Here is a 230686-nt window from a genome sequence, read left to right on the forward strand (position 1 = left end):
TGTTCAAACACTGGGAATATGAGGGCGGCACAGCAACACCATTCATCGCCAACGCGCCGTCTATTATTAAAAAACATATGCAAACCGACCAGCCGGGACACTTGATAGATTTGATGGCTACCTGCCTGGATATTGCCGGTGTGCCATACCCTAAAACTTATAATGGAAATGCCATTACTCCAACCGAGGGGGTTAGCTTATTACCGTTGATGCAAGGCAAGAACTGGCAAGGAAATAAAGCGCTGTTCTTTGAGCACGAAGGCAACCGCGCAGTACGCCAGGGCGATTGGAAACTTGTATCGCAATACCCTGAAAATCAATGGGCGCTGTACAACATAAAAACAGATAGAGCAGAATTAAACGACTTAAGTACCCAATACCCCGAGCGCGTTAAGCAAATGGAGGCCCTTTATAACGAATGGGCGCCGCGGGCAGGGGTAGTGCCTTTTGAAAAATTGGGCAAGGGCAAGGGGGATATGTGATCTTCTCAAATCGGGTTACTGTAATGGCTATTTTAAAGATGGATAAATATTATCGTGATGAATTTGTTACATAATTAAGGGTGTTATGCAGGATAGCACAGGATGCTCAATATAACAGCATGGCATAACTTTAAAATTGTATAAACCGTCAATTTACAGTATCCAATTAACCTGTTAACCCTATGCTGATGCGATCATCTTTAAAGATCATATTGTCAATACTATGCCTGTCTGTTTCTGCACAATTATTTGCGCAGGATGTAAAAACCAGCTTTAAATTCGATTTTGGCAGCGGGAAGGCGGCTAAGAGCTACACCAAAATTACACCGCAGGATACCACAGCCGATAAAACTGGGTATGGGTTCGACTTCGGTTCAAAGGTTACAGCGGTTGTTCGCGACGCGAAAAAATCACTCACCGGCGATTATATCACCAGCGATAAACCGTTCTATTTTTCAGTAAACATACCCGAAGGGAATTATAAGGTTACTGTTACGTTGGGCGATATCAAGGGTACAAGCACGGCAACAGTAAAGGCCGAATCGCGCAGATTGATGCTGGAAAAAGTACAAACCAGCAACGATACTAAAAAGATCAGTTTTATAGTCAACATCCGCAAGCCGCAAATAAGTACCGGTGGCGAAGTGCGCCGTAACCCGCGCGAGATTGGTAAATACGATTGGGACGACAAGCTAACCCTTGAATTTAACGACACCCAGCCCTGTGTTGACGCGGTAGAAATCGAAAAGGTTGACGACCAGATCACCATCTTCCTTGCAGGCAACTCAACCGTTGTTGACCAGGATGAAGAACCCTGGTGCGCCTGGGGGCAAATGATCACACGCTTTTTGAAACCGGGGGTCGCAGTTGCCGATCACGCGGAATCGGGGCTTACCCTGGGAAGTTTTTTAGGCAGCCACCGATTGGATAAGGTGTTAAGTGTAGCAAAACCTGGTGATTACTTGTTTATTGAATTCGGTCATAACGATCAGAAAGAAAAAGGCCCTAATGATGGCGCCTGGAAATCATACACTGAAAGGTTCAAAACTTTCATCATCGCGCCCGGGAAAAGCAAATGATCCCGGTAATTGTCACCTCGACTGCCCGCCGCGAATTTAATGATAGCGGAAAAGTCGTAAATACCCTTGGCGATTTCCCCGCCGCTGCACGCAAGGTGGCCAAAGATATGAACGTTGCCCTGATTGACTTAAATGCCATGACCACTAAGTTTTATGAAGCTTTAGGCAAAGAAGGTTCAACAAAAGCGTTGGTGCATTATCCTGCTAACACATTCCCCGGACAAACAAAGGCATTGGCGGATAATACACACTTTAACAGTTATGGTGCTTATGAGATAGCCAAATGTGTAATGGAGGGTATTAAAAGCAATCATTTAGGGATTGAAAAATATATTATAGACAAATCAACGTTCGATCCATCGCATCCTGATCCGGTAGAAAGTTTCAGTGTACCGCCCAGCCCTAAATGGAGTAACGTAAAACCAGCGGGAAATTGATGAAAATAATTGCTTACATATTACTGGTGATGTTTGGATGCTGCATGTATGCCCAAGCACAGGGAATAAAGAAACCTATCCCCGATAAATTGGTGGTACTTACTTTTGATGATGCTGTTTTAAGTCATTACACAAACGTGGCGCCGTTACTAAAAAAATATGGTTTTACAGCCACTTTTTTTGTGTGCGAGTTTGGCGGCAAGCCCGATTTTAGTGATAAAACCAAATACATGAGCTGGGAGCAGGTTGCCGAACTCAGCAAAATGGGTTTTGAAATAGGCAACCATACCTGGCATCATACGCATGTAAATAAGATTATTGACGAGAAACTAAACTCGGAGCTAAGTTACATAGAGCAAAAATTTGATGAGTACCATATCCCTAAGCCCGTAAGCTTTGCATACCCGGGCTATGATACCAGTCGCCGGGCAATTGAAGTTCTTAAAAAGAAGGGCTACAAGTTTGCCCGCGGCGGATGGGATAGGGTATATGACCCAAAAACCGACGAGCCAATGCTGATGCCAGGCTATACCACCCACAGTGAAAAAGCCGATGCTGCCTACGATATTTTAAAACAAGCTAAAGGTGGCAAAATAGCTGTGCTAACTATCCACGGCGTGCCGGATGATGCGCATCCCTGGGTAACTACCTCGGTTGAGATTTTTGAAGGTTACCTGAAGTTTCTGAAAGAGAACCATTACAAAGTGATCGCCATGCGCGACCTGAATAAATATGTTGTTACCAATTGAACCTGAATAAATTGACCATATGAAAAAGAAATTGATTTTGCTTGCGCTGATATTTGTACAGGCAGGCTTGCTGACTGTTAAAGCCCAGGAAACGATGGAAACCGGTGGCAAAGAAATGCCCAACGAGTGGATTGACAAAGATACCGGCCATAAAGTGGTGCGCCTATCGCGCCGACCGGGCACCAGCAATGCCAGTTTCTATTTCAATAATTATTGCTTTGTACCCCAAGGCAGTAAAGGCGATTTGATGGTGTTTTATGGCAGCGTAGCCGATAAGGCTATGGGAAACCAGTTATTTACTGTGAACTTGAAAACGCTGGAAATTAAACAACTGACCAATCACAAGGCGATAGCGGGAGAAATGGTTTGCCCCAAAACTAACGACGCCTATTATCAAAGCGGGGATAGCGTTTTCGCGGTGAATGCCATTACAGGTAAAAACAGGTTCATCTATGCGTTCGATCCATCGTTTAAAGGGCGCGTCGGTACTGTTAATGCCGATGGTACTTACCTGGCCTGCGTAAAAGCAACCGGTGACCTGGAACGCCAGATACACGAAAAATATCCGGAAAAGAGTCAGTACTTCAATCGTATTTATGATGCGCATATCGAACATATCCTTTATAAGCTTAATGTCAAAACAGGTGAACTGACCGAGATACACCGTGAGAATGAATGGACTAATCACCTGCTGTTCTCGCCAGTTGATCCGGATATCCTTTCTTATTGCCACGAAGGGCCCTGGGAAAAGAATGACCGTATCTGGAATATCAACATCAAAACCCTGAAAAATACACTGATGCACAAACGCACGATGGTGAATGAGATTGCCGGTCACGAATTTTTTGGTATCGGTGGCCAGCACGAGTGGTTCGACCTGCAAAAACCGAAAGGCAAAACCTTCTTTTTAGCGGCTTTTGATATGAAAACAGGCAAAGAAGACCGCATGTATGAAATGGACAGGAACGAATGGTCGATACACTTTAACGTAACCAAGGATGAGAAAACTTTCTGCGGTGATGGCGGCGATCCGGGACAGGTAGCCAAAGCGCCCGATGGGGAATGGCTATACCTATTTAAGCCAAACGGCGACAGGTTAAAATCGGAAAAGCTGGTGAATATGAAACACCACAACTATAAGCTGGAGCCCAACGTGCATTTCTCGCCCGATGAAAAGTGGATCATCTTCCGTGCTAACTTTGAGGGGGTGGAGCAAACCTACGCGGTGGAAATAGCGAAACATTAACTAACGTCATTAGTCATTGAGACATTAGGTCATTTTATATTTAACGTTCATGTCATTTCATAAACATATCAAAATAGCTGTCGCCGTTGCGCTTTCTTTAGGTACTTATAACGCTATGGCGCAAATTGCCTGGCCGGTTATTACCAAACAAACCAAACCCTGGGCACGCTGGTGGTGGGAAGGCAGCGCAGTAAACAAAAAAGACTTAACCTGGAACATGGAAAGCTATAAAGCTGCCGGTTTGGGGGGCTTGGAAATTACACCTATTTATGGGGTAAAAGGCCATGAAAGTGAGTTTATCACTTACCTGTCGCCGCAATGGGTAAGTATGCTGCAATATACTTTGCAGGAAGGTAAACGCCTGAATATGGGAATTGACCTGGCCAACGCTACAGGCTGGCCATTTGGTGGTCCGTGGGTTACCAGCGAAGATGCCAGTAAGGAAATGTTCTGGAAAACATATAGCGTGAAAGGCGGCGAAAAACTAAATGAAGCAGTAGCTTTTACTCAACAACCACTGGTACGTGCCGATGGCGTAGCGCCAAAAATTACCGATTTGATAGAACCTATCAGCAGTAATAAGAATCTTCAGTTAATGGCGCTTGACCAGGTAAGGTTTGAAAAGCATATCCCGTTGACGATCCTTGTGGCTTATGATGAAAAAGGCCAGCATATCAATCTGACAAATAAAGTTGATGCCGATGGCAAACTGAACTGGACACCACCTGCCGGCGACTGGAAGTTGTATGCGATATTCCAGGGCTGGCACGGTAAAATGGTAGAACGCGCCGCGCCGGGTGGCGAAGGTTTCGTGATAGACCATTTTTCAAAACCGGCGCTAAATCATTACCTGGATAGGTTTGATAAAGCTTTTGCTGGTAAAGATCTGAGTGGTATCCGTAGCTTCTTTAACGATTCCTATGAAGTGGATGACGCCCGTGGGCAATCGAACTTTACACCACAGTTTTTTGATGAATTTTCTAAACGCCGTGGTTACGATCTGCGCGATCATTTGGATGCCTTGTTCAGCAAAGATGGTAAAGACATTAATAACCGTGTACTATGCGATTACCGTGAAACGATATCTGATTTACTATTAGATAACTTCACCAAACCATGGCACGATTGGGCTAAGGCCAAAGGCGCGCTGATTCGTAATCAATCGCACGGTTCACCGGCCAATATATTAGATCTATATGGGGCTATTGATATTCCCGAGACTGAGGGTAATGATATTTTGAGCTATAAACCCGCTACGTCTGCAGCTCACATAATGGGGAAACCATTAGCATCGTCCGAATCGGCAACCTGGCTGAATGATCATTTCCTGTCATCGTTAGGTGATGTAAAACAGGCAATAGATAAACTCTTTATTGGTGGCGTTAACCATATTTTTTATCATGGTATCAGCTATTCGCCTAAGGATGCAGCCTGGCCTGGCTGGTTATTCTATGCCGCAGTGCACTTTAATCAGACCAATCCATTTTGGAATGATTTTTCTACGCTGAACAATTACATCGCCCGTACGCAATCGTTCTTGCAGCAAGGCAAACCTGATAATGATGTGCTGGTTTATTACCCATTGTTTGATAGTTTCTCCGAGTTAGGTCGTGGCGATTTGCTGAAACACTATGCCGGCATGCGCCCCGATTTTATGGGTACAGGCTTTGAAACTTCATCGGCCGAAATGCTGAAGAAGGGCTACACCTTCGATTTTATCTCTGATAAACAAATATTGGGCTTACAGACAACATCTGGTGGCATTATCTCAAACGGTAACCATTACAAAACCATCCTGTTGCCTAACTGTAAATATATTTCGCTTGAAAGTTTTACTAAAATTATGGCTCTGGCTAATGACGGTGCAATCGTGGTTGTTTATAAAAACCTGCCTTCAGGTGTACCGGGCTATGGGAATTTGGATAAACGTGAAACCATATTTAAAAATCTGCTCGGCAGCCTTAATTTCACCAATACAAATAATGGGGTCAAGGTAGCCAAAATAGGTAAGGGGCGCTTCCTGCTATCTGATGAAATTACCCCATTAATGGAAGTTGCGGGCATCACCAGGGAGGCAATGACAGACAACGGTTTGCAATTTGTGCGCCGCACCTATAAAACAGGTAACAGTTATTTTGTAGCCAACAAAGGCGACAAAGCAGTTGATACCTGGGTGCCTTTGGCAAAAAACGCAGCATCGGTGGTGATATTTAACCCAATGACTAAGCAATCGGGCTTGGGTAAGATCAACAAAAGAGGGAGAGGTGCCAGTGTTTATCTGCAATTGCAACCGGGTGAAAGCTGTATCCTGCAAACATCGCCAACGGTAATTACAGGTGCAGCTTATAATTACTATCAGCCTTTTGGCGATGCGATAAATATAGCGGGTAACTGGACGTTGCGATTCACCGAAGGCGGCCCGACACTGCCTGCGACAATTCAAACCAGCGAATTAAAATCGTGGACTGAGTTGGGTGGTGATGCTGAAAAGGCGTTTTCAGGTACAGGCAGTTATACCATTACTTTCAACAAACCGGCTAAAACAGCAACCAACTATCAGCTTGATTTGGGCAAAGTACATGAAGAAGCGGAGGTTTATTTGAACGGGGCAAAACTGGCTACATTACTTGGCCCGCAATACATCGTAAATATTCCGGCATCACAACTAAAAGCAAACAACCAACTGGAAATAAAAGTGGCTAATTTAATGGCTAACCGTATTATTGATATGGATAAACGGAATATCCCATATCGTATATTTTATAATACCAATTTCCAATCGCACGGTCGCGATTCACGCGGGCCAGACGGTTTATTTAATGCCTCAAAATGGGAACCGAAAGCTTCGGGCTTAATTGGCCCCGTTACACTAACCCCCATGAGTATAGTAACCCCAAAATAAGCTCAAACCTACGGAATTTGAGCTTAAACCATCCTGTAGTGTCCTGCTTTTGTAACGTAACCAATACAAAAGCAGGACACTACAGGACACTTGTTTTTACACGATACTTTAAGTTCGTTTAACAATTATAAAAACTGGAACCAAACAGTTAAACCTTAAATAAATTTTATGAAACAAGCGTTTATTTACCTCAGTAAAGTGCTATTGTTATTGCTTTTTTTTAACCTGGCAGTATATAATGCTAATGCACAGCAAACCGCCACATTATCAAATGGGTCTAAAACTGTAGTATTGCAAAGTGCACAACAAACCGTAACTGGTATTGTAACAGACACTAAAAATATGCCCATCCCTGGTGTTTCGGTGCAAATTAAAGGAACACAAACAGGTGCCGTTGCCGATGTTAATGGCAGGTATAGTATTAAAGCTTCTGCCGGTCAGGTTCTGACATTCAAATCTGTTGGTTATGATACCAAGGAAATTACGGTTGGTGGCAGCAGCCAAATAAATGTAACCCTAACCGAAACCAACAGCCAGTTAAATGAAGTTGTTGTAATTGGTTATGGTACACAAAAACGTGGTAATGTAACTGGTGCACAAGCTACTTTTAAAGCTGATAATCTTAACGAGCGTGCTATTACCCGTGTTGATCAGGCATTGGTTGGTCAAATGGCAGGCGTAACAGTTAAACAAAACACCGGTGTTCCGGGAAAGGCTTTTAGCGTTAACGTACGCGGTACTGGCTCTATTACTGCAGGTAACGAACCATTATATGTAATAGATGGTTTCCCTTTAACCGTTTCGGTTTTAGGTACCGGTGGCTCATTCGGCACAGGTAACCCGTTGGATAATATCAACCCTAATGATATTGAAGATATCCAGGTATTGAAAGATGCCGCTGCTGCCGCTATTTACGGTTCCCGTGCTTCAAATGGTGTCGTATTGATCACTACCAAAAAAGGCAAAACCGGTAAAGCAAAAATCAATTACAACGCTTATTTTGGCTATAACGCGGCCGCCAAATATCTGCCTATGTTAAACGGAGATGAATGGATTGATCGTGCGACAGAAATGATAAACGCGGCATACGTATTAAAATATGGATCGGCCGGCGCAACTGCTAACGATGATGCTGCAAAAAGACAAGCCTTAAATGGTGGTGCTTTCAGCACAGCTTATATGTTAGATCCTCGTTGGGCCCAACCCGGCCATCCGGGCCTGCAATATATCAATTGGGAAAAAGCGATTGAACAAAAAGGCGCTATGCAAAACCAGGGGTTAAGCGCAAGTGGTGGAACGGAAGATGTGAAATATTTTGTATCAGGTAATTATGCTAACCAGGACGGCTTTGTAAAAGGCTTGGGTTATAAGGCTTATTCCGCCCGTGCTAATGTGGAAGTAAATATTGCTAAAAACTTCAAATTGGGTGTTAATATAGCCCCAACATTCTCCATTGCTCAAGATCCCGGCGTAGAAGGCAAGGACAACATCTTTCACCAGGCTATCAGTTACAGTCCCATCCAGGAAGACACTGTAGGATTATATACAAATGCATTTAAAAATGCTCAATACAGCTGGAGTAACTCAGCTAATAGCCCGATTGCTAAACTTGAGTATAAAGTAGGGCAAACAAAGAAATACCGTACTTTGGGAACTGTATTTGCCGAATATGAAATTATTAAGGGCCTGGTATTAAGAAGTTCACTCAATCTTGATAACGTAGATAATACGTCGAACGGTTACACGCCTTATACCATTACAGGCTCGCTTTCTACAAGGACATTTAATGCTACTACCAACCCAAATGTAACTTCAGCTACGTCTGGTTCATACAACACGTTTAAAAGGCAAACTTTTGTAAACGAGAATACGCTGAATTTTAGCCGCACTTTTGGCGGTGTACACAACTTAAACGTACTGTTGGGTGAATCATATAATACCGATCGTTTAGATCAATCATCGTTATCATCCTCTGGCGGGTATACAAGCGCCGTTATTCAAACGCTGAATGCTGCCGCAGCTACCACTGGTAGTTCAAGCGCTTCTAAAAGTGTTTTAGTATCGTATTTCAGCCGTGCGCAATACGATTATAAAAACAAATACCTGTTATCGGCCAGTATACGTGAAGATGGTTCATCTCGCTTTGGTATGAATAATAAATACGGTGTTTTCCCGTCAGCTTCAGTAGGCTGGAGGGTAATTGAAGAGGATTTTATGAAAAACTCTAAGACCGTAAGTGATTTAAAACTTCGTTTCAGTTATGGTGTAAATGGTAATAACGCTTTTAGCGGTGATTATGCCAGTATTGCTCAAATTGGTTCTTATGGTTACGATCTGGGTGCTACCCAAGCTATAGCGATAGGCCAGGCGCCAAGCAACTTAGCTAACCCCGACCTGCGTTGGGAAAAATCGCAAACTTATGATTTTGGTGTTGATTTCGGTTTTTTCAAAAACCGTTTAACAGGTTCATTTGATTATTATAATAAATTAAACACCGACTTATTGCTAAATGTGCCTGTACCGGGAGCGACTGGCTTTACCAGCGGCTTCCGCAATGCCGGTTCGGTACGTAATATTGGTGAGGAACTGGAATTAACCAGCCATAATATGTCTGGCAAGGTTACCTGGAGTACTTCAGTTACTTTAACACACAATACCAACAAGGTAGTTTCGTTATATGGCAACCAACAGCGTATCATTATACCTAACTCGTTTGATGTATCTGACAACATACTACAAGTTGGTCAGCCATTGAACAGTATTTATGTGGTTAGGCAAATAGGTATCCTTACCCAGGCCGATATCACTAACAAAGTTGCCTTATACGGCACAGGTGAAACCGTTGGTGACCCTAAATATGAAGACCTTAACGGTGATGGTGTAATTACCGAGGCTGATAAACAAATTGTTGGGCATCCAAGTCCAGACTGGACCTGGGGTGTCACCAATACTGTACGTTTTAAGGGTTTTGATTTAAGCGTATTAGTACAGGGCCAAAACGGTGGTTCTATCTATTCATTATTAGGCCGTGCTATTACGCGTACAGGTCAAGGCTTTACAGATAATGCACCTGAATTTTACGTAAACAGGTGGCGTTCACCTGATAATCCTGGTGCTGGGCGTGTAAGTAAAGCTTACTCAACATTCGGCTTCGTAGCCAATACCGATTGGTTGTATTCATCTGATTATTATCGTGTAAGGGATATCACCCTGGGTTACAATCTGAAAAATGCATTCAAAGGAAAAGTTAAATTCTTAAGCGCTGCCCGTATTTACGTTACCGCCGAAAACTTCTTTGGTCATGATAAGTACTATGGTGGTTTCAATCCTGAAGCGCAGAATACGGCTATTAGTTCAGACAGTAACTATCCTGAACCGGGTGATTACGGTGGCTTGCCATTGGCCAAATCACTCATCTTCGGGTTAAACGTTACTTTTTAATCATTTTTAATATTATCAAAATGAAAAAGATATTCTTTCTATCAACCATATCAGCCGTTGCTTTAATGACAGCTTGTAAGAAGGACCTAAATCAGGTGCCAATTTCAACGTCAACAACCGCTACCTTTTATTTGCAACCGAGCGATTTTTTACAAGCATCAAACGCTATTTATGCGGACTTGCATAATTATCCAAACCGTCTTCAAAACTTATCTGAAATACGTTCGGATAATATTTATGGTGTATCGGTAACCGTGCGCGATTGGGATCCTATAAACGACTTTTCGCCATCGCTGCCGGCTAATGCCTATGTAACTGAGGCATGGACTACCGATTTTAATGGTATATTCCGTGCTAATACCTTATTAGACCAACTTGCAAAAAATGGTAGTTTAGTTGGTTCAGCAACATTAGCTACCAGGCTACAGGCCGAGGCAAAATTTTTACGCGCGTTCTTTTACTTTGACCTGGTAAGATATTTTGGAAAACTACCAATAATTGATCACCCGGTTTCGGCAGCTGAAGCCAACACAATAAGCCGCAGCCCGGTAGCTGATGTATATAAATTAATTACCTCTGACCTGCAGTTCGCTATTGCTAATTTACCCGGCAGCTATACAGGTGTTGACGTTGGCCGTGCAACAAAGTATTCAGCTGAAGCATTATTGGCCGAGGCATATATGGCTAAATCAGGCCCTACATACGGCATTGAAGGTCCGGGTCTTGCATCAAATGAATGGAATTTGGCACTGCCTTTATTGCAAGATATTATTACCAATGGCGGCTTTGTTTTTAATCCTAATTATGCTAATATATTCGCCTACACCAATCAAGGGCCTGCCGTTAATAAGGAATCTGTTTTTGATGTGATTTATACGTCTGGTATTAGTGGTACCAGTGACTTATATGGTGCCTCATATCCATGGAATTTAACACCTAATGGGTATTTTCTTTCATTGAAAGACACCAAATCAAACGGAAGCCTTGAAATTATCCCGGTATCACCTGATTTGGCCAGCAGCTATGCTGCCACAGATGTGCGCAAAGCAGCAACAATTTATACTGCCGGCTATACTAACGCGGGAAGCACCGAGAACCGTCCGTTCTTTAAAAAATGGCTGGATGTTTCTAAACTATCTTCTGTACTAAGCCGTTTCGACTGGGGTATTGACTACATAGCTATCAGATACACCGATGTACTGATGATGAAAGCCGAGTGCATTTTACATGGTGCCCCAGGCTCTCAAAGTGATGTGGACGCTATTGTTAACCAGGTACGTACCAGGGCAGGCTTACCCTCAATCACCGGGGTAACATTGCCGCAGTTATTTGACGAACGCCGCCGCGAGTTTGCCGATGAAGGTCTGCGTTGGTTCGATTTGCAAAGAAGCGGTAATCTGTTAACGATCATGAATGCGTGGATTGCTAAGGACGATGCCCAAAAAGCTATTAAACCAGCTATCGCTAACTATATTATTTACCCTGTTCCTCAGCGTGAGATAGATACTACGCCTGGCTTATACACTCAAAACCCAGGCTATTAAACATTAAGTAAACGTCTTTTCTGTAATAAATTGGTTAATAAAAGAAAATGCGGCTCGCCAGGGCCGCTTTTCTTGTTTTTGGCAGGATGCTACAGGATGCCATTTGGCAAATTATCTTATAAGTTCGTGTACCAATTATTGCCGCCGGGCATAAGATAATTTCTAATTTAACCGATGCCAAAAAAACTAAACAACAACTATAAGAAGTTTAAAGGATTTACTATATCAGCCACTGCTATTTTAGGCATTGTTTGCTGTGCTTTGTCCATGCCGCCGGTTAAAAAGGCAGGCAATATCATCCCTTTAGCTGGGCAATGGCGTTTTCAAATCGATTCTACAGATAAAGGTATTGGCGATAAATGGTATTTAAAACAATTAGGTGATACTATCCATTTGCCGGGTTCGATGGCCGAGAATTGGAAAGGCAATAACATCACCCTGAAAACAAAATGGACAGGCAGTATTTATGATAGCTCGTGGTATTATAATCCGCGGATGGCAAAATACCGCCAGCCGGGAAATTTGAAGATACCTTTTTGGCTTACCCCCCATAAACATTATACTGGTGCCGCCTGGTACCAAAAAGATGTGGTTATACCAGCCGATTGGAAAAGCAAAAGGGTGGTGCTATTTCTTGAACGCCCGCATACGGAAACCAAACTTTGGGTTGATGGCGAAGAAATAGGCATGCAAAACAGCCTGGTTGCGCCACACGAGTTTGATTTGACCGGCAAAATATCCCCGGGGAAACATACGCTTAGTATTTGTATCGATAACCGGATCAAGGCCATTAATGTAGGTCCTGATTCGCATAGCATAACCGATCATACTCAGGGAAACTGGAATGGAATTGTCGGGAAGATTGAGTTACACGCAGGCGCTACAACATGGCTTGATGACGTGCAGATATATCCTGATTTGAAAGACAAAATGGCACATGTGAAGTTCACCGTGAAAAACGATGGGCCTGAAGTAAATGGAAAGATAACAGTAATAGCAAAATTGTCTAATACCAAACTTCAGGGCAGCGTGCCTTCAGCAGTTAAACCTTGTAAAATAGCCAATGGCGTTACCGAAATAATGGTTGATTTGCCTATGGGCGATAAAATGCAAACCTGGAATGAATTTAACCCGGCCTTATATCAGCTTACAGCCAAATTAGTGATAGGTAATGCTCCGGCAGATACTAAACAGCTTACCTTCGGGATGCACGAGTTTAAAGCAGAAGGGCGAAACTTTACCATCAATGGTAATCCCGTCTTTCTGCGTGGTACAGTAAATAATTGTGAATTCCCGTTAACAGGCTACGCGCCTATGATTGAGAAAGAATGGGACAGGATTTTCGCCATTTGCAAGGCGTACGGATTAAACCATATGCGTTTCCACTCGTGGTGCCCGCCCGAGGCCGCTTTTGATGCAGCTGATAAAGCCGGTATATACCTTTATGTTGAAGGACCTTCATGGGCTAATCATGGCAGTGGTTTAGGGTTAGGCCGGCCAATTGACCAGTATATTTATGATGAAACTAATCGCATAAGTAAAGTATACGGCAACCACCCGTCGTTTTGTATGTTGGGTTACGGCAACGAGCCCGCGGGTAAGCAAGTAGAATACCTGACTAAGTTTGTTGATTACTGGAAAGCGAAAGACAGTCGCCGTATTTATACAGGTGGCGCAGTTGGTGGCAGCTGGCCAATTATCCCTAATAACGAGTTTATGGTACGTGCCGATGCGCGGGGATTGAACTGGAACCAGCGCCCTGAATCAAATTCAGACCATAGTGCTAAAATTGCCAAGTTCAATGTACCGTACGTAGCGCACGAGGTTGGGCAATATTGCGCTTTCCCTGATTTTAAGGAAATTAAAAAATATACCGGTATTTATCGCGCCAAAAACTTTGAACTTTTTCAGGAAGACCTAAAAGATCATGGTATGGCTGATGAAGCTGAGAAGTTCTTGTATGCCACAGGGAAACTGCAGGTTTTGTGCTACAAGCATGATATGGAAAAAATGATGCGCACACCGGGCTATTCTGGGTTTCAATTATTATCATTAAATGATTACCCAGGCCAAGGGACAGCGTTGGTAGGCGTACTGAATGCATTTTGGGATAATAAAGGTTACGTTACGCCCCAGCAATTCTCGCGCTTCTGTAATTCAACAGTGCCGCTAATACTTACAGAAAAATTTGTCTATACCAACAACGAGACGTTAAAGGCCAATGTAGAATTATTCAATTACACCAGGCCGATGAATGCCGCGTTAACCTGGAAGTTAACAAACGATCAGCATCAAATAATAGCCCAAGGTACTTTTGACAGAAAAAGCTACAACCTCAACAATTGCCAGCAAGCGGGCGAAGTTAGCGTAGCCTTATCAAATATCACCAGGCCGACTAAGCTTAATTTAGATGTTGCTGTGCCAAACACCACATTCAGCAACAACTGGGATTTTTGGGTGTATCCTGAAAAAATAGCTAAAGTAAATACCGATGTTTATTACACTACCGAACTTGATGATAAAGCCAGGCAAGTATTGGCAAATGGTGGTAAAGTATTTTTAAACGGGGCAGGAAAAGTGGTAAAAGGGAAGGAGATCATCCAAAATTTCACACCCGTTTTTTGGAATACTTCCTGGTTTAAAATGCGCCCGCCACATACGTTGGGTTTTGTATGTGATCCTAAGCATCCCATATTTAATGATTTCCCCAATAGTGGCTATAGCGAAATGAACTGGTGGGATATTCTAAAAAAAGCGCAGGTAATGCACCTGGAAGAATTCCCCAAAAGCTTTAGGGCCTTGGTGCAGCCAATTGATACCTGGTTTATGAACCGGCCATTAGCGTTTATATTAGAGGCAAAGGTAGGGAAGGGCAGTATTATTGTTAGCAGTGCGGACCTATCACCTGATATAGATTCCGACAGACCAGCCGCACGACAGTTGTACTATAGCATTATGAAATACATGGCCTCGCCGCAATTTAAACCATCTGTAGAGATCCCCATCAATACTATTGAAAACTTATTTAGCAAACCATCTAAAGAGGTGTTTATATCCTACACCAATGGCGCACCGGATGAACTAAAACCAAAAGCGAAGACGAAATAAAACATCATACTTATGATCAAAACGTATACACTTATTTTCATATCACTTTTTTCGGCGGCTATTTCAAAAGCTCAGAATAACGAAGGGCGTGAGATAACCCCGTTTGATAAAGCCTGGTTATTTTACCAGGGCGATGCCAGCGGTGCGGATAAAACTGGGTTTGCTGACACGCAATGGCAAAAAATAGATGTGCCGCACGATTGGAGCATATTCGGTACTTATGATAAAAATAATCCCACTGGTCGCGGTGGTGGTTATTTGCCAGCGGGTATAGGCTGGTACCGCAAACACTTTGAAATGGATGTCGCCGATGCGCAAAAACTCGTTTCTATTGAATTTGACGGCGTAATGGCCAATAGTGATGTTTGGATAAACGGTTATCATTTAGGCAAGCGCCCTTATGGGTACATTAGCTTTGCTTATGATTTGACAGGCCACCTGAATTTTGGTAAGGGAAAAACCAACATCATAGCTGTAAGGGCGGATAATGAAGTGCAACCGGCTTCGCGTTACTACACCGGCGCGGGTATTTACCGCCATGTACGCCTGATTGTGACTAACCCTGTGCATATTGAGCATTGGGGTGTGTTTGTAACTACACCTAAAGTTAGCCCGGAAAAAGCTGTTGTGCATGTTAAAACTACCATTGTCAATACTTCAAAAGCAAAAGTTTCTGCGGCGGTTTTTGTTAATATTTTAGACGAAACAGGAAAAGTTGCCTTGGCTGGTAAATATGACCCGGCTGGCCATGATATTGCCCCCGGCAAGTCTGCTACTGTTGAAGGGGATTACGAGGTGCGTAACCCCACATTATGGAGTCCTCAACATCCGGCACTGTACAAAGCAATTGTGAAAGTGTCATCTGGCGCTAAAACTTTCGACAGTGAAACAGTACCTTTTGGCATCCGCACCGCTGAATTTACCGCTGACAAAGGTTTTGTGCTGAACGGCAAAAAGCTGATGATCAAAGGCGTTTGCCTGCATCATGATGGCGGCGCGCTAGGGGCTGCTGTGCCTTTACGTGTATGGGAACGCAGGCTGCAACTATTAAAAGATATTGGCGTGAACGGTATCCGTACCTCGCACAACCCGGTGGCGCCTGAGTTTTTAGATCTGTGCGACAGGATGGGTTTCGTAGTGATGGACGAAAACTTTGATACCTGGGAAGCTAACAAAGTGCGCGGCGCAGGCGGTTACGATAAATTTTTCAAAGAATGGGGTTTAACCGATACAAAAGACATGGTATTGCGCGACCGCAATCACCCCTCAATAGTGATCTACAGCATTGGTAACGAGATACATGATAACCTGGGTGATTCCTCGGGTTTTAAGAAGTATCGTGATATGCAGGACCTGATACACCAAACAGATGGCACCCGGCCAGTAACCATGGCGTTGTTCCGTCCGAACGTATCAAAGGTTTATGATAATGGTTTTGCTAAAATGATGGACGTGGTAGGCCAAAACTATCGGGAGAATGAATTGGTTGATGCGCATACGGCGCACCCTGATTGGAAAGTAATTGGTACCGAAAATGGCCATACCCTGACTGCCTGGCTTTCCCTGCGCGATCATGAATATGTAGCCGGTCAATTTTTATGGACGGGTGTTGATTACCTTGGCGAAGCCGATTGGCCAAACGTGGTGAATGGGCAGGCTTTGTTAGACCGTACCGGCGGCTCACGCCCGTTAAGTTATCAGCGCGAAAGCTGGTGGTCGGATAAACCGGTTGTGCATATTGTTCGCAAAAGGGACGATGCCGCGGCAAGCCCTATGGTAGCCGACTGGACACCTGCCGATATCAGCAATTATACTATGGCAAGGGTTTCCGTTTACAGCAATTGCGATGAGGTAGAGTTGTTTTTGAATGGTAAATCGTTAGGAACGAAACCAAAACCAGCTGACGATTCACCACGTGATTGGACTATGCCTTTTGAAAAAGGTACGATTAAAGCGGTAGGTAAAAATAAAGGCAAAATAGTACAAACCGACGAACTAAAAACTGCCGGTCAACCTGCCAAAATATTATTAACGGTCGATAAATCTAAAATTGCAAACATTTGGGACGATGTAGCCTACGTAACTGCAACTGTGGTTGACGCTAACGGCGTGCCTTGCCCTAATGGCAACCACGTAATTGATTTTAATATTACCGGCCCTGGTGTAATTACCGTCACTGATAACGGCGACCTTGCCAATCACGATGCGTTTCCGTTACATGCACGGCATACTTATCGTGGTAAATGTATAGCCATTATTAAGGGAAGCGCGATTGGTAAAGCTATTATCAAAGCCACATCGCAAGGATTAGCCGATGGTACCATCACCGTAGATATTGTGAAATAAAATGAGTAAGCCGATTAAAATAGGACTAATGATACTGGTAGCAGGGTTAATTGGCCTTGCGTTTACTTTTCAACAAAAGCCCACCATTTATATCATTGGCGATTCCACCACCAAAAATACTTTGCCGTTAATGGGCTGGGGGACTGCTATCAGCGATTTTTTCGATACCACAAAGATCAACATCGCCAACCACGCCATGGCCGGGCGCAGCACCCGCACCTTTGTAAAAGAAGGCCGCTGGGATAAGGTTGATTCCTTGCTAAAACCAGGCGATTATGTACTGATGGTGTTTGGCCATAACGAAGGTGCCAAACCTGGTATCACACCGCCAAATGCCGATGCGGCAGGCCGGGCTATTGGTCGCGGAGTGTTGAAGGGTATTGGCGAAGATACAGTACATCTCATCTATCCAAATGGCTCTGTCGAAATAGTACACACATTTGGCTGGTATATCCGCAAGTTTATCCGCGAAGCAAAAACTAAAGGCGCCACACCAATGGTGTTGTCGATGATACCACATAACCTATTTCGCGATGGTAAAGTGCCCCGTGCCGATAAAGATTACGGTTTATGGAGCAAACAGGTAGCCGAACAGGAAGGTGTGATATTTATTGATATGAACAACATCACCGCCGATAAGTATGAAAAATTAGGCGCTGATTCTGTAAACAAATTCTTCGCACCTGATAAAACGCACACTACCAAATTAGGTGCTACGGTAAACGCGCAATCGGTAGTTGTAGGCATTCGCGCAAATCCTGATAATCCGTTAAATAAATACCTCTTAAATAAATGAAACGACTTAAAATAGCTGTGGCATTGGTTACAATTGCTGTTGCAGGGCTGGCCTTTATAAACCAGCAAAAACCAACGCTGTATATGGTGGGCGATTCTACCATGCATAATAACGATAAAGAGCTTTGGGGCTGGGGGACAACCATCGTCGACCACTTAGACCTCTCAAAAATTAACGTAGTCAATAGTGCCACAGCTGGCCGCAGCACCCGCACTTTTGTAAAGGAAGGCCGCTGGGCTAAGGTAGATTCCGCGCTTAAACCCGGCGACTTTGTGATTATGGGTTTTGGCCATAACGAAGGTAGTAAACCCGATACTACAAAAGGCGGTTACCGTGGTGTATTAAAAGGCATTGGCGAAGACTCTGTTGTGCTGAATTGGGCAAAAGGACCTGAAACGGTACATACCTATGGCTGGTACCTGCGTAAATTTATCAGGGACACCAAAGCCAAAGGCGCTACGCCAATAGTGGTTTCTATGATCCCCCGCAGGGAGTGGGATAAGGATGGAAAAATTGTTTTAGCCAATAAAGATTATGGCCTGTGGGCAAAACAGGTGGCCGAACAGGAAGGTGTTGCCTTTATTGATCTGAATACGATCACTGCCGAAAAATACAATAAGCTAACCCGCGACGAAGTATTTGCCCTGTTCGGAACCGACCATACCCATACTAACAAAGCAGGCGCGGTTATCAATGCGCAGTCTTTTGTTGACGGCTTGAAGCTTCAGCCATCCATTACCCTTAATAATTATCTTAAATAATAGAACATGAAAAGCTTTATACATAAAAATACCGGTCTGTTAATGTTGATGCTGGCTATTGTTGCCTTATCATCATTTATGTTTGTTAAACCACAGGATAAGCCTACGTTTTACCTGATAGGCGATTCAACCGTTAAGAATGGCAGGGATGACGGCCAAAAGATGGGCCCGGATGGGCAATGGGGCTGGGGGCACTACATTCACGAATATTTTGACACCACCCGTATCAATATTGAAAATGATGCATTGGGCGGCACCAGCAGCCGTTCGTTTATCAATATGGGTTTATGGGATAAAGTGCTGGCAAAAATTAAACCCGGCGACTTTATTATTATGCAGTTTGGCCACAATGATAACGGCCCGCTTGATGATACCGCACGTGCGCGTGGCACCATTAAAGGTGTGGGGGATGAGCAAAAGGAAGTATTTAACCCTATGAAGTACATGAAGAAGCAGGAAGTAGTGCATTCTTATGGTTGGTATATGCGCAAATACATTAATGAAGCTAAGGCCAAAGGTGCTACCGCCATCATCTGTTCGCCAATTCCGCGTAATGATTGGAAGGACGGTAAAGCCACCAGTCGTAACATGAAGGATAGCTACGGTGCCTGGTCTAAAGAAGTGGCTGTGCAAACGGGTGCTTATTTTATTGACCTGAATACCATGGTTGCAGATGATTATGACAAGGAAGGTGAGGAGAAGGTAAGATCAACCTATTTCCATGCCGACCATACGCATACCATTGAAGCAGGTGCGCGGTTAAATTGCAAATTTGTTGTTGATGGCATAAAATCGTACCCTGACCTGGCGTTGAATAAGTATTTGAAATAGCTTCATTCACAGAGGTGAAATACCCAGCACGTCATTGCGAGGTACGAAGCAATCTCTACGTAAGTAAATCAAACATGCAAAAACTTGATGTATAGTTTGGAGATTGCTTCGTACCTCGCAATGACTGTTTGATAAGAGTTTTAAGTAACATGGAAAGACGGAAATTTATACAATACTTAAGCATGGCATCGGCTGTGGGATTAATGCCGGGGCTGGCTTTAGGAAACGACGAAGACCATGTATCGGCTTTTGCTAAAAAACTAAAACCAGTTGGCCGGGCGCTGGAGATGGACGGCTACTATGTTTGGTGTAACAGCCCCATAGAAGGGCCGGACGGTAAAATCCATGTCTTCTTTTCGCGCTGGGTGGCCAGCAAAAAAATGGGCGGCTGGATAAACGGTTCGGAGATTTGCCATGCCATTGCCGATACACCTGAAAGTGAATTTAAATTTATAGACGTGATACTGGCTCCGCGTGGCCCGGGATACTGGGATGCCACTACCTGCCATAACCCATCTATCAAATATGTAGATGGGAAATACTGCCTGTTTTTTATGGGCAATAACAACGGTAAAACCAATACCAAGCGCATTGGCCTGGCCACCGCGCCATCGCTTGATGGGCCATGGACGCGCCCTGACGCGCCTCTGCTGTTACCGGGACCTGAAGGTGCCTGGGATGACCATTGTACTACTAACCCGGCATTTGTAAAACATCCTAACGGACAATACTGGTTGTTCTACAAATCGTGGAACACCAAAGAATACGAAACAGGTACCGATCCGTTGGTGAAAGGCAACCGTAAATATGGGCTGGCTATTGCCGATAAACTGGAAGGCCCGTATGTAAAATATGAAGGTAACCCGGTAATTGATTATTCGGGTAAGGGCCACAATGCCCAATTAGAAGATGCTTTTGTATGGCTGGACAAAGGCAAATTTAAAATGCTGGCGCGGGATATGGGCGTCTACAATCACCAGGATGGGTTGTATATTGAATCCAAAACCGGCAAGAAATGGAATGAGCCGGAGATAGCTTACTTTAACGCCGACCACTATGGCATTGTACAACCACCACCGCCAAAATACCTGAACAAATACGGACGTTTTGAACGACCACAACTGCTATTCCAGAAAGGTAAGCCAACCTACATGTTCACCACATCGCAGGGAGGGAAGTATATGACCGCCTCGCCATTTATTTTTAAGATCGAATCCTAATAAATACCTAATGAAGAAATTCAAATTAGCTGTTACTATTATCTTTTTTCTATCGCCGTGCCTGTCTATCGCGCAAAAGCAAATTCAAAAAATTGATCGCAAGGCGCTGGTAAGCCGCCATAATGTAATAAATACGGCTATGGACACCCTGTCGTCGCTGTCGGTAGGTAATGGTAATTTTGCTTTTACGGTTGATGCGACCGGCATGCAAACCTTCCCGGAATACTACAAAAAAGAGGTACCATTGGGCACGCAATCAGTTTGGGGTTGGGGGAACCTTAAGCTTTCGTCTGAGTATAAATTCAGCGAAACATTAAAGACCTATCATTTTAACGGACGCGATGTTACTTATTCAGTTCAACAGAATAACGCGCCCCAGCATGTAAAAGACGCCGTTAACTATTTTAGGGAAAACCCACACCGGCTGCAATTAGGGAATTTAGGTTTGTTGATACTTAAAAAGGATGGAAGAGAAATTAATGTTAACGATATCAAAAACATCCACCAGGAGCTTGACCTGTGGACAGGTACTATCAAAAGCCATTTTACAGTAGAGGGCGAAACTGTCGATGTGGTTACTTACGCGCATGGTACGGCAAGTGCTATTGATGTTGATGTGACCTCGGCGTTGGTAAAACAAGGGCGATTGAAAATAAGAGTACGGTTTCCATATCCAACCAACCAGTTTTCCGATATGGGAACGAATTACAATAACGATGATAAACATACTTCGGAAATTGGTTTTACAGATGCCTTGGGGACGAATATCCATCACCAGGTAGATGGTAAAGGCTATGTGGTAAACTTAAGCTGGAACGGTACAGCTAAAGTAAAACAGGGACGGGCGCATGAATATATCATCTCACCGGGCAATACAACGAATAAATTGGTATTGTCTTGTAATTTCAGGGATGATCTGAAACCGTTCAATAAGAAAAATATACCGTATTATGGTTCTGATGTCATTAAATCAAGCGGTATTACTGCCTGGAAAAATTACTGGTCAACAGGCGGCGCTGTAGATCTTGCCGGCAGTACCGACCCGCGGGCTAATGAACTGGAACGGCGCATTGTGCTGTCGCAATATTTAATGCGGGTAAATTGTTCGGGGTATGAACCACCGCAGGAAACCGGGCTTACTTATAATAGCTGGTACGGTCGCCCGCATTTGGAAATGGTATGGTGGCACAAAATACATTTTGCACTGTGGGGGCATCCTGAACTGATGGAGAATAGTTTAGATTGGTTTAAGAAAATAGAAAACCAGGGCCGCGCCATAGCTGAAAGACAAGGTTATAAAGGTGTGCGGTGGCCCAAAATGACCGATCCGGATGGTAATGAAAGCCCGTCATCAGTAGGAGCATTCCTTATCTGGCAGCAACCACACCCAATTTACATGGCCGAACTGGCTTACCGCGCACATCCCGATCAAAAAACATTAGAAAGATATAAGGATATTGTTTTCTCGACAGCCGAATTTATGGCGTCGTACGCTTATTTTGATAAGGATAAAGGCACTTATCGTTTAGGCAAAGGATTGATCCCATCGCAGGAAGTCCACAAAGCGGAAAATACTTTTAATCCTCCTTACGAACTGACTTATTGGAACTGGGCCTTAGGCATTGCCCAGCAATGGCGGGAACGTTTAAAACTACCACGGGATAAGCAGTGGGACGAGGTAATAAACAAATTATCACCTTTACCGAAAAAGGATGGTGTATACCTTGAAGCTGAAAGCGCACCTGATTCATACACTAATCCTAAAAACATTACTGACCACCCATCAACGCTGGCTGCTTATGGTATGATGCCGATGAGCAGAATGATGGATACCGCCGTGATGCACCGCACATTTGATGTGATTTGGAAAGGCTGGAACTGGCCAAAAACCTGGGGCTGGGATTTCCCGATGACCGCCATGACCGCCGCCCGCCTGAATATGCCTGAAAAAGCTATCGACGCGTTGTTTATGGATGTAAAAACCAATACTTACCTGCCTGATGGCCACAACTATCAGGATGGCCGCTTAACCATTTACCTGCCCGGTAACGGTGGTCTACTCACCACTATTGCCATGATGTGCGCCGGCTGGGACGGCAGCAAAGGCGATGCGCCTGGCTTCCCGAAAAACGGTAAATGGAAAGTGAAGTGGGAAGGGTTGAAAAGGATGCCGTAGGTTAGTCATTAGTTAATTGGAGATTAGTTAGCATGTATAGTTAATTATCGATAAACATTGAAAGACCAATCTCTAATCACTAACCAAGCAGGACACAACAGGATGCTTCTTTACGGGATATGTGTTAATATAGCACTGTAAATACCCCTTCGGTAACCACCGTTTTGAACCAATTATGAAGCTTAAAATATCATATTTCACATGCGCGCTGCTATTGGCTGTCGCAGGTTTGCTTTTTACTATAGGTGCCAATGCTCAACCAGCACAAAAAGAGCGCATTAAATTTAATTTCAACCCCGGCTGGAAGCTGTTTGTAGGTGATGTCGCGGGCGCCGATCAACCCGGGTTTAACGATACCGATTGGAAGAATATAACGTTGCCGCACGCCTTTAACGAGGACGATGCTTTTAAAGTAGATATACATAACTTAAGCACCGGCATTGCCTGGTACCGCAAGCATTTCAAAATTCCTGCCGAATACGCCCAAAAGAAAGTATTGATAGAGTTTGAAGGCATCCGCCAGGCGGGTGATGTCTATCTGAACGGACAGCTTGTTGGCCGCAACGAAAATGGGGTAATGGCTTTTGGATTTGATCTGACTAAGTTCCTGAAATTCGGTAGCGAAGAAAACGTGATGGCCGTGCGCACCGATAACCATTGGGACTATAAAGAGAAATCGACCAATGCCGCTTACCATTGGAACAACAGTAATTTTTACGCTAACTATGGCGGAATATCAAAAGGCGTTTACTTGCATATTACCAATCCGCTTTATCAAACTTTACCGTTGTATTCCAACCTCGGCACCACCGGCGTTTATGTCTACGCACAGGATTTTAACATCCCGCAAAAGCAGGCGACCGTCACTGTGGAGTCCCAAATAAAAAACGAAGAGAAAACGGCTAAAAATTTCCAATTCGAGGTAAAAATCGATGATCCGGAAGGAAAGACGGTAAAAATCATTAACGGTGGCCAATACAGTATTTCTCCCGGCGAAACAAAGATAGTTAAGGCAAGTGCACCGGTTTCCGGCCTTAATTTCTGGAGCTGGGGTTACGGTTATTTGTACGATGTTTATACAACTTTAAAGGTTGACGGAAAGGTTATCGACGTAGTAAAAACCCGAACCGGCTTCCGCAAAACCGAGTATGGTAACGGGGAAATTAAGCTGAATGACAGGGTGATACAAATGCACGGCTATGCGCAGCGCACCACTAACGAATGGCCTGCTATCGGTCTTTCCGTACCCGCCTGGATGAGTGATCTGAGTAACGGCCTGATGGTTGAAAGTAACGGGAATTTAGTGCGCTGGATGCATGTTACGCCCTGGAAACAGGATGTAGAATCGTGCGACAGGGTAGGTTTAATAGAGAATATGCCTGCCGGCGATGCCGAGGGAGATTCCAAAGGCCGCCAGTGGGAGCAGCGTGTAGAACTGATGCGTGATGCTATTATTTATAATCGTAATAATCCCAGCATATTGTTTTATGAGTCTGGTAACAAAGGCGTTAGTGAAGACCACATGAAAGACATGCGCATGGTGCGCGACCAGTATGATCCGTATGGCGGCCGCGCTTCAGGTTCGCGCGAAATGCTGGATAGCAAAGTCGCCGAATATGGCGGCGAAATGCTATATGTAGACAAAAGCGCGCGCATTCCTTTCTGGGAGATGGAATATAACCGCGATGAAGGCCCGCGCGTTTATTGGGACGAACAAACCCCGCCATATCACAAAGATGGCGATGGCCCTAAACGCAAAGAAGAACCTGGCCCGTACAACCATAACCAGGATTCCTTTGCTATTGAGGATGTGGTACGTTGGTTTGATTACTGGCACGAGCGCCCCGGAACCGGCAAACGTGTAAGTTCAGGCGGGGTAAATATTATTTTCTCCGATTCAAATACACACTTCCGAGGTGAAGAGAATTACCGTACCAGCGGCGAGGTTGATGCCATGCGTATCCCTAAGGATGCGTTTTACGCCCACCAGGCAATGTGGGACGGCTGGGTAGATGTGGCTAATAATCACAGCTATATCATCGGTCACTGGAATTATAAAAAAGGGACTATTAAGAACGTATATGTAGTATCAAGCGGCGATAAAGTTGAGTTGCAGTTAAATGGCAAATCATTAGGTTTCGGTGAACACAGTCACCATTTTCTGTTTACTTTTAAAAATGTGAACTATCAGCCGGGTACTTTAAAGGCTATCAGCTTTGATGCAAAAGGAACTAAACTTGATGAAGCCCAAAAGAAAACTACAGGCGAACCTGTAGCTATTAAGTTAACCCCGCATACCGGCCCGACAGGTTTACAAGCCGATGGCGCTGATTTGGCTTTGGTTGATGTTGAAGTTGTTGATGCTCAAGGAAACCGTTGTCCTACAGCGTTAAACACCATCAATTTTAAACTGGATGGCCCTGCTGAATGGCGCGGCAGCTTAGCCCATGGTGCCACTGATAATTTTATCCTTTCAAAAAGCCTGCCTGTTGCTGGTGGTATCAATAGGGTTATTATTCGTTCAACTCCGCAAGCTGGGAAAATTACCCTCACCGCATCGGCAGATGGCTTAAAAGCTACCACAACCAGTATCGATTCAAAACCATTTAACGTCGTTAACGGTCTGGCGACTACCATTCCCGGCGAAGTGCAAAAAGGCAGCTTAAAACGGGGCCCTACACCAGCCGGGCCATCATATGTGGTGTCTCGTATCCCGATAGCTATAAAAGATGCCACAGCGGGCTCGAATGCGGCTGATGTGATAAAAACATTTGACGACAATGAGGTGTCGGCCTGGATAAGCGACGGTGTGTTGGCCAACGGTTGGATAAAGTATACCTTCGATAAACCTTCGCTGATAAACGAGGTCACTATGAAAATGAACGGCTGGCGCACCCGTAAATATCCTATCCGTATTTTGGTGGATAAGCAGGAAGTTTACAAAGGCACAACCTCGCAGAGCTTGGGTTATATCACCATTCCGTTTAAAGCGGTTACCGGCAGTTCGTTAACTATTGAGTTATCGGGCGCTAACAGCGAGAAGGACGCGTTTGGCCTGGTGGAAGTAACCGGTAAAAAAGATGATCCGGGTAGCGTAGGGCCCGATCCAAAAGGAAAGTCAGTATTAGGAATAAATGAAATTGAGATATATAAAAATCTTAAACCATAAATAATGAACCAATTATCTATAAAAGGAAAATCCATTATAAGCTTGGGACTGGCTTTAGCTTTAACCGCCACTGCCTTTTCGCAAAAGCTGCCTTCAAAAACTAAAGTAATGGCCGATATGGCTTTGGCCAACCAATACTTTATGCAAAAGTGGCCGGATCCTGGTGCTAAGGTGACCGTAAAGGGTGTTACCCGTGAAAGTACCTTGTGGACACGCGCTGTTTATTACGAGGGTTTGATGGCTATGTATAAGCTTGATCCACAAAAAAAGTATTATGATTACGCGGTTGACTGGGGCGAAAAACACCAATGGGGCCCGCGTGATGGTAAAATTACCCGTAATGCTGATAACCAGTGCGCCGCTCAAACGTATATCGACTTGTACATGATCGATAAAAAGCCCGAACGTATTAAAAAGATGCAGGAATGCATTGACCTGATGGTGAACAGCGACAAAATTGATGACTGGAACTGGGTAGATGCATTGCAGATGGCCATGCCGGTATTTGCCAAATTTGGTGTGCTGTATAACGACAACAAGTACTACGAAAAAATGTACCAGATTTATAATTACACTAAAACGGTACACGGCGGCAAGGGTTTATATAACCCTGTAGACCACTTATGGTGGCGCGATAAAGATTTTGTGCCCCCCTACAAAGAACCAAACGGTGCTGATTGTTACTGGTCACGTGGGAATGGTTGGGTAGTAGCGGCTTTGCTACGCGTGTTGGAAATTATGCCGAAAGATGCCCCGCACCGTGATGAATATCTGAAAACCTATAAGGAAATGATGGAAGCGCTGATTCCGTTGCAGCGCGAGGATGGCTACTGGAACGTGAGTTTGAAAGATCCATCGCATTTTGGCGGTAAGGAATTATCTGGCACTGCTTTGTTTACTTACGGCATGGCCTGGGGTATTAATAATGGCATCCTGAAAAAGAAAACTTATTTACCTGTACTAACGAAAGCCTGGAACGCCATGAGCACCGAATGTCTGCACAAAGATGGTATGCTGGGCTATGTGCAGGGCACGGGTAAAGAGCCTAAAGACGGTCAGCCGGTTGGATATGATAACGTACCTGATTTTGAGGATTACGGCTTAGGCTGTTTCCTTTTAGCCGGCAGCGAGGTTTATAAACTGGCGAAATAACACATTATATAAGCCATATTATTGGATATAATTAATGAAAAGAATTACCGGAATTATTTTAGGGTCAATAATAAGCCTGACAACTTTTGCCCAAACCAAACAAGGCAACACTTACTTGTTCAATTATAAAAATGAAAAGGTAAGGCTGGAGTTCTGTTCGGCAGATATGTTCAGGGTGCGAGTAAGTAAGAATGGCAAATTTGCACCCGATGAGCATCTGATGCAGATAAACTATAATTGGCCAAATATTCCGGTAAAGGTTTCTGATAGTAAAAGTATCACTTCGTTTTCCACAGGGAAGATTGTTGTTAAAGTTAGCAAAGCACCGTTTGGGGTAAGTGTTTATACGGTAAACGGTAAACTAATTTCTGCGGATAAAATTGGTATAACGCGCGATAAGGATGTAGTAGGCAGCGCCAAACAGCTACAACCTGATGAGCATTTTTTTGGATTTGGTGAGCGGATGGACTTTACCGATCAGCGCAATAAGCTATTGAAACTGGATGTTGGTCGGGGCAAAAGCCGGGATAATTTGTTGGGAGCTTATAATATCAACGAGGCTAATTATTGCCCTGTGCCGTTTTTTATGAGTACGCGCGGTTATGGCGTTTTCTTGCATAATTCATCCGCAACGGAATGGGATATGGGTAATACCAGCAATAATACCTACAGCTTCAAGGCTGCCGATGGCGAACTGGATTATTACTTTGTTTATGGCCCTTCATTTCCTTCTATATTAAATAGTTATCTCTCAATTACTGGTAAATCACCACTGTTATCCCGTTTTGCTTTTGGCCTGCACATGGGCACTTACAGTGGCGGTACATGGGGGCACGAGGAACTTACTTCTGATAAATATGTGGTGGCTTTAGGGCGTAAAATGCGGGAGATGGGTATTCCCGTCGATATCCTGATCTTGGATTCTACCTGGCGTTTATTTGGCGAGAACGGCGGTAAAGGCGCGACTACTTTTGAATGGCGCGAAACCTTCAAAAATCCTAAGTCTATGTTCGATAGCCTGTATGCGATGAACTTCAAAATGGTGGGTCTGCATATCCGTCCGCGTTTTGATAACTCAAAAAACCTCCACTTGCTCGATCAGGCCCGTGCCAAAGGCTTTACTTATCCTGAAAAAGATAATCCCGGCGAATTTGTGAATGTGTTTGATCAGAATGCGGTGAACTGGTGGTGGGATAATGGCGTAATGAAAGTAGCATCGCTGGGCGCCAAATTCCTTAAAACCGACGAGGGTAGCGCCTTTGGTGCATTGGCTAATGAAAGTGAAAAAGTTGGGCCCACGGGCAAGGTGGTATCGCAACTGCATAACGTTTTCCCTATTGCTTATGCCAAAGCGCCGTTCCTTAAATTTCAGGAATATAACGGTATGCGCGGTTTAAACCAAACCCGCGAAGGGTACGCAGGCATACAGCGCTACCCCTATATTTTTGCCGGCGACTGGCCGAGCGAGTGGCAATACTTCGCGCCGGTAATTAAGGCTGGTATAAATATCGGACTATCCGGCGTGGGCTATTGGGCGCATTGCATGGGCGGCTTCGAACATCCTGCCGACCCTGAATTGTATATGCGCTGGGTGCAGTTCGGCATGTTTAGTCCGGTAGCTATGGTGTTTGGGATGGATCACCCCGGCTATAAAGAACCCTGGAATTATGGGGCAGGTGCCTTAGCCAATTTTAAAAAGTACGATGACCTGCGTTACCGCTTGATCCCATACATCTACAGCAACGCCTATACGCAATATCAAACTGGTATGCCGTTGATGCGGGCGCTGGTATTAGAACATCAGGATGATACTAATACTTACGATGTGGGAGATGAATACATGTTCGGCAATAGCTTTTTAGTAGCACCTGTAACGGTTAAAGGCGCGCAAACACGAACTGTTTACCTGCCTGAGGGTACCTGGTTCAATTATTGGACGGGGGAGAAATATACCGGCAAGCAATACATCCACATCCTGACACCAATGGATCAATTGCCGCTATTTGTAAAAGGTGACGCTATTATCCCTATGCAAAACGCCCGCAGGTATATGGACGAAAAACCTGTGGATGAGATTACCCTGGATATTTTCCCCTATAAATCATCACAGTTTCAGTTGTATGAAGATGATGGCACCAGTCTGAAATACCAGCAAGGTGAATCGAGCATAACTAATATAACCACAGTAAGCAGCAATGAAAGTTTAGCTGTGAATATTGCTTCACCTGTTGGGAAGTTCATACCAACCTCGCACACTTATTTAACTAAAATACACTGGAATAATGGTAATGCGCCGTCATCCATAACCGAAAATAATGAAGGTTTGAAGAAAGCGGGGAGCGCGGAAGATCTACAAACCAAAGCCGGCTGGTATTATGATAAAGCTAATAACCTGCTTTGGATTAAAACAATCCACAGCAACCGTGCCGTTATAAATTTGGTGGTGAAATAGGTATTAATCTTTCCGGATAACGCTCTCGCCGTTCAGCACTTGTAGCTTTAATCCAGCAAGGTCTATATCCTCTACATGCTCCAGTATGAAACCGGTTTTAGCAGTGATTGCACAATCTTTAAACATCACACCACGGATAGGGCTTGTAGCCAACCCGTGCATATCGCCAACAGCATCAACGTCGCCTTTAATGTTTATCAGTTTGATGTTTCTAACCACCGGCGGTATTTGCGATGGCGCCTTCGCAGCGCCAACCATACGCCAGGCCATGTTAAATTCAAAAGCCTTTTTGGTGCCGTGCAGGGTGATATCCTGGTAAGTAATATCTTCTACCACGCCACCGCGACTGGGCTGTGTTTTAAAACGGATAGGCGCCCAGTTATTAGCATCAACTACACAATCCTTCACCAACACTTTATTAATACCGCCTGATGTTTCACTGCCCATAGCCACGCCACCATGGCCGTAATCAAACCGGCATTTATCTATCAGGATGTTAGTGCTCGGGCGGTTTACCCTTAAGCCATCCTCGTCCTTGCCCGATTTGATAGAGATACAATCATCGTTCACATCAATGCTGCAATCAGTAATATGCACGTCATCACTGCTGTCAATATCCATCCCGTCCGAACTGGGGATGTTGTGATCCGCGCTGATATTGAGGCCTTTTATTAACACTTTAGAGCAGTACAATACATGCAGGCACCAAACCGCCTGATTATGCAGCGTTAGGTCGCTAATGCTTACATCTTTGCAATTCTGAAAACATATCAGCCTCGGGCGGCCTAAGCGCTGGCCGCTGGCCGACCTGCCGCGTTTAGTCCAGGCATCTCCTGAACCATCAATAGTTCCTTCGCCGCTAATGCTGATATGTTCAAGATCAATAGCATTAATAAAGGCGGATGTCCACAGGCGTTCTTCACCTTCCCAGCGGGTTTGTATTTGCGGGTAATCGTCCTGGTTGATGGAACCTTTCAGTACACCGCTTTTAGCCACCGATAAGCTAACGCCTTTTTTCAGGAATATCGCACCGCTGATAAAAATACCTTTCGGCACCAGCACCGTACCGCCGCCCTTAGCCGAACACGCGTCAATAGCTGATTGGATGCTTTTTGTATTGATGGTTCGGCTGTCCCCCACAGCACCATAATCGGTAATATTGTAGGTTTTGACTGCCTTGTTGATGAACGATGAACATAACAACGCTATTACAACTAATAAAGAAACCCTTTTCATAACCTATTTTGTGCGGTGAATAATGATAAATTTTGTTTGATGCGCTGGCAGATCAAGTGTAAGGCTAGATTGGCCATTTTTATTTAGAGCATTAATAGGTGCTATGTTTCCTGTCGCGGCGTCCCATAGCTCTGCTTTACCGCTGCCGCTTAAAGTTGCTTTAACATTTTGTGGCTGATCACCCTCATTGAAAAAGAAATATAATTCCGCATCGTTCCAGCTACGGTGCAGGTATTTAATGGTAGGGGCAGGGTTATTTAATTTTACATCTTTTGGTAATGTGTTAATGACGGCGTTAGTCAATTCGGTTGTTTTTCCCTTTATGTTTGATAAGCGAGCATCCTTATAAGTTTTTCCGGCTATTTCCGGGTACGGCCCGGTATAGATCACTTTGCCACCTGTTTGTTCGAATGCTTTTAATCGGGTAATAGCCGTTTCAGTCATTACACTTACGGTTGAAATGATAATAGCCCTGTATTGCTGACCGCTTTGATTGGTAAATGTGCCTTTGCCCAATTTAAATACGGTTTCCAGCGATTGGTTATCTATGTAATCAAAATCAACCTGGTGTTCCAACAATTGCTTGCTGATGGCCAATAGCGAGGTATTCGATTCTTTATTACCCATCCACATACTCTCGGTAGGGCAATAGACACCGACTTGTGCTGCTGGCTTGCCGTTGGCTAAAAGGTACGAAGCGCGATTAGCATAATCTACCATAGCGGGGAATCCTGCCTCGGCCATATAACCAGATGGCCCGCCGCGACCGCCTGCGGATGATGACCAGAACATAAACTCGAAAAGGTTAATGCCTCGCACCAATTGCTCGTTCACCACCCAGCGGGCATCGTCTACTGTTGGCTTAGGGGTATAGGCTGCGAAGCTTTCACTCAAAGCGCGCGGGTGTCCATACAAGTGCGCTGCAGACGAGGCCAGCTTAGGGAAATCGGCCACGTTATCATACCATATTTGGTGCCAAATGGCATCAACGCCGGGTATCTGAACGTAACGCATATCTTTAAAAAAGTCGCCTTCGGTACGGGCCAGGTCCATCAGCATATCCTCATGGTCAATGTGTACCATATATTCAAGGCCGTTCTGCGCACACCAATCGCCCTGAACTTTAAAGAAATTGTCCCGGTATAAGTCCGACCATACATCCCAGAAATCAGCCTTAGCTAACTTTTGTTCTTTGGTTGGGTTTGGGGTAAAGAATGAAGCGATAAAAGGCTTAACATCATAGCCTTTACGCTTTTTAAAGATAGAATCCAGTCCCGGTGTCCATGGCGTAAAGTTGTATTCTGGTTCATCGCCACGGAAACCTAAAACCGTTTTGCCAAACTCGTTACCAATATATTTTTTGTATTGCACGTGGGTAAATTCTAAAAACTGGCGCGTGGCCACAGGGTTCAAATAATCGCAAAGGGAATTAACTGTATCCTTGCCGCCTGTTGGGTTGTTTGAAGCCCGGGTTACTGATGTTTTAAAGCGATGCTGTATCAATAACACTTGCCATTCGCCCGGTTTGGCTGTCCAGTTTAAATGATGATTGCTGATATCAATAATCTCATTCGTTTTAGTTTCATTATTAACCGCAACAGCGCTGATTACCGATTGGTCTAATTGTTCATTCGCGGTTTCGCCTTCTTTTAAACCGATACGTTTATAAACCACTAGGCCTTGCATACGCAAATCTGGCCGTTCACGGCTGAATTTACCGCCGGCAAAACCGCTTGGGTATTTACCTTCGTCAATAATCCACAGGTGCATGCCCCGTTTTTTCAATTCCTCTACCACTATTTGTACGGTTTTAAACCAGCCATCTGACAAGTAAGGATCGTTCATTTTATAGCCGGCTTCGATAGTAACAACACGTAAGCCTGTTTTACAGATAGCATCCAGATCTTTAACAATACTCTCCCGTGTAACAGGCCCCTGCAAGCCCCAGGTAAGGGTTTGGCCGTACGGGAGCGGATAATTTTTCAGGTTAGCCTGCATTTCCGCATATGTAGGATTGGTCAATCTTTGCCATACCGCGTTCTGTGCTTTAAGGTTAAGCGCACACGACAGACAGGCCATAAGTAGTATGAGTTTTTTCACGTGGATTATTGGTTAAGCTTGAATAATTTTTTTCCGGGAGTAAGGGTAGGCCAGTCTTCATCATCCATATACATGGGTTTGATGTTTAACAGCGATGCGCCATTGGCCGAGCGGGTATAGGCATGGTAAACTATAAAAGTGGTATCGCGTTCGGTAAAAAAGCCGTTGTGACCACGGCCTGGCTCTTCGTTATCGCCTTCCAAAAACAAGGTATATTTATTATCTACCCAGCTTTCCCCATTTTTATTTAGATAAGGGCCTTTAATGCTTTTTGCGCGACCAATAACTATCTGGTAGGTACTGCTTAAGCCCTTGCAGCAAATACCGCGCGAAGCAAAAATATAATAATATTTAGGCCCGCGGATAATAAAAGTACCCTCGCCCAGTTTGGTGGTGATAGTCGTTAACTCAGGCGGATCGCTTAGGAGTTTGCCTGTTTCAGGATTAAGTTGAACCAGGCGCAGTCCTTTTTGAAACGAACCGTAAACCAGCCACGCCTTCCCATCTTTATCCTGTATAGCGTTAGGGTCTATTACATTTACGCCTTCGCCGCCATTCTTAAAACTGATGATCTGGCCTTGGTCAACCCACTTATAATCAGGATCTTTTGGGTTAAGCGTGGTATTGGTTGCCAAACCAACCGACGAATTAAAGTTCATCCAGGCCGATACGGAATAGTATAGATAGTACTTACCCTTATAATAATGGATATCCGGCGCCCAAAGGCTGCCATCCTGATTTGGAATGTCGTTTTTGAACCAGGAAGGCATGTTTTCGGGATTAAATACCCGGCCGGCATTTGTCCAGTGTATCCTGTCCTTCGATATTTTTATGCTGATGCCTTTGCCGGTGTGGAACACATAATAGGTGTCGCCTTGTTTTATCATCACTGGGTCGTGTACCCTTATATCACCCTGTAAGGGTATATCTTGCGCGATAGTTTTCGAATAAAAACAAATAATTATAAATAATAATAAGATGTTATTTGATGTTTTTACGATGTTTTTCATAAAATTAATTTATTTCACAGGTTTTACACCTTCCGATGTCATGACCACTCTTTTTATGGTGCCGTCGGGATTGTAGTACAGATAATCGATACACACCGACCGGTGGAAACTTCCGGCATCTGGCGTTATCGCGCCATTATGGTAAATGAAGTATGACTTTCTTTTAAAATCAATAATGGCCTGATGGTTGGTATTACTGTTACCGGCAATCTCGTTCAGTATACCTTTATATTCCCACGGCCCCGTAATTTTGCGGCTCATGGCGTAGGCTGTCTTCTCGGGGAACTCGTAAGCATACGACAAATAGTACCAGCCTTTGTGCTTATGTATCCATGGTGCTTCGGTGTAATGCGGTAGCGTAAAGGTTTTAATATCTCCGTCAAGCTCTATCATATTCTTCTTCAGTTTAGCGTAGTAGCAAACCGTGTTTCCCCAAATCAGGTAAGCCTGGCCGTCGTTATCAATAAACACGGTAGGGTCAATGTCATCCCAACTAATTTTGGTTTGGGTGGTCATATCGTTGGTGATTATTGCCGAACCCCGCGCGTCTTTATATGGCCCTTCAGGCCGGTCGGCTACAGCCACACCTATGGCTTTACCATGAATGGTGCCATGCTCAACAGCCACATACCAGTAAAACTTCCCATCGCGTTCAATTACCTGTCCCGCCCAGGCATCGTCTTTAGCCCAGGCAAAATCTTTTACATTTAGGGGAGAGGGGTGTTCTGTCCAGTTCACCATATCGCTTGATGAAAAACAAAGCCAGTTGTGCATGCGGTAGCTGTTCACTTTCACCGGCGCTTCATCGTGCCCGGTATATAGATATACATTGCCTTTATAAACCAGTGCGGCCGGGTCGGCGGTGTATTGGTGACGGATGATAGGGTTACCGTTTGAATGGATAACGGTATCAGCCTTTTGCGCCGAAGCGGTTAAGCCTGAAAATGCAAGCGCAGCGCAGAGTAATATGTGTAGTTTCTTCATATTTATGGTTTAGCTAACTCAACCACAGGCCAGTTATTCACCCAGCTGAGTTTCTCAATTCTTAGTTTAGATCTTCCGTTGTCGGCAGCATCATACCCGTGGAATACCAGGTAATCAATGCCATCAAATTCGCAGACCGCGTTATGGCCGACGCCGTACCAGTTCTTGTCGCCCTGTAAAACAATATCGCCACCGCCATGACTTAGCGGAATGTCCTTGCTATCAACATAAGGCCCTTTTATATTTTTTGAGCGACCGACGATCATTTTGTAAGTGCTGCGCGGGCCTTTGCAGCAATAATCTATCGAGGCAAACAGGTAGAAGTATTTCCCTTTACGGAAAATGAACGGCGCTTCAATAGCGTTGCCTCCGGCATCTTTAGGGTTATCATCAATAGCGGGCGGATTAGCATCAGACGTGGCCTTTTTCCTGCTGGCAATGGTTGGCAGGTTATCCGGACTTTCGGCGATGCTCAAGCGGTCTTTATTGAGCTTTACAAGCTTTAGCCCATCCCAAAAGGAGCCGAAGCTGAGGTAGGGCGTGCCATCCTTATCAACCGCCAGGTTTGGGTCTATGGCGTTCCAATTGGTTTTGTTGGGATACGATTGGATGATCTTCCCGTGGTCAGTCCATTTATAATCAGGGCTATTGGTGTGCAGCGTAGGGCTGGTAGCCAAACCAATAGCCGAGGTGTTTTTACCAAATGCCGATACCGCGTAATAAAGATAATAAGTGCCTTTGTAGTAGGAGATATCAGGCGCCCAAATACTGTTCCTGAAGCCGGGGATAGCCTCAACCGCCCATTGCGGTGCTGTTGCAAATACTTTAGGCTCGGCCTTCCAATGCACCATATCTGTCGACGACCACACGTTGATGCCATTGCCGGTGCAGAACACATAATACACGCTATCCTGCTTAATCATTACCGGGTCATGCACGGGGATATTAGTGCGCAGTTCCTGGGCATAGCTGTACCTTGTGAATAATAACAGTAATATGTAGATTAAGCGTTTCATTTTCAAATTGTTATTGCGAGGAGCGGAGCGACGTGGCAATCTCGTAGTTTGATTAGCGCGCTATGAGATTGCCACGCTATCGCTCGCAATGACATGTTTTTTTAGTTTCATTTTACCAATCAATCTTAACTAACTCCACAGCCTGCGCCTGTAAAGTTGTTTTTAATCCTACTGTACCTTTAGCTGTATTCATTTTTACCGGCTTGCCGTTCATTTTCAGCATCCCGGCCTTTTCCAGTTCAGTTATTTGCTCTGCCGCAGGGTTTTGCGGTGAGCCCATCTTCTTCCAAACCTCGTACGAATTGCTGTGATCCCAATCTACCAGGTAGCAGGTTACATTCACCGTTTTTACCGGGATGTTATTTACATGTAACACCACATTATGCGGCACACGGTTATTGTCTTCATCATGATAATTCCACAACATCACCGCTGCTGTTTTGCTGTCTGTAGAAGCTAATGCGCCTACATCTGCCTGTTTTCGGATGCCCGAATCGACAACCAGTTTGGTGTCGTACATAGCCGCGTCCTGTACTTCAACACGCTTGCCTTTCATCATGCCAAACATGCGGAAAACATTCAGCACCGGTTTATCTACACCGTTGGTAGCCAGATCGCGGAAGCCGGCAAACCAAGGCTGGTCTTCGAACTCGAATGACCAGCTAACAGCGCCGATGAGGTTAATATGATACTGATCGGCCAGCAGGTAGGCCCTTGCAAAGGAGGCAGCAGTATAACTGGAATATAAGGTGCCGTTGCGATAGGCATTTTCTGGATTAGTGTTCATGCCGCAGGCCGCGCAACCTTCCGGGTCGGATTCGCCAATGATAACCGGGATGCTATTCAATTGCGGATACGAGCTGATGAGCTTGAACATATTGTTCATATTGCGTAATTGGTTACTAATGCCCATGCGCACCTGTCCATTGCTTATCCGTGGCGAACCTTTGGCGTGAAACAATACCGCATCCAATGGTGAACCTATTTTGCCGGTTACAAAGTTGGTGTCCTTTAAGCAGTGGTTCAAAAAGCCGGTTAAAAACTTCATGCCGCCGCCGGTTACATTGCAGCCGCCAATACGGGCCGATGGTAAAGCGCGTTTTACACCATCGGCTGCATAGTCGTATAGTTTATAAAATTCTGTCGGGGTGCCTTTCCAGTAAGCGCCGTCGGGTTCGTTCCAAACTTCCCAATACCAGCTGGCTACTTCTTTAGCGCCATAACGGTTCACACAATGTTTTACCCAATTATAAACCAGGTCGCCCCATTTTTTGTAATCTTTTGGCGGGTAAGCCCAGCCTGTTTCAATGGCTTTATATTCAATACCTGGTTTCCAATGGTGCTGGTAGGGCTGGGGACGGGTAGAAAGCGCTTCGGGCATAAAACCTAATTGTGCCAAAGGCTTCATGCCGCGCTTTATGTAAGTATCAAAAATGCTGTCGACAATGCGGTAATTGTATATAGGGTTGCCGTTGGCATCTTCAGTATATATATTGGTCGATCCCCACTTAAGGGCTGGTGTACCATCACCAGATGTCATGAGGTTGTGCACCCGCATATAAACCGGCACAGGGCCTAATTGCGATAACTCTGTAAGCAGTTTGCGCCCATCCTTCATATACGTGTAGTTGGGTTCATCGTGCCCAAACCAGGCCCATATAGGTTTCATATCGCCTATCGTTTTGCTGATATCTACATTAACGTTTACATCAGGTTGTATTTGCGCATCAGTGTAACTATACAGGCACACAGCAAGCGCTAAAAGCAGCCCCTTACGGTACAGGTTTTTCATCAGGTTTATTACAGTAAATAATTGGCGTTAAAAACTATTTAAATGTAATAAATACATTTATTAATTAAGCGTGCTGTAGCATATTATTTACATAATGCGGGACAGGGGAGGATGGATGATAGCAAGCAATAACAAACAGCCTTACATAGTTTAATAACTATGTAAGGCTGTTTGTTATAAATAAATGCTTTGGGTATGGGTTTGCTTATTTATAAACCGAAACGTGCGTGGTTTTGATGCTTAGCAGGAAAGATTTTCCAACGCTGATCTTTACATTTCTGTTCTGCAAAATACCGCTAATTACCTCATCGTTCTTTAGCAGTTCAAACAGGTCGCGTGCAATGGCCGATCCGCTGATGTTGTTGATTACACGGCCATTTTCCATGTTGATATTGAAAGTATAGCCAGATTTGCCGCGGTCGCCCGCTGATTCGAAATCGGTAATGTTCAATTTAAAACTCTGGTCTTCGTTCAGGCTTCTTTTCAGATGCAGGCGAATAACAGGCAAATATTTTTTCCAGGTGGTTAAGTACTTTCTTTCTTCCATGTAGCGGGTAAAGCTACGGTTAATAACCCGGGTATTTACTAAATAGTTAGATTAGATTTATTGTAGATTAACTATCATAGTGATCTGGCTGTTTTGGCAGTACACTTATCTCAATAAAATCGCACAAATTTTAATAGGACGCTTAAATTACCGTTTATTTAATTTATTTGTTTACCTTGCGTCCTTTAAAATTTATAATACAATACAATGAACGAAGGAACAGTAAAATTTTTCAATGTAACAAAAGGTTTCGGCTTTATTACCCCTAACGGCGGTGGTGCTGACGTATTTGTACATTCTTCAGGCCTTATCGATGAAATCCGTGAAAACGACAAAGTTAACTACGAAGTTGAAAACGGTAGAAAAGGCGTAAACGCGGTAAATGTAAAAGTTATCTAAGTATAATAATACCATCAAAATCGTTTCAAGCGTCCGACTGAATAAGTCGGGCGCTTTTTTTATGCATTGCATGCTCGTGCCACTTTGTAGTTTTTTTGGTTAAAAGCAACTAACGTAAGCATAGCGGCAAGGTTTTTGTTTATCTTTTAGATATATATCATCTACATAACGTAAAAGAATATGAAAGATCAAGCTAAAATTATCGCAGCGCTTTTAGTGGGTGCTGCTGCCGGAGCGGCGATAGGTTTATTACTGGCCCCGTCAAGCGGAACCGAACTGCGTGGAGACATTGCCGATTACGTGAACGACCTGGTTGAAAAATCGAAAGAAACAGCGGCGCAAAAGGCTAATGACCTTAAAGGCTATGGCAATAGTGTGGTTGACCGCGCCAAATCACGGGTTAATGGCGTTATGAGCAATTTGTCTGATTATAAAGATCAGCTACGCGGCTCCATAAAAGCCAGCGCTAATGACTATACCGACCAGGCTACCAACTTTGGGGAAGATATGCTGAACAAAGGCAGATCAAAAGTAAAAAATGCAGTTAATGATGTAAGTAATAATGTGCAGGGGATTTAATAACCGTACGATATAACACACACATTGTACCGTATTATTGCAGGAGGATAACATATAGCCACTTGCATTGTACAGTTGTAAATAAAAATTGAGCTCAATTACGGGGCTCAATTTTTATTTTAGCGCATCAAAACTATACTTGCCCATACTCCAGAACTCATCAAGTGCCACTATGCGCGGCTTAAAAAAACTGATCAGCTTTGGCCAGTCTTCCCGGTTATAAATGCTGGCTTTAGGCAATTCTTTATAAATGCGGCTAATTGTTTTACCTTCCATATCGGTATGGTGTAATTGCCATTCCCATTCTTCGCCCAGGTAACTATGCAGCATTGTTTTTAACTCCATAAACTGTTCAAAAAACAGTTCCTGTATGCCCGTATCATAGTGGGTTATCTCAATACCTATACGTGCCAGCCTGTTCTCGGCCTCCATGCGGAAGTATACATGCTTAATGCCGGTTTTGTAATTTATCCAGTTCACCTTTTCACCATCGGCAGATAGCTGCGGCCGTAAATAACGGCCAAAAGTTGTCCAAAATTCCTGTCGTAATTGTGTAGCTTCCGCTTTTGAAAACATGCTGCAATAATAAATATTAACAACTAAATTAGACCGATATTGATTTGGCTATGAAAAAATTAATCAGTTGTTTGTTGTGTGCCATATTGTGCGCACGGGCGTTTGGTCAGGCGCCACCTAAACCATACGGACCTGTCCCGACAAAAGCGCAGGTGGCCTGGCAGGAAACAGAAATGTATTGCCTTATCCATTTTGGGCCAGACACATTTACCGACAAGGAGTGGGGTTATGGCGATGAAGATCCGTCGATATTTAACCCAACAAATTTTAATGCCATGCAAATTGTTGGCGCGGCAAAGGCCGGGGGATTTAAAGGCATTATTGTGGTTGCCAAACACCACGATGGATTTTGTTTATGGCCAACCAAAACTACAGAACATAATATCAGCCACAGTCCGTATAAAAATGGTAAGGGAGATATCCTAAGAGAATACCGCGAAGCTTGCGATAAATTAGGGATGAAGATGGGGGTGTACTGTTCGCCATGGGATAGGAATAGTCCGTTATATGGCAAACCCGAATATGTGACCGATGTGTACCGTAAACAACTAACCGAGCTATACACTAATTACGGCCCGCTATTTATAGTTTGGCACGATGGGGCAAACGGCGGCGATGGGTATTACGGCGGGGCAAAAGAAGTAAGAAAAATAGACCGCTCAACTTATTACGGTTGGGAAATCACCTGGGGACTGGCCCGAAAACTACAACCGGGTGCAGCAATATTTGGCGATGTTGGCCCCGATGTACGCTGGGTTGGTAATGAGAAAGGACAAGCCGGTGAAACCTATTGGGCCACTTACACCCCGCATGCGCCCGAAGAAGGTAAAACCCCGGGCAACGGTTTTGTAAAAGATTGGGAAGGTACGGCCGGACAACGCAATGGCAAGTATTGGATGCCGGCCGAGTGTGATGTGCCGTTACGACCAGGCTGGTTCTATCACCAAAGTCAGGATGAGAAAGTTAAAACACCCGATAGTTTGTTTAACCTGTATTTTAAAAGTGTAGGGCGGGGGGCGTGTCTCGATTTGGGGTTAGCGCCCGATAAAAGCGGAAATCTATATAGCAGAGATGTAGTATCGCTACGCGTATTCGGAGAGCTACTGCACAATACGTTTAAGACTAACCTGGCTAATGGTGCAAAATTAACAGCAAGTAATATTAGGGGAAACAATAAAGCAAAATACGGCCCGCAATTTTTGTTGGATGCTAACCGCTATAGCTGTTGGGCTACAGACGACCATGTAAAAACGCCGCAGTTACTTGTCGACCTTCGTACTCCCAAAACTTTTGACATTATCCAATTACGTGAAAATATTAAATTGGGCCAAAGGATTGATAGTGTGGCTATTGATGTGATGCGAGACAATAAGTGGAAGCAGATAGCTGCTACTACCAGCATCGGTGCAAATAAACTGATACGCCTGCCTGATGTGGTTACTGCAAGGAAAGTACGTTTGCGGATAACAGGTTCACATGCTTGTATAGCGCTTAGCGATTTTGACTTATACAAAGGGGCCATCAGTGTTCATCATCGAAACGTGGAAGTTAGCTTATCACCACCGCCACCGCTGAAACAATGAAGAAGATAATTTTTACCATCATAGCTTGTGCTTTTACTTGTAATGTTTTGGCACAGGGTAAATTGTTATACGATACCCTACAAAAGCCACAATTGATCTCCAAACAGTTCAACTTCACAGAAGGCCCGGCAGTAGATAAGAAGGGAAATATCTTTTTTACCGACCAGCCGGATAATAAGATATGGAAGTATGATACCGAGGGCAAACTATCCGTGTTTATGGATAAGGCAGGCCGTAGTAATGGGATATTTTTTGATAAGAAAGGCAACCTGATCAGTTGCGCAGATGAGCAGGACCAGCTATGGTCGATTAATAAACATGGTAAGGTTACAGTGCTTGTGAATGACTTTGACGGACACCGGCTTAATGGCCCTAACGACCTGTGGGTTAACCGAAAAACCGGCGGCATATATTTTACCGATCCTTACTATCAGCGTGATTACTGGGACCGGAAAACCAGCGACCTTGACGGGCAAAAAGTATATTATCTGCCACCAAATGGCTCGCCAGTAATTGCCGATGACCAGCTTAAAAAACCAAACGGAATAGTTGGCACCCCTGATGGAAATACGCTATATGTTGCAGATATACAGGCTAATAAAACATATAAATACAGTATTGCTGCAGATGGAAAGCTAACCAACAAACAACTCCTAATTAATCAGGGCTCGGATGGGATGACCATTGATGCTGAAGGCAATATATATCTCACCGGAAAAGGCGTAACAGTATATGACCCATCAGGTAAAAAGATAGCGCATATTGATATCCCTGAGCCCTGGACGGCAAATATTTGTTTTGGCGGTAGGGATAGGAAGTTGCTTTTTATTACCGCTTCAACAGCAATTTATACGTTGAGGATGAATGTGAAAGGAGTAGAATAAGAAAGCCGGTGCAAAGCACCGGCTTTCTTATTCTACCAATTTGTCATTGCGAGGAGCGTAGTTGCAATGACATGCGGTTTATTTCGCGTTCTTCACATATTTATTCAACCACTCGTTTTGCTCCCATAGTTTGTGTAAAAGGTTTTCTTTTCCACGGTAGCCATGGGCTTCAAATGGCAGATAAACAAACCTAACGGTACCGCCCAGGCCTTTAATGGCGGCGAACAAGCGCTCGCTGTTAATAGGGAAAGTACCCGGGTTATCGTCGGATTCGCCATGTATCAGCAGAATTGGGGTTTTTATCTTATCCGCAAAGCTGAATGGGCTCATGTCGTAATACAGTTTCGGATCGTCCCAATAGGTGCGTTCCTCGTTTTGGAAGCCAAATGGGGTAAGGGTACGGTTATACGCCCCGCTTTCAGCTAAACCGGCTTTAAACAGTTTGGTATGGGCCAATAAGTTTGCCGTCATAAATGCACCGTAGCTATGGCCGCCAACGGCAACCCGGTTGCGGTCGCCAACGCCCATATCCGATAGTTTGTTAATCGCGGCTTCGGCGTTTAACTGTAATTGCTCTACAAAGTTATCGTTAGGCTTTTTGCCTTCTTTAGCTACAATAGGCATTTCGGCGTTATTAAGGATGGCATAGCCCTGGGTTACAAAGAATATCGGGCTGCCGCCGCCAATCAACGTAAAACGGTCTTTCGAACCACGGATTTGCGCGGCATCAGCAGCCGAGTTATATTCGGCAGGGTAAGCCCATATTAACACCGGCAGCGGGCCGTCTTTCTCTTTGTTGTAGCCTTTTGGCAGGTACAGGTCGCCGGTCAGGTCAACGCCATCGGCCCTTTTATAATGTATCTTCTCTTTAGTAACGCCTTCCAATTGCGGGTAAGGGTTTGTAAAGTTGGTGATAGGCCTGTCGGCTATGCGTAGTACCAGGTTTTTAATGTAGTAGTTAGGCACTTCCGTTTGCGACTCTCGGCGCGTTACCAGCACCAGTTTATCAGCATCTAAAACATCAACTACATATTCATAATGGCCTTCGGTACAACGCCAGATAATGTCGTTCTTCTTGGTGTTCAGATCAAACTTAGCCAGGAAAGGTAAATCACCGGCTTTTGAGGCACCGATAGGATTGTTCATTAATATCTTAGTGCCGCCATCGGTTGTTTGTATCACATCGCGCCCATATTTATTACGCGACATTACCGGTGTGCCCGGATTATTATAGGCATCGGTCTGGCTGCGTTCGTAAAGCGTCTCCAGCTTGCCGGTGGTAGTATTAAACGTAGATACGCGGTTGATCTGTTTTGAGCGCATCCCTTCAGTAACTAACGCTAACGATGCATTGCCCCAGGTAATCCCACGGTAACGGTATTGCGTTTTAAACAGTTCTTTAGGCTCGCCTTTAAATGGAGAACTTAATTCATAAACAGCGTCATGGAAATCAACCTTCTTTTTTATCAGGCCGCTATCCAATGGCTGCGCCCAGGTAATGCTTGCAGGCTCATCATCGCGCCAATCAAATCCGCGCGGGATATTTTGCGTGTTATCATAACCAGAAGGCGTGTTCTCGCTTGATGGTAAAACAGCAAGTTGCTTATATACTTTCCCGTTAAGGTCTGTAATAAACACAGTGGATGGAAAACCGCGGTCGGTCACCAGGTACGAGAAAGGTTTACGGATAGTCCTCACCAGCATAAATTGCCTGTCGGGTGATAGGGTGGTTGAACTGTAAATAGCGGGTTTACCTATCAGCGTTTCAACACCGCCTTTGTTGCGCACCAATTGCGATGTGCCGTAAAACTCAAACAAGGCCTCATCATAAGGCGATTTGATCAGATCTTCGTAAGTGGCGCTTGGCGCTACTTTGCCTAAACTTTGCTGTACGGTTGGGCCTTTTGGTGTCAATGGCTTTGGTGGCGCCATTGCTACCGGTTTGTTGGCTACACGATAAAACAAACTGCTGTTATCGGCCCAGGTTACGCCGCTGCCTAAAACAGTGTTCAACGCGCGCTTGTTAATCTTCATTGCTTTGTGGGTAACAACATCTATCACGTAAAGGTCAACCGTTTTTTGGTTGTTTTGGGTGAAGGCTATCTTGCGCTCATCCGGGCTCCAGCTAAAATTGCCGGCCATAAGGGGCGAAGGCAAGCCGGTCACCTGGTAGGTTTGCCCGGTCTTAATGTTCTTAAGCGAAAAGTTGTTAATAAATGTTTGCCTGCTCAGCGAGAAATTGTTGGGGTTGATACGCAACCCGGCAATGCGCAGTTCAGGCTGTGCCAGTTCTGCTACCGATGGGTAAGCATTGCGTTCGTTCAGCAGCATCCATTCGGCTTTTGAATCGATGCTTACACCGGGTGTAGGCTTAGCCAACAACAAATCGGCCATTACCTTTGGCGGCATTTGGTAGCCAATGGCATCCTGAGCTTTTATATAAACTGCGGAAGCCATTAGCAGTAAGCAAATTGCGAGTTTTTTCATATTAGCTTGAGTTAAATTTTGGCTATAGATATTTAGGGGATTATACTTCAGATAATTCAATGCTCTCCCATGTTTGCCTGCGGTAGTAATACAGCATAACCCAGGTGAGTATTAACATTGGGATGATGCTTATCCAAATTGTTGTTTCCCAATGCCTCAACATATAATGTGCATATCCTAATACACCAATTAAAGACATGGTAACCAAATTGGTAACGGCCCTGCCACCACCTTGTTTGGCCATTACAGGTTTTGAAAAAGGGAGGCCTTTAACACTGAACAATGCTATTAATACGCCATACATCATACATAACAGAAAGGCCAATATCACATCATTAATAACCTGCGGGCCCCATACCAATACCACGCCCGTGCCCAGTATGAAGTAAAATGGCAGATAATAAAGCGAAATAATAGCTTTATACATGCCCGACAATATTTTACCCGGCTGGTCGATAGGCAAAGCATAATAAACCCACGATGCTTTATATTTTTCTGACTGAGAAATATATGTAAGCATCGACGACAATACAATAGTGCTTAAATACAACACTATAAAATAATTTTGACCGCTTTGTATCCGGTTAAACTTATCGGCTATAGATGCCCCTCTGCCACTTAATGTGATGTACAGAAACATAATCGGAACAAATCCAAATGATGGGTAAGCCTTCATTTTAAATTCGCGGGTACGGGCTGCCAGTTTCCAGGTAATTCGGAAACCAGCGTTCTCAATAGGGTCGGGGGCAATAAAATTAGCCACTTTATCCCTGAAATCTTGCTTATATATTTTTTTAACCGCGGCAGTAGTATCATTACTATCAGAGGTAGCCAATACCGCCAGCTTTTTGTTAAATCCCGGTGCAAGTACTTTTACAACAAACCATAGCCCGGCCAGTGGCGATACAAAACCTAAAATAGCCAGTAAACTGATAATAATATTAGTTTGTGAAGGATGGACCAATACATGGTTAAGGGCCGCTATCCATACCGGAGGTAAAATGTAGGCCCACCAATGGCTCAGCAGGTCCATACCCGCCAGGGCCGATTTATCTATTAAGCGTGGTAATAAGTAATACACCGCAAATATCAGGATGGTAAACCCTATCTGAAAGTAGCTGATCAGGTCTTTAAATTTTTGCGGATTAACAGACCGCATCATGGCCAAATAAATAAGATTAACAATAAGGATGCACAGGAATGTAGCTTCCAGTATTTCTACCAGCATCAGCGGCGCTGCCAGCACGTTCTTATCGGCAAAAGCTACCATAATAATACCAGGTAAGCCCTGAATTAAGGCCAATCTCAATACATAAATGGTAATGTGCAATATGCGCGATACCGCTATAGTACGGTCATCAACCGGGCGGGGAAGCAGAATGAACTGGTCGCGGGTATCAATAAGTACCGTAGTAAAATCGGATACAAGCGTAAAGCACATCAGCACCATAAATACGGTAAAGTAATAGGTATGGCCCGTTAATGGCATATCGTTAAAAAACAACAGCATGCCAATAAACAAACCCATTAACATGGTGAAAAAGGTAACCAGCCAAGGGTTGGTAACTTTTTTACTGGCATTTGCTGCACCCCTGCGTGTCGAGAACAGGTTGCGTGGCCGACGGTTATCCATCAGGAGTTTGATCCGGAGTATCTCGTTCAACTGGTGGATGTTTACCCCGGCCCCGGCCATTACCGGATCGAACCACCTTATCAATCGTAAAAATATTTTATCCATAGCTATCAATCAAAAGAGTTAATAATAGCATCGGCCTCTGTTCCTGTACTTTCACGACCGGTTAGCTTGGCAAAAATACTTTCCAGGGTATCGCTATGGCTTTGTTTTAACGATTCAAACGTACCATCGGCAATAATTTCGCCTTTATTAATAAGCAGGATACGGTCTGACACCTTCTCTACCACATCCATCATGTGTGAACAGTAAAAGATCGTTTTACCTTCTTCTTTCAACCGTACGATCAACTCTTTTATCATAATCACGGCATTCGCGTCTAAGCCTGACAGTGGTTCGTCCAGCACAATAATTTTAGGGTTATGGATAATGCCCGATATTAGCAACACTTTTTGCTTCATGCCTTTGCTGAAGGTGTCCATACGCGCATTAATGTTATCACCCAGGCCAAAAGCCACTAATAATTTCTTAGCACGATCATACAACACACCTTCCTCCATATTATACAGTTTGCCAATAAAGTCAAGGTATTCCATAGGGGTAAGCACATCATACAGTTCGGCATTTTCGGGCACATAGCCAATCAGCTTCTTTATCTCCTGCGGGTTGGTCGCCATATTAAGGCCATCTACCACTACTCCTCCATTAAAATCGGGAATAAGACCAGTAAGTATTTTTACCGTGGTTGATTTACCTGCCCCGTTAGGGCCAATATAACCGATAACCTGGCCAGGGAAAATATCAAGTGTCAGATGTTTTAATACCAGTTTATCACCATATGATTTCGACAGATTCTTTATCTGGATAAGCGGTTTGTCATTCATAATTCGGGGTAAGTTTTTTGTTGGTTAAGATACAAAAAAATGAATGATAGGGTATATGTCTGTAAGATTTTTGGAATAGGACCATCATGCCTTTTTTAGATGATGACGAACCAACAATGGTTACAAATAATCTGTATATAATTAAACATTTCTTTGTTATCTTGTTATAGTGATGGGGCTCAAAACCCATCGTTATTAAGGACAGAATTGATTTGTCATAAAAATTTCATAATTTTTTCATTTGCAATTAAACCTAATAAAATTAGTTACGTCATACTGAACGTAAATCACCTGATAATAACTGTATCATTATTATGAAAACCCCATTAAAATACTTTACCATGCTGGTGATGATGTTGTGCGGAATAGCCGTACTATCATCATTCCTTACCGACCGCAGTGCCGGGAAGGCAAAAATTAACCTTCCATATAAGCAGGCAGGTTTAACCGAGCGACAGGCCGCCGCGCATTTGCTTAGTCGTTTTACATATGGGCCTACTCCGGGTCAAATTGACGCGGTAGTTAAAATGGGGCTTGATAAGTGGTTTGAACAGCAATTAGATGGCAACCTGCCCGATGATTCATTAAACACCTTACTGGATAAGTATGATGCACTTAAACTAAGTAATAAAGAGATAGCCGAAACCTATCCTAAAGCCGGGGCTGTATTACGCATGGCAGTAAAAGATGGCCTGGTAAACAAGGATTCGGTTAAAACAGATAAGAAGGAATACCGCGATATGCTGCTAAGCTATATGCAAAAGAAGGGCATGAAGCCACAGCAGGAATTATTTCGCCAGTTTTATAACCAAAAAGTACTACGTGCGGCTTATAGTAATAACCAGTTACATGAAGTACTGACAGATTTTTGGTTTAACCACTTTAATGTATCGACCACAAAAAATGATTGCGCGGAATTTATACCCGATTACGAGCGCGACGTGATACGCCCGAACGTAACCGGTAAATTTGGCGATCTGTTGCTGGCCACAGCAAAATCGCCGGCCATGCTTTATTACCTGGATAACTTTACCAGCTCGGGAGCTAATGCTAACCAGGATAAAAACCCACAAGCCAAACGCCGTTTAGAAATGCTGCAAAAACAAGCAGCAGATAACCCGCAAATGGCCGCGACTATCCAAAAACTTCAAAAGGCTCGTAAAACGCAAGGCCTGAATGAAAATTATGCCCGCGAAGTAATGGAACTGCACACTTTAGGCGTAGACGGTGGCTACACCCAGGCCGATGTTACCCAGGCAGCCCGGGTATTGACCGGATGGACGGTTTACCCAATGGGCACCTATGGCAACGCGGGTGGTATGATGCAGCAATTATTAAAAATGGGTGGCGAGGAGAGAATGAAAGAACGCGGCTTTGTGCACGATGGTGACTTTCTTTTCACCCCAAACAGGCATGATACTGGCAATAAAGTTGTTTTAGGCCACCATTTTGGTAATGAAGGTTACCAGGAAGGGGTAGACCTGCTAAGCATGCTGGCACACCATCCATCAACAGCTAAATTTATTACCCGCAAACTGGCTGTACGTTTTGTAAGCGATACCCCGCCGCAAACACTGCTGGATAAAATGGCTAAAACTTTTAAAGATAAAGACGGCGATATCCGCGAAGTGTTGATCACTATGGTATCGGCCCCCGAATTCTGGAGCGCCTCATCTATACGCGAAAAAACCAAATCGCCTTTTGAACTGGTGATCAGTTCGGTACGCGGTTTAAACGCCCGGATAGACCAGCCATATCAATTGTATAGCTGGGCCAATAAAATGGGCCAGAAATTATATGCTTACCAGGCACCAACAGGTTTCCCTGATAAAGGACAGTACTGGATAAATACAGGCGCCCTGTTAAACCGTATGAATTTTGGTTTAGCGCTGGCATCGCAGCGGATACCTGGTGTACGCATTGATCTTGCGGCATTAAACAACCATCACGAACCTGAAAGCCCGCAAGCGGCCCTAGGTATTTACAGCAAACTGATATTACCCGAACGCAATTTAGACGCGACAGTAAAGCAGTTAACACCAATGCTGAATGACCCTAACCTGAGCAAAAAAATAAGCGACGCGGCCGATAAATCGGCGCCTCTTGCAACACCAGATATGACGGGGAGCCAGGATATGATGATGGCAAATGCAGATATGCCAAAAGGCAAAGGGGCGCGTAAAAACTTTGGCAAAAATGGTTACCAGGCTATGGCTAACGCCCCAGGCAATAACAGCATGCTATCGCAGGTAGTTGGTATTATAGTTGGTTCGCCCGAGTTTCAAAGAAGATAATTTACCCTATTAAAACAACATACAAGATCATGGTATCAAGAAGAGGTTTTTTAAAATCGGGCGGTATGGCACTTTTGGGTGTCGGCCTGATGGGCGGTATCCCGGCTTTTTTAGCCGAAGCCGCTGCCAGCAGTAAATTTGTTGGCCCTTATAAAAAGAAAAAAATAATGGTTTGCATCTTTCAGCGCGGCGCTATGGATGGCCTGATGGCCGTAACGCCATTTACCGATGAAAACCTGAAAGCCGCCAGACCGACACTGTTTTTATCGGCCGCCAAAGGAGGCAACCAAAAGCCATTGATAGATTTGGACGGCCGTTTTGGCCTGCATCCGTCAATGAGCGCGTTTGAACCTTTATTTAGAGACAAACGCTTAGCCATTGTGCATGGTATCGGCTCGCCAAATAACACCCGTTCGCACTTTGATGCGCAGGATTATATGGAAGCAGGTACACCGTTCAACAAAGGTACCAGCAGCGGTTGGCTAAACAGGGCAGTAGGTTTATTGGGACACGATGCTGCTACGCCTTTCCAGGCAGTTAGCTTAACCTCTTCGCTGCCACGTTCATTCTACGGCGATCATCCGTCAGTGGCTATCAGTAACCTTCAGGATTTTGCCATCCAGATGCGCGGTAACCCTAACGGCGCCAACATGGCGGCTAAAAGCTTTGAAGACCTTTATGGGCAAACAACATCGGGCCTGTTAAAGGAAACCGGTAAGGAAAGTTTTGATGCAGTTAAAATGCTGCAAAAAAACGATGTAAGGAATTATAAGCCTGCTGCTAATGCCAATTATCCAAATACAGCCCTGGGCAATTCACTTAAACAAATTGCACAGCTAATAAAAATGGATGTTGGGCTGGAGATTGCCTTCACCGAATCGGGCGGTTGGGATACACACTTTAACCAGGGCAGCGATACCGGTATTTTTGCCCGTAACGTAAACGATTTGAGTAATTGTATTGTAGCTTTTTGGAATGATATTAGCGCTTACCAGGATGATGTGACCTTAATGACCATGACTGAGTTTGGCCGTACAGTACACCAAAACGGCACCGGCGGCACCGACCACGGGCGTGCATCATGTAACTTTATATTAGGTGCCGATGTTAATGGCGGTATTGTTCATGGCGATATTAAACCGTTATCGGTAGATAACCTTGAAGACGGCCGCGATTTAGCCGTTACTACCGACTTCCGCAGTGTGTTTAGTGAGGTTGCAGACAAGCATCTGAAGATAAACAACGACCAGGTTTTATTCCCTGACTGGAAAGGTAATAAGATAGGCGTAATGAAAGGATAAAACGACACCCACCTATGAATAAATTAGCCTTCCTGATATTATCCGGAGGGCTTTTTATTTTAAGTTGAGTATTCCTTAAGTAACTCCCGGTAGCGGTTCAGTATAGCCGACTTTGAAATAAAGCCCACAAAGTTACCTGTTGCAATCACCGGTAAATTCCAGGTACCTGTTTCATCAAATATCTTTATAATATCACGCACGTCGTCGTTTAAATCGATCACAGCGGGAGGGGTGATCATAATTTTTTGTACGTCGAGGCTTTCGTACAGTTCCTTATTGAACATCACAGGTCTCACATCCTCAAGCCGGATAATACCTTCTAATCCACCTGTTTTATTAACTACTGCAATAATATTTCGTTTACCTGTTTTTATCAGGGTTATCAATTCGTTAAACGTAGCGTGTTTATCAATTACCTGTATATCTTTATCAACCAGATCATAGGTATGCATTAACGATAGTAAATTTTTGTCGTGTTCGCGGGTAAATATCTGGCCTTCTTCGGCAAGTTTTTTTAACTCGGGCGATATTGGTGAAAACCGTTTGGCGATCAGGTAGGAAATTACAGAGACAATCATCAGCGGGATAAACAGATCATACCCCGAACTGGATTCAGCTATCAGGAATATAGCCGTAAGCGGGGCATATAACACACCACTCATTACGCCGGCCATTCCAACCAATATCATATTGGTAGTGGGCACATCCTGTATACCTAACTGCGTACATAACACTGCAATAAAATAACCAAATACACCGCCGGCAAATAGCGATGGGGCAAAATTACCCCCGCAGCCACCACTAAAAATGGTTACAGATGTTGCAAAAGCCTTTAACAAACAAATAAAACCCAGAAAAAGCAACACAAACCAGGCGCGATAATCAAAATATTTAAGGAAGCTGACGCCGACAATTTCTTTAATATGTCCATTGGTAAGGGCCTTTATAGTTTGATAACCTTCGCCAAATAAAGGCGGGACCAACAGGCATAACAGAGAAAGGATGCCGCCGCCAATAATAGCCTTTTGTAAGGGGCGTAAGTTTAATCTTTTAATCTGGTGCTCAACCCATTGCGATGTTACCACAAAATAACGCGCGTATAACCCACAGCCCAATGCCAATACCAGATAAAATGGAATGTTTTTATAGTTAAAAGCATGCCTGGCGGTAAACTGAAATAATATTTCCTCCTTTAAAACAATACGCGAAACAAGGCTGCCGCATACAGCGGCCACTACCAGCGGAATAAAATCGGTAAATACTACCCCGGTAAGCAAAATCTCGAAGGCAAACATAATACCCGCTATAGGTGCGTTAAAAGCCGATGCAATACCGGCTGTGGCCCCCGCAGCCAATAAAAGGGTGCGATCCTTATAATCAAGGTTGTAGGTTTTGGCAAAGTTAGAACCAATGGCCGAACCGGTGACTGCTATAGGGCTTTCTAACCCTGCTGAGCCGCCTAAACCAATTGTGAGGGCGCTTTGAATAATTTGAGAATACATTTTTACCCGGGGCACCATACTTGAATTTTGCGCTATATCATACAGTATGGCGGGTATCCCTTTCCGTTCGTGGCCTTTTTTAAAAAATATGACACCTACCAGCGCAGTAAGTGTTATACCCATTACAGGGAAAACTATGTAAAAAATAATTTGCTGCTCGAACTGAAATTTGGCGGTGATGAGATAATGAATATAATGTACAAGGCTTTTTAGCAATACACCTGCAAAGCCAGATGTAATACCTACTAGTATACCCGATAAGATCAAAAACTGGGTACGTGTAAGAAACTTACGCAACCAAAGCAATACAATCTCGTAACTTTTCACGTTACGGATACTGTTGGCCCTGAAATCCCTTTTAAATTTAAAAAAGCTATGGAATTTTTTTAATTTCTTATAGTCGCTCACTTACCTTTTTTCTTCAAAATTAAACTATTGTTGAAGTAAATGACAAAATAGTTTAACTTATAACTAAAGTACTAATCTGCCGATATTGTCCATCTTACATCGGACAAGGATCCGCGATGCAATTTGTTCTCCATTCATGGTAGCAGGGACGAATATTTTATCTTCGGCATTAAGTAAGTTGATATTCACATTTAAATCATTCTTATACTCAAATCCTGACAGGTGTATAGTGTAATCGGCCAGGTTCCCGGCCGGGCTTATCAAAAGTTCAAGCGTAACTGAAATGGATTCTCTATCATAATACAATAAGTCTGCCGGTTTCTGAAAAAGTAATAAGTAAGGGATATAACCATAGCATCTACCACCAATTCTAATGGGTTTGGTGACCGTATCGGTTTGTTTAAAATCTTTATCTATTACATAGGTGAAATTACTATCGTCCGGGGCCTCATAGGTTAGCCTGTTGTTGTCATAGTCAAAATTTTGTGTCAATGTGCCCTGCTTGTCAAAAAAATGCCAAACGCCCACTCGTTTATCATTTCTATAAAGCCCGCTGGCCAATGCTTTGCTTTTTTGATACCTGGCCTGGAACAATCCATCCTTTATTTGTTTATTATCCTTTAACACATTGTATATTAATACAATATCCTTAGTTAGTTTTTGTGCCTGCAAAAGGGTTTCCTGGGCCAGGGTTGACAAAGACAATAATAAGGTGCAGATGGTAAAGAAAATAATTTTCACTTAGCTTGGGATTTTAGGCAATATACTATGTTTGACACCATAATTTCAAGTGGTTTAATAGCTGCTAAAATAAATAACAGCCCGTTTGCAGAAATGCCCTTTATGTTGTTTAAACTTGTAACCTCTTAATACTGTTGACAATGCCCGGACCACCTGAAAATATACAAGGATACAAGTCTGTACACTTTTCCCGAACTACCATCACCGAATTAATGATCCCTTCATATGCCAATTTTGGCGGGAAGATACATGGGGGTATCCTGCTGTCATTAATGGATAAGGTAGCTTATGTATGCGCCGCTAAACATGCTGGTAATTACTGTGTTACAGCATCTATCGATACCGTTAACTTTTTGGAGCCTGTTGAGGTTGGCGAATTGGTATCACTTATGGCATCGGTAAATTATGTAGGCAGAACATCGCTGGTGGTAGGCATCAGAGTGATATCTGAAAACGTAAAAACCAATGTGATAAAACATACCAACACCAGCTATTTTACCATGGTTGCTAAAAACGAACAAAATAAGCCTGTGGAAGTACCCGGCCTTATATTGGAAAATCAGGAACAGGTGAGGCGGTTTGAAGAAGCCCGCCGGCGTAAGGAGGAAAAACAAAATACCATAGACAAGGCCAGGCAAAATAACCAGGAAATGGATTTAGATGAATGTAAACAGAACCTTAAAGGTGAACGTTGCGTAATACAAATTAATAAAGCACGAAAAAAATAACACCTTTTGCATGAAGCTTTGGTTGGGTTTATTTTTACTGGTATCATTTTCGTTCCATGCTTTCCCTGCTGCGAAGAAGGATAGTATACCTGTGGCATCCGACATTGCCACCATAAAGTTACTTCTGCAAAAATCCCGCCTGTTAGTTTTAAAAGACCCGGATGCCGCACGGAAAATAGCTGAACAGGCATTGGTATATTCAAAAAGGATAAAGTACGACTTAGGTGTAGGCAACAGTTTTAATATTATTGGCGTAAGCTATTGGGTGCAATCTTTTTTGCCGGTAAGCCAGTTTTATTTAACCCTGGCAGTACCATACTTAAAAACCGACAAACTTGCATTATCAAGCTGTTACCGCAATATAGCACGTAATTATACCGAACTTAAGAACTTTAATACGGCCGCGCACTTTTTTGATCTGGCGCTTAAGTTAGCCGGTAACGATATAGCTGGTAAGGCCGAAATATATACTGAGTATACATCATTATGCAATGCGGAGGGCGATTTTAAAAAGGGCTTAAGATATATTGATACCGCGTTTAAATACAGCCGGCTTACTAAAAATGATAATTTAATAGGGATACTATATAGCCGGCTTGGTCAAATATATCTTAAACAAGGCCGGATTGATGCTACAGAACGTGCTTTAGATACCTGCAGACAAATAGCTTTAACCCTGCACAATAAACGCCTGCGATCGGTTTTAATGATAGATCAATCGCGGCTTTTTGTATTAAAAAATAATTTATTGCAAGCAACCGCTTATGCTAATAAGGGCTATTTGCTGGCCGATACGATAGGATCGCCGGAATTAAAATTACGGGCATTAAATGTTCTAAAAGAAGTTTATAAAAAGGAAGGAAATTTGCGGCAAGCCATGCAAATGCAAGGCATAACCAATGAAATATACAAGCAGATTGCTATTTTAAATAACGAGAAATCGCTTAAGCTTATTAAAGATTATTTTGTTTTGAATGATAAGCTTAACCGCATTGAACAGACCAATATTGATAACAACGCCAACGAAGCCCTGATACATACCCAGCACCGAACCATTGCGTTACTGGTAATATTATTAGTTATCGCCTTAACTTTTATGATAGTCATATTTGTTTATTATAAACAAAAGCATCAGTTAAACACAAAGTTACAGGCACAGCATAAGGTGCTTTTTGAGCAAAAAAAGCTAATAGAGATACAGCGTACCGATTTAGAAAACGTAAATAAATTAAAAGATAAACTGCTTGCCATTATTGGGCACGACCTGCGTACGCCAATTGCCAGTTTAACCGGTATAACCGATATGTTTGCAAACGATTATCTCACTGCAGACGAGGTAAAAAAATTAATGTTAGAAATTGCACCTATCGTAAAGGGGGCCGAATTAACCCTGGCTAACTTGATAGATTTTGCAGGAAATCAGATAAAAGGTCAGAATGTATCTGCTATTGCTATAAACATTTGCGAAGTAACTGATGAAATGCAGGAAACCTTTCAACATCAATTACAGCACAAAAATATTTCCTTAATTAATAATTGCGACGATTCAATCAATGTATGGGTCGATCCAAACCACATAAAGGTAATTATGCGCAATCTTATTAGTAATGCCATAAAATTTACTAATCCTAACGGTCGCATTATAGTTACCTCTAAAATTAAAAACGGCAAGGTGGAAATATGTGTAGACGATAATGGGGTAGGGATGAATGCTGCTGAAGCTGAAAAATTGTTTATGCCCAACCAGCATTTTTCGCAAAGGGGTACGTCGGGCGAAACTGGTACAGGCCTGGGTTTATTGCTTTGTAAGGAATTAATAGAACTAAATAAAGGCGAACTGAGGGTTGAGGCCATAGCAGGCCAGGGATGCTGTTTTTATTTTACGCTCCCTTTACCGCTTGCTGCTTCAGGGCGGTAACATTATAAGCAACAGCTATTAATGTTAGAATTAATGTGTAGGTTACATTAAAAACCTTATCTTACACAAATTGCAATTTTTGCGATATTGATTAAACCCTAATTTAAAGCTTAATGACATTTTTAGATAGTGTGCTGGAGGTGCCTTCTTATGGATGGAAGGACAAAACAGGTATGTTGATTAAACCGTCCCCAAAACAAATCATTACCGAATTTTTTTCAAGATTGAACATTTTTCGCGATAAAAAAAACTGGCTTTCTTTTATGAGCTGGACCATGGTGTTAATATTAGCCCCATGCTTATTCCTTTTCATTTTTAAATTCTTCACTTATAAATTATTAATTGCAGCTTTTGTTTACAGCATGATAGTATTAGGCACACATGGTACCATTTGGCATCATCGTTATTGCACCCATCGTGCTTATAAGTTCCGCAATGGCTTTTGGCGTTTTTTTACACAAAATCTTACTATTAAGATCATACCCGAAGAAATTTATGTGATATCACATCATGTACACCATGCTAAATCAGATCAGCCGGGCGATCCGTATAACGCAACAGGCGGTTTTCTTTATTGCTTTTTGGCTGATGTTAATCATCAACCAATAGCCCGGACAATGGATGCTAAAGATTATGGCAGATGTGTTAAACTGATGAAGCATACGGGTGTAGATGTAAACACATTTGCTCAATATCAAAAATATGGAACGCTGGCCAACCCGCTGCGCACAGTTTTATCTGTTGTTTTAAGCTGGTCGTTCTGGTACTTTGTATTTTTTCTGATTGGCGGGCATGCGCTGGCTTGTACCTTATTTGGGGCAGCCGGTGTTTGGGCGGTAGGTGTACGTACGTTTAATTACGAAGGCCATGGCAAAGGCAAGGATAAACGCCGCGAGGGTATCGACTACAACCGTGATGATATGTCGGTTAACCAGGCCTGGCCGGGCATTGTAGCGGGCGAGTGGCATAATAACCACCATTTGTACCCGAAAAGCGCGCGTTCAGGCTTTAAACCACACCAGGTTGACCTGGCCTGGTATTTTATTAAAACCATGAATTTTTTTGGCGCGGTAAGTGAATATCACGATTGCAAGAAACGTTTTTACGCCGAGCATCTTACCGTGGCGCCGATTCCTGTTCCTGCGATAGGTGTTTTAGCTGATGAGCCGGTAACGATTTAAGGTAAGGGATATAAAACAGGAAAGCCGCGTAAAGCGGCTTTCCTGTTTTATGTTTAATATCAGGGTAACGGTTATATCCCTTCAAAAAATTCAGCCAATGCACCAAAATAAGCATCGTTCCAGCCTTCACTAATGTCATCAAAAGCTTCATCAGGTATATTGGTATGTCTCAGTTCGGCAGATGTTCCGTCTTTGTCCGGATGCAATTTAATGGTTACAATAGATGCATCGGCCTGGCCATCAAAATACCACTGCTGAACTATCTTTTTGTTTTCAATGAACTCAATGTTCTTACCCACAATACTACCATCCCACATGGAAAATTCCGAGCCTGGTTCGGTAGACATTATTGCCGGTTCGCCTGTCCATAATTCTATAGTGAACGGATTGGTTAGCGCAGTATAAATTTCCTCAGGAGTTGCGGGAAGCAGGTAATATTTTTTGTAATCTTTCACAATGGCAAAGTAACGGAATTATAAACAAAAAATGTCATTGCGGGAAGCGGAACGAAGTGGCAATCGGGGACATATATTGTCCACTCTGCCTGTGTGCGATTGCTTCGTTCCTCGCAATGACAAAATGTGGAAGATCTGAATATACTTACGCAACCGGGCCGATAGGCAATACAACCCGGCCGTAAATTTCGTTCAATACGTTAGCAATGCCGGTATAAATGGCTGATGCACCGCAAACTATACCAACATAACCCGCTAAATGATTAATGCTTTCATTACCAGTAGCTTTATCAATAGCCAGCAGGATAAACAATATGGTTAAAGTTGCAAATACAAATTGCAACGCCCGGTTTAGTTTTAATGTGCCGAAAAACAGAAGAAAGGTAAATAGGCCCCATATGGCAAGATAGGCGGAAAACGCAGGCCCGGAAGTTTTATCTATCCAGCCTAATTTAGGCATTACAATGAGGCCAACCAGTGATAGCCAAAAGAACCCATAAGAAGTAAATGCAGTTAAGCCGAAGGTATTGTTCTTTTTAGCTTCGATAATGCCAGCAACAACTTGTGCCAGACCGCCATAGAAAAGGCCCATAGCTAATATCATCGAATTTAATTCAAAGAAGCCCGCATTGTGCAGATTAAGTAAAACAGTGGTCATGCCGAAGGCGCACAGGCCAAGCGGCGCAGGATTAGCAATGCCATCCTTTACAGGTACAGGTGTTGTAGGGATCATATTATTTTAGGTTTAAATGGAGATTGAAGTGGCAATCTAATTTATTTGCAAATAATTATCAAGTATTTTTACAAACAGGCAGGTTTGTTTGCCGTTAATAATGATGTATGCAAAAAGTTGTTTTAATACGCCATGGCGAAAGCTTATGGAACCACGAAAACCGTTTTACAGGCTGGACAGATGTTGATTTGAGCGAAGATGGCTGCCTGCAAGCCCACAAAGCCGGGCAGGTGCTGAAAAAATATGATTATAATTTTGATGCTGGTTTTACCTCGGTGCTGAAACGGTCTATCAAAACCATGCATTATATATTGGAAGAATTGGATCATTTATGGATACCGGTAACCAAATCGTGGCGTTTAAATGAACGCTTTTACGGGGCTTTGCAAGGGTTGAACAAGGATGAAACCATAGCTAAATATGGCGAAGAGCAAGTGCAAAAATGGCGCCGCGACCCTAACGAACACCCGCCGGCAGTGACTAAAGAAGATCAGCGTTATCCTGGTCATGATTTAAGGTATAAAGACTTAACCGACAGGGAAATACCACTAACCGAAAACCTAAGCGAAACCATGGATAGGGTGTTACCCTTCTGGAACGAGATCATTGTACCGATTATCAGGCAAAACCAAAAGGTAATTATTTGCGCGCATGGCAATAGTTTGCGGGCATTAATTAAATACATGGATAACCTATCTGATGAAGATGTAACCAAATTAGAAATACCTACCGCTGTCCCCTGGGTTTATGAACTGGACAAGGGCTTAAACACTATTAAGCATTATTACCTGGAATAAGCCTATTTAATATTTTTTTACCCATTCTTTCGCAAAATTGCTGTAACTGTCGCTAATGGGTAGTTCGGCGTTTGCCAATTGTATTTTTCGGTTTTGGATGGATTTGATCTTACCGGTGGCCACCACAAAACTACGGTGCACCCGCTGAAATTGATTGACCGGTAACTTTTCCAAAACCTTTTTCAGCGGCATAAGGGTAAGTATGGGTTTAGGCGACGCGGAGGTATGGATCTTAATGTAATCCTCCATGCTTTCTATATATTCTATCTCGTTCAGGTTTATTTTAACCATGCGGTATTCCGAATATACATATAAACTTTCTTGCTGACTTGCGTTTCCCTGCGCCGTTTTATATTGCTGAAATTCAACAGCTTTTTCAACGGCTTTACCAAACCGCGTAATATCAATAGGCTTCAATAAATAATCTAAAGCCTCTAATTCAAAACCTTCAAAAGCAAAATTTTTGTAAGCTGTGGTAAATATTACCATAGGTTTCTCGGCTAATGACCGTACCAGGTCTATACCCGATATGTCGGGCATATTTATATCTACAAAAAGTACATCTATGGGGTTTTTGGCCAAAAATTCAGCACCTGATATCGCATCTTCAAAGCATCGCACTAATTGCAATTGCGAGAAATTGCCAATGTATTTACACATCAGCTCAAGGGCCAGTGGTTCGTCGTCAATAACTATACATTTTAAAGGTGCCATGTGTAATATCAGGTATGTAAAGTTAACTTCACTTTAAATATATTGTTCTTTTCCTCAATATTCAACAAATGCTTTTTGGGATAAATATATTGCAACCTTTGTTTGGTATTGGCAATTCCTACGCCCGCACGCTCAGGGTTTTTAGACTGATTATTAAAAACTCTGTTCGAGCAATAAAAGGTAATAGTTTGAGCCTCGGCTACCAATTCAATATTTAAGGCGCTCTCTTCCTGCTTGCTTATACCGTATTTAAACATATTCTCTACAAACGGTATCAATATCAATGGGGCAATGCGTTGCGTAGTAATGGTACCTGTTATTTTGAAACTTACCTTGGTTTTTTTACCCAGGCGCAAGCGTTGCAGGTAAATATAATCATTTACACAATTGATCTCATCCTGTAGCAGCACAAAATCCTCGCTAACCTCATCGGTAACGTAGCGCATAATGTTAGATAGCTTCATTATACTATCTGATGTGTGTTCACTATCGCTGATGGATAGCGTGTAAATATTGTTCAGCGTATTGAACAGGAAATGCGGGTTTATCTGCGCCTTCAGGAAGGAGAGTTCGGCATTGGCTTTTTCAGCCTCGGCTTTCACTACGCGCTGCTCGGTACTTTGCCATTGTTGCACAGTACCTATGGCTATACTCAATGCCATCATCAAGGCAAAGATCACCAAACTTATGGTATCAATATTACGCGAGTGTGCCAGCAACGGACTAATACCTGTTGCCGGTTTTACTGTTGGGTCTTGCATACGCAGGTCCTGGTGGGGAAGAGGGCCAAAGTAGCGATGGCTTTCTTTTACGCTATCTAAATAATGCTGATGTGCTGTCGCTGCCTGTTGTGCAGCCAATTGCGCCTGTACACGTGGATTATGCGCTAATAACTTATCAAATGGCTGCAGGAAGTAAACACATCCCAACAGGAAAATAATAATCAGACTGTAGATGACATACTTTTTGCGCAGCAATAATTTAGGGATCAGGTACCCCAGGTTAAAATAGAACATCACCATATAGGTAAGGCAAAACAGCCAGTAATATGATGAAGCGAACAATACCCACGTGCTGTTACCTTTCAACCCGTCATTCAGGAATAGTAGGGGAAATATCAGGAATAGCAGCCAGCCGGCCGCATGGATAACGTAAGTAGCTTTAAAGCGCAGCATGTACAAAACAACTGTTTATTATCACATAGTTAGCAAAATGTATCGGTAATCGGGTGTTTTGTATGGATGAAAATGCATGTGCATTGTAATATAAATCAAAACACGTCATTGCGAGCGTAGCGTTGCAATCCCCGATTTGCTTATCTGCTCTGCCTATCAGGGATTGCCACGTCGTTTCACTCCTCGCAATGACGTGCTGTGTTCTACAATTCCGAAATCAAAAATTCGGATTCCAAAATCACCTTACTTATCCAGCATTCCCCGTCGCGTAGCCTTTGTAGCTACCGGCCATTTCACACCTTCGGCTTTTACGGTCGATGTTTTTTCCGGGTCTTCACTGGCCATATATACCAGCATGGCGGCTAACATGGCATTGTTGCGTACATCGTCAAAAATTATCTTATCGTAAGTATCACGGTTGGTGTGCCAGGTATAGTTAAAGTACGACCAGTTTAACGAGCTGATGCCAAAGCCTGGTGCGCCGGCCATCACAAACGAGGCATTGTCAGAGCCGCCGCCGCTTGGTGAGCCCGGGAAATTGGTTTTAATACGATTTTTAATAGTATCAGGCGCACCGGCTAACCAGCGCGGGATAAAGTTTTTTGAATCGGCAAAACCCTGGCCGCTGATGTTAATCACACGGCCTGTGCCATTATCCTGGTTAAATAGCGCTTGCAGGTTCTTTACAATTTCAGGATGATCTTCTACAAACGCTTTCGAGCCATTCAGTCCTTCTTCTTCGCTGCCCCAATGCCCAACCAGTATCGTGCGTTTTGGGTGCGGATAAACCAGTTTCAGTATACGCATGGCCTCCATCATGGTAAGGGTGCCTGTACCATTATCGGTAGCGCCGGTGCCGCCATCCCACGAGTCGAAGTGGGCCGATAACATTACATATTCATCGGGTTTTTCAGTGCCTTTAATTTCAGCAATGGTATTGAACGTTGGCACAGTGCCCAATTCTTTCGATTCGCAATGCATACTGATAACCGGTTTGGTGCCGCCCTCAATTAAGCGGTACATTAAGGTATAATCCTCTAATGCGATATCGACCGTAGGAACTTTTTTAGTATAGGCGCTAAATATCTTATCGACCCCAAACCCCGCCGACCATGTGTTAGTGATAATACCTGCGGCGCCTGCGTTTTCTAAAGCCACAGGCAGCGTTTTAGTAGTAAAACCGGTATTGCGTATACGCTTAGCCCAGGCTTGTGTGGCTGCAGCCTGGTCGGCCTTTAATTTGGCCATCGTTTCTTTAAGCGCAAATTGCGTTAGGTTATCGTCCGGCCTGCCGGTTACCTGGTTTACCGATACCATTACAAATTTCCCTTTAACATTAGGCAGCCATTGCTGAAAGGCCACTGAATCTGCCAGGTCGGGCAGTATGATCACCTCGGCGGTTACGGTTTTTTTGCCCATGCCCGGGCTCCAGGCCAGTTGCGTACCCTCCAGCGATTTAACCCTTGGCGATATCATATCGATATGTGATATGCCTCTTTCCCAGCCACGCCATTCGCCCCATTTTTCGTTATGGGCATCAATACCCCAGCTTTTGTATTTTTCAACAGCCCAATCGTTAGCCTGTTTCATTTGCGGTGTGCCTACTAAACGCGGGCCAATACCATCAAATAATTCATGCGCCAGTTTTTCCAGCTGCGAATTGGTGGTTTCCTCTTTTATAATAGCATCAATAACAGGTTTATTGCTTTGTGCCATAGTAATGCCTGTGCAAAACAGCATACCTAAAACAAAAGGCTTCGCTTTATGCAAAACAGCAAAGCGGGTAGGGTTGTGGTTGGTTTTCATAAAACTAATTTATGAAAATGAAACGATGTGTGCTAAATGTGCCCCACTAATTTACCTCTCAGTCATATTAACAAGCTAAAATTCATAACTAATTGATTATTAAAACATTAATCCAGTAGTTAGCGGCATTTTACAGCTTATTTAATGTTCCCGGCAAATCAGGCTTTGTAACAAATAAGTTGAAGATGAAAAAAAGATGAAATTTGAAAACAATTTTTGTGCAAGTTAAGTATATTAGTAAACCAATTTCTTTTATATCGCTTAACTATGATACTTACATACTACCAGGCTGTAGAGCTGATGACCTTTTTACCAGCATTACTATCACATGCTAATGAGAAGCTGAATAACGAAACCACAGTATCACCGGTCGACTCTTCAAACGTTACGACAGAAGAAAACCCGGAAGTATATACCATGTGGAATTCTTATCCGCAGACCATGGAGGTTAACGGCGCCGACTTTTACTAATTCATCCCCGGTTTCTTTTTCGTAATTTGCGTTTTATCATTACATATAAGTGAATTACGACGCAGTAATAGTAGGATCGGGACCTAACGGGCTTGCGGCAAGTATACTGTTGCAGCAGCATGGGTTATCGGTTTTAATTATTGAGGGTAAAAATAAAATAGGTGGTGGCCTGCGCACTGAAGAACTTACCCTACCCGGCTACTTGCACGATGTATGTTCGGCTATTCATCCATTGGCGGCCGCTTCACCTTTTTTTGAAACATTACCGCTTGAAGGTTATGGGTTGGAGTACATCTATCCTGAAATAGCCGCTGCGCACCCTTTCGATGATGGTACGGCAGCCATTCTAAAACATTCATTACCCCAAACGGCAAAATTATTAAGGATAGATGACACTGCTTATACCAGGCTGATACAACCCCTTGTTGATTCATGGCAACATCTTGCCCCTGAATTACTTGCGCCATTTCATATCCCAAAGCACACTGTTAACATGGCACGATTTGGCTGGGATGGCTTAAAACCCGCCACCATATTGGCCAGAAATTTTAAAACAGAAAAAGCCAAATCCCTTTTAGCAGGGATGGCGGCGCATAGTATACAGCCGCTTAGTAATATGGCTACATCTGCCGTGGCGATGGTATTAATGGCCAATGCACATTTAAAAGGCTGGCCTATGCCCAAAGGCGGTTCAGTTAAAATTGCAGAGGCACTGGCGGGTTATTTTAAAGCCTTAGGCGGCGCTATTGAAACAGGAACATATATTACCTCGCTTGACCAACTACCTCCCGCCAAAGCACTTTTATTTGATGTTACGCCACGTCAATTGCTTAAAATTGCCGGACACAAATTTTCATCAATTTATAAGTGGCAGCTGGAACGTTACAAGTATGGTGCAGGAGTTTTTAAAATAGATTGGGCCCTGGCCGATGTGATCCCCTTTAAGGCTATTGAAGCAAGAGAGGCAGGGACAGTACACCTGGGCAATACTATGCAGGAAATTGCAGCAGGCGAGCAAATGATATGGAATGGCCAACATCCCGAAAAACCCTTTGTATTGCTTGCCCAGCAAAGCATCTTTGATAAAACCCGCGCGCCGGAAGGTAAACATACTGGCTGGGCATACTGCCACGTACCGGCTGGATCGGAAAAAGATATGACCGATATTATTGAACAACAGGTAGAACGTTTTGCCCCTGGATTTCGCGAACGGATACTGGCTAAGCATACGTTCAATACTCACCAGATAGAGGAATATAACCCAAACTACATTGGCGGCGATATTAACGGGGGATTGATGGATATTACGCAGTTATTTACCCGGCCGGTACTTCGGCGCTCACCGTATACTACATCAGCAAAAGGTATTTACATCTGTTCATCTGCCACGCCGCCAGGTGGGGGTGTGCATGGCATGTGCGGGTATCACGCAGCAAAAAAAGCGCTGAAGGAAGTGTTTGGGATACGCACCCTAACTTCCTAAAAAGATAGCTGCTAACTAATCTCTACGCTTACCTCACATCATCCCAATCATCTGTTCTGAATGATGAAGCAGGTATGCCATCGTTATTATATAATTCGGCTATGCAAACTCTTTAAACGCATAGCGCACAGCAACAGGGTTCGGTACTTTATCGCTGCTAACTTCAACGGTATTCATTTTAATAGTAGCTTTTGCAGGATAGAATACCTTGTCGCTACCGGCTACTTCAAATAAGGTTAGGGGTTTTTCGTGTGATGTCAGGTAGGGCGCGTTATCAAATGCAAGCAAAACCTTGTTTTCGGTTATGGTCATATTCTTTAGCAGTGGCGCGTTATAGCCAATCCCTTTTATGCCATAAGTTTTACCCAAAGCCCAATACCCCAATCGGTGTGCCGGAATTGTTTTATCGGTATAATGAATGTTCTTTTCCATGCCAACATCCATGGCTGATGCCATACCTGAGTTAGGTATTAAACTCATGGCCTTTAATTGTGCCTCGCGTATTAGCGGACCGTTGCGGGTTTTATCAACCGAACCAAATGGTGCTATTTGTACATAATAAAAAGGGAAATCGCCCTGGCTCCATTGTTTGCGCCAGTCGGCCACCATGGCCGGGAAAAGTTTGGCATACAACTGCGGCTCTTGCCGGTTACTTTCGCCCTGGTACCAAATCATCCCTTTAATGCCATAATTCATAACGGGAGCTATCATGCCGTTAAACAAAGCTGTCGGCTGTTTCCAGGGCTGCTTTACGGTGTCCGCAATTGTCTCAGGTACTCTTACCTGCGGGAAATTTGACAAACTGCTCTTGCTCATCCACGATTCTATCATAGTGCCGCCCACACTCGATACAATTAAGCCTACGGGTACGTGTAGTTTCTTTTGCAGCATTTCGCCAAATTGGTAAGCAATTGCGCTAAAGTTTCGGGCGGTTTCTGATGTCGATTCAGTCCACTGACCTTTTACATCATTAAGTGGTGTAAGGCCATAAGCGGTTTTTACGGTAAACAAATGCAGCTGCGGATTATCGGCATTCAGGATAATCTCGTTCGCATTTAAAATAGGCGAGGAGTTGCCCTTAAGCGCCATCTCCATGTTCGATTGACCCGAACAAAACCAAACCTCGCCAATAAGCACGTTAGTTAATACCTGCCTACTATTATCGCCGGTTATAGTAATGGTATATGAGCCGCCGGCAACAGGTGTAGCTATGTTTACTTCCCATGCGCCTTTAGCGTCGGTAGTTGCGGTATAAACCTTTTTATTCCATGAGGTTACTATGGTGATAGGTGCCCGTGCCGTAGCCCAGCCCCAGATGGCTGGTTTAGACTGTTGTTGTAATATCATGTTGCTGCCTACCAATGCAGGCAACTTAATGGCGCCAAAAGCAGTTTGACTGATAATGCTTAGTAAGATCAGTTTGATAAATTTCATAGGTAGATGATCATTATTTCTTTTGCGATGCCTGGATCTTCAGCATTTGCACAGCCATCCTACGCCCCATTTCCTGCGCCGATGGCCCGTCGAAGTGGGTAGTGTCGCCTTTGTGCACCAGGTTTTCTGATGTAGAAACCGCGGTATAAGGTATCATATCCGGTAGCTTAGCCAGTTGGGTATTAATATTAGCATAAGCCTGCCGGTAACGGCCTAATTCCCCAACAACAAATGGCAGGTTTGGGTTGCCAGTTAAAGTTCTGATGCGCTGTATCAATTCGGAAAGCTGGGCAAGGTATACCTTTGCTTTGTCGGGGCGGCTGTTGCTTTCGCCCTGGTGCCAGATAACGCCTTTTATAATGCCGTACTTCATAGCGGCGGTTATGCGTTCCACCGCGTCGTCATAGGGGTGGGTGTTAGTTGCCTGGTCATAAGCCCCGGGCACCCAGTGTTCAATGGGGGTACCCCCTACGGCACATGGGATCAAACCAATTTTAACTTCAGGATAAGCTTGCGCTATTGTAATTCCAAATGTTAACCCGGGGCCTACGCCTGCAACTTTAGGTTTGTCAAAATGCAATGGATGTTTGGCGGGCACCCATTGCTTGTCTTTTGTAAACATGTAAACGCGGTCGTTATGTTCATTAGCTATGTCTTCTGTAATCGGGCCGCGTCCGGCCATATTGCTTTGCCCCATTAAAATATACAGATCAAAATGTTTATCGTTCCCATCTTGCGCTTGCACAATAACCACCGGGCATATCATCATCAAAATGATATTTAAAAATATGGCTTTCTTCAGGATGGTCATAACTCAGCTAATATCTGCTTTAACCGATCAATATCCCGGGTTTTGCGGGAATTTTTTTGTCAGGTTGGCATCAATAACATCCTGGGGAATTGGCAATAGCTTATCACGGTCTGTAATGTTTGGCCCTGCAATAGCATTATTTAATTTTGTACGTGCCAACCAGGTGTCGGTACGCAGCAGCGTATACCGCCTTTCTTCTTCGGTAAATAACTCGCGCGAGCGTTCATCCAGAATAAAATCAAGGGTTACCTGTGCCGCAGTAATATCTGATGCATGAGAACGCCTGCGTACAGTATTCAATGCCGTAACCGCGCCGGGCATATCGCCCAGTTTAAAATCAGCTTCAGCCAGCAGTAGCCAGGTATCGGCACTGCGCAAAAACACCTGATCGTTATAGCTTTGCGAACCATTAACATCCAGCGGACTGGTGTAATCCCATTTGCGGGTGTTTGGATAATTAGGGTTACTCACTTTTTCTTTGGCTGTACGGTCAACAGGGACTACCTGGCCCAAGGTATAACCCTTTGGCGGATTTGTATTAATTGCGTATGAAAATCTCCAGGCAAAATCGCTGCCGCGATCATCCGTATTTTCATAAATACTAAAAGCCCATTTGGTTGGCCCCAACCTGCCAATACCCCGGCCGCCATAATCGGCACTTGGGGCAAAGGGGCTGGTTGATTTACCATCGGTGCCCTTAACAGTTAAGGAATAATAGCGGTTAACCCAGTAGCGGCGCATAATATTATTGCCTTCGCCGCCAATTACATTTATCTCATTCTGTAAAACCCAAAGAGCTTCGGTGTTACCTTCGCTGCGGTTTGAGTTGCCGTCTAAGAACATATCAGTAAATGCCGTCCCGGGTTTACTGGCGTTAACGCCGTAACGGGCGGTTACTAACCTATAATTATTATTACTGGTTACCTTGGTGGCCCAAATTTTTGCTGAGTCGTTCTTGCCTTCGGCCAAATAGGTTTCGGCCAGGTAATGTTCGGCAACGCCTTTAATTAGTTTGCCGTTATTGCTGCTGGTTTCGGGTAGATACTGGTCGGCAAATATCCAGTCGGTTTTCATTTGCGCGCGTACCTGGGCAACAGGGGTGCGGTCATAATCTGTTCTTATGTTTTCACCGGTCGATTCGGTTAATCTTAACGGAACATCGCCCCACAAATAAGTTAAATGGCGATAAGCCCATGCCCTGATGCAACGTGCTTCGGCTTGTACCGAATTACGCTGGGCAGCAGTTAATACTGTACTCGCATCTGAGCGGCCTATAATGGTGTTAGCGGCATTAATGGTTTCATATAAATAAGCCCATGTTTTACTGTAATAGCCCTGTCCGGCGTTGTTTAGCGCGCCCCAGGTATTAAATATGCCTTCGGTATTAGTGGTTACATAGTTACCATAACCGTTGTCGGTACCTATTACGTTCATTTCAAACATCATATCGTTCACCGGGTCGGATGTGCTTACCCCCGAACGGCTGCGGCGCACTTCATAATACAGTCCGTTCAAAGCATTTTGAAAGCCATCATAAGTACTGAACAAGTTATCGGCAACAATTATATTAGGCGGGTTTTCAACCAGCGCCGATTTTTTACATGATGCGAGGGCAGCCCCCAGGCTTAGTCCCAAACATATTTTATAATAGAGTTTCATTGTCGTAATTATTATTAATTATAAACTTACGTTAATACCAAAAATCACCTCTTTCTGCAATGGTATGCCACCAGCCTGATCGCTCAGTTCCGGATCGAAACCTTTCCACGGTGTAACAGTGAATAAGTTGCGTGCCTCTACATAAACCTTAAACCTGCTGAATTTTATTTTATTCATGATGGATTTTGGCAATGAGTATGAAAGCAACAGATCCCTAACCCTCAGATAGCTTGCATTTTGGAAAATATGTACGCCATAAATATTAGGAAGGTATCCAGTTACCTGGTTGGCGTTGGCGTAATAATCGTTGGTGGGGTTTGTTGGCGTCCAGTAGTTTTTCACATAAGTGTTTTTTTCTACTTCAGTGTTTACGTTGTCAACCAGTGCCCCGTTATCTTTTGTAACGCCCTGCACACCCGAAACAAACACATAGAACGCCCAGCTTTTGTAGATAAAGGTATTGCCTAAACCGTAAGCAAAGCTTGGCTGTAAGCCTGGCAACAATGTGCGGTCGGAAGGGGTGATCTTACCGTCGCCATTTACATCAACTACTTTGGCAAAACCTGCTTTGGTATTTGGTTGCGGCGATTTGGTCAGATCGTCGGTTGTTTGCCATACGCCGCCATATTTGTAACCAAAGTTATTATCTACAGGTTGACCAATAAACCAGGTATTCAGGGTATCGTCTTTCGCGTTGCCATATAAATCGACAATCTTGTTGCGGTTAAGAGTAAAAGTAGCGTTGGTGCTCCAGCTAAAATCTTTAGTCTGGATGTTAGTGCTGTTAACACCAATATCAACACCTTTATTAGCCGTTTTACCAATATTTTGTGTGATGCGGCTAACTCCGGATACGGTGGAAATGGACCGGCTCAACAATAGATCGTGTGTATGTGATGAATAAACATCGATGCTGCCATTAATACGGCCGTTCAGCAAACCAAAATCAAGGCCGGCGTTGAATGAGTTGGTGGTTTCCCAGTGTAATGAATTATCACCCAGTTTATTAGGGATATAACCGGCAGCTGTAGTAACACCGTTTATATATGGAGTAGAACCTAAGCCTGCGAATGTGCTGTAAACGCCCACCGCCTGGTTGCCGTTGCTACCGTAAGATAAACGCAGTTTAAGGTTAGATACAGCCCTTACGTTTTTCATAAAGTCCTCGTTGCTGATATTCCAGCCAATTGCCGCTGATGGGAAGAACGAATACTTTTTATCTTCGCCGAAAGGAGAGGCGCCATCGCGGCGTGCGGTTAAGGTTAACAGGTATTTGCTGCTATAGGAATAGTTTAACCTCCCCATCTGCGAAAGCAAAGTCCGTTTTGAATAACTGCTGGATGGTTTCAAGGCTAAAGCCTGGTCGGGTTGGTAAAAGGTCAGCACATCATTAGGGAAACCTTGCCCATTTAACGAATTGTTTGTCGCTACATTATTTTCATAGCTATATAAGCCCGTAAAAGCAATGGTATGTTTGCCGAATGTACGGTTAAAGTCGATGATGTTTTCAATGGTGTAGTCTGTACCAAGGTCATCAACTTTATTTAATTCGCCCAATGCTTCCAGGCCACGTTTGCTGTTACGGCCATAGTAGGTATAATTATTTCTTGCAGCATACCGTATACCGGTATTAATGCGGTACTGCAAACCTTTAACAGGTAGTTTTACAATAGCATAGTTGGTGGTAAACAGGGAATAAGTGTGATCGGAATTGTTTGCCAGGGTTGGTGACAAAGGATTAGCCCAGGCTGTTTTTTCGGGCCATGGATAAACGGTTAATGTCCCATCGGCATTGTAAGCGGTAGTAAGCGGGTTAAAGCTATAAATGCTGCCATCGCCGGTTATGGTTGGGTTTAAACCGCTTCTGTCGTCATAATTCAATGTAGTAGCAGTTCCGTAGGTTAACCATTTGGTTACATCTACATCAATATTTGCACGGGTTGATAGCCGTTTGAAAAGGTCGTTAACAGTCACACCCTGGACATCCAGGTAGTTAGCCGAAACAAAGAATTTTGAATTATTGCCGCCCCCGCGTACAGAAACACTTTGGTTATTACGGTTGCCGGTGCGGGTACCCATTTTAAAATAATCGGGATAATTGCCAGCATCGTGCACGGCTTGTTCAGAGGCAGTCATGATACCTGGGTAACGGGCATTTTTAAAATCGTAAAACTCCTGCGGAGACATTAACTGCGGCAATTTGCCCAGCTTTTGTACGCCGTATGATCCGTCGTAGGAAATAACAGGCGGACCGGTAACACCTTTTTTGGTAGTAATCAATATAACGCCGTTAGCACCGCGGGAGCCATAAATAGCTGCTGCGGAAGCGTCTTTCAGTATATCTATACTGGCGATATCGCCGGGATTAATGTCGGATGCGCTACCATTGTAGGGGATACCATCCAAAATTACTAGTGGATCGTTTTGAGCCGAAATAGAACGGCGGCCACGAATGGCAATGCTGTTACTATTACCTTCGGCTCCACCGGCAGTTTGGGTAACGGTAAGTCCCGGTATCGCACCTTCCAGCGCCTGTACGTAACTGGTATTAGGCAGGTTCTCTAATCGTTTTGGATCAACCGAAGTTACAGCGCCGGTGATATCTTTCCGCTTTTGCGTACCGTAACCTACCACTACAACTTCGTTAAGGCCTTTTGCATCGGCAGTCATAGTAATGTTAAATTGGCGCGTTTTGCCAACCGTGCGTTGCTCGCCTACATAGCCGACATAGGAAAATTGAAGTACCGACTGCTCGTTAGGAACGGTAATCGAGAATTTACCGTTGGCATCGGTAACAACGCCGCCTGGTTTGCCTTTAACAGTTACACTAACACTTATTAGCGGCAGGTTGGTATTGTCAATAACAGTTCCCGTTACGGGGATACCTTGTTGCGCATAAGCAGTGGTTTTTAGCATGCCGGTTATGGCAACAAGCAGTACCAGCAGCCTAAGCAATTTTTGATAAAATTGTCTCATACATTAGTTTATAAATTGGTTTAATAATTGGTTTCCGGGATATTATCCTGTTTGTTATATTACCAGGTTAAATACAAAAAGTACCATTAAAATTATTACCAGCGCTACTATCAGCACAGTACCGGTTTTATTTGTCCGTCGTTCTTTTAAAGGTGGTTGCATTGTGTTTAATTGGTGCCCTAAGGTATATAGCTATTTGTAATCTGCTACCTGTCATATCATCCAATTTTACCCGAAGGATGCTACAACAACTATTACACAATACCTGGAAGATGTACACTATGATATCTATTTTAATGAATTTTTAGTGATACTTCTGTATGGTATATGTGAACTATTTGCACGGTGTGTAACTTTAGGTTTCGCCCTATCTTGTACATCTGAAACCAATGCGCATGTTAGCGCTAAAACCAGTTATTCCGATACAAAAATGAGATCATTATTCATGAAAAGAGCTATCCTGATCGGCCTGATCATTCCTCTGTTTGCTTTTGCCAAACAAAAAGACAAACCCGATAACGGGCTCGAAGTTTTTAGCGGCACAAATTATGTACGTGCTGTTATAACCGCGCCAACAAACAATGTAAGTAACTACCAGGCTACTATAACTTCTATAAAAGATAATAAAGTGCTTTGGCAGGGTAAAGTTGAAGCGCATAAATACACCGAGAACGGTAAAGAAAAAGTATCCTTAACCGTTACTAACCTTTCACCTGTTTTATGGACGCCTACCAATCCTTATTTATATGAATTAACTATAAAGCCATCAGATGGAATCAATCAGTCAGAAATGAGGCGCAGGGTAGGTTTCCGTATTTTTGAAACACATGACGGCAACTTGTACCTGAACCACAAGCCTATATTTTTACGCGGTATTGCTATTAATCCGCCGGGGCGTGGTATTCCGGCCGCTGTTGAGAAAAGCAGGGAGTTTGCGCTGGAATATGTGAAATTTATGAAAAGCATCCATGTGAACATCATCCGGATCCCTGATGACGAGAACTGGTATAATGTGTGCGATGAGTTGGGCATGATGGTGTTTGGAGGTAACTACAGTGGTTCGGTTGATGAAAAGAAACCGCCTGTTGATTATGATAAGGCTGTGGCCTGGTATGAAGAAGATAAATTCGGCCCGATATCGCATCACCCAAGCCTGATGATCTATGCTATGACCAACGAGGTAGAATATGGCGGCAAACTGGGCGATGCCTGGCAGAGATTTTTAAAATATGCCCATGGCAAACTGAAAACCTGGGATGAAACCCGGTTATACATAGGCAATGCGGGCTACGGTTTTGGTGTAGCGGGCGATATCTGCGACCTACACCGTTATTGGGGCTGGTATTATAATTCGCCGTATACCTTTTTACATGTGCGCAACAATTCCGAGATTATCCCATTTAAGAAGCCGGTACAGCCCATTACGTTCACTGAATGTGTAGGCAATTACACCGGCCCGGATGGCCGGTACAATTTAACGCCTGATCATAAGAACCCCGGCTCGCAGTTAAACTGGACAGGACATGCACCTGAAAATGAACAAGCGCATCTGGCCGATGAACATCAAAGCTTCACTTTCCAGAGGGCTACCGAGACCTTTAGGCAGCTACGCACCATTAACCCTGAATTGAGCGGCATATTTCCGTTCACTATTCTGTTTTATAATTGGGATACGGTAGAGAAGTTTGCCGATATGCACCCTAAGCCGGTTACCGAGCAAACCAAAATATCATATCAGCCGGTATTACTAAGCTGGGAATGTTATACACCGCAAGTTTACGCAGGCAGCAGCATTAAACCTGTGCTACATATAATAAACGATGATGATGATTTTAATGACCTGAAAGGTGCTAAAGCTGTTTGGGAAATAACTGATAAGGCTGGTAAAGTTTACTCATCAGAAAGCCTGGCATTGCCTGAAATTAAATATTACGGCGCCTGGATGCAGAAACTAAATGTGAAGATACCTGCCACACTTGCTACAGGTAACTACAGCCTGAGCGGTAAGATTTTACAAGGCGATAAAGTGGTATCACACAATATATATCCTTTGTTTGTGGCTAATACCAGTTTTGTGACTACGCCAAAAACCACTAATGTGCTGCTTTACGATCCATCAGGCAAAACTGCTGCGGCATTTAACCAATTAAAGATTGCTTATAAGCCTGTCACATCTTTAAGTAATCTCAATGCTAATTCAACCCTGGTAATAGGCGAGAACGCTGCCGGAACGGCCTTAGCGGGTCAGGCATTAACGGTTAAGCAATTTGTAGCGAATGGCGGCAGGGTATTAGCCCTGCGTCAGGATAGTCTGCATTTACCAAACTTAAATGCTATCCTTAATCACCCGGTAAAAAATGTAGTAATAGATCTGGACAACCCTAAATATACACCACAGCCGCGTCCATCACGTAACGGATATTATATTAATCCGGAAAGACCAGATAATGAAGTCTTCGCCGGTATAGATCGCGAAAAACTAAAAGTATGGTCGGATTATACGGATTGGGATTTGACGCAAAAAGGTTTCCCGGCGGTTTATCCCGTAACTGATGGCTATGTAGTAGGCAATAAGGATGATATAAAAGATATAGCGGTATTAGGCAATTTTGGTGTAGCGCTGGAAAGCATTGCCATAGGCGAAATGTTTAACGGCAAAGGCAGCGTGCTTGTAACAGGGCTCGATCTGATAAACCGGGAGGGGAAAGACCCGGTAGCAACAAGAATGCTTACTAACCTGGTGGCTTATACAAATACCTCTAAAGGGCATGAGAAATATCCTTTGATCTCCGAAACCATCAGGTGGGGGGTATACGAAACTGAAAAGGGGGTGCTTACAGGTGTTAATAGTGGTTTAATGGTTAATCCTAAAGCTATTTTAAAGGGCAAAAACACATCAATAAAAACAACGATTACCGCTGAAGGGCATGAAATTGCCGGTGCCCCATCTGGTTTTAATACACGCCCGGGCATACAATATGTAGCTTACGGCCGCAGGGCATGGGGACCATATTATCTGCGTGGTTTTGGGAATATCCCAGCTGTAGCCGATGCTGATAAAAACAATAACATAGGTAAAGCACAGTTCTGGTGCCGTATCCCGCAAGGGCAAAGAACATCAATAACCAAAGTATGGAACCCGGCCGATGTGCCATTAAATATTAAAATAACTGTAAATGGCCAATCAGTAGATCAGGAGGTTAAGGCCGGTGAAACCGTGATGGTGAACTGCCCGGTAAACTCATCAACAGTAGGCATGCAGTTTAGTGCCGATAGAAGGATGGTGATTTTGGAAACAACGTTCAAATAGTAAACTTTCAGTTAAAGTAATGGCAATCTTGTAATACGTATCAAGTTACAGGATTGCCATTTATCCTACTAATCGTTCACCCTCTATTTTCTTTTGCAATTCTAATATAGCGCCAATTAAAGCCTCAGGGCGCGGGGGGCAACCTTGTACATATACATCAACAGGTATGATCCTGTCTACACCTTTTACTACGTGGTAACCGTGTTGCCAGTAAGGCCCACCGCAGTTACTGCAGCTACCCATACTAATAACATATTTAGGCTCGGGCATTTGCTCGTACAGGCGTTTTATCCGTTCGGCCATTTTAAAGGTTACGGTGCCGGCTATAATGATCACATCGGCCTGGCGGGCGGATGGACGTGGAAATACACCAAAACGGTCAAGATCATAAGTTGATGCCATTGATCCCATCATCTCTATAGCGCAGCAGGCAATACCAAAGCTTAAAGGCCATAAGGATGATAAGCGCGACCAGTTCATCAGGTCGTTTAATTTAGTGACCATTACGCCACCGCTCTCGTTCATGTTTTCAGGATTCATTTCCGGGCTTTTTAAAGGTGGGTTTAAACATGGGCTTCCTTATCGGTGGGGCAGTAGCAGCAGTTGAAGTTGCTGTAGTATTCGAAGGACTTTCAACCGGATTGGTTGTTACCGCGGCTAATTCTTTTTCTGTTAATGCCGAAAACTCTTTAACGGCATAGCTGCTTTGTTCATTATTTACCTTGTCATACAAAGCCGATGGGATCATCACATTGGTGTGCGGGATTTCCTGTACAGGTTTTATCCAGTTCAGGTCGCCTTTGCGCCAAACATACACTAAACCTAATATCAGGATCCCCATAAAAATAAACATTTCAATCAACGTTAGTTTACCCCAACGAGCATCTGTCGCTATTAGTTCGTGGTTACCAAATATGGTAGCCCAAGGAATAATAAAAACCATTTCCACATCAAACAGCAAGAATATTAGCGCGATTACATAAAACCGGGAATTAAAAGGCACCCAGGCATTACCGGTTGGTTCTTCACCGCATTCGTACGATGTCAGCTTCTCTGCATTAGAATTATTGGGCGCCAATAGCTTACCCGCAAACAAGGTAACCGCTACCAAAACAAATCCGGTAATAATAAATACCAATATCTTTCCAAATTCTGATATTTGCGCAACTTCGCCCATGGCTACAAATTTAATAAACAATCTGGATTATGACGCCATAATAATTGGCGCAGGCGCCTGCGGGCTTATGTGTGCGGTACAAGCCGGTTTTTTAGGCAAGCGCGTACTTGTGCTGGAAAAGAATGACAAGGTAGGGGCCAAGATACTGATCAGCGGCGGCGGGCGCTGTAATTATACCAACCTGTACGCATCGCCGCAGCAGTTTATTTCTGAAAACGAACATTTTTGCAAATCGGCTTTCGCGCAATGGACGGTGGAGGATACCATTAGCTTTTTTGAAACCTATGGCATCATGGGGAAGGAAAAAACTTTAGGTCAACTGTTTCCTGAAAGTGATAAGGCGCGGGATATTGTAAAGGTGTTTACCGATCTGTGCAGGGATATGGCCCAGGATATTTGGTGCGATACTGACGTGAAAAATATTGAACGGGATGGGCAAGATTTTATCATCAGCTATGAACGCAATGGCAAATCATCGCAAATTAAAACAGCCAGGGTTGTTATAACAAGCGGAGGTTTACCCATAGCTAAAATGGGCGCCACAGATTTTGGATTGCGTATGGCCCGCAAATTTGATATGCAGATTATCCCGACGGCACCAGCATTGGTACCTTTAACCATTACAGGGAAAGACCAGCCCTGGTATGAACAATTATCGGGCAACAGCATTTTTTGCCGGGTATGGAACGATAGGGCAAGTTTTGAAGAGAATATCCTGTTTACGCATTGGGGATTGAGCGGCCCGGCTATTTTGCAAATATCATCGTACTGGCGGGCCGGTGAAAGTATTATGATAGACCTGCTGCCGCAGCAAAACATCATTGACCTGATTGAACAGGAGCGTAAGTTATATGGTAAAAAGCCTTTATTATCGCTAATTGCGAATTTATATACCCGGAAGTTTGCCGATGCGCTTAGTCCGTATTTACCTGCTGACAAAAACCTGGCCTCATTAAGTAAATCTGAGCTGGAAAGTATCAGCAGCCTCATCCATCAGTTTAAAGTGAAACCCGCCGGCGATAAAGGTTATGATAAAGCCGAAGTGATGCGTGGGGGAGTTGCTACTACCGAACTATCATCGCGCACGCTGGAGGCCAAAAAGATACCAGGCGTGTTTTTTGGTGGAGAATGTGTAGATGTTACCGGCTGGTTGGGCGGCTATAATTTTCAATGGGCCTGGGCCAGTGGCTTTGTTATAGCTCAAAACCTGTAAGGGTAAACTTTTTGCAAAAATGCACAAATGGGGCTTGCATATATTCATGCTAAAAATTAGCTTTGTAACCCCTTTGTTACATGACTAAACGATTCCCATTCTTAACCAATTACAAACTGGTGTGCCTGCTTTGGATTGCAGTGGCTGCTTTCTGCTGGCAATATAAATTTAAACCAAACCGGTATAATAATTACCTTATTTTTAAGCAGGTATATCACCATACCGTTGCTGAAAAAAATCTATATAAACTTTACCCGGCCGAATATTACGACTCGAACCATTACGGGCCCGTGTTCAGTATAGTGGTAGCGCCATTCGCAATAATGCCCGATGGCTGGGGCCTTTTCTTTTGGAGCCTTATTAATGCGGTATTGTTAATATGGGCTATTCATTTGTTACCCGTCTCCAATAGAGTAAAAATGCTTGTACTGCTTTTAAGTAGTATTGAATTTGCCAATTCTGTACATAATATTCAGTTTAATCCTATTATAACGGCCTTCATTATCTTTAGCTTTATATTGGTTGAAAAAGGGAAGGACGGCTGGGCTACAATGCTTATCATATTAGGCGCGTTGGTAAAGCTATACCCCATTGTTGGGCTCGCTTTCTTTATGTTTTCTAAAAATAAAGGTAAGTTCGTTGTGTCTGCAGCCATATGGACGGTTGTGTTTATTGCGCTTCCTATGTTAATTGCCAGTCCGCATTTTATATTGCAGTCTTATAGCGATTGGTATCAATCCTTAGTGGAAAAAAACCATCAAAACATAGGTTTCGATGCCGCGCAGGATATTTCATTTATGGGTGTTTGCCGCAGGATTATCGGTAACCCATATTTACCTAATTATCCTTTCCTGATGTTTGGCGCGCTGGTATTTGGTATGCCCTTACTTCGGTTTAACCAGTTTAAATATCTTCAGTTTAGATTGAGGGTACTGGCGTCCGCCTTGTTGACCGTTGTTTTATTTAGTACCGGGTCTGAACACCCTACTTATGTTATTGCTGTAACGGGCGCAATGTTATGGATATGTATGCAACATAATCCGTTTACACGGCGCAATATTGTTTTACTGGTATGTTTATTAGTGATTACCGGTTTGGGATTAACCGACGCATTTCCCAAATACATTCGCGAGGAAATAATCAGCAATTATTATATGAAAGCCTGGCCATGCATTGTTGTTTGGTTTATGATATCGCGCGAGTTGATCTTTACAGATTTTGTTGTATTGAAAAACAAAGCCATGCAAACCGGCCATTATCGCAACTTTCTTGATCATCTGGATAATAGCTTAGCTTCCGCTTAACTATTTTGCTGGTTGGTGTGCGGCTTTTAACTGCTTAAAATAAAGGATCAACCCATTAATATTGCCTACAGTGAACTTTCCGCTGCGGATGGCTTCAAGTGCTTGCGGTTCGTCGCCCATAATATCGCTCATAGCGTCATTAAAGTTTTCAGTAGTCAACTCATTCATGGTAGCTGTGTTTATGCCATAATAATAGGTTATTTTACCTTTTTTTCCTTCGTTGCCGCCACCGCCAATTGATGTGCCTATACCACCGCCAAAACCACCGTACCCGCCTGCGCCAATAGCAATACCCGGGTGAAAACTAAATCCACTACCACCACCGCCGGTGCTGCCGCCGTTTATTACATAAAGCTTAACCTCTTCATTTAACACAACTTTAACAAAGTCTAATTCCTGGGCAGTCCAGGTAGTGTTGTGCGGGGCATGGGCCACCACAAAGCTATCAGGGCCAACTACAAAACATTTGATATCGCTGGCGCTCAGGCGGGTTTCAGTGCCTTTAGGGCCATCTTTATAAACTATAAAACCTTCGTCTTTTATTGGGGCTTTGCCAGATGGGTTAGTACGGATCAAACCCTCAACCTTTTGGTCGCGGCGATCTATAAAAAATCCGGGCTGAAATTTTTGTGATTTTGCTGATACGAAAGTCAGCATTAAAAATAAAATGATTAAAATTGGACGCATCATAATTACACAAATAACGTACATTTTTAATATTTATGACAACTGTCGATCTGCGTAGCGATACCGTTACCAAACCAACCCCGGGTATGTTTGAGGCCATGATGAGCGCCAAGGTTGGCGATGATGTATTTGGCGAAGATGAAACCGTGAATGCGCTTGAAGCCAAAGCTGCCTGGATGTTTGGGATGGAAGCCGGAATTTTCTGCCCATCGGGTACTATGACCAACCAGATAGCCATTAAGTGCTTTACCCAGCCATTGGATGAGCTAATTGCCGACCAAACCGCGCACGTATACCGTTACGAGGGTGGGGGGATTGCCTTTAATTCAGCAGTGTCAACACGTTTGTTGTATGGTGATCGTGGCCGCTTAACGGCTGAAATGATTGAACCCGAGATAAACGCTGAAAATATCCATTTCCCGCATACCAGCTTAGTAGTATTGGAAAATACAGTAAATAAAGGCGGTGGCAGTTGCTATACCCTTAACGATATAGCCCCCATAGCCGAGCTATGTAAAAAACGCAATTTAAAATTGCATCTTGATGGTGCCCGCATATTCAACGCGTTGGCTAATACAGGTGACCAAGCTGTTGATTACGGTAAATACTTCGACGGCATATCTGTCTGTTTATCAAAGGGATTGGGCGCACCAGTTGGATCTGTTTTATTAGCTGATGCCACTACTATTAAATATGCCCGGCGTATCCGTAAAGTAATGGGCGGTGGTATGCGCCAGGCGGGATTTTTAGCCGCGGCAGGTATTTACGCGTTAGATAACCATGTAGAGCGTTTAAAAATAGATCATGCGCATGCCGCTATTTTAGCTGAAGAGTTAGCTAAATGTAATTGGATAAGCAATGTACTGCCAGCCGATACCAATATTGTTTTGTTTGATACTATTGAACCAGCCGACCTAATTGTAAATAAGCTGGCCGAAAAGGGCATTAAATGTAATAGTACCGATAAACATCGTATCCGTTTTGTATTGCATTTAGATGTACATCCGGAGCAGGTGGAGTATACGGTTGGGGTGCTGAAGAATTTATAAGCCCTCTCTAATCTCCCCCGGAAGGGGGAGACTTTAAGTGAAGCCCTCCCTTCCGGGGAGGGTTTGGGTGGGGCTATTATTTCCCTAACAACCCATCCAACGTTACCGAAGCATAATATAACGCGCCGATAGTTGGCCCGCCGGCGTATTGGATATAGCGCTTGTTAATCAGATCGGTACCACCAACTTTAAAGGTGGCGTTGTATTGAGGTACTTTAAAACTAACCTGGGCATCAATATTGTGTATTGCAGGGACTTTACCCGTTACCAGCGGACTTTCCCATAAGTAAGCCTGTTGCCATTTGTATACAATATTAAAGCCCACATTCTTTACTATTTCCCGGTTACCGACTGACAGGTTGCCCGACCACTCGGGTGTATTAAAGCCGGTTACAAATATGTCGCTGGTAGCTTGCGCCTGCATTTTATTGAAACTGGCATTGCCCGATACGGTGTAGCGCTTATAAAAATTATAAGTTATCCCTGCCGATGAACCATAGTTATTATAAGTGTTCTTCGCGTTAGTATATACACGGTAACGGCTTTGCCCCTGGCTGGCGGCGTTGTTAGCGGTAGCGGTTGTAGGGTCGCGGTTTATATCCAGCATAGCTAATACCGCCGCGTCTGTGCCTACTGTCGCGCCATTTGGTACAAATACCTGTACCTGGCCTAAAAAGCCGCTGTAGCGATTGGTATAAGCATCTATATCAATAAATACTTTATTATCCAGGATGGTTCCCTTGTAGCCTACCTCGAAAGATGTGATCTGCTCAGGCCGTGCTTTGGGCAGGTCGGCTACCTGTAACAAATTACGATTGGCCAATGCTGCTGCATCTGTACCGCTGGCCCCGCCTGGCGCTGCATTTACCGCCGCGTTAAAAGTTGCTACCGATGCCTGGGTATAGCTGTTACCTAAATAGCCCAATCCATCATTAATAAATGGCAAACTACCTACGCGTTTCACACGGCCGTTGTTTACATACGATAAAGCTTCAAACAGTGCCGGGAAACGGTAACCATTTTGGAAAGTGAACCTGAAATTGTGATTTTCGGTAGGGGAGTACACTGCTGCTAAACGTGGGGTGAATTTAGGGTCGTAATATGGATTGTAATCGCCACGCAATGAACCAAATAGTTTCAGTTTCTCATCAAAGAACGTTTTGGTAACCTGCGCGAAGCCGCCAAATTTTTTATAGTAAACGTCTTTGCCAAAACTGCCATCGGCCAGCGGGGTGTTTCTATCGGTTATTGGCCGGCTGAAATCTACAAAGTTATTACCATCGGGGATGATCTGGTAAATGCGGGTGTCGGCGCCAACCAGCAAATCAAATAGCTTAACCTTGCCGGTTAAATCCCATTGTGCCTCTGCATTATACATATGGCTTTTTTGTACCAGCGCTGCACCCCCGGTAACCGGTGCATTGGGGATGAGGCTGGATTTAATATCCCAGTTATTGATACCAATAATTGTTTTCTTTAATTCGTTAAAAGCGGCAGTGCCTGGCTCCACACGCCCGGCATCGGCCGCGGCACGGGCTGCATTGTTGGCTGCGGCAAAATTTGCCGATGTTAGTCCGCCGTTTGCATTAGCATAGGCCGTAAGCGCGTTTTTGTACAAGGTGCCCCAGACTGAATTGCTGGCATGGTTCAAATCAAGGTTATCGGCTAACGGCTTCACATTATAGCTATTACCCGTGTTTTCTATCGATTCATAAGCCCGCACCAGGAAATCCTTTCCTTTTAATTCTAATTTATGGTTTTGCACGGTAGCCCCATTTAACGCTATTTTATTACCCCGTTGGAAAACACCATCCATTTGCCCGTAACGGTAGGTATAGGATAGCTGCGTTGTAGGGTTCAACTTATAAGCAAACGTACCATCGAATTTAAGGTTGGCAACATTAGGGTCAACCAAATCAACCTCGTTATAACCTGTACGCGCAACTGTTAAATTTGGCCTGGCTACACCATTTACAGTAATGCCCTTTATCACCACGGTATTACTCCCGGCAAGCGCATCATCGCCATATTTATTCCAGCCATCGTAAGCGGCGTTACTGGCGCCAATCAACTCAGGATAGCCTGGATTTGCGGTTTTTAGGTTAGATGGATTCTGATCAGCAATGGTGATCGATTGCCAATCCTGTCCCTGCATATAGCTAAAATTCAGCTTAAAAGCGAACTTATCATTAAAGGCTTTAGCATAACGTAGGGCATCTTCAGTTAAAACACTCGGCCTGATGCCAATGCCATCCACATGGTTTACCCCTGTACGATGATAAAAGCTTAATCCCTGGTAACGAAACGGATCTTTGGTGATCAGGTTCGACAGTCCGTTCAAGGCATTGGTGCCATATAAAGCGGCTGCCGCGCCAGGTGTTAGTTCAATACTGGCAATATCCAGTTCGGTAGGACCTATGGCATTACCCAGTGGGACGCCCAAGGTAGCTGATTGCATATCCACCCCGTCTGTTAATTGCATAAACCTGAAGTTGTTTGGGCTGTTAAAGCCACGTGTGTTAGGTACCTTCAGTGTTAAGCTGGTTGTGGTCATCTGCACCCCTTTAACATTCTCTAATGCATCATAAAAGCCTGGGCCAGGCGATTGTTTCAACGCGCGGATGTCCAGTTTTTCTATCGCCACGGGCGATTTCAATAGTTTCTCTTCCCGACGGGAAGCTGTTACCACAACTTCGTTTATTAATAAGGATTGTGTAGTTAGTTTGATATTCAGGGCATCCCCGGCATTTTTGATCAGGAATTCCTGCGGTTGATAACCAACTGCTGTAAATACCAGTGTATAAGGTAGTTTAACATTTGTAGTTAAAGTAAACTTGCCAGATGTATCGGTAGCTGTACCATTGGTTGTACCTTTAATACCAACCGTGGCGCCAATAAGCGGCTGACCTTTATCATCGTTTACTTTTCCGCTCAGGATGTACGATCCGTTGAGTTGTGCCAAGCCCGTCAGCGGAAAAAGGGCAAAAAGAAGCAAAGCAATTTTAAAATTGTTCGAAAAGGGTTTCATGAAGTGTTTGAAATATAAAAGTGATGTAATTCTGTTGATTGACCGGATAAGGTTAAATTAACAACAACAAGAAGGGGTAAGCATTAATTTGCACATAGTATATAAAGTCTACCGATTTAGTAGTACAAATGTAAATAGAAAGGAAGACTTTGCAAGACTTATTTAAAAATAAGTGTTAAGCTTCTGATAATTAAGTAAATAAAATTAGAAATCGCAGCATCGGGTGATGTGTTACGACTAAACTGTGTACCACCATTAAGTATCTACAAATAACTCAATCCTTCAAATTTCCCACTGGGGTAGAAATACGATTTGAAATTATCTTCGGCCACTTCACAGTTAATAGTCATTCGTGTACCATATGCGTTGCCAAAAATGCTGGCTACAGCGGCATCGGCCGCATCGCGCCCCGTTGCTATTTTAACCATCCCGTTAAGTGGTGCCAGGCCTGTTGCATCAAACAAAACCCACTGGTTGCCTAAATAAGCTTCAAAACAAGCATGGAAATCGGCCGGCTTTAGTTTATATGCGTAGCCAGTAAAATATCGTGCCGGGATAGTTAGGGCACGGCATAAGGCAATACCCAAATGTGCAAAATCACGGCAAACACCAGCCTGTTCAGTCACCGTATCATAGGCAGATGTCTGGGCATTTGTGGAACCGCTTAGATAAAGTACATTGGTACGGATCCAGTTGGTTAATGCCATCACCTGGGCATAAGGGCTGTCTATATCGCCAAACATATGATTAGCCAAACGGTAAAGTTTATCCGATTGGCAATAGCGGCTGGGAGATAGGAATGGCAATATTTCAGGTGTAAGTTGTGAAACAGGTGTTTCCTGAATTTTGCGATGATTGGTTATGACGAAAGAGTTGTTAACTAAAGCAGTATAATTAACCTTTAGCTGGCAGGCATCCGGGACTTCCAATCTGATCGATCTGTTCTCGCCGCCAATATTTTGGAGTTCTTCAATCCGTACTTCCGGGTTCACCGTAAAAGTTTCCTGCAATACGGTTTGTTCAGGTGTGCGTAATGCATGGATATTTAGTACCAGCGTACTTGCCGATGATATATTGTATTCAAGCTGTGCCGATACATTAAATTTCATACCGTGATTGCCGGTAGGTTATGAAACGCTTTTTCCATCCAGTCTTCCCCAACATTTTGCAAGGCAGTGCCCAGTTCTTCGGCCCATTGATCTGATATATATTCCAGATCTTTCTTTTCGTAACGCTGCTCTACCATCTCAAACGAATCCTTTTTGTACAAAACAACATCAATAGGGAAATCTACATTATTTGAACTTACCCTGGTGCTATCAAAAGAAAGAAAACCAACTTTTAAAGCCAGCCTCATAGATGAATCTTCTTTCAATACCCGGTTTAAAATAGGCTTACCATGACCAGAATTGCCAATAATAACAAACGGTGCACCATTACCCAGCTCCACCCAATTCCCTTCAGGATACAGCAGGAATAGTTTATGTTCTTCATCATCTTTTAATTGCCCGCCAATTATAGTATTCAAATCAAATTTAAACCCGGCTTTTTCAAGGGTAGCGCGGTCTTCGCTGGCTACCCGTTTTACCTGATCGCCAAACGCGTTGACGGCTTTATATAGTTTGTTATACTCATTATGCTCCATCAGTTCTTCAAAATACACCATAGCTTTATCACGTACCGAGCGCAAGCCGCTGGTCATGATAAAAAGCGAGAATTTGTCTTTTTGTGTAACTGAGACTTTCTTTTTTATAGTAGTATCAGTGCCTGATGTAATGCGGGTATCGGCTATCGCTATTAATCCTTCTTTAACTTTTATTCCTAAGCAGTAAGTCATTATTCACGTTATTACAGATGGCCAAAGTAAATAAATAAACCAAAGGCGGGACGTTTTGTGTGATAAAAAATTTGACCGTGTATTTTACTTTATTAGTAAATAGCCAAATACTATCTTTAAACCGTCAATGAAGCCACAACGCCAAAGCCAGCAGCTCGACTGGATAAATAACCTGCGTGTAATTGCCTTATTCGCAGTTATTATACTGCATTGCAGTTCGCCTTTGCTGGGCGGGTATCCAAAAGTGCCGTATAATGAATGGCTGGCAGCTGATTTTTATAATGCTTTGACACGTTTTGCCGTTCCGGTTTTTGTAATGATAACCGGTGCGCTGTTGTTAGGCCGGGATGATGAGTTATTTAGTTTCCTTAAAAAAAGATTAAGTAGGGTAGTAATCCCTTTTTTGTTCTGGAGCCTGGTTTATATCGCCTATGCTTTTTATAACGAAGATATCCCTTATACTACCGACACCTGGGCTAATATAAAGCAGGTGTTACATCAACTGAAATACGGCAGTTCTTACCATTTATGGTATGTGTATATGCTAATAGGGTTATATTTTATCATCCCGGTACTTAGCAAATTCATCCGCCATGCCAGTGAAAAAGAAACCTTATACTTTTTAGCAGTTTGGCTAATAGTGATGTTGCTTGGCCAGCCCTATATGCTACGGTACAATCCCCCGGTTGATATACGTTATTTTGGTGGCTATATTGGCTATCTGGTTTTGGGCTATTACTTTGCCAATAAGAGTTTTACCCATAAAAAAATAGCTGTTTGGATGGGCTTATTATTTATGGTAACTGTAGCAGGCATAACTTTAGGTACGTATAGTTTATACCAGCATTATAATGGCATTAGTACGTTATTGTATGAACCCTTAAGCTGGCCTATAGTAATATTAGCATCAGCTATATTTTTAATGATGAGGTTCGCACAGATCAGTTTACCACAGTGGTTGATTACGGCAAGGGATTTTGCTGGGAAATACAATTATGGCATTTACCTGTCGCATGCTTTGTTTTTAACGCTGTTAGATGCCCCTGAGCTGACCGGTTTTAGTTTAAGTTACAAATCATTTAACCCGCTATTCAGTATCCCCCTTACAGCGTTGGTATGTTTTGTATTATCGCTACTGCTGGTATATGTAATTAACAAGTTGCCATGGATAGGTAAATATATTTCGGGATAGTCAAATGCAATTGCGATAATCTGTTGATATTTGATGCATAAAGCATAAATGAAAAAGCTACGTTTTTCCATTATTTTGATATTTAATTGCTGCTTAATCAGTTTATTCACTAATCAAGCTGCACTTTGCTTTACAATTTACGCCGGGCCAACCGTTAGTATTGTTGCAGATAAAACCGTTATCTGCACAGGATCATCTATAACCTTCACTGCTACTACTACGGGCGCGGGTAACGCTACGGTTTTTCAATGGTATATTAATGGCAGGCCTGTCAGTTCAAATACTAAAGTATTTAACCAATCAGGGCTTAACGATCAGGATAAAATTACCTGTGGCATCACTAATACAGGCGACCCCTCTGTAACCGGAGAAATAGTTTCGAATACCATTGTTGTAAGTACCGGTTCCATCCTTACGCCGATATTAACACTTGAACAAACCATTACCAGCCCTTGTTCATTAACATTTACTGCTAAACCCACTAATCCGGGTACCTTGCCAATTTATCAATGGACAAGAAACGGCATTCCAGTTGGTTCCAATTCAGCAATTTATGTAGACAATAATCCGGTAACCGGCGCTGTTATCACCTGCAAATTAACTAATACCACCACCTGCTCAGTTGCAGCCACCGCTACTAAAAGCATCACGGCAATGGCAGGGGCAGGCACATTAATAGTTAGTTTGGAAACCCAATCCAGCCGGACAGTTTGTACGGGTACGCCTATTTCATTTAAAGCGGTTACCAATTTTGATGATGCCGGCATGACTTACGACTGGAAGGTAAACGGCGCGAGCATCGGGGTAACTACACAAACCTATGAATCATCCATTTTAAAAGATAAAGACCAGGTAAGCTGTACAGTAACTGCACCTGGCAACTGTCTGGCCAACCCTTCGGTTACGTCCAATCCCTCAATAGTGAACATTGTGCAGGAAACCATACCTGTAGTTACTATTACAGCCGATACTTATGCTACCTGCGCCGGCACACCGGTGCATTTTACCGTACATGCCGCTCCATTAATAAATCCTACTTACAGATGGCTGGTAAACGGGAGCGGCGTTGGCACAAACGATCCTGAAGTTACCATCAGTACGCTTAAAAACGGCGATAAGGTTACTTGTACTGTTAATAATCAATCGGGATGTAGTACCCAAATTACAGGGCCTCCTGTAAGTGTTGTTATTTACGATGCGCCAATTATTTCATTTGATAATAACCCGACCATAAATATAGGTGGGCAGGTAGCCCTGAACCCAGTAATAACCGGCAATGCCGTAAATTATAGCTGGACACCCGCCACCGGTTTAAGCAGCACCACAACTGCCAATATCGTTGCCAGTCCGCCTTTTACTACTACTTATCAATTGTTGGCAACAAATGATAAAGGTTGCACCTCAACAGCCTCTGTAACAGTAACGGTAATTAGTAATGTTAACCCTATAAACGTGTTTACACCTAATGGTGATGGTGTAAACGATACCTGGAAAATGCCCGAATTATTAGCGTATCCCAATTGTGTAGTTGATGTTTTTAACCGCTATGGACAGGCCGTATTTCATTCTATAGGATATGGGAAGCCATGGGACGGCACCAATAATGGCACTAAGCTCCCTGCTGGCACTTATTTTTATATGATAGACACTAAAGATGGCTCAGCCAAAATTTCAGGATCGATAACCATTGTAAGATAAGGTTGCTTGCACTGCTGTTAATGTTAACCCATGTAAAATTACTATCTTGCACAACTCATCAATAATAGAACGTGACTTTCGAAGATTTTAATTTTAACGAACACTTAGCCGAGGGACTGAACAGCATGGGGTATACCACGCCAACACCCATACAGGCAATGGCCATTCCTGTTGTTATGCAGGGTAAAGACCTGATAGCCTGCGCACAAACCGGCACCGGGAAAACAGCATCGTACTTATTACCAGTACTAAACAAAATAGGCGAAGGCGATAAACGCCATATTAACACGCTGATATTGGCGCCAACACGTGAACTGGCCCAACAAATTGACCAGCAGGTGGAAGGCCTGGCCTACTTTACCGGCATTAGTTCGGTAGCGGTATTTGGCGGGGGCGACGGCATAGTTTACGAACAACAACGCAGGGCCATACAAAACAACGTTGATATAGTTATTGCTACGCCGGGGCGCTTAATAGCGCACCTTACATCGGGCGTACTTAAGTTTGATAACCTGCAACACCTTGTGCTGGACGAGGCCGACCGTATGCTGGATATGGGTTTTATGGATGACATTATCCGTATCATCCGTTACCTGCCTGCTGAGCGGCAAACGCTGCTATTCTCGGCTACCATGCCGCCGCGCATACGCCAGTTGGCCAATAGTATTTTACGCAATCCTGAATCCATAAACATTGCAATATCGCAGCCTGCAGCGGGTATCAGCCAGCAAATGTACCGGGTGCACGATCATCAAAAGATACCATTAATAAAACATCTGTTAAAAGAAGGTAATTATTTAAGTACCATCATATTTTCATCTACTAAAGAGAAAGTTAAGGATGTTTATAAAGAACTAAAGTCGGCACACCTTAAGGTAAAAGCATTTAGTTCAGATTTTAAACAAACCGAGCGCGAAGAGATATTGCTGGAGTTTAAAAACAAGAAATTACCCATTATTATAGGTACCGATGCCTTATCGCGCGGTATTGATGTAGAGGGGATAGATCTGGTAATCAACTACGATGCACCGCCGGATCCCGAGGACTATATCCACCGTATTGGGCGTACGGCAAGGGCTGCTACCACAGGCACTGCGATAACATTGATCAATCATCGCGATGAACAGAAGTTGAAGCGGATTGAACAAATGATTGGCAAGCCGGTACCACAAATGGAATTGCCTGCTGAAATAGGCGAATCGCCTGCACCAGCGCCTGAACGCACACATTCACATAACCGCCCGCATGGTGATGGCAAAAGCCGTAGCGGGGCCAATAATAACCGGAACAAGAAGAAGAAATGGCCGCGCAAAAAGCCATCTGGTGATAAGAAACCAAATGGGGCTGGGGATAATTCCTCAACTCCGCCAGTAGTAGAATAGCTGATCTGCTACATCAGATTAAATTAGCTAAAGTACAGTAAATCAATAAACAATAGTAAAACGACTATCTATAAACGGTAGTCGTTTTTTTGTTAGGGAGAAATTATTTCAAATAAATTTGCGTAACCAAATGGTTACCTATATATTTGTAACCGAACGGTTACTTATAAGCGATATGAGAAGAGATGTATTCCAGGCAATAGCCGACCCAACCCGCAGGAAGATTATCGGCATGCTGGCCGGTAAACAATTGAACCTGAATACCATAGCCGATAAATTTAATATCAGCAGGCCCGCTATTTCGAAGCACATTAAAATTTTAACAGAATGCGGCCTGCTCACCATACAGCAGCAGGGCAGGGACAGGTACTGCAAAGCCAATTACCAAAAGCTGGGAGAGGTGGCTACCTGGGTAGAGCAATACCGCGAATTTTGGAATAATAAGCTGGACGATCTGGATAAATTCCTCTCCCTGGAAAACAAAACAAATAATTACAAATAATTTTAAATAATATCATATGGAAACAGCAAAGAATGCTCAGGTAGTGGTAGTGGAAAGAAACTACAACGCGCCGGTAGGCCGGGTTTGGGAAGCCCTTACCGATAATAGTAAAATGAAACAATGGTATTTTGACATTGCCGATTTTAGACCCGAAGTTGGTTTTGAGTTTGAATTTTCGGGCGGCGACCCAAGTGGTAAAATGTACTTGCACAAATGTGTTGTGAAAACCGTTGAGCCTAATAAAAAACTGGCTTATACCTGGCGGTACGATGGTTATGAAGGCGAATCGCTGGTAACGTTTGAATTGACAGCGGAGGGCGAGGGAACACATATTAAAGTAACCCATACAGGCTTAGACACCTTCCCGCCGCTGGAAGCATTTAACCCTAAAAACTTCAACATGGGCTGGAACCATATTTTGGGTACCAGTTTAAAGGAATTTGTAGAGAAAGCGTAAAGGTTACATCCTTTTATTGCTCACCGCCATCTGGGTTTTCTACACTTTTGCCTTTCATGGCATGGCTGATGGCCTGATCCATTAAACGTTCGGCAAATGGGCGTGTAAATTCGTTTAACGTGTCTATATGTTTATGGATCAGGTCTTTATCGCCGGTAATTAAAGCGGCTTGCAGTTCGGTAATATACCTGTGTGTATCCGAAATTTCGGCTACAGATAGCCATTCGCTGTTCTTTTCAATAAAGCGTTTGGTGGTATAAATAATTTGTTCGCCTTCGGTACGGGCCTCTATCAGCATGCGCTGGGCGACGTCGTCTTTAGCATGGATGATGCTGTCCATTAGCATTTGTTCAACCTGGTCGTCGGTAATGCCATAGGTAGGGGTAACTTCAACTTCCTGTTTCACGCCCGAACGTAATTCTACCGCCTGTATTTTCAGTATACCATCTGCGTTAAGCAAAAAATTAATATCAACTTTAGGGAAACCTGCAGGCATAGCGGGGATACCTTTCAGGTCAAACTCGGCCAGTTTGCGGTTCTCTTTTATCAGATCGCGTTCGCCCTGGTAAACGGCTATCTTCATGTTCACCTGCCCATCGATAGAGGTGGTATATTGCCGCCCGGCTTTGGTTGGTACCTTAGAGTTTCGGGGGATGATCACATCCATCAAACCGCCCATGGTTTCGATACCCAACGATAATGGCGTTACATCCAGCAACAAGATATCACGACGGTTACCCGCTAAAATATCGGCTTGTATAGCTGCGCCAAGGGCAACCACTTCGTCGGGGTTAACGCTATCGTGCACCGGCTTGCCAAAAAAATCGGCCACAGTTCTTTTAACCAGCGCCGTACGGGTTGAACCGCCAACCATGATCACTTCATCAATAGCATCAATACCTAAACCTGCATCCTTTAAGGCATTTTTGCAGCATTCAATAGTTTGCTGCACTTTAGGTAAAATCAGGCTTTCGAAAGTATTACGGTCAAGGGTGCACCATATATCGCCTATTTTTTCGTTAAACAGGCTTTGATGGATAAATGATTTCTTTGCTTCTTCAGCTTTCAGGCGTAATTGCTGGGTAAGGCCCGAATCCTGTGTCAGGATGTTTTTATCCAGCTTATTTTGTTCTATCCAATAGTTTACAATGGCGCGGTCAAAATCATCACCGCCTAAAAATGTATCGCCGTTGGTAGCCAGTACTTCAAAAATGCCGTTTTGTATCTGCAATATCGATACATCAAAAGTCCCCCCGCCCAAATCGTAGACAGCAATGGTTTTAGTTTCTTCGGGGTTTAAACCAATCCCGTAAGCCAGGCTGGCAGCGGTAGGTTCGTTTACAATACGTAAAACATCTAATCCGGCCAGTTTGCCGGCATCGCGTGTGGCCTGGCGCTGGCTATCGTTAAAATAAGCCGGCACTGTAATCACCGCACGGTTAACCGGGGTTTTTATGGCATGCTCCGCGCGTTCTTTTAGTTCTTTTAATATTAGTCCCGAAAGCTCGATAGGGGTGTAGAATTTATCGCCCACCTTAATCTTAACCAGGCTTTCCGTATTATCATCAATAACCCTGTACGAGAAAAAGTCTTTATAATTCTCAATATCATGGTACGAGCGTCCCAGTAAACGTTTTACCGAAAAAATAGTGTTAGCCGGGTCGCTAATCAAATATTGTTTAGCTTCGTTACCTACGGTAATATCGCCGGCAGGACCAAAGTGCACTACCGAGGGTACCAGTACACCTTTACCGGTATCATTAATTACCTGCGGGTTTTTATCCGGATTAATGAATGCTACCAGCGAATTGGTGGTGCCTAAATCTATCCCAACAATGATATCTTCTTTCTGTAATGAACCCGTTGCCAGGTTTATAGAAACTTTAGCCATGTATATGTATTAACAAGCCGCAAATGTAGCGAGTTTTGCGCTATGGCTTATCATATCAAGGTATAATTCTTAAAAAGATATAAGACTAACCAATTGGATTTTTTCATATCATAGCAGAGCTCTAAATACATATTTACAATGGATGGATTTACAAATATGCTTTGATTTAAAATTATCGTCATCCACGTAATAAGGCTGGGTAATGTATTCTACTTCGCCGTATATAATCTGACCCCGATTACGATTGCTGGAATTTAGCTTGAGGACAGGTGTTCTAACCGGGATACTGAGTTTTTCTGTTTTATCAGATGATAGGTTGAGTTGAAATATCTTATCCCTTTTCTGATACTCTTCATAGGTGCTTATTACTCTGTTTTTAATAATAACATGCTTTACAAAAGGGTTAAAAATAGGGGGAACTTCTATCAGCAAACTATCGCCGTTTACAATTGCCATGCAGGGTATGGGCAGATAGGTATTTTCTTCCTTAATGCTGGTAATATCTTCTTTCTTTGAAGTATCATTAGGCGATGATAGGTAAATATGTACATTACCGCGATCTATTTTTTCCTCCTTATTTAAAGTATCTGTTTTATAAAAAGTAAATATGGCTACACCATTTGGGTTCCCGGTTTGTTTATATAATTCATTTAATGCAGCTTTATACTGAATTGGAATTTTTTTAACAGCTGCATCGTAATGGGATTTGGCAACAGGGGTATAAATAACCTGCGCAAATACAAATTGACTAACAAGGGATAGTATAATGAAAAGGCAGTTGCGCATATCTGTTTTGTTAAAGATACGCACATTTGCCTATAAAAAATCAATGACTAATGCACATGCACTTTTTCGCTGGTAAACAGCACCACACCATCATGCGCGTTTTCAACGCCGTTGGCAAAGCTGTCGTGATCTATCAGCATCTTTTCGTTTTCTATATATATATGCGAGCCTGCTATCACAAAATTCCCTTTAATAGTAAATACAGGGTCGGGGTGCTGCGAGTGTATCTCGTTAGTGATATGACTTGAAAGGCCGGCGTATTCATGCGGATCAAGCTGATAAACATCTAATATGGGTTCGGCATGATTAGCGTGATATACCCTTACACGGTTGGGTTCGGTAACTACCCTTACATCATCACCTTGCTGTACCATATTACCGGTTAAACGTATCGGGTGGTGATCGTCGACCGTATTAATATCGGCGTCAATCACCAACTCTTCGGCGCCACTGTTTTGCGGGTTATAAAAAGAGCGTATGGTTAAAAATGTAGTGATAGCTTGGCCGTCATTATAGCTAAAGGTACGATGGTTGCTTAAAAATATGTTAGTCCCAAAAATGAATGCGTGTTTCATAACGTATGGTTTTACTGGTTAATTAAATATTAAAGCATTGCAGGGGATAAAATGTTTTAATAATTATTGGGCCGGTTCGGTATAATTGTTGTACCATATCAGCTAAGGCAATACACAGCTTTAAATAATTATTTACCTAAAATTAATATGTTTATGAAAACGCAACAGGATGTAAAGAAAAGTGGAAACATGCAGGGACGGTCGACATCAAACAAAGCATTTGATAATGTGCGTGAAGACAAAAAGCAACAGGGGATAAGTAACGCAGGTGGCCAGCGGTCAGACCAAACCTCCAGCCGGGATAGCATGCACAAGCCCGAGCATAAAAAGTTTTAAGCGATATAGTTAATTTTTTAACGCCTCCCATAACCGGGAGGCGTTTTTTATTTAGTTAATAACATAACGCCAATACCAATGCTTTTTTTATTTTTGATGTAACATCAGATCAACTAACCACGTCATAAAAATAAAACACAAATGAAAACACTTAAATTAAGCATAATAGGCGCTGTTTTGCTGGCGTTAACCACATTTAGTTCATGCATGATGAACTGCGTCCATGGTTCAGGCGTACAGGCTGAAGAAAAGCGTAAGGTTAATGACTTCACGAGGATCAACGTAGCCGGCGGTTACAAGATCACTTTAAAACAGGATAGCTCGTTAGAACTAAATATTACGGCAGATGACAATGTGCTAAAATACCTGCGCACTACTGTTGATGGCGATGTATTAAAAATATCTACCAGGAAAAATATCTGTGCTAAAAACCCAATTGCTATTGTTATTGGCGTACACAACCTGGAGGCAATAAAAGGCGCGGGGGCTATAGAGGTTTTGTCGGATGGTAAACTGAAGGTGAAGGACTTTGATTTTAATTTATCGGGGGCCAGTAAAGTTAACCTGGATATGGATGCCAATAACGTAACTACCAAGGGTGCCGGCGCAACCGAACTTACTTTAAAAGGGCAAGCGGCAAGTCACAGCGTGCATTTAACCGGTAGCGGTAAGCTTTATGCGCTTGATTTTGTGGTTGGTAAATACGATGTGCAAACCACCGGCGCCAGCGAATGTAAAATAAACGTGCTGACAGATTTGGATGTACAAACTACCGGCGCGGCCGAAATATCGTACAAAGGGAACCCTGCCCATGTGAACAGCAGCAAAACCGGCGCAGCCGATATAAAGAAAATAGATTAACAACGTTTTAGCCTAACAACAAAAGCCCCGATGCATCGGGGCCTTTGTTGTTATATGGCAGGATTACAGCTACCGCCAGGCGCCTAAAATAGCGCCCATAAGTACCAGTGACACTACGCTGTAACCGCCGTTAATGAATATTAACCGCCAGTTTTTTTGTTCAAATAGGCTGTGGATAGCGATAGCGCAAAACGTCCATACTCCCGCAAGTAAACCTGCAGTAGCACCCCATGAAGTTGTTGTAGTGGGGGTAGCTAAAAACGCAGCCAGGTTAGCCGACATGATGAGCGAAAATACCGCCGTCATACCAAATATCTTCCCTTTGTTACCTTTTTGAATTTCTTCCTGTGTTAGGTTAGTATCGGTCATCCAGGCGGTCCCGAATACCTTAGGCGAATACCACAGGCCACCAACCATAAATGCCGATAGGGCCGCTACAAAAACAGCCGGCCAGTTAATAAGTGCTGGGTTCATAATTAAATTGTTTTAGGTTAAGTAATATTTAAATATAAGGTTATTAAGTAATTATATAAAGTATTACAGGCAAAATTTTAGTTTATTTAGATTGCGGTTAAACTGTATCATAACCGTACAGTTTGTGTAACACTTGCGTACACAATGGCAGGATATTATAAATGCAAATTACTAATTATCAATTTATTACGCACATGGTATGGCTTTAGGAGCGTGAATGCCAAAAAGGTAAAAATACATTGCCTCTGTCAAAAACACTTAATACCTGTTCATGATAAAAAATTATATAAAAACAGCACTGCGTAACCTATGGAAAGGGCGCGTATTTAACCTGATGAACATTTTGGGTTTATCGGTAGCTATTGCTACCTGTACCTTATTGTTCCTGGCTATTAGCTTTGAATTTTCGTTTGATAATTTCCACGAGAAATTACCCAATATATACCAGCTTTATACCACCGCTAACAGGTCGTCCAAGATAGAAAAAAGCACATCTATGCCGATACCTCTGGCCCCTGCACTAAAGGCAGACTATCAGGATATTGAGAATATATCCCGCATGGCCAATGGCGGCGCTTTAGTAAAATACGGAGAAAAGCAAATCAGTTTGAATATCCATTATGTAGATGAAGGGTTTTTAAAAATATTCACTTTCCCAATTATCAGCGGCAATACCAACCGCCCTTTACAGCACCTGAATGATATTGTAATTACAGAGTATGCCGCCAAAGCTCTTTTTGCTAAAGGTGTTGATCCCGTAGGTAAAACTGTCGAGCTTAAATTGAATAACCAGGCGCAAAGTTTTATAATAACGGGATTAGCAAAAGATTTTCCGAATAATTCAAGCATTGCCTTTGATATATTGATGCGGTTTGAAATGAACCCCAACTACCAACAGGCCCTTAACCAGTGGGATAATCAAAACAACCTGGTGTATATCCAGCTTAACGATAAAGTTGATGTGCAAGGTTTTGAAAAAAGGTTGCAAACATTTGTTAACAAGCATTTTACCGAGGCTATAAATAATATTAAGCGCGATGGTGCCCGGCCCGATGTTAACGGCAATGTATATACACTCAACGTAACCCCGTTTGCCCATAATCACTTTAATACCGATATAAACGGACTTGAAGGCGCTGTTGTAAGCCAATCGTCGGTGATATCGTTATTGGTTATCGGTATTTTTATATTGGTTATAGCCTGTATTAATTTCATAAACCTGTCAGTAGCCCGTTCCTTTACCCGGGCACGCGAAATTGGCGTGCGCAAAACACTTGGGGCCAGCAAACTACAGTTACTAAGCCAGTTTTGGGTAGAAACTATAATGGTTTGCCTGGTTGCTTTAGTAGTTGGGTTAGTACTGGCTTCGATGGTGTTATCAGGGTTCAAAGCAAATTTAAAGATCAATATTAGTATGGGCATGCTTTTGCACCCGACACTGTTACTAACCGGTATTGGCTTGTTTGTGCTGATAACTATAATTGCAGGTTTTTACCCGGCCTTGTTAATGCTGCGTTATAAAACGGTGATGGTGTTAAAAGGGTCGGTTAATACAACTAAACCCGGTAAAGTACGGAATACCTTATTAGTGGTGCAGTTTGCTATATCAACACTGTTGATTGTTTGTACACTAATTACCTGGCAGCAAACTAATTATATGCAAAATAAGCCGCTGGGCTATAACAAATCCGAAGTAATAAGTATACCTACAGGCAACGGGGTTGATGGTAATCAGGCATTGCGGCTGTTCAGGAACGTAGTAAATGGCGACCCAACCATTGTATCGGTAACGGGGGCTTATGATAACCTGGGCAACGGCAAGGACGGATCGCAACGCACATCAATTAACGGGTTTAATTATAACGGGCACGAACTGCGTACCGCCATACAAAAAGTAGATTACGATTACCTGAAAACATTGGATATTAAGTTGATCGATGGCCGTGATTTTTCGCGGGAATACGCTACAGATAGTAACGCCGTGTTGGTTAACGAGGCCATGGCCAAACAAATATCCACTAAAAATGCCCTCGGCGCCGACCTGCCTATGGATGATAAATATAAATCGCGGGTTATCGGGATATTTAAAAACTATAACTTCCGTTCGCTGCACGATGATATTATGCCCTTAACCCTGGTAATGGATAAGAACTATCCGATTAACTACATATTTGTTAAGGTAAAACCAGGCAATTTAATCCAGGGGTTCGATCATGTTAGCCAGAAATGGAAGGCCACTTTTCCATCTGTTGATTATAAAGGCAGCTGGCTGAACGAGAATACTGAAAAACAATATCAAAAGGAGAAACGCCTGTCAACCATATTTATCAGCAGCGCTATAATTGCTATCCTTATTTCGTGTATTGGCCTGGTGGCTATTTCTATCATGATTATGGTACAGCGCACAAAAGAGATAGGTATCCGTAAGGTATTGGGGTCCAGCGTAAGTAGCATAGTTATGCTACTATCCGGCGATTTTATTAAGCTGGTAGCCCTGGCGGCCGTAATTTCCTTCCCGATAGGGTGGTGGGTAATGAGCGACTGGCTAAAAGGCTACGCTTATCGTATCACTATTGAATGGTGGGTGTTTGCCTTAGCAGGTGTAGCGGCTATTGTAATAGCGTTTATAACCATCAGCTTCCAGGCAATAAAAGCGGCGATAGCCAACCCGGTTAAAAGTTTACGAAGCGAGTAGTTTAAAAGTCTGAAGTCAGAAGTTCTAAGTCTAAAGTTATTGACTTATGACTTTTCACTCAGAACTTCAGACTTAAAAACACTGTATCATAACCGTACGCTTTATGTTACGTAAGCGTACGGTTTTTTTATTACAATTCCTTTTTAAGTCATTGATAATGAATTAGTTTAATGTTTGGTACATTATTCATTATACAGCTATCGGTATTATAAATAATTTAGAAGGTTCAATCATCAAATCCATATTATAAAAAATGTTATCACTGCAACATATTTCAAAATACTACCAGGCCGGGGGAAATAAAAACTTTGTTTTAAACGATATCAGCTTAGAAATAGAAGAGGGCGAATTTGTATCTATCATGGGGCCCTCGGGTTCAGGTAAATCAACCCTGTTAAATATCATTGGTATGCTTGACGAACCCTCAGAAGGCTACCATTATTTTATGGGCCAGGCGGTACACCAACTAAAGGAAAAGCAACGTTCGGCGCTATACAAGCAATATATCGGCTTTGTATTCCAGGCTTATCATTTAATTGATGAACTAACCGTTTACGAAAATATTGAAACCCCGCTTATCTATCAGGATATAAAAAGCGCTGAACGCAAAGCGCTGGTAGCCGATATGCTCGACCGTTTCCAGATAGTAGGTAAGAAAGATCTTTTTCCGGCGCAATTATCCGGAGGCCAGCAGCAACTGGTGGGCATTGCACGTGCTTTAATAGCCCAGCCGCGCTTAATACTGGCCGATGAACCAACCGGTAACCTGAATTCGAAACAGGGCGAAGAGATTATGGAGATATTCCGCAAGCTGAACAAGGAAGACGGTGTAACCATTATCCAGGTAACCCACTCTGAAAAGAACGCGGCATATGGCTCAAGGATCATCGAACTGCTTGACGGAAAAATTGCCTCATCTACAAAATTTTAATTCAAATGCGCTATTTTAAATATATACTGATACTTACCTGTTTGTGGTCAACTGCATTTGCGCAACAGGCCGATTCTGTGCTTACACTACAGCAATGCATTGATATTGCCATTAAGAATAATTTAACGGTGCACAAAAGCGAACTGCAAATGGAAACCGACCGCATATACTGGAAACAAGCCCGCGAAAACATGTTGCCTACGCTTAATGGTAATATTGACCATACCATAAATAACGGCCGCAGCCAAAATGCCGATTTAACTTATGTAAACAGCCAAATAACTAACGCTAATTATAACCTGAGCAGCAACCTGGTTTTATTTAACGGCTTATCGTTAGTAAACAGCATTAAACAAACATCATTAGCTTACCAGGCAGGTAAAATGGATTATCAGCAAGCCAAAAATGATATTAGTTTAAATGTGATTACTACTTACCTACAGGTGCTGGATAACGAGGATCAGTTTGCGCAAGCTAAAACCCAGCTTGAGGTATCAAATAAACAGTTAGAACGTAACGAGATATTGAACAAGGAAGGCAACATTGCCCCCCAAACTTTATATGACCTGCGTGGTACCGCGGCTAACGATAAGCTGAACATAATTAACACCCGCAACGCCATTTATGCCGCCAAACTAAACTTATTGCAGATAATGAACGTGCCCTTTAATAAAGAGGTAAAGCTGGCACGCTTAAATGCCACTGAATTGCCGGGTTTATATGCACAAACGTCGGCACAGGTATATAGTAATGCTATAAATGACCTGGCATTGGTAAAGGCTGCCGAATTGCGTGTGCAAAGCGCCGAAAAAGGGGTGAGGGTTGCTTCGGGTAACTTATATCCAACGCTATCATTTAACGGAGGGGTGAATACCCAATATTCCAGCGGTTCCCGCGGGTCGTATAGCGATCAGTTCAGGGGCAATTATAGCAATGGTTTAGGCATAGGTTTAAGTATCCCTATTTTGAATGCTTTCCGAAGCCGCAACCGGGTTTCCCTGGCCAAAATAGTGTTACAGGATGCTAAGTATACTAACGATGCCACCAAAATACAACTGAAGCAAAATGTTGAACAGGCCTATGTGAATATGACATCGGCTTACGAGCGTTACCAGGTACTTGGCGACCAGGTGGCGGCCTATGCCGAATCATTCCGTATTGCCGAGGTAAGGTTTAATGAAGGCGATCTGAATTCGGTGGATTATCTTGTAGCCAAAGGCAACCTGGACCGGGCTAAGACTGGCTTAATAAATGCCCGGTACGACTACTTCATCCGCACCAAAATATTAGATTACTACCAGGGGAAACTGGCGCTGTAATTGTTTGAACCGGGATGTCTGAATCTCGATTAAACAGATGTTAAGATGTACAGGATTTTAATCCTGCAATCCTTATAATCCATTGAATCACGGTCCAGACAATCTGTTTAATCACGGTTCTGACAATCCCTTACTTCGCGGTTCAGGCACTTTTATTATTTTTAGCACAAAATTTACATTCAACCGTTTTCCTAAAAAACTTACTATGAAAAAGTGTATTTCATTTTTAACCGTTTGCCTGTTAATGGCAAAATTAACTACGGCACAAATTATCCCATCGTTTGAATTTGGCGTTAAAGGCGGCATGAACCTGTCGCGATTTTCGCATACAGCAACCTTTGCTACCGAAAACAGGGCAGGGTACCTTGGCGGGATTTATGCAAGGGCAGGGGGCTTGGGCTTCAATTTTCAACCCGAATTGTATATTACCAGCAAAAGCGTAACTGTAAACAGTGGCAGCACACAAAATAAGGCCACCTTCACCAGTATCGATCTGCCGCTGTTATTAGGCACTAAAATAGGCGCATTTGGCGTAGGCGGCAGGTTTTATACCGGGCCGTTAGTATCGTTTGCTATTAATAAAGATCAGAACGTAGGCGATGCGCTGGGGAATGCCCTGCATTTGAACTACAAAGACCAGAACCTGGCCTGGACATTCGGCGCTGGTTTAGACCTGAAAAAAGTTTCTATTGATTTCCGTTATGAATATGGTTTAACCAAGCAGCCTTATAACAACGGCAACGATGAAACCAGGATAAACCTGTTCAACTTAACCTTAGGGTATCGCTTATTTTCGTTGTAATGAGTTAACCGGCTTGGGCCGCAACAAGGGTAACAAGGCCAACCAGGCAAATACATACCATGATCCAGTACATAAATGACATACTGATCATTTTCCTGATAGTAACCCAGCGACGACGGTTATACACTACCCGTAACGACCGGTAAATGTAATACAATGTGTAAATGCAAAGAATCGCCGTCAACCAGTTGCTAACAACACTCCAGCTTTCAGGCAGTATCATTTGGATAATTAATATGATGGCTGAGAAAAGGAAGAAGAAGCAGTGAAGGTGAATTGCGTAGATCATATGTTCTACGTAATATTTTTTATTCCGCCAAAATGTAAATTTTAATATTAATGCAAATAAGGGAAGCAGCACAAACATCATTTTAGGCGCGTTGTGTTTCACATCTTCCATAAACATTTCTTTAGCATGCGCGCCGTATTTTTCTTTATATGCGTAATTTGATTTGTTATAAAAACGTTCCCAAAATCCATCGCGCTCATCAACCGGTAGTTTGTTTTGGCTGGCCGTATATTGGGCAAATGTGCTGTCAGTTTTATCGTCGCCGCTATCCGTTATTTTTACCGGGCTGCCATCATTACTTATTTTAACACCTTCGGCCGGCAAAGCATTTTTAACGGTTTTTTCTATGTTTTTTTTCTGATCGGCAGACAGGGCACCGTTTTTATCCAATTCCTTTTTTACTTTTTCAGCTACTTCTTTTTTCGAAACATGTTTGCCATCGTTTACCCGTACAACCTCGTGATTGGTTTTAAATATCAATAGAAAATAAACCAAACTAATAAAAATGTACATTTTAACCGGGTGCAGGTATTGTGCCCTGCGGCCAGCCATATACTCGAGGGTTAGTTTGCCGGGCTTAAGCAGCAATGGTTTCAGGGTATGAAAAAATTGCTGGTCGAAGTGGAAGTAATCGCTCACCGCATGATTCACCATATGCCCAAAACTTTCTTTTATCTGCAAGTTTTCCTGGCCGCAGTTATGGCAAAACTTTCCCTGCAGCTCGGTACCGCAATTCAGGCAGTCGTTTTCATGGCGATAATGTTTCTTCATGTGGTGATAGGGCCGTGTATAAGTCGGGCTAAAATAGCAAAAATGCCTGATTAGAATTTATTAAAAATTTATAAAAGTGCGTCATTGCGAGCGTTGCGTGGGAATCCCCGGTATGTAGAGCCGCTCTACTTGTCGGGATCGCCATGTCGCTGGTAGAAGCTCCTCGCGATGACGTACTTAATTTATTTAAACAGCCGCTTATATAATGCAGATATTTTTATTTAACGCCTTATACGTGATTAATAGCCTCAACAAGTGCTTTATTATGTTTGTATCTAAACACAAACGGAAATATAACTGCAATAACCAAAGCATAGGCGGCAAAGCTTAACCATATGTTGTGCCAGTCTTTCTCATCGCCGTGAGTAAAGAAATGCTGGATAACCCAGCCACTGATCATACTGCCGAAGAATGCGCCAAAGCCGTTGACCATCATCATAAACAAACCCTGCGCGCTGCCACGTATTTCGGGAGTGGTTTGGGTTTCAACAAACAGGGAGCCGGAGATATTGAAAAAATCGAACGCCATGCCGTAAACAATACACGATAACACGATCATCCACAGGCCATCTGCCGGGTTACCAAAGGCAAATAAGCCAAAACGCAACACCCAGGCCAGCATACTGAACAGCATGACATACTTGATACCAAACTTGCGCAGAAAGAAGGGGATAGCCAATATAAACAGCGTTTCTGATACCTGTGAGATAGACATAATGATAGCCGGGTATTTCACCGTGATGGTATCTTTATAAGCGGCTATCTTATCAAAATCGTGGATATAGGTATCGCCATAAGCATTTGTTAACTGCAGTGCCGCGCCTAAAAGCATGGAAAAGGCGAAAAATATAGCGAATTTGGGCGTTTTGAATAATGTAAAAGCCTTCAACCCCAAAGCATCAACAAAAGATTTATTACTGACCTTGTTCATCAGCGGCGGGCATTTAGGCAGCGTGAACGAATAGATACCTAATGCCATAGCCACTGCCGATGCAATATAGAATTGATTAGCCGATGTTTCATTATGGGTAATGCTAACTGTCCACAATGCAGCTATAAAACCTATAGTGCCCCATATTCTTATCGGTGGATAAACTTTTACCACATCTTCACCGCGACTTTTCAATGCGGAATAAGCCACGGTAATTGACAAGGATAAGGTTGGCATATAAAAGATCATATTAAGCAATATGATCCAAAAGAAAGTGGTTGGGTTAGTCACCATTGGGATGGAAAACAACACCAGCGAACCGAGTATGTGCATAATGCCGTAAAGTTTTTCGGCATTGATAAATTTATCTGAGATAATACCTGTAAGCGCCGGCATAAATATAGCCGAGATACCCATGGTAGAAAAAATAGCGCCAAACTGCGCGCCCGACCATCCTTTATTTTGAAACCAATAGGCGCCAATGGTGAGCAGCCAGGCCCCCCAAATAAAAAATTGCATAAAATTCATCAGTATTAAGCGAAACTTAATATTCATAAAGGCGTCCGGGTTAAAATCAGATTAAATAATTATTGAATTAAAAGCGGAAAATAAGGAAATATTATGAAATGAGAAAACTGCAATGTGTGGAACTATTAGAAAAAATTTGAAAGTAATTTTATCTTCGCCGAAACTTTATTTACAATTTATGAAAAAAATCTCTGCAATCGTATTTGGCGTGCTATGCCTTAGCACAGCCGCGTTTTCACAAACTACGGGTACTACACAATTTGGGATTCAAGTGGGTTACAACGGTGCAACTGTAACGTCGGGCGAGGCAAACGCTGCTTTTAAAGCAGGTTTCAACGCAGGTGTGGCAGTTGAACATTATTTCTCAGAACACTGGAGCTTTAAAGGCAAAGTACTTTACGACCAAAAAGGCTGGGTTGATGGTTTTTATACCATTAATGGCAATACCTTTGCAACCACCTTTACTACATATCATTACAATTTAAATTATGTAACCATTCCACTGTTAGCTAACTGGCACTTTGGCCGCACTAAAAATTGGTATTTGAACTTTGGGCCATACATAGGATTTTTAACAAGTGCCGAACTTAAAGATAGTAACACTGATATTAAAGGCTATTTCAATTCAACCGATGGCGGGCTTGATGTTGGTATTGGTGTAAAATTCCCGATTGGTGCACAAACCAGGTTTTTTATTGAATACAACGCGGAAGCTGGTGTTGTAAATATTAACAACGGCCCGTCAACTTCCAGAAACACTACGGGGGCTTTTAATATAGGCCTCACCTTTTAAGAAAAAAGGCATTAACAAAAAGGGGCGATATTTAATATCGCCCCTTTTTTGTAAAATTATGGTTTACACTTTTTGGGTATGTAAACCATATAAAATATTGAAAATCAATCATTTAATGCGAAAATATAGTCGATTTTTGTAAACCATGTAAACCATAATTTTGGCATCAGGAGGCCTTACGCTTATTCAACTCGTCGCGGATCTTAGCCGCCTTCTCATAAGCTTCCTCGGCAAGCGCTTCCTGCAGCATGGTCTTAAGCTCGTCCACGCTTACCGATTTATAATTGCTGGCTGGCGCTGAGGGGTTTTTCTCTTCAAGTTGCTGATCGTTAAGGTTTTCAAGGTACACAAAATCGTTGCCTTCAATTACGATGCCGGCGGTGGATAAGATAAACTCGTAAGTATGGATAGGGCAGTCAAAGCGCACGGCCATAGCTATAGCATCCGAGGTACGTGCATCAATTTCAACCGTTTTCTTACCGTCCGAACAGATCAGTTTGGCATAAAAAATACCGTCAACCAAGTTATAGATAATGATCTCCTGTATCTGGATATTATAGGCCTGGGCAAAGCTTTTAAAAAGGTCGTGCGTAAGCGGGCGACTTGGCGTCATTTTCTCTATTTCAATAGCAATGGCCTGTGCCTCAAAACTGCCGATAATAATTGGCAGCCGCCTGCGGCCACTTACTTCGCCCAAAACCAAAGCATAAGCGCCGGATTGCGTTTGACTGTATGACAGCCCCACAATATCCAGCTTTATTTTTTTCATATCATTACCCATATCCCGGCTAATCCTTTTTTATGCTGTCGCTTTATATGCTTTTACTGCTTCAATTAATTTAGGCACCACTTCAAACGCGTCGCCAACTATACCGTAATCGGCAACCTTAAAAAATGGTGCTTCAGGGTCTTTGTTTATTACTACAATAACTTTAGAACGGCTGATACCTGCCAGATGCTGTATAGCGCCCGAAATCCCTATGGCAATATACAAATTTGGACTCACAGCTATACCGGTCTGTCCAACGTGTTCGCTATGTGGTCTCCAACCCGCATCCGAAACTGGTTTTGAGCAGGCAGTAGCACCACCTAATAAATTAGCCAGTTCTTCAACCATGCCCCAGTTCTCAGGGCCTTTTAGGCCGCGCCCGCCCGATACTACGATCTCCGCATCTGGCAGCGACACTTTATCTGTCGATTGCACAATCTCTTTCACCATCGCTTTAAAATCCGACTCTTTTACATCAACCGTAAAATCTTCAACCTTAGCTGATGTACCTTTATCAACAACTTTATACGAGTTTGGTGTTAGCGCAATAACTTTTTTGGCCGATGTTAATTCAACTGTTGCAAAGGCCTTCCCGGAGAAAGCTGTTTTCTTGATGCTGAACTTACCACCCGATAACTCAGGTAACGAAACAGCGCCATCAGCAACACCGGCATCCAGCTTAACGCCAATACGCGGGGCTAAGCCGCGGCCTGAAAACGAGTTGGATAATACTACAATATCAGCGTCTTCACTTTTTGCTGCTTCAGCCACAACCGAGGCATACGCCTGGTTAATAAAGCTTTTTAGCTTGGCATTGCTTACGTTCAATACTTTATCGGCGCCGTATTTACCAAGGGTGGCTAATTCATCGGCGCTAACATCACCAATAGATATGGCTGTTAACGATGTGTTTTGCGCATCGGCAATGGCACGTGCATACGAAACTACTTCGAATATCGATTTTTTGAATTTGCCCCCGGCATTTTCTGTATATACTAAAACTGGCATCTCTTTTGGTTTATTTATAGGTTTGGGACAAATTATATTACTTTGGCTTCGGTGTGCAACAAGTCAACCAGGCTGGCTGTTTCATCGGCCTTAACTAATTTTACCTGGCCGCGTGGGGCAGGGGTTTCGTAGGCGGTCACTTCTACATTATTGGTTACGGCAACAGGCTCAATTACCTGTAAAGGCTTGGTACGCGCCGACATGATACCACGCATATTAGGTATCTTTGGTTCGGCAACACCTTCTGCCGTGCCGGCTATAAACGGAAAAGGAATGGTTAATATTTCTTTCCCGCCCTCAATCTCACGTTCAACAGTAGCGCTGTCACCGCTAACATCTAATTTTTTAATTACCGATACCGATGGGATATCCAGTAATTCGCCAACCATACCAGCTACCTTAGCGCCGTTATAATCTATAGATTCACGTCCGGTCAATATCAGGTCAAACCCGCCTTGTTTGGCGTATTCAGCAATTTGTTTAGCAACAAACCAGGCATCATGCGGCAGGGCATTAATACGTACCGCATCGGTAGCGCCAATGGCCAGCGCCTTGCGGATGGTTGGTTCGGTATTAGCCTCGCCAACGTTAATAACAGTAACACTTCCGTTGCCTTCGGTCAGTTCGATGGCGCGGGCCAGGGCAATCTCATCATAAGGGTTCAATATAAATTGAACACCGTTTGTATTAAATTGCGTGTTGTTATCTGTAAAGGTTATTTTTGTCGTGGTGTCGGGCACGTTGCTTATGCACACTAATATCTTCATAGTATAATAGGTTTTTGCAAATTTAGTAAAAAAAGAACGCGTTTAAAATGCAGGCAGATAGATTACAAAAGTTACTGGAGTTTTTGGAGAACGAGCCCGATGATGAATTTTTATTGTACGCCCTGGCTACCGAATACCTGCGTTTAAATCAGGTAGATAACGCGTTAAGCTATTATGAGCGACTGGTGAACGATCACCCAAAATACGTTGGTACCTATTACCATTTAGGCAAGCTTTATGAAGCCCTTAACCGGAAAGATGACGCTTTAAGGACTTATGAAACCGGCATGAAAACCGCCCGTGAGGCCCGCGACAACCACGCGCTGGCTGAATTACAAGGGGTATATAACCAGTTAAATGGTTTTGAAGATGATGACGATGATTATTAAAAGTCCATGGTTGATAGACCATAGACCATAGTTTTAGAATATTATCCATGGACTATCGACCATGGCCAGGACTACATGAACAAACGGCAATTATTATTTCTTCGAGATGTGTTGGTTTACACTTTTACATCTTTTGGTGGGCCACAGGCCCATATTGCCATGCTGCTGCGCGATTTTGTAGAAAAACGACATTATATTACCGAAGACGAATTAATGGAGCTGAGCGCCCTCTCACAGGTGTTGCCGGGCCCGTCATCAACCCAAACTGTAGTAGGTATTGCCTGGAAAGTAGGGGGCTTACGCCTGGCTATCATTACTTTTTTAATCTGGATATTGCCCTCAGCGGCGATTATGTCGGCGGCGGCTATTTTTTATAAGGCTTTTGCAGGGCATACTAAAATAGCTGAAGTGTTAAAGTATATACAACCCATGGCGGTAGGCATTGTAGCTTATGCTACATATACGTTCGCTGTGCGGTGCCTTAAATCGCAGGCCAGTGTAATGCTGGCTATTGGGTCGTTAATAGCAACGCTGATACTGCAAAACGCCTACGCGTTCCCCATACTCATCATGATGGGGGGGATCATCTCATCCGCCTGGGAAACGCAGCCGCAGGAAGATGAATTACGTGTAAAGCTATTTGCCAACGTAAACCGCCGCAAAGTGAGCTATTTTATTGGTATCCTGTTACTATTCGCAGCAATGGGGGCTTTAATTAACCGTACATCGCCTTTTAGTTTGCCCATACGTTTATTTGAAAACTTTTACCGCAACGGCATTATGATATTTGGCGGGGGCCAGGTGCTTGTTCCGCTGATGTATACCGAGTTTGTGGAAGTGAAACATTACCTCAGTAATTCAGAGTTTCTTTCGGGCTATGCAATACAACAAGCCCTGCCTGGTCCAACATTTTCATTTACTTCATTTGTGGGCGGAATTACTTTAAGTAACAAAGGATATAGTATTGGTGGACAATTAGTTGGTAGCTTAGTTGCCGTGATCGGGATTAATTTACCAGGTCTGATCCTGATACTTTTTATCGTTCCTTTTTGGGAAGACCTTAAGAAGATAACGCGGATAAAAAACTCGCTGAGTGGTATTAATTCTGTAGCTGTGGGCTTTATGGCTACAGCGTTTGTGCTGTTAACCAAACCATTTTCAGGGGATTGGCTGGCTTATGGCTTAATGGCCGGCACCTTCGCCTTGCTTTATTTTACCAAAATAAAAACCCCGGTAATTATCATCCTCGGGGTTGTGTTAGGGCTTATATTTTAGCCCCCTAAATAATTTTCAATCTCTTTGGGGTAAGGAGCCTACTAAAACGGTGCTTCATCATCCATATCATCCATGCGGGAAGGGCGGATGATCACGTTACTTGGCCTGTCAAAGTTGGTTGAAGGGGTTAAGCCGCCGAACGGACTATCCATACCACCGCCTCCGCCAAAATCCATGCCCTGGTCAAGGTCGGTGAATTTAACGTATTTACCCACAAATTTCAGTCGTACCGTACCCGTTTCACCGTTACGGTGTTTGGCTATAATTACCTCGCCGACACCCTGGGTTGGGTTGTTATCCTCATCCACAGTCAGACCGTAGTATTCCGGGCGGTACAGGAATAATACCATATCCGCGTCCTGCTCGATTGACCCAGATTCACGCAAATCCGACAGCATTGGCTTTTTAGAACCACCCGGGCGGCTTTCTACCGCACGGCTTAACTGCGATAACGCTATCACCGGCACATTCAATTCCTTCGCTACCGATTTTAACGCACGGGAGATACTGCCAATTTCCTGTTCGCGGTTACCGCCTTTGCCATCGGCCTTGCCATGCATTAATTGCAGGTAGTCAATGATGATCAGCTGGATATCATGCTGCGATTTTAAACGGCGGCATTTGGCACGAAATTCAAATATATTCAGAGCCGGTGTGTCGTCAATAATCAGCGGGGCTTGTTCTAAGCGGCCAACTTTACTGTGTATTTGCTGCCATTCCCATTCTTCTAAAGTGCCCTTACGTATCTTTTCCTGTTCGATTTGGGTCTCGCCCGATATCAAACGGTTAACTAACTGAACCGAGGACATCTCTAACGAGAACACTACAACTGGTTTGGCAAAATCAACGGCGGCGTTACGGGCGCAGCTTAGCACGAACGCCGTTTTACCCATTGCCGGGCGGGCAGCAATGATTACCAGGTCGGACTTTTGCCAGCCCGAGGTCATCCTGTCTAAGTCAGTAAAGCCGGATGGGATACCGGTTAGGCCGTCCTTTTTATCTTTCAGGGCTTCAATATCTTTCAAAGCCTCGTGCACCAGGTCATCCATTTTACGGGAATCACGGCGCAGGTTATTTTGTGCAATTTCAAAAAGGTTCTTTTCGGCTTTATCTAACAGGTCTAATACGTCAGAAGTGTCATCGTAAGCATTATTGATCGTATCTGTAGAGATGCGGATCAGTTCGCGCTGGATATATTTTTGGATGATAATGCGCGAGTGATATTCAATATTGGCTGCTGAAGCTACACGGTTGGTCAATTCGGTAATGTAGTAAGCGCCGCCTATAATTTCCAGTTCACCCTGTTGGCGCAACTGGGCAGTAACGGTCAGGATATCCACAGGAGAAGTACGCTCGAACAATACCCTTATAGATTCAAATATTTTCTGATGGCGTTCTTCGTAAAACACCTCGGGTTTTAAAATATCTATTACCGATGAGAGTGCGTCTTTCTCCAACATCAGCGCGCCTAAAACGGCTTGTTCAAGGTCTAACGCTTGTGGTGGTAACTTACCTAAACCACTGCTTGGGGCATTGGTACGGTTAAAGCCACGACGGTCGTTGCTTTTAAAATTTGTTCTGTTTTGCGGATCGTTATCGGAAATCATAAGGACAACAAAAATATACTAAAAATCTGCTAAACGGCAAAAATGTTGTATCTTTTTGTAATGCCCTAAATTTCAAAAAATTGGCACTTTTTTATTAACACATTAGCTGTTGAAATCTTTATATCAAATTGATTATCAATACATTTATTTAGATGTTAAAAACTACTTTTTGCAATTGATGCGGAAAATGAATAGCAAAAAATGGCAGCATTTTTAAATAGCCTCAATTGAATTAATATGGCTATTTTTGACCCCTCATTAAGTTAACAGCATGGCATTCAACAATAACAGGGAAAACAGGGAAAAACGCGAAAGTAATCAAATGGTATTTGGTATCAGGGCCATTATGGAAGCGATTGATGCAGGTAAAGAAATTGAAGCCCTGTATTTACAGCGGGGATTAACCGGCGGCCTGTTTCACGATTTGCGTAACCTGTTAACAGAACATCATATTGTAGCCCAGCAAGTACCGGTAGAAAAACTGAACCGCCTAACCCCTAAAAATCACCAGGGAGCGGTTGCTTTTATATCGCCAATTACCTATCAGCGTATTGAAGACATTATCCCGCAGATATTTGAAAAAGGGGAGGTGCCTTTAATTTTGATATTGGATAGCATTACCGATGTACGTAATATGGGCGCTATTGCCCGTACTGCCGAATGTGCAGGGGTACATGCATTGGTAATCCCTTCAAAAGGTTCGGCGCAGATAAACCCTGACGCGATAAAAACATCGGCCGGGGCATTGTATAAAATCCCGGTTTGCCGCCAGGAAAATCTCTTGCAATCGGCCAAGTTTCTGCAGGAATCGGGCTTACAGCTGGTTTGCTGCACCGAAAAAACCAACGATTATATTTACAAACCCGATTATACCGTACCGACCGCCATTATAATGGGTTCGGAAGATGAAGGTATCCGCAACGAACTAATCCGCATAGCCGACCATCTGGCCAAAATACCCATGTTCGGCGAAATAGAATCGCTGAATGTATCAGTATCGACCGGGGTGATTTTGTATGAAGCGATTAGGCAGCGCACCGCTGGTGAGTAGGGATTAGTTAATCAGAGATTAGTAAAAGAAAAGCGATGGGTTTTACCCATCGCTTTTTCTTATTGTCATTGATTGAAACTATCTCTAATATCCAATTAACTAATCACCAAACTCAAATATACTTCGTCCCAAACTTCTGTTTTACATCGGCTACCACTTGTTTTACGTTTTGCTCCTGGTCGCGCGGACAGATCAGCAGCGTATTGTTGGATTCTACCACAATAAAATCGTGCAGGCCCTGTAGCACCACTAATTTGCCCTCAGGGACGTTTACCATACAGTTTGATGAATCGTACATAATAACCTTCTCTGAAGGGATCACAGCGTTCCCTACGTAGTCCTTTTCGGCTAATTGGTAAATAGATGCCCAGGTACCCAGGTCACTCCAGCCAAATTCAGAGGGCAGCACGTATACGTTCGCGGCTTTTTCCATTATACCGTAATCTATAGAGATATTGGTGCATTGCTGATAAGCGGTATGGATATGTGCTTTTTCATCGTCGGTGTTGTATACAGAACGGGCATCGGCAAAAATGTCGTTCATATCTGGCAGGTACTTACCAAATGCAGCCACTATGGCCTTGGCTGACCATACAAATATGCCCGCGTTCCACAAAAAGTCTCCGCTTTGGATAAAGGTTTTGGCAATCTCCAGTGAAGGCTTTTCGGTGAAGGTTTTTACCTTATGAAATTCGTTGTTAATTGTTTTATCGGTATACTGGATATAACCGTAGCCTGTATCAGGCCGCGATGGTTTTATGCCCAGCGTGATCAGGCAATCATTAGCTGTAGCAGCCTGTAATGATTTTTCGATTGTGGCTACAAAAGCGGCTTCGTCCAATATCAGGTGATCTGAAGGGGCCACTACTATCGCGGCATCCGGATTAATGCTTTCTATTTTAAAACAGCCATAAGCCACGCAAGGCGCGGTATTGCGCATTACCGGCTCGGTAAGTATCTGGTGGTCACCAATACCCTGAAGTTGTTCTTTAACAAGGCCGCTATATATTTCGTTGGTTACAATGTAAATATTCTCCTGCGGGCATATCTTTAAAAAGCGGTCGTAGGTTTGCTGTATAAGCGTTTTTCCTGTACCTAAAATATCAATAAATTGTTTAGGGTGAGATGTGCGGCTGATGGGCCAAAAACGACTCCCGATGCCTCCGGCCATTATAATGGCATAGTAGTTTTTATTCATTTGCTTTTACTATCAATAATAGTGTCAATTTTTTATACATAGTAAGACTGTCAATTATACAATTTAAATAAAAACTGCGTTAAATAACCTGTCTTATCACGAGGATAAAAATGAATAAAAAAATGAATTGTTTGTATGGATTATCATATTTATTTAAAAAAATGAAACCTATGCATGGTTTATACAGAAAATTTTGTTATTTTGAACTTTTAAAAACAGACGTAAACGTATATAAATGATAGAGACAAAAAAATCTCTTTTTGATAATCTTCAAAATTTTTTCGGGTTCGATAATTTTAAAGGGGAGCAGGAAGCGATTATAACCAATATCTTGTCAGGCAACGATACCTTCGTGATCATGCCTACAGGTGGCGGCAAATCTATGTGCTATCAGTTGCCGGCTTTAATGAGCGAAGGTACAGCTATAGTAATTTCTCCACTAATTGCCTTAATGAAAAACCAGGTCGATCAGCTCAGGGCGTTCGGCGGGTCGGATAGTATAGCTCACTTTTTAAATTCTTCGTTAACTAAATCAGAAATAGCCCGGGTAAAAGAGGATGTACTTGGTGGCAAAACCAAGTTGTTATATGTAGCCCCTGAATCATTAACCAAGCAGGACAATATTGATTTTTTACGCCTGAACCAAGTGTCGTTTGTGGCAGTTGATGAGGCGCACTGTATATCAGAATGGGGGCACGATTTCCGGCCCGAATATCGTAAGATACGCCAGGTGATCAGCAATATTGGCGAGAACATCCCAATTATAGCCTTAACCGCTACAGCTACCCCAAAAGTACAGCAGGATATCCAAAAGAACCTGCAAATGAATAACGCTACGGTGTTCAAATCATCGTTCAACCGTTCTAACTTATTTTACGAGGTTCGCCCTAAGCAGAACGTGTTAAAAGAGATTGTAAAATTTGTTAAGCAGCACACGGGTAAATCGGGCATTATTTATTGCCTTAGCCGCAAAAAGGTTGAGGAAGTTGCACAGGCATTAACGCTTAATGGGGTTAACGCCATGCCATACCATGCCGGCCTGGATGCTAAGGTACGCGCCGATACACAGGATAAATTCCTGATGGAAGATATTGAGGTGATTGTAGCTACTATAGCTTTCGGCATGGGTATTGATAAACCCGATGTGCGTTATGTGATACACCATGATATGCCTAAAAGCATGGAAGGTTATTACCAGGAAACCGGCCGCAGCGGCCGTGACGGCGGCGAGGGGATATGCGTAGCCTTTTATTCGGAAAAAGATATTGATAAACTGCAAAAGTTTATGAAAGATAAACCGGTTTCTGAAAGAGAGATCGGTACACAGATACTGAAAGAGGTTATTGATTACGCAGAATCATCGGTTTGCCGCCGCAAGCAGATACTGCATTATTTTGGCGAAAACTTTAACGAGGCGGGTTGTAATAACATGTGCGACAATTGCTGCGCGCATAAACAGCAGTTTGATGGCGAGGAGCATTTACACCGCGCATTAAGCCTGATACGCGACCTTGGCGAGAAGTTTGACGATCATCATGTAGTGAGTGTATTAATGGGCGCAGATAACCCCCAGGTGCATCATTACGAACATCATTTACTACCAACCTTTGGTTCGGGCAAGGACGATGGCGAACTGCTTTGGAAATCGTTAATGCGGCAGGCTTTGCTGGATAATTATTTATCAAAGGATATTGATTACTACGGCCTGTTAAAATTGACCCAAAAGGGTCACGACTTCCTTGAAAACCCGCATAGCATCCGTTTTGTGATGAACAGGCCGATTGGCGCTACGGACGATGATTCGGACGATGAGAACCCTAAGAGCGGTGGCGGTGCACTAGATACCGAGCTATTGCAAATGCTGAAGGACCTGCGTAAGAAGATAGCTAAACAAAAAGGCTTACCACCTTTTGTGATATTCCAGGATCCATCGTTAGAGGAAATGTGCACGCATTACCCTATCACTACCGAAGAGTTGAAACAAATATCCGGCGTAGGGGCAGGGAAAGCACTTAAGTTTGGCGCACCGTTTACCGAACTGATCAAGAAGTACGTTGAGGATAACGAAATAGACCGCCCGGTAGATATGGTGATCAAAAGCGCGGCTAATAAATCGGCGCTGAAGGTTTACATTATCCAAAACATAGACAGGCACCTGAATTTGGAGGATATAGCCGCTTCTAAAGGCATTACTTATGAAGATGTGCTGCGCGAGGTAGAAACCATTGTAAACTCGGGCACCAAGCTTAACCTGAACTACTATATTGACGAGGTGATAGACGAGGATAAGCAGGAAGAAGTATTTGATTATTTCCGCACCGCTGAAGTAGATTCTATTGACCATGCCCTTGTTGAACTGGGCGGTGACGATTACACCCGCGAAGAAGTGCAACTGATGCGTATAAAGTTTATGTCGGAATTAGGGAATTAGCAAAAGCGCCTTAAGTTAAGGCATTTTTGCTTTAATAGTATGTTGTATTTTAATATTTAAGTGTTATTTTTAGTCAACTTAAATATCACAATGAAAACAACTTACATTAAATCACTATTTTTTGCCTCGTTATTTATCTGTGCCTGTAAAAAGGACAATAATACGAATACTGATACAACAACAAATCAAATCACTAATATCACTTATTACGCAAAAGCTGTAAACTCAGGTGCGTTAATTACAGGTTCTAATAACCTTAAAACACAAGCCACCGGCTCTGTTGCATGGCTTACAGGAACGATTTACGCCGAGGAGTTATCGTTTGAGGGTACAGGTTCAACAGTTGTAAGCACTAAAATACCCATTCAAAAAAACATCAATATTCTATCAGGTGATGGATTAGCTGGAAATGTGTCACTCACCGCAGGGCAGTATACCAATACCAAAGTGGCATTACATTTAAAAAAATCAGCCAAATCAGATCTTGCATTTAATCTCACCGCCACCTACACTGATTTTAAAGGTAATAAAGTGCCAATGGTCATAGCTAACTCTGATGAATTTGAAATAAAACTTGCGGTAAGTAATTTTACAACTACATCTACGGGAGCAACAAAAATTACTATCAGCTATGATTTAAGTAAAATATTAAATAATATTCTTGCACCCGAACTTGAAAATGCATATCGCACACCTGATGGTACTTTATTAATAAGCAGTTCGGTTAATGTGGATTTATACAATAAAGTAAAAGCTAATTGGCAAATACTTGCTACAGCATCAGTTCAGTGATTTACTTCCCAATAATCTGAATCTCCGTCCTCCTGTTCATAGCCCGGTTTTCATCACTGGTATTTGGCGCTATTGGCTGGGTTTTGCCGTAGCCTTTAAAAATCATGCGGTTGGTGTTTACGCTATGGTCAACCAGGAATTTGTAGACCGATTTTGCCCGGTTCTCGGAAAGTATTTGGTTCGCTTGATCATTACCCACGTTGTCCGTGTGACCGGATATTTCAATCTTCACATTAGGGTTAAGTGCTAAAAAGTCGATGATCTTTTTCAATTCCGACATCGACTCCGGTTTCAGATCGAAACGGTTGGTATCAAAGAATATATTTTTCAGAATAACCTTACTGCCAATGGCTATGGGTTCCAGCGCTATCTTTACATTAAATGGATTATTCACCTTGTGCCCAACCAGCGAGAAGTTTTCAGAATAAAATAAATAGCCATTTTTAGTTACGGTCAGGCCATAATTCTTCCCCGTGGTAAGCGTTGCTAAAAACTCACCCGTTGTGGCCGAACTATAATCCTGGTAAACCGCCAAACCATTTTCCAGGTCGATGATCTCTACAGCCGCTTCCAGTGGTTGCTTGGTGGTACCATCATGTACCGTGCCCTTGGCGTAGGTTACCATGTGCGGCCGCACCGCAACCGGCAACTCGAATGTATAAATATCAAAGCCACCAAAGCCATTCAGGTTGTTCGAAGCAAAAAAGGCATAGTTACCATTAGCCGTTATGGTCAGGCCGTTCTCATCGCCGCTTGAATTAATTGGATACCCCAAATTTTCAGGTCTCTGCCATTCGCCTTTTTTACTTAACCGGCTCACAAATAAATCCTTATTCCCCATTCCCGGCCAACCATTTGAACAAAAGTAGAGTGTACTATCATCCGGGTGAATAAATGGCGATTGCTCATCAAACGTAGTATTTATGTTGGGTCCTAAATTAATAGGCTCGCCCCAGCCATTGGGGGTTAAAATAGATTTCCAGATATCATAACCACCATACCCGCCTTTACGGTTGCTCACAAAGTAAAGCGTACGCCCATCGGCACTTATTGATGGTTGCGATTCCCATCCGGGGCTGTTAATGGGTGGTGGTAAGTCCCTGGGCTTGGCCCAATCGTTCCCTTTTTTTAACGAAATATAAATATCGCAGCGCCCTAAACCATCGGGACGGTTGCAACCTGTAAAAAACAGGTATTTACCATCCTGCGAAATAGATTGCGCGCCCTCGTTAAAATTAGGCGTGTTGATCAGGTTACTCAGGTAAGTAGCTGTTTGCCATTTATTATCTGCCTTTGTGCTTTTATAAAAGTCCTCGTTATTGTTTATTTTACGGGTAAATATCAATGTACTTTCATCGGCAGTAGCTACGGGCAGATATTCATCGTCCGCAGTATTTATTTCTGGCCCAAGATTGATGGGTTTAAAGGGCACCGGATGTTGTAATGCATTCAAACTAAACTCGCAATCAGCTATTAGTTTGCGGGCATAAAAACGGTTCTGTTCAGTAACGTAGGGGTAGGTAATATATTTTTCCAGGTCGGCTTTGGCCGGTATATATTCGGCGTTGTTTATTTCAGCCTCACCAAGTTTTAAATAAATGGCCCGATTATATTCCGGATTAAGTGCAATAACCGCCCTGTACTGGGATAACGCGTCTTTGTACATCCGTTTTAAACGCAGTACATCGGCCAATTGGGAATGGGCCTCAATAAACTTATCATCGCGTTTTACCGCATTATAAAGCTGCTGAATGGCTTCGTCATAGTTATTCTCATCAATAGCCTGACTTGCTAAAGCGTAACTCTTTAGGGCTTCTTTATCGGTGGTAGAAAGTTGTCGTTGCTGGGCAAATGTCAGTACCGGTAAAAAGAATAGCAATATTAGGGTAATTGAAATTCTCATTCAGGATTATACGGATATAATTCTAAGTTACACTTTTTAAGGAATATTCAAATATTTATGCGTTTGCAGTGAAATTTCCCACTTTGGGTTATTCATTACGTAATCAACTATCTGTGGTATCATTTCTTTAGATTTTGACCATTCGGGCTGCAGGTATAATTTACAACCTGGCCCAACCATAGCAGCATGCTCTTCGGCCCATAAAAAATCCGATTTATTAAATACTATAACCTTTAATTCGTGCGCTTGTTTGGCCACTTCTTTTACAGGCGCCTTAAATTTTTTAGGCGAGAGACAAATCCAATCCCACGAGCCTGAAAGGGGATAGGCCCCGGAAGTTTCAATAAAGGTTTTAATACCGTTTTGCTGTAATTTTTCGGTAAGATAATCAAGGTTATATATCAATGGTTCGCCACCGGTCACTACCACTGCTTTGGCCGGGTGTAGCGCAGCGTGTTCAACTATCGTATCAGCTGAAGTTAAAGCGTGTAATTCGGCATCCCAGCTTTCTTTCACATCGCACCAATGGCAGCCTACATCACAACCACCCAGGCGAATGAAATAAGCCGCTTTACCGGTGTTAAATCCCTCGCCTTGTATTGTATAAAATTCTTCCATTAACGGAAGCAGTGTCCCGTCCTCGGGAATTATATGTGCCATAATCGGCGCAAAGGTACTTTATTGAGGCGAAAGGTTAAAGGCAAAAGGTTAAAGGTGAGATTTGGGTGAATAATCAACTAATACAAACTATTTTTGCAGTTCGGCATTTAATTAATAATCAGTATTATTACCTTAAATTTTACGGGATATGAAAAGACTTTACTTTCCTGTTATTTTATTGCTGATGTTTTGTCTTTCATCCTGCGTGGATATAGAGGAGCATTACAATTTTAAGGCCGATGGATCATGCAGTGTGGTGTATGATTTTGATATGAGCAAAGCCGTCTCGGTATTAATGAACCTGATGACCGATTCCGTACGGTCGACACCCGAATTTGGCATGGTGAAGGATACTACCCTAAACTTCTACACCGCCTTACCTGATACTACTATAAGTAAAATGAGTGTTGACGAAGTGAACATGGCCAAGGCCAGTCAGCTGAACGTGAACATGAATTTGAAGAAAAACCTGATGAAGGTTAGCTTGAACCATGAAGCTAAAAACATAGCCGATCTGCAGTATTACCTGGAACATATCTCTAAGCTAAGCAGTGCCGGGGGTGTTAATGCCATTACAAAAAACAGCAAAAAAAATACTGCTTTTGATCCGCAGCAATTGATATCGGGCGAAGATTATTACGTCTATGAAATTACCGCGCATAAATTTTATCGTATTATCGATCTGTCGAAATTTAACGCGTTCCTGAAACGGACTGCATCAACTTTTGCCATGGCTAAGGCCATGCTGATAGAAACACCTTATAAAGTAGTGCTGAATTTTGCGAAGCCGGTAAAGAAGATAGATAATCCCAAAGCCGTATTATCTGCCGACAGGCGCCGCGTTACTTTACAAACCAATATGGACGATATTATTAAAAACCCATCGTCCATGAACCTTAAAATAGATTTTTAGCCTGGATGAAGTGGTATAATACCGGTGTAACCAATACCGATAAGCCATTTATTAAACGAGTTTCAGTAGGCGGCCACAATGTTTGCCTGGTAGGGTACGGTGGCCATATTTATGCTTTGGCTAACAAATGCCCCCATGCCGGCGAAGATCTATCCCGTGGCTGGTGTACGGAGGGAAAAATTGTATGTGCTTATCATCGTTTTTCCTACAGCCTGGAAACGGGTAAAGGTAGCCCGGGTCAAAACGATTACGTGAATACCTACGCTGTTAAAGTGGAAGACGGGATGATATTTGTAGGCTTTAATACGTTTAGGGAGAAGCTCAAAAGTTTATTTCAATAAAACCCAACGTCATTGCGAGGAGCCGCGAAGATCGTGTGCAGGGCGACGTGGCAATCTCGTCGTATGTAAACTACCTATGAGATTGCCACGCTATCGCTCGCAATGACAATATGAAGATGGTTAACTATAAACCTCTTTATTAGCCGATGCTAAGGTATTCTTCAACAAGCCGATAATGGTCATTAGGCCTACGCCACCGGGAACGGGGGTTATCCATGACGCTTTTTGCGAAACGCCTTCAAAATCAACGTCCCCATAAAGCTTATACCCCGATTTGGTGAGGGTTGATGTTTCGCGGTTCATGCCTACGTCAATAACTACTACGCCATCCTTCACCATATCGGCTGTTACAAAGTTCTTTTTACCAATAGCAACAATCAGGATATCGGCATCAAGTGTAAACTTTTTAATATCGGGGGTGCGACTGTGGCAAATGGTTACCGTGCAGTTACCGGGTTGTGTATTACGGGCCATTAATATGCTCATTGGTGAACCAACAATATTACTGCGGCCAACTACTACACAGTGCTTACCAGCCGTTTCAATACCGTATTTTTTCAGCATTAGGGTAATACCATAAGGCGTAGCGGGAATAAACGAAGGCAGGTTACGCTGCATACGGCCCAGGTTAATAGGGTGGAAGCCGTCAACATCTTTTCTGTGGTCAATACGTTCGGTTACTTTTTCAGGGTCAATGTGTTTTGGCAGCGGGAGTTGAACAATAATACCATCAATATCATCATCGGCATTTAGTTCGGCCACTTTTATCAGCAGTTCTTCTTCGGTTACCGTATCTTCATAACGTACCAGGCTCGATTTAAAACCGACTGCCTCGCAATTGCGCATTTTACTGGCTACATAAGTTTCGCTGCCGCCATCGTGCCCAACCAAAACCGCTACCAAATGTGGCTTGCGCCCTGTGCGCACTAAAACTTCAGCCGCTTGCTGGGCTATTTCACCTTTAAGTTTTTCTGATACGTATTTTCCGTCGAGTAGCTGCATTGTGAGAGTCAAGATATGAGAGTCAAGAATCAAAACACATTCTATGCCGATTCTTACTCTCGATTCAATTAATCTAATTTAAGTACCGCCATAAACGCCGATTGTGGTATCTCTACGTTACCTACCTGGCGCATGCGTTTTTTACCTTTTTTCTGTTTTTCCAATAGTTTACGCTTACGCGAGATATCACCACCATAACATTTAGCCGTAACATCCTTGCGCAAAGCTTTTACTGTTTCACGTGCGATGATCTTAGCGCCGATAGAAGCCTGAATAATAATTTCGAATTGCTGGCGTGGTAAAAGTTCTTTCAGCTTTTCACATATCTTTTTGCCAAAATCGTACGAGTTGCTGCGGTGTATTAACGACGACAGGGCATCTACAGGCTCGCCGTTCAGGCGGATATCCAAACGCACTAAATCGGACTGACGATAACCTATCTGATGGTAATCAAACGAAGCATAGCCTTTAGATATAGTTTTCAGTTTATCGTAAAAATCGAACACGATCTCGCCCATCGGCATTTCAAAGGTCAGTTCTACGCGGTCAGATGTCAAGTACGATTGATTAGTTATAATACCACGCTTCTGAATACATAACGACATTACAGGGCCTACAAACTCGGATTTTGTGATGATACTGGCTTTAATATAAGGCTCTTCAACATACTCCAGTTTACTTGGATCGGGCAAATCTGAAGGGTTGTTCACCAACAGGTCTTCGCCACGGGTAGTATAGGCAATGTACGATACGTTTGGTACGGTGGTAATTACCGTCATATCAAATTCGCGCTCAAGGCGCTCCTGGATGATCTCCATGTGCAGCATCCCCAGGAAACCGCAACGGAAACCGAAGCCCAATGCGGCAGACGACTCAGGCTCGAAAACCAACGAAGCATCATTAAGCTGTAGTTTAGCCATTGCTTCACGCAGCTCTTCGTAATCTTCAGTATCCACGGGATAGATCCCGGCAAATACCATTGGCTTTACTTCCTCAAAGCCCTGAATACCTTCGGCACACGGGCGCGCAATATTGGTAATGGTATCCCCAACTTTCACTTCGCGGGCCTCTTTAATACCTGATATGATATAGCCTACATCGCCGGTTTTTATCACATCTTTAGGCACCTGGTTCAATTTTAGAGTGCCCACCTCTTCAGCTATATATTGTTTTTCGGTGGCAAAAAATTTCACCCGGTCACCTTTTCTTATTTCGCCGTTTACTACTTTAAAATAAGCAATAATGCCACGGAACGAATTAAATACCGAATCAAATATCAAGGCCTGTAAAGGTGCATCCGGATCACCGACAGGGGCGGGGACACGGGCAACAATGGCTTCCAGTATATCATGTACACCCATACCAGTTTTCCCCGATGCGGCCAAAATTTCTTCGCGTTTACAGCCTATCAGTTCAACTATTTGATCTTTAACTTCCTCGGGCATGGCGCCCGGTAAGTCCATTTTATTTAACACGGGGATAATTTCCAGGTCGTTCTCTAAAGCAAGATATAAGTTTGAAATGGTTTGCGCCTGTATACCTTGCGATGCATCAACAATAAGCAAAGCGCCCTCACAGGCGGCAATAGAACGGGAAACTTCGTAGCTAAAATCAACGTGGCCGGGGGTATCTATCAGGTTCAGTACATATTTCTGACCGTTTAGCTCATAATCCATTTGTATGGCATGGCTTTTTATGGTGATACCGCGCTCGCGTTCCAGGTCCATATCATCCAGCAACTGGGCTTGCGCTTCGCGCTTGGTAATGGTATTAGTATATTCCAGCAACCTGTCGGCAAGGGTACTTTTGCCGTGGTCGATATGTGCTATGATACAAAAATTACGTATGTGCTTCATTCAGCCGCAAAAATAGCTTTTTACGCGGATAATTTGTTATTAACCTGATGAATTAACTAATTTGAATGATACTAATTACCAGCCTCAATAAATATGGGTGTTTCTGTCGCGGTTACGTTCAATTTACCTGCTACCGGTATGCCTACAGTTTTGGTCATGGCATCAGCCCCGGGGGTAGGTTTATATACATTCGTACTCAATGTTTTTTCACCCAGATCAAGGCTATATAAGGCTGCCCGGCCTTTCTGATCAGGAACTGTTAAAACATACATTACTTTTTTACCACTAACATATACGTCAACTAACGGATCGGCATTTATGGTTTTACTGTAGTTGTAGTTGCCCAGTAGCTTTGTGGCTTGCAAAATATAATCGGCAGCAGGCCTGCGTTTAGTACCTTCGGCTAAGCCCGATGTAGCGTACTGGGTAGGGCTTCCGGGGGTATCATCAAATAATTGATAATAAAACAAATTTTGTATACCATGGCGCATGTATAATAAAGCCGTACGCAATATCCAATCGGCCTGGGTAAGCGCTACAGATTTGCTGCCAATGGCTATAGCCTTCTGGTAGCTTCCCTGGTTAATGTCATAACCTGCTTCGGTTACCCAAACCGGCACATGGTTGGCTTTGCCAACTTTCATAAAGGCAGCGGCAAGCATGCCTGCTTCAGAAAGCTCGGGGGCTACCCCGGTAGTAGCTGCGGTACGCGGGTTAACGCTGCCATCATTTGAATAATAATGATAGTTAATTATATCGAAACACAAATTAACAGTGCCATCGGCTTTTACGCCCCGGTTAACGCGGCACCAGTCTATCATTCGTTTTACAAAATTTGTATCGCAGCTGGCCAGGCCACCCATTACTACCAGCATGTTCGGATCGGCAGTTTTAACGCCGGCATTACTGCCTAATTTGCCTTTATCCCCATCATAAAACGCCGACATATTAGCGGCGTACTGCTCGGGCGTTTGCTGTGTTTGCGGGCCTTTCCACCATTTATCCCGTTCATTATCGCACTCAATATACTTTACTAATCCTAAGCCTATTTTAACTACGTTAATTTGATCGTTAGTCCAGCGCGGGCGGGTATCTACCTTTACCAAAGCCGGATTTACCGCTGTATTATACCCATACCTGGCTGCCACCTGAAAGGCTACCCGAGCCTGTTGTACATAACTGGCGGGTTTGCTAAGGTCGGCGCCATAAGGAGCGGGGACATTCTCAATATCCTGTAAGCTGGATGGATAAGTTTGCATCAGCCAGTTTGGACAATTCTTTATATCTATCAGCGTAGTAATTCCTTCCTGCTTGCACCGTGTATATATCAGGTCATAATCCCAGCTGCCGTCGTGTGTGGGGGCATAGGTGTAATTGCCTTCGGTGTATTCCAGTTTATTCCAATCCAGGTAATGCCTGATAGCGCTGAATGATTTTATCAGCGACATGTTGGCCTCATATATTGTAGTACGATTGTTGACATCTGCCGGATTAGAAAGAAAATTCCATTCGTAGACATTCACACCAAACATGTTTTTTAACGGGACATCACTGGCGGGCGGGGGGACATTTGCTGAACTTGCACTAACAGTTATGCTATCTTTTGTTGCAGGAATCTGTATTTTAGATTTTGTACAATGCGTCAGCAATAATATAAATAGTAACAAATGATGATACATGAATGATTTGCGGATAAAAAGCAGTTTCATAACAAATATAACCAGGGTTTTACTATTTAAACAATTAGGGTTAGCTAATATTGTACAACTCGTCTATTAGCATTATACAAGTATACGTTTTATATATAAATTTTATAGCTAAATCCGAAAAATTCAGGTAATAATTTAAGATTGAAACGATGCAGCAATCTTAAATTAAGTTTTATAATCCAGCTCGCTTAAATCTTTTACCGATCCAAACCCTATTACATCCTTAATTACCTGCCCGTCTGTCATCTCTACCGCGCGGATCAGTTTATCCGATCCAAACCGGCTTTTAATATCGTGCATGGTTTTAAAAACGGTTTCTTTCTTGTCTATATCTTCAAATAAACTATATATCATGCTGCCGCTATCTACAAAATTAGTTACCGATACACGCATCTGAGTAATTTCATTGTTAAAGATGGGGCTGCAATTCATCATCTGCTGAAACTTCTCTATCCTCAACTTTATCATGTTCATCATGCTAATTGCGTCCTGAACCGGTGTAGTAGTGGTAAAAGCATCATCCCAACGGGTATCATCGGCATAGCGTGCGGTAAAGCCTATGGCTTTACAACGGAATTTATGTTTTACCATCCGCTTTTCAAGCGTAAGGCAAAGCGTCATAAAAAGCTGGTCGATATAGGCTATGTTCTGCCTCTTCTCGGCCGAAATTTGTCGCATGGCCTGCATACCCCGGTATTCATGTGATACAATATTGGTTTCAATAAAATTTAAGCGATAATGCCAAAATATCCCCTCAATTCCCTTAAAAATGGCCTTTAATTTATGGGGGCCGGCATGGCGCATGTCTAAAGGTGTCATTATGCCGGCACGCTCTAACCGGTACGACATATTGCCGCCAATGCCCGGCAAATCTCCTAATTTTAACGGGCGCAATACCTCATCAATGTTTTCATGGGTTATCATCAAAAGGCCTTCGGGTAGTTTCTTTCCGCGTACAGATGCTAGTTTGGCCAGAAACGCGTTAGGTGCAATACCTATAGAGCAGGTTAGCCAATCGCCAACACGCTCCAGTATATCTTTTTTTATTTGCTTCGCGATAGTTAGCGGATCAGTATCTTTTTGGTTGCTGAGGTTAATAATGGCTTCATCAATACTTTTAGGTACTACATCAAGCGCGTATTCCTGTAGTATATTAATAATTTTAGTGTGATAGGCCCTGTACCTTGCTGGGTTACTTTCTACCGGGATAAACTCGGGGCATATGGCCATTACGTCATTTAAACGCGTACCGGCCCTTATGCCCAGGGCCTTTGCTTCTTTTGATAGAGATATCACGCACCCGTATTTACCGGTATATACACAAACCCCCACGGGCCGGTTACGCAGCCAATAGTTTACCTGCTGCTCGCAGCGTGCAAAAAAGCTGTCCATATCTACAAACAGCACACGCGAATCTTTTTTTATAACAACCGAGTTTTGATTCATAAACAAATTTGCTAATTATTTTAGTAAATAACAAAAATCTACCAGGGTATTTCTAATAGCATATCAGATAATATTACTAATGTGTTGGTTTTAAGCATTCTTAGTTTCCCTAAGAAATCAATTATTGAATAAAACTGTGAATAACCTGGATGTGAATAAGATAGGTGGGATATGGCTGTTTGTAGCTAATTATACTTAATCACACACAATTTGCTGTTAGTAACCTTAACTTATTGGTTAACAACTTGTTTATAAAAACCAGTATAATTTGCTTGACAAATGTGTGTAGGCCTGCTATCTTAGATATCAACAAGAACGAAGTACTTTGACAGCCTTACAGTAATACAGCAGTGAAACAGGGCACGCCTTCGGGCCGGCTGATGATCACTAAAGGTTGCTGAGTTACCCAAAATGCTAATAAAACCGAAAGGCTTTTTTAACTCACCGGGATAATTAAAAGAGGCATACACTGATTGCTGGCGTTACGGCGCAATGCAACACAGGTAACGGACATTAAGCATATTCGAAGTTTGCAAGAATAAGAATAAATTAAGGCCGGTCATTTACACAAGAACTTGGGCGCTTTGCACTAACTAAGGTTAAGGCAAGGTCAGGAAACGGAAGTCGAATCGCAAGAAGAGGCTTCCGTTTTCGTTTTTTGTAGGATTTTAGTTGCGCCAGGAAAGAGCCCAGCCATTTTTATCGCTTTTTAACGGATTTTTTACAGACTTTTCGTTTTTTATTCCTTTTTACCAAATCTCTTTGATTTTTGGCTGAGTTACTAATTTCTCACATATCCTCTCTTATATCTGCTTTCTATTTCCTAATTTTAGCCTTATGACTAAAGAGGGCAGGAGCAAATCATCTGGCAAAAAAAAGATATTCGTTTTAGATACTTCGGTTATCCTGTACGACCATAACGCATTCGAGAACTTTCAGGAGCACGATGTGGCCATACCTATCCAGGTTTTGGAAGAACTTGATAATATGAAAACCGGCAATGATACCCGCAACTTTGAGGCCCGGGGGTTTATCAGGCTGATGGATGGTCTGTCACGAAAACATTTGCTTAACCAATGGCAGCCGTTAAACGGGCAAACTAAGGGTAGCTTTAAAGTGGTTATGGACAAAAAAACTGCGGAAGTTGATGCTGAGCAGGTTTTTGGTGATGGGAAAATAGACCACCGTATTTTAAATGCCGCACTTTCGTTACAGGAAGAAAACCCTAATAAGAAAGTGGTACTGGTATCAAAAGATATTTGCCTGCGCCTGAAAGCAAAATCGCTTAACCTGAATGCCGAGGATTACGAGACAGGTAAAGTTAAAAACCTTGATGAGCTTTACACCGGTACCACAATTACTAAAACTACCGATAAACTGATTAATCAGCTTAATAAAGAGGAAATATTAACCCCTGAAGAACTTGACGTTGACCGTAGCCGTGGCAACCACTTCTATTTATTAAATGGCAAAAATAAAGGGTTAGCGGCATTTTACAGTGCGCAGATAAACCACCTGGAGAAAGTTAAGGAGGAACCTGTATTTAACATCTATCCCAAAAACCCAGAACAGGCCTGTGCTTTACATGCCCTGCTGGATCCTGATATTAAGTTGGTTACCATGCAAGGCAATGCCGGTACTGGTAAAACCCTGCTGGCGCTGGCTGCCGCTTTAGAACAACGTAAATACTACCGCCAGATATTTGTTACCCGGCCAATTGTGCCTTTAAGCAATAAGGATATCGGTTTTTTACCGGGCGATGCCAAATCGAAAGTAGACCCGTATATGGCGCCAATTTGGGATAACCTGAAATTTATCCGTGAGCAATTTGCTGATGATGATAAAATGCAGCAGAAGATTGATGAACTGGTAACCAACGATAAGATCTCCATCGCTCCGTTGGCCTTTATACGGGGGCGTACGCTTACCAAGATATTCTTTATTGTAGATGAGGCGCAGAATTTAACCCCTCACGAAGTTAAAACCATTATATCCCGTGCCGGCGAGCATAGCAAGTTTGTGTTCACTGGTGATATTTACCAGATAGATACGCCATACCTTGATGCCGAAAGTAACGGCTTATCCTACCTGATAGATAAAGCCAAGGGACACCAGCTATACGCGCACATTACCCTGCAAAAAGGAGAACGCAGTGAATTGTCCAATTTGGCTAATGATTTGTTGTAGTTGATTTCATCAGATGCGATAAAATTTTTCAAAGAATAACCAATATATTTATAAGGCGATACTTTTTAATATTAGAGTCCGTGGTCGGTGATAACACCGACCGGAGGCTAAAAGCTATAACTTAAATTGCCGTCTTTTTAAATCTTCTAAACAACCAAATCCATGGACAATTTTACACTTATAGTAGCCGATATGCTCGGAAAGGAAATAACCTTTGATTACAAAGACCTTGTGAGGTATGAGCGTGACGGAGAGCATACGATTTTGATATTACGAAACAGAATACCCGATGAAAGTGAAACCCGACAAATGACAGCATTAAGTATTGAAGGTTTAGAACGTTTAATAGCCGATGGGAAAGCCGCAAAATAAGAATATTACTTGTCATGACAATCCAATTATCTTTGTTTTGATTATGACACTCACCGAAGTTATCACAAAATTTCGAGCCCGTGGTCGGTGTTATCACCGAACCACTTTACTTGCAACAGATTCCAAACAAATGGGCGGTGTGGTGATAACGCCCACTGCATGCGGATCAATATTATTTTTTTCGTTGAATTATAACCATTGATCGGCGGATGATAAATCTGATTATGCGTGTAATGATGACTACTGTTATGATTGTCTCTATTAACCAACGTAATAAAAACTTGTCTGTATTATGACTAACCATCAAAACGCCACCCACAACAAGGTATAAATATACAAGTATCAGAAGGATATGGCCTATATAATTACGCTTTAAAACTGACAGCCTTTTAAGTTCCATAAATGACAAAAAAGCGCCGAATAACATAAAAAAGACGCCGTTAAAATAATTCACAGTTGTAACGTTTTCGGTGAAGTTAATAAAAACCGTATACTTTGTTATATAATAAAGACTCGATAAAACATATGCCTAAATGAAGAATATTTCTTCGCTGCTTTAGGTGCGAATAAAGTTTACGTCAAATAATTATCCGTCACCTTGGCAATATCGTTCACTATCTTATTAATAAAGCCTAATTGCTCTTTTAATAATTTTTCATCGGCGGTTAAGTCAACCGGTGCTTCAGGTGTTGGCGTGGTAGTTTTATCCGCAGTAAAATCAATAGTTTTGCCGCCCAGTTTTTTATCGGTTTCATTCAACACAGCTACACTGCGGCGTATCAGTTTTAAATGATCGGGGTGGGGTTTGGCCGTCATTTTACTGGACGATGCCGAGGAGGCGACCGTAGCGAGGTATGATGACAGAATGTGGTTCAGTACCACAAATTTATGCACTTCTTTACTTTTCTTTTGTTTGCGCTTAGGCTCTGATGTCATACGCTCAAAAGCGGCAGATAAATTGGCTGACGTTACATACACTTCTTTGCGGGCAAGTTTATAATCGGTAGTGTTAATACCGGCGCCGGTCATCGTGTCAGCAATTTTAACCAGGTAATGGGTATTGGCATAGATCACGTCGCGGAGGCTTTCCGTTATCACTTCCGATTCCCACGACGGAAACAACACGTAGCTGGCGAAAAACGCAATTACCGAACCTATAATAGTATCCACAATCCGTTCCTGCGCTATGTTTAGATGCCCCACACCTAAAAACTTGAACAGGATAAGCACATACGGCGTCATTAGTATTACGCTTACTACGTAGTTAAGGCGCTGAAAACTGTAGGCCCCCATCATAAACACCACCAGGAAGATAAACTGAATTACAGTGTTGTGCACAAATACCAATATCAGTACCCCAATTACGCCGCCTGCAATAGTGCCTATTAAACGTTGCAGGTTACGCTGCTTAGAAAGGCTATAGCCGGGTTTTAGTATTACAATGATAGTTAGCAGCACCCAATAGCTATGGTGCCCAAAAACCAGTTTACGGCCGGTAATATAATCGGCAAAAACCAGCACTTCGGCGCTTTTGGTAACAAAGAAACCGAAGATACATACCAGCGCTACCCTTAAAGCATGTTTAAATGCAGCCGAACTAAAGGTAAGGTTGTCAAAAAATATTTTCGGGTCATATTCCTGGTGGGTCACGAATTTTGAATATTCTACATCCGGCTTTTTCTCCAGCAACAGGTTCGACGATTTAGAGTTATAATAGTTGAAGATATCGCCCATGCGCTGGTTTAGATCGCGCAGGTTTATTAGTATTTTTTTCAATACCAGGTTACTGATAGCCGGATCGGCCTTAGCCACATTATCTATTTTGGTTTTCAGCTGCTCAAGTTCCTTATCAAAGTTGATCTGTTTATTGTAACGCGTGTTAGACAGGATTGCGAAACCGATATTATCCAGTTCATCTGCCATGTGGCTTAATAAAGCAGCAATATCTTCCAGCACACCGGTATGGCCAAACTTCTCGTGAATGTCTTTATAATCATAGTGAGTGGCCATGATTTGTTCATACAGGTCGACCAGGTCAACAAACGTAATTACCAATATCCGGCTGGCGTAGGTGGATTCACGAACCAGCACCCGGCTTTTAAACAATATCTCGCGTACAATATCCTGGTGCTGGCTTACCTGTATCTGGTGCGATACAAGCTTGCGGTAATTCTCTTCTATATCAACATCGTTCCTGTAAAAATCAGCTTTAATACGTAAAAACTTTACCACATCAAGCATGTTTTCGCCCAATGCCTGCTGTGCTGCACGGTAAGGCCGTATTTGGAAAAACAATAAACTTTGCAACATATACCAAATGCCACCAGCTAAAAGTGTGGCACTGTAGCCCAGTACTTCATCCGGCTTATTAGCCTTATCCATCATAAATATCATGATCAGGAGCGAGGCCGTGCCTACTGAAGCCGCCCGGTTACCATAAACCGTAAACATGGAGAACAGGAACGAAAACAAAGCTATCTCGATACCCAGCGTGTACAGATTGAGCCGCGCAAAACCGGTGATGATAGCGATAACAAAAATACAGGCATTGCAAATAAGCATAGCGTTACGCTTATGCATGGTAGGGCCAGGCGTGTCGACTACACAAACACACAGCGCCCCAAGTGATAATGTAAGCCCGGTTTGAAACAAATTGAACTGGGCCATAATAAGCGTAGGCAATAAAATACCCAGCGAAATACGCAAACCATCAGAAAAATACTGGCTGTAAAAAAAGCTTTTTATTTCCCGGGTTTGAATGTTCATTAATATGAGGCGATTATTATGTTGTAAAATTAAACAAATTAGCTGTTTCGGGTGTTTTTAATATCAAATTGTCAATTATTAAGCCATTTGTTGAATAATATATTAATAGTGTGTAACTTAAACCCCACAAAATTAGTAGTATTTATTTTGGCGTTTGCATCAACCATTTTATAAACTTATATGCCCTCAATAACAAAGCTCAGTCAACGGGAAACTATTTTTAACCAAGAGGTGGAAAGCCGCTTTCAGTTATACGACAGTCTTTTCCTGACACTTCCTTTTTACCAGGTTAAAGATACCGGTATTTTGCTTCCGTTTTTTAGTTCGCACTGCGAAAAAGAAACCATTAAGCAAAAATCGCCGGCGGCTGTTATTGAATCATTCTTTAAGAAATACGTGCCGGATATTGATCACCAGGAGCAGATCAACCGCCTGTTCAGGTTTATCCAGTATATTGAAAGGCAGGTAGTTTTGTTTGATGCTATAGAGGATTCGTCATTTGGTAAAATTGGCCACTTTGAAAAGACAGGCACCCTGCAAAGTTTATTACAACAAGTTGACGGTGACGATGATATGCGCAAGCAGATAAAGGAAAAGTTAAAGAAGTTTTCTTTGCGCCTGGTACTTACCGCTCACCCCACGCAGTTTTACCCAAGCCGTGTTTTAGGCATCATGACCGACCTGATAGAGGCTTTAAAAATTAATGATATTAATACCATTAATTTATTGCTGCAGCAATTAGGTAAAACACCATTCTTTAATAAAACATCACCTACACCGGTTGATGAGGCAGTGAGCCTCATATGGTTTTTAGAAAATGTATTTTATCATGCGGTAACCGCTACTCAAGCTAAGTTAGAAGAAGAGTTTGATATTGAAGATGCAAACCACCAGGTTGTTGAATTAGGTTTTTGGCCAGGCGGCGACCGGGATGGTAACCCTAACGTTAATGCCGAAACAACCCAAACAGTTGCCGCTACTTTAAGACAGATTATATTCCGTTGCTACTACCGCGATTTTAGGGTTTTAAAACGCCGTATTACCTTCAGAGGTGTGGAGGCGGCCATGGGCGCCTTAGAAAAACTGCTTTATCAGAACGCATTTAACGAGCAGCCGCAGCCTGTTAACCTTCAGGATGAATTGATTGGCTTATTATCATCAATAAAAGAAACCTTATTGAAAGACCATGACAACTTATTTGTTGGTATTATAGATGATCTGCTGCATAAGGTACGGGCCTTTGGCTGTTATTTCGCTACGTTGGATATCAGACAGGACAGCCGGGTCCTACGTAGTGTATTTAAATATTGTACCGAAGGGCACCGGGTAGATGAGCATATAAAAGACGGTTATTTAGATTTAAAAGAGAGCGATAAATTAACACACTTAACTTTTAACGAAGCTAATTTGTTTTGCGGTGATGATGCCGACGACTTAACAAAAGATACCCTGAATACCATCAGGCTGATGAAAACTATACAGTTATGCAATGGGGAGAAAGCCTGCCAGCGCTTCATTATTAGTAACTGTCAGCAAGCATCAGATATTTTACAACTGATGGATTTGTTTTTATGGAGCGGCTGGAAAAAAGACGAACTAACCGTTGATTTTGCGCCACTATTTGAAACGGTGAACGATTTAAGCCATGCGGCCGAGATCATGGAGCGACTGTATACGCATCCGTTCTACAAAAAACACCTGAAAAATCGTAACAACCGCCAAACCATTATGTTGGGCTTTAGCGATAGTACCAAAGATGGTGGTTATCTGATGGCCAATTGGTCTATATATAAAGCCAAGGTTGAACTAACCGCCATGGCCCGTAAACACGGCATAGAATTAGCTTTTTTTGATGGGAGAGGGGGGCCACCGGCACGCGGGGGAGGTAAAACGCACCGTTTTTATTCGTCGATGGGCGAAGATATAGCTAATGATCATATCCAATTAACTATACAGGGGCAAACTGTAAGTTCGCAATATGGATCGGTAGATACGGCAAGGTTTAATTCAGAACAATTAATAAACGCAGGCATTATATCAGCACTAAATCCCAACAAACACGATTTGCTGGATAGCAGCCATAAAAAGATGATCTCGGATATGGCCGATGAAAGCTATAAAGCTTTTCTGGCCCTGCGCGAAGATCCTTTGTTTGTGGAATACCTGGAGAAATTGAGCCCGCTAAAATTATTATCCCGCATAAATATCAGCAGCCGGCCAACCAAAAGAAATGCAGATACCAAATTAAAGCTGGAAGATCTGCGCGCTATTAGTTTTGTGACCTCGTGGGGGCAAATGAAACAAAACATTCCAGGCTTTTATGGTGTTGGCACAGCCCTGAAAAAAATAAAGAAAGAAAAACGCTGGAAAGAAGTACAGGAGTTGTATCATAACTCGGGCTATTTTAAAACGGTTGTGGATAATTGTATGATGTCCATGTCGAAATCTGATTTCCGGGTAACTGCTTACCTGGAAAATGATAAAACATTCGGCGCCTTTTGGACAAAGCTGCGGGATGAGTATGAATTGACCAAAGAACTGTTACTGGAATTAACCAACAGTACCAGTCTGATGGAAGAGTATCCGATTGAAAAACGTTCCATAGCATTGCGCGAAAAGATTGTTTTGCCTTTGGTAATCATTCAGCATTATGCGCTGCACAAATTAAATCATCATCATAACGATGAATTTACCGATGTTTATAATAAATTAGTGATCCGGACGGTTTATGGTATTGTAAACGCGGGACGTAATTCAGCTTAGTTATGATGAAAAAGGTTTTAGTTTTTTTTGTATCCGGGATGCTATTTTTAAGCTTTACTTATAAGCCTAAAAATAAAGTCCTGATATTTTCGCTAACAAAAGGTTACCATCACGCCTGTATTGCCGATGGCATTACAGCTATTAAACTTATTGGCGAAAAAGATAATTTCACAGTTGATACCACTACAAACCCGGCGCTATTTACTGATGAAAACCTGAAGCAATACAAGGCGCTTATATTCTTGAGCCCTACAGGAAATTCATTGTTCAATGCGGATCAGCAAAAGGCCTTTATGAATTATATTCATAAAGGAGGTGGCTTCGTGGGCATCCATGCCGCTACCGATTGTTTATATGATTGGGATTGGTACGGCAAACTGGTTGGCGCTTATTTTCTTAAACATCCAAAAATTCAGCAGGCAACCTTAAATGTTATCGATCATAATCACCCATCAACCAAACAATTGCCTGATACCTGGCAACATACCGATGAGTGGTATAACTTTAAACAGGTAAGCCCCGATATCCATGTGTTGATAAAAATTGATGAAAGCACTTATACGGGAGGGGAAATGAATGGCAATCATCCCATTGCCTGGTATCATAAATTTGAAGGTGGCCGCATTTTTTATACAGAACTTGGCCATACTAAAGATGATTACACCACCGATACCTTGTTTATCCAACATTTAACGGGTGGTATTAACTACGCCTTGCATCGTTAAGGTAAAATTTATTGCATCATATTTAATATTTGTTTATGGTTTTGTAAACCAGGGTTAATAATAATTGTTACAATATTATTCTTAACCTATAAAACGATGAAAAATTTAAAGCCACTGTTTTTATTGCCGGTAATGGCAATCATTATCGTAGCATGCGGTGACAATCAAAAATCTCATAACTATAATCAAAAAACCCAGGTTGATGCGGAAGGATTGGGTTTTATCAAAACGGCAAATGAATCAGGGCTTACTGAAATTAAAGCATCATCACTTGCTGAATCTATTTCAAAAAACCCGCGCGTTGTAAGTTTTGCAAAAATGATGGTAGCTGATCACAGTAAAGCAGCACAGGACTTATCTAAACTGGCCCAGGATAAAATGGTCACAAAATCGGATACCTTAACTGTGGAGCATCAGCAAAAAATTGATAGTCTCGGCAAATTAACTGGAACCGCCTTTGACAAAGCGTACATGAATATGATGTTAACAGACCATTTAAAAGCGGTAGAGATGTTTGAAAAAGCAAGTGCGGATAGGATAGAAGCGGTACAGGATTTTGCAAAAAAAACTTTGCCAGCATTAAAAATGCACCTGGATTCAGCCAAGGCCATAAATAGCAGTTTAAAATAACTTTAATTGCTGGTTTTGAGGTGGTTTGGCACGCCCAAATACGGTGCGTCCGCCATACTTCCAGGAATCATTTCTTTCCTTCTCAATTACCGCGTCGAAATTGGCGTTAGGGGTAAAATCCTGCTCAGCGCGTTTTGCTATACTATGAAGCCGTTTAATGGCCTCATTTTTATCTGAATTACCCATTTTTGCCTTGTGTATAGCCGTTTGCAACGTGCCGATGGTTTCATCATAAACTTTAGTAGGGACAGGGAAGGGGTGCCCGTCCTTTCCGCCATGCGCGAAAGAAAATCTTGCCGGGTCTTTAAACCGTGATGGCGTGCCATAAATAACCTCGCTTACCAATGTTAATGATTGCAAAGTGCGCGGGCCTAAACCTTCCAGTAATAAAAGGTCTTCAAAGTCAGCCGGGCGTTTTTCATGGGCCAACCAAAGCACGGCGCCAAGCCGTTTCAAATCAACATCTTTAGCTTTTACATCGTGGTGTGCGGGCATGGTCAAATGTCTTATTTCATTGAGCATTATATCAGGCTGCTCATTTGAAATAGTCATGATCTTATCACGGGTCACATCAGCGCGTTTATCTGAAAGATTTATAATTTCGCCATAATTTTGACCATAAATTGCGCTGTGCGGATCGTTAACAAAAGAGGTCAGATCATCAGAATGCCAGTGATAACGCCGCGCGGTGCTGGAGCCGTCGCTCATGCCTTGCTGCACAACCGACCATTTACCCGTGTTACTTACAATAAAATTATGCGTATATAACTGGAAACCATCCTGGATAGCTGTATTATCAACTTTAGCGCTAAGCTTACTGCAACGCACAAGGTAATTACCATCCAAGCCTGTAGCATCGCCTAAACGCAATAATTCATTTGGCGTTTCCCGCGAAAATTTTCCTTTGCCACCACAAATGTAAATCCCCAGTTCTTTGGCGTGCGGGTTTATTGCTCGTTTCAGCGCACCCATAACTGATGTGGTCACGCCTGAAGAATGCCAGTCCATTCCCATAACAGCGCCAAGGCTCTGAAACCAAAACGGATCGCTTAAACGCTTTAAAACTTCTTCGTTACCATATTCCATTACAATACATTCCATTACAGCCAGCCCTAATTTAGCCATACGCTCGGCCAGCCATTTGGGAACATAACCATAATGTAACGGAAGATCTGTACTGCCAGAACGTTTCATGCTAACAAAATTAGCAATAAATATTAAAAACAAGAAAAAAAAATTGTCTCATAATATTTATTATGTTAAATAATAATTTTAAAAAGAGAGACTACCTAAATAGTCTCTCTTTTAATGTTATTTCTGAGCTGGCGCACTACCACCCTGTTGTAGTGCTTCAATTTGTTTTTTCAACTCGTTAGCATGGGCCATATCGTTTTTCCCAAGATAATAAGTTCTTAAGTTAGTTAATGCGTCAACATTTTTAGGCTGCAAATCAACAGCTTTTTGCAGATATGGTTTAGCAGCGTCAAATAAAACATTTGCTTTGGCCATACCGGCATCATATTCTTTTTGTCTGCTCACCGGTAAATTCCTGGTTTTGTTAAATAAATCAATAGCCGGGTTTATTAATACATAACCCAAATTCAAATTCGCTTCAAAATAATTAGGGTCAATCTCTAAAGCTTTGCGATACGCATTTTCAGCCTTTTTTAAATTTTCATCGCGATTTTTTACTAAATCAGCCATTTCAGGTGAAATGGTTGCGGTTACTGCTGGCTGCGCAGCCGGTTTTGCTCCCGGTCTTGTAGCTGGTGTAGCAGTTTTAGCAGGCGCATTTTTACTTAAAGCATCAATCTTTTTGTTGTACTGATCAGCAACCTGGGTATAAGTTATACCTGCATAGTAATACAATACTTTATTTTTAGGATCGTTAGCTATTGCTTTTTCAATATTAGCTAATACCTCAGCCTGTTTACCTGTTTGCAGGTTTAGTTCAATTACACGTTTGCTGAATGTTGGATCGGTTGGATAAGCCGCGGCAGCATCGTTTAAAACCTTTATAGCGCCAACGGTATCTTTTTTCTGTAAATAGAAATTTGACAAGTCCTGGTATGCACGTTGTTTACCTGAATACTTAGTGGTAACTAATTTATTGTAATTAGTGATGGCCGCATCCCACATACCTGCATTTGCGGCTGCTATACCGGTGTAATAAATCGCGTTAGTATCTTCAGGCAATACGGTACGGTAATAATCGAATGATTTATAGGCCAGATCATATTTCTTATCGCCATACTCCTTCACTCCCTTGTTTAGCTGGTACTGGGCCATATTCAAATGTGCCTGATCTATCATTTTTTTGTATTCACCTTTGGTATCCAGTTCTTTCGCTTTAGTCAATGCTTCTTCAGCAGTTGCAAATAATGGAGTTGAAGTAGCCGCAACAGTATCACTTGCAGCTAAAGCGCTATAAATAGATCCTTTTAAGGCATAAGTTTGCGCCAGGTTAGCAGTTTTTTCATTTGCGGCGGCTTTGTCTATTGATGCCTTAGCAGCGGTTAGGCTGGTATTGGCAATTTTTGCCATAGCCTTATTGTTCCTTAATTGATCGTATTTATTAAACTCTGTTTCCGCTGTGGTTAGCTCCGATTTTTGTGCAAAAGCGGTTATTGTCATTAAGCCTAACAGGCCTGTCATCAAAAACTTGATTTTCATAATTTATTGATTGGTTAGCTGTTTTAATTTATTATTTATCCTATCTAATTGATCGTTGTTTCCTTCTTTGCCATATACTAATTGCAATAAATGTAAGCACTTCGTATCATTCGGCGATATTTCATTTGCTTTTTCAAGCCATAGTTTTGCGCGGGATAAATCCTTAGCTGAATTAATGCCTTTTTTTCGTTCACTTATTTTACAATATAACAAGCCCAAATTAAATACCGGGTCGTACGATGCACCGTTCAATTCTATAGCCCGTAAATAAAGTGACTCGGCTTTATCATAATGGTTTAGATGGTCATAGCAATTTGCAGCTATAAACGCAATATCAGCATTATTTGGATTATCATCAAGCAACTGCGGTAATAATGGCGCTAATGCATTATAGTTTTTATTATTGTTATAGATATTGGCCTCTTCCAGCAAAAAGGATTTGTCGTTAGGCAAAAGTTTCCTCCCCTTTTGTAGTAATTGCAGCGCTTTCGCCGTATCCCCTATCATTTTGTAGGTATTTGCAGCTGCATCAATGTACTCACTTCGGATAGTATCTGTGCTTAAAAGAATGTTGTAATACTTTGCTGCTTCTTGCACATTACCCAATTTATTATTAGCATAAGCAATGTAAGCGTTAATTTCCCTGAATGAAGGTGCGTAGGTCTGCGCTTTTTTAAACGATTGCAACGCGTTGCTATAATCGGATATGTGCATTTGCTGGAAACCATGCCGCAAATAAGCGTTACCCAGGCACCTGCGCGAATAGCTCATTTCCGCCTGGTATTTGTATATTTTTTTTCTTTTGGAAAGATCATCAACCAATTGGGTGGTTTGTAAAAAAAACCCTGCTGGTTGGTTTAGCTTATTGAGCGAATCGGTATAAACAATGCTGGAATAAACCAAAGCCTTGTACACATTTTTTTCAAGGTCGGATGAATCTGATTTGGTTCTGATCAGGCTATCGACCGTTTTCTTAGCGTTGCCAAGATATTTAAGATCGTTTTGCTTTTTATAATAAGCTAAACTGTTTACCACACCTTTCAACACTTCCGACTGGCAGAAGGCAAAAGATGAAGTAAACAGTAAAAAAGCTACCGAAAAAATTATTTTACGGCTGTTCATAGATATATTTTATTCTTCGTCGGCAGGCGGTTCAGTTGACTCCGTGCCGGGTGCCTCTCCCCCTTCGGTGGCGTTACCTTCAGGATTTACACCTTCAGTTGCTTCGCCTTCCTGTGCTTCAACCTCTTCCTCTTCGTGCTCAATTTTTGCTACCGATGCAATTTCATCATCGCCTTTCAATGTTATTAATCTAACACCTTGTGTGGCGCGGCCCATTGTCCGTAATTCGCTTACCGCGATACGGATAATGATACCCGATTTATTGATGATCATCAGATCTTCATCATCAGTAACACCTTTTATGGCAACAAGTTTGCCGGTTTTTTCAGTTACACTGATAGTTTTAACACCTTTACCACCACGATTAGTAACGCGGTAGTCATCAATATCGGTACGTTTGCCATAACCTTTTTCTGAAACTACCAGTACGGTTGTATCAGGGTTATCAATACTGATCATACCTACTACTTCGTCATTTTCGCTATCTAAAGTAATACCACGCACACCTGTTGCGGTACGCCCCATAGGGCGAACGGTTGACTCGTTAAAGCGGATGGCACGACCTGATTTAAGCGCCATTACAATCTCGCTGCTACCGCTGGTCAAATTCGCTTCAAGCAGCGTATCGCCTTCGTTTATATTGATTGCGTTGATACCATTGGCACGCGGACGTGAATAAGCTTCCAGCGAAGTTTTCTTAATGGTGCCTTTAGCAGTACACATAATGATAAAGTTGTTTTCCAGGTATTCCTGGTCTTTTAACGATGTCAGTTTGATGTATGCTTTAATTTTTTCTTCTTTCGGAATGTTGATGATGTTCTGAATGGCACGGCCCTTAGACGTACGTGTACCTTCCGGTATTTCAAATACCCTCAACCAGAAACAGCGGCCTGCTTCGGTAAAGAACAGCATGTAGTTGTGGTTTGATGCGATGAACAGGTGTTCAATAAAGTCCTCATCGCGGCTGTTACTGCCTAACGATCCTTTACCACCACGGCCCTGCCTGCGGTATTCAGTTAATGAAGTACGTTTGATATAACCTTCACGGGATATGGTAATAACCACATTCTCATCTTCGATAAAGTCTTCCGTATTCATTTCTGCCGATGAGTGAACCATTTCGGTTTTACGTTCATCGCCATATTTATCGCGTATTTCAGTCAGCTCATCTTTAATGATCTGGTAGCGCAAGCCTTCATCAGCCAGGATAGATTTCAAGTAGTTGATCTGCTCCATTAAAGCGGCATATTCATCTTTGATCTTATCACGCTCCAGACCGGTTAACCTGCGTAAGGTCATATCCAAAATAGCACGTGCCTGTATTTCGGACAAACCGAATTTGCTCATCAAACCATCACGGGCTTCTTCCGGAGTGTTTGAACCGCGTATCAGCGCGATAACTTCGTCCAGATGGTCAAGCGCTATCAGCAAACCTTCCAAAATGTGCGCGCGCTTTTCAGCTTCGGCTAATTCATATTTGGTGCGACGGATAACTACCTCATGCCTGTGCTCAACAAAGTGATGGATCAGGTCTTTCAGGTTCAGTAACATTGGTCGGCCATGCACCAGTGCAATGTTGTTAATACTGAACGATGTTTGCAACGCGGTATATTTATACAGGTTGTTTAGTACGATAAGCGCGTTTGCTTCGCGTTTTATCTCATAAACCACACGGATACCTTCGCGGTTGGACTGATCGCTGATAGAAGATATACCTTCAATTTTCTTTTCGTTTACCAGTTCAGCTGTACGTTCGATCATCAGCGATTTATTGATCTGGTAAGGTATTTCAGTTACTACAATGCGCTCGCGGTCATTACCGAAAGTTTCAATTTCAGCACGTGCACGTATAACTATACGGCCGCGACCGGTCAGGAAAGCATCTTTAGCACCTTCGTAACCGTAGATGATACCGCCTGTAGGGAAATCAGGGCCTTTAATATGCTTCATTAACTCGGTAACCTCAATATTGCGGTCGTCAATTAAAGCTAAAGTGGCATTAATTACCTCGGTTAAGTTATGTGGGGCCATGTTTGTGGCCATACCCACCGCAATACCTGACGCTCCGTTAACCAGCAGGTTAGGGATTTTTGCCGGCAATACGGTTGGCTCCTCTAACGAGTCGTCAAAGTTAAGTTGAAAGTCAATGGTATCCTTGTTGATATCCGCCAGCATTTCTTCAGCAATTTTCTGAAGCCTTGCTTCGGTATACCTCATGGCCGCTGGCTGGTCACCGTCGATAGATCCATAGTTACCCTGGCCCTCAACAAAAGGATAACGTAAGCTCCAATCCTGGGCCATACGTACCATGGCATCGTAAACAGAGGTATCACCGTGCGGGTGATACTTACCCAGCACCTCACCCACAATACGGGCCGATTTTTTATAAGGTTTGTTATTATTCAGGCCCAGATCAAGCATGCCATAAAGCACGCGCCTGTGTACCGGCTTCAATCCGTCGCGCACGTCAGGAAGCGCCCTTGATACGATAACCGACATTGAATAATCAATGTAGGCCGATCGCATTTCTTCATCAATATTTATTGGAATTATTCTGTCTTCTTTGTGCGAATTTTCGTTTTCTGTATCTTCAGCCATCTTAATTAATTAATAGAATATTGCGCTATAAAAGGTTTATAGTTTTTTGTTTTTCAAAGCGACCTGCGAAGATAGGAATTTTAACTTTAGCCCCACATTTTTTTACTAACATATTGGCCGTTTTACACATAAAAAACGCCATTTTGGGCTATTATTTATCCACACTTTATTTTACCTTTTTCCAGTACTCTTCAACCACCATTCCTGTGGGTAAAATACCCTGAAAAACAAGTGTGTCATTACGAAATGTATAATGGTATTTTAGCGTAATACCGGTAAGTTGCGATGGCTGTGCACTATAAGTTTCTGTTTCAAAACACGAGTCGGGTTTTAATTGATATTTACCCGATTGATATTTTTGGGGCTTCTCCCCTTTTTCTAATAAAAAAGCATCAAACTTATCAGCCTGATACTTTCGTTGTAATGTATAATCAACAGGCGCACCTTCCTTTTTCCCATTGTATATACCACCTTTAAATTCGTAAGTACCCTTTAAATTATCTGGTGTTTGTACAAACGAAGAACAAAGAATAGTTATCAGTAAAGCGACTATTGTTTTTTGGAGCATGGCATTACCAGTTGATCCCTTTTTTTAATAAAGAGAGGGTTTTAGCTTCTTCGCTACCGGCTTCGGGCTGAAAGTTATATAACCATTTAGCCGTTGGGGGTAAGCTCATCAGGATAGATTCAATACGGCCGTTGGTTTCTAGACCAAATTTAGTTCCCGCGTCATAAACAAGGTTAAATTCCGCATAGCGACTACGGCGAAGGTATTGCCATTCCTGTTGTTCCGGGGTAAAAGCTTTATTACAATTACGATTTACCAGTTCAGTATAAATTGGGGCGAATGAACGGCCAAGTGATTTGGAGAATTCAAAAATATCGCTCCAGCTTAAATCATCGGTAGCAACCAGTTTATCATAAAATATACCGCCAATTCCACGTGTCTCCTGCCGGTGCTTAATATAAAAGTAATCATCCGCCCATTGCTTAAAACGCGGATAGAAGCCGGCATTATATTGATCGCACACATTTTTTAGCTGCTGGTGAAAATACCGGGCATCTTCATCAAAAACATAATGTGGAGTCAGATCTATCCCGCCGCCAAACCAACGCACAGGTTGCTGCCCATCGCTAAAAGTAGATGGCATTTCAAAATACCTGATATTCATGTGGATGATGGGCACCAGCGGATGATTAGGATGTATTACAATGGAAATACCGGTAGCAAAAAAATCATTTTGTTCTACCTTTAAAGCCTTCATCATTACATCGGGCAGTTCGCCGTGAACGGCTGAGAAATTCACGCCACCTTTTTCAAAAATATTTCCGTTTTGAATAACCCGGGTACGGCCGCCGCCACCCCCATCGCGTTCCCATATTTCTTCTTCAAAGCCTGCCTGGCCATCTAACTGTTCAAGCGCGGCGCAAATCTCGTCCTGTATCTGTTTGTAATCTTCGGTGATCTGTTCTTTGGTAACCATCGCGGCTAAATTAGTCATTAGTCAATAGTCATTGGTCATTTGAAGTTCAATTGTTGCATATCCCAATAACAGCAAAGTGAATGATCAGTAAGGCGAATACTAAACCGGCGTAACGTCGCCTTCCATATAGTTCAAATCTTTACCAAAGGTTTCTTTTAGTTGACTTAAAGAGAATAAGGCAACAATGGTTAATAACCCCATCATAATATAACCACTACTAATCATACCATAATGCGCCGTGAAAAGACCAAATAAAGCGTTTATAGGAATTAACGCACCACGGACAAAGTTGGGTACCGTTGTAGTAACCGTGGCGCGTAAATTGGTCCCAAATTGCTCGGAAGCAATAGTAACGAAGGTTGCCCAGTAGCCCACACTGCAACCCATAAAAAAACATATCCAGGTAAATTGACTGGCAGTTATACCTTTTGAACTTAGATAAATAACTACGGTAATCACAGATAATAATAAGAAAATCAGCATGGTCAATCTGCGCGATTTAGTAAGTTGTGCCAATAAACCGGCAAATAAGTCGCCTACTGATATACCAATATAGGTATATAACACCCCATCACCGGCATTTAAAACTTCTTTAGCACCCAAGGCTTTACCAAATTCGGGGGATAAAGTAACCAGCACCCCTACTACATACCACAACGGGGCGCCTATAAGTATACAGTATAAGTATTTTAAAAATCGCTTTCTATCATTAAACAACATCAGGAAGTTCCCGCGCGATACATTTGATTTTTCGGCATTTTTAAACATACCCGATTCAAAAGTACCCATGCGTAGCGCCAATAGTACAATACCTAAAACACCGCCTACCCGGTATGCATTTTGCCAGCCGTAATCTTTGGCCACAATATTAGCCAGCACGGCACCAAATAATCCTACAATTGCCACTATCATTGTGCCATAGCCGCGTTTCTCCTTGCTCATGGTTTCACTAACCAATGTTATTCCTGCTCCTAATTCACCTGCTAAACCTATACCCGCAAAAAAGCGTACAACTGCATACATATTTACGCTGTGCACATAGCTGTTTAAAAAGTTGGCAATAGAATATAAAAGAATAGAGCCGAACAACACTTTTATACGACCAAGCTTATCGCCGATAATACCCCATAAAATACCACCAAGTAACAGCCCAAACATTTGCACATTGATGATAAAGGTCCCCTGTGTTTTTATTTCGGTAACGGGTACACCAATTTCGGTAAGGCTTTTAACCCTGACGATGGAAAATATCAACAGATCATAAATATCAACGAAGTAACCTAACGAGGCTACCAGCACCAGGAACAACATATTGATATTGGCACGTTGGGTGGTAATATTAGTCATAGTATAAATAGGAATATGTTTGGTAGCCTAAAGTAAGGAATTATAGGCACGAGAGAAATTTTTTGCACAAAAAAACCTCCGCGTTAAAAGCAGGAGGTTCAATTTCCTATTACGAAGTATTAGATTATACCTTTTTCACTTTTACCGCCTGTAACCCTTTTCTGCCTTCTTCCACCTCGTATTCAACGTTATCATTGTCTTTGATAGCGTTTACACCACCCAATACATCTTTAAAGTGCACAAAAAGGTCTTTACCTTCTTCGGTAATGATAAAACCGAAGCCTTTTTGTGTGTTAAACCATTTTACTTTTCCAGTTTTCATAATTATAATTAGCGTATTAATATGTTATTAAAGAATTGCATAAAAACCAGACTGAAAAATAAACAGTGTAATTATCAGCAAGGAATTAATTAAAATCCTGTTATCCAAACATATAAATTTATTGTAAAAAAAACAAATATTTTGTTTTTAGCAATATTTAATATCAGAAATTATGCTTAAACACCTAATAGTAAAACAAAAAAAGCCCTGCAATATGCAGGGCTTGGTTTAATAGTTAATTATAATTACTTGATTTGCCTAAAGAAGTAAACACTTCCGCGCGCTGATACCCTTACTAAAACTTCACTATCACCTTTTTTCAGGTCAACAAAATAGTCAACAGTTTCTGATTGAGTGATAGCATTGTTTAAGTAGATTGCTGAATCCTGCTCAGGTGTTTCATATTTAATTACCTGGCCTACTGTATAATCTTTGTAGGTATCGGCAATTTCTTTTTTAGCAGATGCAGGGATTTGCTTGTAAGCAACCTGTTCGGTTAAACCAAGGTAGGCACCGTTTAAGCTGTAAAAAGCTGTTTTTTTAACTCCGTCAACAGTAAAGTCGGCTTTTTGCGTAGTTGGAGTAACTGTCCAAACAACGTTTTCGGCATCGCTAAAATCGGCGTTGAACTGGTTCAATACATAGTATGATATACTTTTAGAATCATCATACTTTTTGCCACCATCTGCAGCTACTGCAGTTAGGCTAAACGTGGCAGCGAATAACGCTGCGAATAATAATTTTTTCATAGTCTTAAATTTTAAATCCGAAACAAAAATACAGCAATATTGACGTTTTGGCAAACAAAATTTAATTTTTATGAAAATTTCATAATAAAGATACCTTTTTATTAAAATGTTAAAATTAGGCGGAATAACTTAGTGTGTTTTTTACAATATCCTAATTGATATTAAGCCAACATAAATCGCCATTTGCGAATATGTAGTCTAAACTTACAAAAGCTTAACAATTCGGCAATCAATTAAGCTTTTTTATGTAATCAATAAAAAGATGCAGCGCTTTTATTTTATTTTCGGTTAGGCTGAAATCTAATTTATGCATTAGATAGTCGTTAAAGTCAAAATCGTTGAGTGCGGGTAATTCGGCAATAACATTGTCGCGGTTATCCAAACCAACTTTAAGGGATTGGTTAAACTCGTCCATAAATTGCTGCGGTATGCTTTTATTTGCTATCCAGGCAGCAAATACAAATGGAAGGCCTGTAAATATTTTCCATATTTCAGCCAGATCGTAAGCATACTTATATTTATCTTTTTTCCCAAAAGTACGGTCGCCTATCTGTACAAATGCAGTATTCAGATCGGTTGATAGTGAATAGTCAGGTGCGTTGACTACCATATCAGGCTTTATCTGCCAATAATTTTTAAGCAATACCCGCGCAAGGTTATTTGATGAACGGGATTCGGGATCTAACTGCAAGGTTTTAACTTGGTGTATTTCGCAATTACTAAATATAAATACCGAATTAACCGGTCCGTCTGCACCAATGCAATAATCGGATACAATTTCCCAATAAGGCAAATTAATAACTGCCGCAACAGGGATTAGCCCAATATCAACTGTATTATCTATTAGTTTTTGGGCACAATCGGCCGGGATATCCAGGCTCAGATCAATTTTATTAATAATATTAGTATGGTGAAGACCATATATAAAGGGTTGCGTGTTAGTATAGCTAACCGCCGATATTTTTATTTTATCCACCGGGTGGTTAATGATTTTTTAAATGAATAGAATTATTAAAGTCAACGATCTCGAATTTTTCTCCTTCGTAAGCAACTTTATACAGCACAAGGTTTTGGTGTGGGAAATCTTCCATTTTGGTTAATGGCTGCCCGGTTAATAAACAAAGGAATAAACGCATTGCCCTGCCATGCATACATATCAGCACATTTTTTTCATCCGGGTGGCTTAATATTGTTTCCAGGGCTTGCTTTTGGCGGGACTGCACCTCATTTGGGCTTTCACCATTCTCAAATTTAATATCCAGTTCGCCGGCTGTCCATTTACGCATTACCTGTAAAAACGCCGCTTTGGTTTCCGGTGTGCTTGGTTTACCTTCATATATTCCCCAGGCCAACTCATCCAGTCCGGATAATTTTTCATAAGGAATACCCGAATCAATAAACTGCTGAACGCTTTGCTGGGTACGCTTTAATTCGGATATATATATTTTATCAAAAGGTATGTCCTTATAAGCTCTGTAGAACAAATCGGCCTGTAGCCTGCCTTCAGCATTTAAGTCTGTATCCATTCCCCTGCCCTGTACAATCCCTTGTTTATTAAGGTCTGTTTGGCCATGGCGAACTATATATAAAATTTTTGTCATTTGTTATTAGTCATTTATCATTAGTTTAGCTATTCGGTCAATAAGTATTGGAAAACCACTAATGACCGATGACCAGTGACTAATTAACTACCGGCAATTTATAAAATTGCGGTTTTGCCTGCTCGGGGAACTCATATTCATTATAGTCTGTAACCACATTATATAAAGTATCCCTTTCAATCGGGTGACGGCCCGCCTGTTTTATCAGTTCCACCAATTCACGGGTGCTCATACCCGGATGTTGTTCCTCTGCACCTGCCATACTGTAAATTTTGGTAGTATCATCAAGTGTACCATCTATATCATCAACACCAAAATTCAAAGAAAGTTGAGCGGTAGTACGACTGATCATTGCCCAGTAAGCTTTCACATGGTCAAAATTATCCAGATAAATGCGAGAAATAGCATAATTCCGCAGATCTTCTATAACAGACGATTCGGCAATGTGCGACATCTGGTTATCCTTATTACGGAACTTTAATGGAATAAATGTTTGGAACCCACCTGTTTTATCTTGTAACTGTCGCAAGCGCTCCATATGGTCTATGCGATGTTTGTACGCCTCGATATGCCCATAAAGCATGGTAGCGTTTGATCGCATACCTAATTTGTGCCACTCCTCGTGTATCTGAAGCCATTGGTCGGCTGTACATTTATCTTTAGCAATCTGGTCGCGTATTTCCGGATGAAATATTTCGGCGCCACCACCCGGCATACTTTCCAACCCGGCTTCCTTCATCATGCGCATGCCGGTAGCATAATCAAGCTTGGCTTTTTTAAATATATAATGATATTCTACAGGTGTCAATGCTTTCACATGCAAATCGGGGCGATGGGCTTTAATCCGGTTAAATAATTCCATATAAAATGGCACATCATATTGTGGTAAAACCCCACCGACAATATGCACCTCAGTAACCGATTCGGTATCATACTTCTTCACGATGTTAAGCATATCGTCCATGGTATACTCCCACCCTTCAGATCGTTCTTTGATCAGACGTGAATAAGAACAGAACTTACAATCGTAAACACAAAGATTAGTAGGTTCGATATGGAAATTTCGGTTAAAGTAAGTTTTAGCACCATGCTTTTGTTCGCGGATATAATTAGCTAAAATACCCAGGTAACCTAATTCTCCTGTTTCAAACAAAATTACACCTTCATCAAAGGTAATTCGTTCACCAACAAGTACCTTCTTAGCAATATGTTTTAATTCGGCAGATAAGTGCTGAGACTGCAATAATAGTTGTAAGTTTTGCTCACTTTGCATCCGTATATTCTTTCAGGCAAAAATACGTTTTTGACGCTTCAGAATATCATACAGATGTAACTATTTATGGTGCGTATACAAATAAGATTTGCCATTTGCTACTTCATCGGCTAATAAAAGGGTGTCTTTCTTTGCTATCAGGACGGATCTTTTTAAGGTTGTGCTACCGTAAGATAATTGATAAGTTCTTTCTATAGTATAAATGCTTTTACCCTGAATGATAGTAAAAGTATCCTGAGAGGTTAAGGCTGAATTAGTATAATATTTTACCGTCCCTGCCGTACTAAAAACAACCAGGTTTTCATCTGTAGGTGAAATACTGGTACCTGCTGCTTTATCATTAATAGTGGTTAACAACCATTGGCCGTAAACATTATCTATGTCATAAGTATCATTTATTTGCGGCGTGGCATCAGCGTCACTATTTTTTATGCACGATGTTAAAAGTGCTACTGCTATTAGCAGATATAGAATATTTTTCATGATCAGTTATTTTATAACTATACGTATTTTTACCGCAAAACGCTACACCGCCAATATATGAAAATTGAAACTATAGCCATACATGCCGGCAATAAAATTGATGATGCTACTAAAGCTGTGATACAACCCATTGTTATGTCGACCACATTTGAACGGGAAGTTGATGGTAGCTATGAAAAAGGTTATATTTATAGTCGCGCCGCAAATCCTAACAGGCATTTATTAGAGAATGTACTGGCAAGATTAGAAGGTGGTGTAGAGGCTGCGGCATTCTCATCGGGCAATGCAGCTGGTATGGCTGTATTTCAATCATTAACACCAGGCACCCACATTATAGGCCCTGATGACATGTACCATGGCCTTCGTAACCAGATAAAAACACTGTTTGCAGGAATACTGGAGTTTGATTTTATTGATGTGAACGATGAAGCAGTATTAAGGGCGCATATTAAACCAAACACCGGTTTGATATGGATAGAAACGCCATCCAATCCATTGCTCAAGGTCACCGATATTAAAAAGGTAATCACCATAGCCCGAGAACATGCAATTAAGGTTGTTTGTGATAACACTTTTGCTACACCTATATTTCAGCAGCCGCTAAGCCTGGGGGCTGATCTGGTGATGCATTCATCTACAAAATATTTTGGAGGCCACAGCGATCTAATGGGGGGTGCTTTAATTACACCCGTAAAAAACGAATGGTGGGACAAAATACGCCAGGTGCAGGAAATGGGCGGCGCTATCCCCTCGCCAATGGATTGCTATTACCTGGTGCGCAGCCTTAAAACATTACCTTATCGCATGAAAGGCCATGCGCATAACGCAGCTTTACTTACAGATTTTTTAGAAAAACACCCAAATGTAGAAAGTGTGATGTATCCTGGGTTAACATCACATCCGCAGCACCAGATAGCTAAAAATCAAATGCTGGGCTTTGGTGCTATGTTTTCGTTCTGTGTTAAAGGGGGTGCCGATGAGGCGAAAAGAGTGTTGTCGAAATTAAATTTGTTCACTATTGCCACCAGTTTAGGCGGTGTAGAAAGTTTAATAGAACACCGGGCATCAGTTGAAGGGCCGGATACTAAAACACCACAAAATTTGTTAAGGGTATCGGTTGGGTTAGAACATATTGATGACCTGATAGCAGATATGTCGGCAGCACTTCAATCATAATCGTATCATTTACAAATTTAATTTGGAAGCATATATCCTTTTAATATATATTCGCAACATTATTTGGTAGCAATACTAAAATATTAGAGTCAAATCCCTTCAAAAAGGTTTTGATTTATAAAGAAGTGGCGAGAGATCAGGCTCTAAGACCCACTGGCAACCCTCCTAAAATGGAGAAGGTGCCAACACCTGGCCCGGTGAATGGATTACCGGGGGTTATAAATTAACAACCATGAAAAGTACTAACAACATCCAACACAAATTTTCAGATACGCAAACGCGTAAGTCTTTTAGCTGTCATACCACTAATAATGGCGTGCTGATTTGTTGTTGCTGCTGCTGTTAAGCTGTAACCACGTTTCCTTTTCTTTTTACTGAAAATACGTGCATAGCTTACAATAGCTTATCTAACTCTATTTCAATTCATTAACAAACTTATTCAAACACATACCATGATAATTATCTATACCAATTCCTGTTATAAGACAATAACTGATACCCTCAATTAACAAGACCATTTTTTAGTTTATAAGTGATATAGTAAGGTTATTAAAGGTTGCAGGCCTAAATAGCCGGTTTTTAAACAATGAATACACAAATATTTAAATATCAACAGCCATTTGAACTGGAATCGGGCAAGCAACTGCTGGAGCTTGAAATAGGTTTCCATACTTATGGTACATTAAATAAACAACGTAATAATGTAGTTTGGGTATGCCACGCACTAACAGCTAATTCAGATGTGCTGGATTGGTGGAAAGGTTTATTCGGTGAGAACGATTATTTTAACCCCGAAGAACATTACATTGTTTGCGCCAATATTTTAGGTTCGACCTACGGTACTACCAGTCCTTTAAGTGTTAATCCGGCTACCGGCCTGCCCTACTATCTTACATTTCCTGATTATACAATCCGGGATATTGTTAAAGCGCATCAATTACTGGCTAATCATTTAGGGGTTGATAGTATTGAAGTATTATTAGGAGGCTCCTTAGGCGGTCAGCAGGCTTTGGAATGGAGTATTATGGAGCCAAACCGGATAAAAAACCTGGTTTTAATAGCCACCAATGCCCGTCATTCACCCTGGGGCATTGCCTTTAACGAATCGCAGCGCCTGGCCTTAAGTGCTGATACAACCTTTTATAATAATACGCCCGATGGCGGCAGCAAAGGCTTGAAAGCAGCACGTAGTATTGCGCTTATCTCCTATCGTACCTATAAAACATACGGGGTTACCCAGCAAGAACAAACCGACGAACTACACAATTACCGTGCAGCCAGCTATCAGAATTACCAGGGTCAAAAATTGGTTAACCGTTTTAATGCATATAGCTATTGGTATTTAACTAAAGTAATGGACTCGCATAATGTGGGCCGTAACCGCCAGGGCGTAGAAAGAGCTCTGAGTACTATTACTGCTAAAACACTGGTAATCGGCATTAAATCTGATGTATTATTCCCTATCGAAGAGCAGCAATATCTGTTCAGACAAATACCGAAGGCTGCTTTGGCTGAAATAGATTCGTTTTATGGGCACGACGGATTTTTAATTGATACAGAGAATCTGACAAATATTATTTCATCTTTTTTAAAAACCGACGTAAAAGGTAAGATTATTGACTTGCAGCAAACCGCATAATATACAATGAGCAAAAAACTTAAAATTGGACTTTTTGGCTTTGGCGTTGTTGGCCAGGGCTTATACGATATTATCCGCACTAAAAACCTGAATATTGAGATCGTTAAGATCGCCATTAAAGATCCTACAAAGAAACGTACCCTGCCACCGGAGCTTTTCACGACCGATAAAGATGAGTTATTGAATAACCCGGAGATAAATACGATTGTTGAATTAATAAACGATACGGAAGCGGCATATGATATCGTATCTACCGCTTTAAAAACCGGGCGCAACGTTGTATCAGCCAGTAAAAAAATGCTGGCGATTTATTTGCAGGAATTAATTGACCTGCAACATCAATACGGTACATCATTATTGTACGAAGCTTCCGTGTGCGGTAGTATTCCGATAATCCGTAATCTGGAGGAGTATTATGATAACGAACTGCTGCACTCTATCAGCGGCATATTCAACGGTTCATCTAATTACATCCTATCAAAGGGCTATAATGAGAATATGGATTATGATACCGCGCTTAAGCTGGCACAGGACCTTGGTTTTGCCGAAACTGACCCAACGCTTGACGTTGGTGGGTTTGACGCCAAGTATAAGCTGGTGATAGCAGCCGCGCACGCCTATGGTGTAGTGGTGAAACCAGAGAAAGTGCTCAATGTAGGTATCCAAAACCTACACGCAAACGACTTGCAATATGCGCGGGAAAAGAAACTGAAGATTAAACTGGTGCCTGTTGCTAAAGAGTTGGATGACCAACATGTTACTATGTTTGTGTTACCTAAGTTTGTGAATGAACACGAATTTCTTTACAATGTAGATTACGAATACAATTGTGTTACCGTACAGGCGGCTTTTGCCGATCAGCAATTCTTTTATGGAAAAGGCGCCGGCGGCCATCCTACCGGCTCCGCTGTGTTATCAGATATCGCAGCCTTGCGCTATGATTATCAATATGAGTATAAAAAGGCGCACAATAAAAAGGACTTGCGGTTTACTAATAACGTAGAACTCAATATTTACCTGCGTTATGAAGATGACGACCTGGTTGAAGCACTACAGTTTGAATATATTCATGAACGCTTTTATTCAGGTAATTACAAGTTTGTTACCGGGAAGATCAACCTACAAAACCTGATAGATAATCAACACCGTATATCAAATAGCAAGGCCTTTGTGGCTTTTGCCAATCAGCTAACAGGGGTTAGTTTAGCCACAGCGGCAAAACAAACGGCTGAAGTTCTTTAGTAGATTTATTGGCTAAACACTTAAAAGGCTTCCTTTACCGGGAGCCTTTTTTATTGAACCAATTTTCACCACATAATATTTAACTTTATCTTTACCACACAAATAGGTGACTATCCCCGGTTAATGTCGAAACTTTATAAACTTTTTACCAATAAAATATTTATAACCGTACTATGGTTTGGGCTTAGCCTTTTCGCAGTAGTAAAAATGGTTTTCGCGCATTCCATTAATAATTACCTCATTTACAAATACACGTTTATTAATCTGCTGCATCAGCATAATTTATATACACCGCAGCCTTATTACGCAGATACCAACCACTACGGGCCGCTGTTTGCCTTACTGATTGCACCTTTTACTTTTCTCCCTGACGGTATTGCCGCCATTTTATGGACAACGGTTAACGCCTTTATTTTATACCGGGCTATTTTATTGTTGCCATTTAAGATAGATTATCGCTACGCCATTCTGCTTATCTGCGCACACGAATTAATGACAGCCAGTTACAGCGTACAGTTTAACCCTATCATGACTTCAATTATCCTGCTAAGTTTCATTTTCATCAGGAACGGAAAAGATTTTTGGGCAGCCTTATTAATTATTGCCGGTACTTACGTTAAATTATATGGTATTGTTGGATTGGCATTTTTCTTCTTTTCAGATAATAAACTAAAACTGATACTATCGCTGCTGTTTTGGTCGATCATACTTTTTGCATTACCAATGTTGTTTTCATCACCGGCATTTGTGGTGCAATGTTATAAAGACTGGTATTTAAGCTTAAGCGAAAAAAACGTCCATAATGAATTTTCAACCATGCAGGATATTTCGGTGATGGGGATGATCCGGCGAATATTTAATTATCCGCAGCTATCAAATATGCTTGTCATACTACCGGGAATGCTATTGTTCGCATTATCTTATGTGCGTATAAAAAGCTTTAAAAAAATAGATTATCAATTACTGATATTAGCATCTAGCCTATTGTTTACAGTGATATTTAGTACAGGTTCCGAATCGCCTACTTACATCATCGCGTTTGTTGGTGTTGGCATTTGGTTTATGAACCTGGACAGGCCTATGAAGCCGGTTGAGATTTTTTTGCTCATATTTGCATTAATTATAACCAGTTTATCACCGTCCGACCTGTTTCCGAGGTTTATTAACAGGGAATATGTTAAGCCTTATGCCTTAAAAGCATTGCCTTGTTTTGTGATATGGCTAAAAATAATTTACGAAACTTTAACCCGCGATTTTGCGCGTGACACAACAGTACCGGCTGTATGAATAAAAAAATATCGATAGTAATACCTTCATTTAACGAAGCCGGTAACATTGCCGAATTAGTGCAACGGTTAACTGCAGTATTAAAAACTGTACCCTATCGTTATGAAGTGATTTTTATTGATGATGGCAGTTCGGATAATACGCTGGAAATTCTGAAATCATTAAATAGCAAGGATGATAACTTATATTACCTTGAACTTTCCCGCAATTTCGGTCACCAGAACGCGCTAAAGGCTGGTTATGATTATGCCGATGGCGATGCTATCATCAGCATGGATGGTGATTTGCAACACCCTCCTGAACTGATTACGCAATTCCTTGAAAAGTGGGAAGAGGGTTATGATGTAGTTTATACTACCCGCGAATATCAGGATGAGGTTAGTTATTTCAAAACCAAGTCATCTGAAATATATTATAATATGATCAACTCCCTTTCCGATACCAAATTGGAAAAAGGGACAGCCGACTTCAGACTGATAGACCGAAAAGTAGCTAACGTACTGGTTAGTTTGGACGAGAATGGCTTATTTATACGCGGGTTAATAAAATGGCTTGGTTTTAAGCAATATGCCATCAATTACCAAGCTGATGCACGGTTTTCAGGGCGCAGTAAATATACCCTTAAGCGCATGATTAGGTTCGCGGTAGAAGGTGTTACAGCCTTTAGCGTACGCCCATTAAATATCGCCATAGGCATAGGGGCGTTTTTTTCGCTTATGTCGTTGTGTTATATCCCTTATATCGCCTGGACGTTGATGTATGGGCATGAAGTCCCCGGCTGGGCATCTGTATTGGCATCGGTTGTGTTTTTTGGCGGCGTCCAATTAATGGTGTTAGGTATAATCGGTTTATATCTGGGTAAAATGTTTATGCAAGCCAAAAACCGTCCTAATTATATTGTTCGGTCAACCAATTTAGTTAAAGTAAATAATGATATTGCTAAGCTTTGATATAGAAGAGTTTGACATGCCGTTTGAGTATGGCAAAAGTATTAGTTTTGAAGATCAGTTGGCCATATCAACCGAGGGCACATTGGCTATTCTTAACATTTTACGTGAAGCAAATATTAAGGCAACATTTTACTGTACGGCCAATTATGCTAAAAATAAAACTGATATCATTTTAAAAATAGTTGAGGAAGGTCACGAGTTAGCTTCACATGGTTACTTTCATTCTGAGTTTATTCCTGAACATTTAGCCTCCTCAAAAAAAGTGCTGGAACAAATTGCCGATACCCCTGTTAAAGGCTATCGTATGGCCCGTATGATGCCTGTTGATGAAAAAGAGATCCATAAAGCAGGTTATAAATACAATTCATCCATCAACCCAACCTGGCTGCCTGGCAGGTATAATAACTTTAAGCGCCCGCGTACCTGGTTTTGGCAGGATGGCGTGCTGCAAATACCTTCATCGGTATCACCCCTAATACGCTTCCCTTTGTTTTGGCTGAGTTTTCATAATCTTCCCATGTTTATGTTGCAATGGTTAAGTAACGCTACGCATCGTAAAGATGGCTACTTAAATCTGTATTTTCATCCGTGGGAATTTACCGATCTGCACAAACCCGAAAAGTATGGTTTCCCTGGTTATGTAATGCGCAACACTGGTGAGGATTTTATCAGTCGGATAAAATATTTTATTAATTGGGCGCAAAAAAAAGGCTACCAGTTTAAACGTACCGGTGATTTTGCCGCCGAGATCATACAAAAAAGCCGGAAGTAAATTCCGGCAATTTTTAGTAAAGGTATATTAACTGATTGATCTGCTATTTTATATCTCCCTGTTCATATCCCAATTTTCCAGGTAATCGGCCACACGGCGCACAAACGATCCGCCCAATGAGCCATCCACTACCCTATGGTCATAAGATAAGGACAGGAACATCATATGCCTGATGGCAATTACATCACCATCTTTGGTTTCTAACACCGCCGGTTTCTTTTTGATAATACCAATAGCCAGGATAGCAACCTGTGGCTGGTTAATAATAGGTGTCCCCATTACGTTGCCAAACGAACCAACATTGGTTAAGGTAAACGTACCGTTCTTCACTTCGTCGGGTTGTAGCTTATTGGCACGCGCCCTGTTAGCCAGGTCGTTTACCGATTTGGTAATACCTGTCAGGTTCAGTGCATCCGCTTTATGAATTACAGGCACTATCAGATTACCGCTTGGCAAAGCCGTAGCCATACCAATATTAATATCTTTTTTCTTAATGATCTGTGTACCGTTGATAGAACTATTTATCAGCGGCATATCTTTAATTGCTTTTACAACCGCCTCAATAAATATCGGGGTAAAAGTGATCCTTTCGCCGGTGCGTGCCTCAAAGCCCTTTTTAACCTTATCGCGCCATTTAACCAAGTTGGTCACATCAGCCTCTACAAACGATGTTACGTGCGGCGATGTATGCTTGCTCATTACCATGTGGTCGGCAATTAAGCGGCGCATCCTGTCCATTTCAATAATTTCGTCACCTTCGGCCGGTATATAAGCCGGTTTGGCCTGGGCGGCCTGTGGTTGTGTTGGCTGGGCCGGTTTAGCGGTTTGCGGCGCAGCTTGTGCTGGCCTTGGTTGTTGCTGCTGCTGAGCAACAGGTTTCGGCGCTGACGCTGCTTGTGGCTGGGCCTGAGGGGGATTTTGCTGTGGCTGAGGTGGCCTTGCAGACTGGCCTTGTGGCTTTGGCTGCGGAGTAGGCACCTTATTACCTTGTACCCGCTGCCTTTTACTAATATAATTTAGCAGGTCGTCTTTTGTCAATCGTCCATCAGAACCTGTACCCGGAATGCGGTCAAGTTCAGCCATGCTAATGCGTTCCTGCGCAGCGATATTTTTAACCAGCGGCGAATAAAACCGGTCGCCGTTACTATAAGCCTGCGCTTGCACGGCAGGTTCTTCTTTTGCGAGCTGACTTACCCCTGGAATAGCTGTATCTTCAAATTCAACTACATCATTAGCCGGGAAAGATTCTTTATAAGCAGGTGCAACTGGTTCCGGAGCGGGAGTCGCAGGAGTGTTATTCTGTTCTGCTATGGCGCCGGTTTCTATTTCGGCAATTACCGAACCAATCTGTACCACATCGTTTTCATTGCATAATTGCTTGGCAAGTACTCCGCTTACCGGCGAGGGCACTTCAGAGTCGACCTTGTCGGTTGCAATTTCCATTATTGCCTCGTCTGCCTCTATACGGTCGCCAGGAGATTTTAACCACCTGATGATGGTTGCTTCCGCAACACTCTCGCCCATTTTTGGTAGCAACAATTGGTATTTAGACATAGTAAAATTCAGTATAGATGGGTCAAAAATAACAATTTCAACCCTTAGTTTTCCACTTCTCTTAGTAAAGTATTCAACATTCCTAATGCCGAAATTGCGCTCCTTTCGATGTTTTGTAGCCTTTTATTACCAAATGTGAATTTCTTTGTTACTGTTTTTGTGGCCGAAGCTACTGCTATCCAAACAGTTCCAACAGGCTTATCGGGTGTACCGCCACCAGGCCCCGCTACACCGGTTACGGCAATGGCATAATCAGATTTAAAATTTAAAATTGCGCCTTCGACCATTTCGGTCACTGTTTCCAGGCTAACTGCGCCGTGTTGCCATAATGTCTCGTTCTTTACACCCAGCACGCTTTCTTTTAATTCGTAAGAATAGGATACCGTACCACCAAAAAACACATTTGATGATCCCGGATGTTGCGTAAATAAATGTGATATATATCCACCTGTACAACTTTCGGCTACAGATAGTGTCAAACCCCTGGCCTCCATTTTATTTAAAATGGCTTTTTCCAGCGATATATCTTCTTCAGCAACTACCACATTTGCTACACGAAATAATAATTGATCAGCAAAACTGTTTAGCTCTTTTTGCAATAAAACCTCATCATCTCCATATCCGCTTAAACGCAGCCGCACCTGCCCCAACTTGGGCAGATAAGCCAGTTTAATATGCGAAGGCAAACTATCTTCAATGTCAGCAATTCGCTCTGCCAGGAATGATTCGCCCTCGCCCACCGTAAGTATGGTTTTATGTATAATTACAGGTAGTTTAAATGATGCCTTTAATTTTGGCAGTACCTGGTCTTCCATCATATACATCATTTCAAAAGGCACACCAGGCATCGATACATATACCCTGCTATCATAGTTAAACCACATACCCGGCGCTGTACCATTTTTATTCAGTATCACTTCGCAATTTTCAGGTATCTGGGCCTGCAACCGGTTAACTTCCAACAACGGCCGGTTATACTTTTTAAATAACTGCTGTACGTTTTCCAGCGCTTCCGCATTTTCTGTAAAACCAACATTAAAATATTCGGCCAGTGTTCTTTTGGTGATATCATCTTTAGTTGGGCCTAAGCCTCCGGTTATCAGGATGATCTGAGCTCGGTTGTGGGCTTCTGCCAGTGCTTTCAATATATGGCTGCGATCGTCAGATACGGATGATATTTGTTTTACCCTTATCCCTATTTTGTTTAGTTCCTGGGCAATCCAGGCCGAGTTGGTGTCAACTATCTGACCGATCAATATCTCGTCGCCTATGGTTATAATTTCTGCAAGCATTATAAATTGTTATAATAGTCTTTTCGTTTGCTCAGTTTCAAATCTTGTAATATGGAAGCTTTTACCTTCAATGTTACACTGTATGATTTATAGTACCCAAAAGGGATCCATTGCATGGAAAGGTCCCAGCAATGCAGGTCGCGGTAGATGCCAAATGATGTAGCGTCACTAAACTTTAAAGCTTTCAAATCGTAGTTGGTTGTGTAGGTTACCTTCCACTTTGGCGTAATACTTAAATCGCCGCTTATCTGCATTGTATTTGATATTACAGTATTCAGTCTATCATTATTGTAGTTAAAGCTATAGCTTAAAGATAAATTCCACGGCACATTAAAGTCAACATACGCGTTTGGGTCGTTTGTTATCTGGGCCAGCTTATTAGCCTGCTCTGCATTCAGGTTGTTCAACGTATTTGGCAGTTGCTGATTAGTTGGTTTTGTAGGTTTAAATGCTTCGGGGTTCAAACTGGCTCCCATTGAAAGGTTAAAAGCGGTAAGGAACGGGAAATTGCCGTTTTGAAAGGTATACTTATTTAATCTTTGTGTATACCGCACTACCTGGTTGTTAGAAATAGAGTCGCGCACATTTACCTGGTATGGATCTAATGTACCGCCAAAACTAATGGAAACTTTCTGGTTCAGAATGGCCGTATGGCCGCTAAAACTAATAGGGGAAAGTTTAAACGAATCGGCTGCGAAGTTATAGAATGTGGATGCCGACAGGCCTTGTATAATTGGCACGTTCCTGTCCTGACCGGACGTGTCGGTACTTTTAGCCCGCACCTTAGCCTCAATTGTGTTATCTACAGAGAAGCTTAATCCTGCTGACCGACCACCACTTGGCCCGCCATAAATTCCCTGGTCAAAAATAGAATAACGTTGTATTGCGGCAGGATATGGTATTGTGGCATTACTTACAGCTACGCGGTTATAACCATAACTTAAACTCGTATAGTCAGGACGATAGTTGAACGCAATGCTTGGCGTAATAACATCCCTTATTTTTTTTATTTTGCTGTTTTTAAAGGCTATAACACCATAAACCTTGGTGGATAGGCCGGCACTAAGGCTGTATTCTCCCACACGTTTAAAGCCCGGAACAGTGTCAACTATCATAGAGTCCAATCCGGTCAAACTACCACGCGCAAACCTTTTATTAGTAGTTTGAAAGTACCAGCGGTCTATATAATTTACGTTAGTATTAAATTGGAAATACTTCAACACATTTAGGTTTAAACCTACGGGTATCTGGTGCTGTAACCCATTTTGCAACCGCTTAGATAGGGTTGTACTTTTAAATAAGTCGGCTTCAGGTATATTAGTTAGTTTATTGGTCCCTTGTAAACTGTACCCTACGGTAACTTTTTGATACCATTTTTGTTCACCTACGCGGTCTTTTGGATCGAAAGGGCTGATGGTGGACATATTAAAGCTGAAACTGGGCAACTCTAGTGTAACTACTTTACGGGTCAAATCCTGGCTATGGGAAATGTTAGCTGTAAAGTTAAACGGGGTGCCCTCCCATGTTTTACCAAATGCAATGCTTGAATGCAGGTTATTTTGGGTCAACTGTTGTAAGCTATAGTTGGTTGTGGCCGGATTGTTTTGATAAAAACTTGATGTACCAGCATTTACCGAAGCGCTGAAAGTAGTACCAGGGTGAGCGCTGGCGTTTTGGCTATGTGACCATTGAACATTAAAATCTTTTTGTGCCGGATCGCCCTCTAAGCCATAGTTGTGCGAGCCATAACTAAGTGTTACCGATCCACTGTATTTATATAACTTAGTATACCGGGCAGCGGCATTGGCCTCGTACGATCCTTTTGAATAAAATGTGCCCTGGGTTGTTAAATCTATATAATCGTTAATACCAAAATAGTAACCAAAGTTTCGCAGGTAAAAACCCAGTTTGGCGTCCTCTCCAAAAGTTGGCAGTATAAATCCGGACGCTCTGGAATCAGGTTTAGGGAAAAAGCCAAACGGCAGGCCTATGGGTAAAGGGACACCTTCAATTTCAAGATAAAATATGGATGATATGATCTTCTTTTTTTCAGCAATACCTTTTGTAATAACAATACCAAAGTGGGTATAGGGATAAGGCAGATCGCAGGTACTTAATAATACATTCTCATACGCCACCTCATCACCTTTCAGTTTTTTTGCTTTACCTCCTGATAAATAGTTACCATCCTGTTCGGTTGCACCATTCCAAACCTTGCCGCCTTTTGTAGTATAGTCAACCAAAAGCGAATCGGATGTAACAGCTTTTTCTTCCTTGCCCATTTTTGATATGGGTCTGCCTACGTATCGATGGGTTTTCGGGTCAATGCGGCCACTGGCAAATATCAGGTGCTTCTTTTCATCAACCCGTATGTAATCTGCATCCAGCTCCATATCGCCATATGTTACGCGCGCCTCACCATACAGGTAATGCATTTTATGTTCCTGATCGAAATATGAAGAATCTTTAGCAGTGGCAGTAGTTAATTCGCTAATGGTTCCGGTATCGGCGGGGGCTTTATCGTTCCTTTTCTTTACAGTATCCTGTAGTTTTGTACTGTTTTTTGGCTTTTTTAAACGCAATAATTTACGGTCTTTAACCGAATCCAGCTTAATTATCGTATCTTTAGCTAAAGCATAACCGTAATATGCGCTTTTATTCGCAGCGGCAATCTCATTCAATAACAATACAATTGCGAGCAGAAAAAAAAGTCGTATAAATTTCAAAATCGATTATGAATACTAATTTTGCAGATATGGTTAACAGCGCTCAAAAATAATGAAAAATAAAGCATTAGAAAGATTGATTTATGGTTTATCGCTATCATTAGTTTCGTTAACGCTATTCTCGTTTAAAACGTCTAAAATTAATCCCGGTGATACTGTTCTTGCCCCAGCCTATAAACTTAAAACAGTTGTTGTTGATGCCGGCCACGGCCGCATGAGCAACGGTACATGGAGGGGTGCATCAGGCGAATATTCACAGGAAAGTAAAGTAACGCTTGCGGTAGCCTTTAAATTGCAAGCGGCCATACAAAAAGAATTGCCCGATATTAAAGTAGTTATGACCCGCACAAGCGATGCTGATGTGCTTTGGCAAAAACGTGCCGATATAGCTAACGAGAATAAAGGACAATTGTTTATCTCACTGCATTGTAATTCATTATCTGACAGGATTGTACGTGGTGCACACGGCAAAAAAATACGTGTACCTGATAGATCGGGCAAAGGTGTTTTACTTTTAGTATACGTTTATCGCCGGGTTGGTGAACAGGAAGCGGCCATTAGGGAGAATGAATTTGAGGATAAAAATTATAAAGACAACGCTGATCTGAACCCTAACGACCCGACCTCGATCATCCTTTTGAACGCATTTAAAGATAAATACCGAAAACAAAGTTTGCGTTTTGCGAATTTAGTGAATGATGAATTTGTACACACGGATGGCAGGAAAAGTGAAGGTGTGCGCGAGCAAAGCGTATTGGTGCTTGCTCGTAGCGGTATGCCGGCGGTGCTGGTAGAGATGGGTTATATTAACAACCCTGATGATGAAGCTTATATGAATTCAGAAACCGGTCAGAATGAAATTGTAGCCACCCTTATACGTGCACTAAAAGCTTATAAAAACGAGGTGGAGCAAACAACTGGTGCAGGAAAATGATTATATACAATTAAACATCTATTTTGAAAATATCTAACGAAACAAAAATTGGCGCATTAACAGCAGTTAGCATTGCTATACTAATTATTGGCTATAGTTATTTACGCGGCAGCGATGTTTTTTCGCGATCGAATAAATTTTATGCGATATATAAAAGTGTAGAAGGCCTTACTGTTTCTAAACCGGTGCTGGTTAACGGGTTTCAGATAGGCCGGGTATCGCATATGAAATTGCAACCCAATGGATCTACCATTGTTGAATTTAAAATTGAGCCCGATTATAATATACCTACTAACACTTTGGCCCGGCTTGAAAGCACCGACCTGTTAGGTGGCAAAGCCATTGTATTTGAATTAGGCAATAGTAAAGAATACGCGGAAAATAAAGATACCTTACGTGCTGATATTCAAGGTAGCCTTGCCGAAAGCCTGCAACCTATTCAGCGCAAAGCGGAATTGTTGATTGGCAAAGTTGACTCATCGCTGGCGGCGATAAACAAAATATTAAATCCAGAATTTCAAAAAAACGTAGACCGCAGTTTTGCAAGTATTGCCAATTCATTACAAACATTAGAGGGTACTACAAAAAAAATAGATGCCCTGGTAGGTTCACAAACCAGCCATATTAACGGAATTTTAACTAACGCGGAAGTTGCTTCAAACGGGTTAAAAACCACAGTTAGTAACATGAACGACCTTACCGGCAACTTCAAAAAAGTAAGCGCGGATATGGCAAATTCAAACATTAAACAAACTTTGGATAATGTGAACAAATCCATGGCCGATCTGCAGGCCGTTATGGCAAAGGCTAACAGCACCAATGGCTCGTTAGGGTTGTTAATGAACGATACCAAGCTATACGATAACCTAAATAATTCGGCGAAAAGCCTTGATAATTTACTTATCGACCTTAAAGCGCATCCAAAACGCTACGTGAGCTTCTCGGTATTTGGGGGAAAGAAGGATTAGTGATTAGTGAGAATTTCTATCTCAGATGTTGTTTTAATTATTTTGCAAAAACTCTAATGACTAGTGACAGCGTAGCGAAATGACTAATGACGCGAAGCAAATTAAATCACAAATGTTTTTCCCTCGATTGCCAATTCTGTTTCAGAAAAAATACTGCGGGCTTCATCTAATAATTCGGTAAGTGCTTTATAGCGGGCCGAGAAATGACCAATAACCAATTTTCTGGCTTTTACCCTTGCCGCTACTTCTGCCGCTTGCAGGGCAGTTGTATGATGTGTTTCCACTGCCCTATCTACCATATTATGTAAAAAGGTGGCTTCGTGATACAATAGATCCACACCAGATATCTGGTTAAAATAAGCTTCATTAAAAAGTGTATCAGAACAATAGGCATAAGCTTTAGGCCGTTCAGAATCTAATGTTAGTTCGTCGTTTTTATAAAGCTTTCCATTGCTATCGGTAAAGTCTTCGCCTTTTTTAAGACGCGAGTAATATTCAACAGGTATGTCTATAGTTTCTATTTTATCTTTGATCAGCTTTCGCAGGCGCTTTTTTTGCCTGAATAAAAAGCCTGTACATGGAATCCGGTGGTCAAGGGGAATACTTTCAATAATAATATCCTGGTTATCTACAAGCTTGGTTGGCTGGGTTGGGTCAATAAAAGTATATTCAAGCGGATATTGGATAGTGGTTTCCGAATATTTGAACTGCAGATCGATAATTTCCTTTAAAGGTGCGGGACAAAAAATATGAAGTGGCTTGGTACGGCCGTTTAGGTGAAGCGATGATAGTAAACCTACAAGGCCCAGGTAATGATCGCCATGCAGGTGGCTAATAAAAATGTAATCTATGCGACTGGCTTTAATGTCGAAACGGAGCATTTGTTGTTGTGTGCCCTCGCCGCAATCTATAAGATACAGGCGCTCGTTTATGTTTAGCGCCTGTGAAGTGGGGTTTCTGTTAAAAATAGGTGTTGCTGAACTGCTTCCAAGTATCGTTACTTCGAATTTCATGAACGATTAACAATCATGAGGCTATTTTGCTTCTTTTTTTAATTCTTTTTCAATCTCTTCCATAAAGATCAAATCGATAGCTTCCTCAACTGTGGGTACAATTGTTAATACGGTGTCCAGCTGTGATATAGTAATCAGGCGTGCCACGGCATCGTTAAGCCCTACCATAATGAATGAACCTTCGGCGTTTTTGCAAAGGCGGTGCCCAACTAATAAGCTACTTAAGCCAGATGAGTCGGCAAACTTAACCTGCGACAGATCAAGCACGATATTCCGTTGACCCTCAGCATTGATCAGTATCAATTCAGATTTTAACTGTGGTGTAATTAATGAATTAATCTTCGATTCATTTAATTTAACCAGTACATATTTTTCGTGTTTATCAACAGCAAATTTCATGTTGTATACCTAATAATTTAAAAAGCTAAGATATAATTAATTTATATATCCTACAATTGCTTCAATGCAGTATTCACTGCCTGTTCTACCCTATTCAAAACATTGCCGGCTTCAGCTTTAATAAAGGCTTCCCCCGTTATCTGTTCATATAATTCAATATATCTTTCAGAAATGGAATTGACTATTTCCGGCGTCATTTCAGGAATTGTTTGTCCGTCTTTCCCCTGGAAGCCATTCTCAATCAACCATTTTCTCACAAATTCCTTCGATAACTGCTTCTGCGGCTCACCTTTTTGCTGACGCTCTTCATAACCTTCACTGTAAAAATAACGGGATGAGTCGGGCGTGTGTATCTCGTCTATCAGGTAAATGGTGTCGCCCACCTTACCAAATTCATATTTAGTATCTACCAGTATCAATCCGCGTTTAGCAGCTATTTCAGTACCCCGGGCAAAAATGGCATGGGTATATTTTTCCAGCATTTCATAATCAGCTGCAGATACAATTCCTCTGGCCAGGATATCTTCCTTAGAAATATCTTCATCGTGCCCTACCGCGGCTTTGGTTGTAGGTGTAATTATTGGAGCAGGAAGTTTATCATTTTCTTTCAAACCATCAGGCAAAGTCACACCGCAAACCTGGCGTTTTCCGGCACTATATTCACGCCAGGCATGGCCGGCTAAATAACCGCGTATTACCATTTCCACCTTATATGGCTCGCAAATACGGCCTATGGTAACACTTGGGTCAGGAACAGTTACAACCCAGTTAGGTACAATATCTTCGGTTGCTTTTAAAAATTTAGCAGCTATTTGGTTTAATACCTGCCCTTTATACGGAATAGCTTCGGGTAAAACCACATCAAATGCCGATATCCTGTCGGATACCACCATTACCAGGTACTTATCCTGTATGGTATAAACATCTCGTACTTTCCCTTTATAAAAACCGGTTTGACCGGGAAATGTGAAATTGGTTTCTTTAATAGAGTTCATAGTTAGTTTTGAGTTCTGAGTATTGAGTAATGAGTTTTGGTGCTATATGGTTAACTCAAAACTCGTTACTCGCAACTAATCACTACTGTATATCGCCGTAAGCTTCCAGTATACGCCTTACCAGTTTATGGCGGACAACATCCTCACCGGTCAGGTAAATTAAATCAATACCTTTAATATCTGTTAATATACGTAAGGCAGTATTTAAGCCCGACATTTGCTTTTTGGGTAAATCAATTTGAGTAACATCACCCGTAACAATAAACTTAGCCGATGGACCCATACGGGTTAAAAACATCTTCAACTGCATATCCGTTGCATTTTGAGCTTCGTCCAATATCACAAAACAGTTATCCAGCGTACGGCCGCGCATAAATGCTAAAGGGGCAATTTCTATGGTACGGTTTTCCAGATACAGTTTCAGCTTTTCAGCAGGGATCATATCATCTAACGCATCATACAACGGGCGCAGATATGGGTCTATCTTTTCTTTAAGATCGCCCGGTAAAAAGCCCAGGTTCTCCCCTGCCTCAACAGCGGGGCGGGTAAGTATAATACGCTTAATTTCTTTATTCTTCAGGGCGCGTACAGCCAACGCTACCGCGGTATATGTTTTACCGGTACCAGCCGGGCCAATTGCAAACAGGATATCATTTTTAGCGATACTATCCACCATACGGCGCTGGTTAGCAGTACGGGCCTTCACCATAATCCCATTAGGCCCAAATACAATTACCTCACCGGTAGTAGATTTATCTGCTCCTTCGGCAGATGCGGCCGGCGCAGGGCTGGCCTTCGCGCCGAATATGCGTTCTACATCAATGCTCGTGAGCGATTCGAACTTATCTACATGGTCAACAAGTTGTTGGAATTTGGTATTGAAAGATGTCAGTTCTTGCTCCTCACCCAATATTTTCACATCGCTGCCGCGGGCAACAATTTTTAGTTTAGGATATTGCTTTTTGATGATCTCGAAATGATCATTATTAGGCCCCCATAGTACAGCCGGGTTAATATGCTCTATTGATAATTTTAGTTCGTTCAACAGTATTTGATGATTTTTTATGATTAAAAAATTGAATATTTGTAGCGCCTAATGCTTGTACAAGATTAGCAATAAAATATGATATAATTAATGGGAATAATTACATTAACTACTGACCTTGGCGACAAAGATATTTACCAGGCTGCCTTAAAAGGAAGCATCCTGAAAGTATTGCCAACGGTCAACATAGTTGATATAACCCATTCCGTTACCGCCTTTAATATACAACAAGCCGCGTTCATCTTAAAAAATAGTTACTACTATTTTCCCGAGCAAACAGTACACCTGATTGGTATTGATACGGTTTATAATACCAACGTGAAATATCTTGCTGTAAAATATCGCAACCATTATTTTGTGGGAGCCGATAACGGCATATTTTCGCTGATGTTTAATACTGATCCTGATGAGATGGTGGAAATTACCATTATGCAGGATTTGAAATTTTTGCACTTTCCACTAACAGATATATTTGTAAAGGCCGCCTGCAAACTGGCCCAGGGCGCTAAACTTACCGATATTGGTGTGCCTGTTGAAACGGTTGAAAAGAAAATGAACCTGCAACCGGTGATAGAGAAAAACCTGATAAAAGGGATGGTTATCTATATCGATTCGTTTCAGAACGTGATCACTAATGTAACGAAGGACTTGTTTATGCAAATACAACAAGGGCGGCGCTTTACGTTGTACTTTAAACGCAACGAGGTAATTAACCAGCTAAGTTGGTACTATAATGAAGTAGAGGAAGGCGAAAAACTTTGCCTGTTTGGCATTAGCGACCATTTAGAGATTGCCATAAACAAAGGCAACGCCAGCGGGTTATTAGGGTTAAACTTGGGTGATAGCGTTATCATCGATTTTCAGTAACCCTTACGTTATGAAAAAGGTCATTATTCACATAGTGCTGCTTTTCGCAGTGCTCTCTGCCTGCGCGCAAACTAAATCAGATTCCCTTGCCTATCAGCTACAGCGTAAAAAAATAAATGGGATGCTGGCTGTGCGCCGGGAAAAATATGGTCAGTATGAACAAAGTCTAAGCAAGCATACAGGGATATTTGGGTTACAAACCAAAAAGGATATCCGCCGGTCTAACGATATTTTAACAGATATAGTTGCTACCGACGACGAAATATTTATACAGCTAAAAATATTGTTGGATTATAGGGCATTTGAACAAAAACAAGTGCAAAACCAGGTACAAAGTGTGAAGAAGAGCACACTGGGTTATATGACCACGATAAATAAACTTCGAAATCAAATCGATACGCTGAAAAAAACAGCTGAAGATGAGCAAGCCCATCAGGCGATGATAGAAAAAATATTATTTGCCATCATCGCGCTCATGTTTTTGTCAATTTTATTTATCATCAACCGAAAACGTGCTATTAACTCTTAGCTTTGCGGATTGAATTAGCAATCGAGATTATAAATAATGGCCCGAGGAAGATTGAATAGTGGTAGTAAAGCAGAAATTGACCTACCTAAAGCAAAAATAAACAGACAAAGTATAAAAAATGTAGCAAAGCTACTCTCCTATTTAAAGCCTTATAGCGGTAAATTCATCATAGCATTAATTTTTCTGTTCATATCCAGCTTAACAGGCTTAGCCTTCCCGGCTATACTTGGCGCACTTATAGATGCGGCCAAAGGTATCTACAAAAACAAGTTTTTCCCTCACAGCATAAATGCTATTGGCCTGTTTGGCTTTGCGCTATTATTTGGCCAGGCCTTTGTTTCGTTTTTCAGAGTAGTATTTTTTGTACAAGTGGCAGAAAAGTCGCTGGCAGATATTCGCCGCGATACCTACTTTAAATTGATCACCCTGCCAATGAATTTCTTTGCCAACCGCCGGGTTGGTGAATTAAACAGCCGCATATCTGCCGATCTTTCCCAGATACAAGACACTTTAACTACAACTATTGCCGAAATGATAAGGCAATTGATCATTATGGTTGGCAGTGTAACATTACTGATCATCGTATCTGTTAAACTAACACTGGTGCTATTAAGTATATTGCCCTTTTTAATTGTGTTTGCGGTAGTTTTTGGTCGCTTTATCCGCAAGATATCCCGCCAGGCACAAGATAAACTAGCCGAGTCAAATACTGTTGTGGAAGAAACACTGCAGGGCATAGCCAATGTTAAGGCCTTTGTAAATGAAGCTTATGAAGCAGGGCGGTATGATAAAATTTTGCGCGAAGTTGTTGGCATTGCCGTGAAAGGCGCCAAATTCAGAGGGATATTTGCATCGTTTATTGTGTTTTGCCTGTTCGGCACATTTGTAGGTGTAATATGGTATGGTTCCACACTTATACATAACCATGATATTGAACCGGGTCAGTTGACCACATTTGTACTGTATTCCATTTTTGTTGGTGCGGCCATGGGCAGCTTCCCCGACCTGTATGCCAACTTACAAAAAGCTATTGGCGCCAGCGAGCGTGTGCTGGAAATTTTAAGCGAACACGGTGAGCCTATAGCAATGGTTGAAAACAATAACGCCGTTGTTGAGCATATTGAAGGTAATTTAACTTTCAAAAACGTTGAATTTGCCTATCCTTCCCGGCCCGAGATCACTGTATTAAAAGGTATATCGTTTGAAGCCAAAGCCGGGCAAAAGATAGCAATAGTTGGGCCCAGCGGTTCGGGTAAATCAACTACGGCATCGCTTATTTTGCAGTTTTATCATCCACAGGCCGGCACTATTCAGTTTGACGGCCGCGATGCAGATACCTATTCGTTAACCGATATCCGGAACCAGGTAGCCATTGTACCGCAGGATGTTTTATTATTCGGCGGTACAATAATGGAAAATATCGCTTACGGCAAATTGTCTGCTACAAAAGATGAAATAATTAAAGCCGCACAGCGCGCCAACGCGCATCAGTTTATTACTGGTTTTCCCGAGGGTTATGAAACCATTGTGGGCGAACGTGGCGTAAAACTATCCGGCGGCCAACGCCAGCGTATTGCTATTGCAAGGGCGTTGTTAAAAAACCCATCGATACTGATATTGGATGAAGCAACCTCATCATTAGACTCTGAATCTGAACGTTTGGTACAGGAGGCACTGGAAGAGTTAATGAAAAACCGTACATCCATTATCATAGCACACCGGTTATCCACCATCCGCGAAGCTGATAAGATCATCGTAATTGAAAAGGGCGAGATCATTGAAAGCGGCACTCACGACGAACTTAATGCCAACGAACAGGGCTTATATCGCTACCTCAGTCAGTTGCAATTTGATGTGAGTTAATTAAGTTTTATGTTCAACGTTATACGATTGAATAATATAATTAAAGCTATAAAACGTAGACTTAGAATGTACTACGTACAACATAACACATGAAACTAACCATACACGGGGCTGCACAGCAAGTTACAGGAAGTATGCACCTGCTGCAAGTTGGCCAATATAAAATACTGGTAGACTGCGGACTTGATTATGATAAAGAACGCAGTTTACAATCGAACGAAGACTTTCCTTTTAATCCAGCCGATATTGATGTGGTGATACTGACCCACGCTCATATCGATCATTCTGGAAACCTCCCTACGCTGGTGCGTTTAGGTTATAACGGACAAATACTTTGCACCCCACCTACTGCCGACTTAACCGAATTATTGCTATTCGACTCGGTAAGTATTTTTATGAGCAAGCAGGAAAAGAACCGTAAATACAGCAAACGGAAGGGCAAGTTTAATACTAACAATCAGCCACTATACTTGCAAAAGCATGTAATGGACACGGTTGAGCGTTTTGTGACCATTGGTTTTAATAAACCATTTAAAATAACCGATAATATTGAGTTAACCTTCACTCCTGTTGGACACTTATTAGGCGCGGCGGCAGCCATATTCAGGATTAATGACGATGGGATAGCAAAAACAATTGGCTTTACCGGTGATATCGGTCGCAAAGGTTACCCTGTTTTAAATGACCCTGAACCACTGCCTCCGGTAGATTATTTAGTCACCGAATCTACCTATGGCGGCCGGGTGCACACTAAGGGAAAAACAGTTGAAGAGACTTTAGTGGAAGTAATTGAAAAAGCATGTATTAAAGAACCCGGGCGATTGATCATCCCTGCATTCAGTATCGGGCGCACACAATCGTTGGTGTTTAGCCTGAATAAAATATTCAGCAGTGGCTTATTACCACCCGTACAGGTTTTTGTAGATAGCCCTATGGCTACTCAGTCAACAAAGATCTATCGCAAACATCACCATTTAGTAAACGAGGTAGCAAAGGATTTTTACGATCAACAAGGGGATGAATTTGAATTTGAGAACCTTACTTATATCGAGAATATAAGGGAGAGTAAACAAATCAGCAATTACTTCGAGCCTTGTATTATTATCTCGTCAGCCGGTATGCTGGAAGGCGGGCGTATACAGGATCACCTGTTCTATAACATTCAGAATTATTATTGTACTATCCTATTTATCGGCTATTGCGCCAAAGGCACTTTGGGTCATCGTTTGCTACGTGGCGACCCTATCGTCCATATTAAAGACCGCGAACTGGCCGTATATGCTACTATTAAACAAACCGACGTGCTAAGTGCCCACGGCGACCATGAAGATTTAATGGGTAACGTATTACAACAAGATAAAACCAAGTTAAAAAATGTATTCCTGGTGCATGGCGAAACTACGAGCATGCAGGCTATGGCCGATGCATTGGAGGCTGATGGCTACCCGGTTGTTATTCCTGAAAAAGGAGTGGTTTACGAACTTTAATAGTACAAAAAGGCCTCGATTTTTATCGAGGCCTTATATCCCGTAAGGATTATTTTAGAAAATTGTGAGGTGTTATTGCTTAAAATGATTGATTATCAAACTTGCAAGTTCGGTACCAATACGTTCCTGTGCCTCATTAGTGGCTGCCCCTATGTGTGGGGTTAATGATATTTTAGGATGTTTCAATAAAGCTTCATTTGGTGTTGGTTCGTTATCATAAACGTCCAATCCGGCAAAGCTTACTTTACCACTGTCTAAAGCAGCAATTAATGCAGCTTCATCAATTAAACCACCGCGAGAGCAATTCACAACAGCTACACCTTTTTTCACTTTTTCAAACTCAGCAGCGCCTAATATTGGTTTTTCAATAAATGGCGTATGCAGGGTAATGAAATCAGCTTGTGTAATAATTTCCTCTTGCGTAGCAGTTTTAACAGCTACGTTCACTTTAGTACCGCCGCAACCTAAAACTATTTCCACTTCAGGGTTAAAAGGGAATAGATCGTAGGCCAAAACATCCATGCCCAGGCCAATAGCAATTTTTGCTACTTCCCGGCCAATACGGCCAAAACCCAGTATACCGATAGTTTTGCCACGCAGTTCAATACCTTTAGCATAAGCTTTTTTCAGGTCATTAAATTTGGTAGTACCTTCTACAGGCATTTTACGGTTACTGTCTTGTAAAAAGCGGATACCGGTAAACAGGTGTGCAAATACCAATTCGGCTACCGATAAAGATGACGAAGCAGGAGTGTTGTAGGTAGGTATGCCTTTTTCTTTCGCATACTCCACATCAATATTATCTACACCTACACCACCACGACCTATAACTTTCAAATTTGGTGCTGCATCAATAAGCGCCTTGCGTACTTTTGTTGCGCTGCGCACAGTAATAACATCATATTCATTTAACCTTGCAGGTAGTTCATCCTGAGGTATATTATTTGTATCAACAGTAAACCCGGCTTCTTCCAGTAATTTTTTACCTATCGGGTCAATACCATCATTAGCTAATATTTTGATCATTTTATTAATTATTTAGCCCCCAGCCCCTAAATGGGAGCCTGGGAACAGTTTTTAATTCCCCCTTCAGGGGGTTAGGGGATAACTATTTATTCTTCTCTGCAAACTCCTGCATTGCTTCAATTAATACATATACACTACTAATAGGCAGTGCGTTATAAATAGACGCACGGAAACCGCCAACGCTACGGTGCCCCTTAATGCCATCAATGCCGCGTTCTTCGGCAAATTTCAGGAAAGGTTTTTCGTGTTCAGGGTTTTCAACCACAAAGCATACATTCATGTGCGAACGGTCCTCAACCTTACACACGCCTTTAAACAAAGGGTTACGGTCTATTTCTTCATAAAGCACGTTAGCTTTCGCTTCGTTCTCTTTTTGAATAGCTTCAACCCCGCCTTTTGATTTTAACCAGCGCAGCGTAAGCATAGATACATAAATGGCAAATACCGGCGGTGTATTATACATTGAACCACCATCAATTTGTACCTGGTAATTAAACATCGAAGGTATCTTGCGATCTACCTTGCCTAATAATTCATTCTTAACAATAACTAACGTTGTGCCTGCAGGGCCCATGTTTTTTTGCGCACCTGCATATATCAAACCAAAATCGGCCACGTTAACCTTGCGGCTAAATATATCCGACGACATATCGCACACAACCGGTATTGGTGATGCCGGGAATTCCTGCAGTTGTGTACCGTAAATAGTGTTATTTGATGTGAGGTGCAGGTATGCTGCATCTGCAGGTATGGTGTAATCTTTGGGGATATAAGTAAAATTGGCATCTTTCGCGGTTGCTATTACTTCAACGTTACCAAAGAATTTTGCTTCTTTTAAAGCCTTGTTAGCCCATACGCCGCTTTCTACATAGGCAGCCTTACCATTTTCTGGTAACAAATTATAGGGTACCATAGCAAACTGGGTGCTGGCACCACCTTGTAAAAATAATACCGAATAACCTTCAGGTACACCTAATTCTTCTTTAACCAATTTAACCGCTTCATCCAAAACGGCTTCAAAATCAGGCGATCGGTGCGAGATCTCAAGGATAGATAAACCAATTCCGTTAAAATCAACAACGCCTGCGGCGGCCTGTTTCAATACCTCGTGTGGTAATATGCCTGGTCCGGCACCAAAATTATGTTTCATTGTATAATTGATTAAATTAAAGCCTTATCATTTTATCGGGCGAGCTTTAATGACGCCCCGAAGGTAAATAATTGAAATATAATTTTGATGATAAATTGTTGTTTTTGTTGCAAAAAAAGTATCAATGTGAATAATTAAGTAAGTGTTTCGCAATCAATACTGTATAAAACGACTGTTTTAGTAGACATTTATACTTAAATGACCATTTAAATTAGTTTTCAACAAGCAGGTTATATTCATCACAATCGTTTGCTGAATAATGGATAAACCTATCTTTGTTCAAATGCTATCTCCTATCCAATTATACAAACGAGCTTATTACGGATTATCTCTTAACAGCTGGTACCTATCATTGGTGATGCTGATTAACCGCAGCGGTACCATGGTAATACCGTTTATGACTTTGTATTGTACCCAGCAATTGCATTTTAGCATTGCACAGGCCGGTTGGATTATGGGCATATTTGGTTTGGGATCTATCAGCGGCGCGTTTTTAGGTGGCAGGCTTACCGATAAATATGGGTTTTATGATGTCCAGGTATTTGCTTTATTTTCGGGTGGGGTATTGTTTATTCTCTTAGGGTTTCAGCATACTTTTTTAACGCTTGGGATATTTACGTTTATACTGAGTTTATGCAACGAGGCATTTCGCCCGGCAAACTCTACGGCAATTGCATATCATAGCTCGGGCGAAAACAAAACGCGTTCCTATTCACTAAATCGTTTGGCTGTTAACCTTGGGTGGGCATTTGGCGGCGCAATCGGTGGGTTTTTAGCATCATTCAATTACCACCTGTTGTTTTGGGTTGATGGTTGTACAAATATTTTGGCCGCGGTGTTTTTGTTGAAATTGCTGCCGCGTTCGGGTTTTACAAAAACGGTACATAAAACAGATATCAGTAATATACCTTCTTCAGCCTACCGTGATGGGGTTTATTTGGTATTTATTTTATTAGCTACCCTGTTTGCCACCTGCTTCTTTCAGATGTTTACTATACAACCATTATTTTATAAAACTGAGTGGCATTTAAACGAGCAGTTTATTGGCTTTTTAATGGCGCTGAACGGCATATTAATTGCCTTTATAGAAATGGTGATAGTTTACAACCTTGAAGGTAAGCGCCACCCCCTTAAATATATCAGCCTTGGCATTTTTATCACTGGGGTTGCTTTCCTATTACTCAATGTATTGGTACCGGGTAAGTTTTCGGCTATTACGGTAATGGTATTAATCACAATAGGCGAAATTATAAGCATGCCTTTTATGAATGCCTTTTGGATCGTCCGCACTTCCGAGCATAACCGGGGGCAATATGCGGCATTATATTCCATGTCGTGGTCAACCGCACAAATACTGGCGCCAACGGTTGGCAGCCAAATCATCCTTTATAATCACTTCAGTATGCTTTGGTGGATTATGGCTTTGATGTGTGGCATATCCTCTATAGGCTTCGTGTTTCTGTACCGGTTTGTTCTAAGTCCGAAGTCTTAAGCCTAAAGTTATAAGTGGGTACTTAAGACTCAAGACTTTAACTTAACCTACCGTTCAATTTCCATCTTCTCTGCAAAATGTGCGCAATAATCACGCAAATCTTCGATTATATTTTTTTCACCTGTAGCTTTCAGGAAGCTATCACCTAAGGTTAACAATGTCTCGTGGAAAAAACGTTTCATCTCATCAACAGGCATATCTTTTGTCCACAAGTTAATGTGCATGGTGTTTTTATAGTTGTGATCCCACACGGCAAGGTTCATGGCTTTCACCGGGACAGCATCTTTAGTATTAGCATCGGTTGATTCCCAGGTAATCGCCTCGGGCATGTTTTTATCATCGAGCGTAACGATCAATTTTATTTCAGCAGTCTTCATTATTTATTCTTAACAATTAAAAATAGTATCACAATTAACACCATCAGGCTGGTTTCAATTATCCAAAGTTTTTTTGTTTCCGGGAAGAAATTCCGGAACATCAGATCAATCACAAACACCACGAAAGCAAACAGCAGGAATATCCAGCCCAATATGCCTCCCAGATGTAGTTGCTGATACTGTGCGCCGGTTATCTGCGCGCCATATACCCATATATAAACGGCAATAGCCAGAAAAAAAGTTGTCGCGAAGTTTAGTGGTGTTATTCTGAATTTCATTTTGGCAATAAAGGTCAGTGTTTCTTTTTAAATTTCTTAGTAGGATTTTTAGCCCCCAGGCGCGGATTGGCTTTCAACTTTTTGGCATCGAACTTTTTATGCTGGCTCATGGTCTTTTTCTCATGAAAAGCCCCTTTAAAGTCCGGATCTTCCTTTCGCTTCTGCAAATCTATTTCCCGGTTCTGGTCCTGGCGTTCTTCGTAAGGGGTTTCTTCTATAAAAACATCATCTGGTATGGGAGATACATCCACTGTTTGCCTTATCAGTTTCTGAATCTTACCCATGTAATAAGTTTCTGCAGGTGTACAGAAAGTAATAGCCTCCCCTGCTTGTAAAGCACGTCCAGTGCGACCGATACGGTGGACATAGTCTTCGTATACCATCGGTACATCAAAGTTTATTACATGGCTTACATTACTTACATCAATGCCGCGCGATGCCACATCTGTAGCTACCAGTATTTTCACTTCATCATCTTTAAATGAATTGATGGAATTAATACGCGTATTCTGACCTTTATTGGCGTGCAGTACTTTAACCTCCTTTTGATTGTATTTACGTACCAGGTATTTATAAACATCTTCAGCTACAGCACGGGTTTTGCAGAAAACGATCAGTTTGGTTATCGCGTTTTCCTCCTCGTCCAGCAAACGTCTTAACAGGTTTATTTTAGTTTTTACATTTGGTACATAGTAAAGTTTTTGTGTAATGGTTTGTGCCGGAGTAGCCTGGGGCGTCACTTCAATTACCGTTGGAAATTCAAGGAAATTACCGGCAAGTTGATGTATCTTATCCGACATGGTAGCCGAAAACAACAAGTTTTGCCGTTTGCGGGGTACTATTTCCAGTATACGGTTTATTTGCGGCATAAAGCCCATATCCATCATTTTATCGGCTTCGTCCAACACTAACACTTGCAATGGTTTGGTATGGATATGGCCTGCAAGATAAATATCCATAAACCGTCCGGGGGTAGCCACAATAATATCCACACCTTTTTTGATGTTCTCTATTTGTGTTTTAGGCCCAAGCCCCCCGTACAATACTACAGTCCTCAGATCGGTGTATTTTGAATATGCTTGTACATTTTCTTCGATCTGCATGGCCAATTCACGGGTCGGCGAAATAATGAGCGCACGGGCATGCTCGCCCTGGGCATATTTCAGCTTCATAATAATAGGTAACACGTAGGCCGCGGTTTTACCTGTACCCGTTTGCGCTATGCCCATTACATCTTGTCCGTTTAGTATCGGCGGAATGGCTTTTTGCTGTACGGGCGTCGGCTCGGTATAGCCGGCGTCGGCTATTGCATTTAAAACCTGTTTGTTAAAATTAAAATCGATGAAGGCTGCTGCCATAGCCAGCAAAGATAGCGTTTTTGTTGAGGTGAAATGTAAAAGCTAAGAGGCAAAGGTGTTTTGACATGCAGATGTAACTTCTATCAAGAAGGATTATTGATCCGCTGGTGAATTTATTACTTCGCGCAACCGAATAAACTGCCCGTTACGATAATCGACTTTCATATCAAAGGTGGCCTGACTATTAGCCATCATAATGGAACCCAACATTCCAAACATCATACCTGCAGCTACACGATCGCCTGCACTTGCACCTGTTTTCATCTGGCCGGTAAAGTATAAATCATTCTTATCCCGTTTTACTTCGTAATAGTCTGTTTTTGTAGCAATGTAGGCTGTTCCCATAAAAACAATGGCATAAACATCTTTTCCTTTTACTTTGGTTACCCTGCCATCTGGCTCAACCTGTTTAACTACATCAGGATAAACCGCATATCCTTCAATTTTAATGGGTTTATCGGGGGTTTGTGCGGCAAATGATTGGTAGGTACTATAAACGCCATCTACAAACTTATCAATAGTATACACTCTTAATTTTTGTTTAGCCAGCATATCTAAATTGACAAGTTCATCGTAAGTAATTCCAGTGTTCTCTTTGGGCTTGCTCATCAGATTGTTCTTTATAAAATTGGTCAAAACAGAGCCCGTTGCTTTGAGCAAGGCCTTAGTAACATCCATACCCGATTTCATTGAAATTAAGGTATCAATAGATGTTATCTTCTGGCATTGGTTTCCATTTTGCAAATAAAGCGTTGCTTGCAAAGCGCAATATCCAGTTTCTGAAAAACTCTTTGTCACCTCATAAGCCTCATATTGAGTTAAACGCAACACCAATTGCCCCCCGGTTGAAAATTGATCTGTAATACCTGTGAGATAAGTTGATAACTGTTCGCGCAGGGGCTTTTGTAAAACAATTTTAGCATTACGGTTAAAAGCACCCAACTGTACTGTACCCAAATTGGTAGTATCTATACGGGCATCCAATAAGTCAATCTTGTTATAAAGACTATTTTTTATAGTGGTATCGGCGTGTGCAATCTCCAATTTTTGTAAGGCTTGGGCAAATGCGCCGGAGAAAATAAAAATAGGTAAAACAGCAAAACAAACTTTGCGGGTAATAGTAATAAGATTCATGCTATAAAAATAACTGAAAAAAAAGAAATGAAAAATGTGAAGTTTCAACAATAAGTTATCTTTGCCCTATGCCTACCATTCTCATTAAACAAGCCACTATAGTTAACGAAAACCAGCAATTTGTTGCCGATATTCTTATTAAAGATGGTTTTATAGAACGTGTTGATAAACAAATTGATACGAAATCCGATCAGGAGATCAATGCCGGGGGGCTTCACCTACTACCAGGCTGTATTGATGACCAGGTTCATTTTCGTGAACCGGGATTAACGCATAAAGGCGAGATCTATACCGAATCACGTGCAGCCGTGGCAGGTGGCATAACTTCATTTATGGAGATGCCAAATACAGTACCTAATACGCTTACGCAAGGACTACTGGCTAATAAATATGCTATTGCCGCACAAAAATCATTGGCTAACTATTCATTTTTTATGGGGGCAAGTAATGATAATTTGGATGAAGTGCTGAAAACAGATATACTCAACGTATGCGGCATTAAAGTTTTTATGGGCTCATCGACAGGGAATATGCTGGTAGATAACCCCACTACGCTGGAAAAACTGTTTTCAGAATCACCGATGCTTATTGCAACACATTGTGAGGATGAAGCTACTATTCAACGTAATTTGGCGCATTATAAATACATTTTAGGCGATAACATTACAATAGATTATCACCCTAAAATACGCAGTGAAGAGGCTTGTTACCTTTCATCATCTATGGCTGTTGAGTTAGCTAAAAAGAACAATACACGCTTGCATATCCTGCATATATCAACCGAAAAAGAAACGCATTTATTTGATAATCAGTTAGCATTAAAAGATAAGCGCATTACCGCCGAAGCCTGCATTCACCATATGTGGTTTAGCGATGCGGATTATGCTACCAAGGGAAACTTCATTAAATGGAACCCTGCTATAAAAACAGTAAGCGACCGCGATGGTATCCTGCAAGCTGTGCTTGATGGCCGCATAGATGTGATAGCTACCGACCATGCCCCACACACGCTTGAAGAAAAATCTCAGTCGTATTTAAAAGCCCCATCGGGTGGACCGCTGGTGCAGCATGCTTTAGTGGCTATGCTGGAACTTTATCATCAAGGCAAAATTACGTTGGAGCAGATAGCAGAGAAAATGGCGCATAACGTGGCGATATGTTTCCAGATTGAAAAGCGTGGGTTTATCCGTGAAGGGTATTGGGCGGACCTGGTATTAGTTGATTTAAATAAACACCATAAGGTTCAGACTGACAATATTTTATATAAATGCAAATGGAGCCCGTTCGAGGGTCAAACTTTTAATAGTTCCGTTACGCATACCATCGTATCGGGCAATTTGGTTTATGAGAACGGCCAATTAATTGAGGGGATTAACGGAAAACGTTTAAGTTTTAGCAGGTAATGTTAAATCTTAATTATTGCTTCTCTGTCTGTGTGTTTACTATATAGATCAAGTGCTTTTTTTAGTTGCTTTTGTTCAATTTTGCCAAAACTTTCAAGGTTTATTTCAATTTTATCTTTTTTCAGCGTTTTTTTCCAGACACCTGCAACCTTCCCTTTTACAATTACCGTATTGCTAAATAGAGCATTGTCGCGCGAGTTGATATGGCTAACGGCAGCGAGCGCTGCCCTGTCGGCATAGCCTACAATGTACTCATCATAATTTGGCAATAAGTAAATGTGCGGACTCATCCTGGCAGGTTCGGGCATATTAGCGGCAAACCAATAGGCCTGCTTGTTTATAGTGACTGTATTAAGCTTAGCTTGCGTAATACTTATCCCCTTTTTAACATCGGTTAAAGTTAACCCCGACCACCAGGCGCAATCATGTACAGTAGCCGGGCCATGCGCTGTAAAATAACGCTCAACCAATCTCCCCAAGGCTTCATCATAATCAATAGGTGTGGTTTTAGGTACACGCTCATCCAGTAGCGCATAGGTAAACTGGTTACCATTGCGGGGGCCGCTGCAAATTAGTCCGGCTAATTCAGCATGCATTAAAATGTGGGCTGCCCTATTTTCGTGTGTGGGTATATTGGCTTTATTTAATATTTCAGATAGTTGGGTTCTTGTAAGATATTTTCTTCCTTCCAGTGATCTGATCAGGATATCGTGACATTTGTTCAATACCTTTTCAGTAAGTTCAAACCCACGGTAACGGCTGGCATTCCCTGCATTTATTCGTGGCGCTGTCAGCTCCAGCATCCACCGGATATCTTTAGGACTAACAAAATGCCAGGTTGGGCGCATTACATGGGTGCGGAGTATCTCACCCCGGTCTAAGGATTTTTCTATTACGGTGTCTTTCGCGCCCTTTAATCTTAATGACAGCGCCCATTTGGCCCCGGCATAATCCTGTGCCTGTATTGCACCAAACCAGTGCACAACGTCGGCCGCGTTAGTGAAGTTGTGTTTTGAAATTTGTTGGTTTAATAAACGTTGTTTCAGGATATCCATACTAATAAAGCAACTATTTGCACTGATGGGCTTTATGTCAGTAACACATCGGGGCTGGTAATATTTTTAACCATTTCATCCAATATCTCCCGTATCCTGTCCTTTAAATAATCAGGGCTGGTGATCTGCGCCTGGTCGCCGAACATCAGATACCAGCGGGCGAATCCCTCTATCGAATTAGTTAAAAAAGTCATTTGTATGCAGTCGTCCAATTCTTCCTGCGATACAAAACCGCTGTAATACTTCTGCGCGTCAAGGTGGCCTGCAATCTTCTTATCAACACACATTATCACGGTGTGCAATTTTTGTTCGGTAGCAACTTTAGATAAGTATTGCTTTAATGTAGGATGCTGCTTGTTGAAATACAGTTCGGTAGTATATAACCGTTTAATACGGTCTATCCTGAAATCGCGGTAATCATTACGCAACCGGCAATAAGCTATCAAATGCCAGTAACCTTCCGAAAAAAACACACCGACAGGTTCTACATGCCGGCTGCTGTTTTCCTGGCTATGCAGGGCAAAATAATCCAGCCCTAAAACGGTTTTATTAATTATGCCATTTAATATGGGTTGCAAAGCATTCCGATCGTTATCATCTCCCTGGTGTTTTTTGGATTTTAGCACAGCAATGTGTTCGTCCATGTCCTCCAGCATATTTTTATCGGCCGACCGCAATACGGATTTCACTTTATACATTGCCGATTGATAATGTTTTGTTGTAGCGGTATCAGTCATCTTCTCTACAAACTTTTCGGCGGTAAGAAAAGCTGTGGCTTCTTCCTTAGTAAACATTACCGGCGGTAAACGATAACCGTCCATGATAGAATACCCTATACCCGCTTCGCCAATTATCGGCACACCTGCTTCTTCTAAAGTTTTCACATCGCGGTATACCGTGCGTAAACTGATATTAAAGCGTTCAGCAATGTCTGCAGCCTTTACCACTCTGCGGGATTGCAGTTGTATCAATATAGCAGATATGCGGTCGATGCGGTTCATAGCGTAAATAAAAAAACCAATATCGGATTAAATTACTTGCCATAAAAAACTTAATATTGAAAAATACTATTTTAACTGCTATGAAAGACGAAGGCCACATCATCATTTTCCAAACCTTTTATGATCCCGTATTGGCCCACATCGTCCGCGGGCGGCTGGAAGACAATGGCATCCCTTGTTTTATAAGTGATGAAAACACCTTAGCGGCGAACCCCTTTTATAACCAGGCTATCGGCGGTATTAAACTAAATATTTTTGAGCATGACCTTGAAAAATGCCGGGCTATTTTAGCTGAAGATACTGACCTGGCAAACGAGTTATAACAGGACTTAAAGGGGACAAATCAGTATCATTCAGGATACATGAAAATTAAACCGGGGCTAAAATTTATATTAGCATTATGTATAACAGGCGTAAATTTATAAAACTATCAGCCCTCAGCGCGTCGCTGGCCACATTTATACCACGTATGGTAAAAGCAGGCAGCGATGACATAACTACTTCTTCATTACCTGTTGTAATTTCAACCTGGGATTTTGGCATTGCTGCAAATGCTGCGGCATGGGAAGTATTAAAAAAGGGCGGCCGCGCGTTAGATGCTGTAGAAGCCGGTGCTAAAATACCAGAAGCCGACCTGAAAAACCACTCGGTTGGCCGGGCTGGTTATCCCGACAGGGATGGTATAGTTACACTTGATGCCTGTATTATGGACGAGTTTGGCAACTGCGGTTCGGTAGCGGCTATGGAAGATATAGCCCATCCCATTTCTGTTGCGCGCATGGTAATGGAAAAAACTCCGCATGTAATGCTGGCTGGTGATGGCGCTCGTCAATTTGCCATTCAAAATGGATTGCATAAAGAGCACTTGCTAACTCCCGAATCAGAAAAAGCCTGGAAAGAATGGTTAAAGAAAGCGGAATATAAGCCTGTAATAAATATTGAAAACCAGCAGCATATGCGCGGCGACAAGTACAATCACGATACGATTGGTATGCTGGCTATTGATAGTAAAGGTAATATATCCGGGGCTTGTACCACCAGCGGCATGGCTTTCAAAATGCACGGCCGTGTTGGCGATAGTCCTATTATTGGGGCAGGCTTATATGTAGATAACGAAGTTGGCGGTGCTACCTCAACTGGGGTTGGCGAGGAAGTGATACGTAATGTGGGCAGCTTTTTAGTTGTTGAACTGATGCGCCGGGGCTATCATCCTGAAGAGGCTTGCCGCGAGGCCGTAAACCGCATTATCAAAAAGAAACCACAAACGGCTAAAGATATACAGGTAGGCTTTTTGGCCATTAACAAAAAAGGTGAATACGGTGCTTACGCGATACAAAAAGGATTTTCATTTGCCGTATGCAATAAGGAAAAACAGGATATTTTGATAAAAGGTAAAAGCATTTATTCAAGTTAAATTGTATATTTATAGTTTAATTTCCGAATATATTTAACTATAACAATATCACACTTCTACTATGGTCTCTTTAGAGGTCTGTGCTAACTCTGCTACTTCAGCTATTGCAGCCCAAAATGGTGGTGCCGCACGTGTTGAATTATGTAATAATTTATATCAGGGTGGTATTACCCCATCGCATGGCCATATACTGGTGGCCCGCAAACACTTACATATTAAATTGTATACACTTATCAGGCCGCGCAGCGGTGATTTTTTGTATACTAAAGAAGAGTTTCAGGTAATGTTATCGGATGTGCGGCAAAGTATTGCGCTTGGCTGCGATGGCATAGTAGTAGGGATTTTAAATAAAGACGGTTCGGTAGATATGGAACGGAATAGTCAAATTGTAAATATGGCCCGCCAACATGGATTGGGCGTTACCTTTCACAGGGCATTTGATGTTTGCGCCGATAAAGAAAAAGCATTGGAAGATTTGATCCATATAGGCTTTGAGCGTCTATTAACGTCGGGTGGGAAATCAAACGTTATAGAAGGTGCCCGTAACGTCAAAAATTTATTAGATCAGGCCAACGGCCGTATTAGCATAATGCCTGGCGGCGGTATTAGTGAAAAGAACGTGGCCGACCTTGTTCACTACACCGGGGTAAAAGAAATACATTCATCAGCACGTGCCCTTGTAAACAGCCAGATGGAATATCGCAATGACAGCATTATGATGGGTACGCGCTATGTAGATGAGTACGCCATTTATGAAACCAGCCCCAAAGTTGTACAAAATCTGATACGCTTAGCTAATAGTGTTGATTAGCAGAGGCAAGGAGCCCTTTTATTTCAGATTCTTTTAATTAAGAGATAAGCGTTAGCCACCTTAGTACAAGGTGCTTTATTTGTGACCGTTATCGGGAAAATTCAATGAATATTATCTTTCTTATAAGATGAAGGCATTGTATTTTAAATTTCTGACAACAGCATTCTAATCTTGTTTCATCGTCGTTAATTATTACTGTAGGATGTTGCTTATGTTCAAGGCACGCCAGCGATTCTAATATTGCTTTTAATTTGGGCGTTAATGCTTTCATAATCAAACCAAAAAGTAATACTATCATACGGCAAACAATGTGCCATCTCATATCCTATTTGCTTGTATCAGGATGAGTTGTATTTTTGTTGACTACCGAAAGCAGGCATATTTTTTGTAATAAACTAAATAATTAGCCTATACTAAGCGTTTTAGCCGAAATGATCAGAATTGAAATTGAGTGCAGCACCTGTGGATCTACCTACATAATAGCGTCACAAAGAACAGAGAAATTAAACCAGGGGTCAATCTCGTGTTTTGTGTGCGACAAACCTGTATTTACCTATAACGGATACATAGAACATTATCCCTTTCTGAAAAACAAGCAGGAAAAACACCTTCAAGTTGAAGGCATACCGTTACCTGATAAATTACTTGATAAAGAAAATAACGATCAAGACTAAACCCACCAATAAGTCGGGTAGTTATTGTAGGAAGTGATGTATACCTATCAGTACTTAACCCTTAAATTAGAAAAGGGTTAAAGGTACAATCAGTTCTATCCGGTTACGGCCGTAGCCACCAAACACATCATCATCCAGTAAATGGCTGTATCTTATCCCGAGCGTTATAGGTACCTGGTTAAACCATGATGTATCAAAATAAACCTCGCCCCCTACCGACCTGAAATTGGCTTTAAATGGATTGCCATTAGTAAAAAAATCATTAGCATGGGTGTAATCGTAAAACAAATTACCCCGCAAACGTGAAATATAAAAGGCATTAGCTATTCCCGCGTCGGGATAGGCAATGGGGAAATGATAATTAACCCCCACCTTTTCTAACTGATATAAATTCTCGGCGGTATAGCCCCTGGCAAACGGGAAATTATTAGAGAAACTAATTACGCTATTCCTGTTTTTTTGTTGAAAGGCACCGGTAATAACAAGGTTGTGATTAGTTAACAAACCCGGTAAATATAAAGCGCCCGAAACCAGGAATTGGTTTGCATCGGCCCCGTGTATGGCATATTTATAATTCAACGAAAGGCTTTGCCCAAAACGCGGATAGATATTTTGTTTGGGCTGGCTAATATGATTGCTGATAGCGATGCTGCTATTTAAATAAGTATATGACCTGTCGGCAAAAGTGTTTCGGTAGGCGGCCTGAAAACTGGTGCTATTATAAATTACATCGGTACCGAATGATAAACGGGTGATCTGCGTACCATTAGTAAACAAAAGCGGCACGAGTGCGCCAACACGCAGCTCTGTCTCATTCCAGTATACATCGTTGCCTTTGTAATACCCTTTCCTGTCCACCGTATAGTTAACCGAGCCTGTTAAATAAGGATACAAACCACCATAAACCCCACCAAAGCCAAATTTTTTATACCCTTCATCGCGATTATAATTAAACAACAGGCTTGACTGGAAGGTGTTCAGTACATTTTCCCCTTCTAACGATATGGTATAATTAGGATCATTAAAATCGGGGATCAGGCTATGAAAATTAAACAGGTGATGCGCTTTGCTGTATTTGGTTACCGCTAAAGGTTCATCCTGCACTTTTGCCAGCACGTTTGCCGCCGAATCTTTTTCTAACGAGTGTATGCCAAAGTCGGATAAACTACCTGCTCCGTTCGTTGTAATATCCGTCCAGGTAATTGCTTTTTTGTCTGCCTCATGCACCTGATAGCCGTACGCCGTAAAACTTGTCCACGCCAATTTATTGTTGCTTACCGTGGGCTGATAATTGCCAATATCACCTTTCATTTCATTGGTATTTAACAAGTACAGCTTACGGTTTTTTGCATTCAGTGCAAACAAGCGATCGTTGTTACCAAGCGGTGCCGAAAAATAAATGGTATCATGCTTAACAACCGGGAAAGCGGACAGCGCTGTGGACAGCAGGTTATTTATCTTCCCGGTTTTAATATCAATAGTAGCCATGTGCATAGCGCCATCCTTACTGCGTACCGCAGAAACCAGCTGATCGTCACCATAAAACTTAGGATAGGTGTAAAACACATCCTGGGGATTAGGCACAACCGTTAACAGTTTGCCGTCTGCTGCGTTTAAAATGTGTATTTCGGTTTTACCGGATGGGGCTGTTTGCACGGCAACTATACGTTGTCCATCACTACTAAAATCTGGCGAAAAATATTTGGTGTGATGCGTTAGTTTTTTTTGCTCGCCGCTATTTATATCGAGCAGGCGCAGATCGCTATACGTGCGGTAGCCCCAGCGCGGATCAGGTACATACGCTGCATAAACAATTTTACCATTATGATAAGCAAAGTAATTATCCAGCGAAATATCCCTTATCCTGATATCTTTCTCAACACTCCCTTTTCTCATCACAAACTTATCGCGGTGTTTATACGAGCTTTTCATGTAAATCAATGTTTCATCATTTACATAAGCCGGATATTCCTGGTCGGCTATAAAATGCTGTTTCTTATTTGGCCGCGCATCCGGCATATCGCTAAACTTTTGTTTGAAAGATTGCAGGGCACCTGTCCTAAATTGATTAAAATCTACACCGGCATATCTTTTAAAACCGTTCTGAAAGGGGTAAAAAGGAGCTTTGAATGCCGCGGCATCATGTGTAACATTTTTCCAGAAATCGTTGCCATACTTTTCCCGGCCGTAGGCTACCAGCATATAGCCTAAGGGGTAGTGGTCGGGCACGTAATCAACATACGATCCATTCCTTAACTTCATGTAACTATAGTCCTTGCCAGCGGCCCACAAGGCCCGGTAACCATTAAAAAAATAAGGGATCCGTCCCCTGCCCTGTAAACTTACATGGGTTTCGTTATAAACGGCGTCGCCCTCAAAAAACCAATTAGGGATGGCCAGTTCGTTCCCAATGGCCTGCCCAGCTTCGCCAAACAATATGCGCAGAGCACGCGATGCGCCTACGTTAAAGTTATTGTATTGTTGCACATGGCGGTATTCATGTATGGCCAACTGATCGACCCAGTTAAGGCTACCTATTTCAAAGCTATTTTGCTCGGGCGTAAGGTAAAACTCGCTGCGAAAGGGGGCTAAACCCACATATGCGTTTGATATTGTATTTTGATTTTGCAGTACTACACTAATTTGTTTTTGCTTATAACCAATGGTTGGTAGTATAGGCCGGCTCATTTGGTAAATAATAGCTGCCACACGTTTACCCGCGCTATCCATACCTATCGGAAATATCACTTTAACCTCGGGGGAATTTACCTGGTTCCATTTTATAGATGGCGGGTTACCACCAAATTCCTGGGCGCGGCTTATATGGATAACAAATAACAATAAAAGTGTCGGTAATAGTTTAGCGATGTTGCGCATCAGGATAGCGATTGATTGGTGAAAATAACACAAAAACTCTGAAATTCAGAAAGCTGCTTACGGTTTATCAGGTAACTTTATAAAAAGGAGCCTTAAACAGATAGCTTAATCAAACAAAACACCAAAAAGAATAATTATGTTTATGTAAGATTTCACAGCCATGCTTAACAAGAAGACCCTCACCGTATTTCTAATTGCTAACAGTCTTTACATCCTTTATTTCATATTGTTGATGATATGGCTGAAGGAGCCCATTATTACCGACGTATTCCGCCAGCCCGTAATATTATCTAACAGTGTTTTGGCTATTATCCAAATTATCATGTCGGTATTAAGTTTAACGGTATATATTGGCCTTGCGTGGAGTTTAAGTCAATATCACGAGAAAGTGTGGGTTGTTATTTCGGTGTGGGTATACCTGTTGCTACAACTATATTTTAATATACTATCGGTGCTGAATATTTATCGTGTGCCCCTGCCCTATGTGTTTTACAATTATACAGCCTATATTAATTACGCTGTGTTGCTGTATATGATTGTTAGCCTGTTACTTGTGAAAGAAACTGTGATAAAAAACTATTACCGCTCGTTTGCCATCATTATCTTAATCTCCGTATTATTAGTACGCTTTACCCCAGTATTATACGATAAATATGGGTTAAAATGGGCGCTCATTAATCCCGGTATACTAAAGATCATTCCTTTTTTTGTAAGCTTGTTTTTGTTTATTAAGTTATCAAAGTTAGTTAACCGAAAAATTGCATCCATCAAAAATTAAAACCTTCCGCGCCGTTTTTTCTTTATCCTAAAAAGGATAATAATGGAAAAGCTATATACTGCTGTAGTAACGGCCACAGGTGGCCGCGACGGTCACATCAAATCATCAGACGGTATTATTGATCTGGAAATGAAGAAGCCTAAAGCATTGGGCGGCGAGGATGGCTATGCCAACCCCGAACTGTTGTTTGCAGGCGCATGGGGCAGCTGTTATTTAGGCGCACTAGGTTCGGTTGGTAAGCGAGATGGCGTAGATGTAACAGGGGCCACTACCGAAGTACATATTAGCTTTAACCGGGAAAGCGAAACATCTTATTTCCTGTCCGCTGAATTACATGTACATATCCCGGGACTGGACTTGGCCAAAACCCAAAAACTTGCCGATGCCGCACACAAAGGTTGCCCATATAGCAAAGCGACCCGCGGGAATATTGACGTGAAGATAATAGCGGTATAAAATGCTATCACAGCTTTTGCTTTCCCAGCACACTATGTTTATACCCATAGGTAAAGTACAGCGCCAGGCCTATTACAAGCCATACCAGGAAGCGTATCCAGCTTTGATAGGTAAGTTCAGTCATAAGATAAAAGCAGCTTATTAAACCTAAAACAGGTATCAGCGAAAGATTTTTTACTACTGATAGTATGGTAAGGATTAAAGACAATAAGATAAACAGAAAAAACGGAAAACGCTCGTGCACATTCTCGCCAGAGAACATATGGGTAAAGGGTTGCCAGAAAATGTACATCCCGGCAATAAATAGTATAGGCACTATAAACTTTGAATTAACATAAGGCAAATGGAACCGGCCTTTTACAGCGGCTTCACGCGGCATAAGTAATACCCCACCGCAAACCAGCACAAAGGCAAATAAAGTACCTATACTGGTCAAATCGGTTACCTCAGTAAGGTTCATAAACAATGCGGGTATAGCCACTACGAAACCCGTTACAATGGTAGCAAATGATGGGGTGTGATGTTTAGGGTGGATACGTGAAAATGCTTTTGGCAATAGCCCGTCCCTGCTCATGCTCATCCATATACGTGGTTGGCCCAACTGGAATATTAATAATACACTTGCGGTAGCTACTACGGCGCTAATGGATATTACATAACTGATCTTTTTCAATCCTACTTTAATAAAAACATAAGCCAGCGGATCGCCCACTTGCAGGTTTTTGTAACTCACCATGCCCGTTAATACTAAAGCGATAAGAATATAGAGCACAGTACAAATCACCAGTGAATAGATCATCCCGCGTGGCAAGTCACGCTGGGGGTTCCGGCACTCTTCGGCTGTAGTGGATATGGCATCAAAACCAATATAAGCGAAAAACACGCCCGATACCCCTTTCATTACCCCCCGGAACCCATTGGGCAAAAATGGGTGCCAGTTAGCCGGCGTAACGTAAAAGAAGCCGATAATAATTACCGCAATTACAATGGCGATCTTTAAAAACACCATAGCGTTGGTAGCTTTCTTAGTTTCGCGGATACCCACGTAAACCAAATACGTTATAGCAACTACAATAGCCAGTGCCGGTATGTTGGCAATCAGTTTTAGGCCGCCAATACCGGGCGCTGTATTCCAGGCCAAAGCGGCGGTCTTCATGGTGTCGGTTATATCTGCCAGGTGGCCGCTTTTAGTTAGGTCTATAATTTGCTCATGCGCCCTAAATGCTGTAAAATAATCTAAGGTTAAATATTCGGGCATGTGAATATGGAAACCCTCTAAAAAGTTAACAAAATAAGTGCTCCATGATATAGCCACAGCTATATTACCAATGGCATACTCCATCAATAAATCCCAGCCGATAATCCAGGCTATCAGTTCGCCAAAAGTAGCGTAAGCATAAGTGTAAGCGCTGCCGGCAACTGGTATACGCGATGCAAATTCAGCATAACATAAAGCCGAAAAGCCGCACGTAATAGCAGTAATGATAAACAAAATAGTAACACCCGGCCCTCCCTGAAAAGATGCCTCACCGATGGTAGAGAATATCCCCGCGCCTACCACGGCCGCTATCCCCATTAAGGTAAGGTCCTTAACGGTTAGTTCTTTTTTTAAATGGTTTGAAGAATGTTCGCTATCGCTAAAGCCACTTTTAACATCAGTAAGAATGTGTTCGAGAGATTTTTTACGGAAAAGGTTTTTCGACATACGGTGTTTAAATCTGCAAACCAAACATACTGATTTTTTCGCATAGTGATAATCACTTAAAACCTTGCCCGCAAAAGTCTATTAAACAAAGTGCAGCAATAGCTATTGCTGCACTTTTATATTTTACGCTATGCTTTCTTTTTTCTGCGTGATGCTTTGGTCGTAAACTCATCAAGCTCGTCCTGGTGTCTTCGTCGCCTGCGTACTACAAGGATAATAAACACAATAATTATAATGCCTGCAACTATCAATACTATTGTTGCGCCGCTTAACCCCTGCCACTTCCCAAAAGTGAGATACTGATCTGTACCGTCCAGTTCCGGAGGAGATTTAATGCTTTTAAAAAAGGCATTCATCTCTTTAGATGCTACGTCCTGCCTGGCTTCATCATATAAGTACTGGAAAGTATAGGTTACCGGCCTGGTATACCATATCTGAAATTTGCGCAGTTGTACCCCGCTGCCGGTATCCGTACGTAATACAAACTGACGGATCTCTAATTTATTAATAATGGTATCATGATCGTCTGTGATGGTGCCCTCCGACAGACTGGCCTGCACCTTACGGATATACTCCTTAAAAACGTTGTTAAGGTCCTTCTCCTTTTTTAAAGGCTTATTGGTTGGTGGATTTGGCGACCGGCTGATGATAATATATCCATAGCGCGAATTGGCGGTATAGGTTTGCTGCCCCAGTGTATCCAGCTTATGAAAATCAGCCGGTAGTTTTACACTGATCAGGCTATCTAATTTTACAGTTTTCGTCACCTCCTGACTATATCCCATCAGGGCGACAAGTATTATGCTAAAACTTATTAATATCTTTTTCATGGTTGGATAATAACTGTAAAACCGTTAAATAAGTTTTGCTTACTGACTAATTTGAATGGTTATTAATTATTTAGCCGGCATAAATACAATCCAAATACAGGTAGTTTCGGCTCAGGCGGCCATTGCTATTGTGTACATTTTACACTTAGTAAACCATAATGCAGTTTGTGTTTGCTACCTTTGCAGCAATGCAACAACAGGCTACTTATTTATATCCCAAAACAATGCTGCGCATGGCCGTAGGCTGCATGTTTTTTATTGCGGGGATATGCTTTGCCAGCTGGGCATCGCGTATTGCCAGCATACAGCAAACTTTAGGTTTAACTGATGCTGCCTTGGGCGCTGTTCTTTTCACCTTACCAGTAGGCTTAATGTTATCCTTACCATTCGCGGGTTGGGTTATCAGCAAAACCGGTAGCCGTAACCTGTTAATTATTGCTGTGACTTTTTATGGGATAGCCCTGGTTGGCTTAGGTTCCGCGCGACAAATATGGCAGTTGATAACCTGTTTATTATGCTTTGGCTTTGCCAGTAATAATGTAAATATTGCGGTAAATACCCAGGCCGTAAGCGCTGAACGCCTATACGGGAAACCCATCATGGCGTCGTTTCATGGTTTGTGGAGCCTGGCTGGCTTTGCCGGTGCGGGGATCGGGACGTTTATGATAGGCAAAAACATCATTCCACAGCATCATTTTATAATGATATTAATAGTGATGATCGCCGGGGTGGTTTATTGTTCGCGCTATCTGAATAATGATAAAAGCGGCGCAAGCGAAGGACCTGTATTTGTAATGCCCGATAGATCGTTAATTAAGTTAGGCATTATAGCCTTTTGTTCGCTGATGTGCGAAGGTGCTATGTTTGATTGGAGTGTAATTTATTTCAAGAAAGTGATATCAGCTGAAGGGGCCTGGATTGGCGCAGGTTACACTGCCTTTATGCTAACCATGGCCAGCGGCCGCTTTATTGCCGATTGGTTTGCGCACCGCTTTGGCTTAAAACGCATTTTACAGGTTAGCGGATCGCTTACCGCGTTGGGATTGATCATAGCCGTGGCCTGCCCCTATTTATATACTGCCATCGGCGGCTTCCTGCTTGTTGGCTTTGGTGTTTCATCTGTAGTGCCCATGGTTTATAGTGCAGCCGGCCGGTCAAAAACCATGTCGCCGGGTGTGGCATTGGCGGCTGTATCAACCATTGGTTTTATAGGTTTTTTGGTTGGACCACCCGTTATAGGGTTTATTGCCGGCGTGACAGGCAGCCTGCGTTATTCCTTTATGCTGATAGCTGCCATGGGTGTTAGCGTGGTGGTAGTATCTACAAAAGCGAAGCTTTCTTAAGTCTAAAGTTAGAAGTCCTAAGATTCGTATTGTTTTTCTAAATAAAACTTCGACTCAGGACTTAAGACTTAATGTATAGTATACTCAAATTCTTCGTAACCGTTCTTAATGAACAGCTTTAAAGGCTGTTTCGGTTCATCCATATCCAGCGAAAGCTGCGCGATGATGGTTGGCAGATTATCCCTGATCACCTTCAAATCGGTAACATGCGGCATGGTGATGTGGATGTCATCGCCAAGCGGCGTTATTTCCCAGTCTTTCAGGTTAGCTTTGTGCAATATGTCGAGCCATTTTTGTTGGTATGGGTTCATAATAACAGATTTTATTATGAAAGGCATTTAGCTGCTAAAAAGTTTGACTGTATAACAAAAAATGTCATTTCGAACGAGGTACAAGGGGAAATCTTATACGTTTTATATATCGTGTGTATAAGATTTCTCCCTTCGGTCGAAATGACATGTAGGATGGACTAACGGTCTTTATTTTTTCACCGAAAACTTATAAATAGTTGTGGTTTTATAAGTTTGACCTGGTTTTAATTCGGTACTTGGGAAAGCTGGCTTATTAGGCGAATCAGGATAATGTTGTGTTTCCAGGCAAAGGCCGGTACGGAAATCGTTTTTTGCCCCGCCTTTTATAGCGTATTTACCCGCCATAAAGTTCCCGCTATAAAATTGGATGCCAGGCTCGGTAGTATAAACCTGCATTTGTATGCCTGTTTTATCGCCAACAAGGGTTGTAATAGCTTTGCCGATATCGTGTTGGTTAAGTACCCAGTTATGGTCATATCCCTTCCCGTTCTTCAATTGTTCGTCCTTGTTCCCTATACGCGCTCCAATCGCGGTTGCTGCACGAAAATCAAACGGGGTGCCGGCAACCGGGGTGATTTTGCCCGTAGGGATCAGGGTAGTATCAACAGGCGTGTACGCATCAGCATCAATCTGCAAAATATGATCTAATATGGTACCACTGCCACAACCATTCAGGTTCCAGTAGGCATGGTTGGTTAAATTTACTATAGTAGGTTTATCAGTAGTAGCTTCATAGCTTATTTTTAAGCTATTATCATCCTGCAAATCATATACAACTTTCACATTCAGGTTACCCGGGAAGCCCATTTCTCCATCTTTAGACAGATAATCTATTTCCAAAGCATGGTCATTCAACTGTTTAGCATCCCAAACCTTGGTATCGAAGCCTTCTTTGCCACCATGTAAGGTGTTGGGGCCATTATTTACTGAAAGGTTGTAAGTTTTACCTTCTAAACTAAACGTGGCTTTACCAATACGGTTACCGTAACGGCCAATAGTAGCGCCATAAAAATCGCCGGCTACCTGGTATGTGCCCAGGCTGTCAAAGCCAACAACCACATCGGTCATAACCCCGTCTTTGTTAGGTACCACTAAACCCACCAGCCTGCCACCCCAATTGGTAATAGCTGCCTGTACCCCATTTTTATTTTTAAGGTAATACAAGTTTGTTTTCTTACCGTCAATTGTCTTTTGGAAGCCTGCGGCTGCGGGTAAGGCTGCGGTGGTTTTTGTAGTAGTACTTGTTGATGTACTATCGGTTGTGGTACTTGTGCTGCTACCTTTTGGTTGATTACATGCGGTTATGCCCGCAATGCCTGCCAATAAAATTATTGCATAGTGTTTTTTTAAGCTGTTGTTCATTTGGTAAGTTTATGTTGGTTTATAATTGTAAATTTAACAGTAATAATTTCTGAATTGCTAATTTGGTAAAAAGATTTCTAATCTTTTCTATTTCAGAAGCGTCAAAAGAATGATGTTACTTAAACAATTTGATTTTTACAGTTAAAAAGTCAACTATTTTCAATATTTACGTTAGCTTAACACTAAATCATTAAAGCTATTCGGCTAAACATATTACATTTGCATCGCAAAACAAAAGCGGCAATTGTTTAAGCAGGCAAAGAAAATGATTTTAATTAATGAGCACCGAGGATAAGCTTTCACCTGTACAACCCCAAAAACGCAGTTCATTTATACGTGGCCTGGAAGATTTCTTCCTGAGTATTTATCGTATCTATCTGTTTGTGGCCCGTTTTTTTAAAGAGGTATTTTTACCCCCTTACGAGTGGAATGAAGTGGTGAAGCAGTGTTACCAGGTTGGTGTGCGCTCTTTTACGCTGATAACCGTTACAGGCTTTATTGTGGGTGTGATATTCACTAAGCAATCGCGCCCATCGTTAGCTGAATTTGGGGCCACATCCTGGCTGCCAGGATTAGTTTCTATAGCCATTATGCGCGCGTTGGCACCGTTGGTTACCGCTTTAATTGCCGCCGGCAAGGTAGGTTCAAGCATTGGTGCCGAATTAGGGTCCATGCGGGTAACCGAGCAAATTGACGCCATGGAGGTATCGGGCACCAAGCCTTTTAAATATTTGGTATGCACCCGTGTTATTGCTACAACCGTTGCTATACCTTTATTAGCCACTTATGTGGGCTTTATTGCCCTATTAGGCGGTTTCCTGAATGTTAATGCCGGCGAAGGGACTACTTTTAGCACTTACATGCAACAGGTTTTTGAACCGTTGACATTTATTGATTTTGAAGCATCGTTGGCAAAATCAATTGTGTTTGGTTTTACCATAGGTATAGTGAGCTGCTACCAGGGCTTTTTTGCTGACAAAGGGACCGAAGGCGTAGGCAAAGCGGCCAATGCATCGGTAGTTACGGCTATGTTTTTAGTATTTATTGAAGAGGTAATTATTGTACAGATAGCCGGCTGGTTCCGCTAATATATATGAAGAAACCTACAGGACATATCGACTATAACGACACGGTAATTAATATACGGGGGCTGAAAAAATCATTTGGCGACCTGCATATATTGAGAGGTGTCGACCTGGATCTTTACCAGGGTGAAAACCTGGTGGTTTTAGGCCGTTCAGGCATGGGCAAGTCAGTTTTGATCAAGATCATCTCGGGGTTACTTAAAGCAGATTCGGGCAGCGTTAAAGTGCTTGGAAGGGAAGTAACAACCATTAGTGACAGGGATTTGCAGGAATTAAGACTTGATATCGGGTTCTCGTTCCAAAACAGCGCTTTGTATGATAGTATGACCGTACGTAAAAACCTGGAGTTTCCATTAGTACGTAATCAGCCTAAACTGACACGGGCTGAAATAGATACTGCGGTTGAAACAGTGCTTGACGCGGTTGGACTGTCGCAAACAATTAATCAAATGCCATCTGAATTATCGGGTGGGCAGCGTAAACGTATAGGTATAGCGCGTACTTTGATATTACAGCCTAAAATAATGTTGTATGATGAGCCGACTGCAGGACTGGACCCTATTACGTGCATCGAGATCAATGATCTGATAAACGAAGTGCAGCAACGCTATAAAACATCATCGATAATAATTACACACGATATGACCTGCGCTAAAAGTACAGGCGACAGGATAGCCATACTGCTGGACGGACAGTTTCAGCGACAAGGCAACTTTGACGAAGTGTTTGATACGGACGATAGCCGTGTTAAACCATTTTATGACTATAACTTTATACAATAATCACAATTATGGATACAGGAGAAAGTAAACGGGCCCTTATTGTAGGCATATTCATTGCACTGGGCATTGTAATATTTGTTGTGGGTATTTTTACACTGGGCAGCAATCAAAAAACCTTTGGCGGCGGCATACAGATAAGTGCGGTATTTGACGACGTTGCCGGTTTGAAAAAAGGCGGGGCCGTTTGGTTCTCAGGCGTTAAAGTGGGCACCATAAACAGTATACGTTTTAAGGGCGTTTCGCAGGTTGATGTGCGCATGACTGTTGATAAAAGCCTGCAATCGTACATCCACCGCAACGCGGGTGTAAGGATCAGTTCGGATGGTTTGATCGGGAATAAGATCATTGTAATAGATGGGGGCAGCCCGCAGGCGCCACCTGTGCAGGATGGCGATGTTTTACAGGCCGAAAAATTACTATCAACCGATGATATTACCAAAACCCTGCAACAAAATAACCTTAACATCCTGGCTATAACTACCGATTTTAAGAAAGTAAGTCGCCAGATAGTTGAGGGTAAAGGCATGGTTGGCGCTTTAATGGGTGATACGGTACTGGCTATGAAATTTCGCACCATTGTGCAAAACCTGAATAATACAACCGCTGCCACCACACGCATGGCTATAGAACTGGATAAGTTTGGCGCTAAATTAAATAGTAAAGGTACTTTGGTTGATAATTTAATGACCGATACCAGCACTTACCGTAAGCTGCGCGCATCGGTAAATAATTTACAGCAAACTACTGCCAGCGCGGCCGAAATGGTTGATAATTTAAACAAAACCAGCAGCAAGCTTAACAACAAGGATAATATACTTAACGTATTATTAGATGACCCTAAAGCGGCAGCTAAGGTGCGCACCAGTATAGATAATTTGCAGCAAAGTTCTATCAAGTTAAATGATGATCTTGAAGCTGCACAACATAACTTCTTTTTGAAAGGTTTTTTTAAGGATAAAGCAAAAAAGGCGAAAGAAGATAGCTTGAAGAAAGCTGGGAGATAATTTAGGATAGCATCAAGATTTAAGAGCCAGGAATCAAGGTATTTAGTTTACTCTTGATTCCTGGCTCTTAACTTTTATATCTTACTTCTTGACTTTTTGCTCTTGGCTCTCTTCCGGCATCCCCACTCCTACCAATTCTTCTTCATGTTCTTCTGCTGCCTCTGCAGTTGCGTAATTAAGTTTACGAAAACGCCACAATGCAAAAGCCGGTTCCTGGAATTTATTGATCAGCTTAAAATATTTGGGGAAATTATGTACTTCGTCTAACAGTAAGCCGGGCACTATGCCATTATTATCCAATATTTCACGGATAGTGTATTCCTTGTCTTTAGTTATCCAAATCTCAAAATCGCGCCTTATTTCTTCGGCTTTTTCCGGATCAATCTTTGCATCAATACAAACTACTTTATCTCCCGGTTTCATAAATTTGCTCCTTTGTTTAGTGGTTGCAAATATATAACCAACAAGGCAGGAATTGGTTGTAAAAATGTCATTTCCTGAACATCGTTATCGGGCGTATCATACCTGAATGTAAAGTATATTATTCAGCTATTGCTTCCTGAACTGCAGCCTGTGGCCTGCCGTTTTTAAATGCTTCGCGTGGTTTTAAGCCTAATATCTCAAACATGGCCATATCGGTATCGAATGACGGGTTTGGCGTGGTTAGTAACTTATCACCGGCAAAAATAGAGTTAGCGCCTGCCATAAAGCAAAAAGCCTGCTCTACAGTAGTCATTTCTGTACGACCGGCCGATAGCCTTACCACGGTTTTAGGCATAATTATTCGGGTAGTTGCTATCATACGCACCATATCCCAAACAGATACTTTAGCCTGATCGGCCAATGGTGTGCCCTTTACGGGAACCAAAGCATTAATTGGTACGGATTCGGGGTGTTTAGGCAAGTTGCTTAATGTCTTCAGCATCGATATACGGTCTTCAACCGTTTCACCTAAGCCAATGATACCACCGCTGCAAACCGTAATTTTCGCTTTGCGCACATGCTCTAAAGTTTGCAGGCGCTCGTCGTAAGTACGTGTAGTGATAATACGTTTGTAATCATCTTCGGATGTATCCAGGTTATGGTTATAGGCATATAAGCCAGCGTCGGCTAAGCGTTGCGCCTGGCTTTCTGTAAGCATACCCAGTGTACAACAAACTTCCATATCCAGTTCGTTAACGGCTTTCACCATTTCAATTACCTTATCAAAATCTTTATTATCGCGTACCTCGCGCCAGGCCGCGCCCATACATAACCTCGAAGCACCGCCAGCTTTAGCTTTCTCGGCCGCGGCAACAACTTCGTGTTTCGGTAATATGGCATGCACATCAACGCCGGTGCTGTAACGCGCGGCTTGCGGGCAATAAGCGCAATCTTCAGGGCAGCCACCGGTTTTTATCGAGATAAGCGAACTGATCTGCACTTCCGAATAATCTTTATTCTCGCGATGTATTGTTGCCGCGCGGTAAACCAGGTCTAATAACGGGGTATGGTATATTTCGGCTATTTCCTCTTTAGTCCAGTTGTTACGTACTTCAGTCATATTTTTAAATGATGTATTTCAGGGCTCAAATTTATAATAAAAGCTTGCTTGCTAACCACAATGGCAGAAAAAATCCGATACAATCGGTAAAAGTGGTAATGATAATGGACGATGCCACAGCCGGATCTATCCCTACCCTTTTCAAAATCAGCGGGATACCGGCACCGGTTAAACCGGCAACAATTAAGTTACCTGTCATAGCCAGGAACAATACCAGGCCAAGCATAGGGTTTTTATCGTAAAATAAAGCCACCAGGAACACGATTATCCCATTAGCGGCACCATTTATCAGTCCCACCAAAAACTCTTTTAAAACGGTGTTGTAAGCTTGTTTATCCGAAAGGTCGCTGAGTGATATACGCCTGACCGTTACTGCGAGGGCTTGCGTCGCTGTATTACCGCCCATCCCTGCTATAATGGTCATATAGGCTGATATGATGGTCAGTTTTTCTAAAGTACCGTTAAACCCACGGATGATGGATGCTGCCAGGAAAGCTGTCGCAAGGTTAATGATCAACCAGGGTAAACGGCTTTTTACCGCTTCTATCCAGTTACCGCTCAGTTCCTCATCCTCGCTAACACCAGCTATTTTCAAAATATCTTCGGTGTTCTCCTCCTCCATTACGTCGATGATATCATCAACCGTAACACGACCCAGCAAGCGCATATTATCATCAACAACGGGGATACTGGTCAGGTTGTATTGTGATATCAGTTTGGCAACCTCTTCCTGATCAAGGTCGGCTTTAATGTAAACGTAATCGGTTTTCATCAGTTCGCCTACCAGTGAATTACTGCGGGCTTTGATAATATCTTTTACCGAAACGATACCCTGCAAAACATCGGCATTATCAACCGCGTAGATGGTATAAAACTCTTCCATTTCCTCGGATTGACGGATGACTTCATCCAGCGCGCCTTTTTTATTTAAGTTGACGTTGACCTTGATGAGGTCGGTATTCATCAAACCGCCGGCGGTTTCCTCGTCATAATTTAACAGGGCGCGGATGCTGGTGGCATCTTCCTGGTCAATATCGGCTAATATTTCCTGCTGGTCTTCTTCGGTAAGTTGAGATATGATATCTGTTGCATCATCATAATCCAGTTCTTCAATAATTTCCGATCGTTTTTCGGGATGCAGGCCCACCAGTAATTCGCCGGGGTTGTGCTCCTCGTCCATTTCGGAAATCACGTCCGATGCTAAATCGGCAGGAAGAATATTGATAATGCGTTCGCGGGCTTCAACCGGCAATTTCTCGAATAGAATAGCAATCTCTGAAGAATGGTACTCCTGCAAAACATTTTTAAGTTCTGCATCGCTACCATCTAATGCTGCCTGTATTTTAAGCAGATCGGATTTATTAATTTCAAAAGATTGCATATGCGGACAAAATACGCATAAAATGGGCAAAGTTCAATAATAAGGGCGATTTATTCGCCCCCGAAATGTTTTGCCGGAAAAGTATAAATGACTATGCTACCTTGTTTAGTTTGTATGAAATATTCTCGTGGTTAATAACCAATTCATTCATACCAATAGATTCGATCTTGATCTTACGGTCGCCGGTACGGTCATAATTATGTATCAGCAGGTAAAGGTCTTCGTTGTTTTTAATTAAACGAAATGGCGATACAATAGTACCCGATAACTGGTTAGCATTGTAAGTTTTGATCTTCAGTAAATAGCGTGCAAAGTCAAACTCAAAGCGTTTATCATTTTCCAGATAAATGCCAATAGGTAAAAAATTATTCATAATGTTAAAAAGTTTGTTCTGTGGGATTATTAACCAATAACAAACAATATTAACCCTTGTTTTAAAAATTAAATTTTGTGTGCGTGACGATTATTACAAAAAAGAAAAAAACCGATATTAAACTACGTGATTAAATTTGGCCTTAACACCGGCGATATTTTCCAGCTTATTTAAGGTTTGGTTAACCTGCATTTTGCGGATGGCTACAGTAATGCTGCAATTGTTATCGAAGTGCTGGTTTAAAACTGTTAGCTGGTCATCTTTTACAATTTTCATCACCTCATTCATTTGCAGATATTCAAAATCTATAGTATAAATATCTTTGACCGTTTGTTCAGTGATTTTAGCTTCGGCTAAAGCCATTTCTGTTGCCGATTTATAGGCGTTGATTAATCCCGGTACACCTAATAATGTTCCGCCAAAATAACGGACAACCACAACTAATATATTAGTGAGGTTTTTAGATAGTAGTACATTTAAAATCGGCCTGCCGGCAGTTCCGGAAGGTTCACCATCGTCATTAACGCGAAAAACAGAACGGTCAGGGCTTAAACGCATAGCCCAGCAATGGTGGTTTGCTTTCGAGTGTTCAGATTTTAATTGTACGACGATTTCTTTAATTTCTGATTCGGTACGAATAGGATAAGCAAAAGCTAAAAACTTGCTACCCCTATCGCGGAAAACAGCTTCGGCAGGCTGTGTTATGGTGAGGTAAGTATCGTCAAAAAGCATTAATGAGTTTGTGAGTAAGCTATAACTACAATCGCTACAATAGCCAGTATTATGCCAAATTTATTTAACGCGCTTAATTTTTCTTTAAATACGATGAGCCCTATAAGCGCGCCCAGTGTAATTACCCCGATATTCATAGCTGAGAATACCGTTGAGGGATTGCCCGATAAAGCCTGGTGCGCTTTTAGATAGAACAGAATATTACCAAAATTGGCTATCCCCAGCACCCAGCCGAAAAATATATGGCGAATGGTAAATTTAATACGTTTGGTAGCTACCATAAACAACAATATCACTTGCGATATAACAAAGGCTAACCCATAAATGGCAAATAAGGATGTGGTGTAGGGCACTGTTTTAAACAGCGCTACCTGTTTAAACAAAACATCAATTACCCCCATGCCCAAAAACACAACTACCAGATATATCCATGAGTTTGCTGGGGCCGGTCCACCATTAGCATCCTGTTTTTGCCATGGGATGGAACAGATAATAGCGAACACACCTATCAACAGCCCTGCAAACTTTATCCACGTAAAAGTTTCATTAAACAACAAAAATGCGGCAATTAATGGTATAAACAGCGAAAGCCGTTGTGCTATATCTGTCCGCACAATGCCGGTTATTTTTACCGATAAGCCAATAATAACAAACAGCACCGGCAGCAGCACTGCCAATACTCCGTATAAGTACATCGGTTCGGCCTGTAAACTACTTAAATGCGGTTTATAAAATAGCCACGTAAGTAACATGGCTATGGAATAGTTCCACGCTATGGCTTGAAAAATATCAATGCTATAGCGCCTGGCCAGTTTCAATAAAACCGACACAATTACACTGCAGCAAACACTTAGTAAAACGTATATCATTAATGAGTTTTAGTTTGATAAATGATCTCCAGATCATCATCCCCTATCTTATATTTCTCTTTATTAAATCCTTTTATTACAGGGATTTGAATTCCACTACCTAAAGTTTTATTACCGGCAAATATCCGGGCTTCGTCCCATAGATCAGTTTCGATAAAAGATTTCAGTGTGGCCGCCCCGCCCTCAATAATTACCGATTGTATATCCTGCAAATACAGTTGGAACATGATGTATTGCGGTACGTAATTGTCAAAATCTTCTAAGGCTATATACTTTATTTTGCCCTCAATATCGGTCTTAATTTCATTAAAAACTAATGTTTCTACCAATTGGTCAAACAGGTTTAGATCATGACTCAATTCTAATCGCCTGTCTATCAGCACCCGTTTAGGTGAACGGCCTTCCCAATCGCGTACATTTAATTGCGGGTTATCAACACGGGCGGTATTTTTCCCAACCAAAACCGCGTCTTCTTCGCTGCGCCATTTGTGCACCAGCTTGCGTGCTTCCAGACCCGAGATCCAATATTGGCTATCGTTATCCGGGGCAAAAAAACCGTCCTGTGTTTGCGCCCATTTAAGGATAATGTAAGGCCTTTGTTTTTGCACACGGGTAAAAAAGCGCCTGTTTAAAGCCAGGCATTCTTTTTCCATCACACCTGTAATAACTTCAATACCGGCATCGTGCAGCTTCTCTATCCCCTTTCCATTCACTTGCAAGAACGGGTCACGGCAACCGATAACTACTTTGGGGATGCGGTGTTTAATGATCAGATCGGCACAGGGTGGCGTTTTACCATAATGTGCACAGGGTTCCAGCGATACATAAATAGTCGATTCGCGCAGCAATTCTTCAGCATTATCATGCTTAGTTAACACACTGTTTACGGCGTTTACCTCGGCATGGGCTTCCCCATATTTCTGATGGTAACCTTCGCCAATTATCGTGTCGTTATGCACAATCACAGCGCCCACCATAGGGTTTGGGCTTACATAACCCATGCCTAAACTGGCAAGTTCAAGGCAGCGTTGTAAATATTTATGGTGATTGGGCATGGTGCAAAAGTAGCTTTTATGTTTCTTTGTTGCATGAAAACCGTGAAGGATGTATTTGAGCAATTTAAAATTGGCCTGGCAGACGTTTATGACCCGCAAGAGTCAGAAGCAATTATCTTATTAATTTTAAGCGACTTACTAAATACATCTAAAGCAAAATTAAAAGCATTTCCTGAAACTGAGATCGGTTTTCCGCAGGCGGAAAAGTTAACGTCCATCCTACAGGAATTAAAAACAGGCAAGCCCGTGCAATACATTTTAGGCCATACCGAATTTTACGGGTTAAACTTCAAAGTAAGCCCGGCGGTTTTAATTCCACGCCCTGAAACTGAGGAACTTGTGCAGTGGATAATTGAGACGGTTAAACAATCGGAATCGCCGGTTATTAACATCCTGGATATTGGTACCGGTAGCGGGTGTATACCTATTTCGCTAAAGCATAACTTATTAAATATAAATGCTTTTGGAATTGATATTTCTACCGATGCTTTAGAAATTGCCAAACAAAATGCTGAATCAAATAAAGCTAATGTTAATTTTATCGAGGCCGATATTTTAAACTTCCCGGGCGATATTGCCCTGCCCAAGTTTGATATTATTGTAAGCAATCCACCCTACGTAACGCTGGAAGACAAAAATAAAATGCACACCAATGTGACCGACTTTGAACCGCATACCGCCCTGTTCGTTCCCGAGGATGACCCGCTGATATTCTATAAAGTTATTGCTGATTTTGCTAAAACTAATCTTTCATCTAACGGGTTGATTTTCTTTGAGATAAACGAAAGTTTTGGGACTGAAACTATAGAATTATTGCGTGAAAGATCGTTCAGAAATATAGAGTTAAGGCAAGATATGTCAGGACGTGACCGGATGATAAAGGCTCAAATTTAGCATCATTCCGACTTTCAGTTTTTTAGCGCTTTTTATCCAAACTTGTGAATTTTTAACGATTTTTAGGTTTTATTAGCTGATTTTCAGCGAGGTATAAAAGTTGCGTTTTTAAAACTAACTCCTTGGATGAAATTCAATAATAGTACTGCGCAAAAATTCCCTGTCCAGGTGGGTATAAATTTCGGTAGTAGTAATACTTTCGTGGCCCAGCATTTCCTGCACCGCGCGCAGGTCGGCCCCTCCTTCTATCAGGTAAGTGGCAAACGAATGCCGGAATGTATGCGGACTAATTTGCTTTTTTAAGCCTATCTGAGCCGCTAACCTTTTAATGATGATAAATACCATTTCGCGGGTTAAATGCGCGCCCCTGCGGTTTAAAAACACGTAGTCCTCCTCGCCTTTCTTAATATCCAGGTGTACGCGGACTTGCTCAAGCCAAATTTTCAATGCTTTTTTGGCCTCGCCCCCAATGGGTACCAGCCGCTCCTTGCTGCCTTTGCCTGTCACCTTTACAAAATCAATATCCAAGTAAAGGTTTGATATCTTTAAGCCCGTCAGTTCCGATACCCGCAAACCGCAGCTAAACAACACTTCTAATATAGCCTTATTGCGTTGGCCTTCAGGTTTAGAAAGGTCAATGGCGGCAATCAGGTTGTCAATATCTACAATAGTTAGCACATCGGGCAGTTTACGACGTGTTTTGGGGGCTTCCAGCAGTTCGGATGGGTTAGTTTTAATCACATCCTCCATCATCAGGTATTTATAAAAGGTTTTGATACCTGAGATAATCCGCGCCTGCGATGTTGGTATCATCCCCAACTCGCTTACCCAAACAATAAATCCCCTTAGCTCGTTTAGTGTAATCGTATCTGGCTTTAGTTTAGGTTCCTGCATATCGCTATACTGGTACAGCTTTTCAATATCCCGCTCATAGGCCATAATAGAGTTTTCGGCTAATGATTTCTCCAGCTTCAGATACGATTTAAAACCTTTTATTGCCGACTGCCAGTCCAATTGATTTTTTATTTTTAAGTTTGATGTGATGAAGATACAAATTATAAATGGCCCCAATTTAAACCTGTTAGGGGTTAGAGAGAAGTCTATTTATGGCGATAGTGATTTCAACACTTACCTTACCGAACTAAAAAAACGCTTTCCCGGTCACGAAATTAGCTATTACCAAAGCAATGTAGAAGGCGAACTGATAAATAAACTGCACGAGGTTGGCTTTGAATATGATGGCATTGTAATGAACGCCGGCGCTTATACCCACACTTCGGTAGCCATTGCCGACGCCATTGCCGGCATTAACACCCCGGTGGTTGAAGTACACATCAGCAACGTTTACAAACGCGAGGAATTCCGACATGTATCTATGCTGGCAAAAAACTGTAAAGGAGTTATCGCCGGTTTCGGGTTGGATTCGTACAGGTTGGCTATTGAAAGTTTAACTGTTTAAGACAGCTACATTTGGCTAAAGTTGCGGATTACGGTTTGCCAGTCTTTACCAAAATCAACGGTTATCATCCGGCCTTGTGGCGATATGACGATTTTTGACGGATATCCCCTGATTTTATAATTGGTTTGCACCAAGCCATCGGACAGGAGAACTGGGATCGTAAACTTTGTTTCGTCAAGATATGCTTTAACGGCGTTTTCAGTATCGTTGCAAGCTATACTTAAAAAGTTCACGTTTGGGTAGTCACCAGCGGTTACAGCGTTACTAAACTTGTTTACCACCGGCATTTCTTCGCGGCAAGGGCCGCACCAGGTTCCCCAAAAATCAATCACCAGCCATTGATTTTTATAGTCGGTAAGATTGTGTTGTTTACCGTCTACCCCTTTCAGCGAAAAAGCGGGAGCAGTAACCCATTCGCTTATAATATGATCGTTAAAAAACTGTTTAAAATCCTTACCGGGAAACTTTTTCGCGTATAACGCCTGCATTTGTACAATCTGTTCGGGCATAGCATTTACATGCGCGGCAAATAATTTTAGCGCCTCAGCTTCATTACCCGCATTCAAAAGCTTATCAATAAACAGTTCGCGATAGCTTTCTTTGGTACCCAACATAAATCTGTCGTAGTTACTGGCATAAGCTTTTTCCGTGGGCGCAAGCGGCGAATATTTAGCAGCCGATGCGAGAAACCTGGTAGCATCCGGGTCACCAGCAGCGCTTTGATTGATGTACTTAAGGTAAAACGCCCCAGCCAATAAATTTTGATGCGCATACCTGTACGTATTTAAAGTGTCGGATGTATAACGTTCCAGCTTATTTATAGTAACATCAATTAACCGGTTAGCATCGGCTGTTTGCTTTGCACTTATCATCATTTTGTATACCAATAACGCGTATCGCCCACCGTTGCCGGCCAGCATATGCTTATCGTCCATCTTTTCAAATTCATGGGCTGTTTGGGTAAGAAACCCCGGGTCAATTTTATGTTGTTTAGCCATAGCCCACAAGTATAGCGGGGTTATTTTTCCAAGATAAACGGGGTCGGTATTGGTTTTAAATAAGGCCAGCAAATCATAACTTTGTTTTATCACGGCCGCATCTTTATTTCTACTATCTTCCCTAAAATACTGGGCAAAGGTGTGTTGCAGCCAGTCGTCAAAGGCATCAGTTTTATAAGCGTATTTACTTAATTCATAGGCCGCTGCAGCCCCTTCTTTATACAGTACGGAACTAAGCTTATTGTGCAACTGCGCCTGGTCACCTTCAAGGTATTTATTAGGCGTGGTTAATAAAATACTATCGTATAATTTATAGTAGCTTTCACTCCTAAGCGATTGTACTAATTGAAGCCTGTGCAAACGGTAATATTTATCACTCATAAAACGACTATCGGGCGCATTTACCAGCGCCAGTACTTTTTTCGGGTCGTTATTCATGCCTTTTTTATAGTAGTCGCTCCAGTAACTTAGTTTGCTGGCCATATTTATCCAGGCGGTATCAACGGGAGGGCGCACGCGCACCCCGGTTAATGCCATTGTTACCGTTGCATTGATAATAACATCTTTATTTTTAGCTGAAGCACCCTGCGCTTTTAACCTGGCGTATTGCTTACTTTCACTATTTTTTGTCAGACCGGTTTTTTTATCTATAAAAAATTCGCTGGTATGACTGTTGGTATCAGTAGCGGATGATGAGTGGACATGAATGGTGTTGGCACCTATATTACTTACTATCAGGGGAACTTTAACATCACTATTTTGCAAATTAGGACTACTCGTTTTTTTAGCCTCTGGCTGCTTAGGCGTATAAAACAAAGTATTCAGTGCCCCTGTGTATTCCGTATTAATATTGTTTAGCAACATTTTTCCTGTATCATCCTTGATATGCCATTTTTCCAGGCTCTCCTGCATCTTTTGCTGCAAACCATCGGTGGCTAATACCTTGCCGGCCGGACTAACAGTAAGTGTAAAAGGTTGATTTAGCACAGCAAGTACCTGTAACACATTGGAATAAGAGAAATTGGCGTTACGTATAGAATCGGTATTTAAAATAATGGTTCCTTTTTGCCCGTCGTAATAAATCACACGTACTATTTTACCCTCCAGCAAATTGTTGCCATCCTTATCTTTGCCTAAACTTTTAAATGCGTAGGTGTATAATTCGTTCCTCTTATATGTACCAGTTTCTTTGATATGCTTGGTTATCTCAAACGCTTTCCCTGCGGGGATATCAAGTTTTTGGGCGCCTGCACTAAAAGCAAGGCAAAGTAAGAGGGTGATAATACTGTAAGGTTTCATTATTCGGTTTAGTTATTCTATAAACTTAATACATTTTTACCTTACCACAAACTAAATTGCGGCCTTTTTTAAAACGTTTTATGTATTTTTACGTTAAGCCTTCGCCCTATGAAAACTATTTCAATCAAGAGTCATTCATTTAAATTCCTGGTAGCCTTATGGGCGATAGTATTTGCGGGCACTGCACAACAGGCTTACGCGCAGGATAAGCAGGCTAAACCCCCAATATCAAAAAGGGAATCCGCAAGGCGCTCCATGCATTCGCGCGATTCATTGTTGCGTGCCTTAAACAAAACAGATACTTCTATCAATAGCCTTTTACAGCGGGTGGAACAATATACCACCACTTTCAATCAAATTAATAACAATTTATCCGAAGGTTTAGATACGGCAGACATTAGCCAGCAGCTACCATCGGTGGTGAGAAGGCTTAACCGTATGGATAGCCTGGCCAAAACCCATAAATCAAGCACACTGCGTTACCTGTTTGTTTTAAGGGATAATTTAGACCGCACACAGGGCAAGCTGGAAGACTGGCAATCGCAACTGGGAGATATTGATTCGGGGCTTGTTCATAATCAAAAAGACCTGATCAGGTTTTTTAAAGATACCACGCTTAGGGCTGCACCTACCGATAGTACACTACGGCGCACCTATTTTAACCAGTTACAATCCGTAAGACACTTGTGGCGTAAAACTGATTCGCTTAACCGGACGGCTTTATTAAAGGTAAATTTATTACAAAATGAAATAGCCGTAGCTTATAACCGCATACTTGACCAAACAGACCAGATCGATTTAAAAATTAAACGATTTGCCATAAAAGCGATCTCGGGCGAATCGGACTATATCTGGAATACCGGCCTGGCTTATAACGACTTTAAAGCGGCGCTTTCGAGCACTATAAAACTGAACAGGATACTGCTTAATTATTTTAACAGGAACGAAAAACTGACAAACCTGGTTGGTGTGGTCTTTTTAATACTGGTGTTTATATGGGTATTTTATAACCGAATTAAAACATTTAAAAATAACGACAACCCTGTAGCTATATTTGAACGAGCGGGGTACATTTATAAAGACCCTATCATTTCATCGTTACTGATAGGCACCGCTATAATACCTTATTTCTACACCCATCCGCCTGTTGTTTGCCTCGAGGCAATGTTCCTCATTTCAATAATTGTCTCGTTACTGCTCACCCGGAAAGAGCATCCAAAAACATATTATTTCTTATTTCAATTATTTTGGATAACCATTGTTTATGGCGCAAGTAACTTGTTTATTCAAATATCAAATATAGACAGGTATACGGTGCTGATACTTAGCATTGTTTCAATTATTATAGGTTACTTATTTTTAAAGAAATGCCAAAAAGACCCTGAAGGGCATTTGCCAAATACCTGCTTGGTTTTAAAAGTTTTTATAGGCCTACAGTTGTTATCGCTGTTGCTTAATATTAGCGGCAGATTTAGCCTGGCTAAAATAATTGGGGTTACCGCCGTGTTTAACTTATGGCTGCTGGTAATTTTTTATCTTGTTGTTCAAATTATACTACAGGGCCTTTATTTGCAATTCCAAACTAAAAAGGATGCCAACAGTATTATTAATTGGATAGATTTTACCCTTGTTGAAAAGAAGTTTAAATCCATACTGGTTACTGTTGCTGCATTATTGTGGGGATTTACGTTGCTGCAAAACCTTAATGTTGATGATTGGGCTAACGATAATGTGCACGATCTGCTAAGCGAATCCCGTACGGTTGGCGGCGCCTCCTTCACTTTTCGTGGCTTTTTAATATTTATAGCGGTTATTTGGCTGTCATCTGTCATATCACGCATCATAAGTTATTTTTATGATGTTTCTGCCCAGCGGGTTACCGATCTTTCTGTACTGAAGAAAAAAAACCGTACTTCGGCGCTGCTGATCAGGCTGGGTGTATTCTCAGCCGGTTTCCTTTTAGCGGTCGCGGCATCGGGTTTTCCTTTAGAAAAACTGACCATTATTATCAGCGCATTTGGTATAGGTATAGGCTTTGGTTTACAAAACATTGTAAATAACCTGGTATCGGGTTTGATACTGGCATTTGAAAAACCTATCCAGATAGGCGATATTATTGAAGTAGGCAACCGGTCGGGTACCATGAAGGAGATTGGCGTACGGTCGAGCAAGTTATTGACCAGTGATGGTTCGGAAGTAATTATCCCCAACGGCGACCTGATATCCCAACATGTAGTTAACTGGACGCTTAGTAACAGCAACCGCCGTATTGAACTGATGATAGCCACGGCTTACGGAGCGGATATTAATCATACTAAAGACCTGCTGAAAAACATGCTGAGCAACCGGGAAGATATTATGACATCGCCGGCCCCCTCTGTATTTTTAAGCGGTGTAAGCGAAACCTCGGTTGATTTTAAGATCTTCTTTTGGGCAGCCGATATTACTACCACGAATGCATTAAAAAGCACTGTGCTGGCCGATATTTATGATATGCTGCCGCGCGAAAATGTTGCAATACCATCTGCCAGGAAAGACCTATACCTGCATTTCCCTGAAGGGATGCCGGTTGTTGGTGGAGATGAGAAGGGTGAGGCTAAATAGAACCAACGCGTCATGTTGAGCAGCAGCGAAACATCCCCGGCACGCATAGTCAGCCCTGCATATCGGTGATCCTTCGTTACACTCAGGATGACGTAAAGAATGTTTACTTGTAAAAATCCTCGCCCCCTAAATCGCTGAAATGCCGTTTTTTCTTAATGAAGAACTCCCATACAATGCTGTGTTTATACATGCGTTTTAGGGTGGTATGGTGCGCCTTTGGCGATTTGGCTACCGACTTTTCAGATTTAAACAACATCCGCACAAAACTTTGATGCGCACGGCTGATAGCCCAGGCGTCTTTGCGTTTACCTTCATTCAAAAACCTGAAAATAGCCAGCAAATCCAGTAAAAAGCGCAGGCAAATAGTAAATAATGCCCGGCCAAACGACAGGTTCTTTTTAAGTAACAATAAGTTATTACGGAAATTAAGATAAGTTTTAAAAGGGTTTTCCTTATCAAGCGTGCCGCCCCCTACATGGTAAACTACCGATTCGGCACAGTACATAATTTTGTAATCAAGGTTTTTTAAACGCCAGCACAGGTCAATTTCTTCCATGTGGGCAAAAAAACGTTCATCAAAACCGCCGGTTAAGTCCCAACACTTCTTTTTAATAAACAAGGCTGCACCTGTAGCCCAAAACACCTCGCCTGATTGATCGTATTGGCCTTTATCCTCTTCTATCTCATAAAATATCCGTCCGCGGCAAAATGGATAGCCATAACTGTCAATAAAGCCCCCCGCCGCTCCCGCGTGTTCAAAATGGGTTGGCTGATGGTACGCCTTAATTTTTGGCGCAGCCGCGGCCACTTGTTCATCGCTTTCCATCAATGAAATTACAGGCGCTATCCAGTTAGGCGTAACTTCAATATCGGAGTTTAGCAGGATAAAGTAATCGGCTTCAACCTGGTTCAGTACGCGGTTATAGCCTCCGGTAAAACCGTAATTATTATCATTTTGAATAATTTTAATATCCGGATATCTGCTTTTAAGAAAAAGTACAGAATCATCGGTGCTGGCATTATCGCCTACAACAACTTCAAGGTTAGGCCATTCGCTTGCCATTACCGACGGCAAAAACTGGCTGAGATGTTTTAAGCCATTCCAGTTTAAAATAACAATTGCTACTTTAGGTATATTACTCATTTATGCGTTTCTCGGCTTAAATTTCCATCTTTTGTGGCTCCATAACCAGTATTGCGGTATTTCTCTTATTGTTTTTTCAAGATGGGCAACATGCATGTTAGTGATCTCGTATTCGGCTGTGTTTTTTGGATCAAGCGTTAGCGGAATAAAATTATAAGTATAGTATCCCCTTTCAATACATTTAATATCACAAAATACCACAGCCGAATTTAAAGTTTTTGCAAGTTTTTCTACACCCAAAAAAATTGCCGTAGGCTGATTTAAAAAATTGGTAAAGTACTGTACGGATTCCTGCACTGGCGTTTGATCTGAAAGCAAGACTGTAAAACTGCGTTTATCTTTTATTCTTACCAGTTTGCGTAATATATCTTTCATGGCCACGGTTTCGGCACCAAACTTTGAGCGGGACTTGTTAAATAATTGATCAAACACCTGGTTAGCCAACGGTTTATAAACTACAATCCGTTCTTCTTCCGTCATCATACTACAACTTAGCGCCGCGAACTCCCAATTGCCATAATGCCCGGCTACACCCAAAATGCTTTTTCCCTGCGCAAAAATATCGGCCACTAACTGGTTGGTATGTATGGTGGCGGGCAGCATGCGCCGCATTACTTCTTTCCTGGATATGCTAAGGGTTTTAATAGTTTCCACTATCAGGTCGCACAGGTAACGGTAATATTTTTTTTCTATGATCTGACGCTCTATCGTTGTTTTTTCAGGAAAAGAATTTGCCAGGTTTTCGCGCACTACCCCCCTGCGGTAGCCAATAATGCGATACAAAATCACATACAATACATCAGAAATTGTGTATAATATCCAAAAGGGCAATAAGGAGATGAGGTACAAAAAGAATACGCCTATTCTTGAAAGCCCTTTTATTATCATTATTTTCGGCGGAATTTTAATTGCAAACATAAAAATTTATGACGGATAAAGGCGCTGTTTTTCCAATGTTTTATCTCCCCCCTGTTGAATACTTTGCTTGTTTAAATCAGCATAAGCAAAATATCCTGATAGAGAAAGAAGAACACCTGATAAAACAAACGTATCGTAACCGGGCCAATATCTATTCACCCGATGGCTTGCTTACCCTTGTGGTGCCGGTAATTAAGGGTTCAAAAGTGCACACCAAAATGCGCGATGTGCGTATCAGTTATGATTTTCGCTGGCAGCGATTGCATTGGATGAGCCTGCAGGCCTGTTATCGCCGGTCGGCTTACTTTGAATATTATGAGGATGACTTTGCCCGTTTTTACGAGGATAAGTTTGAGTTTCTTTTTGACTATAATGAGGTTTTATTACGCATGCTGTTAGGTATGGCCAAAATAAAAGTCGATATTACATTTACAGATGAGTACCAGCCGGCTTACCCCGACCGCGCTGATTACCGTTTAAGTTTCAATGCTAAAAAAGAAAGCGGCTTTGAACAAAAGTCTTACTTCCAGGTTTTTGAAGAGCGACAAGGCTTTTTAAAGAACCTGAGCATTGTTGACCTGCTGTTTAACCAGGGGCCGCAAACCATAAATTACCTGTAATGGATAGTAAAAGAAAACCCCGCATTAAATTAACGCTTAAAAAACGACTGGGCAATGTAGGCGATAGCCCCGGTATGATCCATATTGCCGAGGATGCCATGAAGCCCCAGATCAATATCTTTTCGTATAACGAGAAGGAATTGGTAACCTCGAAAGGAACTAATATTGATGTGATACTGGAACAGTTTAAAACTTGCGATAAGCATTATCACTGGATACAGATAAACGGGCTGGGCGATAAAAAACTGATAGAATCCATTGGCGAACACCTGAAGATCAACCCGCTGGTTTTAGAAGATATTACCAGCAGCCATCAAAGGCCAAAGTTTGAGGAATATGACGATTATGTTTTCGCGGTAAGCCGGATTATGCGCCTTAACGGCGATAACGAACTTGAAAATACTCAATTTTCAGCCATTGTAAAAAAGCATCTTATCATTAGTTTTGAGGAAGACCACGAAGAACGCTTTGAAGCTGTAAAAGCCCGTTTAAAAGGCGGCAAAGGCGCTATCCGTACCGCGGGCCCGGGCTATATGTGCTATGCCTTAACCGATACTATCATCGATCAGTATTTTGTGATACTGGCCTGTATTGGTGATAATTTGGATGGTGTGGAAGATCAGCTATACCTAAAGGCCGATAAAAGCATTATGTATAATGCCCAGCACCTTAAGCGGTCGCTTATTGTAATGCGGCGTGCCAGCTGGCCCGAACGCGATAAGGTAAACGATATGATCCGCACGGACAGTCCGCTGATAACCGCCGAAGTTAAGACCTTCCTGCGCGATGCTTACGACCACTGCATCCAGATTATGGACTTGATAGAAAGTTACAAGGAAATTACCTCCAGTATTATCGATCTGTACCTGTCTATGGTAAGCAACCGCATGAATGAAATTATGAAGGTGCTGACAATTATCTCGGTTATATTTATTCCGTTGACTTTCATCGCCGGTATTTATGGCATGAACTTTTCCCGCATCGGTGCCGATGGTAAAACTGTCATTCCCGATAACATGCCCGAACTTTACTGGAACCATGGCTACGTTTATGCCTGGGCATTAATGCTGTTAATTGCAGGTGTGCAGTTGTATATATTTTGGAAAAAGGGTTGGTTTAACAGGTTGTAAGAGCCCCTCCCAAACCCTCCCCGGAAGGGGGCTATATAAACAATAAAAGCGCCTCTTATAAAGGCGCTTTTATTTAAGAACCCTCTCCTCCGGAGAGGGCAGGGTGAGGCCCATTTCTTACTTCTGATACTCAGGTTTTAAATAACTTTTCATCGCCTTGCGCATCTTCATCACCTTAGGTTCAGAAACCGATACGATATACGCCCTGTCGGGATGCTCTTTATAATATCCCTGGTGATAATTCTCGGCCGCATAAAATGTTTTGAAAGGTACAATTTGAGTTACAACCGGGCTGCTGTAATGCTTAGAGGCATTCACTTCCTTAACGGCATCTTCTAATATCTTCTTTTCCTCGGGTGTGCGATAAAAGGCTACCGAACGGTAACTAGCGCCTTCATCGGGCCCCTGCCTGTTCAAGGTAGTAGGGTCGTGAAAGCTAAAGAACGCCTTAACCAAAGTTTCATAACTGATCACCTTGGGGTCATAGTAAACCTGTGCAGACTCGGCATGTCCGGTAGTTTCGGTACAAACTTCCTCGTAAGTTGGGTTTGCAGTTTTCCCGCCGGCATAACCAGCCACCACCTTGTTCACGCCCTTCAATTCAGAAAACACTTCGCTACTGGCCCAAAAACAACCGCCTGCAAAGGTGGCTACCGCTTCGCCGGGGGCTGGTTTAGGTAACCTGGCCATATCCATATCACCGCGTTTGTTTTGCGCGTTGGCGCAGCCTATAAACAGGACAGCCAACAGGTATATACTTAATTTTTTCATTTATTTTTTATTGTTTAGTAGTATTTACGTTGAATTCCTTACAACGGTTGGTCATCACAATATCATTCTATTTTTTTAGACATCCTCTACCTGCATTTTCACCGTGTCAAAGCCACGGACGATCAACCGGTTATCACTATCTTTATTAAAATAGTTAATGGCCCAGCTAAAAAACACGATCAGCTTATTACTAAAACCCGCAAGGGATAATAAATGGACAAACATCCATAACAACCAGGCAAAAAAGCCCTGAAAATGCAACCGGCCAATATCTGCTACCGCCCTGTTACGGCCTACAGTTGCCATGGTACCTTTATCAAAATATTTAAAGGGCACAGCCGCTTCGCCCTTAATTATTCTTAACAGGTTTTTTGCCAGGTGTTTACCTTGTTGCATAGCTACCGGCGCTACGCCGGGCAAGCCTTCGGGCAACTCCGGTGTAATCATCGCGGCTACATCGCCTATAGCAAATATATTGTGGTAGCCATCTACCCTGCTAATGTCATCCGTTTTTACGCGGGTACCACGTGTAAGGGGGGCTAAAGTCATCCCTTCCGGCACTTCTCCCCTTACCCCTGCTGCCCAGAAAACATTGCGTGTTTTCATTACGGTACCGTCATCAATAGTAAGGGTCAAGCCGTCGTAATGCTCCACATGGACGCTATTTTTAACCACAACGCCCCTATCAATTAAAAACTGTTTTGCTTTGCAGGATGCCCCTTCAGACATGGCGGCCAGCAATTCGGGTTTACCCTCGGCCAGCAAAACTTTCATATCATCTAAACACAAACCAGGATAATCCTTGCATAAAATATGCATCCTCATTTCGGCCAAAGCGCCGGATAGTTCAACCCCTGTTGGGCCGCCACCTACCACCACAAAGGTTAATAGGGCTTGTCTTTCTTCCTTGTCGGTAGTTATTAGCGCCTTTTCAAGGTTTTGCAGGATAAGGGCCCGCAGGTTCAGCGCTTCGGGCAGGTTTTTCATAGGCATCGCATGGTGTTCAATTTCCTCACTTCCGAAAAAATTGGTATTAGCACCGGTTGCAACTACCAGGTAATCGTATTTAATGTCCCCGATATTCGTATGCAGCGTGTTGGCTTCCGGATTTATTTTTTGTACCGCGGCCATCAGAAAAGTGAAATTCTTTTGCCCGGCAAAAATGCGACGTACGGGGAAAGCGATAGAATCACCCTCTAAAGCGCCCATAGCCACCTGGTAAAGCAATGGCTGAAAGGTGTGATAGTTATGTTTATCCAGCAAAACAACTTCAACTGGTGTGTTTTTAAGATTTTTTGCTACTTGTATACCGCCAAACCCTGCCCCTATTATTACAATGCGGGGCACGCCGGCAGTGGTATTTAAAAGATCCATATGTAGTGTATAACGGCCAGGGCCGCAGCTGCTTTTGTAACAAACAAGCAGATATAGCCCGCTTATGTTTTCAATAATACCAAATTTCGGGAGATTTCTTAAGGATTTAGTACTTTTAGCATTGATTTACATTAAAATGAAATTCCAATACCCCTTATTTATCCTGCTTTTTTTAACTATTGCGTCTAAAGCCCAGATACGAAATGTAAACAGCCAGACCGACGGCAAATATGTACATGTTAACGGCGCCAAACTTTGGGTGGTAACCGTTGGCGAAGGCGATCCTATTATATTTATTGCCGGTGGCCCGGGAAACTCGCACCTTGGCCTGCGCAGTTTCGATCCGCTGGCACAAAACCATCATCAACTGATTTATTTTGACGCCTTTGGCCGTGGAAAGTCGGACACCGCGGCTTTGGTAAGTGAATATACCCTGGCGCGTGATATTGAGGACATTGAGGGGTTGCGTAAAGCACTTAAATTAGACAAGATCAGCGTTTTGGGCCACTCATACGGTGGTGTAGTGGCACAGGGTTACGCGGTTAAATACCCCCAGCACCTGAGTCACTTAATATTGGCTAATACCTTTCACAGTTTTGTAATGTGGCAGGAGAATGATGATAATTCAAACCACGAGATAAAGACCAACTATCCCGAAGTTTGGAACGAACTAATGAAGATCAGGGAAAAAGGCGCGGTTTCCAGCGATGCCAAACACCAGGAGATCTATAGCCGCGTTCCTTACGGCTTTTTATATGCCTATAACCCGGCCAGGTTTGAAGGCAAAGGAGGCGATGATTACCCTAATCTCAACAACACCAAATTATACTACCAGATGGTAGGTAAAGACGGCGACTTTATAGTAGGTGGCGATATCGGCACTTTCGATTACCGTAAGCAATTAAAAGACCTGAAAATGCCAGTACTAATTATAGGCGGGCGTTATGACCGTGTAGCCGTGCCCTGGATGATGGTAAAGTTTAAACAATATTGCCCGCAAGCCGAATTTGTGATGTTTGAGCACTCGGGCCATAACCCGCAGGTGGAAGAACCTAACCGCGAGTTTTCGGTTATTAATGCTTTTTTGGCGAGATAGCAGGGCAATACTCTACTAAATCAGTAGAATTTTAAGTTTTAAACTGATTTTTTGCGGTGGTTTCCCTATTTTCGCAGCAATTAGTAATTATGCAATCGCTGTACATCATAAAAATTGGCGGAAACGTTATAGATAATTCTGAAAGCCTGCACAAGTTTTTGGAAGACTTTACTGCGCTTAAAGGTTACAAGATATTAGTTCATGGCGGTGGCAAAGTAGCTACACAACTATCTGAAACTTTAGGCATTGAAGCCAAACTGGTAGATGGCAGGCGTATAACGGATATTGAAACCCTGCGCGTGGTTACCATGGTTTACGGTGGTTTGATCAATAAAAACATTGTGGCACAGTTACAACGCTATGGCAGTAATGCTATTGGCTTAACCGGTGCCGATGGTAACCTGATAAAAGCTAAAAAACGTCCCATAAAAACAATTGATTATGGCTTTGTGGGCGATTTGGATGATAATTCGGTTAATGCTAACGGTATCAGCAGCTTGCTGGAAGCCGGCTTCACCCCTGTTTTTAGCGCACTGACACATGATGGCGACGGGCAATTGCTGAACACTAACGCCGATACTATAGCATCAGCCCTGGCGGTTGCTATGTCGGGTTTATATAGTACCACACTGATCTATTGCTTTGAAAAGAAAGGCGTATTGCAGGATATTGATGATGAGGATTCATTGATACGTGATATTAATCCGGAGCGTTATGATGAACTGAAGGCAGCCGGGATAATCCACAGTGGCATGCTGCCTAAGCTGGATAATGCCTTTAGTGCCATTGATTTTGGTGTACAGGCAGTAATTATCGGTCATGCTAATGATTTGAACAAACTAAATGATGAAGCTTCATTTGGTACACGATTAAGTAAATAAACCATGAGCACAAAACATATAGCCATTTTAGGCAGCGGAAACATTGGGCTTTCATTAGCCAAAGGATTGGTTAAAGCAGAAATTTACAACCCTGCCCAAATAACCCTGACGCGCCGCAATATAGCCGCCCTTGTACCTTTAAAAGATGCAGGCTACCAAACCACCGGCAATAATGCAGAAGCGGTTAACAATGCTACAATAATAGTATTAGCCATATTGCCCCAGCAATTAAACAAGCTGCTTGATGAGATCAAACCGTCAATTGACCCGGCAAAGCATTTACTGATCTCGGTAGTATCGGGCGTAAGCTGCCAGGATATCCGTAAGCATTTAGGTTTAGATGTACAAGTGGTGCGTGCAATGCCTAATACAGCAATCGCCATTGGGCAGTCCATGACTTGCATTGCCACCGATACCGCGTCTGACGATAACATCAAATTGGTTACTTCGTTGTTTGATACTGTGGGTGTAAGTATCCGTATTAACGAGGAACTGATGACATCGGCTACGGCTTTATGCGCTTGCGGCATTGCATTTTTCCTGCGTTCTATCCGCGCGGCATCACAAGGCGGTACTGAAATTGGTTTCCACGCGCACGATGCTTTAAAGATGGCTGCCCAAACTGCCAAGGGTGCTGCCGACCTGCTACTGCAACTTGCATCGCACCCGGAGCAGGAGATTGATAAAGTGACATCGCCAAAAGGCTGTACCATTGCGGGCTTAAATGAGATGGAGCATAACGGTTTTAGCTCGGCCATGATCAAAGGCATCAAAACATCAGCTGAAAAAGCAGGCGTGTTATATAAAGAATCCTAAATCAATAATTCAAAACACATAATTCAATATTGAACTCATGTTCACAGTAGAGAAAATAGGCGGCACATCCATGAGTGCCCTGAAAGACGTAATTAATAACATTATCCTATATAACCGTACCGGCGATGAGTTATACAACCGCATTTTTGTGGTTTCGGCATTCTCGGGTGTTACTAATATCCTGTTAGAAAATAAGAAGACCGGAGAACCGGGTGTGTACCACCGCCTGGCCCAGCACCAGGATTTCCATAAACCGCTGAAAGACCTGGTAACTAAACTTAAAGAGATCAACACACAATACGTTGAGCTGGGTTTAAATTTGAAGGTAGCTGATGAATTTATTGAAAACCATGTGCATGAAGCACAAAAATACCTGGAAAACCTATCTAACATACTGGCATCGGGTTATGTAAGTAAGGATGGTATTTTACAGGCAGCGCGGGAAATATTAGCATCTATAGGTGAAAGTCATTCGGCTTTCAACTTCACCAATATTTTGCAGAACATGGGTATTAATGCCACCCTTGTTGATCTGAGCGGGTTGCACGACCATCGCTCGTTCACCATAGACCAGCGTATCAAAGATGCCTTCAAGGATATTGAACTGGAAAAAACTATTTGCATTGTAACAGGCTATGTAAAAGGCACCGAAGGTATTATGCGCGAGTTCGACCGTGGCTATAGCGAAGTTACGTTCAGCAAAATAGCTGAAGAACTGAAACCTGCGGAAGCCATTATCCATAAAGAATACCACCTTTCAACAGCCGATCCGGGGATTGTAGGGATAAAAAACTGTATCCCTGTAGGTAACACCAACTATGATATTGCCGATCAGTTAGCCGATGTGGGCATGGAAGCGATCCACCCCAAGGCCTCAAAACCTTTAGAGATAAATGGCATTAACCTGCGCATTAAAAACACTTTTGAGCCGGCACACTCAGGCACGCTTATTACCAAAGATTTTATTTGTGAGACCAAGCGTGTAGAAGTAATTACCGGCACTGACAAATTGATCCTGATCGATGTATACGATCCATTAATGGTGAGCAATGTTGGTTCGGATTTGAAAATTATGCAGATATTTTTCGATCATAACGTTAGTTATATATTTAAAGCAACCAGCGCGAACAGTATCTCTATAGTAATTTGGGAACGTGATTTTGATAAAAAGCTTATCCGGGAACTGGAAGAGAACTTTGAAAAGGTAACTGTTGAGAAAACCGCCATGGTGTGTATGTTAGGCACCAATATGGATCAGCCGGGTTTATTAGCCCGTGCCGCTGCAGCTTTAACAGATGCGGGTATTAATATCCAAAGTGCGGGTTTTGCTTTGCGCAAGGTAAATATTCAGTTTTTGGTAGCACGCGAACATTTTAAAAGCGCGGTAATAGCCTTGAACAAAGCAATGTCTGATAATAAATAAACGCTGATGCTGGCATAAAATAAAAGGTCGCATAATAATCTATGCGACTTTTTATTTTTGATATACTCTTACATAGTCCACCTCAAATTTATTGGGGAATTTGGTGCACCGTCAATATCAAACTCGTTGGCCCACGCTTTGTGAGCAACCACGAGTTTTTCAAGGCAACATCTTTGCGCATAGTTTATTTCATTTTACTGCTGCTTGTACCCGGTCAATCACCTCTGCCAGTTCTTCAAGATTAAAAGGTTTAGCCAGGTAAGCATCAGCTCCAGCATTTTGCGCTAATAATTCAATATCTGCATTTGCCGAAAAGTAGATCACCGGTATGTTTTGGAAGCGGGGAGAATTTTTTAATATTTGAGTTGCAACCACCCCTCCCTTATCTGGTATCCAATTATCCATAAAGATAACAGTAGGGTGCACCGGAGCGAGCTTATCCAAAATATGGTTGCAATTATTAAAAGTGTGGACACTCCAACCCTGTTCAGTCAGAATATAAGAACAGATCGACAGAATATCTTCATCATCATCAAAAATGGCAATGCTTTTTTTGGGTTGATCGGTAATGGTTATTGGAGACATTAATTAATAATTGTTATAATGGTTAAACAGATACGATTTGCTTATTTTTCGGCATTGTGAAAAGGAAACAGGTGCCTTCATTAAGTTCGCTTTCTACCCTAATTGTACCGCCATGCGTGGCCACAAAATCTTTTACTAATAGCAGGCCAAGGCCAGTTCCTTTTTCTTTGCTTGTGCCCAATAGAGAAGCAGCGCTGGCCTGGCCGAACAGCATTTCCCTGGTTGGCCCAGACATGCCTATCCCATTATCCCGGATACATATCTCGATCATCCCTTCCATTGGAACTGCTGTTACAACCACTTTTCCGCCACCGGCTGGTGTATATTTGATGGCGTTGGTGACCAGGTTTTGCAATACCGAACGAAACATTAGCGCATCGGCATGTATAAAAAGATCGTCATCCACCAGGTTTTCAAGCATAATTTCTTTTTGACGTGCATTTTCCCGAAGCAGATCAAGCGACTCGTTTACAAATTGCTGCAAATTAAGATCCTGGGGCGTGAAACTCGTTTTTTCCCGCTGTTCCTTAGCCCATTCCACCAATTCATTTAATTGGTCTAATATCTTATGCGACGTCCGGTTAATAATATCAGCGAACATTTTTATTTGCTCGGGCTTTAGTTTTTCAGCATCACGGGATAAGTTTTCAGATGAAGCCAGCAACGAGGTAAGCGGATTGCGCAGGTCGTGAGAAATTACCGACAAGAATTTATCCTTAGATAAATTCAGTTCCTTTAGCTCCTGATTTAGCCCTTCCAGTTCAATCGTACGTTCAAGCACGCGCTGTTCAAGGCCCTGGTTCAGTTGTATCAGGTCCTGATTTATTGCCTGTAGCTTTTCTTCCTGACGCTGTAATAGTTGGTTCTTGCGGTATAGATCCGTAAAAACAGTCACTTTTGACCGCAGCATTTCCGGATTAAAAGGTTTCCGAATAAAATCTACCGCACCTGCTTCATACCCTTTGAAGATGGCGGCCTCTTCATAGTCGTGTGCGGTAATAAAAATAATAGGGATGTGACGTAACTTATCCCGCTGGTAAATTAAAGCGGCAGTTTCATACCCGTCCATTATTGGCATTTTAACATCCAATAGAATGAGCGAAAAATCTTCCTCTTTTAACAATATCCGCAGCGCTTCACGGCCAGAAGTAGCTTTATAAAAAGCATATTTCTCTTTCTCCAGCACCACTTCCATGGATAGCAGGTTGTTTTCGTTATCATCAACCAGCAGTATCTTAATTACAGGTTCTTCTTGCATGATAAGTTATAAGTTTCGGCTTGTATAATGCGCTATGTGCTATTTGATCAGCCATACGCGCATTAGGGATAACAACTGGTCTGTTTTTACTGGCTTGGTAATATAATCGGAAGCGCCGGAAGAAATACACTTTTGCCGGTCGCCAATCATCGCCTTAGCAGTTACAGCAATAATTGGCAAGTTTTTATGGCGCTGCTCTTTCCGGATCATTTGAATGGTTTCATAGCCGTCCATCTCGGGCATCATGATATCCATCAGCACAATATCTATGCTCTTATCCTTATTTAGGATCTCCAGTGCCTCACGTCCGCTTTCCGCAGTAATAACCTCTATTTTTGAGCGTTCAAAAACCGCAGTCAACGCAAATAGGTTCCGTACGTCATCATCAACCACCAGTACTTTCTTATTATCAAGTATATCTTTGGTATCCCGCACGCTATTGATCATTTTCAGCTTGCTCTCGCTGATATATTTTTTATCAATATGCAGCAGTATCAATATCTCTTCTAACAGGTGGACGTGTGAGTTAGGTGTTTTAGTAATAATTTTATGATTCAGACGCTTTAATTGGATCAGTTCATCCTGAGTAAAATCGCGCGCCGAGTGTAGTAACATCATTGTTTGCGACTGTTTCAGCAGGTTGATCTTATTCAATAATTCCATACCGTTGGCGTCCGGCAACATATAATCCAAAACAATACAATCGAACAATTCCTTTTTCAAGATGGACAACGCTTTCTTAGCAGTGGTCGCACTAAATACTTCTATCTGATCATTCGCCAATAGTTCGGTTACGCGCTGTAATTCACCCTCATTATCTTCAATCACCAATACCTTTTTCCTGGTATGCTGATGAAAGTTGACAATACCTGAAATAAGTTCATCTAACGAGTTGTTAGATAGAGGCTTGAGGCTGAACGACTTTGCGCCTAATTTTAAGGCCATGAATTTATTATCCTCACCAGATATAATATGGACAGGGATATGCCTTAAATTAATGTCCGTTTTCAGCAGCTTCAGTATTTTCCAACCGTTTGATTCGGGCATATTAACATCCAGCGTGATCGCGATAGGATTATATTTGATAATGCTGTCGAATATTTCCAGGTAACTGATGGCCACAAGCACCTTCAGATTATGGTCATGGGCTTTATCAATTAATATCTTGGTAAAGCGCAGGTCGTCTTCAATTACCAGCAGCACCTTATCTTCAGCCACTATGTTATGGCGGTCGTCATCAATAGCTAACTCAGCTGTATCAATAAGGTTGCGGGCATGCGAAGCAGGATACGCTTCCTTCACTTTAACAGGGGTCGCTTTCTCTTCCTTATATTTCAGCGGCAGGTATAGTGTAAATGTACTGCCCTTGCCTAACTCGCTGCCAACGGTAATAGTACCGCCCAACAGCTCGGCAAAGCCTTTACTAATAGAAAGGCCCAAACCTGTACCACCATATTTGCGACTTGTAGAACCTTCGGCTTGCTGGAAGGCTTCGAATATGATACCTTGTGTGTTTTTGGATATACCAATACCCGAATCTTCTATAGAGAACGCAATAACCGAATCATTATCACTAAGCGGATTTTCCTGTCCTGCTGCAGGCCTGAATACACTCAATTTAACACGGCCTTTCTCGGTAAATTTAAAGGCATTAGAAAGTAAATTCTTTAATATCTGATTCAGGCGCTGCATATCGGTTTCCATTAATTCGGGCAAGCCGTCCTGCATTTCGATCTCGAATTTCAGGTTTTTCGCTTCAGATATTGGTTTAAAGGTCGATTCAGCAAATGCTGCTATCTCCTTAAAGCTCACCGGCATTACATCGGCCGCAATTACACCCGATTCAATTTTAGAAAGATCGAGGATATCATTTATCAATTGTATCAGGTCATCTCCGCAGGAATGGATAGTTTTAGCGAACATCCTTTGCTTTTCAGTAAGGTTTCCTTCCGGATTCTCAAATAATTGCTGGGCAAGTATCAGTAAACTATTTAGCGGTGTGCGCAATTCGTGCGACATGTTAGCTAAGAACTCCGACTTGTATTTCGAGGTCAGGGTTAACTGTTCTGCCTTTTCTTCCAGCGAACGGCCTTTATCGTGCAACTCATCATTGGCACGCCTTAACTCTTCCTGCTGGGCGGAAAGCTCGCTGGCCAGTGATTGCGATTGGGCTAACAACTCTTCGGTACGGGTATTCGTTTCAATGTTATTCAATACGATACCAATACTTTCTGTTAACTGATCCAAAAAGTCGATGTGTGTATCGCTGAAGTTTTCGAATGAAGCCAGCTCAATAACAGCTTTAATGTTGTTTTCAAATAATACGGGCAATATCACCAGATCGATAGGTGCAGCACTGCCAATACCCGAACTGATCTGCAAATATTCGCCCGGCACGTTAGAAAGCCTGATCCGTTCTTTATCAATGGCGCACTGGCCTACCAAGCCTTCATTAAGTGAAAATTCCTGGTCTATCAGTTTCCGGCTTTTTTGTGCGTAACCTGCAAATAGTTTTAATTTAGGTTCATCCGACAGCTCGGGCTGTTCTAATATATAGAAGGCACCGTAACGGGCATTTACCAGTTCAGCCAATTCAGATAACACTTTATTCGCCACAGCATTCCTATCACGCTGACCCTGTAGCATCTGCGCAAACTTGGCCAGGTTGGATTTTAGCCAATCCTGTTCATGGTTACGTAAGGTTGTACCTTTCAGATTGGCGATCATCTGGTTAATCGTATCCTTCAAAGCTTCCAACTCACCCTTCGCATCTACACGAATGGTACGGGTTAAGTCACCCTTGGTTACCGCCGATGCTACTTCGGATATGGAACGCACCTGCACGGTTAAGTTTTGCGCCAGCTGGTTCACGTTCTCTGTTAAGTCCTTCCACGTACCCGATGCGCCCGGTACACTCGCCTGGCCACCTAACCGGCCCTGCACACCCACCTCACGCGCCACAGTGGTTACCTCATCCGCAAACACCGCAAGAGTGTCAATCATTTCGTTAATAGTATCCGTTAACTGGGCCACCTCACCCAAAGCGTTAATAGATAGGCGCTGTTTAAGGTTACCCTTTGCAATACCCGTTGCCACCTTAGCAATACCACGTATTTGCCCGGTTAGGTTGGATGCCATTTGATTTACCGAGTCGGTCAAATCCTTCCAGGTACCGCCTACTCCTTTTACGTGTGCCTGGCCACCCAGCTTGCCTTCCGTACCTACCTCACGTGCCACACGCGTTACTTCCGATGCGAACGAGTTCAACTGATCCACCATCGTGTTAATGGTGTTTTTCAGGTCCATGATCTCGCCTTTCACGTCGATGATTACCGTTTTAGATAAGTCACCGCTGGCCACCGCTTTGGTCACCTCGGCAATGTTACGCACCTGCGATGTTAAGTTACTCGACATCTGGTTTACCGAGTCGGTTAAGTCCTTCCAGGTACCCGCAACGCCCGGCACAAAGGCCTGGCCCCCCAGGTTACCATCAGTACCTACTTCTCGCGCCACACGCGTTACTTCTGATGCGAAACCACGCAGCTGGTCAACCATGGTATTAATGGTTTCCTTAAGCTGAAGGATCTCTCCACGTACGTCAACCGTAATTTTTTTGGATAAGTCACCATTTGCAATCGCAATGGATACATCCGCTATATTTCTTAATTGCGCGGTAAGGTTACCCGCCATTTTGTTTACCGAGTCGGTTAAGTCTTTCCAGGTACCATCTACACCCGGCACATTCGCCTGACCGCCCAATTGCCCTTCCGAACCCACCTCACGCGCCACACGGGTTACTTCGGATGCGAAACCGCGTAGCTGATCCACCATAGTGTTAATGGTATCTTTCAGCTCCAATAACTCGCCTTTGGCATTTACAGTAATTTTACGGGAAAGGTCACCCTTCGCTACCGCTGTGGTTACTTCGGCTATATTACGTACCTGCGATGTTAAGTTATCGGCCATTTTATTTACCGAGTCGGTTAAATCCTTCCAGGTACCACCTACACCCGGCACATTCGCCTGGCCACCCAGCTGCCCTTCGGAACCTACCTCACGCGCCACACGTGTTACTTCCGAACCGAACGAGTTAAGCTGATCCACCATCGTATTGATCGTGATCTTAAGCTCCAGCATCTCGCCCTGTACGTCTACCGTGATCTTTTTAGATAAGTCGCCTTTGGCCACCGCAGTGGTTACTTCGGCTATGTTACGCACCTGACCGGTTAAGTTACCCGCCATCTGGTTTACCGAGTCAGTTAAGTCCTTCCACGTACCGCCTACACCTGGTACGTTAGCCTGACCACCTAACTGCCCTTCCGAACCCACCTCACGTGCCACACGGGTTACTTCGAATGAGAAAGAGTTTAGCTGATCCACCATCGTATTAATAGTGTTCTTTAATTCCAAAAGCTCACCTTTGGCGTCTACCGTAATCTTACGGGAAAGGTCACCCTTTGCTACCGCTGTGGTTACCCAAGCAATATTACGTACCTGGTCGGTAAGGTTACTACCCATTTGGTTCACCGAATCTGTCAAATCTTTCCAAACACCGCCAACCCCTTTTACACGTGCCTGGCCGCCCAGCTTACCTTCGGTACCTACTTCCAACGCCACACGCGTTACTTCAGATGCGAACGAGTTAAGCTGATCCACCATCGTATTAATGGTTTTCTTCAATTCCAGCATTTCCCCTTTCACGTCCACCGTAATCTTCTTAGACAAGTCACCATTGGCCACCGCGGTAGTTACACCCGCAATGTTCCGCACCTGCGATGTTAAGTTACCCGCCATACGGTTTACCGAGTCAGTTAAGTCCTTCCAGGTACCCGCTACGCCCGGCACTTTGGCCTGGCCACCCAGTTTACCCTCGGTACCTACTTCCAATGCCACACGCGTTACTTCTGATGAAAACGAGTTCAACTGATCCACCATGGTATTGATGGTGTTTTTGAGCTCTAATATCTCACCCTTGGCCTCCACCGTGATCTTACGGGAAAGGTCACCTTTCGCTACCGCTGTGGTTACCGCCGCTACGTTACGTACCTGGGCGGTTAAGTTACCCGCCATCTGGTTTACCGAATCGGTTAACTCGGCCCATACACCGGCAACGCCCTTAATTTTTGCCTGCTCACCCAGCTTGCCTTCCGAGCCTACCTGCCGGGCTACCCGTGTTACTTCCATAGAGAATAAACGAAGTTTGGAGAGCATCTGGTTAGATTCCTTGGCAATACGGAGGAACTCCCCTTTTAGCGGGTGCCCCTTAATTTCCAACGGAATGTGCTTGGAAAGGTCACCATTGGCAACAGAGTTGATCATTCCCGCAATCTCCAGGGTTGGTGATGTCAGGTCTTCAATAAGATTATTAAGTGAACTTACACCACTGGCCCATTCCCCTTTGGCATCTGAAAGTTCAATACGTTTAGAAAGGTTACCACGTTTGCCTATCGTTTTTTCAGCAGATGATATCTCTGCCACAAAACGTTCGTTCATGTCAATAATATCGTTCAGTACTTCGCATATACGGCCGTTGATCCCCGCCTGGGTAACAGGCATACGAACATCTAACTTGCCGTTTTTTACCATTGACAGTACTTTTAGCAATTCCTTCAGGTCTAAAGAGTCAGTTGGGTACTCTTCAGTAACATCTGTTCCAGCCAATACTTCTTTCAAAATATCATCTTTCATGCGGATAGGTTTTATGTTGATGTAAAATTTTTTCTATAAGGTAGTTATTAATAATCCGTAGGTAATTATTAATTAATTTCGGTTAATCAAAACTAAAAAAAGTATTCAAATAACAAAATATTACTATTGGCAATGAATTAAATCCGGGAAATTTGTCCAATCTTAAAGGTGGCATCAGCATGTATGTGATGTTGAACAATTTTACTGTTAACTTGTTTTTGCGCTAATATTTTTTTTTAACATTATTATATTATCATCTTTAACAATCAACTAACAACGCATTAATCCCATACAATTATTGCTTGTATAATTTTACTTAGACAACTGTGATTGAATGTTAACAGACTAACCTACTAAATAAAAATGCGTTTGAATGGTGTTTACTTTTTACTACTGGCCCTGGGCGTTTTTTGGTGTCAGGCTGCGTTGGCACAGGTTAATTTAAGTAAGTTCCATATCGAAGGTTTTTCACAAGGGACTACCTATCAGCTTACTTATTATGCCGCGGATAGTTTGATAACCCAAAAGCAAACAGACAGCCTGCTGGCAAGCCTGGACAGGTCTGTGTCGCTTTATTTACCATCATCGCTCATCTGTAAATTTAACCGGTCGGCTAAGGGGATCACCATTGATAAACATTTTAAGATACTGGTAAAAAAAGCGATGGAAATTAACCGGAATACCATGGGCTTGGTTGACATTACCGTAAAGCCACTGGTAGATGCCTGGGGATTCGGCGTGAAAAAGCCAAAGGCTTTTCCCAATGCCAATACAGTGAACCGTTTGCTAAAGATTGTAGGATCCGACAAAATTTGGCTTACAGGTAGTTTTCTGCATAAAAAAGCGCCCGGGGTGCAAATCGATTTGAATGGTATTGCACAGGGATACGCCGCAGACCTGCTTGCCGAATTGTGTGAAAAACATAAGGTTTATAACTACATAGCTGAAATAGGTGGCGAATTGCGCGTGAAAGGAAAGAAACCCGATGGCGAACCTTTCCGGATTGGTATTGAGGCTATAGATGATAACGACATTGATCCGGCGCCCCTGCGCAAGATCATAGAACCGGGCGATGGGGCCGTGACAACATCGGGGAATTACCGTAAACATTTAAAAGCAGGTAACAAGGAAATATCTCATATTATTGATCCTAAAACCGGGTATCCAACACAAAATGAAATGATCAGCGTCACCGTGTATGCCAAAGACGGTATTACTGCTGATGGTTATGATAATGGTTTTATTGCTATGGGGCTGAAAAAAACACTTGAGTTTTTGTCGGAAAGGCACGAACTTGGCGCTTATATTATCTACAAAAAACCGAATGGCGCAGTGGCGGACACGGTGACGACCGGATTTAAATCTTTTATAAAGCAATAGTAAATGGAAAGAAGAACATTTGTGAAAAGTGCGGGCATACTGACGGGCGGCTTGGTATTGAACCAATTCAAAACTTTGGCTGCAGATAGCGCTGGAATATTCAAAATAGGTGTTATTGGTTGCGGCGACCGTGGCAAGGGGGTAATGCACGTCATCAACCAGTTTCCTGATAAATTTCAAATTACAGCCATTTGCGATGTGCTTGATTTTAGGTTAAAGGAAGCGCAGAAGGTAAGTACCGGTGCGCCGTATAAATCTTATACCGACTACAGGCAGTTGCTGGATGATAAATCTATCGACATTGTGTTGATTGCTGTCCCCTTGAATATGCATTATCCAATTGCAGTGGATGCACTTAAAGCAGATAAACACCTGTACCTGGAAAAAACAATGACCTTCACTATATCACAGGCGCTTGACCTTGTAAAGCTGGCTAAAAGCCGGCCAAAACAAATTATACAGGTTGGGCACCAATATCGTTACTCGCCCCTTTATTATCGCGTAAAGGAAATGATCAGCAAGGGTTATCTTGGAAAAATAAGTCAGATTGACTGCCGGTGGGACCGCAATGGCAACTGGCGCAGGCCCGTTCCTGACCCATCCCTGGAGCGTGCAATTAACTGGCGCATGTACAAAGAATATTCGGGCGGCCTTGTGGCCGAATTATTATCCCACCAAATTGATTTTATCAATTGGGCATTTGATACCCACCCCACCGAATTTCAAGCGATGG

General features: G+C 42.4%; 187 protein-coding genes and 1 riboswitch (2 of these 188 running past the window's edge). Of the genes, 92 read left to right on the forward strand and 95 right to left on the reverse strand.

The features are described 5' to 3' along the window. From IRJ18_RS08450 to IRJ18_RS08530, 18 genes are all read left to right on the forward strand, one after another. Positions 1 to 482: the end of an arylsulfatase gene (locus IRJ18_RS08450; RefSeq protein WP_194105750.1), read on the forward strand. Its footprint begins 1120 nt before the window's first position; only the last 482 of its 1602 coding nucleotides appear in the window; the start codon falls outside the window, past its left edge; it ends in the stop codon at positions 480 to 482. 188 nt (positions 483 to 670) lie between these two features. Next, positions 671 to 1561, forward strand: coding sequence for an SGNH/GDSL hydrolase family protein (locus tag IRJ18_RS08455; protein WP_228072629.1), 891 nt, complete (start codon positions 671 to 673; stop codon positions 1559 to 1561). Continuing rightward, positions 1558 to 1998 carry an SGNH/GDSL hydrolase family protein gene (locus tag IRJ18_RS21005; protein WP_228072631.1) on the forward strand — a complete coding sequence of 147 codons (441 nt, stop codon included), beginning with the start codon at positions 1558 to 1560 and terminating at the stop codon, positions 1996 to 1998. The genes IRJ18_RS08455 and IRJ18_RS21005 overlap by 4 nt, the downstream gene beginning before the upstream one ends. Further along, positions 1998 to 2747: a polysaccharide deacetylase family protein gene (locus IRJ18_RS08460; RefSeq protein ID WP_194105751.1), complete on the forward strand. Its 750-nt coding sequence runs from the start codon at positions 1998 to 2000 to the stop codon at positions 2745 to 2747. Before IRJ18_RS21005 ends, IRJ18_RS08460 begins: the two co-directional genes overlap by 1 nt. A gap of 19 nt (positions 2748 to 2766) precedes the next feature. Then, the gene (locus IRJ18_RS08465) at positions 2767 to 3993 is read left to right on the forward strand and encodes an oligogalacturonate lyase family protein (protein ID WP_194105752.1); all 1227 of its coding nucleotides are present in this window, start codon (positions 2767 to 2769) and stop codon (positions 3991 to 3993) included. A 49-nt stretch (positions 3994 to 4042) separates the two neighbouring features. Next, a complete protein-coding gene (locus tag IRJ18_RS08470; protein WP_228072638.1) occupies positions 4043 to 6895 on the forward strand; it encodes a glycosyl hydrolase in 2853 nt (950 codons plus the stop codon). A 168-nt stretch (positions 6896 to 7063) separates the two neighbouring features. Continuing rightward, entirely contained in the window at positions 7064 to 10336 is a 3273-nt protein-coding gene (locus IRJ18_RS08475) for a SusC/RagA family TonB-linked outer membrane protein (protein WP_194105753.1), read from the forward strand. 20 nt (positions 10337 to 10356) lie between these two features. Beyond that, on the forward strand, positions 10357 to 11880 hold the full coding sequence (locus IRJ18_RS08480; protein WP_194105754.1) for a RagB/SusD family nutrient uptake outer membrane protein: 1524 nt from the start codon (positions 10357 to 10359) through the stop codon (positions 11878 to 11880). Between the two features lie 174 nt (positions 11881 to 12054). Then, a complete protein-coding gene (locus IRJ18_RS08485) occupies positions 12055 to 14988 on the forward strand; it encodes an exo-beta-1,4-galactosidase (RefSeq protein ID WP_228072640.1) in 2934 nt (977 codons plus the stop codon). Between the two features lie 12 nt (positions 14989 to 15000). Further along, entirely contained in the window at positions 15001 to 17334 is a 2334-nt protein-coding gene (locus IRJ18_RS08490; RefSeq protein ID WP_194105755.1) for a glycoside hydrolase family 2 TIM barrel-domain containing protein, read from the forward strand. Between the two features lies 1 nt (position 17335). After that, positions 17336 to 18130, forward strand: coding sequence for a rhamnogalacturonan acetylesterase (locus IRJ18_RS08495; protein WP_194105756.1), 795 nt, complete (start codon positions 17336 to 17338; stop codon positions 18128 to 18130). Beyond that, positions 18127 to 18891: a rhamnogalacturonan acetylesterase gene (locus tag IRJ18_RS08500; protein ID WP_194105757.1), complete on the forward strand. Its 765-nt coding sequence runs from the start codon at positions 18127 to 18129 to the stop codon at positions 18889 to 18891. The genes IRJ18_RS08495 and IRJ18_RS08500 overlap by 4 nt, the downstream gene beginning before the upstream one ends. A 6-nt stretch (positions 18892 to 18897) precedes the next feature. After that, positions 18898 to 19722 (forward strand): rhamnogalacturonan acetylesterase, encoded by an 825-nt coding sequence (locus tag IRJ18_RS08505; RefSeq protein WP_228072642.1) that lies wholly within the window; start codon positions 18898 to 18900, stop codon positions 19720 to 19722. A gap of 149 nt (positions 19723 to 19871) precedes the next feature. Further along, positions 19872 to 20942 (forward strand): glycoside hydrolase family protein, encoded by a 1071-nt coding sequence (locus IRJ18_RS08510; RefSeq protein WP_194105758.1) that lies wholly within the window; start codon positions 19872 to 19874, stop codon positions 20940 to 20942. Between the two features lie 10 nt (positions 20943 to 20952). Continuing rightward, complete coding sequence (locus tag IRJ18_RS08515; RefSeq protein WP_194105759.1) at positions 20953 to 23118, forward strand: hypothetical protein; 2166 nt, start codon at positions 20953 to 20955, stop codon at positions 23116 to 23118. Positions 23119 to 23293: 175 nt separating this feature from the next. Further along, complete coding sequence (locus IRJ18_RS08520) at positions 23294 to 26287, forward strand: glycoside hydrolase family 2 protein (protein WP_194105760.1); 2994 nt, start codon at positions 23294 to 23296, stop codon at positions 26285 to 26287. Positions 26288 to 26290: 3 nt separating this feature from the next. Beyond that, on the forward strand, positions 26291 to 27439 hold the full coding sequence (locus IRJ18_RS08525; protein WP_194105761.1) for a glycoside hydrolase family 88/105 protein: 1149 nt from the start codon (positions 26291 to 26293) through the stop codon (positions 27437 to 27439). Between the two features lie 34 nt (positions 27440 to 27473). After that, positions 27474 to 29891 carry a glycoside hydrolase family 31 protein gene (locus tag IRJ18_RS08530; protein WP_194105762.1) on the forward strand — a complete coding sequence of 806 codons (2418 nt, stop codon included), beginning with the start codon at positions 27474 to 27476 and terminating at the stop codon, positions 29889 to 29891. 3 nt (positions 29892 to 29894) lie between these two features. Here the strand turns inward: IRJ18_RS08530 and IRJ18_RS08535 are convergent, their stop codons facing one another. From IRJ18_RS08535 to IRJ18_RS08565, 7 genes are all read right to left on the reverse strand, one after another. After that, entirely contained in the window at positions 29895 to 31127 is a 1233-nt protein-coding gene (locus IRJ18_RS08535; RefSeq protein WP_194105763.1) for a glycoside hydrolase family 28 protein, read from the reverse strand. A 3-nt stretch (positions 31128 to 31130) separates the two neighbouring features. Then, on the reverse strand, positions 31131 to 33227 hold the full coding sequence (locus tag IRJ18_RS08540) for a glycosyl hydrolase (RefSeq protein ID WP_194105764.1): 2097 nt from the start codon (positions 33225 to 33227) through the stop codon (positions 31131 to 31133). A 5-nt stretch (positions 33228 to 33232) separates the two neighbouring features. After that, positions 33233 to 34237: an arabinan endo-1,5-alpha-L-arabinosidase gene (locus IRJ18_RS08545; protein WP_194105765.1), complete on the reverse strand. Its 1005-nt coding sequence runs from the start codon at positions 34235 to 34237 to the stop codon at positions 33233 to 33235. A 9-nt stretch (positions 34238 to 34246) separates the two neighbouring features. Beyond that, positions 34247 to 35221: a glycoside hydrolase family 43 protein gene (locus IRJ18_RS08550; RefSeq protein ID WP_194105766.1), complete on the reverse strand. Its 975-nt coding sequence runs from the start codon at positions 35219 to 35221 to the stop codon at positions 34247 to 34249. 2 nt (positions 35222 to 35223) lie between these two features. Continuing rightward, positions 35224 to 36237, reverse strand: a complete 1014-nt coding sequence (locus tag IRJ18_RS08555; RefSeq protein ID WP_194105767.1) for a family 43 glycosylhydrolase — start codon at positions 36235 to 36237, stop codon at positions 35224 to 35226. A 112-nt stretch (positions 36238 to 36349) separates the two neighbouring features. Beyond that, a complete protein-coding gene (locus IRJ18_RS08560) occupies positions 36350 to 38029 on the reverse strand; it encodes a GH39 family glycosyl hydrolase (RefSeq protein ID WP_194105768.1) in 1680 nt (559 codons plus the stop codon). Between the two features lie 205 nt (positions 38030 to 38234). Further along, positions 38235 to 38576 (reverse strand): hypothetical protein, encoded by a 342-nt coding sequence (locus tag IRJ18_RS08565; RefSeq protein ID WP_194105769.1) that lies wholly within the window; start codon positions 38574 to 38576, stop codon positions 38235 to 38237. A gap of 207 nt (positions 38577 to 38783) precedes the next feature. Here IRJ18_RS08565 and IRJ18_RS08570 point away from each other — a divergent pair, with 207 nt between their 5' ends. Then, positions 38784 to 38975: a cold-shock protein gene (locus IRJ18_RS08570; RefSeq protein ID WP_194105770.1), complete on the forward strand. Its 192-nt coding sequence runs from the start codon at positions 38784 to 38786 to the stop codon at positions 38973 to 38975. A gap of 180 nt (positions 38976 to 39155) precedes the next feature. Continuing rightward, a complete protein-coding gene (locus IRJ18_RS08575) occupies positions 39156 to 39554 on the forward strand; it encodes a YtxH domain-containing protein (protein WP_194105771.1) in 399 nt (132 codons plus the stop codon). Positions 39555 to 39668: 114 nt separating this feature from the next. Here IRJ18_RS08575 and IRJ18_RS08580 read toward each other — a convergent pair whose 3' ends face one another. Further along, positions 39669 to 40130 carry a DUF4268 domain-containing protein gene (locus IRJ18_RS08580; RefSeq protein WP_194105772.1) on the reverse strand — a complete coding sequence of 154 codons (462 nt, stop codon included), beginning with the start codon at positions 40128 to 40130 and terminating at the stop codon, positions 39669 to 39671. Positions 40131 to 40180: 50 nt separating this feature from the next. Between IRJ18_RS08580 and IRJ18_RS08585 the strand changes: the two genes are divergently transcribed. Beyond that, positions 40181 to 41713: an alpha-L-fucosidase gene (locus IRJ18_RS08585; RefSeq protein WP_194105773.1), complete on the forward strand. Its 1533-nt coding sequence runs from the start codon at positions 40181 to 40183 to the stop codon at positions 41711 to 41713. Further along, the gene (locus IRJ18_RS08590; RefSeq protein WP_194105774.1) at positions 41710 to 42597 is read left to right on the forward strand and encodes an SMP-30/gluconolactonase/LRE family protein; all 888 of its coding nucleotides are present in this window, start codon (positions 41710 to 41712) and stop codon (positions 42595 to 42597) included. The genes IRJ18_RS08585 and IRJ18_RS08590 overlap by 4 nt, the downstream gene beginning before the upstream one ends. Positions 42598 to 42675: 78 nt before the next feature. Here the strand turns inward: IRJ18_RS08590 and IRJ18_RS08595 are convergent, their stop codons facing one another. The 3 genes from IRJ18_RS08595 to IRJ18_RS08605 are packed head-to-tail and all read right to left on the reverse strand — an operon-like array spanning position 42676 to position 47601. After that, positions 42676 to 45084 carry a S9 family peptidase gene (locus tag IRJ18_RS08595; protein ID WP_194105775.1) on the reverse strand — a complete coding sequence of 803 codons (2409 nt, stop codon included), beginning with the start codon at positions 45082 to 45084 and terminating at the stop codon, positions 42676 to 42678. Positions 45085 to 45124: 40 nt separating this feature from the next. Then, the gene (locus tag IRJ18_RS08600; protein ID WP_194105776.1) at positions 45125 to 46822 is read right to left on the reverse strand and encodes a hypothetical protein; all 1698 of its coding nucleotides are present in this window, start codon (positions 46820 to 46822) and stop codon (positions 45125 to 45127) included. A 5-nt stretch (positions 46823 to 46827) separates the two neighbouring features. Continuing rightward, entirely contained in the window at positions 46828 to 47601 is a 774-nt protein-coding gene (locus IRJ18_RS08605; RefSeq protein ID WP_194105777.1) for an ABC transporter ATP-binding protein, read from the reverse strand. Positions 47602 to 47915: 314 nt separating this feature from the next. Here IRJ18_RS08605 and IRJ18_RS08610 point away from each other — a divergent pair, with 314 nt between their 5' ends. Together IRJ18_RS08610 and IRJ18_RS08615 are read left to right on the forward strand one after the other, a co-directional pair. Beyond that, positions 47916 to 49895, forward strand: coding sequence for a DUF1800 domain-containing protein (locus tag IRJ18_RS08610; protein WP_194105778.1), 1980 nt, complete (start codon positions 47916 to 47918; stop codon positions 49893 to 49895). A 29-nt stretch (positions 49896 to 49924) separates the two neighbouring features. Further along, the gene (locus IRJ18_RS08615) at positions 49925 to 51196 is read left to right on the forward strand and encodes a DUF1501 domain-containing protein (RefSeq protein ID WP_194105779.1); all 1272 of its coding nucleotides are present in this window, start codon (positions 49925 to 49927) and stop codon (positions 51194 to 51196) included. A 59-nt stretch (positions 51197 to 51255) separates the two neighbouring features. On the opposite strand, the gene IRJ18_RS08620 is transcribed toward IRJ18_RS08615, so the two are convergent. Together IRJ18_RS08620 and IRJ18_RS08625 are read right to left on the reverse strand one after the other, a co-directional pair. Next, positions 51256 to 53106, reverse strand: a complete 1851-nt coding sequence (locus IRJ18_RS08620; protein ID WP_194105780.1) for a chloride channel protein — start codon at positions 53104 to 53106, stop codon at positions 51256 to 51258. A gap of 63 nt (positions 53107 to 53169) precedes the next feature. After that, positions 53170 to 53847, reverse strand: a complete 678-nt coding sequence (locus IRJ18_RS08625) for a toxin-antitoxin system YwqK family antitoxin (RefSeq protein ID WP_194105781.1) — start codon at positions 53845 to 53847, stop codon at positions 53170 to 53172. A 212-nt stretch (positions 53848 to 54059) separates the two neighbouring features. On the opposite strand from IRJ18_RS08625, the gene IRJ18_RS08630 reads away from it, so the two are divergent. The 3 genes from IRJ18_RS08630 (at position 54060) to IRJ18_RS08640 (ending at position 57674) form a co-directional block, all read left to right on the forward strand. Then, complete coding sequence (locus IRJ18_RS08630; RefSeq protein ID WP_228072644.1) at positions 54060 to 54575, forward strand: acyl-CoA thioesterase; 516 nt, start codon at positions 54060 to 54062, stop codon at positions 54573 to 54575. Between the two features lie 10 nt (positions 54576 to 54585). Further along, positions 54586 to 56493 carry a tetratricopeptide repeat-containing sensor histidine kinase gene (locus IRJ18_RS08635; protein ID WP_194105783.1) on the forward strand — a complete coding sequence of 636 codons (1908 nt, stop codon included), beginning with the start codon at positions 54586 to 54588 and terminating at the stop codon, positions 56491 to 56493. A gap of 113 nt (positions 56494 to 56606) precedes the next feature. Then, complete coding sequence (locus IRJ18_RS08640; RefSeq protein WP_194105784.1) at positions 56607 to 57674, forward strand: fatty acid desaturase; 1068 nt, start codon at positions 56607 to 56609, stop codon at positions 57672 to 57674. 71 nt (positions 57675 to 57745) lie between these two features. Here IRJ18_RS08640 and IRJ18_RS08645 read toward each other — a convergent pair whose 3' ends face one another. Next, complete coding sequence (locus IRJ18_RS08645; RefSeq protein WP_194105785.1) at positions 57746 to 58129, reverse strand: SRPBCC domain-containing protein; 384 nt, start codon at positions 58127 to 58129, stop codon at positions 57746 to 57748. A 145-nt stretch (positions 58130 to 58274) separates the two neighbouring features. After that, positions 58275 to 58862 (reverse strand): acetate uptake transporter, encoded by a 588-nt coding sequence (locus IRJ18_RS08650; protein ID WP_194105786.1) that lies wholly within the window; start codon positions 58860 to 58862, stop codon positions 58275 to 58277. A 107-nt stretch (positions 58863 to 58969) separates the two neighbouring features. Between IRJ18_RS08650 and gpmA the strand changes: the two genes are divergently transcribed. After that, positions 58970 to 59659, forward strand: a complete 690-nt coding sequence (gene gpmA / locus IRJ18_RS08655; protein ID WP_194105787.1) for a 2,3-diphosphoglycerate-dependent phosphoglycerate mutase — start codon at positions 58970 to 58972, stop codon at positions 59657 to 59659. Positions 59660 to 59665: 6 nt separating this feature from the next. Here the strand turns inward: gpmA and IRJ18_RS08660 are convergent, their stop codons facing one another. The 3 genes from IRJ18_RS08660 to IRJ18_RS08670 all read right to left on the reverse strand — a co-directional run bounded on the left by IRJ18_RS08660 (position 59666) and on the right by IRJ18_RS08670 (position 63354). Further along, a complete protein-coding gene (locus tag IRJ18_RS08660) occupies positions 59666 to 60373 on the reverse strand; it encodes a LytR/AlgR family response regulator transcription factor (RefSeq protein ID WP_194105788.1) in 708 nt (235 codons plus the stop codon). An 8-nt stretch (positions 60374 to 60381) separates the two neighbouring features. Next, positions 60382 to 61548, reverse strand: a complete 1167-nt coding sequence (locus IRJ18_RS08665; RefSeq protein ID WP_194105789.1) for a sensor histidine kinase — start codon at positions 61546 to 61548, stop codon at positions 60382 to 60384. Between the two features lie 243 nt (positions 61549 to 61791). Beyond that, positions 61792 to 63354, reverse strand: a complete 1563-nt coding sequence (locus IRJ18_RS08670) for a M20/M25/M40 family metallo-hydrolase (RefSeq protein WP_228072646.1) — start codon at positions 63352 to 63354, stop codon at positions 61792 to 61794. Positions 63355 to 63621: 267 nt separating this feature from the next. On the opposite strand from IRJ18_RS08670, the gene IRJ18_RS08675 reads away from it, so the two are divergent. Both IRJ18_RS08675 and IRJ18_RS08680 read left to right on the forward strand, forming a co-directional pair. Next, on the forward strand, positions 63622 to 63825 hold the full coding sequence (locus IRJ18_RS08675; protein WP_194105790.1) for a hypothetical protein: 204 nt from the start codon (positions 63622 to 63624) through the stop codon (positions 63823 to 63825). Positions 63826 to 63874: 49 nt separating this feature from the next. After that, a complete protein-coding gene (locus IRJ18_RS08680) occupies positions 63875 to 65308 on the forward strand; it encodes a phytoene desaturase family protein (protein WP_194105791.1) in 1434 nt (477 codons plus the stop codon). A 99-nt stretch (positions 65309 to 65407) separates the two neighbouring features. Here IRJ18_RS08680 and IRJ18_RS08685 read toward each other — a convergent pair whose 3' ends face one another. Genes IRJ18_RS08685 through IRJ18_RS08700 form a run of 4 tightly spaced genes read right to left on the reverse strand, consistent with a single transcriptional unit; the run spans position 65408 to position 72188 of the window. After that, positions 65408 to 66742, reverse strand: a complete 1335-nt coding sequence (locus IRJ18_RS08685) for a sialate O-acetylesterase (RefSeq protein WP_228072648.1) — start codon at positions 66740 to 66742, stop codon at positions 65408 to 65410. 13 nt (positions 66743 to 66755) lie between these two features. Next, positions 66756 to 67553, reverse strand: a complete 798-nt coding sequence (locus IRJ18_RS08690) for a sialate O-acetylesterase (RefSeq protein WP_194105792.1) — start codon at positions 67551 to 67553, stop codon at positions 66756 to 66758. Between the two features lie 27 nt (positions 67554 to 67580). Further along, positions 67581 to 69212: a RagB/SusD family nutrient uptake outer membrane protein gene (locus tag IRJ18_RS08695; RefSeq protein WP_194105793.1), complete on the reverse strand. Its 1632-nt coding sequence runs from the start codon at positions 69210 to 69212 to the stop codon at positions 67581 to 67583. Positions 69213 to 69230: 18 nt separating this feature from the next. Continuing rightward, a complete protein-coding gene (locus tag IRJ18_RS08700) occupies positions 69231 to 72188 on the reverse strand; it encodes a SusC/RagA family TonB-linked outer membrane protein (protein WP_194105794.1) in 2958 nt (985 codons plus the stop codon). A 445-nt stretch (positions 72189 to 72633) separates the two neighbouring features. Between IRJ18_RS08700 and IRJ18_RS08705 the strand changes: the two genes are divergently transcribed. After that, the gene (locus IRJ18_RS08705; RefSeq protein WP_194105795.1) at positions 72634 to 75498 is read left to right on the forward strand and encodes a glycoside hydrolase family 2 TIM barrel-domain containing protein; all 2865 of its coding nucleotides are present in this window, start codon (positions 72634 to 72636) and stop codon (positions 75496 to 75498) included. A 60-nt stretch (positions 75499 to 75558) separates the two neighbouring features. On the opposite strand, the gene IRJ18_RS08710 is transcribed toward IRJ18_RS08705, so the two are convergent. Next, complete coding sequence (locus IRJ18_RS08710) at positions 75559 to 76038, reverse strand: NADH-quinone oxidoreductase subunit B (protein WP_194105796.1); 480 nt, start codon at positions 76036 to 76038, stop codon at positions 75559 to 75561. Beyond that, positions 76028 to 76675 (reverse strand): NADH-quinone oxidoreductase subunit A, encoded by a 648-nt coding sequence (locus IRJ18_RS08715; RefSeq protein ID WP_194105797.1) that lies wholly within the window; start codon positions 76673 to 76675, stop codon positions 76028 to 76030. The genes IRJ18_RS08710 and IRJ18_RS08715 overlap by 11 nt, the downstream gene beginning before the upstream one ends. Between IRJ18_RS08715 and IRJ18_RS08720 the strand changes: the two genes are divergently transcribed. Both IRJ18_RS08720 and IRJ18_RS08725 read left to right on the forward strand, forming a co-directional pair. Beyond that, on the forward strand, positions 76674 to 77888 hold the full coding sequence (locus IRJ18_RS08720; RefSeq protein ID WP_194105798.1) for a BaiN/RdsA family NAD(P)/FAD-dependent oxidoreductase: 1215 nt from the start codon (positions 76674 to 76676) through the stop codon (positions 77886 to 77888). The two genes, IRJ18_RS08715 and IRJ18_RS08720, sit on opposite strands and share 2 nt — an antisense overlap. 80 nt (positions 77889 to 77968) lie before the next feature. Next, on the forward strand, positions 77969 to 79192 hold the full coding sequence (locus tag IRJ18_RS08725; protein WP_194105799.1) for a glycosyltransferase family 87 protein: 1224 nt from the start codon (positions 77969 to 77971) through the stop codon (positions 79190 to 79192). On the opposite strand, the gene IRJ18_RS08730 is transcribed toward IRJ18_RS08725, so the two are convergent. Next, positions 79193 to 79882 carry a hypothetical protein gene (locus IRJ18_RS08730; protein ID WP_194105800.1) on the reverse strand — a complete coding sequence of 230 codons (690 nt, stop codon included), beginning with the start codon at positions 79880 to 79882 and terminating at the stop codon, positions 79193 to 79195. A gap of 32 nt (positions 79883 to 79914) precedes the next feature. Between IRJ18_RS08730 and IRJ18_RS08735 the strand changes: the two genes are divergently transcribed. After that, complete coding sequence (locus IRJ18_RS08735) at positions 79915 to 80928, forward strand: threonine aldolase family protein (RefSeq protein ID WP_194105801.1); 1014 nt, start codon at positions 79915 to 79917, stop codon at positions 80926 to 80928. Between the two features lie 76 nt (positions 80929 to 81004). Here the strand turns inward: IRJ18_RS08735 and IRJ18_RS08740 are convergent, their stop codons facing one another. From IRJ18_RS08740 to IRJ18_RS08750, 3 genes are all read right to left on the reverse strand, one after another. Continuing rightward, positions 81005 to 83956, reverse strand: a complete 2952-nt coding sequence (locus tag IRJ18_RS08740; protein WP_194105802.1) for a TonB-dependent receptor — start codon at positions 83954 to 83956, stop codon at positions 81005 to 81007. A 263-nt stretch (positions 83957 to 84219) separates the two neighbouring features. Then, entirely contained in the window at positions 84220 to 85065 is an 846-nt protein-coding gene (locus IRJ18_RS08745; protein ID WP_194105803.1) for a transglutaminase-like domain-containing protein, read from the reverse strand. Next, positions 85062 to 85793 (reverse strand): peptidase, encoded by a 732-nt coding sequence (locus tag IRJ18_RS08750; protein ID WP_194105804.1) that lies wholly within the window; start codon positions 85791 to 85793, stop codon positions 85062 to 85064. The genes IRJ18_RS08745 and IRJ18_RS08750 overlap by 4 nt, the downstream gene beginning before the upstream one ends. Positions 85794 to 85920: 127 nt before the next feature. On the opposite strand from IRJ18_RS08750, the gene IRJ18_RS08755 reads away from it, so the two are divergent. The 5 genes from IRJ18_RS08755 to IRJ18_RS08775 all read left to right on the forward strand — a co-directional run bounded on the left by IRJ18_RS08755 (position 85921) and on the right by IRJ18_RS08775 (position 91024). Then, positions 85921 to 86985: an acyltransferase gene (locus IRJ18_RS08755; RefSeq protein WP_194105805.1), complete on the forward strand. Its 1065-nt coding sequence runs from the start codon at positions 85921 to 85923 to the stop codon at positions 86983 to 86985. 48 nt (positions 86986 to 87033) lie between these two features. Further along, on the forward strand, positions 87034 to 88683 hold the full coding sequence (locus IRJ18_RS08760; protein ID WP_194105806.1) for a gliding motility-associated C-terminal domain-containing protein: 1650 nt from the start codon (positions 87034 to 87036) through the stop codon (positions 88681 to 88683). Between the two features lie 71 nt (positions 88684 to 88754). After that, positions 88755 to 90065, forward strand: coding sequence for a DEAD/DEAH box helicase (locus tag IRJ18_RS08765; protein WP_194105807.1), 1311 nt, complete (start codon positions 88755 to 88757; stop codon positions 90063 to 90065). A gap of 130 nt (positions 90066 to 90195) precedes the next feature. Then, on the forward strand, positions 90196 to 90567 hold the full coding sequence (locus IRJ18_RS08770; protein ID WP_228072649.1) for an ArsR/SmtB family transcription factor: 372 nt from the start codon (positions 90196 to 90198) through the stop codon (positions 90565 to 90567). Positions 90568 to 90583: 16 nt separating this feature from the next. Then, complete coding sequence (locus tag IRJ18_RS08775) at positions 90584 to 91024, forward strand: SRPBCC family protein (RefSeq protein WP_194105808.1); 441 nt, start codon at positions 90584 to 90586, stop codon at positions 91022 to 91024. 13 nt (positions 91025 to 91037) lie between these two features. On the opposite strand, the gene hscA is transcribed toward IRJ18_RS08775, so the two are convergent. The 3 genes from hscA to IRJ18_RS08790 form a co-directional block, all read right to left on the reverse strand. Further along, positions 91038 to 92915 carry a Fe-S protein assembly chaperone HscA gene (hscA, locus tag IRJ18_RS08780; RefSeq protein ID WP_194105809.1) on the reverse strand — a complete coding sequence of 626 codons (1878 nt, stop codon included), beginning with the start codon at positions 92913 to 92915 and terminating at the stop codon, positions 91038 to 91040. A 108-nt stretch (positions 92916 to 93023) separates the two neighbouring features. Continuing rightward, positions 93024 to 93701 (reverse strand): hypothetical protein, encoded by a 678-nt coding sequence (locus IRJ18_RS08785; RefSeq protein ID WP_194105810.1) that lies wholly within the window; start codon positions 93699 to 93701, stop codon positions 93024 to 93026. Between the two features lie 47 nt (positions 93702 to 93748). Continuing rightward, on the reverse strand, positions 93749 to 94276 hold the full coding sequence (locus IRJ18_RS08790; protein WP_194105811.1) for a hypothetical protein: 528 nt from the start codon (positions 94274 to 94276) through the stop codon (positions 93749 to 93751). A 153-nt stretch (positions 94277 to 94429) separates the two neighbouring features. On the opposite strand from IRJ18_RS08790, the gene IRJ18_RS08795 reads away from it, so the two are divergent. Continuing rightward, positions 94430 to 94612 carry a hypothetical protein gene (locus IRJ18_RS08795; RefSeq protein WP_194105812.1) on the forward strand — a complete coding sequence of 61 codons (183 nt, stop codon included), beginning with the start codon at positions 94430 to 94432 and terminating at the stop codon, positions 94610 to 94612. 141 nt (positions 94613 to 94753) lie between these two features. Beyond that, positions 94754 to 95473: a head GIN domain-containing protein gene (locus IRJ18_RS08800; RefSeq protein WP_194105813.1), complete on the forward strand. Its 720-nt coding sequence runs from the start codon at positions 94754 to 94756 to the stop codon at positions 95471 to 95473. A gap of 69 nt (positions 95474 to 95542) precedes the next feature. On the opposite strand, the gene IRJ18_RS08805 is transcribed toward IRJ18_RS08800, so the two are convergent. After that, on the reverse strand, positions 95543 to 95947 hold the full coding sequence (locus IRJ18_RS08805) for a DUF1761 domain-containing protein (RefSeq protein WP_194105814.1): 405 nt from the start codon (positions 95945 to 95947) through the stop codon (positions 95543 to 95545). A gap of 271 nt (positions 95948 to 96218) precedes the next feature. Here IRJ18_RS08805 and IRJ18_RS08810 point away from each other — a divergent pair, with 271 nt between their 5' ends. The 4 genes from IRJ18_RS08810 (at position 96219) to IRJ18_RS08825 (ending at position 101694) form a co-directional block, all read left to right on the forward strand. Beyond that, positions 96219 to 98642 (forward strand): ABC transporter permease, encoded by a 2424-nt coding sequence (locus tag IRJ18_RS08810; protein ID WP_194105815.1) that lies wholly within the window; start codon positions 96219 to 96221, stop codon positions 98640 to 98642. 253 nt (positions 98643 to 98895) lie between these two features. Continuing rightward, positions 98896 to 99573 carry an ABC transporter ATP-binding protein gene (locus IRJ18_RS08815; protein WP_194105816.1) on the forward strand — a complete coding sequence of 226 codons (678 nt, stop codon included), beginning with the start codon at positions 98896 to 98898 and terminating at the stop codon, positions 99571 to 99573. 5 nt (positions 99574 to 99578) lie between these two features. Next, complete coding sequence (locus IRJ18_RS08820) at positions 99579 to 100892, forward strand: TolC family protein (RefSeq protein WP_194105817.1); 1314 nt, start codon at positions 99579 to 99581, stop codon at positions 100890 to 100892. 205 nt (positions 100893 to 101097) lie between these two features. Then, positions 101098 to 101694, forward strand: coding sequence for a porin family protein (locus IRJ18_RS08825; RefSeq protein WP_194105818.1), 597 nt, complete (start codon positions 101098 to 101100; stop codon positions 101692 to 101694). A 4-nt stretch (positions 101695 to 101698) separates the two neighbouring features. On the opposite strand, the gene IRJ18_RS08830 is transcribed toward IRJ18_RS08825, so the two are convergent. Together IRJ18_RS08830 and IRJ18_RS08835 are read right to left on the reverse strand one after the other, a co-directional pair. Then, positions 101699 to 102754 carry a DUF3667 domain-containing protein gene (locus tag IRJ18_RS08830; protein WP_194105819.1) on the reverse strand — a complete coding sequence of 352 codons (1056 nt, stop codon included), beginning with the start codon at positions 102752 to 102754 and terminating at the stop codon, positions 101699 to 101701. A gap of 229 nt (positions 102755 to 102983) precedes the next feature. Beyond that, positions 102984 to 104240 (reverse strand): nucleoside permease, encoded by a 1257-nt coding sequence (locus IRJ18_RS08835; protein WP_194105820.1) that lies wholly within the window; start codon positions 104238 to 104240, stop codon positions 102984 to 102986. A gap of 151 nt (positions 104241 to 104391) precedes the next feature. On the opposite strand from IRJ18_RS08835, the gene IRJ18_RS08840 reads away from it, so the two are divergent. Further along, complete coding sequence (locus IRJ18_RS08840) at positions 104392 to 105006, forward strand: porin family protein (protein WP_194105821.1); 615 nt, start codon at positions 104392 to 104394, stop codon at positions 105004 to 105006. Between the two features lie 166 nt (positions 105007 to 105172). On the opposite strand, the gene IRJ18_RS08845 is transcribed toward IRJ18_RS08840, so the two are convergent. The 3 genes from IRJ18_RS08845 to IRJ18_RS08855 are packed head-to-tail and all read right to left on the reverse strand — an operon-like array spanning position 105173 to position 107550. Then, the gene (locus tag IRJ18_RS08845) at positions 105173 to 105775 is read right to left on the reverse strand and encodes a bifunctional nuclease family protein (protein WP_194105822.1); all 603 of its coding nucleotides are present in this window, start codon (positions 105773 to 105775) and stop codon (positions 105173 to 105175) included. A 30-nt stretch (positions 105776 to 105805) separates the two neighbouring features. Further along, a complete protein-coding gene (locus tag IRJ18_RS08850) occupies positions 105806 to 106783 on the reverse strand; it encodes an electron transfer flavoprotein subunit alpha/FixB family protein (RefSeq protein ID WP_194105823.1) in 978 nt (325 codons plus the stop codon). Between the two features lie 32 nt (positions 106784 to 106815). Then, entirely contained in the window at positions 106816 to 107550 is a 735-nt protein-coding gene (locus tag IRJ18_RS08855) for an electron transfer flavoprotein subunit beta/FixA family protein (protein ID WP_194105824.1), read from the reverse strand. 47 nt (positions 107551 to 107597) lie between these two features. Between IRJ18_RS08855 and IRJ18_RS08860 the strand changes: the two genes are divergently transcribed. Both IRJ18_RS08860 and chrA read left to right on the forward strand, forming a co-directional pair. Further along, entirely contained in the window at positions 107598 to 107939 is a 342-nt protein-coding gene (locus IRJ18_RS08860) for a tetratricopeptide repeat protein (protein ID WP_194105825.1), read from the forward strand. A gap of 75 nt (positions 107940 to 108014) precedes the next feature. Further along, positions 108015 to 109214: a chromate efflux transporter gene (chrA, locus tag IRJ18_RS08865; RefSeq protein WP_194105826.1), complete on the forward strand. Its 1200-nt coding sequence runs from the start codon at positions 108015 to 108017 to the stop codon at positions 109212 to 109214. 41 nt (positions 109215 to 109255) lie between these two features. Here the strand turns inward: chrA and dnaB are convergent, their stop codons facing one another. Beyond that, positions 109256 to 110821, reverse strand: a complete 1566-nt coding sequence (gene dnaB, locus IRJ18_RS08870; RefSeq protein WP_194105827.1) for a replicative DNA helicase — start codon at positions 110819 to 110821, stop codon at positions 109256 to 109258. A 271-nt stretch (positions 110822 to 111092) separates the two neighbouring features. Between dnaB and rlmB the strand changes: the two genes are divergently transcribed. Further along, positions 111093 to 111872: a 23S rRNA (guanosine(2251)-2'-O)-methyltransferase RlmB gene (gene rlmB / locus IRJ18_RS08875; protein ID WP_228072651.1), complete on the forward strand. Its 780-nt coding sequence runs from the start codon at positions 111093 to 111095 to the stop codon at positions 111870 to 111872. Positions 111873 to 111984: 112 nt separating this feature from the next. Here the strand turns inward: rlmB and IRJ18_RS08880 are convergent, their stop codons facing one another. Beyond that, the gene (locus tag IRJ18_RS08880; RefSeq protein WP_194105828.1) at positions 111985 to 113070 is read right to left on the reverse strand and encodes a mannose-1-phosphate guanylyltransferase; all 1086 of its coding nucleotides are present in this window, start codon (positions 113068 to 113070) and stop codon (positions 111985 to 111987) included. 238 nt (positions 113071 to 113308) lie between these two features. Here IRJ18_RS08880 and recQ point away from each other — a divergent pair, with 238 nt between their 5' ends. Next, the gene (gene recQ / locus IRJ18_RS08885; RefSeq protein ID WP_194106684.1) at positions 113309 to 115501 is read left to right on the forward strand and encodes a DNA helicase RecQ; all 2193 of its coding nucleotides are present in this window, start codon (positions 113309 to 113311) and stop codon (positions 115499 to 115501) included. Between the two features lie 90 nt (positions 115502 to 115591). Continuing rightward, complete coding sequence (locus tag IRJ18_RS08890) at positions 115592 to 116293, forward strand: hypothetical protein (protein ID WP_194105829.1); 702 nt, start codon at positions 115592 to 115594, stop codon at positions 116291 to 116293. A gap of 1 nt (position 116294) precedes the next feature. On the opposite strand, the gene IRJ18_RS08895 is transcribed toward IRJ18_RS08890, so the two are convergent. Both IRJ18_RS08895 and IRJ18_RS08900 read right to left on the reverse strand, forming a co-directional pair. After that, a complete protein-coding gene (locus IRJ18_RS08895; protein ID WP_194105830.1) occupies positions 116295 to 118196 on the reverse strand; it encodes an OmpA family protein in 1902 nt (633 codons plus the stop codon). A gap of 36 nt (positions 118197 to 118232) precedes the next feature. Then, entirely contained in the window at positions 118233 to 118856 is a 624-nt protein-coding gene (locus IRJ18_RS08900; RefSeq protein ID WP_194105831.1) for a 7-carboxy-7-deazaguanine synthase QueE, read from the reverse strand. Between the two features lie 148 nt (positions 118857 to 119004). On the opposite strand from IRJ18_RS08900, the gene IRJ18_RS08905 reads away from it, so the two are divergent. Both IRJ18_RS08905 and IRJ18_RS08910 read left to right on the forward strand, forming a co-directional pair. Then, a complete protein-coding gene (locus IRJ18_RS08905) occupies positions 119005 to 119769 on the forward strand; it encodes a hypothetical protein (protein ID WP_194105832.1) in 765 nt (254 codons plus the stop codon). Positions 119770 to 119774: 5 nt separating this feature from the next. Beyond that, positions 119775 to 120110, forward strand: coding sequence for a Rieske (2Fe-2S) protein (locus IRJ18_RS08910; RefSeq protein ID WP_194105833.1), 336 nt, complete (start codon positions 119775 to 119777; stop codon positions 120108 to 120110). Positions 120111 to 120230: 120 nt separating this feature from the next. Here the strand turns inward: IRJ18_RS08910 and IRJ18_RS08915 are convergent, their stop codons facing one another. The 4 genes from IRJ18_RS08915 to IRJ18_RS08930 all read right to left on the reverse strand — a co-directional run bounded on the left by IRJ18_RS08915 (position 120231) and on the right by IRJ18_RS08930 (position 126123). After that, entirely contained in the window at positions 120231 to 121112 is an 882-nt protein-coding gene (locus IRJ18_RS08915; protein ID WP_194105834.1) for a bifunctional 5,10-methylenetetrahydrofolate dehydrogenase/5,10-methenyltetrahydrofolate cyclohydrolase, read from the reverse strand. Between the two features lie 68 nt (positions 121113 to 121180). Beyond that, positions 121181 to 122968, reverse strand: coding sequence for a translation elongation factor 4 (lepA, locus tag IRJ18_RS08920; protein WP_194105835.1), 1788 nt, complete (start codon positions 122966 to 122968; stop codon positions 121181 to 121183). A gap of 71 nt (positions 122969 to 123039) precedes the next feature. Beyond that, a complete protein-coding gene (locus tag IRJ18_RS08925; protein ID WP_228072654.1) occupies positions 123040 to 124677 on the reverse strand; it encodes a hypothetical protein in 1638 nt (545 codons plus the stop codon). Between the two features lie 165 nt (positions 124678 to 124842). Then, positions 124843 to 126123 carry a DNA polymerase Y family protein gene (locus IRJ18_RS08930; protein WP_194105836.1) on the reverse strand — a complete coding sequence of 427 codons (1281 nt, stop codon included), beginning with the start codon at positions 126121 to 126123 and terminating at the stop codon, positions 124843 to 124845. Between the two features lie 837 nt (positions 126124 to 126960). Between IRJ18_RS08930 and IRJ18_RS08935 the strand changes: the two genes are divergently transcribed. After that, positions 126961 to 128310, forward strand: coding sequence for a PhoH family protein (locus IRJ18_RS08935; protein WP_194105837.1), 1350 nt, complete (start codon positions 126961 to 126963; stop codon positions 128308 to 128310). A 162-nt stretch (positions 128311 to 128472) separates the two neighbouring features. Continuing rightward, complete coding sequence (locus tag IRJ18_RS08940; protein WP_194105838.1) at positions 128473 to 128682, forward strand: hypothetical protein; 210 nt, start codon at positions 128473 to 128475, stop codon at positions 128680 to 128682. Positions 128683 to 129255: 573 nt separating this feature from the next. On the opposite strand, the gene IRJ18_RS08945 is transcribed toward IRJ18_RS08940, so the two are convergent. Further along, positions 129256 to 131448, reverse strand: coding sequence for an FUSC family protein (locus tag IRJ18_RS08945; protein WP_194105839.1), 2193 nt, complete (start codon positions 131446 to 131448; stop codon positions 129256 to 129258). A 180-nt stretch (positions 131449 to 131628) separates the two neighbouring features. Between IRJ18_RS08945 and IRJ18_RS08950 the strand changes: the two genes are divergently transcribed. The 3 genes from IRJ18_RS08950 to IRJ18_RS08960 all read left to right on the forward strand — a co-directional run bounded on the left by IRJ18_RS08950 (position 131629) and on the right by IRJ18_RS08960 (position 135566). Next, complete coding sequence (locus IRJ18_RS08950; RefSeq protein WP_194105840.1) at positions 131629 to 134211, forward strand: phosphoenolpyruvate carboxylase; 2583 nt, start codon at positions 131629 to 131631, stop codon at positions 134209 to 134211. A gap of 2 nt (positions 134212 to 134213) precedes the next feature. After that, the gene (locus IRJ18_RS08955; RefSeq protein WP_228072655.1) at positions 134214 to 134936 is read left to right on the forward strand and encodes a ThuA domain-containing protein; all 723 of its coding nucleotides are present in this window, start codon (positions 134214 to 134216) and stop codon (positions 134934 to 134936) included. Between the two features lie 96 nt (positions 134937 to 135032). Then, on the forward strand, positions 135033 to 135566 hold the full coding sequence (locus tag IRJ18_RS08960; protein WP_194105841.1) for a DUF4142 domain-containing protein: 534 nt from the start codon (positions 135033 to 135035) through the stop codon (positions 135564 to 135566). On the opposite strand, the gene IRJ18_RS08965 is transcribed toward IRJ18_RS08960, so the two are convergent. The 13 genes from IRJ18_RS08965 to IRJ18_RS09025 all read right to left on the reverse strand — a co-directional run bounded on the left by IRJ18_RS08965 (position 135558) and on the right by IRJ18_RS09025 (position 149218). Further along, positions 135558 to 136760 carry a DUF763 domain-containing protein gene (locus IRJ18_RS08965; RefSeq protein ID WP_194105842.1) on the reverse strand — a complete coding sequence of 401 codons (1203 nt, stop codon included), beginning with the start codon at positions 136758 to 136760 and terminating at the stop codon, positions 135558 to 135560. The genes IRJ18_RS08960 and IRJ18_RS08965 overlap by 9 nt on opposite strands. 117 nt (positions 136761 to 136877) lie before the next feature. Next, on the reverse strand, positions 136878 to 138239 hold the full coding sequence (locus IRJ18_RS08970; protein WP_194105843.1) for a tetratricopeptide repeat protein: 1362 nt from the start codon (positions 138237 to 138239) through the stop codon (positions 136878 to 136880). A gap of 3 nt (positions 138240 to 138242) precedes the next feature. Then, positions 138243 to 139361: a tetratricopeptide repeat protein gene (locus tag IRJ18_RS08975; protein ID WP_194105844.1), complete on the reverse strand. Its 1119-nt coding sequence runs from the start codon at positions 139359 to 139361 to the stop codon at positions 138243 to 138245. A gap of 9 nt (positions 139362 to 139370) precedes the next feature. Continuing rightward, positions 139371 to 141959 (reverse strand): DNA gyrase subunit A, encoded by a 2589-nt coding sequence (gene gyrA / locus IRJ18_RS08980; protein ID WP_194105845.1) that lies wholly within the window; start codon positions 141957 to 141959, stop codon positions 139371 to 139373. Positions 141960 to 142125: 166 nt separating this feature from the next. Then, positions 142126 to 142527 (reverse strand): hypothetical protein, encoded by a 402-nt coding sequence (locus tag IRJ18_RS08985; protein WP_194105846.1) that lies wholly within the window; start codon positions 142525 to 142527, stop codon positions 142126 to 142128. Between the two features lie 4 nt (positions 142528 to 142531). Then, on the reverse strand, positions 142532 to 143443 hold the full coding sequence (hemF, locus tag IRJ18_RS08990; protein ID WP_194106687.1) for an oxygen-dependent coproporphyrinogen oxidase: 912 nt from the start codon (positions 143441 to 143443) through the stop codon (positions 142532 to 142534). A 99-nt stretch (positions 143444 to 143542) separates the two neighbouring features. Further along, positions 143543 to 144790: an MFS transporter gene (locus IRJ18_RS08995; protein WP_194105847.1), complete on the reverse strand. Its 1248-nt coding sequence runs from the start codon at positions 144788 to 144790 to the stop codon at positions 143543 to 143545. Between the two features lie 124 nt (positions 144791 to 144914). Then, entirely contained in the window at positions 144915 to 145112 is a 198-nt protein-coding gene (locus IRJ18_RS09000) for a cold-shock protein (RefSeq protein ID WP_194105848.1), read from the reverse strand. Positions 145113 to 145357: 245 nt separating this feature from the next. Further along, on the reverse strand, positions 145358 to 145861 hold the full coding sequence (locus IRJ18_RS09005) for a hypothetical protein (RefSeq protein ID WP_194105849.1): 504 nt from the start codon (positions 145859 to 145861) through the stop codon (positions 145358 to 145360). Positions 145862 to 146090: 229 nt separating this feature from the next. Beyond that, positions 146091 to 146837: a menaquinone biosynthetic enzyme MqnA/MqnD family protein gene (locus IRJ18_RS09010; RefSeq protein WP_194105850.1), complete on the reverse strand. Its 747-nt coding sequence runs from the start codon at positions 146835 to 146837 to the stop codon at positions 146091 to 146093. Positions 146838 to 146844: 7 nt separating this feature from the next. Beyond that, complete coding sequence (locus IRJ18_RS09015) at positions 146845 to 147462, reverse strand: histidine phosphatase family protein (protein WP_194105851.1); 618 nt, start codon at positions 147460 to 147462, stop codon at positions 146845 to 146847. A gap of 79 nt (positions 147463 to 147541) precedes the next feature. Further along, on the reverse strand, positions 147542 to 148735 hold the full coding sequence (mqnE, locus tag IRJ18_RS09020; protein ID WP_194105852.1) for an aminofutalosine synthase MqnE: 1194 nt from the start codon (positions 148733 to 148735) through the stop codon (positions 147542 to 147544). Positions 148736 to 148795: 60 nt separating this feature from the next. Continuing rightward, on the reverse strand, positions 148796 to 149218 hold the full coding sequence (locus IRJ18_RS09025; RefSeq protein WP_194105853.1) for a hypothetical protein: 423 nt from the start codon (positions 149216 to 149218) through the stop codon (positions 148796 to 148798). A gap of 57 nt (positions 149219 to 149275) precedes the next feature. Here IRJ18_RS09025 and IRJ18_RS09030 point away from each other — a divergent pair, with 57 nt between their 5' ends. The 6 genes from IRJ18_RS09030 (at position 149276) to IRJ18_RS09055 (ending at position 156284) form a co-directional block, all read left to right on the forward strand. Continuing rightward, positions 149276 to 150394 (forward strand): trans-sulfuration enzyme family protein, encoded by a 1119-nt coding sequence (locus tag IRJ18_RS09030; protein WP_194105854.1) that lies wholly within the window; start codon positions 149276 to 149278, stop codon positions 150392 to 150394. 112 nt (positions 150395 to 150506) lie between these two features. After that, a riboswitch (SAM riboswitch) is annotated at positions 150507 to 150619 on the forward strand. Between the two features lie 361 nt (positions 150620 to 150980). Further along, positions 150981 to 152033 carry a homoserine O-acetyltransferase family protein gene (locus IRJ18_RS09035; RefSeq protein WP_194105855.1) on the forward strand — a complete coding sequence of 351 codons (1053 nt, stop codon included), beginning with the start codon at positions 150981 to 150983 and terminating at the stop codon, positions 152031 to 152033. Between the two features lie 6 nt (positions 152034 to 152039). After that, on the forward strand, positions 152040 to 153275 hold the full coding sequence (locus IRJ18_RS09040; RefSeq protein WP_194105856.1) for a homoserine dehydrogenase: 1236 nt from the start codon (positions 152040 to 152042) through the stop codon (positions 153273 to 153275). A 123-nt stretch (positions 153276 to 153398) separates the two neighbouring features. Continuing rightward, a complete protein-coding gene (locus IRJ18_RS09045; RefSeq protein ID WP_194105857.1) occupies positions 153399 to 154562 on the forward strand; it encodes a glycosyltransferase family 87 protein in 1164 nt (387 codons plus the stop codon). Beyond that, positions 154559 to 155512 (forward strand): glycosyltransferase family 2 protein, encoded by a 954-nt coding sequence (locus tag IRJ18_RS09050; RefSeq protein ID WP_194105858.1) that lies wholly within the window; start codon positions 154559 to 154561, stop codon positions 155510 to 155512. The genes IRJ18_RS09045 and IRJ18_RS09050 overlap by 4 nt, the downstream gene beginning before the upstream one ends. After that, complete coding sequence (locus IRJ18_RS09055; protein ID WP_194105859.1) at positions 155493 to 156284, forward strand: polysaccharide deacetylase family protein; 792 nt, start codon at positions 155493 to 155495, stop codon at positions 156282 to 156284. The genes IRJ18_RS09050 and IRJ18_RS09055 overlap by 20 nt, the downstream gene beginning before the upstream one ends. A gap of 48 nt (positions 156285 to 156332) precedes the next feature. Here the strand turns inward: IRJ18_RS09055 and IRJ18_RS09060 are convergent, their stop codons facing one another. The 3 genes from IRJ18_RS09060 to IRJ18_RS09070 are packed head-to-tail and all read right to left on the reverse strand — an operon-like array spanning position 156333 to position 161856. Beyond that, positions 156333 to 157838: a dihydrolipoamide acetyltransferase family protein gene (locus IRJ18_RS09060; protein WP_194105860.1), complete on the reverse strand. Its 1506-nt coding sequence runs from the start codon at positions 157836 to 157838 to the stop codon at positions 156333 to 156335. 44 nt (positions 157839 to 157882) lie between these two features. Then, positions 157883 to 159130: a competence/damage-inducible protein A gene (locus tag IRJ18_RS09065; protein WP_194105861.1), complete on the reverse strand. Its 1248-nt coding sequence runs from the start codon at positions 159128 to 159130 to the stop codon at positions 157883 to 157885. Further along, complete coding sequence (locus IRJ18_RS09070) at positions 159130 to 161856, reverse strand: putative LPS assembly protein LptD (RefSeq protein ID WP_194105862.1); 2727 nt, start codon at positions 161854 to 161856, stop codon at positions 159130 to 159132. The genes IRJ18_RS09065 and IRJ18_RS09070 overlap by 1 nt, the downstream gene beginning before the upstream one ends. Positions 161857 to 161908: 52 nt before the next feature. Here IRJ18_RS09070 and IRJ18_RS09075 point away from each other — a divergent pair, with 52 nt between their 5' ends. Together IRJ18_RS09075 and IRJ18_RS09080 are read left to right on the forward strand one after the other, a co-directional pair. Beyond that, positions 161909 to 162790 (forward strand): N-acetylmuramoyl-L-alanine amidase family protein, encoded by an 882-nt coding sequence (locus tag IRJ18_RS09075; RefSeq protein ID WP_194105863.1) that lies wholly within the window; start codon positions 161909 to 161911, stop codon positions 162788 to 162790. 23 nt (positions 162791 to 162813) lie between these two features. After that, positions 162814 to 163758, forward strand: coding sequence for an MlaD family protein (locus tag IRJ18_RS09080; protein WP_194105864.1), 945 nt, complete (start codon positions 162814 to 162816; stop codon positions 163756 to 163758). Positions 163759 to 163859: 101 nt separating this feature from the next. Here IRJ18_RS09080 and IRJ18_RS09085 read toward each other — a convergent pair whose 3' ends face one another. From IRJ18_RS09085 to IRJ18_RS09100, 4 genes are all read right to left on the reverse strand, one after another. Next, entirely contained in the window at positions 163860 to 164771 is a 912-nt protein-coding gene (locus IRJ18_RS09085) for a ribonuclease Z (protein WP_194105865.1), read from the reverse strand. A 21-nt stretch (positions 164772 to 164792) separates the two neighbouring features. Continuing rightward, positions 164793 to 165170 (reverse strand): STAS domain-containing protein, encoded by a 378-nt coding sequence (locus IRJ18_RS09090; protein ID WP_194105866.1) that lies wholly within the window; start codon positions 165168 to 165170, stop codon positions 164793 to 164795. A gap of 50 nt (positions 165171 to 165220) precedes the next feature. Next, positions 165221 to 166165 carry a phosphoribosylaminoimidazolesuccinocarboxamide synthase gene (locus IRJ18_RS09095; protein ID WP_194105867.1) on the reverse strand — a complete coding sequence of 315 codons (945 nt, stop codon included), beginning with the start codon at positions 166163 to 166165 and terminating at the stop codon, positions 165221 to 165223. A gap of 82 nt (positions 166166 to 166247) precedes the next feature. Then, entirely contained in the window at positions 166248 to 167210 is a 963-nt protein-coding gene (locus IRJ18_RS09100) for a PhoH family protein (RefSeq protein WP_194105868.1), read from the reverse strand. Between the two features lie 90 nt (positions 167211 to 167300). Between IRJ18_RS09100 and IRJ18_RS09105 the strand changes: the two genes are divergently transcribed. The 4 genes from IRJ18_RS09105 (at position 167301) to IRJ18_RS09120 (ending at position 171956) form a co-directional block, all read left to right on the forward strand. Then, on the forward strand, positions 167301 to 168077 hold the full coding sequence (locus IRJ18_RS09105) for an SAM hydrolase/SAM-dependent halogenase family protein (RefSeq protein WP_194105869.1): 777 nt from the start codon (positions 167301 to 167303) through the stop codon (positions 168075 to 168077). A 10-nt stretch (positions 168078 to 168087) separates the two neighbouring features. Beyond that, positions 168088 to 168606, forward strand: coding sequence for a hypothetical protein (locus IRJ18_RS09110; protein ID WP_194105870.1), 519 nt, complete (start codon positions 168088 to 168090; stop codon positions 168604 to 168606). A 36-nt stretch (positions 168607 to 168642) separates the two neighbouring features. Next, a complete protein-coding gene (locus IRJ18_RS09115) occupies positions 168643 to 170469 on the forward strand; it encodes an ABC transporter ATP-binding protein (protein WP_194105871.1) in 1827 nt (608 codons plus the stop codon). An 89-nt stretch (positions 170470 to 170558) separates the two neighbouring features. Then, positions 170559 to 171956: an MBL fold metallo-hydrolase gene (locus tag IRJ18_RS09120; protein WP_194105872.1), complete on the forward strand. Its 1398-nt coding sequence runs from the start codon at positions 170559 to 170561 to the stop codon at positions 171954 to 171956. A 72-nt stretch (positions 171957 to 172028) separates the two neighbouring features. On the opposite strand, the gene IRJ18_RS09125 is transcribed toward IRJ18_RS09120, so the two are convergent. Both IRJ18_RS09125 and serC read right to left on the reverse strand, forming a co-directional pair. After that, entirely contained in the window at positions 172029 to 172982 is a 954-nt protein-coding gene (locus IRJ18_RS09125; protein WP_194105873.1) for a D-2-hydroxyacid dehydrogenase, read from the reverse strand. A gap of 82 nt (positions 172983 to 173064) precedes the next feature. Beyond that, complete coding sequence (serC, locus tag IRJ18_RS09130; protein ID WP_194105874.1) at positions 173065 to 174132, reverse strand: 3-phosphoserine/phosphohydroxythreonine transaminase; 1068 nt, start codon at positions 174130 to 174132, stop codon at positions 173065 to 173067. 259 nt (positions 174133 to 174391) lie between these two features. Here serC and IRJ18_RS09135 point away from each other — a divergent pair, with 259 nt between their 5' ends. Continuing rightward, positions 174392 to 175624, forward strand: a complete 1233-nt coding sequence (locus tag IRJ18_RS09135) for an MFS transporter (RefSeq protein ID WP_228072657.1) — start codon at positions 174392 to 174394, stop codon at positions 175622 to 175624. A 47-nt stretch (positions 175625 to 175671) separates the two neighbouring features. On the opposite strand, the gene gldC is transcribed toward IRJ18_RS09135, so the two are convergent. From gldC to IRJ18_RS09155, 4 genes are all read right to left on the reverse strand, one after another. After that, complete coding sequence (gldC, locus tag IRJ18_RS09140; RefSeq protein WP_194105875.1) at positions 175672 to 176001, reverse strand: gliding motility protein GldC; 330 nt, start codon at positions 175999 to 176001, stop codon at positions 175672 to 175674. Beyond that, a complete protein-coding gene (locus IRJ18_RS09145; protein WP_194105876.1) occupies positions 176001 to 176279 on the reverse strand; it encodes a hypothetical protein in 279 nt (92 codons plus the stop codon). Before IRJ18_RS09145 ends, gldC begins: the two co-directional genes overlap by 1 nt. A gap of 14 nt (positions 176280 to 176293) precedes the next feature. Further along, positions 176294 to 177637 (reverse strand): DEAD/DEAH box helicase, encoded by a 1344-nt coding sequence (locus tag IRJ18_RS09150; RefSeq protein WP_194105877.1) that lies wholly within the window; start codon positions 177635 to 177637, stop codon positions 176294 to 176296. A gap of 93 nt (positions 177638 to 177730) precedes the next feature. Further along, positions 177731 to 178771 carry a hypothetical protein gene (locus IRJ18_RS09155; protein WP_194105878.1) on the reverse strand — a complete coding sequence of 347 codons (1041 nt, stop codon included), beginning with the start codon at positions 178769 to 178771 and terminating at the stop codon, positions 177731 to 177733. Between the two features lie 68 nt (positions 178772 to 178839). Between IRJ18_RS09155 and IRJ18_RS09160 the strand changes: the two genes are divergently transcribed. Further along, positions 178840 to 180174, forward strand: coding sequence for a dihydroorotase (locus tag IRJ18_RS09160; RefSeq protein WP_194105879.1), 1335 nt, complete (start codon positions 178840 to 178842; stop codon positions 180172 to 180174). Positions 180175 to 180176: 2 nt separating this feature from the next. On the opposite strand, the gene IRJ18_RS09165 is transcribed toward IRJ18_RS09160, so the two are convergent. Beyond that, positions 180177 to 181229 carry a winged helix DNA-binding domain-containing protein gene (locus IRJ18_RS09165; RefSeq protein WP_194105880.1) on the reverse strand — a complete coding sequence of 351 codons (1053 nt, stop codon included), beginning with the start codon at positions 181227 to 181229 and terminating at the stop codon, positions 180177 to 180179. A gap of 32 nt (positions 181230 to 181261) precedes the next feature. Next, the gene (locus tag IRJ18_RS09170; protein ID WP_194105881.1) at positions 181262 to 182230 is read right to left on the reverse strand and encodes a helix-turn-helix transcriptional regulator; all 969 of its coding nucleotides are present in this window, start codon (positions 182228 to 182230) and stop codon (positions 181262 to 181264) included. Between the two features lie 56 nt (positions 182231 to 182286). Between IRJ18_RS09170 and IRJ18_RS09175 the strand changes: the two genes are divergently transcribed. The 3 genes from IRJ18_RS09175 to IRJ18_RS09185 all read left to right on the forward strand — a co-directional run bounded on the left by IRJ18_RS09175 (position 182287) and on the right by IRJ18_RS09185 (position 184455). Beyond that, a complete protein-coding gene (locus IRJ18_RS09175) occupies positions 182287 to 182553 on the forward strand; it encodes a putative signal transducing protein (RefSeq protein WP_228072658.1) in 267 nt (88 codons plus the stop codon). 77 nt (positions 182554 to 182630) lie between these two features. After that, positions 182631 to 183644, forward strand: coding sequence for a N(4)-(beta-N-acetylglucosaminyl)-L-asparaginase (locus tag IRJ18_RS09180; RefSeq protein ID WP_194105882.1), 1014 nt, complete (start codon positions 182631 to 182633; stop codon positions 183642 to 183644). Positions 183645 to 183705: 61 nt separating this feature from the next. Beyond that, on the forward strand, positions 183706 to 184455 hold the full coding sequence (locus IRJ18_RS09185; RefSeq protein WP_194105883.1) for a copper homeostasis protein CutC: 750 nt from the start codon (positions 183706 to 183708) through the stop codon (positions 184453 to 184455). A 740-nt stretch (positions 184456 to 185195) separates the two neighbouring features. Here the strand turns inward: IRJ18_RS09185 and IRJ18_RS09190 are convergent. Then, positions 185196 to 188006, reverse strand: coding sequence for a PQQ-binding-like beta-propeller repeat protein (locus IRJ18_RS09190; protein ID WP_194105884.1), 2811 nt, complete (start codon positions 188004 to 188006; stop codon positions 185196 to 185198). Positions 188007 to 188166: 160 nt separating this feature from the next. On the opposite strand from IRJ18_RS09190, the gene IRJ18_RS09195 reads away from it, so the two are divergent. Then, entirely contained in the window at positions 188167 to 188784 is a 618-nt protein-coding gene (locus tag IRJ18_RS09195) for a hypothetical protein (protein ID WP_194105885.1), read from the forward strand. A gap of 42 nt (positions 188785 to 188826) precedes the next feature. Beyond that, the gene (locus IRJ18_RS09200) at positions 188827 to 189240 is read left to right on the forward strand and encodes an organic hydroperoxide resistance protein (protein WP_194105886.1); all 414 of its coding nucleotides are present in this window, start codon (positions 188827 to 188829) and stop codon (positions 189238 to 189240) included. 7 nt (positions 189241 to 189247) lie between these two features. Here IRJ18_RS09200 and IRJ18_RS09205 read toward each other — a convergent pair whose 3' ends face one another. Next, a complete protein-coding gene (locus tag IRJ18_RS09205; RefSeq protein WP_194105887.1) occupies positions 189248 to 190945 on the reverse strand; it encodes an amino acid permease in 1698 nt (565 codons plus the stop codon). 128 nt (positions 190946 to 191073) lie between these two features. After that, the gene (locus IRJ18_RS09210; RefSeq protein WP_194105888.1) at positions 191074 to 191775 is read right to left on the reverse strand and encodes a hypothetical protein; all 702 of its coding nucleotides are present in this window, start codon (positions 191773 to 191775) and stop codon (positions 191074 to 191076) included. A 158-nt stretch (positions 191776 to 191933) separates the two neighbouring features. Here IRJ18_RS09210 and IRJ18_RS09215 point away from each other — a divergent pair, with 158 nt between their 5' ends. Next, positions 191934 to 193118: an MFS transporter gene (locus tag IRJ18_RS09215; protein WP_228072662.1), complete on the forward strand. Its 1185-nt coding sequence runs from the start codon at positions 191934 to 191936 to the stop codon at positions 193116 to 193118. 68 nt (positions 193119 to 193186) lie between these two features. Here the strand turns inward: IRJ18_RS09215 and IRJ18_RS09220 are convergent, their stop codons facing one another. Together IRJ18_RS09220 and IRJ18_RS09225 are read right to left on the reverse strand one after the other, a co-directional pair. Further along, on the reverse strand, positions 193187 to 193429 hold the full coding sequence (locus IRJ18_RS09220; protein WP_194105889.1) for a hypothetical protein: 243 nt from the start codon (positions 193427 to 193429) through the stop codon (positions 193187 to 193189). A gap of 168 nt (positions 193430 to 193597) precedes the next feature. Next, a complete protein-coding gene (locus IRJ18_RS09225) occupies positions 193598 to 194791 on the reverse strand; it encodes an aldose epimerase family protein (protein WP_194105890.1) in 1194 nt (397 codons plus the stop codon). Between the two features lie 278 nt (positions 194792 to 195069). Between IRJ18_RS09225 and IRJ18_RS09230 the strand changes: the two genes are divergently transcribed. Genes IRJ18_RS09230 through IRJ18_RS09240 form a run of 3 tightly spaced genes read left to right on the forward strand, consistent with a single transcriptional unit; the run spans position 195070 to position 197662 of the window. Further along, complete coding sequence (locus IRJ18_RS09230) at positions 195070 to 195879, forward strand: MlaE family ABC transporter permease (protein ID WP_194105891.1); 810 nt, start codon at positions 195070 to 195072, stop codon at positions 195877 to 195879. Between the two features lie 5 nt (positions 195880 to 195884). After that, entirely contained in the window at positions 195885 to 196658 is a 774-nt protein-coding gene (locus tag IRJ18_RS09235) for an ABC transporter ATP-binding protein (protein ID WP_194105892.1), read from the forward strand. A gap of 8 nt (positions 196659 to 196666) precedes the next feature. Then, positions 196667 to 197662, forward strand: coding sequence for an MlaD family protein (locus tag IRJ18_RS09240; protein ID WP_194105893.1), 996 nt, complete (start codon positions 196667 to 196669; stop codon positions 197660 to 197662). Positions 197663 to 197743: 81 nt separating this feature from the next. On the opposite strand, the gene IRJ18_RS09245 is transcribed toward IRJ18_RS09240, so the two are convergent. From IRJ18_RS09245 to ribD, 7 genes are all read right to left on the reverse strand, one after another. Beyond that, the gene (locus IRJ18_RS09245) at positions 197744 to 198085 is read right to left on the reverse strand and encodes a hypothetical protein (RefSeq protein WP_194105894.1); all 342 of its coding nucleotides are present in this window, start codon (positions 198083 to 198085) and stop codon (positions 197744 to 197746) included. Positions 198086 to 198203: 118 nt separating this feature from the next. Continuing rightward, the gene (bioB, locus tag IRJ18_RS09250) at positions 198204 to 199205 is read right to left on the reverse strand and encodes a biotin synthase BioB (RefSeq protein ID WP_194105895.1); all 1002 of its coding nucleotides are present in this window, start codon (positions 199203 to 199205) and stop codon (positions 198204 to 198206) included. Positions 199206 to 199236: 31 nt separating this feature from the next. Beyond that, complete coding sequence (mgtE, locus tag IRJ18_RS09255; protein ID WP_194105896.1) at positions 199237 to 200586, reverse strand: magnesium transporter; 1350 nt, start codon at positions 200584 to 200586, stop codon at positions 199237 to 199239. 91 nt (positions 200587 to 200677) lie between these two features. Then, positions 200678 to 200959 carry a hypothetical protein gene (locus IRJ18_RS09260; RefSeq protein WP_194105897.1) on the reverse strand — a complete coding sequence of 94 codons (282 nt, stop codon included), beginning with the start codon at positions 200957 to 200959 and terminating at the stop codon, positions 200678 to 200680. A gap of 117 nt (positions 200960 to 201076) precedes the next feature. Next, positions 201077 to 201691 carry an IMPACT family protein gene (locus IRJ18_RS09265; RefSeq protein ID WP_194105898.1) on the reverse strand — a complete coding sequence of 205 codons (615 nt, stop codon included), beginning with the start codon at positions 201689 to 201691 and terminating at the stop codon, positions 201077 to 201079. After that, positions 201691 to 202560 (reverse strand): DMT family transporter, encoded by an 870-nt coding sequence (locus IRJ18_RS09270; RefSeq protein ID WP_194105899.1) that lies wholly within the window; start codon positions 202558 to 202560, stop codon positions 201691 to 201693. The genes IRJ18_RS09265 and IRJ18_RS09270 overlap by 1 nt, the downstream gene beginning before the upstream one ends. Next, on the reverse strand, positions 202560 to 203615 hold the full coding sequence (gene ribD / locus IRJ18_RS09275) for a bifunctional diaminohydroxyphosphoribosylaminopyrimidine deaminase/5-amino-6-(5-phosphoribosylamino)uracil reductase RibD (protein ID WP_194105900.1): 1056 nt from the start codon (positions 203613 to 203615) through the stop codon (positions 202560 to 202562). Before ribD ends, IRJ18_RS09270 begins: the two co-directional genes overlap by 1 nt. Positions 203616 to 203648: 33 nt before the next feature. Here ribD and prmC point away from each other — a divergent pair, with 33 nt between their 5' ends. Continuing rightward, entirely contained in the window at positions 203649 to 204509 is an 861-nt protein-coding gene (gene prmC / locus IRJ18_RS09280) for a peptide chain release factor N(5)-glutamine methyltransferase (RefSeq protein ID WP_194105901.1), read from the forward strand. Between the two features lie 114 nt (positions 204510 to 204623). Here prmC and xerD read toward each other — a convergent pair whose 3' ends face one another. Then, on the reverse strand, positions 204624 to 205523 hold the full coding sequence (gene xerD, locus IRJ18_RS09285) for a site-specific tyrosine recombinase XerD (RefSeq protein WP_194105902.1): 900 nt from the start codon (positions 205521 to 205523) through the stop codon (positions 204624 to 204626). A gap of 28 nt (positions 205524 to 205551) precedes the next feature. Here xerD and aroQ point away from each other — a divergent pair, with 28 nt between their 5' ends. Further along, positions 205552 to 205968, forward strand: coding sequence for a type II 3-dehydroquinate dehydratase (gene aroQ / locus IRJ18_RS09290; RefSeq protein WP_228072663.1), 417 nt, complete (start codon positions 205552 to 205554; stop codon positions 205966 to 205968). 5 nt (positions 205969 to 205973) lie between these two features. Here the strand turns inward: aroQ and IRJ18_RS09295 are convergent, their stop codons facing one another. Then, positions 205974 to 208265, reverse strand: a complete 2292-nt coding sequence (locus IRJ18_RS09295; protein WP_194105904.1) for a TlpA family protein disulfide reductase — start codon at positions 208263 to 208265, stop codon at positions 205974 to 205976. 108 nt (positions 208266 to 208373) lie between these two features. Between IRJ18_RS09295 and IRJ18_RS09300 the strand changes: the two genes are divergently transcribed. After that, entirely contained in the window at positions 208374 to 210869 is a 2496-nt protein-coding gene (locus IRJ18_RS09300) for a mechanosensitive ion channel family protein (RefSeq protein WP_194105905.1), read from the forward strand. A gap of 103 nt (positions 210870 to 210972) precedes the next feature. Here IRJ18_RS09300 and IRJ18_RS09305 read toward each other — a convergent pair whose 3' ends face one another. Then, complete coding sequence (locus IRJ18_RS09305) at positions 210973 to 212013, reverse strand: glycosyltransferase family 2 protein (RefSeq protein WP_194105906.1); 1041 nt, start codon at positions 212011 to 212013, stop codon at positions 210973 to 210975. Then, entirely contained in the window at positions 212014 to 212901 is an 888-nt protein-coding gene (locus IRJ18_RS09310; RefSeq protein WP_194105907.1) for a lysophospholipid acyltransferase family protein, read from the reverse strand. It lies immediately after the preceding gene. 38 nt (positions 212902 to 212939) lie between these two features. Here IRJ18_RS09310 and IRJ18_RS09315 point away from each other — a divergent pair, with 38 nt between their 5' ends. Both IRJ18_RS09315 and corA read left to right on the forward strand, forming a co-directional pair. After that, positions 212940 to 213551, forward strand: a complete 612-nt coding sequence (locus IRJ18_RS09315) for a WbqC family protein (protein ID WP_194105908.1) — start codon at positions 212940 to 212942, stop codon at positions 213549 to 213551. Next, positions 213551 to 214681, forward strand: coding sequence for a magnesium/cobalt transporter CorA (corA, locus tag IRJ18_RS09320; protein ID WP_194105909.1), 1131 nt, complete (start codon positions 213551 to 213553; stop codon positions 214679 to 214681). The genes IRJ18_RS09315 and corA overlap by 1 nt, the downstream gene beginning before the upstream one ends. 117 nt (positions 214682 to 214798) lie before the next feature. Here corA and msrA read toward each other — a convergent pair whose 3' ends face one another. Then, a complete protein-coding gene (gene msrA / locus IRJ18_RS09325; RefSeq protein WP_194105910.1) occupies positions 214799 to 215452 on the reverse strand; it encodes a peptide-methionine (S)-S-oxide reductase MsrA in 654 nt (217 codons plus the stop codon). A 75-nt stretch (positions 215453 to 215527) separates the two neighbouring features. After that, on the reverse strand, positions 215528 to 216826 hold the full coding sequence (locus tag IRJ18_RS09330) for an NAD(P)/FAD-dependent oxidoreductase (protein ID WP_194105911.1): 1299 nt from the start codon (positions 216824 to 216826) through the stop codon (positions 215528 to 215530). Positions 216827 to 216962: 136 nt separating this feature from the next. Between IRJ18_RS09330 and IRJ18_RS09335 the strand changes: the two genes are divergently transcribed. The 4 genes from IRJ18_RS09335 to IRJ18_RS09350 all read left to right on the forward strand — a co-directional run bounded on the left by IRJ18_RS09335 (position 216963) and on the right by IRJ18_RS09350 (position 221042). Further along, positions 216963 to 217922, forward strand: coding sequence for an alpha/beta fold hydrolase (locus IRJ18_RS09335; protein ID WP_194105912.1), 960 nt, complete (start codon positions 216963 to 216965; stop codon positions 217920 to 217922). A gap of 89 nt (positions 217923 to 218011) precedes the next feature. Next, positions 218012 to 218803, forward strand: coding sequence for an acetylglutamate kinase (argB, locus tag IRJ18_RS09340; RefSeq protein ID WP_194105913.1), 792 nt, complete (start codon positions 218012 to 218014; stop codon positions 218801 to 218803). 3 nt (positions 218804 to 218806) lie between these two features. Then, positions 218807 to 219619, forward strand: a complete 813-nt coding sequence (proC, locus tag IRJ18_RS09345) for a pyrroline-5-carboxylate reductase (protein WP_194105914.1) — start codon at positions 218807 to 218809, stop codon at positions 219617 to 219619. A 37-nt stretch (positions 219620 to 219656) separates the two neighbouring features. Beyond that, the gene (locus IRJ18_RS09350; RefSeq protein WP_194105915.1) at positions 219657 to 221042 is read left to right on the forward strand and encodes an aspartate kinase; all 1386 of its coding nucleotides are present in this window, start codon (positions 219657 to 219659) and stop codon (positions 221040 to 221042) included. Between the two features lie 189 nt (positions 221043 to 221231). Here the strand turns inward: IRJ18_RS09350 and IRJ18_RS09355 are convergent, their stop codons facing one another. Genes IRJ18_RS09355 through IRJ18_RS09365 form a run of 3 tightly spaced genes read right to left on the reverse strand, consistent with a single transcriptional unit; the run spans position 221232 to position 228573 of the window. After that, a complete protein-coding gene (locus tag IRJ18_RS09355) occupies positions 221232 to 221627 on the reverse strand; it encodes a response regulator (protein WP_194105916.1) in 396 nt (131 codons plus the stop codon). 22 nt (positions 221628 to 221649) lie between these two features. After that, the gene (locus IRJ18_RS09360; RefSeq protein WP_194105917.1) at positions 221650 to 222885 is read right to left on the reverse strand and encodes a hybrid sensor histidine kinase/response regulator; all 1236 of its coding nucleotides are present in this window, start codon (positions 222883 to 222885) and stop codon (positions 221650 to 221652) included. Positions 222886 to 222924: 39 nt separating this feature from the next. Beyond that, a complete protein-coding gene (locus IRJ18_RS09365) occupies positions 222925 to 228573 on the reverse strand; it encodes a HAMP domain-containing protein (protein WP_194105918.1) in 5649 nt (1882 codons plus the stop codon). Between the two features lie 363 nt (positions 228574 to 228936). Between IRJ18_RS09365 and IRJ18_RS09370 the strand changes: the two genes are divergently transcribed. Together IRJ18_RS09370 and IRJ18_RS09375 are read left to right on the forward strand one after the other, a co-directional pair. Next, positions 228937 to 229953 carry an FAD:protein FMN transferase gene (locus tag IRJ18_RS09370; RefSeq protein WP_194105919.1) on the forward strand — a complete coding sequence of 339 codons (1017 nt, stop codon included), beginning with the start codon at positions 228937 to 228939 and terminating at the stop codon, positions 229951 to 229953. A gap of 3 nt (positions 229954 to 229956) precedes the next feature. Then, positions 229957 to 230686 carry the 5' portion of a Gfo/Idh/MocA family protein gene (locus IRJ18_RS09375; protein WP_194105920.1) on the forward strand. The gene runs 470 nt beyond the window's last position, so only the first 730 of its 1200 coding nucleotides appear in the window; its start codon is at positions 229957 to 229959; the stop codon falls past the right edge of the window.

Origin of the sequence: Mucilaginibacter boryungensis (genome assembly GCF_015221995.1) — a bacterium.
Taxonomy (GTDB): domain Bacteria; phylum Bacteroidota; class Bacteroidia; order Sphingobacteriales; family Sphingobacteriaceae; genus Mucilaginibacter; species Mucilaginibacter boryungensis.

Bases quoted from the DNA above. Each gene is read 5' to 3' on its own strand.
- IRJ18_RS08470 (WP_228072638.1), top strand. From the start codon at position 4,043: ATGTCATTTCATAAACATATCAAAATAGCTGTCGCCGTTGCGCTTTCT.
- IRJ18_RS09190 (WP_194105884.1), bottom strand. From the start codon at position 188,006: ATGCGCAACATCGCTAAACTATTACCGACACTTTTATTGTTATTTGTT.
- gpmA (WP_194105787.1), top strand. From the start codon at position 58,970: ATGCAAAAAGTTGTTTTAATACGCCATGGCGAAAGCTTATGGAACCAC.
- IRJ18_RS08940 (WP_194105838.1), top strand. From the start codon at position 128,473: ATGGACAATTTTACACTTATAGTAGCCGATATGCTCGGAAAGGAAATA.
- IRJ18_RS08950 (WP_194105840.1), top strand. From the start codon at position 131,629: ATGCCCTCAATAACAAAGCTCAGTCAACGGGAAACTATTTTTAACCAA.
- IRJ18_RS08575 (WP_194105771.1), top strand. From the start codon at position 39,156: ATGAAAGATCAAGCTAAAATTATCGCAGCGCTTTTAGTGGGTGCTGCT.
- IRJ18_RS08485 (WP_228072640.1), top strand. From the start codon at position 12,055: ATGCCAAAAAAACTAAACAACAACTATAAGAAGTTTAAAGGATTTACT.
- IRJ18_RS09150 (WP_194105877.1), bottom strand. From the start codon at position 177,637: ATGGCAGCAGCCTTCATCGATTTTAATTTTAACAAACAGGTTTTAAAT.
- IRJ18_RS08675 (WP_194105790.1), top strand. From the start codon at position 63,622: ATGATACTTACATACTACCAGGCTGTAGAGCTGATGACCTTTTTACCA.
- IRJ18_RS08735 (WP_194105801.1), top strand. From the start codon at position 79,915: ATGACAACTGTCGATCTGCGTAGCGATACCGTTACCAAACCAACCCCG.
- IRJ18_RS08975 (WP_194105844.1), bottom strand. From the start codon at position 139,361: ATGAACAGCCGTAAAATAATTTTTTCGGTAGCTTTTTTACTGTTTACT.
- IRJ18_RS08605 (WP_194105777.1), bottom strand. From the start codon at position 47,601: ATGAATGACAAACCGCTTATCCAGATAAAGAATCTGTCGAAATCATAT.
- IRJ18_RS09135 (WP_228072657.1), top strand. From the start codon at position 174,392: ATGGATAAACCTATCTTTGTTCAAATGCTATCTCCTATCCAATTATAC.
- IRJ18_RS08665 (WP_194105789.1), bottom strand. From the start codon at position 61,548: ATGCTGCGCTTTAAAGCTACTTACGTTATCCATGCGGCCGGCTGGCTG.
- IRJ18_RS09205 (WP_194105887.1), bottom strand. From the start codon at position 190,945: ATGTCGAAAAACCTTTTCCGTAAAAAATCTCTCGAACACATTCTTACT.
- IRJ18_RS09200 (WP_194105886.1), top strand. From the start codon at position 188,827: ATGGAAAAGCTATATACTGCTGTAGTAACGGCCACAGGTGGCCGCGAC.
- IRJ18_RS09300 (WP_194105905.1), top strand. From the start codon at position 208,374: ATGAAAACTATTTCAATCAAGAGTCATTCATTTAAATTCCTGGTAGCC.
- IRJ18_RS08925 (WP_228072654.1), bottom strand. From the start codon at position 124,677: ATGAAACTGCTTTTTATCCGCAAATCATTCATGTATCATCATTTGTTA.
- IRJ18_RS08815 (WP_194105816.1), top strand. From the start codon at position 98,896: ATGTTATCACTGCAACATATTTCAAAATACTACCAGGCCGGGGGAAAT.
- IRJ18_RS08835 (WP_194105820.1), bottom strand. From the start codon at position 104,240: ATGAATATTAAGTTTCGCTTAATACTGATGAATTTTATGCAATTTTTT.
- IRJ18_RS08850 (WP_194105823.1), bottom strand. From the start codon at position 106,783: ATGCCAGTTTTAGTATATACAGAAAATGCCGGGGGCAAATTCAAAAAA.
- IRJ18_RS08860 (WP_194105825.1), top strand. From the start codon at position 107,598: ATGCAGGCAGATAGATTACAAAAGTTACTGGAGTTTTTGGAGAACGAG.
- chrA (WP_194105826.1), top strand. From the start codon at position 108,015: ATGAACAAACGGCAATTATTATTTCTTCGAGATGTGTTGGTTTACACT.
- IRJ18_RS08790 (WP_194105811.1), bottom strand. From the start codon at position 94,276: ATGAAACACGCATTCATTTTTGGGACTAACATATTTTTAAGCAACCAT.
- IRJ18_RS08825 (WP_194105818.1), top strand. From the start codon at position 101,098: ATGAAAAAGTGTATTTCATTTTTAACCGTTTGCCTGTTAATGGCAAAA.
- IRJ18_RS08670 (WP_228072646.1), bottom strand. From the start codon at position 63,354: ATGAAAACCAACCACAACCCTACCCGCTTTGCTGTTTTGCATAAAGCG.
- IRJ18_RS08545 (WP_194105765.1), bottom strand. From the start codon at position 34,237: ATGAAAAACATCGTAAAAACATCAAATAACATCTTATTATTATTTATA.
- IRJ18_RS08900 (WP_194105831.1), bottom strand. From the start codon at position 118,856: ATGGCACATATAATTCCCGAGGACGGGACACTGCTTCCGTTAATGGAA.
- IRJ18_RS08945 (WP_194105839.1), bottom strand. From the start codon at position 131,448: ATGAACATTCAAACCCGGGAAATAAAAAGCTTTTTTTACAGCCAGTAT.
- mgtE (WP_194105896.1), bottom strand. From the start codon at position 200,586: ATGCAATCTTTTGAAATTAATAAATCCGATCTGCTTAAAATACAGGCA.
- rlmB (WP_228072651.1), top strand. From the start codon at position 111,093: ATGGCATTCAACAATAACAGGGAAAACAGGGAAAAACGCGAAAGTAAT.
- IRJ18_RS08710 (WP_194105796.1), bottom strand. From the start codon at position 76,038: ATGAATCCTGAAAACATGAACGAGAGCGGTGGCGTAATGGTCACTAAA.
- IRJ18_RS08915 (WP_194105834.1), bottom strand. From the start codon at position 121,112: ATGCAGCTACTCGACGGAAAATACGTATCAGAAAAACTTAAAGGTGAA.
- IRJ18_RS09195 (WP_194105885.1), top strand. From the start codon at position 188,167: ATGCTTAACAAGAAGACCCTCACCGTATTTCTAATTGCTAACAGTCTT.
- IRJ18_RS08715 (WP_194105797.1), bottom strand. From the start codon at position 76,675: ATGGGCGAAGTTGCGCAAATATCAGAATTTGGAAAGATATTGGTATTT.
- IRJ18_RS08660 (WP_194105788.1), bottom strand. From the start codon at position 60,373: ATGGCACCTTTAAAATGTATAGTTATTGACGACGAACCACTGGCCCTT.
- IRJ18_RS08935 (WP_194105837.1), top strand. From the start codon at position 126,961: ATGACTAAAGAGGGCAGGAGCAAATCATCTGGCAAAAAAAAGATATTC.
- proC (WP_194105914.1), top strand. From the start codon at position 218,807: ATGAGCACAAAACATATAGCCATTTTAGGCAGCGGAAACATTGGGCTT.
- IRJ18_RS09110 (WP_194105870.1), top strand. From the start codon at position 168,088: ATGAAAAAGGTCATTATTCACATAGTGCTGCTTTTCGCAGTGCTCTCT.
- IRJ18_RS08490 (WP_194105755.1), top strand. From the start codon at position 15,001: ATGATCAAAACGTATACACTTATTTTCATATCACTTTTTTCGGCGGCT.
- IRJ18_RS08595 (WP_194105775.1), bottom strand. From the start codon at position 45,084: ATGAAAAAACTCGCAATTTGCTTACTGCTAATGGCTTCCGCAGTTTAT.
- IRJ18_RS08770 (WP_228072649.1), top strand. From the start codon at position 90,196: ATGGTTACCTATATATTTGTAACCGAACGGTTACTTATAAGCGATATG.
- IRJ18_RS08805 (WP_194105814.1), bottom strand. From the start codon at position 95,947: ATGAACCCAGCACTTATTAACTGGCCGGCTGTTTTTGTAGCGGCCCTA.
- IRJ18_RS08725 (WP_194105799.1), top strand. From the start codon at position 77,969: ATGACTAAACGATTCCCATTCTTAACCAATTACAAACTGGTGTGCCTG.
- IRJ18_RS08500 (WP_194105757.1), top strand. From the start codon at position 18,127: ATGAAACGACTTAAAATAGCTGTGGCATTGGTTACAATTGCTGTTGCA.
- IRJ18_RS08785 (WP_194105810.1), bottom strand. From the start codon at position 93,701: ATGCGCAACTGCCTTTTCATTATACTATCCCTTGTTAGTCAATTTGTA.
- IRJ18_RS09000 (WP_194105848.1), bottom strand. From the start codon at position 145,112: ATGAAAACTGGAAAAGTAAAATGGTTTAACACACAAAAAGGCTTCGGT.
- IRJ18_RS09065 (WP_194105861.1), bottom strand. From the start codon at position 159,130: ATGCTTGCAGAAATTATAACCATAGGCGACGAGATATTGATCGGTCAG.
- IRJ18_RS09115 (WP_194105871.1), top strand. From the start codon at position 168,643: ATGGCCCGAGGAAGATTGAATAGTGGTAGTAAAGCAGAAATTGACCTA.
- IRJ18_RS08700 (WP_194105794.1), bottom strand. From the start codon at position 72,188: ATGAGACAATTTTATCAAAAATTGCTTAGGCTGCTGGTACTGCTTGTT.
- IRJ18_RS09035 (WP_194105855.1), top strand. From the start codon at position 150,981: ATGAATACACAAATATTTAAATATCAACAGCCATTTGAACTGGAATCG.
- dnaB (WP_194105827.1), bottom strand. From the start codon at position 110,821: ATGATTTCCGATAACGATCCGCAAAACAGAACAAATTTTAAAAGCAAC.
- IRJ18_RS08640 (WP_194105784.1), top strand. From the start codon at position 56,607: ATGACATTTTTAGATAGTGTGCTGGAGGTGCCTTCTTATGGATGGAAG.
- IRJ18_RS08930 (WP_194105836.1), bottom strand. From the start codon at position 126,123: ATGAATCAAAACTCGGTTGTTATAAAAAAAGATTCGCGTGTGCTGTTT.
- IRJ18_RS09240 (WP_194105893.1), top strand. From the start codon at position 196,667: ATGGATACAGGAGAAAGTAAACGGGCCCTTATTGTAGGCATATTCATT.
- hemF (WP_194106687.1), bottom strand. From the start codon at position 143,443: ATGGTTACCAAAGAACAGATCACCGAAGATTACAAACAGATACAGGAC.
- mqnE (WP_194105852.1), bottom strand. From the start codon at position 148,735: ATGCAAAGTGAGCAAAACTTACAACTATTATTGCAGTCTCAGCACTTA.
- IRJ18_RS08760 (WP_194105806.1), top strand. From the start codon at position 87,034: ATGAAAAAGCTACGTTTTTCCATTATTTTGATATTTAATTGCTGCTTA.
- IRJ18_RS08520 (WP_194105760.1), top strand. From the start codon at position 23,294: ATGAAGCTTAAAATATCATATTTCACATGCGCGCTGCTATTGGCTGTC.
- hscA (WP_194105809.1), bottom strand. From the start codon at position 92,915: ATGGCTAAAGTTTCTATAAACCTGGCAACGGGTTCATTACAGAAAGAA.
- IRJ18_RS08830 (WP_194105819.1), bottom strand. From the start codon at position 102,754: ATGAAGAAACATTATCGCCATGAAAACGACTGCCTGAATTGCGGTACC.
- IRJ18_RS08740 (WP_194105802.1), bottom strand. From the start codon at position 83,956: ATGAAACCCTTTTCGAACAATTTTAAAATTGCTTTGCTTCTTTTTGCC.
- IRJ18_RS08690 (WP_194105792.1), bottom strand. From the start codon at position 67,553: ATGACCATCCTGAAGAAAGCCATATTTTTAAATATCATTTTGATGATG.
- IRJ18_RS08720 (WP_194105798.1), top strand. From the start codon at position 76,674: ATGGCTACAAATTTAATAAACAATCTGGATTATGACGCCATAATAATT.
- IRJ18_RS08840 (WP_194105821.1), top strand. From the start codon at position 104,392: ATGAAAAAAATCTCTGCAATCGTATTTGGCGTGCTATGCCTTAGCACA.
- IRJ18_RS08960 (WP_194105841.1), top strand. From the start codon at position 135,033: ATGAAAAATTTAAAGCCACTGTTTTTATTGCCGGTAATGGCAATCATT.
- IRJ18_RS09075 (WP_194105863.1), top strand. From the start codon at position 161,909: ATGAAAAATAAAGCATTAGAAAGATTGATTTATGGTTTATCGCTATCA.
- IRJ18_RS08480 (WP_194105754.1), top strand. From the start codon at position 10,357: ATGAAAAAGATATTCTTTCTATCAACCATATCAGCCGTTGCTTTAATG.
- IRJ18_RS08750 (WP_194105804.1), bottom strand. From the start codon at position 85,793: ATGACTTACTGCTTAGGAATAAAAGTTAAAGAAGGATTAATAGCGATA.
- IRJ18_RS08510 (WP_194105758.1), top strand. From the start codon at position 19,872: ATGGAAAGACGGAAATTTATACAATACTTAAGCATGGCATCGGCTGTG.
- gldC (WP_194105875.1), bottom strand. From the start codon at position 176,001: ATGAAGACTGCTGAAATAAAATTGATCGTTACGCTCGATGATAAAAAC.
- msrA (WP_194105910.1), bottom strand. From the start codon at position 215,452: ATGAAAAAATTAAGTATATACCTGTTGGCTGTCCTGTTTATAGGCTGC.
- IRJ18_RS09260 (WP_194105897.1), bottom strand. From the start codon at position 200,959: ATGAATAATTTTTTACCTATTGGCATTTATCTGGAAAATGATAAACGC.
- bioB (WP_194105895.1), bottom strand. From the start codon at position 199,205: ATGACTGAAGTACGTAACAACTGGACTAAAGAGGAAATAGCCGAAATA.
- IRJ18_RS09030 (WP_194105854.1), top strand. From the start codon at position 149,276: ATGAAAATTGAAACTATAGCCATACATGCCGGCAATAAAATTGATGAT.
- IRJ18_RS08845 (WP_194105822.1), bottom strand. From the start codon at position 105,775: ATGAAAAAAATAAAGCTGGATATTGTGGGGCTGTCATACAGTCAAACG.
- IRJ18_RS08630 (WP_228072644.1), top strand. From the start codon at position 54,060: ATGATCCCTTCATATGCCAATTTTGGCGGGAAGATACATGGGGGTATC.
- IRJ18_RS08565 (WP_194105769.1), bottom strand. From the start codon at position 38,576: ATGGAAGAAAGAAAGTACTTAACCACCTGGAAAAAATATTTGCCTGTT.
- IRJ18_RS09225 (WP_194105890.1), bottom strand. From the start codon at position 194,791: ATGAACAACAGCTTAAAAAAACACTATGCAATAATTTTATTGGCAGGC.
- IRJ18_RS21005 (WP_228072631.1), top strand. From the start codon at position 1,558: ATGATCCCGGTAATTGTCACCTCGACTGCCCGCCGCGAATTTAATGAT.
- IRJ18_RS08995 (WP_194105847.1), bottom strand. From the start codon at position 144,790: ATGACTAATATTACCACCCAACGTGCCAATATCAATATGTTGTTCCTG.
- IRJ18_RS09310 (WP_194105907.1), bottom strand. From the start codon at position 212,901: ATGATAATAAAAGGGCTTTCAAGAATAGGCGTATTCTTTTTGTACCTC.
- IRJ18_RS08555 (WP_194105767.1), bottom strand. From the start codon at position 36,237: ATGAAACGCTTAATCTACATATTACTGTTATTATTCACAAGGTACAGC.
- IRJ18_RS09355 (WP_194105916.1), bottom strand. From the start codon at position 221,627: ATGTCTCCAATAACCATTACCGATCAACCCAAAAAAAGCATTGCCATT.
- IRJ18_RS09270 (WP_194105899.1), bottom strand. From the start codon at position 202,560: ATGATATACGTTTTACTAAGTGTTTGCTGCAGTGTAATTGTGTCGGTT.
- gyrA (WP_194105845.1), bottom strand. From the start codon at position 141,959: ATGGCTGAAGATACAGAAAACGAAAATTCGCACAAAGAAGACAGAATA.
- IRJ18_RS09230 (WP_194105891.1), top strand. From the start codon at position 195,070: ATGAGCACCGAGGATAAGCTTTCACCTGTACAACCCCAAAAACGCAGT.
- serC (WP_194105874.1), bottom strand. From the start codon at position 174,132: ATGAAACATAATTTTGGTGCCGGACCAGGCATATTACCACACGAGGTA.
- IRJ18_RS09185 (WP_194105883.1), top strand. From the start codon at position 183,706: ATGGTCTCTTTAGAGGTCTGTGCTAACTCTGCTACTTCAGCTATTGCA.
- IRJ18_RS09095 (WP_194105867.1), bottom strand. From the start codon at position 166,165: ATGAACTCTATTAAAGAAACCAATTTCACATTTCCCGGTCAAACCGGT.
- IRJ18_RS09235 (WP_194105892.1), top strand. From the start codon at position 195,885: ATGAAGAAACCTACAGGACATATCGACTATAACGACACGGTAATTAAT.
- IRJ18_RS08905 (WP_194105832.1), top strand. From the start codon at position 119,005: ATGAAAAGACTTTACTTTCCTGTTATTTTATTGCTGATGTTTTGTCTT.
- aroQ (WP_228072663.1), top strand. From the start codon at position 205,552: ATGAAGATACAAATTATAAATGGCCCCAATTTAAACCTGTTAGGGGTT.
- IRJ18_RS08705 (WP_194105795.1), top strand. From the start codon at position 72,634: ATGAAAAGAGCTATCCTGATCGGCCTGATCATTCCTCTGTTTGCTTTT.
- IRJ18_RS08985 (WP_194105846.1), bottom strand. From the start codon at position 142,527: ATGCTCCAAAAAACAATAGTCGCTTTACTGATAACTATTCTTTGTTCT.
- IRJ18_RS09165 (WP_194105880.1), bottom strand. From the start codon at position 181,229: ATGGATATCCTGAAACAACGTTTATTAAACCAACAAATTTCAAAACAC.
- IRJ18_RS09145 (WP_194105876.1), bottom strand. From the start codon at position 176,279: ATGAAATTCAGAATAACACCACTAAACTTCGCGACAACTTTTTTTCTG.
- IRJ18_RS08810 (WP_194105815.1), top strand. From the start codon at position 96,219: ATGATAAAAAATTATATAAAAACAGCACTGCGTAACCTATGGAAAGGG.
- IRJ18_RS09050 (WP_194105858.1), top strand. From the start codon at position 154,559: ATGAATAAAAAAATATCGATAGTAATACCTTCATTTAACGAAGCCGGT.
- IRJ18_RS09015 (WP_194105851.1), bottom strand. From the start codon at position 147,462: ATGACAAAAATTTTATATATAGTTCGCCATGGCCAAACAGACCTTAAT.
- IRJ18_RS08505 (WP_228072642.1), top strand. From the start codon at position 18,898: ATGAAAAGCTTTATACATAAAAATACCGGTCTGTTAATGTTGATGCTG.
- IRJ18_RS09245 (WP_194105894.1), bottom strand. From the start codon at position 198,085: ATGAAACCGGGAGATAAAGTAGTTTGTATTGATGCAAAGATTGATCCG.
- IRJ18_RS09210 (WP_194105888.1), bottom strand. From the start codon at position 191,775: ATGAAAAAGATATTAATAAGTTTTAGCATAATACTTGTCGCCCTGATG.
- prmC (WP_194105901.1), top strand. From the start codon at position 203,649: ATGAAAACCGTGAAGGATGTATTTGAGCAATTTAAAATTGGCCTGGCA.
- IRJ18_RS08855 (WP_194105824.1), bottom strand. From the start codon at position 107,550: ATGAAGATATTAGTGTGCATAAGCAACGTGCCCGACACCACGACAAAA.
- IRJ18_RS09055 (WP_194105859.1), top strand. From the start codon at position 155,493: ATGATATTGCTAAGCTTTGATATAGAAGAGTTTGACATGCCGTTTGAG.
- IRJ18_RS09025 (WP_194105853.1), bottom strand. From the start codon at position 149,218: ATGAAAAATATTCTATATCTGCTAATAGCAGTAGCACTTTTAACATCG.
- corA (WP_194105909.1), top strand. From the start codon at position 213,551: ATGGATAGTAAAAGAAAACCCCGCATTAAATTAACGCTTAAAAAACGA.
- IRJ18_RS09330 (WP_194105911.1), bottom strand. From the start codon at position 216,826: ATGGATCTTTTAAATACCACTGCCGGCGTGCCCCGCATTGTAATAATA.
- IRJ18_RS09265 (WP_194105898.1), bottom strand. From the start codon at position 201,691: ATGCTTTTTGACGATACTTACCTCACCATAACACAGCCTGCCGAAGCT.
- IRJ18_RS08880 (WP_194105828.1), bottom strand. From the start codon at position 113,070: ATGAATAAAAACTACTATGCCATTATAATGGCCGGAGGCATCGGGAGT.
- IRJ18_RS08965 (WP_194105842.1), bottom strand. From the start codon at position 136,760: ATGAAACGTTCTGGCAGTACAGATCTTCCGTTACATTATGGTTATGTT.
- IRJ18_RS08455 (WP_228072629.1), top strand. From the start codon at position 671: ATGCGATCATCTTTAAAGATCATATTGTCAATACTATGCCTGTCTGTT.
- IRJ18_RS08585 (WP_194105773.1), top strand. From the start codon at position 40,181: ATGAAAAAATTAATCAGTTGTTTGTTGTGTGCCATATTGTGCGCACGG.
- IRJ18_RS08650 (WP_194105786.1), bottom strand. From the start codon at position 58,862: ATGATCCCTACAACACCTGTACCTGTAAAGGATGGCATTGCTAATCCT.
- IRJ18_RS09060 (WP_194105860.1), bottom strand. From the start codon at position 157,838: ATGTCTAAATACCAATTGTTGCTACCAAAAATGGGCGAGAGTGTTGCG.
- IRJ18_RS08635 (WP_194105783.1), top strand. From the start codon at position 54,586: ATGAAGCTTTGGTTGGGTTTATTTTTACTGGTATCATTTTCGTTCCAT.
- IRJ18_RS08525 (WP_194105761.1), top strand. From the start codon at position 26,291: ATGAACCAATTATCTATAAAAGGAAAATCCATTATAAGCTTGGGACTG.
- IRJ18_RS08460 (WP_194105751.1), top strand. From the start codon at position 1,998: ATGAAAATAATTGCTTACATATTACTGGTGATGTTTGGATGCTGCATG.
- IRJ18_RS09170 (WP_194105881.1), bottom strand. From the start codon at position 182,230: ATGAACCGCATCGACCGCATATCTGCTATATTGATACAACTGCAATCC.
- lepA (WP_194105835.1), bottom strand. From the start codon at position 122,968: ATGAAGCACATACGTAATTTTTGTATCATAGCACATATCGACCACGGC.
- IRJ18_RS08755 (WP_194105805.1), top strand. From the start codon at position 85,921: ATGAAGCCACAACGCCAAAGCCAGCAGCTCGACTGGATAAATAACCTG.
- IRJ18_RS09365 (WP_194105918.1), bottom strand. From the start codon at position 228,573: ATGAAAGATGATATTTTGAAAGAAGTATTGGCTGGAACAGATGTTACT.
- IRJ18_RS08970 (WP_194105843.1), bottom strand. From the start codon at position 138,239: ATGAAAATCAAGTTTTTGATGACAGGCCTGTTAGGCTTAATGACAATA.
- IRJ18_RS08685 (WP_228072648.1), bottom strand. From the start codon at position 66,742: ATGAAATTTATCAAACTGATCTTACTAAGCATTATCAGTCAAACTGCT.
- IRJ18_RS08895 (WP_194105830.1), bottom strand. From the start codon at position 118,196: ATGAGAATTTCAATTACCCTAATATTGCTATTCTTTTTACCGGTACTG.
- IRJ18_RS09220 (WP_194105889.1), bottom strand. From the start codon at position 193,429: ATGAACCCATACCAACAAAAATGGCTCGACATATTGCACAAAGCTAAC.
- IRJ18_RS08615 (WP_194105779.1), top strand. From the start codon at position 49,925: ATGGTATCAAGAAGAGGTTTTTTAAAATCGGGCGGTATGGCACTTTTG.
- IRJ18_RS08535 (WP_194105763.1), bottom strand. From the start codon at position 31,127: ATGAAAAGGGTTTCTTTATTAGTTGTAATAGCGTTGTTATGTTCATCG.
- IRJ18_RS09090 (WP_194105866.1), bottom strand. From the start codon at position 165,170: ATGAAATTTGCTGTTGATAAACACGAAAAATATGTACTGGTTAAATTA.
- IRJ18_RS09105 (WP_194105869.1), top strand. From the start codon at position 167,301: ATGGGAATAATTACATTAACTACTGACCTTGGCGACAAAGATATTTAC.
- IRJ18_RS09350 (WP_194105915.1), top strand. From the start codon at position 219,657: ATGTTCACAGTAGAGAAAATAGGCGGCACATCCATGAGTGCCCTGAAA.
- argB (WP_194105913.1), top strand. From the start codon at position 218,012: ATGCAATCGCTGTACATCATAAAAATTGGCGGAAACGTTATAGATAAT.
- IRJ18_RS09155 (WP_194105878.1), bottom strand. From the start codon at position 178,771: ATGAATCTTATTACTATTACCCGCAAAGTTTGTTTTGCTGTTTTACCT.
- IRJ18_RS08495 (WP_194105756.1), top strand. From the start codon at position 17,336: ATGAGTAAGCCGATTAAAATAGGACTAATGATACTGGTAGCAGGGTTA.
- IRJ18_RS08580 (WP_194105772.1), bottom strand. From the start codon at position 40,130: ATGTTTTCAAAAGCGGAAGCTACACAATTACGACAGGAATTTTGGACA.
- IRJ18_RS09335 (WP_194105912.1), top strand. From the start codon at position 216,963: ATGAAATTCCAATACCCCTTATTTATCCTGCTTTTTTTAACTATTGCG.
- IRJ18_RS08600 (WP_194105776.1), bottom strand. From the start codon at position 46,822: ATGGATAAAATATTTTTACGATTGATAAGGTGGTTCGATCCGGTAATG.
- IRJ18_RS09085 (WP_194105865.1), bottom strand. From the start codon at position 164,771: ATGAAATTCGAAGTAACGATACTTGGAAGCAGTTCAGCAACACCTATT.
- IRJ18_RS08475 (WP_194105753.1), top strand. From the start codon at position 7,064: ATGAAACAAGCGTTTATTTACCTCAGTAAAGTGCTATTGTTATTGCTT.
- IRJ18_RS08820 (WP_194105817.1), top strand. From the start codon at position 99,579: ATGCGCTATTTTAAATATATACTGATACTTACCTGTTTGTGGTCAACT.
- IRJ18_RS09295 (WP_194105904.1), bottom strand. From the start codon at position 208,265: ATGAAACCTTACAGTATTATCACCCTCTTACTTTGCCTTGCTTTTAGT.
- IRJ18_RS08465 (WP_194105752.1), top strand. From the start codon at position 2,767: ATGAAAAAGAAATTGATTTTGCTTGCGCTGATATTTGTACAGGCAGGC.
- IRJ18_RS08745 (WP_194105803.1), bottom strand. From the start codon at position 85,065: ATGAAATTTAATGTATCGGCACAGCTTGAATACAATATATCATCGGCA.
- IRJ18_RS09360 (WP_194105917.1), bottom strand. From the start codon at position 222,885: ATGCAAGAAGAACCTGTAATTAAGATACTGCTGGTTGATGATAACGAA.
- IRJ18_RS08910 (WP_194105833.1), top strand. From the start codon at position 119,775: ATGAAGTGGTATAATACCGGTGTAACCAATACCGATAAGCCATTTATT.
- IRJ18_RS08610 (WP_194105778.1), top strand. From the start codon at position 47,916: ATGAAAACCCCATTAAAATACTTTACCATGCTGGTGATGATGTTGTGC.
- IRJ18_RS08570 (WP_194105770.1), top strand. From the start codon at position 38,784: ATGAACGAAGGAACAGTAAAATTTTTCAATGTAACAAAAGGTTTCGGC.
- IRJ18_RS09305 (WP_194105906.1), bottom strand. From the start codon at position 212,013: ATGAGTAATATACCTAAAGTAGCAATTGTTATTTTAAACTGGAATGGC.
- IRJ18_RS08590 (WP_194105774.1), top strand. From the start codon at position 41,710: ATGAAGAAGATAATTTTTACCATCATAGCTTGTGCTTTTACTTGTAAT.
- IRJ18_RS09120 (WP_194105872.1), top strand. From the start codon at position 170,559: ATGAAACTAACCATACACGGGGCTGCACAGCAAGTTACAGGAAGTATG.
- IRJ18_RS08560 (WP_194105768.1), bottom strand. From the start codon at position 38,029: ATGAAAAACCTGTACCGTAAGGGGCTGCTTTTAGCGCTTGCTGTGTGC.
- IRJ18_RS09045 (WP_194105857.1), top strand. From the start codon at position 153,399: ATGTCGAAACTTTATAAACTTTTTACCAATAAAATATTTATAACCGTA.
- IRJ18_RS08550 (WP_194105766.1), bottom strand. From the start codon at position 35,221: ATGAAGAAACTACACATATTACTCTGCGCTGCGCTTGCATTTTCAGGC.
- IRJ18_RS09160 (WP_194105879.1), top strand. From the start codon at position 178,840: ATGCCTACCATTCTCATTAAACAAGCCACTATAGTTAACGAAAACCAG.
- IRJ18_RS08800 (WP_194105813.1), top strand. From the start codon at position 94,754: ATGAAAACACTTAAATTAAGCATAATAGGCGCTGTTTTGCTGGCGTTA.
- IRJ18_RS08890 (WP_194105829.1), top strand. From the start codon at position 115,592: ATGAAAACAACTTACATTAAATCACTATTTTTTGCCTCGTTATTTATC.
- IRJ18_RS09215 (WP_228072662.1), top strand. From the start codon at position 191,934: ATGCAGTTTGTGTTTGCTACCTTTGCAGCAATGCAACAACAGGCTACT.
- IRJ18_RS08695 (WP_194105793.1), bottom strand. From the start codon at position 69,212: ATGAAACTCTATTATAAAATATGTTTGGGACTAAGCCTGGGGGCTGCC.
- IRJ18_RS08730 (WP_194105800.1), bottom strand. From the start codon at position 79,882: ATGATGCGTCCAATTTTAATCATTTTATTTTTAATGCTGACTTTCGTA.
- IRJ18_RS09370 (WP_194105919.1), top strand. From the start codon at position 228,937: ATGCGTTTGAATGGTGTTTACTTTTTACTACTGGCCCTGGGCGTTTTT.
- IRJ18_RS08955 (WP_228072655.1), top strand. From the start codon at position 134,214: ATGATGAAAAAGGTTTTAGTTTTTTTTGTATCCGGGATGCTATTTTTA.
- IRJ18_RS08775 (WP_194105808.1), top strand. From the start codon at position 90,584: ATGGAAACAGCAAAGAATGCTCAGGTAGTGGTAGTGGAAAGAAACTAC.
- IRJ18_RS08515 (WP_194105759.1), top strand. From the start codon at position 20,953: ATGAAGAAATTCAAATTAGCTGTTACTATTATCTTTTTTCTATCGCCG.
- IRJ18_RS08795 (WP_194105812.1), top strand. From the start codon at position 94,430: ATGAAAACGCAACAGGATGTAAAGAAAAGTGGAAACATGCAGGGACGG.
- ribD (WP_194105900.1), bottom strand. From the start codon at position 203,615: ATGCCCAATCACCATAAATATTTACAACGCTGCCTTGAACTTGCCAGT.
- IRJ18_RS09005 (WP_194105849.1), bottom strand. From the start codon at position 145,861: ATGAAAAAATTATTATTCGCAGCGTTATTCGCTGCCACGTTTAGCCTA.
- IRJ18_RS09040 (WP_194105856.1), top strand. From the start codon at position 152,040: ATGAGCAAAAAACTTAAAATTGGACTTTTTGGCTTTGGCGTTGTTGGC.
- IRJ18_RS09315 (WP_194105908.1), top strand. From the start codon at position 212,940: ATGACGGATAAAGGCGCTGTTTTTCCAATGTTTTATCTCCCCCCTGTT.
- IRJ18_RS08530 (WP_194105762.1), top strand. From the start codon at position 27,474: ATGAAAAGAATTACCGGAATTATTTTAGGGTCAATAATAAGCCTGACA.
- IRJ18_RS09125 (WP_194105873.1), bottom strand. From the start codon at position 172,982: ATGATCAAAATATTAGCTAATGATGGTATTGACCCGATAGGTAAAAAA.
- IRJ18_RS09180 (WP_194105882.1), top strand. From the start codon at position 182,631: ATGTATAACAGGCGTAAATTTATAAAACTATCAGCCCTCAGCGCGTCG.